We start from the raw sequence: 224004 nt of genomic DNA, 5'->3' as shown, positions 1-224004 counted from the left end.
ACCGCTGCGCCTATGGCACCACCAAGGCGGCCGTCATTGGCCTGACCAAATCGCTGGCGGCTGACTATGTGAAGGCTGGTCTGCGTGCCAACGCGCTGTGCCCCGGCACCGTGGATACGCCGTCTCTGCGCGGGCGCATTGCCAGTGCCGCCGACCCGGTGCAGGCCGAGAAAGACTTTGTGGCGCGCCAGCCCATGGGGCGTCTGGCCTCGGTGGACGACATTACCCCCATGGTGGTGTTTCTGGCCAGCGACGAGTCGCGCTTTGTCACTGGGCAGACGCTGCTGGTCGACGGTGGCGTGACCATCTGATGACGCCCACTGCAACAAAGGTCTCACTGTGACAGCACTGGTTTCCGTACAAAACCTCAGCAAATCGTTTCCGGGTGTGCGTGCGCTCGATGGCGTGCGCTTTGACCTGATGCCCGGTGAGGTGCATGCCCTGATGGGCGAAAACGGCGCGGGCAAGTCCACGCTGATGAAAATCCTGGCCGGTGTCTACCGCAAGGACAGTGGTGAAGTGCTGCTGGACGGCAAGCCCGTGGAGATTGAGAGCCCGGCGCATGCGCAGTCGCTGGCCATCGGCATCATCCACCAGGAGCTGCACCTGATGGGCCACCTGACCGCGGCACAAAATATCTTTCTGGGCCGCGAGCCACGCAAGGCCGGTGGCTTGTTTCTGGACGAGGGGCAGCTCAACCGCGATGCCCAGGCCCTGTTCGACCGCCTGAACCTGCAACTGGCCCCGACCACCACGATTGGCGACTTGACCGTGGCGCGCCAGCAGATGGTGGAGATTGCCAAGGCCTTGTCCCACAAGTCGCGCGTGCTCATCATGGACGAGCCCACCGCCGCCCTGAACAACGCCGAAATTGAAGAGCTGTTCCGCATCATCCGCCAGCTCAAGGAAGAGGGCGTGGGCATTGTCTACATCTCGCACAAGATGGACGAGATCCAGCGCATTGCCGACCGCATCACCGTGATGCGTGACGGTGCCTACATCGCCACCGTGCCAGCGGCCACCACGCCGATGGCCGAGGTTATTGCCATGATGGTGGGGCGCAAGCTGGATGTGACCGAAAAGCAGATTCCCGACACCTCGGCCAATGAGGTGCTGCTGGACGTGCGCGGGCTGAACCGCGGCCGCGCCATCCGCGATGTGAGCTTTAGCGTGCGCCGTGGCGAGATTCTGGGATTTGCCGGCCTCATGGGGGCGGGCCGTACCGAGGTGGCGCGGGCCGTGTTTGGTGCGGATGCCATCGAGTCGGGTGAAGTTCGCGTAGCCGGCCGGTTGATCCGCCTGAAGTCTCCCGAAGACGCAGTTCAGGCCGGCATTGGCTACCTGTCCGAGGACCGCAAGCACTTCGGGCTGGCCACGGGCATGGACGTGGAGTCCAACATCACGTTGCCCAGCCTCAAACGCTGGTTGACCTGGGGCATGTTCCTCAACCAATCCGCCATCCGCAGCATTGGTGAGCAGATGGTGCAGAAACTGCGCATCAAGACCCCTTCGCTCACGCAGACGGCGCGTCTGCTTTCGGGCGGCAACCAGCAGAAAGTGGTGATCGCCAAGTGGTTGGTGCAGGACTGCGAGGTGCTGATTTTTGACGAACCCACGCGCGGTATCGACGTGGGCGCCAAGAGTGAGATCTACAAGTTGCTCAACGACCTAGCCGCCCAGGGCCGCGCCATCGTTGTGATCTCCAGCGAGCTGCCCGAGGTGCTGCTTTTGAGCCACCGCATTGTGGTGATGTGCGAAGGCCGCATCACCGGTGAGGTGCGGGGTGATGAGGCCACGCAGGAAAGCCTGATGGCCCTGGCAACGCGGCGCGACTGACTAGAACAAAACAAGGTTTAGCAATGACACAAACAACTTCCTCTTCTTCCTGGCTGAGCCGCCTGTCTGGTGGCCAGGCCAAACAAAAGCTGCTGGCCTTTGCCAGCCTGATTGCGCTGATCCTGGTGTTCACCGTGCTCAAGCCCGATGCCTTCATGACGCAGGACAACATCATCGGCATCCTGCAATCCACCACCGTGATTGGGGTGCTGGCCATTGCCAGCACCTTCATCATCATCACCTCTGGCATTGACCTCTCGGTCGGCGTGCTGATGACCTTTTGCGCCGTGATGGCCGGGGTGTTCATGGTGAACCTGGGCATGCCCATGCCGCTGGGTGTGGTGTGTGCGCTGGGCATGGGGGCCTTGTCAGGCTGCGTCTCCGGTCTGGCCATCACCAAGCTCAAGGTGCCGCCCTTTATCGCCACGCTGGGCATGATGATGCTGCTCAAGGGCCTGTCGCTGCTGATCACCCAGACCCGTCCGATTTACTTCAGTGATGTGGAAGGCTTTGACCAGATCTCGTTGGGCTCCCTGATTGGTGACGTGTTTCCGTCGCTGCCGATTCCCAACGGCGTGCTGATCTTGTTTGTGGTGGCCATCATCAGCGCCGTGGTCTTGAACAAGACCGCCCTGGGCCGTTACACCTTTGCCCTGGGCAGCAACGAAGAAGCGGTACGCCTGTCGGGGGTGAACGTAGACCGCTGGAAAGTCATCATCTACACCTTTGCAGGCGGCATCTGCGGCATTTCCGGATTGCTGATTGCCTCGCGCCTGAACTCGGCCCAACCCGCGCTGGGCCAGGGCTATGAGCTGGATGCCATTGCCGCAGTGGTGATTGGCGGCACCTCGCTCAGCGGCGGTGTCGGCACCATCCTGGGCACCATCATCGGCGCTTTCATCATGAGCGTACTGATCAACGGCCTGCGGATCATGTCGGTGGCCCAAGAGTGGCAGATGGTGCTCACTGGTCTCATCATCATTCTGGCGGTTTACACCGACAACTTGCGCCGCAACAAGAAATAAGGAGACCGCGCCACGCACCACGCCCTTTTCCATGCCCCCGTGTTTTTTCCCTTTTCGTGATTTCGTGTGACATAACTTTTTCTAACAGGAGACAACCCATGAACGCAAAACGACAACTGCTGGCTTTGACTGCCGGCTTGGCACTGGCTGGTTTTTCCAGCTTCGCAACCGCCCAGGAGATTTACATCCCCTTGGTGTCCAAAGGCTTCCAGCACCAGTTCTGGCAAGCCGTGAAGCAGGGCGCTGACCAGGCCGCCAAGGACTACAAGGTGAAGGTCACCTTTGAAGGCCCCGAAACCGAGCAGCAAGTGGACAAACAAATTGACATGCTGTCCGCTGCCATGGCCAAGAAGCCGGCCGCCATCGGATTTGCCGCGCTGGACAGCAAGGCCGCGATTCCGCTGCTGAAGAAGGCTCAGGCTGCCAAAGTGCCCGTCATCGCCTTTGACTCCGGTGTGGACAGCGATATTCCGGTGACCACGGCCACGACCAACAACGTGGCTGCCGCCGCACTGGCCGCAGACAAAATGGCTGAGAAGATTGGTGGCGAAGGCGAAGTGGCTGTGATTGCCCATGACCAGACCAGCCGCACCGGTGTGGACCGCCGCGACGGCTTCTTGAACCAGATCAAGGCCAAGTACCCCAAGATCAAGGTGGTGGACGTGCAGTACGGCGGTGACCAGCTGAAGTCCGCCGAGATTGCCAAGGCCCTGATGCAGGCACACCCCAAGCTGAAGGGTATTTTTGGTACCAATGAGCCGGGCGCTATCGGTGCGGGCAAAGGCATCAAGGAAGCCAAGAAGACGGGCGTGACCATCATCGGTTTTGACTCTGGCAAGGCCCAGAAGGACATGATCAATGACGGCACCATTGCCGGCTCCATCACCCAAAACCCCGTGGGCATTGGCTACAAAACCGTGGAAGCCGCTGTGAAGGCCTTGAAGGGTGAGAAGTTGCCCAAGATCATCGACACCGGCTTCTACTATTACGACAAGACCAATATGAAGGACGCCAAGATCGCGGCCGTTCTTTACGATTGAAGTAAATCACCCCCCGAGCGGCTATGCCGCTCCCCTCTCTCTCGCCTGCGGCGGGTGGGGGGCGCACCCAGCGGCCTGGCTGAGCCAGTTCCGCGGGTGCCCTGATTTTGTTGACTGAAAAGGAAAGACTGTGAAATTAGTACGCTACGGATTGCCAGGTCAGGAAAAGCCCGGTGTGTTGGATGCCCAGGGCCGCGTGCGCGACCTGTCGGGACAGGTGGCCGATGTGGCTGGTGCTGCGCTGCTGCCCGAGAACCTGGCGCGTTTGCGTGGCGTGAACATTGAGAGCTTGCCCCTGGTGGCAGGCACTCCGCAAAAGGATTTGCGCCTGGGTGCCTGTGTAGGCAACGTAGGCAAGTTCATCTGCATTGGACTGAATTACTCCGACCATGCGGCCGAGAGTGGTATGCAGGTGCCGCCCGAGCCGGTGGTCTTCAACAAATGGACCAGCGCGATTGTGGGTCCAGACGATGCCGTCGAAATCCCCCGTGGTTCGGTCAAGACCGACTGGGAAGTGGAGCTGGGCGTGGTCATCGGCAAGGGCGGCCGTTACATCGAGGAGGCCGATGCGCTGTCCCATGTGGCGGGTTACTGCGTGGTGAACGATGTGTCTGAGCGCGAATACCAACTCGACCGCAGCGGTACCTGGGACAAGGGCAAGGGCTGCGACACCTTTGGCCCCACCGGCCCTTGGCTGGTCACGGCCGACGAAGTGCCTGATCCGCAAGCCCTGAAGATGTGGCTGGACGTGGATGGCAAGCGCTTCCAGAACGGCAGCACGTCCACCATGGTCTACGGCGTGAAGTTCCTCATCGCGTATCTCAGCCGTTTCATGAGCCTGCAACCCGGCGACGTGATCTCCACCGGCACCCCGCCCGGCGTGGGCATGGGCCAGAAGCCACCGCAGTACCTGCGCGCGGGCCAAGTTATTCACCTGGGCATCGATGGCCTGGGCACCCAAACCCAGAAGACCGTACAGGCCTGACATGAGCAAGATCACCAACATGCGCGTCGTGGACGTGCGCTTTCCCACGTCCCAACACCTGGATGGCTCGGATGCCATGAACCCGGACCCGGACTATTCCGCGGCCTATGTGATTCTGGAAACCGACCAGCCCGGCTTGGAAGGCCACGGCCTGACGTTCACCATCGGCCGCGGCAACGAAATCTGCTGCGCCGCCATCGAAGCCATGCGCCACCTGGTGGTGGGCCTGGACATGGCCTGGGTGGCCGAAGACATGGGCCGCTTCTGGCGCTACATCACCTCCGACAGCCAGCTGCGCTGGATTGGCCCAGACAAGGGTGCCATCCACCTGGCGACTGGTGCTGTGGTCAACGCGGTGTGGGACCTGTGGGCCAAGCAAGAAGGTGTACCGGTGTGGGCGCTGGTAGCGCGCATGAGCCCCGAGGAGCTGGTCAAGCTGATCGACTTCCGTTACATCACCGACTGCATCACGCCCGAGGAAGCCTTGGCCTTGTTGCAAAAGCAGGCTGTGGGCAAGGCCGAACGCTGGGCCACACTGGAGCGTGAAGGCTACCCTTGTTACACCACATCCGCCGGCTGGCTGGGTTACGACGACGACAAGCTGCGCCGCTTGTGCCAAGAGGCCATTGATGCGGGCTTTAACCACGTGAAGATGAAGGTGGGCCGCGACAAGGCCGACGATATTCGTCGTCTGACCATCGCGCGCGAAGTGCTGGGCCCGAACCGCCAGCTCATGATCGACGCCAACCAGGTGTGGGACGTGAAGCAGGCCGTGGAGTGGGTCAACGACCTGGCTTTCTGCAAGCCTTGGTTCATTGAAGAACCGACCAGCCCGGACGATATCGAAGGCCACCGCGTGATCCGCGAAGGCGTGGCCCCCGTGAAGGTGGCCACTGGCGAGATGTGCCAAAACCGCATCATCTTCAAACAACTGATCATGCGCGGTGCGATTGACGTGGTGCAGATCGATTCCTGCCGCCTGGGCGGTGTGAACGAAATTCTGGCCGTGATGCTGATGGCGGCCAAGTACAACTTGCCCGTGTGCCCGCATGCCGGGGGCGTCGGCCTGTGCGAGTATGTGCAGCATCTGTCCATGATCGACTACCTGTGCATCGCGGGCACCCGCGAGGGGCGCGTGATCGAGTATGTGGACCACCTGCATGAGCATTTCAAGGAACCGTGCGTGATTGAGAACGCCGCCTACATGCCGCCCAAGGCGCCCGGCTTCTCGATCGAAATGAAGCCGGAATCGCTGCAGCACTACACCTTCCAACCCAAAGCCAAAGCGGCATGAAAATAGACACCCACCAGCACTACTGGCGTTACCGCACCGAGGAGTTCCCGTGGATCAGTGAGGCCATGCCCCTGCTGCAACGGGACTGCATGCCAGTGGACTGCGATGCCGCGCTGCGGGCTGCGGGTGTGGATGCCGTGGTGGCCGTGCAGGCCCGCACGCTGGCGGTGGAGACCGACTTTCTGCTGCGCGTGGCCGACCACAACCCCGAGGTGATTGGTGTCGTGGGCTGGGCCGACTTGGGCGGCGCGGACCTGGAGCATCGGCTGGACCAATGGGGGGCGCATGCAGCCTTCAAGGGCCTGCGCCACATCCTGCAGGACGAGCCGGACGTGGGCGCCTGGGTGAATGCACCGGCCATCAACCAAGGCCTGCGCGCCTTGCAGCGGCGAGGGCTGGTCTACGACGTGCTGGTGTTTGACCACCAGTTGCCCACGGTGACCGAGTTTTGTGCCCGCCATGACCAACACTGGCTGGTGCTGGACCATGTGGGAAAACCCGCCGTGCGGGACTGGGCACGCAATGCCGAGGTGTCCCGCCGCTGGAGCACGTGCATCCGTGAACTGGCCACCTTGCCGCATGTGGTGTGCAAGCTGTCGGGCGCGGTCACGGAGGCTGACTGGGGTGCGCACACCGGTATCACGCCGGAGGACGCCAAAATCATCCTCTCCTGTTTTGACCAGGCGCTGGAGGCCTTTGGCCCACAGCGGCTGATGTTCGGCTCGGACTGGCCGGTGTGCCAGCTGGCTGCTCCGTATGACGCGGTGCATGGTCTGGCACACAAATGGGCCAGTACCCGCCTGACGGTGCGCGAGCAGGACGCCTTCTGGAGCGGCAATGCCGTGCGCTGTTATGGCCTGAATGTGCAGGCACTGACCGATTGACCTTTTTAAGCGAGAGTTTCCATGGATCTGCATTTAAAAGACAAGGTGGTCATCGTGACCGGTGGCGCCAGCGGCATTGGCGCGGCCATTTCGCTCACGCTGGCCGAAGAGGGCGCCATTCCCGTCATTCTGGGTAAAAGCCCCATGTCCCCGGAGTTTGCACAGCAGTTGCAAGCCAAAGCAGCCCAGCACCTGTTTGTCCAGGTCGAGCTGTCTGACGATGCTGCCTGCCGCGCAGCCGTCGAGCAGACGGTGGCCCGGTTCGGGCGTATCGACGGCCTGGTGAACAACGCCGGCGTGAACGACAGCATTGGGCTGGAGGCTGGGCGCGAAGCGTTCATGGGTTCTCTGGAGCGCAACCTGATTCATTACTACGTGATGGCGCACTACTGCGTGCCCCACCTCAAAGCGGTGCAGGGGGCCATCGTCAACGTCTCTTCCAAAACGGCGCTGACGGGCCAAGGCAACACGAGCGGCTACTGTGCGTCCAAGGGCGCGCAACTGTCTCTGACCCGGGAATGGGCGGCTGCGCTGTTGAACGACGGCGTGCGCGTGAATGCGCTGATTCCGGCCGAAGTGATGACGCCCCTGTACGAGCGCTGGATCCAGACCTTTGACAAACCGGAGGAAAAACTGGCGGCCATCACCGCCAAAATTCCCCTGGGCCACCGCATGACCACCTCTGAGGAGATGGCGCGCATGTGTGTCTTTTTGCTCTCCGATGCCTCTTCGCACACCACCGGGCAATGGGTGTTTGTCGATGGCGGTTACACCCACCTGGACCGGGCCCTGTCATGAGTACGGCGGTCACCCGCTACGCTCTGGCACTGGACCTGGTGGACGACGTCAAGCGCATTGCCGACTATGAAAAAGCCCACGAAACGATTTGGCCCGAGGTGCGCGAGCATCTGCGTGCGCAGGGTGTGGTGCAGATGGAGATTTACCGGCTGGGGACACGCCTGTTCATGGTGATGGAGGTAGACCCGGCCGTGTACAGCGCCGAGCGCATGGCCCAGGCCTCGCTGGACAACCCAGCCATCGTGCGCTGGGAAACGCTGATGTGGACCTACCAGGCGCCCACGCCCTGGACACCGGCGGGTGAGAAGTGGGTGCCTATGGCGAAGATTTTTGATCTGGCTGCGCAGTAGCTCTCAGGTCTCTGCTTCTAGGCCCCGATATTGCACTCGCGCCGCAAGAGCGCAACCGCATCGTTGAAGGTGTAGTCGTGGTCACTTTCCAGTGTGGGGCGGGCGTCTTCGATGAAGTTGTCCCACAGGCTGGTGTAGTCGTCCAGGTGCTGGGCCGGCGCGTGTTCTGCAATGAAGGTGCTGGCCAACGCGGGCTGCAGGCCGGACTTGCGGATCTTGCGCACCAGGGTGCCTGCGGCTTTTTCGGTCAGCAGGGTTTTGGGCGTGCTGCCTGCCGCCATGCACAGAAACAGGGTGAGCAGCGAGCTTTCGTCGTCGTTGCCGCCGGTAGCCTTGTCCCAAGCCTTGTTGCTGGTGCGTTCAAAGTGGTCTACCTCGGCCAGCATGTCTTCCTGCCAGAAGTAGCGGCCCATGAAGGCCGGCGTCTGGTCAAACAGTTTGCGCGCGGGCACGGTAGATTCCAGCCACTTGGGGGCATCTTGCAGCAGAGACTGGCGCACCGTCTCTACCACCGCGGCGTACTCGTCCGGCAGGTCTTTGGGCAGCGGGATCTTGAACTTCTCGGTCTGGCCCGCAAACTTCTTGCGCAGCGCCAGCACCATTTTTTCGAACAGCACCCAGTCGGGCATTTCGGTGCGCTTGAGCGCCATGGCCAGCAGCCCGGTGCGGATCACGGCCTCTGCGTCCTTGCCGGCTTCTTCCAGCGCGTCTTCGTCCACACCCAGCTGCTGCGCCATCCAGACAGCGGCATCCACCACGGCCGCCACGCGGCTGCGGCTGGCCAGCTCGGCCTGGTAGTCGGGCAGGCTCCGCAGCGTCCACTTGGCCAGCAGCGGAATGTGTTCATCCCGGAAACCACTGCGTTCGTTCATGCCGAAGTGGGTGGTTTGCGGCATGGCAATCAATGCCTTGAGCATGTCCGAGCCGCCCTTGGAGCGCGAGAGAAAGCTGTGGTCACGCAGCGCCTCGGCGGCGCGGTGCAGATCGCCCCCGCTGCTGTGCTCCAGGTACAGGCTTACCAGGTTCACCATGCGGTCTTTGGCCTGCTCCAGCTCGGGGCGCAAAAACTCGGTGCCAAAGTAACGTGCAATCTGCACCATGCCTTTGGGCGCATCGGTGCAAATGGCGTCCAGCTTGGCCTGGTCAATCAGGCCGTGCTGCATGCCAAAGGCCAGCGCCTTCTCGAAGAAGGGGCGGGCGTCAAACAGGGAGACGGCTTGCGGCTGCGCAGACATGGTCAGATGGCAGACTCTTCGTCGTCATCCCGCGCGGCGGGTGTGGCCTTGCCGCGGTCGGTGTCGCCGGTTTCCACCTTGCCGTCGTCTTCCTCGGCCTCTTCCTCGTCGTCCAGGCCCAGGTCGTGGGCACGGGCCTTGGCGCGCAGCACCAGCAGCATTTCGATGAAGAGGTCGGGCAGTTCGTGGCGCAGCAGCCAGGCCATCTGCATCCAGTCCTGGTCGGCCACTTCGTCCAGCTCCACGCGCGGGCGCACATAGGCCGATTGGTACAAGGCCTGCTCGGACAACATCTCGCCATCGTCTTCCGCCGTGTCAAACACGCCGGTGCGGGCAAAGGCTTCGATGCGGCTCCACTTCTCGGTGAAGTAGTCCGCCAGCGCTTCGCTGCCACCTTCGAGGTCGCCAATGGCGGTGAGAAACTCGTTGGCCTCTGCCGACTCATCGCGGAAGATGACCGAATTCATCATGCCGCGCAGGTGGGTGCGGGTCATGTCTTTGTACTGCTTTTCAATGACCACGGCATGCGCAAACTGCTGCGGCGTGATCAGCAGGTTGACGATGGACTCCTTGGAGTCGTCGTATTCGCGGATCACGGCCAGGATGTCTTTGGGCGGCAACTGCTCCAGCACCACCATCAGGGCGCCGTCGCCCTCGCTGTCAGCCAGTTCGGTCAGTACGGATTCGGCGCCCACGATGTCGCCAGCGGCGATGAGGGCTTGGGTTTTTTCAATCAGGGCAAGTTGGGACATCGTGTTTCAGCTTTATCAGTCTTTGTGGTCAAAGCCTTGTTCCACCATCCAGGCGGCGCCTTCTTTTTCACTCACGCGGGCTGCACGTTCGTCTTCGTCCAGGCCCTCGTCTTCGCCTTCTCGGTTGTCATCGTCCGAGTCTTCATGGTCCTCGTCGTCTTCGTCGCTTTGCGCTGCGGCACGGCTGTCGGGGCGGCCATACATGTATTCCAGGGCTGCGGCCACCGACATGAACCAGGCGCCCGCGGGCTGCTGCAGCACCTGGCTCACCATGGTGCGAGCGGCAGGCAGCACTTCCACCGTGTCGCTCAGGCTGTCCCAGTCCGGCAGGTCTTCCGACTCGTGCGAGATCAGGTGGTTCATGGCGGTGGTGGACTTGAAGCGAAAGGCTTGGTGGAACACCACGGCCACCATTTCGGGGCTGAGCTCCAGCATGCTGAGCAAGAAGCCCAGTTCCTTGCGGCGCTCGGCCAGCTTTTTGGGCAGCATGTGCTTGCCTTCGGAGTCGGAGGCCAGGTCGTCGATTTCGGCTTCGTAGGCGCTGCGCAGGTGCTGGAAAAACGGGGAAATGCTCATGAACGGGTGTTACTCACAGAATGCGGGCGAAATAGGTATTCCAGATTTCACGCGCGGTGTCGATCGGGCTGTCCAGCAGGCCACGGCGGCGGTTGTCGTCGTAGGCCTGGCGTTTGCTGTCATCAGACAGGGTGTCATAGGCTTCTTGCACTTCACGAAAACGCTGTGCGGCATCCGGGGCCGGGTTGCGGTCCGGGTGGTAGAGCGCAGCCTTTTGGCGGAATGCCTTCTTGATATCGGCCAGCGTGGCAGCGCTATTGAGCCCAAGGGCGGCGTAATGGTCTTTCATTGAGCGGCTTTCGTAGCAGCGCATTGTGGCCGACAAAGAAAAAACCCCGCTACTGAAAAAGTAGCAGGGTTTCTTGCACCCTTGCGGGTTATTTTGGCTCCTCAACCTGGGCTCGAACCAGGGACCTACGGATTAACAGTCCGGCGCTCTACCAACTGAGCTATTGAGGAATTGAGCCTCGAATTATAGCGTGGTTTTTTCGGTGTTTTGGAAAAGGGCCCAAATTTTCGAAAAAGTCACGCAATTTTTTGCGGTGTCTGCACACCCAGCAGCGCATGCAGGCGCGGGCTGGTGGTGGTGTACTGCAGCATGACCTTCTTCTCTGGAAAGATGAAGGGCATGGCACCGTAGGCGGCGAGTGTAGCTTCATGGAAGCCGCACAAAATCAATTTCTTCTTGCCGGGGTAGTTGTTGATGTCGCCCACGGCAAAAATGCCTGGCACGTTGGTGCCAAAGTTTTCGGTATTCACCTCGACCTGCTTGCGCTCCATGGCCAAGCCCCAGTCGGCAATCGGGCCCATCTTGGGCGAGACGCCAAGGAACACCAGCAACTGGTCGGCCGGCAATGCACGCGTCTGGCCTTCGGCGTCCAGAATCTGCAGCGCCGTAAGCGTGCCATCGCTGGCCTCAAAACCGGTGATCTGTGCCGCCACAAAGCGCAGCGTGCCATTGGCGCGCAGCGCCTGGATGCGCGCCAGCGTTGCGGCCTCTGCCACCAGCACATCGCGCCGGTGCAACAGCGTGACAGAAGCCGGGCGGTGCGTGTTACCGGGGGCCAGTACCTCCAGCGCGCATTCCAGCGCGGCATCGCCGCCGCCGTGGATCACCACATGCTGCTTGGCCAGGGTATTCAACTTGGGGGTGCGGTAGTGCAGCTGAGTCCGTTCAAAGGCCGCAATGTCTTCCAGTTGGAGGCTACGGGCCACAAAGGCACCGACACCAGCGGCCACAAACAGCGCCTTGGTGCGGAATTGTTTGCCCGTTGTGGTGGTCAGGTGGATGCGGCCGTCGTCCAGGCGCCGGACCGAAGCCACTTGCTGGCCAAAATGCATCTGCGCGTCAAACGGCGCAATTTGCTGCAGCAGGCTCTCCGTCAGGCCACGGCCGGTGGTGAGCGGGATGGCAGGGATGTCGTAAATGGGTTTGTCGGCGTAGAGCTCGACACACTGGCCGCCCGCGTAGGACAGGGCGTCGATCACATGGGCCTGGACCTCCAGCAGGCCGAGCTGGAAGACCTGGAACAGGCCCACCGGGCCTGCGCCTATGACGACGGCATCGGCTTCAATGAGGGGTGTAGCCATGCCGTGTGCCGCGTTAGCGGATCAGTTCAGACAGCTTGCCGGTCTTGTCTTTCCAGTCGTCGGCATCGTCCAATGGCGCCTTGCGTTTGGTGATGCTCTTCCAGCCAGGCAGGCGGGCCAGCTCGGCATTGAGCTGAATCATGTGCTGCTGGTCTTTGGGCGCATCTTCTTCAGCGTAAATGGCGTTGACCGGGCATTCGGGGATGCAGACGGCGCAGTCGATGCACTCATCGGGGTCGATGGTCAGAAAGTTGGGGCCTTCGCGGAAGCAGTCCACGGGGCACACGTCCACGCAGTCGGTGTATTTGCACTTGATACAGGCTTCGGTGACGATGTGTGTCATGTTGTTTGGCGGCTAGAAGTAGTAAATGTGGCAGTAAAGTGCCAAGCCCTTGATTTTATTGGGTTTTGAAGCCACCCCCGTAAACAGGGGTGACTCCTTTGTGTTGCATCAACCCAGCAGCAACGCGCCCGACGTCTTGTGGCTGGCCGTATCCACCAAAATCAGCGACCCCAGCACCCGGCTTTGCAGGTAGGGCAGGGCCGCAATCGGCTCCTGCAAAGACACTTCAATGTGGCCAATGGAGTTGGGCAGGATCTCTTTCGCATCGTGCTCTTCCAGCGTGTTGATGTCCAGGCTGTGCACGATACGTTTGACCTTGGCCTTGATCCAGCGGTGGCCATGCAGCGCCAGATAAACGCGGCCGGCGACCAGCGGTTCATCGTCCATCCAGGCGACGGTGGCCTTGATCTCGCGGGTGGTGTCGAAGTGGCTGGGGGCGTCGTTGGAGGCCAGAATCCAGTCGCCGCGCGACACGTCTACTTCGCGGTCCAGCACCAGGCCGGCGCCGTGGCCAGCGCCCACGTGCTTGGGCACGCGGGCGTGGTTCAGTACTTGGGCCACCACGGCGGTTTTGCCACTGGGCAGGATGGAGACGGTGTCGCCAGGCTGCACGGTACCGGTGGCCACACGGCCCCAGAACACGCGGCGGCCCTTGCTGGTGTCGGCGGAGTCATGGAACTTTTCGACCCACTGCACGGGGAAGGCAAACGGCACGGTGGTCTCGGCGGCGGTCACGGGCAGGGTTTCCAGCAGCGCCAGCAGGCTAGGGCCGTGGTAGCCGCACCAGCCGGGGTTGGCGGTGACCACGTTGTGTCCTTTCAGGGCCGACATAGGAATGGTGGCGGTAACGGCAATGCCAGCTTGGGCCGCAAACGCGTGCAGCGCTTCGGTGATCTTGGCAAAGGCCTTGGCCGCGTCGTCGCCCAGGGCGTCGAGCTTGTTCACCGCAAAGATGATGCCGGGCACGCGCAGCAGGTTCACCAGCAGGCTATGGCGGCGGGTCTGGGGCAACAGGTCCACCAGGCTATCCACATTCCACTTCAGTTTGGTCGCGTCCACCAGCACCACAGCGGCGTGGGCGCTGCTGGCGGCGGTGACCATGTTGCGGGTGTACTGCTCGTGGCCGGGCGCGTCGCCAATGATGAACTTGCGCGCCGGTGTGGCGAAGTAGCGGTAGGCCACGTCGATGGTGATGCCTTGCTCGCGTTCGGCGCTCAGGCCGTCGGTGAACAGCGCCAGATCGGCCTCGCCGCTCTTGGAGACATTGGCCAACTGGTCTTGCAGCACTGAGCGGCTGTCGACCAGCAGGCGGCCGATCAGCGTGCTTTTGCCATCGTCCACGCTGCCGCAGGTGATGAAACGCAGCGCGGAGGAAGTGTCATTTATGCCGCTAACGCCCGTAGATGTTGCGGGAGTAGCTATAGAAACAGTAGCGGTCATCAGAAGTATCCGTCCTTTTTGCGCTTCTCCATGGAAGCCTCAGAAGTCTTATCGTCCATGCGGGTCGCGCCACGTTCGCTCACGTCGGCGGCCAGGGTTTCGATCACGATGTCGGCCGCCGTAGCCGCCGTGCTTTCCACCGGGCATGTGCAGGTGATGTCGCCCACGGTGCGGAAGCGCACATCGCGGCTCTCAATTTGCTCGCCATCTTTGGCGGGTGTCAGGTCCGTCACCGGCACCAGCAGGCCCTTGCGTTCCACCACGTCGCGTTTGTGCGTGTAGTAGAGCGAAGGCAGCGCGATCTTTTCGCGTTCGATGTACTGCCACACGTCCAGCTCGGTCCAGTTGCTGATCGGGAACACGCGGAAGTGTTCACCGGGCTGCAGGCGGGTGTTGAACAGGGTCCACAGCTCTGGGCGCTGGGCCTTGGGCTGCCATTGGCCGAAGCTGTCGCGGTGGGAGAAGATGCGCTCTTTGGCGCGGGCCTTCTCTTCGTCACGGCGGGCGCCGCCGATGAGCGCGTCAAAGCGGAATTCGTCAATCGCTTCGAGCAGCGTGACCGACTGGTGCACGTTGCGGCTCTCACCGGGGTGGGCCAGGCGCACAGTGCCGCGGGCCATGGAGTCTTCCACGCTGCGCACGATGAGTTCGGCGCCCAGTTCCTTGGCGCGGAAGTCGCGGAAGTCGGTCACTTCGTGGAAGTTGTGGCCGGTGTCGATCATCAGCAGCGGGTAGGGGATGCGTCCCACGCCAAAGGCCTTTTCGGCGCACTTGAGCATGACCAGCGAATCCTTGCCGCCCGAGAACAGCAGGGTGGGGCGCTCAAAGGCGGCCGCCACTTCGCGCAGGATGAAGATCGTCTCTTCTTCCAGCGCGTCGAGGTGCTGGTTGGAGAGGCGGTCGAAATGGGTGGTGTCTGTCATGGCGTTCATGGCGTTGTCTGGTTCAGTGCGCAATGTGCAAGCCGCACTCGCGCTGGTCTTCGCCCTTGGTGGGGTCCACGTAGTCGAAATTGTTGGGCAGGCCGTGGGCCTCGCAGTACTGGTACAGGTCTTTGGATGACCAGTGCAGCAGCGGAGCGACCTTGATCAGGCCATCAGGGTTAATGCTGACCGGGTCCATCTGCGCGCGCACGGCGCTGTCGGTGGCGCGGAGTGCGGTGAACCAGACCTTGGGCGCCGTCTCGCGCAGCGCGCGGGTGAAGGGCTCCAGCTTTACCTCTTCGGTGAAAGCGGCGTGGCGCGGGTCATCGAGCCCGGGCAGCGGGCCTTCCACTGCTTCGCGGTGCGCACGTGTGCGCAGCGGCAGGTAGATGCGCAGGTTCAGGCCGAGTTGTTTGGTCACTTCGTCGGCGAAACGGTAGGTGGCCTCGGTGTTGTAGCCGTTGTCCATCCAGACCACGGGTACGTCGGGCTTGACGCGCGTGACCATGTGCAGGATGACCGCCTCAAACGGGCGGAAATTGGTGGTGACGATGGGGCTTTGGTTCAGTGCCAGGGCCCATGCTACGAGACCGGGGGCGTCATGGCCCAAGTCGGCGTTGACTTTTGCGAGGTCAATCGTGCTCATGCGGTGGCTCCTTCGCGCGCAAACACGGGCTTCACGGTGACCGCGTCCCCCTGGTAGAAGCCGCGGTAGCGGTCAAACTGGCGCTGGGCGAAGTCCACGTTCTGGTCTTCACGCAGCACGGCCACGTCAAAGCCTGTGCGCTCCATCTGCACCAGTTGGTCGATGAGCACGTCGCCCGTGGCGCGGATTTCGCCGGCAAAGCCCAGGCGGCGGCGCAGCAGAAAGGCCTGGCTGTAGGCGCGGCCATCGGTGAACTTGGGGAAGTGCAGGTCGATGCGGGTCACGCCGCTCAGGTCCAGCGCGCGAGGGTCTTCGGTATTCGCGATTTCAAGCACTTTTGTGCCTTCAGCACCCGTGGAATATGCGGAAGCAGCTATCAATTTCATAGTAAATCTCTCTTTCTGCGGCCGGGGCTCAGGCTTCTTGCGCGTCTTTGGCGTAGCCAGACGACTTGGGCAGGGCGTGCAGCTCTTCGTGTTTGTCGGCCAGGCGGGCGCTGTTGGCGGCGGCCTTGAAGGTGTCAAAGCCGACGCGCTTCACGCAGTCGATGAAGGTCTCGCGGCCCTGGCGGTTCAGGCGGAAGGTGTCCAGCAGCGCTTCGATGACGCCGGGCACTTCGCCCGCGCCGAACGAGGGGCCAACCACCTTGCCGGGTACGGCGGCACCGCTCAGCGTGGAGCCATCGGAGCCACCCAGGGACACCTGGTACCACTCCTTGCCGTCCTTATCCACACCCAAAATGCCAATGTGGCCACTGTGGTGGTGGCCGCAGCTGTTGATGCAGCCGCTGATGTGCAGGTCGATCTCGCCCAGGTCGTGCAGCTCGTCCATGTCCTGGTAGCGCTCGGTGATGGCTTCGGCAATCGGGATGGAGCGCGCGTTGGCCAGCGCGCAGAAATCGCCGCCGGGGCAGGCAATCATGTCGGTCAGCAGGCGAATGTTGCTGCGTGCCAGGCCAGCGTGGCTGGCCGCTACCCACAGGGCGGGCAGGTCGGCCGCGTTGACCCAGGGCAACAGCAGGTTCTGGTCGTGCGTCACGCGCACTTCACCCGCACTGAATTCGTCGGCCAAGGCGGCCGCCGTGTCCAGTTGGTCGGCATCGGCATCACCGGGGGCTTGGCCCAGGCGCTTGAAGCTCAGGGTCACAGCGCGCAGCTTGGGGTTCTGGTGCGCAGCCACGTTTTGCTGCAGCCAGCGGTCGTAGTCTTTCTGGCGCTCGGGTGGAACTGCTACAGTTTTGGTAGCGGTTGGCGCACGTTCCACGAGGGCTGGCGGCACAAACGATGCAGCAACGCGGTCCAGCTCGGTCTGGGTGATGGTGTGCGGCGCGCCGTCCACGGTCAGGATCTGCTGGTACTCGGCTTCCACCTCGTCGATATAGCGTTGGCCTTCGGCCTTCACCAGGATCTTGATGCGCGCCTTGTACATGTTGTCGCGGCGGCCCCAGCGGTTGTAGACGCGTACCACGGCTTCCAGGTAATTCATGATCTGCAGCGCAGGCAAAAACTCGCGGATGGTGGTGCCGATGACGGGCGTGCGGCCCATGCCACCGCCCACCAACACCTTGAAGCCCAGCTCACCGGCCTCGTTCTTCTTCAGGTGCAGGCCCACGTCGTGCCAGTAGGTAGCGGCGCGGTCGGCCGTGGCGCCGGTGATGGCGATCTTGAACTTGCGGGGCAGAAACGCGAACTCAGGGTGCAGCGTGCTCCACTGGCGCATGATTTCGGCCCACGGGCGCGGGTCGGCAATCTCGTCGGGGGCCACGCCGGCCAGCTCGTCGCTGGTGATGTTGCGGATGCAGTTGCCGCTGGTCTGGATGCCGTGCATGTTCACGGTGGCCAGCAGGTCCATCACGTCGGCACTCTTGGCCAGCGGAATCCAGTTGAACTGCACGTTTTGGCGTGTGGTGAAGTGGCCGTAGCCCACGGGCAGGTGGGTGGTGCCCCAGGCGGCTTGGGCGCCAATGGCGGTGTCAAACACCTCTTTGCTGGGGTGGTCAAACTCGCGGGCGATGCGGGCCAGCACGCGCAGCTGGGCGCTGGACAGCTCGCCGTACGGCACGGCCACGCGCAGCATGGGCGCGTAGCGCTGGATGTACCAGCCGTTTTGCAGGCGCAGGGGGCGGAACTCGTCGTCGCTCAACGTGCCGGCCAGGTTGCGTTCCAGCTGGTCGCGGTGCTGGGCAGCACGGGCACGGACGAACTGGCGGTCAAATTCGGTGTATTGGTACATAGTTAGTTGAGGACAGAGCTGAAGATCTGTCCCGCAAGGTTTCACAAAGCAATGAGTTTCAAGCCAGCATAGGCAAGAAGGATGGAAAGCAAAGAACGAATGACACGCTCAGGCGTTTTGAACATCAGGTGCGAACCCACCCAGATGCCGGGGATCGAACCCACCAGCAGCTTGGCCAGCAGCGGCCAGTCCACCGAACCCAGCGAGGCGTGGCCCATACCGGCCACCAGCGTCAGCGGCACGGCGTAGGCAATGTCCGCCGCCACGATGCGCGGCAGAGGCAGCAGCGGGTACAGCAGCATCAACACCGTGACACCAATGGCGCCCGCGCCGACGGACGTGAGTGTAACCAGCGTGCCAATGAGCGCGCCAAACAGCAGCGGCAGGCTCCAGTGGCGGGGGCGGGCAGCCGCGGCTTCCTGGCCGGCGGCCACAGACACGGGGGCAGTTTTGCCGCGCAAAGCCTTGTACAGCGTGGCCGCGGCCGTCATCAGCAGCGCCGCGCCCAGGGTGGTGGTCATCAGGCGCTGCACCTCCGGGCTGGTGGCGCCCAGGGTGTGCAATACATAGAGGGTGATGAGCGCAGCCGGAATGCTGCCGGCCGACAGATTGATCACCACCCGCCAGTCGATGTGTTTGGAGCGCGCCAGCTTGACCGTGCCCCCCATCTTGGTGAACGCCGCAAACAGCAGGTCGGTTCCCACCGCCATGTAGGGCTTCACGCCAAAGAAGAAGATCAAGATGGGCGTCATCAACGAGCCGCCGCCAACCCCCGTGAGCCCCACGATCAAGCCCACAAAGAAGCCCGCAAATACAAACGCCAAATCATGCATAGGCCCGGACTGTAGGGGGGCGGGCTTAGATTGAAAACTATTTTTTAGCTATGGGGGTATGAGGTTTGGTTATATGGATGTTTCGGGGGGCGTGGCGCGTACGTTTGACAAGGGTTACACAACATTGCCTGCAAAGCTCCACACGACGGCATGTGGCTTCACTGAGGCGCAAATTGGCCCGTTGTCGCCCATGGTGCCGAGAATGTGGGCCTTGATGATTCCATGAGACGTAGAGACGGCCTCTTCGACGATATTTTGCGGAATGGAGGCCAGCTTCAACTTCGCACGACGTGTCCAGCACGAGCCGGCCTGGCCAGCCAGGGTGCCAGAGTTGATATAGATAAAACGGTCTGAGGGGGTGCCTTGAGCAAACTCACCCAAAAAGTTGACTGACCCGTCTGACAACGGTGCGCCAAGACGAAGCGAAAAATCGAACTGAATCGCCTCGTGTTGCCCGGATGAAGGCTCAAGCAGCTCCGACTTTCCGCGTTGCACAGCGAACTGGACGCCCGGCGGCGGGCTGGTAAGGAAAATTCGCATTCGAACGAACTGCGACGGCGTGTTTTTACTCACAAGCCCCCAAACTCAATACTTCTTGCCGCGCAGCTCTTCCATGCGCTCGTTGAAGTACGTTTCCACCGTGTAGCGCTCAGACAGCACCACCTCGCGGCGCGGGTGCAAAAACAGCGGCAGCGAGATACGCGATTTTTTGGCGCCTTCGCCTTTGGGGTTAAGCACACGGTGCGAAGTGCTGGGGTAGTAGTGGCCAGAGGCCTCTTGCAGCATGTCGCCAATGTTGACGATGAGGTAGCCAAAGTCGCAGGGCACGTCAAACCAGGCATTGTCTTTGCCTTTGACCTGCAGGCCGGGCTCGGTGGCTGCGGGCAGGATGGTCAGCAGGTTGATGTCTTCATGCGCGGCGGCGCGCACGGCGCCGGGGTCTTCGTCGCCCTGCAGGGGCGGGTAGTGCAGCACGCGCAGCAGGGTGTGGTCGCTGCCTTCAATCATCTTCGGTAGCGGCATGGAGTAACGCGCCTTCACCTCGGCCGGCGAGTTGTCTTCCACCCAGCCCAGCAGCGTGGCGGCCAGCGCGGCGCCCTGTGCGTAGTAGCGTCGGGCGTTGTCGCTTACCTCGGCGGGGTACCGGCCCCAGGGGTAGATGTGGAAGAACTCCTTGAGGTCTTTTTTGGTGTTGTTCTTGGCCGTCTCGGACACGCTGGGCGAGAAATAACCGTCATGCTTGACCGGGTCGTGGGCGTACTTGCCTTTGGCCTCGGTCTTGAAGAAACCCAGCCATTCGGCGTAAATGCTTTCCACTAGGTCCTGGTTCAGCGGGTGGTTCTTCAGCACGCCAAAGCCGGTTTCATGCAGGCTTTTGCAAAACTCTTGTGGAGCGGTAGGGCTGGTGAAGTCAACGACGGGTAAATGCATGGCGGTCCTCGCTACGGTCAAAAATTACAGCCAGTTCGACATCAGGGTGGATTCGATCAGATCGCGCGCGGTGTCCGCCTTCAGGTTCAGGCACACGTGGGTGTCGGGCACCTCATCGCCCCAGCCGGGTTGCGGGTAGAAGATGTCCTTGCGGCGCATCATGGTCTGGCCGTTGGCAGGGCCGTCCAGTGCCACGCGGACGCGGCCGGCCTGGATTTCGAACAACTCGGGGTTGGTCAGTGCCACAAAGGCCAGCACGTCATGGCCAAAGCAGCCATGGATCTTGGCCACATGCGGGTACAAGCCGCTGTAAAAGTCGGAATAGAAGCTCACCGCATGGTGCAGTACGTCGGTGGCCACGTGTTTGTGGTGGTCGGCCACGCGTTTGAACAGTGCCAATGGCACGATGAGCTGGTGCGTCACGTCCAGGCCCACCATGGTGAGCTTCCAGCCGGCGGTGAACACAAAGTCGGCCGAGTGCGGGTCGTTCCAGATATTGGCTTCGGCCACGGGGGATACGTTGCCGGGCTCGGCCACGGTGCCGCCCATGATGATGACTTCTTGCAGCAGCTTGGGAAGGTTGGGTTCCAGCTTCAACGCTGTGGCCAGGTTGCCCAGTGGGCCTACAGCTACCAAAGTAATTTCACCGGGGTGCGCGCGCGCCATGTCCACGATGAACTGGGCGGAGGGGCGGGGGTCCAGCACGCTGGTGGTGGGCACGCGGCTGGGCAGGTTGCCCAGGCCATCGCCACCGTGGATGAAGTCGGGTGGTGTGCCGGGGGCCTTGAGCCAGGGGGTTTTTACGCCCAGGGTCACGGGGATTTTTTTGCCAGCGATTTCGGTCAGGTACAGGCCGTTGATGGCGGCTTGCTCCACCGTCACATTGCCAAAGGTGGTGGTGATGCCCACTACGTCGATGCCGGGATGGGCCAGTGCGTAGTACAGCGCCATGGCGTCGTCCACACCGGGGTCGGTGTCATAAATTACTTTGCGTGCGGTGGTGTTGCTCATACAAATGTCTCGGTTAAAAAATGGTTCTAAAAATCAGCTCAGACCGCAGAAGGCGCGCAGGGCCTGCTCGGCTTCGGGGGAGGTCTTGGGGTGCTGGGCGATGAAGGCCGTGACCTCTGCTGCCTCGGGAATGCTGGACTGGGCACCCCAGCGGGTGCAGGCGATGGCACTGGCAGCGCTGGCAAACTCCAACGCTTCGGCCAAGGCCTTGCCCTGGCTCAGCGCGGCCACCAAGCCGCCGCAGAAGGTGTCGCCCGCGCCGGTGGTGTCCACGGGCGTGATGGGGTAGGCGCCTTGCAGCGTAAACGCACCGTGCTGGCGCGCGCAGCTGCCGTGGTGCCCCAAAGTGACGACCACGGTGGGCACGTTGATGCGCGCCAGGCATCCGGCAATGCTGCCGGTGTGGCCCGACACGGTGGCCAGCTCGCCTTCGTTCACCACCAGCACATCGGTATGCGCCAACAACTCTGGGGGCAGGCTTTGGGCGGGGGCGGCGTTCAGCACCACAGTCACGCCCTGGGCGCGGGCGGCTTTGGCATAGGCGGTGACCGTCTCCAGAGGTGTTTCCAGCTGTAGCAGGATGTGGGTGAAGCCTTGTAGGTTGGGCAGGTGTTCGGGGCGCAGCTGGGCGTTGGCGCCAGGGGCGACGGTGATGGCGTTTTCAGCGTCATCGGACACGCAGATGAAGGCGGTGCCGGTGGGATGGTCAGGCGTGCGAATGGTATGCAATTGCACGCCAGCGCCTTTCAGGGACGCCTCCAGCGGCACGGCAAAGGCGTCATCGCCCAGGCCCACCAGCATGTGCGTGGGCGCCGCACCGGCGCGGGCACTGGCCACGGCCTGGTTGGCGCCCTTGCCGCCGGGGAAGGTTTTGAAATCGCGGCCCAGCACCGTTTCGCCCGGGCTGGGGATGTGATGGGCCCGGACCACAAAGTCCAGATTCGCAGAGCCAGCCACAAGTATCATCGGTCGCACTTTCTGTACACAAAGAGCGTCTATTTTGACGCCGAATTTCCCGCCCACCGATAAGCCTCGGCGTATAGACCCCAATGCCCCTGCAAATGACCAACCCTGCCGCCGCCCGTATCACTGTGGTGGGCGGTGCCAACATGGACGTGGGCGCCAAAACCCAAACCCCCTTGCTGCCGGGCGATTCCACGCCGGGCCATATCCACTACGCACCCGGTGGCGTGGGCCGCAACATTGCGGAGAACCTGGCCCGCCTGGGCAGTGCCGTCGCGCTGGTTTCCGTGGTGGGGGCTGATGCCTTTGGGCACGACATTTTGGCCCACACGCGCAGCGTGGGCGTGGAGGTGGCCGGTGTTCAGATGCTGGCAGGGCAGCGCACGGCCACCTACCTGTCCATGCACGGCCCGGATGGCGATATGGCGCTGGCGGTGAACGATATGGCGATATTGGAGCGCCTGACCCCCGACCTGCTGGTGGCCAAAAACGCTATGCCCACCCATACCGGTGTGCTGGTGCTGGACTGCAACCTGAGCGCCCCCACACTGGCTTGGCTGCTGGAGCAGGCCACCCAGCCGGTGTTCGTGGACGCGGTGTCGGTAGCCAAATGCCAGCGCCTGGTGCCAGTGCTGGGCCGGGTGCACACACTCAAGGTCAACCGCCTGGAGGCCCAGGCCCTGTGCGGCGCGGTGGTGGATACGCTGGACGATGCCCGGCGCGCCGCACTGGCCCTACATGGCCTGGGCGTGCAGCGCGTGGTGTTGAGCCTGGGCGCCTTGGGCGTGGTGTGGTGCGATGCCGATGGCAGCACCGGCGTGCGCTCTGCATCCGCCGTGCCCGTAGTCAACACCACCGGCGCGGGCGACGCTTTGCTGGCCGGGCTGGTGCATGCCCACGCACAAGGCATGTCGTTGCCGCACAGTGTGGAATACGCCATGGCCTGCGCCGAGATCACACTTTCCAGTACATTCGCCAACGCCCTGGACTTGTCGCACGCAGCCGTGCAACGCCGATTGGCCGTTGTGGCGGCCTGAGTTTATTTTTTGGATTGTTATGACACTGAACGCCTACCTTGATATTGCCCCCGAAGTGCAGCGCGCACTGGATGCGGGCCAGCCCGTTGTGGCGCTTGAGTCGACCATCATTTCCCACGGCATGCCGTACCCCCAAAACGTGGCCACGGCGCTTCAGGTGGAGCAGGAAGTGCGCGATCACGGGGCGGTGCCCGCCACCATTGCCATCGTCAACGGCCGCCTGAAGGCGGGCCTTTCGCCAGCCGAGATTGAGGCGCTGGGCAAATCGGGCCGCGACGTGGTGAAAGTGAGCCGCCGCGACGTGCCGTTTATCGTGGCCGCAGGTGCCACAGGGGCCACCACGGTGGCCTCCACCATGATCATTGCGGCCATGGCCGGTATTCGCCTGTTTGCCACAGGCGGTATTGGCGGTGTGCATCGCGGTGCGCAGCAAAGTTTTGATGTGTCGGCTGACCTGCAAGAACTGGCGCAAACCCCGGTGGCGGTGGTGTGCGCGGGTGCCAAGTCGATTCTGGATTTGCGCCTGACGTTGGAGTACCTGGAAACCCATGGTGTACCCGTGGTGGGCTACCAAACCAACGCGCTGCCCGCTTTCTTCACGCGCGACAGCGCGTTCTCGGTGGACTACCGGCTGGACACGCCTCAAGCAATTGCGCGCGCTTTACACGTCAAGTGGGCCATGTCCCTCAAGGGTGGCATGGTCATTGCTAATCCCATCCCCGAAGCCTATGCCATGCCACGGGCCGCGATTGACGCGGCGATCGAGCAGGCACTGGCCGAGGCACAGGCCCAGAACATCGGTGGCAAAGAGTCCACGCCGTTCTTGCTGGCCCGCGTGTGTGACATCACGGGTGGTGACAGCTTGGCTGCCAACATCCAGCTGGTGCTGAACAATGCGCGGCTGGCCAGTGCGGTGGGGATTGAATTGGCCGGGATGGGCGGATGCGCCTGAGTCACAAAAGTCGGATGCTTGTAACGATAATCAGGTTATAACGATTAAGTTATATACGGATAAGCACTGATGGTGACACTACACCGCGAAGGTATTCTTGGCTTACATTGAAAGCCGTGTTTTTTTAAACCTCATAGGGAATTGCGAGACGTTATGAACATCAAAACTACTGTGCACATGAGCCTGTTGGCCGCCACCTTGGCTGCCAGCTTCCAGGCAATGGCCGCTGATCCTGCGGTCGTGTTCGACATGGGTGGCAAGTTCGACAAGTCCTTCAACGAAGCGGCTTACACCGGTATCGAAAAATGGAAGAAAGAAACGGGCAAAAAGTACCTGTCTTTCGAAATCACCAACGAATCCCAGCGCGAGCAAGCCATTCGCCGCATGGCTGAGCGCGGCGCCAGCCCCATCATTGGTATTGGTTTTGGTCAGGCCTCCAGCATCGAAAAAGTAGCCAAGGAATTCCCCAAGCTGCAATTCGCCATCATTGATGAAAAAGTGGATTTGCCCAACGTGCAGTCCGTGGTGTTCAAGGAACAAGAAGGCAGCTTCCTGGTGGGCGCCATGGCCGCCATGGCCAGCAAGACCGGCAAGGTCGGTTTTGTGGGCGGTATGGACATCCCCCTGATTCGCAAGTTTGAGTGTGGCTACAAACAAGGTGCCATGTGGGCCAACCCCAAGGCCGAAATGATTGGCAACATGACTGGCACCACCGGCGCTGCCTGGAACGACCCCGCACGCGGTGGTGAGCTGGCCAAGGCCCAGTTCTCGCAGGGCGTAGACGTGGTGTTTGCTGCGGCTGGCGGTACTGGCAACGGCGTGTACCAGGCCGCCAAGGACGGCGGCAAGCTGGCCATCGGTGTGGACAGCAACCAAAACCACATTCAGCCCGGCACAATGCTTACCTCCATGCTCAAGCGCGTGGACGTGGCGGTGTACAACGTGGCCAAGGGCCACAAGCCAGGTATCTCGGTGTTGGGCTTGAAGGAAGATGGCGTGGGATACGCCATGGACGCCAACAACGCCAAGCTGGTGACAGCTGACATGAAGAAGAAGGTGGAAGCTGCCAAGGCCGACATCATCAGCGGCAAGATCAAGGTTGCCGACTTCATGGCCGACAACGCCTGCAAGTTCTGAGGTAGACCAGGTTGGAGTGGGGCAGATAATGCCTCACCCCGGCCAGAAACATAAAAGCCCGCGGTGCTGCACAGCACCGTGGGCTTTTCACTTCATTGCAAGAGCCCCCAAGAGGAGCAGGATTTGAGTGCAGATAGCTTGAGCCCCCGTGACGGACCTTTTGCCGTCCACATGCAAGGCATCAACAAACGCTTTGGTGCGGTGGCTGCCAATGCCGATGTCGAACTGTGCGTGGCACCCGGTACCGTGCATGGCATCGTAGGCGAAAACGGTGCCGGTAAGAGCACCCTGATGTCCATTTTGTACGGCTTCTACCAAGCCGACAGCGGCACGGTGGACGTGTTTGGCCGACGCGTGACGATTCGCAATGCGGACGATGCGATTGCCCAGGGCATTGGCATGGTGCACCAGCACTTTATGCTGGTGGACACCCTGACAGCGCTGGAAAACGTCATGCTGGGCGCTGAGCCGCATTGGCTTCTGCAAAAGGCCGATGCCACCGTGCGTAGCAAGCTTGAAGGCCTGATGCAGGCCACCGGCCTGCAGGTCAAATTGGATGCGCTGGTGACGGATTTGCCGGTGGGCGACCGCCAGCGGCTGGAGATTTTGAAGGCGCTGTACCGTGGCGCCAAGGTGCTGATTCTGGACGAACCCACGGCCGTGCTGACGCCGCAGGAAACCGAACACCTGTTCAAGGTGTTGCGTGTGCTGCGCGAGCAGGGCACCACCATTTTGCTGATCACCCACAAGCTCAAAGAAGTCATGGGCCTGTGTGACCAGGTGACGGTGATGCGCGGCGGCCGCGTGGTGCAGGAGCTACCGATTGCCCAAGCCTCCATCGAGAAACTGGCCGAAGCCATGGTGGGGCGCAAGGTGCAGATGGGGCGCTTGGACGAGCAGGCTCGCCCGGTTGGAGAGCTGCTGCTCGAAGCAAAGGGTGTGGTGGTGCGCGACGCGATGCAGGTGGTGCGCCTGCACGGCCTGAACTTGCAGCTGCGGGCGGGCGAAATTGTGGGCGTGGCCGGTGTATCCGGCAACGGCCAGAGCGAGTTGCTGGATGTGTTGTCGGGCTTGCTGGCGCCACAAGAGGGTAGCTTGCAACTGGGCGGCCGGAATTTTGCGGGCGCCGAGTGGCTGGACCCGCGCACGGCGCGTGCCTTGGGTTTGGCCCATGTGCCTGAAGACCGGCATGCGCGGGCCATGGTGATGGACTTTGTGGCCTGGGAGTCGGCGGTGCTGGGCTATGACAGCTTGCCCGAATACGCCAGCCACGGCTGGATGGCCCATGGCCGCATGCGCCAGGCCACGGCCCGCATGATGGAGCGTTTTGACGTGCGTCCACGCGACCCAGAGTTGGGCAGCAGCAAGTTCTCGGGTGGTAACCAGCAAAAGCTGGTGCTGGCGCGCGAGCTGGGGCAAGCGCCCAAGGTGCTGCTGGTGGGGCAACCCACACGTGGTGTGGACATTGGGGCAATTGAGTTTATTTACAGCCAGCTGCGCGCCATGCGCGACGCGGGCTGTGCGGTGCTGGTGGTTTCCAGCGAACTGGATGAAATTTTGGCGTTGTCGGACAGGGTGATTGTGATGAACCAAGGGCGGGTCACCGGGGAGTTGGCGATTGCCGACTGCACCGAGGCTGGTTTGGGCTTGCTGATGACCGGAGGTGGGCAATGAGCGCGTCCTACCCCTTGCCGCGCTGGGCCGATCTGGTGCTGCTGCCGGCCGTTTGCCTGATGGTGGCGCTGCTGGCCGCTGCCGGTGTGGTCGCATTGGTGGGGCAAGACCCGGCCGAGGTGATTGCGGTGCTGATCCATGGCGCGTTTGGCACGCAGCGTGGCATCAGTTACACGCTGTATTACGCCACCACTTTCATCTTCACCGGGTTGGCGGTGGCAGTGGCGTTTCACGGTGGGCTGTTCAATATTGGTGGCGAGGGCCAAGCGATTCTGGGCGGTCTGGGCGTGGGTCTGGTAGCCCTGTGGTTGTCACACGCCTTGCCGGCGTGGGTGATGTTGCCGCTCATGGTGCTCTCCGGCGCCCTGTTTGGTGCGGCGTGGGCGGCGGTGCCGGCCTATTTGCAGGCCTACCGCGGCAGCCATGTGGTCATTACCACCATCATGTTCAACTTCATTGCCAGCAGCTTGCTGGTGTACCTGCTGGTGAACCACCTGCGCCCCGCGGGCTCCATGTCGGTGGAGAGTGCGGCCTTTGCCGACTCCGCCAAGCTGCCCCCTATGCACGAGGCGCTGGCTTGGCTGGGCATTGAGTGGTCCGCATCCCCTTTGAATGTGAGCCTGTTTCTGGCCCTGGGCGCAGCCTTGGCCATCTACCTTTTTTTGTGGCGCACCCGTGCGGGCTACCACTTGCGTGCGGTGGGGTCGAGCGCTAGTGCTGCTGAATACGCTGGCATCCGCTCGCGCCACCAGGTCATCATTGCTATGGCCATTTCGGGCGGCTTGGCGGGCTTGGTGGGCATGAACGAGATTGCCGGTGTCAACGGCCGTTTGTTGCTCGAATTCGTCAGCGGTGCTGGCTTCACCGGCATTGCAGTGGCGCTGATGGGGCGCAACCACCCGGTGGGCATTGTGTTTGCCAGCGTGCTGTTTGGTGCGCTGTTCCAGGGTGGTGCCGAAGTGGCGTTTGAAGTCACGGGTTTCAGCCGGGAAATGGTGGTGATGTTGCAAGGTTTTATCGTGCTGTTCTCCGGGGCCATGGCGTATGTGATTGCGCCACGTCTGGGTTGGGTGCTGGCCCGTGTGTTCAAGGTGGGGGTGCGCCATGGATGAGTCTTTGATTTACGCCATGTTGGCGTCCACGCTGCGCGTGTCCACACCGCTGGTGCTGTGCGCGTTGGCGGGGTTGTTGTCCGAGCGGTCTGGTGTGGTGGATATTGGCCTGGAAGGCAAGATGTTGTTTGCAGCTTTTGCTGCCGGTGCCTGCGGCGCCGTCTACCAGTCCACCACCTTGGCGTTGCTGGTCGGTATTCTGGTGGCTACGGCCTTGTCGTGGATGCATGGCCTGGCCTGTGTGAGCCACAAGGGTGACCAGGTGGTGTCGGGCGTGGCCATCAACATCATTGCGGCGGGCATGACGGTGGTGCTGGGCATCGCCTGGTTTGAGCAGGGCGGGCAAACCCCGCCCGTGAGCGACGTGGTGCGCATCCAGCCGCTGTTCCCGGCGCTACAGGCGTCTGTGCAAACCATTCCGGTGGTGGGCAATTTCATTGGGGTGGGGCTGCTGAGCCACAACGCGCTGGTGTACCTGGCTTTTGCGCTGGTACCCGCCACTTGGTGGCTGTTGTTCCGCACCCGCTTTGGCCTGCGCCTGCGGGCGGTGGGCGAAAACCCGCAGATGGTGGATGCGGCGGGGGTCTCGGTGGCGCGGCTGCGCTACGCGGCGCTCACGCTCAATGGCATTTTGTGCGGGCTGGCGGGTGGTTACCTGGTGCTGGCCCAGAGCGCCAATTTCTCGGCCAACATGACCGCAGGCCGCGGCTTCATGGCGCTGGCGGCGCTGATCTTTGGCCGTTGGCACCCGGTGGGTGCGTTCTGGGCCTGTCTGTTGTTTGGTTTTCTGGATGCTGCGGCCATTCGCCTGCAGGGCGTGCAGGTGCCGGGCATGGGTGAAGTGCCGGTGCAGTTCATCCAGGCGCTGCCCTACCTGTTGACCGTGGTGTTGCTGGCCGGGTTTATTGGCAAGGCGGTGGCACCCCAAGCCTTGGGAAAACCGTATACCAAGGAGCGCTAGACTCGGGGCAGCATGACATCTACGGTATTGGTCAAGGTCGTCGGGTTTAGTGATGTTGAGCGGCATTCGCTCAACACCTTGTTTCGCCTGTCTGGGCGGGAAGGGCCGTACTACACCCTTTGGACACCTGATGCCGCAGGCCCAGCCCAGGTTGCCCTGATTGACGTGGACAGCTACGAGGCTGGTTTGGAGTTGGTGTCACCGAGTTTTAATCCCAACCTGAAGATGATTTGTGTGGGCGCAGAAGCTCCCACGCTGGCTTGGCGCACCGTGCAGCGCCCGGTTGACTGGGCCGCCATGGTGGGGCTGCTGGACGAGCTGTTTGTATCAGCGGCGGATGTGGATATCGACATCAGCCTGGAGGATCCACCTGCCTCGCCTTTGCCACCCGGTGTCAAGCTTGCGCTGCTGGCGGGGTTGCCGCTGGATGCGCGGCTCTATCTGCGGGCACGTTTGGCCCTGGCGGGTATTACCGCGGTGGACGAGGTGCAAACGGTGGCCCAGTTGGACGACAGCGTGAAGGCTCGTCAATACGACTTGGTGCTGGTGCATGTGAATGACGATGCCGTGGACCCATGGGTGCTGGTGAAACATTTGCAGGACTTGGAAAAGCCGGTGCGTAGCGTGGCTGGCGTGTCTGCCAATTCCAGCTGGAAAACCGCCAACCTGGCCGAACGCATGGGTTGCATCGGCCTGCTGGAAATACCTTTCAATCCCTTGCAGGTCATTGGCCTGCTGCAAAAAGTCTAGCTGCGCCGACGTTTGGGGCGGCGCACTTCCAGGCTGCGCGCCAGGCTGCTCTCCAGTGGCCAGGGTTCCCCAGCCAGGCGTGCCACCAGCAATTCAGCCCCCAGCGCAGAGAACGTCAACCCCCGGGCGCCCATGCCGGCATGGATCCACAGCGAAGGGCGGCTACCTTCGGGCACATCTTGCAGCGGTCCCACCAAGGGCAGCCGGTCGTGTGTGACGCAGCGCGTGGCCGACCAGTGTTGTACCTCGCCCGCCGCAAAGGCCGCGGCCAGTTCGGCACCCACCGCAGGCAGCAGTTCGCCCAAGCGCTGGGCATTGGCACGGTGTTGCTCGGTCAGCGGGGCGAGCCGGTGGCCTGCCTGTTCTGGAATGCGGTCGGGTTCGAAGGTGGAGCCGGCCAGCCAGGCAATGCCGTTGTCCAGCGGAATCTGCGGCAGGAAGTTGCCATGGCCGTTGACCGGGTGTTGGGGCCAGTGGGCAGCCGGGGGCAGGCTGCGGTGTGCGGCGTAGCTCACGGTGCCGTGTACCGCGTGTAGAAACTCCAGCCGTTGTGCCAAACCATCGCCCAAAAAGTGCACATGGGCGGGGTGCAGCATCAGGGGGACACAACCTGTGGCATTGGCCAGTACCACCAATTCCGACTCCGCCCAGGTGTTGCCATCCGGGCCGATCAGTTGCCATACAGCTTCCCGTTGCTGCAAACCGGTGACCGGGGCTCCATACACGCAGCGAATGCCCGGGTGGCTGAGCCAAGCCTGCGCCAGCTTACCCGGGCGCACCCAGGCGCCGTGGGCGTGCCAGCGGGTGCTGCCTTGCTCAAAGTCCTGCTCTTGCACACCACTGGCCTGCCAGTCCATGCCATCCCGTAGCAGCGTTTTCGCATGTTGCTGCATGAGCCGTGCGCCCACGCGCGACATACGCGAACGCGGGCTGTCGTCGGCCGATATATGGGGCACCACCAGGCCCGCCGGCAGGCTGGAAGCACCGCCTGCTGCTGCTGCGTGCTGGTCCAGCACCGTGACCTGCCAGCCGCGCCGCGCCAGCGCGTAGGCCACGCTGGCGCCTGAAATACCGGCACCCAGCACCGTACAGCGCTGTGGCGGCATGGTGGTAGCTGCCTGGTCACGTGCGCCCAAGGACCAGCGGGGCTGAAAGCTGGCCTGCAGGCCAGGGCCGTCTTGCTGCACGTCCACATAACCTGCTTCTGCCAACCAGGCGGGCGCCTCGGGCGCGGTGATATCCAGCGTCAGCCGGGCACCGCGCTGGCTGCAACGTGCCAGGGCTTTGATGCGCCACTTGTCCCACGGGGTGTGCGCACCATGCACCCACAGCGTGTTGGCCAAAAACTGCTGCTCTGCCAACAATGCGGTGGTGTCACCTATACACAGCGTGAGTGAAAGCTGGCCCTGGGCCAGCAGGATGCGGTGCTGCCCTGCGGCCAGATCGGCACAGGCTGCTGCCAACGTATCGGCCAGGGGCCGCCAGAGGGGTATGGATTGGGCGGCTTGCTGCGCCAGCGTCGGGAGCTGTTGGGCTTGGGCCAGTGAAAGCATGCCCACGTAATGCAGCATGCACGGGCGTTGGGCATCGGTTTGCCAGGTGTGCCAGCAGTGCAAAAAGGGCGTGAGGACACCGAAGCCGGTGTCCAGCACGGTCCAGGCCGGCAGGTCGGCCCAGGCGTGCGGGAGTGCGCAGGATGCGAGCAGGCGCTGAGGCAAGGGGCCTGCGTCGTCCACGCGCGGCCTCAGGCGCTGGGGGGCACGTAGCCTTGGGCAGCATCGGCGCCATCGCCGAAGAAGTGGTTTTCCATCTGGCGGGCCAGGTACTGGCGCGCGCGCGCGTCGGCCAGGTTCAGGCGGTTTTCATTGACCAGCATGGTCTGGTGCTTGAGCCAGGCGGCCCAGGCTTCTTTGCTCACGCTTTCCCAGATGCGTTTGCCCAGCTCACCTGGGTAGGGGGCAAAGTCCAGGCCTTCGGCTTCTTTGCCCAGCTTGATGCAGTTAACGGTGCGTGCCATGGTGTACCTTGTGTGGATGGTGTGAAAATCAGAACCGCGAATCTTATTCGGTTTGCGACATCCCCCGGCGGGCCGGGGAACTTCGGGCAGCAGGTTGGCACCAAGCACGCGAGCCTTTGAACTTTGTACGAATTTGCGATAGGACCCTTGTGTTGAAACTGGTACTGGACTGGATGGACCACGCGCCGCGCCGCGTGTATGGCTTGGTGGCGTTGGCCTGCGTGGGGCTGCTGGGCTTTGGCATGTATTTGCAGCACGTGGTGGGACTGGAGCCTTGCCCGATGTGCATCGTGCAGCGGTACGCTCTTGTTTTGGTAGCGCTTTGCGCAGCATTGACGGGGGCTACAGGCCGAAAAGGCTTGCATATTGGCGGCGGCGTGCTGCTCACCATCCTGGCCGTACTGGGTGCGTACGTGGCAGCCCGCCAGAGCTGGCTGCAGTGGTACCCGCCCGAGGTGGTGTCCTGCGGGCGCGACCTCTACGGCATGATCGAAACCTTCCCGCTCAAGCGCGCATTGCCGATGATCTTCCGCGGTGGCGGTGACTGTAGCAAGGTGGACTGGACCTTTCTGGGCGGCACCATCGCCAACTGGTCCTTCCTGTGTTTTTCGGGCTTTGCGGTGCTTGGGGCCTTGATGACTTGGCGCAGCGCCCGCCGACGCTAAATTCCCCGGGTTTCCACCCCCGGTTTTTCCTGCACTTTCCCGCGCAAAGGGGCTAGTATCTTTGTGGTCCGCTCAGGGCGGGCTTTTGCAGAAGAAATACAGGAGAACCGCCATGTTCAAGCTTGCGTCGTATTCGGTCGCCCGGCGTTTGGGTTTGCTGACCCTCAGTGCCGTTCTGGGGCTGATCATCCTGCTCACCTATTTCATGGTTTCCGAGCGCAACATGTTGCTGCAGGAGCGACAGGCCAGCGTGCGACAAACGGTGGAAGTGGCCCATGGGGTTGTGGCCCATTTTCATGACCTCTCCACCAAGGGCAAGATGAGCGAAGACGAAGCCAAGAAGGCTGCGATGGCTGCCCTCAAGACCCTGCGCTACAGCGGCAACGAGTATTTCTGGATCAACGACATGCAGCCCAAAATGGTGATGCATCCGATCCGCCCAGAGCTCGATGGCAAGGACCTCGCAGAGAACAAGGACCCCACAGGCAAGCCGCTCTTCGTGGCCTTTGTGGACGTGGTCAAGGCAAAGGGCGCCGGTGACGTACCCTACCTCTGGCCCAAGCCGGGCAGCGACAAGCCGGTGCTCAAGGTGTCCCACGTCAAGGGCTTTGCGCCCTGGGGTTGGATCATCGGTTCTGGGGTGTATGTGGACACCGTGGACACCGCCATCATGGGCCGGGCCGTGCAGTCCGGCATTGCCGCGTTGGTGCTGGCTGCGGTGTTGTTGGGCATGGGCCTGCTCATCACGCGCAGCATCGTCAAACAGTTGGGGGGAGAGCCCGGCGTGGCCAATGCCATCACACACCGCATGGCCCATGGCGAGCTGAATGTGGACATAACTCTCAAGCCTGGCGACGACTCCAGCGTCATGCATGGCATCAAAGGCATGCGTGACAACATGGCGAACATCGTCGCCCAGGTGCGTGAGGGCAGTGAGTCGGTGGCCACGGCCAGTGCCGAGATTGCCCAGGGCAACCAAGACCTGTCCTCACGCACCGAATCCCAGGCCAGTGCGTTGGAGGAGACGGCGGCATCCATGGAAGAACTGGGCTCAACCGTCCGACAAAACGCCGACAACGCAAGCCAAGCCAACCAGTTGGCGCAGAGTGCATCCACGGTGGCGGTTCAGGGCGGCGAGGTGGTAGCCCAGGTGGTGGACACCATGAAGGGCATCAACGACAGTTCACGCAAGATCGCCGACATCATCAGCGTCATTGACGGCATCGCCTTCCAGACCAATATCCTGGCGCTGAACGCGGCGGTGGAAGCTGCCCGCGCTGGCGAGCAGGGCCGCGGTTTTGCGGTGGTGGCCAGTGAAGTGCGCAGCCTGGCTGGCCGCAGTGCTGATGCCGCCAAGGAGATCAAAACCCTGATCAGCGACAGCGTGCAGCGTGTGGAGCAGGGATCAGTCTTGGTGGATCGTGCAGGCACCACCATGAACGAGGTGGTGAGCAGCATCCGTCGGGTGACCGACATCATGGGCGAGATCAGCGCGGCCAGCTCGGAGCAAAGCGCTGGCGTGGCACAGGTGGGGGAGGCTGTGTCCCAGATGGACCAGGCGACGCAGCAGAACGCGGCGTTGGTGGAGGAGATGGCAGCGGCGGCTTCCAGCTTGCGGTCTCAGGCGCAGGATTTGGTGAAGACGGTGGCGGTGTTCAAGCTCTAGGGTAGGGGCACACTTTTTGCCCCACTTGCTTGTTGGGCCTGCACTTTTTTTTAACACCCACTCCCCCAGCCCCTCGCCCCGTCGGCGAGGGGAGTTTTTTGAACAGCCGATTTGAGAGTCTTGCTCCGGTCAAGGTCTTACAGGGAACGGTCGCTCAGCGGTAGGGTATGCCACGGCCATGGCATGCGGTTGTAGTGACCGCACGTGTACTTGCGCGGTGCCACTGGCGGGCGCAGCCGCCAGCGTTGGCAAACACATTCCTCTGAGACCTCCACAACCGTACGCACTGGCCGTGGAGCGAAATAACGGTCGCGACCTCACCCCAGTAGCCACGTATCCGGCGCCCAAGAGATAAATACGGCTGTTAAAAGCTCCCCTCGCCGACGGGGCGAGGGGCTGGGGGAGTGGGTGTCCAAAAAAAGCGGTCTAGCCAAGCAAAAAAGCCAAAAGACTAGAGCTTCTTCACCAACACCTGACTCTTGCGATCCCAGTTGTACTTGCGCTTGCGCGCCTCAGGCAGCCACTCCGGATCCACCTGCACAAAACCGCGCTTGATGAACCAGTGCATAGTGCGCGTCGTCAGCACAAAAATGCTATCCAGCCCAGCCGCCTTGGCGCGCTGCTCCACACGTTTCAACACCCGTTCGCCATCGCCCTGGCCCTGCACGTCAGGTGACACGGTGAGCGCCGCCATTTCGGCCGTTTTGGCTTCGGGGTAGGGGTAGAGCGCGGCGCAGGCGAAGATTACGCCGTCGTGCTCGATGATGGTGTAGTTGCCCGCGTCGCGCTCGATCTCGGTACGGCTGCGCTTGACCAGGGTGCCGTCTTTCTCGAACGGTTCGATGAGTTGCAGGATGCCACCCACGTCCTCTTCGGTGGCCTCGCGCAGGCTTTCCAGCTTCTCGTCGACCACCATGGTGCCAATGCCGTCGTGCACATACACCTCCAGCAGAATGGCGCCGTCCACTGCAAACGGGATGATGTGGCTGCGCTCCACGCCGGCCTTGCAGGCCTTCACGCAGTGCTGCAGGTAAAAGGCCACGTCGGTGGGCTGGTTGGCCGCAGGCAGGGCCTTGAGCAGCTTTTCAGCCGCGGCCAGCGGAAGCTCGGTGTCGATGGGGTTGTCTTCGCTGGCGGGCTGGGTCGGGTCCATGCGCACGCCCGGCACTTCGGTCAAAAAGATTAGCTTGTCGGCCTGCAGCGCGGTGGCTACGCTCGTCGCTACTTCTTCCATGGCCAGGTTAAACGCCTCGCCGGTGGGCGAAAAACCAAACGGCGAGAGCAGCACCATGGCGCCCATGTCCAGGGTTTTGGTGATGCCCGCAATGTCTACCTTGCGCACCAGCCCGCTGTGCTGAAAATCCACGCCATCCACAATGCCCACGGGCCGCGCCGTAATGAAGTTGCCCGAAATCACGCGCACCGTGGAGTCGGCCATGGGCGTGTTGGGCAGGCCCTGGCTGAAGGCGGCTTCTATCTCGTAGCGCAACTGACCCGCGGCTTCCTGCGCGCAGTCCAGCGCCACTTCGTCGGTAATGCGGATTCCGTGGCTGTACTTGGGTGTGTGGCCCTTGGCCTTGAGCTGCTCATTCACCTGCGGGCGAAAGCCGTGCACCAGCACAATTTTCACGCCCATGCTCTGGATCATGGCCAAGTCCTGCGCCAGATGCGGCAGCTTGCCAGCGGCAATCGCCTCGCCCGCGATGCCCACCACAAAGGTCTGGTTGCGAAACTTGTGGATATAAGGTGCCACCGACCGGAACCAAGGGACAAAGGTGAAGTTGAAGACAGAGGTCATTGCGGGGCGGTGGCAGTCAGATAAATGGGGGGCAGGGCGGGGATAATCCGCAATTCTCTACGAAGACCAGCCCTTGACTGCCAGCCCCTTGCAAATCGAATTCCCAGAGTCGCTCCCGGTGTCGGGCAAACGCGACGAAATCATGGACGCCATTGCGGCCCACCAGGTGGTCATCGTCTGCGGGGAAACCGGGTCGGGCAAGACCACGCAGTTGCCCAAGATCGCCTTGGCTATGGGCCGGGGCAAGCTCAATTACCCCGTAGGGCAGCGTGGCAAGCTTATCGGCCACACGCAGCCGCGCCGCATTGCCGCGTCTAGCGTGGCCAAACGCATTGCCGAGGAACTGAAGACGCCGCTGGGCGATGTCGTGGGTTTCAAGGTGCGGTTTCAGGACCGCTTGAGCAAAGACGCTTCGGTCAAGCTGATGACCGACGGCATCTTGCTGGCGGAGACGCAGACTGATCCACTGCTGAACGCCTACGACACCCTCATCATCGACGAGGCGCACGAGCGTTCGCTGAACATCGACTTTTTACTGGGCTATCTGCGCCAGATCCTGCCGCGCAGGCCGGATCTGAAAATCATCGTCACCTCCGCCACGATCGACGCGCAGCGCTTTGCGGACCATTTCAAGTCCAGCAAGGGCCCGGCGCCTGTGATCATGGTGTCTGGCCGCATGTTTCCGGTGGAGCAGCGCTACCGGCCGTTTGAAGAATCGCGTGAGTACGACATGAACAACGCGATTGCCGATGGCGTGGACGAACTGTGGCGCGATCCGCACAACCAGGGTGACATTCTGGTCTTCCTGCCCGGCGAACGCGAGATCCGTGAGGTGGCCGACCATCTGCGCAAGCACCTGAGCCACCAGCCGGTGATGCGCAACGCCGAAGTCTTGCCGCTGTTCGCCCGCCTGAGCCCGGCCGAGCAGGACCGCATTTTTGATGGCCACACCGGGCGGCGCATTGTGCTGGCGACCAACGTGGCTGAAACCTCGCTCACGGTGCCAGGCACGCGCTATGTGATTGACGCGGGTACGGCGCGCATCAAGCGCTACAGCTTCCGCAGCAAGGTGGAGCAGTTGCTGGTGGAACCTATCAGCCAAAGCTCGGCCAACCAGCGCGCCGGGCGCTGCGGCCGGGTCGCCAACGGGATTTGTATCCGCCTGTACGACCAGAAGGATTTTGACGGGCGGCCGCGTTTTACCGACCCTGAAATCTTGCGCTCGTCTTTGGCCGGGGTCATCCTGCGCATGAAGTCGCTGCATCTGGGCATCGTGGAAGACTTTCCATTTCTGGAGCGTCCTAGTGGCCGGGCGATTGCCGATGGCTACCAGTTGCTCAATGAGCTGGGCGCGGTGGACGATGTGAACGAGCTGACGCCGTTGGGGCAGGAGCTGAGCCGTTTGCCACTGGACCCACGCGTGGGGCGTATGTTGCTGGAGGCGCGTTCGCGTGAGGCGCTGGACGAGGCGCTGGTGATTGCATCGGCCCTGAGCGTGCAGGATGTGCGCGACCGGCCCATGGAGGCGCAGCAGCAGGCGGACGCGGCGCATGTGAAGTTTGACGATGACAAGAGTGAGTTCACCGGCTACCTGAAGCTGTGGAAGTGGATTCACGACGCACGGGGAGGGCAGGACTCCGCCTCCGGCGCTACGGGCGCTGCTACCCGGGATACGCCGGGCTCCTCGTCGCGTAGCTCAATTTCGTCACCCGGCGCACCCCGGGCCACAGCGCCCTCCGGGGTGCATGCGGCGTCACACAAGTTGTCTAACCGCCAATATGAGCAACTGCTGCGGCAGAACTTCGTCAACATCCGCCGTGTGCGGGAGTGGAAGGACATCCATTCACAGTTGCATACGGTAGTGGCGGAGCACAAGTGGCGCCTGAACACCAAGCCGGCTAACTACGAGCAGCTGCACCTGTCCATGCTGTCGGGCCTGCTGGGCAATATCGGCTGCAAGCTGGAAGAGGGCCAAAACGGCGAGTACCTGGGCGCGCGCAGCATCAAGTTTTTTGCCCACCCCGGCGCGCACCTGACCAAGAAGCCCGGCAAGTGGATCGTGGCAAGCGAGCTGGTGGAAACCACGCGGCTGTTCGGCCGCGGCATTGCGCATATCGAGCCGCAGTGGCTGGAGAACGTGGGCGGGCATTTGCTCAAAAAACAGCTGCTTGACCCGCACTGGGAAAAGAAGGCGGCCGAGGTGGTGGCGCTGGAGCGGGCCACGCTGTACGGCATCGTGGTCTACAGCGGGCGCAAGGTGAACTATGGCCGCGTGGACCTGCACGGTGCGCGCGAAATCTTTATCCGCGAAGCGCTGGTGGGCAAAGAGTGGGAAACCACGTTACCGTTCTTGGCCGCGAACCAGAAACTCATCAAGCAGGTGGAAGACCTGGAGCACAAGGCGCGCCGCCAGGACGTGCTGGTGGATGACGAGCTGATCTACGCCTTCTACGACCAGCAGCTGCCGGCCGATGTGTGTAGCGGCTACAGCTTCGAGCGCTGGTACCGCGAAGAGGTGAAGAAGCAGCCCGACCTGCTGAAGCTGACCCGTGAGGAGTTGATGCGCCATGAGGCCGCAGGCATCACCACGGCATCCTTCCCCAAAACCATTCGCCTGGGCGGCGTGGACTGCGCTGCCACCTACCTGCACGAACCGGGTGACGCGCGCGACGGTCTGACCGTGACCGTGCCGCTGTTTGTGCTGAACCAGGTGAACGACGAGCGCTGCGAATGGCTGGTGCCCGGCATGCTGAAAGACAAGGTGCAGGCGTTGCTCAAGACTCTGCACCAGCGCCCGCGCAGCCGCCTGGTACCGCTGCCCGACACGGCCACGAAATTCGCCGAAGCGCTGAACGCGCCCGAAAAGTTCGGCACGGGCGGGTTGGTAGAGGCGGTGCTGAAGCTGGTGCGCGACGCGACCAGCCTGGACATCGTCAAGGCCGACATCAAGGTCGACATGCTGAGCCCGCACTTCTTCATGAACTTCCGCGTGGTGGACGAGCATGGCCGCCAGCTGGGGCAGGGGCGCAACCTGGGTGCGCTGAAGGCCGAGCTGGGCAGCCAGGCACGGGGGGCGTTTCAGGCGCTGGCCAGCTTGAAGCTTGCGCAGAACCAAGAAAAAAGTGGTTCGTCGGGGGCCGGGGCGACTGGGCGTTCTGCGCAGGTAAAGGGGGAGACCGCGCAGCGGTCGGAGGACACGGAGCAGAACGCTCAGTCGTTTCGGCCCCCAGCCCCCGCCAACCCTGCGCAACCAGCTATGAAAAACATAGCGACCAGCATCCTCGACGGCCGCTTTACCGCATGGACCTTCGGCGAGCTGCCCGAGCTGCTGGAAATCCGCAAGGGTGGACAGACGCTGATCGGCTTCCCCGCACTCATCGACGCGGGCGATGCAGTGACGGTGGAGGTGTTCGACGAACCCGAAGTCGCCGCTGCCAAGCACCGCGCCGGCCTGCGCCGCCTGTTCGCCATCCAGATCAAGGACGCACTGAAGTACCTGGAAAAGAACATTCCTGACCTGCAGAAAATGGCCGTGAGCTACATGAACGTCGGCAAGGCCGAGAACGGCAGTGGCGGCGGAACGATTGAAGAACTGCGCGAGCAGATCATCGCCGTGGCGCTGGACCGCGCCTTCCTGCTGGACCCGCTGCCGACCGACGAATTTGCCTTCAAGCGCCGCATTGACGAAGGGCGCGGGCGGCTGACGCTGATTGCCAATGAAGTGGCGCGCATGGCGGCGGTGATCCTGCTGGAGTACGCCGCTGCTGCGCGCAAGATCAAGGACACCAAGAATGCACCGGACGCGACCGCGGACGCCCAACAGCAGCTCAACCGTCTGATCCCCAAGAAGTTTTTGCAGGCCACGCCGTGGGACCGGTTGCAGCACCTGGCGCGTTACCTGAAGGCCATTACGCTGCGGCTGGACAAGTACCGCGCCGACCCCGCGCGCGACACAGCCCGCCTGACCGAGCTGCGCCCGCAGGAACAGCGCTACTGGCGCCTGGTGGCGGAGCGCAAAGGCGCGGTGGATGAGCGCATGGCTGAGTTCCGCTGGCTGCTCGAAGAGCTGCGTGTGAGCTTCTTCGCCCAAGAGCTGCGCACGCCGCAGCCCGTGAGCGTGAAGCGCTTGGACAAGGCCTGGGCACAAATCGGCTAAGCCATGACGTCTGCACTGCCATCCACGCCCCCTGCGCGCATCCAAGGCTGGTGCCCCGGCGCCCTGCAGCCCATGCGGGCCGAGGACGGCTGGGTGCTGCGCGTGCGACCACCCCTGGGGCGTCTCACGCAGGCGCAGGCAGCGGGCATTGCAGCGCTGGCAGCCCGCTACGCGCTGCACACGGTGGAGCTGACCAGCCGGGCCAATTTGCAATTGCGTGGCATTGCCGAGGCCGACTACCCGCCGCTCCTGGCAGGACTTCAGGCACTGGGCTTGGTGGACACGGATGTGCGCACGGAGTCCCGCCGCAACCTGCTGCTGGCGCCGTTTTGGCAGGTGGGCGACGGCAGCACGGAGATGGCCCAAGCCTTGGCCCAGGCGCTGGCCAGCCCGCAGGCCCCGGAGCTACCCGGCAAATTTGGCTTCGCGCTGGACGGTGGCACGGTCCCCGTGCTGCGGGCCGGCTCCGCCGACATCCGCATCGAACGGCATGGCGCTGACTGGTTGGTCTATGCCGACGGCAGCGCCACCGGCGCGTTGGTGGGGGCAGGGCAGGCCGTGGCCCTGGCCATGGACCTGGCGCAATGGTTTGTGCAGGCGGGCGGGCTGACGGGCCCCCGCCGGCGCATGGCCGCACTGCTGGCTAGCCACCCCCTGCCTGCGCGCTTCATCACCACAGCCCTGCCATTTGTGGCCCCTTATCAGCCGCCATTGGGGCGCATGCCCCAGGGCTATCTGGTGGCGCTCGAGTTTGGGCAACTGCCCGTGGCCACGCTGGCCGCCCTGGCAGACGTGGCCCCGCTGCGCCTCACCCCCTGGCGCAGCTTGCTGCTGGAAGGCGTGCAGAGCCTGCCGGCCCAGCCTGCGCTAATTACCCGTACGGACGACACCCGCTTGCGTATCAGCGCCTGCACCGGTGCACCGGGCTGCGGGCAGGCGGCGGGCCATACCCGCTCCCTGGCTCGCAAGCTGGCCGACGTCCTGCCTGCCGGCCAGACGCTACACGTGTCGGGTTGCAGCAAGGGCTGCGCCCACCCCGCACAAACACTGACCGTGGTGGCCACCGCCACGGGTTACAACCTGATTCACCATGGCAATGCCGCCGCCATCCCGGACGCAACCGGGTTGAGCCCGGCGGCACTGGCCATCCAGCTACAAGAACGAGCGCATGCGACACCTTTATGAAACCGATGGCGAGGCCATCTACCGGCAGTCCTTTGCCATCATCCGCGCCGAGGCCGACCTGGCCCGCTTTGACGCCGTGGAAGAAATGGCAGCCGTGCGCATGGTGCATGCGGCGGGCATGGTGGGCCTGGAATCGCAGATTCACTTCACGCCCGGCATGGCCCAGGCCACCCGGACTGCGCTGGAAGCCGGTGCACCGATTTTGTGTGACGTGCGCATGGTGAGCGAAGGTATTACCCGAAGCCGCCTGCCTGCCGACAACGCGGTGATCTGCACCTTGCAGGAGCCCGAGGTGCGTGCGTTGGCGCAGACGCTGGGCACCACCCGCAGCGCGGCCGCCGTGGAGCTGTGGCGCCCGCACTTGGCCGGTGCCGTGGTCGCCATTGGCAATGCGCCCACTGCGCTGTTTCACCTGCTGAACCTGCTGCAAGACCCCGACTGCCCAAGGCCCGCCGCCATCATTGCCTGCCCCGTAGGCTTTGTGGGCGCGGCCGAATCCAAGGCCGCGCTGATGGCGGCGCCACCGGTGCCGTCCATGGTGGTGAGTGGCCGGTTGGGCGGCTCGGCCATTACGGTGGCGGCCATTAATGCGCTGGCCAGCCGGAGGGAGATTTGATGGGCCGCATTGTCTGTGCCGGCCTGGGGCCGGGCGACCCCGATCTGATGAGCGTGCGCTCAGACCGCGCCATCCGCGGTGCCGGCCATGTGGCCTACTTCCGCAAAAAAGGACGCCCCGGCCAGGCCCGGCGCATTGTGGAGGGCATGTTGGCACCGCACGCCGTGGAATACCCCATGGAGTACCCGGTCACCACCGAGCTGCCCTTTGACAGCCCGGAGTACATCCACTGCCTGGCCACCTTTTACGACGACTGGGCCAGCCGCCTGGCTGAGCTAGCCCAGACCCAGGACGTGCTGGTGCTGTGCGAAGGCGACCCGTTTTTCTACGGCTCCTTCATGCACCTGTACACCCGCTTGCAGGGGCGCGCCCAGGTGGATGTCATCCCGGGTATCCCCGGCATGGTGGGCTGCTGGTCGGCCACGCAAACACCCATCACCTGGGGCGACGATGTCATGACCGTGCTCATGGGCACCTTGCCGGATGCCGAGCTGGAACGGCACATGCAGTCGGCCGACGCGCTGGTCATCATGAAGACCGGGCGCAACCTGCCCCGCGTGCGCCGTGCGCTGCAAGCCACGGGCCGGTTGGAACAGGCCTGGTTGGTGGAGCGCGGCACCATGCCAGGCCAGCGGGTATTGCCACTGGCTGAGGTGGATGGCAACGACTGCCCTTACTTCGCCATCGTGCTGGTGCATGGCCAGGGCCGGCGCCCGGAGGTGCAGGAATGAGTGGCTGGCTGTGCATTGCCGGCCTGGGGCCGGGCGACGAGCAGTTGGTGACGCCCGAGGTCAGCGCTGTGCTGGCCGAGGCGACCGATATCGTGGGCTATATCCCCTACGTGGCGCGCATTGCGCCACGGCCGGGGCTCACCCTGCATGCATCGGACAACCGGGTGGAGATGGCCCGTGCGCGTGCAGCACTGCAAATGGCGGCCGCGGGCCACAAGGTGGTGGTGGTGTCCTCGGGCGACCCCGGTGTGTTTGCCATGGCAGCCGCCGTGTTCGAGGCACTGGAAGGCCAAGCGCAGTGGCAGACCTTGGACATCCGCGTGCTGCCCGGCATTACTGCCATGCTGGCCGCCGCCGCCAAGGCTGGCGCACCGCTGGGGCACGATTTTTGTGCCATCAACCTCAGCGACAACCTGAAGCCCGCCAGCCTGATCGAAGCCCGGGTGCGCGCTGCGGCCGGTGCCGACTTTGCGATGGCCTTTTACAACCCGCGCTCGGCCAGCCGCCCCCATACCTTTGAGCGCATCCTCGCTGTGTTGCTGGAGCTGTGTGGCCCCGACCGACTCATCACCTTTGCCCGTGCGGTGAGCACGGCTGAAGAGCGCATTGCCACCGTCACGCTGGCGCAGGCCCGTGCCGACATGGCGGACATGCGCACCGTGGTCATCGTGGGCAATAGCGCGACCCGGCAGGTGGGGCGGTTTGTTTACACGCCGCGTTCAGTGGCCACGCCGGTGCTGCCATGAGGGCCCGCAATCCACTGCATCACCTGCTCGACGCGCGCCACGGTGGGGCGCGGCGGAATGGCGGGGCGGTCGATCAAAATGACGGGCAAGCCCAGGGCACGGGCGGCGTGGAGCTTGGACTCGGCCCCGCTGCCGCCCGAGTTTTTGGCGACGATGTGTGTGATGCCGTGCTGTTGCAGCAAGGCGGTATCGGCGGCTACGGTAAACGGGCCACGGGCCAACACCATGTGCCCACGCTCGGATGGCAACTCCACCGAGTCATCCACCAGGCGCAACAAAAACCAGTGCTTCGGCAGGGCCAGAAATGGCGCCAAGTGCTGGCGGCCAATGGCCAGAAAAACACGGGCTGGTGCATCGGGCAGCGCACGCACTGCGGAGTCCATGTCGGGCACGTGTTGCCAATGGTCACCCGCCTGTGCCTGCCAGGCTGGGCGCTCCAGCGCCAGCAGCGGAATGCCAGTCGCCGTGCAGGCTTCCACGGCGTTGCGACTCATCTGGGCGGCGAAGGGATGGGTGGCGTCCACCACATGGCTGATGCGCTGCTCCCGCAGCCAGGTACGCAAACCGTCCACCCCGCCAAAGCCGCCGACCCGCACGGGCAGCGGCTGCGGCAGTGGCGATTCGGTACGGCCGGCGTAGGAAAAAATGGCATCCACCTGCGCATCGGCCAAGGCCTGGGCCAGCCGGCTGGCTTCGGTGGTGCCCCCCAACACGAGAACACGCGGTATGGCTGAACCCTGGCTTTCAATCATTGGCATGGGGGAGGATGGGCTGCATGGTCTGTCGGATGGTAGCCGCTCGGCCCTTGCGAACGCACGGCATGTGGTCGGTGGCCCCCGGCACCTGGCCTTGGCGCAGGCTGGGGAACGCGGCATCGCCTGGCCCGTGCCGTTTGACATCGCGCCCGTGCTGGCGCTGCGCGGCCATCCTGTCGCCGTGTTGGCCTCGGGGGATCCATTTTGGTTTGGTGCCGGTGGCAGCCTGGCCAAGCACCTGGATGCCCATGAGTGGCAGGCGTTTCCCGCACCCAGTACCTTTACCTGGGCCGCATCCCGGCTTGGTTGGGCGCTGGAAACCACGCATTGTTTTGGGCTGCACGCCACTCCCTTTGCTGCCACCCGGCAGGCGCTGCATAGCGGCCAACGGCTGCTCTGCCTGCTGCGCGATGGCCCGGCGGTGGCGGATTACGCGCAGTGGCTGACGGAGCAGGGCGCGGGTGACTCCCGCGTCTGGGTGCTGGAAGCCCTGGGCGGCCCGCGTGAGCGCGTGCGCGAGGCCACGGCACGGTCTTGCGACTTTGCAGACGTGGCTGCACCGGTGGCCATCGCTGTCGAGGTGGCGGGCTTGACCGGTATGGCGCGCACGCCCGGGCGACCCGACGCCGACTTTGCCCACGACGGCCAGATCACCAAATCCCCCGTGCGGGCTCTCACGCTGGCCGCGCTGGCGCCCCGCCAGGGGGAACACCTGTGGGACCTGGGCACGGGCTCCGGTTCTGTGGCCGTGGAGTGGTGCCTGGCCGGCGGTACGGCCAGTGCCGTGGAACAGCATGCCGAACGGGTGGCCAATATTCAGGCCAACGCGCAGCAATTTGGCGTGGCTGCAGCTTTGACGGTGGTGCATGGGCCTGCCTTGCAGTCGCTGCAGAGCTTGCCCAAGCCCGACGCGGTGTTTGTCGGTGGCGGCTTTGACTTGGTGTTGTTCGAAGCACTTCGCGCAGTCGTATCGCCAGGCTGCCGCCTGGTGGTCAATGCCGTGACGCTGGAAACCGAGTCCGCACTGCTGCAGCTGCAGGTGCTGCACGGTGGCGAACTGCTGCGCATCGAGCTGGCACATGCGGCACCGCTAGGGCGCATGCGCGGCTGGCAGCCTAGCCGTCCGGTGGTGCAGTGGAGCACCCGGCTGTGAAGGGCTGGGCATGAGCGTGGCCGGCTTCGGATTTCGTGAGGCCGCCACGGCAGACTCTTTGCGCAGCGCCTTGCACGCAGCCCTGGCGCAATCGGATGCACCCATCACCCTGACCGCGCTGGCCACGGCCTGGGACAAGGCGACCGCCCCAGTGTTTGTGCGCTTTGCCGCCGAGTGGGGGCTACCGGTGCAGGCCATTGCGGCAGATGCCTTGCACATGCAGCCGGCCCACACCAGCGCCCATGTGCCTGCACGGTATGGCCAGCACAGCTTGGCCGAGTCTTCTGCACTGGCGGCCGCGGGCCCCGGTGCGCAACTGTGGGGGCCGCGCTGTGTGTCCCCAGATCGCCTGGCCACGGCGGCCATCGCATTCGTCCTCCCTGAAAATACCTCCCCATGACTGTTCACTTCATTGGCGCCGGCCCCGGCGCCCCCGACTTGCTGACTCTGCGCGGCCGCGACCTGATTGCCGCCAGCCCAGTGTGCCTCTATGCGGGCTCTCTGGTGCCCGAGGGCGTTCTGGCGCATTGCCCGGCCGGTGCCCGCATCGTCAACACGGCACCGCTGTCTTTGGAACAAATCGTTGACGAGATTCGTGCAGCACACGCCGCAGGGCACGATGTGGCGCGGCTGCATTCGGGCGATTTGTCGGTCTGGTCCGCCATGGGGGAGCAGCTGCGTTGCCTGCGTGAAGAAGGCATCCCTTACACCGTGACACCGGGCGTGCCCTCGTTCGCGGCGGCCGCCGCCACGCTGGAAGCCGAGCTGACGCTGCCGGGCCTGTGCCAGTCGGTGGTGCTGACCCGCACCTCGGGGCGCGCCTCGGCCATGCCAGATAGCGAGTCGCTGCACAACTTCGCCCAGACCGGCGCGGTGCTGGCGATCCACCTGTCCATCCATGTGCTGGAGCGCGTGGTGCAGGAGCTGACGCCGCATTACGGCGCGGACTGCCCGGTGGCCGTGGTCTGGCGTGCCAGCTGGCCCGACGAGCGTGTGGTGCGCGCCACCCTGGCCACGGTGGAGGCTGCGGTGGGCGATGGCATGGAGCGCACCGCAATCATTCTGGTGGGCCGCACCCTGGGCGCGCAGGACTTTGCCACCAGCCGCCTGTATGCCGGCGACTACGACCGGCGCTACCGCCCCGTGGGCACCGCCCCCCGTTTCCCCGAAGGCAACACGCCATGATCGAACTCAGCCTGGTGGGCATGGGCACCGGCAACCCGGACCACATCACCCGCCAGGGCGTGGCCGCGTTGAATGCGGCGGACCTGATTTTGTTGCCCCGCAAGGGCGCGGACAAGGCAGACTTGGCCGATTTGCGCGCCAGCCTGTGCGCGCAGTTGATTACCAACCCGGCTACACGCGTGCTGGGCTTTGACATGCCGGTGCGCGACAGCGCAGACCCCGACTACCAAGGTGGTGTGAACCGCTGGCACGACGCCATCGCACAGGTGTGGCTCGCACACATCCAGGCCCATCTGCCGCTGGGCGGGCGGCTGGCTTTGCTGGTGTGGGGCGACCCGTCTTTGTACGACAGCACGTTGCGCATTGCCGAGCGGCTGGCAGCGCAGCTGCCACTGCGGGTGTCGGTGGTGCCGGGTATCACTGCGTTGCAGGCGCTCACAGCTGCCCATGCCATTGCGCTGAATGAGATTAATGCTCCGGTGACCATCACCACGGGGCGCCGCTTGCGTGAGCAGGGCTGGCCTGTAGGCGCGAGCACTGTGGCGGTGATGCTGGATGGCCAGTGCGCGTTTCAGCAGTTGCCCGCGGAGGGCATCTACATCTGGTGGGGCGCTTACCTGGGCATGCCCAACCAGCTCTGCATCAGTGGCTCCTTGGCCGAGGTGGGGGCGCAGATCGTGGCGCAACGCGAGGTGGCACGTGCGGCACACGGCTGGATCATGGACACCTACTTGCTGCGCAAGCTGTAGGTCTGAGGGGGCGCAGGCTGCCGCTCAGGCCTCGGGTGGCAGAAGCATGGCGATACGCTCGCTGATGGAGTCCGCGCGTTCGTGGCCCGCCAGGGTTTCCACGGCGGCAATCATCTCGCGGGCTGCGATCAGCATGGACTCGCGGTCCTTGGCATTGCGCAGCGCTTCGCGGAAGGCTTCGGCCTGCTCGGGGGCGCGGCGCACAAACATGCGTTCACAGATGTCAAACAAAAACATGCGCGTGGTAGCCAGCGAGCGTTTGCCCTCAAAGGAGTCGGCGGCATTGGCCGGCGCTGGTGCGGGTTCCGGGGCGCGTAGCTGTGGTGCCGGTTTTACCTCTGCACGCAAGCTGGGCGGACGTTCCAGGTTGATGCCGACCAGGTAACCAGCCTCTATGAGTTCGTGGGCCAGGATCTGGGCTTGGCCATTGAACAGGTGGTCCACTGCGCGCACGGTGGTTTTGCCATCCGCCAGGATCAGCAGGGCGCGTTCACGCTGGCCCAGCGAGCGGCTGCCGCCCTGCAATTCGGCCCGCGCTTTGTCGGTTTTTTGAAGTTGCATTGTTCACCTCCAACGAAGCCCGCATTACAACGTTGGCAGATGACAACTGCATGAAAAGCCGAAGCCAGGCTTCGGCACTGGCTCATCGCGGCAGCACGCGCAGCAGTCGCCCGTTGGGGCTGTCGGTCAGCAGGTACAACAGGCCGTCCGGACCCTGGCGCACATCGCGCACGCGTTCGCCCAGCTCGGGCAGCAGCTTGCTTTCGCGCACTACTTTGCCGCTGAAGGGCGCTGAGAGTTCCAGCAGCGCCAGGTAGCCAAACTTGAGCGAACCGACCACCAGATTGCCCGCCCAGGCCTTGCCATACCGCTCGCTGGTGATGAAGGCCATGCCGGACGGTGCGATGGACGGCACCCAGTAGTGCAGTGGTTGCTCCATGCCGGGCTGGGCGGTGAGGCCCGGGCCTATCTTGCCGCCGCCATAGTTTTCGCCGTAGGTGATGGCGGGCCAGCCGTAGTTGCGGCCGCGGGTGATGACATTAAGTTCGTCGCCACCCTGCGGGCCGTGTTCGTGTTCCCACAGCGTGCCATTGGGGGCCAATACCAAGCCTTGGGGGTTGCGGTGGCCATAGCTCCAGATCTCAGGCAAGGCCCCATCGCGCCGTGCGGCGGGGGTGTTGAAGGGATTGTCGGCGGGCACGCTGCCGTCTTTGCCAATACGGACCACCTTGCCGTGGTGGGTGTCCAGGCGCTGGGCATCGTCTTTGCGGCTGAAGCGGTCGCCCAGCGTCACAAACAGGGTGCCGTCGGGCCGCCCCGCCTGCCGGCCTTCGGAGATGCGGCAGCCAAAGTGGGCGCTGCTGGCCACCTTGGGTTGTTGGCTGAAGACCACGCGCACATTCTGCAAACGGCTGCGGTCCTCGGACAGTTGGGCGCGCGCCAAGGCGGTGCTGTTGCCGCCGCTGCCGGGCTCCGAATAGCAGAGGTACAGCGTACGGTTGGTGGCGAAGTCGCTGTCTAGCAGCACGTCGAGCAGCCCCCCCTGGCCGCCAGCGGCCACAGGCGGTACGCCAGCCAAGGGCGCCGAAATCGCCCCGTTAGCCTCGACCACACGCAACGCGCCCGGGCGCTCGGTCACCAGAAAACGGCCCTCCGGCAGAAAGGCCACGGCCCAGGGGCTCTGCAGCTGGCTGGCGACCACTTCCACGCGCAGCGCTGGTGCTGTTTGGGCCATGACGGCACCGCAAACCAGAGGCACTATCCAGCCGAGTGCCCATTTCCGGGTAAGAGCGAATGACACCATGGTGAGACTCCTTTTATAAGAGAAATTGGCCTCTAGCCCGCGTAGGATATGCGCGAGCAGCTCCTGAAACCATAGCGGATCAGAGCTTTTTCAGCCGCTCCAGTGCAGCGTTCAACGTCGTATCCTGCTTGGCAAAGCAGAAACGCACCACGCGCTGGTCAAACCCACTGCCGTAAAAAGCGGACAGCGGGATGGCCGCCACCCCCACCTCGCGTGTGAGCCACTGGCAGAAGTCGGCCTCGTTCAGGTCACTCACTTCCGAGATGTCCACACACTGGAAGTAACTGCCCTGGCTGGGCAGCAGCTTGAACTTGGTCTGGGCTAGGCCGGCGCGGAACAGGTCGCGCTTGGCGCTATAGAACGCGGGTAGCTCCAGGTAGGGCGCCGGGTTAGCCAGGTAGGCAGCTAGCGCGTGCTGCACCGGCGTATTCACCGTGAACACATTGAACTGGTGCACCTTGCGGAACTCGGCCATCAGCGGCGCGGGCGCGGCCACGGTGCCCACTTTCCAGCCGGTGACGTGGAAGGTCTTGCCAAAGCTGGACACCACAAAAGCTCGCGCCGCCAGTCCGGGGTAGCGCGACACGCTTTCGTGGGGCTTCGCGTCAAACACCATGTGTTCGTACACCTCGTCGCTGATCAGCAGCACGTCGGTGGGGGCCAGCAGGTCCTGCAGGGCCAGCATGTCGGCTTGGCTCCACACCGTGGCGCTGGGGTTGTGCGGGGTGTTGATGAGCAGCGCGCGCGTTTTGGGCGTGATGGCGGCGCTGATCTTGGCGAAGTCGGGCCGGAAGGTGCCGGGTGTGAGCGGCACGCGCACCACCACGCCGCCGGCCAGCTCGATGTTGGGTACATAACTGTCGTAGCAGGGCTCCAGCACGATGACTTCATCACCCGGGTGCACCACGGCCAGGATGGCGGTGATGATGGCCTGGGTGGCGCCGGCGGTGATGGTGATCTCGGTGTCGGGGTTGTATTGCTTGCCGTGCAAGGCCGCAATTTTGGCCGCTACGGCCTGGCGCAGGACCGGCACGCCGGTCATGGGTGGGTACTGGTTGTGGCCGGCCTGCATGGCCGCGGTCACGGCGTCTACCAGCGCGGGGTCGCAGGCAAAGTCAGGAAACCCCTGGCCGAGGTTGACCGCTTTGTGCTCGGCGGCCAGCGCCGACATGACGGTGAAGATGGTGGTGCCCACCTTGGGCAGGCGGGAGGTGAGGGATGGAGTGCGTGGCTCAGTCATGGCATCACAGTTCATAGTCGTTCACATGGCCTTCCATGGCCTTGGCGATAAGGACGCGGTCCAGGCGGCTGGAGAGCAGTTCGGCAAAGGTGTAGACAAAATTGCGCAGGTAGGCGCTGCGCTTGAAGGCCACGCGGGTGATGTTTTGGCCAAACAGGTAGCCTGCGGGGCGCACCACCAGGCCACCCTTGGAGTCGTTTTTCTCCATGTCTTCCACCACGTCGGTGACTGCCATTTCAGCGGCAATGCCAATGCCCAGGCCCAGGCGCACATAGGTCTTGATCACGTCGGAGTCGATGGCTTCCAGCGAGATGCGGGGCTCCAGCTTGCGTGCGGCGAAAGCCTGGTCAATTTTGGTGCGGCCGGTGAAAGACGGGTGGTAGGTGATCAGCGGCTCGGCGGCCACCTCTTCCAGCGTTACGCGTTCTTTCTGGGCCAGCGGGTGGTCGGTGGGCAGCACCAGCACGTGCTGCCACTCGTAGCAGGGCAGGGTTACCAGTTCGGAGTAGTTGGCCAGCGATTCGGTGGCGATGCCAATTTCGGCCACGTCGTCGATCAGCATGCGTGCCACCTGGTCGGGCGCGCCCTGGTGCAAGCTCACATTGACTTTGGGGAAGGCGGTGCGCAGCTTGGCGACTTTTTCGGGCAGCACGTAACGCGCCTGGGTGTGGGTGGTGGCAATGGACAGGGTGCCGCTGTCCTGCGAGCTGTATTGCTCGCCAATGCGCTTGAGGTTGTTCACCTCACGCAGGATCAGTTCAATACTCTTGAGCACATGCTGGCCAGGCTCGGTGATGCGCTTGAGGCGTTTGCCGTGGCGGGCGAAGATGTCGATGCCCAACTCTTCTTCCAGCTCGATGATGGCTTTGGACACGCCGGGCTGCGAGGTGTGCAGCGCCTTGGCGGCTTCGGTCAGGTTGAGGTTGCGGCGGGCGGCCTCTTGTACGAAGCGGAATTGGTGTAAGTTCATATCAAATTTCACCTAAAGATGAGATTTATTATGCACCAAAAGATCTATCGTTAAGCGCTATCCAGGGCGATCTGCGCCAGCAATTGCACCATGCGCGGGTCTTCACCCACGGCGTCCTGCAACAGGATGGGAATCAAGTGGTACTGCACGCGCAGGTCGTGCACCAGGGCCGGCAGGTCTTCGCGCGCATGGCGGCCCACGCCCAGGAACATGGGCACGATGCGCACGGCGCGCGCGCCTTGGGCTACTAGGTCGGCCACGGCGGTGGCAAGGTCTGGGGTGCTCAACTCCAGGTAGGCGCAAGCAACCAGGGTGTCGGGCGAGGACTGGCGGATCTGCGCCGCCACGGCCTCGATAGGGCGATGCCAGAGCGGGTCGCGCGAACCGTGGGCAAACAGCACCACGCCGGTGGGATGGGGAAGGCTCATCGTCGTAGTACCAACCAAGAGAAGGCGGTGAGGGAAATCACCGAATAAATAAGCCCCGGCAGCGCTGCGGTAAACCAGGGCTGCCAGCCCTGCAGGTTGCCCAGGTCGTTCATCACGTTGTTGAGCAGCACAAAACTGATGCCGGCCATGACGCCGCCAAAGGTGTAGCTGGCAATGCCGCCGGAGCGGAAGTGCAGGTAGGCAAAGGGCAGGGCCAGTACCACCATCACCAGGCAGCTCATGGGGTAGAACACTTTTTTCCAGAATTGGATCTCGTACTTTTGCGCCGACTGGCCGTTGGCATTGAGGTGGCGCATGTACTGGAACAGGTCGATGGTGCCCATGCGCTCGGGTCGCAGCACAGCGGCCGAGACCATTTCGGCACTTACCTTGGTGGGCCAGCGAAAACTCTCGAACTGGGCCCTGTCAGCACGGGGTGTGGGGCTTTCGGGGGCGGTGAATTCGGTGCGCTCCACGTCCTGCAGCAACCAGGATTCGTCTTCGCCAAACTGCCCGGTTTTGCCTTGGGTCAGGGACACCAGGTAACCCTGGTTGTCAAACTCGAAAATGCGCACGTCTTCCATGCTCGCGTCCGATGCCAGGGAACCCACGTTGACGGCGTAGTGGCCATAGGCCTGTTTTTCCTTGAGCCAGGCCCCGGTTTTGCCCACCGATATGCTGCCCTGGAAACGCGACTTGAGCAGCTGTGCCGTTTTGTCGGCCAGGGGCGCCACATAGTCGCCCACCGCAAAGGTGAACAGCACAAAGCCCAAGCCCAGCGCCATCAGTGTCCGCAGAGCTCGCCAAGGCCCCAAGCCACTGGTGCGCAGAATGGTGAACTCCGAGCTGCGCGCCAGGCGCGCCATCACAAAAATAGTGCCAATCAGCACCGTGATGGGAAACAGCTCATAGACGTGGCTGGGAATCATGAGCGCCACATAAATCAGGGCTTGCGGGATCTGGTAACCCACCGCCTTGATCTTGCCCACAGCCTGCAGCTCTTCCACCACATCAAAGAAGAAGAATAGGGCGATAAAACCCAGCGTGACCAGGAACACGGCCACGATCACCTCGCCATAGAGCAAACGCCGCAGGGTCTTCATGCGTGTTCTCCTGGTGCGGTGGTGCGGCGTCGGCGCAGACGGGGCGCCCAGTTGTGGTGGCGTTTGGTCAGCCACAGCAGACCCAACACCAAGGCACCACCGTGCAGCGCGAGTAAAAAGCTGCCAAAACCGACCTGGCCTGAGGCGATCCAGCTTTTGCCCAGCACCAGCAGGTTGAAGTAGACAACAAAGGTCAGGAACGCAAACCCCAAATTGCCTGCACGCCCAGCGCGTGGGTTGACCCCGGCGGAGGCCAGACCGATCACGATGAAGTTCATGGCGGCAAATGTCAGCCCCACGCGCCAAGCCAGCTCGGCCAGGTGCAAGGGGGTGGGCGTTTGCACCAGCTCCAGCGTGGTTTTGGCGTGGGTGGGGGCGTAGTCGCGTGCGGACTGGTCATCGGCACCTACGCGCGCGCCGTAGCGTTCAAACACACTCACGGTCATATCGGCCTTGCCGGGTGTGCGCTCCAGGCGTTGGCCATGGTCCAGCACCAAAAACTTGTCGTCGCCCATCACCTCAACCCGGCCGGTGCGGGCCGACGTGATGGTTTCCTTGCCCTGCTCCTGGGTAGCGATAAAAACGTTGTTGCCGGTTTGCTGGCCGCGCGCGTCTTTCTCGATAAAAAACACGCGGTCGCCATTGGCCGATTCTTGGAACTGGCCGGGCTCGATGCGGGCGATGTCGCCACGCTTGTCGTATTTGTAGCGCAGGTCTTCAATGCGGCCAAAGGCCCAAGGCAGGATCAGGAAAGCGAGGGCCAGGATCAGCACCAGAATGGGCCAGGCAAATCGAAACAGGGGTTTGAGCAGCGACGCCAGCCCCCGGCCGCTGCCAAACCAGATCACCATCTCGCTGTCCTGGTACATACGGGTCAGCACGCTGAGCACGGCGATGAACAAGCTCATGGACAGGATGGTGGGCATGTCGGAGAGCACCGTGTAACCCATGATGATCATCACATCGGCGGGGTTGAAGGTGCCACGCGACGCCTCCCCCAGGGTGCGGATCAGGGTCATGGTCATGACCACGGTGATCAGCACCACCAAGGTGGCACCGAAACTGCGTGCCAACTCTTTGCGGATGGAGGAATGGAATAACATTGCGACGAAAGAAAGCACGAATTATGAACTTTGAACTCAAGCCTTTGACCCTGGTGGGCCTTGCGAATGAAAAATGCGATGTCCTGGTACTGCTGGTGCAGCAGGATTTCAAGCCGGGCAAGGACGAGTTGTCCCTGCTGGTGGCGCAAACGGTGAAGGCGGGCGACCTGGGCGCCAAACCCGGCCAACTGGTGCCGTTGTACCGTGCATCCCAGGCCAATGCCCCGCGTTTGTTATTGGCGGGAGTCGGGGAGGGCAGGGCCAAGCAGGTGCGTGCCGCCGTATCTGCCGCCTTGGGTTCGGTTAAAGCGTCTTTGGGCAAAAAAGTGGTACTGGCCTTTGCCTCTCCGGCCCAGGAAGACGCTGTGCGTGCAGCCGTACTGGCCGCTGCAGACGCCACCTACAGTTACACCCGCACCAAGAGCAAGCCCGAGCCGCGCACGCTGCAAAAATGCCTGGTGGTCGCCAGCAACGCGGCCGAAGTGTCGGCCAGCTTTGACCGGGCCGTAGGGACGGTGCTGGGCATTGAGCTGGCCAAAGAGTGGGCCAACCGCCCGGCCAACTTTGCCACGCCGACGCTGCTGGGACAGGCAGCGCAGGCCTTGGCCAAGCTGCCCAAGGTGTCGTGCGAAATATTGGGCCCCAAAGAAGTGGCCAAACTGGGCATGGGCTCCTTCATGGCCGTGGCGCAGGGTTCGGATGAACCCTTGCGTTTCATCGTTTTGCGTTATGACGGCGCGGCCAAAACCAAGGCTCCAACCGTGCTGGTGGGCAAGGGCATCACCTTCGACAGCGGTGGCATTTCCATCAAACCTGCCCCTGAGATGGATGAAATGAAGTTCGACATGTGTGGTGCCGCCAGCGTGCTGGGTGTGTTCCGCGCCTTGGCCCAGCTCAAGCCCGCCATCAATGTGGTGGGCCTTATTCCCTCTTGCGAAAACCTGATCAACGGCCGGGCGGTCAAGCCAGGCGACGTGGTGACCAGCATGAGCGGCCAAACCATCGAGATCCTGAACACAGACGCCGAAGGCCGGCTGGTGTTGTGTGATGCCCTGAGTTATGCCGAACGCTTCAAGCCCACCGCGGTGGTCGACATCGCCACGCTCACGGGGGCCTGTGTGGTGGCCTTGGGGGGCGTGCGTAGCGGTTTGTTTGCAACCGACGATGCGTTGGGGGATGCCCTGCTGGCAGCTGGTGAACGCAGTGCAGACCTGGCCTGGCGGTTGCCGCTGGACGAAGATTACGCCGATGGGTTGAAGACGAATTTTGCCGATGTGGCCAACGTGGCCGGCCGTGCGGGTGGGGCCATTACCGCCGCCAAGTTCCTGCAGCGATTCACCAGCAAATACCCTTGGGCCCACTTGGACATCGCCGGTACGGCCTGGAAAAGTGGCGCCGCCAAAGGTGCGACCGGCCGTCCCGTGGGCTTGCTGGTGGAGTACCTGATGGCCCAGGTGGGGACCAAGTGACGGAAGTTGCGTTTCATTTCGGCGCACCCAACAAGCTGGAGTACGCCGGGCGCCTGCTGCGCAAAGCCGTAGGGCGGGGCGCACGCCTGGTGGTGTTTGGTTCGCATGACCTGGTGCGCCGCCTGGATGCCCATTTGTGGGCCCTGTCACCGACCGAATTTCTGGTGCACTGTGTGGATGGGGATCCGTCCACGCCGCGCAGTCCGGTGGTGCTGGCCAGTGCCTTGCACCCAGGTTTGTCGGCTGATAGTGTGTTGCTGAACCTGTCGGACGCTGTGCCCGACGGCTTTGCCCACTTTGGTCGGGTGATTGAAGTGGTGAGCCATGACGAAGACGACCGGCTGGCCGCCCGGGGCCGCTGGAAACAATACGCCCAGCAGGGCATTACGATCCAGAAGCACGACCTCAACCTCAAAGGAGCCGCGTGATGCGTACCTCCAAACCGACGCCGCGATTTTTACCTACCTTGACCGAGGTGGTGCTTCCGCCGAATCCGCCGGAGCCCCCACCGCAAGCCAGCATCGACACCGACGCCATGGTTGCTAAGGTGATGCAAGCGGTATCGCCCCATATTGAGAGCCAATTGCGTGAACTGGTCAGTGACTTGGTGCAAGAGCAGCTGCGCGAGTTGGCGCCCCGCATCCAGCACGATCTGGAGCAGATGGTGCGTGCCGCCGTGGAAGGTGCTGTGGCTGAAATGCCGGAGCCGCCACCTCGCTAGGCTTGCGCTCGCGGGCCTGTGTGCTCACATTTTTTAACCTCTTGCGTGCATTCCCCTAGGTCGGTGGCCCCAAAACTGCGCTATTGTCTTGGGCGCTGAACATCACGTTCACACATTCATTGTTTTTTCCATCCTGGGAGTTTTTATGCAATTCAAAGTGAAAAGTACTTTGACGGTATTGGCTGCGGCGGCCTTGTTGGTTGCTTGCGGTAAAAAAGAAGAAGCGGCTCCTGCAGCCCCAGCGGCTGCGCCCGCAGCAGCCCCCGCGGCTGACGCCGGTGCAGTGGTCAAGATCGGCCACGTCGGCCCCACCAGTGGCGCCATCGCCCACCTGGGCAAAGACAACGAAAACGGTGCCCGTCTGGCCATCGAAGAACTCAACGCCGCTGGCGTGATGATCGACGGCAAAAAAGTGACCCTGGAACTGATTGCCGAAGACGACGCTGCCGACCCCAAGCAAGGCACTGCCGTGGCACAAAAGCTGGTGGACTCCAAAGTCGCTGGCGTGATCGGTCACCTGAACTCCGGTACCACCATCCCCGCCTCCAAGATTTACAGCGACGCGGGCATTCCTCAAGTTTCTCCTTCCGCTACCAACCCCAAATACACCCGCCAAGGTTTCAAGACCACCTTCCGCGTGGTGGCTGACGACACCCAACTGGGTGGCACCCTGGGCAAATACGCAGTGGGCACCCTCAAGGGCAAGTCCATTGCCGTGATCGATGACCGTACCGCGTACGGCCAAGGCGTGGCAGAAGAGTTTGCCAAGGCCGTGGAAGCGGCTGGCGGCAAAGTCGTGGCCAAGGAATTCACCACCGACAAAGCCACCGACTTCAACTCCATCCTGACCACCATCAAGGGCAAGAAGCCTGACGTCGTGTTCTTCGGCGGTATGGACGCTGTGGCTGGCCCCATGTTGAAGCAAATGAAATCTTTGGGCATCAAGGCCAAGTTCATGGGCGGCGACGGCATCTGCTCCTCCGAGCTGGTGAAGCTGGGCGGTGACGCGATTGCCGACGACCAAGTGTTCTGTGCCGAAGCCGGTGGTGTTGAAGGTGAAGCCAAGGCTGGCATGGAAGAGTTCAAGACCAAGTTCAAGGCAAAGTTCAACGCCGACGTGCAGGTCTACGCTCCCTACGTGTACGACTCCGTCAAGCTGATGGTGGCTGCCATGGTCAAGGCCAACTCCTCGGACCCCGCCAAGTACCTGCCTGAGCTGGCCAAGACGGACTACAAGGGTGTGACCGGTCCTATCATGTTTGACGAGAAGGGCGACATCAAGAATGGCGCGTTGACTCTGAAGACCGTGCGTGCTGGCAAGCTGGAAACTTTGGCTGTCATTCGCTAAATCCGCGGCAGGCGGCGCGTGGACGCGCTGCAAATCAGAAGGGCGCCCCACGGCGCCCTTCTTTTTTATGCAGTTTACGGTGCACGAGCCTAAACAAGCCCCAAAGACAGGCTAGAATACGAGGCTCTGGAGCGGTGGATGAGCGGTTTAAGTCACACGCCTGGAAAGCGTGCGTGGGGTTAAACCCACCGCGGGTTCGAATCCCGCCTGCTCCGCCAGAACCAAGTCCAACCAGTCTTTTCCAAGCTGGTTGGCAAAAAACCCCGCAGCATTCGTGCTGCGGGGTTTTTTATTGCCCCATCACGCAGGAACCACGTTTTATTTGCTGGTTTGCACCATTTTCATAGCCGTCGCAATCAGCGTTGACACTTCACTCATATTGCCGGGAATGATCAGGGTGGTGGTGGCATCAGCGGCCACTTTGCCGTAGGCCTCTACGGCTTTTTCGGCCACTTTGAGTTGTACTGCCTGCTCACCACCCGGTTGCCGAATCGCCGCAGCAATGCGTTCAATGGCTGCCGCAGTGGCGTCGGCCACGGCCGTGATGGACGCCGCTTCACCCTGTGCGCTGTTGATAGCGGCCTGTTTTTCACCTTCAGAGCGGGCGATAAACGCTTCGCGCTCGCCGGTGGCGATGTTGATTTGTTCCTGGCGGCGGCCTTCCGAGGCAGCAATCAAGGCGCGTTTTTCGCGCTCGGCCGTGATCTGGGCCTGCATGGCGTGCAAAATTTCCTTCGGGGGCGTCAGGTCCTTGATTTCGTAACGCAACACCTTCACACCCCAGTTCAGTGCGGCCTCGTCAATGGCAGCCACCACCTGGGCGTTGATGATGTCACGCTCCTCGAAAGTCTTGTCCAGTTCGAGCTTGCCGATGACCGAGCGCAGCGAGGTTTGGGCGAGTTGCGAAATAGCGATGATGTAGTTGCTGGAGCCGTAACTGGCGCGCATGGCGTCGGTGACCTGGAAGTACAAAATGCCATCGACTTGCAGTTGGGTGTTGTCTTTGGTGATGCAGACTTGGCTGGCAATGTCGAGCGGGATTTCTTTCAGCACGTGTTTGTAGGCCACGCGGTCGATAAAAGGCACCAGAAAGTTCAGACCCGGTGTCAGCGTGCCGTGGTATTTGCCCAGACGTTCAATCACCCAGGCGTGCTGCTGCGGCACCACTTTGACCGAGCGGGTGATGAAAATGACGGCGATGACCAAGAGAACAATTGCGATTTCCATAAGGGTTCCTGTTTAAGCTTTATCTACCAAAAGACGGTTGCCCACCATCTCTGCCACGCGGTGCGCGCCAGGGGAGGGGTTGATTCCTGCGCGGTGCATGGCGGTCCATTGCGCGCCGCGGTAGTGGACGCTGGCGGTGCCATCGGCATTCCAGGTGCTGACCTGCACGGTTTCACCAATGTCCAGATTCACATTCGGGTTGGCTTGGGCGGGTGGTTCTGTGCGGTCTGCGGCCCGTTTGAGGTGCCAGGCCACCACCGCACCGCCCCCCACCAGGGAGGCCAGCACCAGCTGGACGGTCAGGCTGGCACCTAGATGGGCAGCCAGGGCGGCTGCGACTGCCCCCAAGCCCAGCATCAGCAGGTAAAACGTACCGGTCAGTAGCTCGGCGACCACGATGGCGCCAGTGACCAGCCACCAGAGGGTGGGTTCCGACATGGGTGAGGCCTCCTTTGTATTGATGACGCCACATTGTGGGCCAAATGCGTGACGGCGCCACGACGTTGTCGCCAGAAGTCCTTACACTTCGCGCCTGTTTTGTATTTTTAGCCCGCCCGTTGGAGCCATTCGATGAAGTTTCGCTTTCCCATCATCATCATTGACGAAGATTTCCGCTCGGAAAACACGTCAGGTCTGGGCATCCGCGCCCTGGCCCAGGCCATCGAAACGGAAGGCTTTGAGGTGCTGGGCGTGACCAGCTACGGCGATCTCTCGCAATTTGCCCAGCAGCAAAGCCGCGCCAGTGCCTTCATTCTGTCCATCGACGACGAAGAATTCACCCCCGGCCCGGACCTGGACCCTGCGGTGCTGAACCTGCGCCATTTCATTGAAGAGGTGCGCCGCAAGAACCTGGACGTGCCGATTTATGTGTACGGCGAGACCAAAACCAGCCGCCACATCCCCAACGACATCCTGCGTGAGCTGCACGGCTTTATCCACATGTTTGAGGACACGCCCGAGTTCGTGGCGCGCCACATCATTCGTGAAGCCAAGGGCTACTTGGAAGGCGTGCAGCCGCCGTTCTTCAAGGCGCTGCTGGACTACGCCGAAGACGGCTCCTACAGCTGGCACTGCCCCGGTCACTCGGGTGGCGTGGCGTTTTTGAAGAGCCCCGTGGGCCAGATGTACCACCAGTTTTATGGTGAAAACATGCTGCGCGCCGACGTGTGCAACGCGGTGGAAGAGCTGGGCCAGCTGCTGGACCACAACGGTGCGATTGGTGCGTCCGAGCGCAATGCGGCGCGCATTTTTAATGCCGACCACTGCTTCTTTGTGACCAATGGCACCAGCACATCGAACAAAATGGTCTGGCACCACACCGTGGCGCCGGGCGACGTGGTGATCGTGGACCGCAACTGCCACAAGTCCAACCTGCACGCCATCATCATGACCGGGGCCATCCCCGTGTTTTTGAAGCCGACGCGCAACCATTTCGGCATCATCGGCCCCATCCCGCAGAGCGAGTTTGAGCCCGCCACCATCCAGGCCAAGATCAAGGCCAACCCTTTGCTCAAGGGCGTGAACCCCAAGACGGTGAAGCCGCGCATCCTGACGCTGACGCAAAGCACCTACGACGGCGTGCTCTACAACACCGAGACCATCAAGAGCATGCTCGATGGTTATGTGGAGAACATCCACTTTGACGAGGCCTGGTTGCCGCATGCGGCGTTTCATCCGTTCTACGGCACCTACCACGCCATGGGCAAGAACCGCGCGCGCCCCAAGGAGGCCGTGGTCTACAGCACCCAGTCCATCCACAAGCTGCTAGCCGGTATCAGCCAGGCCAGCCATGTGCTGGTGCAGGACTCGCAAACCGTCAAGCTGGACAAGCATTTGTTCAACGAGGCCTACCTGATGCACACCAGCACCAGCCCGCAGTACAGCATTATTGCCAGCTGCGACGTGGCCGCCGCGATGATGGAGCCACCCGGTGGCACCGCGCTGGTGGAAGAAAGCATTGCCGAGGCGCTGGACTTCCGCCGCGCCATGCGCAAGGTGGACGAAGAGTACGGTGACGACTGGTGGTTCAAGGTTTGGGGCCCCGACCACCTGGCCGACGAAGGCATCGGCAAGGCGGCGGACTGGATCATCAAGGGCGAGAGCAAGAGCGCCAAGGCGAACTGGCACGGCTTCGGCAAGCTGGCCAGCGGCTTCAACATGCTGGACCCCATCAAGTCCACCATCGTGACGCCGGGTTTGGACCTGAACGGCAAGTTTGCCAAGACCGGCATTCCCGCGTCCATCGTGACCAAGTTCCTGTCCGAACACGGCGTGGTGGTGGAGAAGACCGGCCTGTACAGCTTCTTCATCATGTTCACCATTGGCATCACCAAGGGCCGTTGGAACAGCATGTTGACCGCGCTGCAGCAGTTCAAGGACGACTACGCCAAGAACCAGCCCATGTGGCGCGTGCTGCCCGAGTTTGTGCAGAAGTACCCGCGCTACGAGAAGATGGGCCTGGCCGACCTGTGCCAGCACATCCACCAGCTGTATGCCAAATTCGATATCGCCCGTTTGACCACCGAGGTCTACCTGAGCGACCTGACCCCGGCCATGAAGCCCAGCGACGCCTACGCCCACATTGCGCTGCGCAAGACCGAGCGTGTGGAGATCGACCACCTGGAAGGCCGCGTGTCGGTCGGCATGGTCACACCGTACCCACCCGGCATCCCCTTGCTGATTCCCGGCGAAGTGTTCAACAAGAAAGTGGTGGATTACCTGAAGTTCTCGCGCGAGTTCAACGCGCAGTGCCCCGGTTTTGAGACCGACGTGCACGGCCTGGTGAGCGAGGTGGGTGAGGACGGCAAGGTGCGCTATTACGCCGACTGTGTGAAGGCCTAAGCCCACGCCGCGCCGGCTCTAGCCGGCAGAAATAAAAATAGCGCCGGTGCGATCTGCACTGGCGATATTCTTTTGTGAGCTGCTCGCGCAATATCTGCGCGGGCTAGAGGCCTATTTGACTTTAAAAGCTCAGGCCAGGTCGGTGGTCACGCCCATGGTCTGGCTGTAGCCGCCATCCACATAGGTGATCTCCGCGGTCACGCCACCAGCCAGGTCGCTCAGCAGGAACGCAGCCACATTGCCCACGTCTTCGATCGTCACGTTGCGGCGGATGGGGGATGCATCGGCCACCGTGTGCAGCAGCTTGCTGAAGTCCTTGATGCCGCTGGCGGCCAGGGTCTTGATGGGACCGGCGCTGATGCCATTCACACGAATTCCCTTGGGGCCTACGGCTTCCGCCAGGTAACGCACGCTGGCTTCCAGGCTGGCCTTGGCCAGGCCCATGGTGTTGTAGTTGGGGATGATGCGCTCGGCGCCCAGGTAGGTCAGGGTCAGCAGCGCGGCCTTGTCGTTCAGGAAGGGCAGGGCGGCCTTGGCCATGGCGGGGAAGCTGTAGGCGCTGATGTCATGGGCGATCTTGAAGTTCTCGCGCGTCAGTCCGTCCAGGAAGTTGCCGGCAATGGCTTCACGCGGGGCAAAGCCAATGCTGTGCACAAAGCCGTCGAACGTGGGCCAGTGTGTGGACAGGTCCTTGAACAGTTGCTCGATTTGTTCGTCGTTGCCCACGTCGCAGTCAAAGATCAGCTTGGAATCAAAGTCCGCCGCAAACTCGGTGATGCGGTCCTTGAAGCGTTCACCCACGTAGCTGAAGGCGAGCTCGGCACCCTGCGCCTTGCAGGCCTTGGCGATGCCGTACGCGATGGAGCGGTTCGACAACACACCCGTGATCAACAACTTCTTGCCAGCTAAAAAGCCCATAGTGTCCTCATGAAAAATGCTTGGTCTAGTGCAGAATTGTCGCATGCGAATTTTGGCGGGCTGGTTGTTGGCGTTGGGCAGTGTGTGGACCTCGGGTGCGTGGGCGGCGCACGGCTATGCGCTGTGGGGCGACCTTAAGTACCCGGCCGGCTTTGCGCAGTTCGAATACGCCAATGGCAGCGCGCCCAAAGGCGGTGAGCTGCGCTTGGTGAGTAACCTGCGCGTCTCCACCTTCGACAAGTACAACCCCTTCACCATCAAGGGCACGGCACCGGCCTACTTGAGCGGGCTGATGTTCGACACGCTGCTGGTCGGCTCGCTGGACGAAACCGCTGCGGGTTATGGCCTGCTAGCTGAAGACATCAGCGTGGCGGCTGACGGCCTCAGCGCGACCTTCCGTTTGCGCAAGGAGGCCCGCTTTCACAACGGCGCCCCTGTGCTGGCGCGCGATGTGAAACACAGCTATGACACACTCATTGGCCCTTTCACCTCGCCGGCCTACAAGAGCCTGTTGGACGACGTGGCGGGCGTGGACGTGCTGGATGCCACTACGGTGCGCTACCGCTTCAAGAAACCCAACCGCGAGCTGCCGCTGACCGTGGGGGGCTTGCCCGTCTTCAGCCACCGCTGGGGTGAGGAGGGGGGCAAGGCAAAACCCTTCGACCAGGTGGTGATGGACATTCCGATTGGCAGCGGACCCTACAAGATCGGCCCCGTGGTGTTTGGCAAGGACATCACCTATGTGCGCGACGCGAACTACTGGGCCCGTGACCTCAATGTGAAGCGCGGCAGCGCCAACTTTGACCGCATCGTTGTCAAGATCTACAAGGACAGCACGGCGCGGCTGGAGGCGCTGAAGGCGGGCGAGTTCGACCTGATGCGCTTCTTCTCTGCGGGTGACTGGGCGCGCCGAGTCAATGGCCGCAAGTTCGAGAGCGGTGAACTGGTCAAGGCGGAATTCAAGCACCGCCTGCCCACGGGCTTCCAGAGTTATGTGCTCAACACACGCCGCGACAAGCTCAAAGACGTGCGCGTGCGCCAAGCGCTGGGTCTGGCCATCGACTACGAGTGGATGAACCGCCAGATGTTTTACGGCGCCTACCAGCGTGTGCAAGACCTGTTTGGCAATACCGATTGCCAGGCCACTGGCGAGCCTTCGGCCGAAGAACTGGCCGTGCTGGCGCCCTGGCGTGCCCAGGTGCCTGCCGCTGTGTTTGGCCCCATGGCCGTGCCGCCGCGCACCGATGGCAACAGCACGCTGCGCGACAACCTGCGCCAGGCGCAAAAGCTGCTAAAAGACGCGGGCTGGGAGTACCGCGACGGCGCGCTGCGCAACGCCAAGGGCGAGGCGTTTGAGCTGGAATACCTGGATAGCGCAGAGACTGGTGTGCGCACGGTGGCGCCCTGGGTGCGCAACCTGGAGAAGATCGGCGTCAAGCTCAACTTCCGCCCCGTGGACTTTGCGCTCTACCAGCAGCGTCTGCAGAAGTTTGAATTCGACATCACCTCCATTGCCTACGCCGGCACCCACAACCCCGGCCAGGAATATGCGGACCTGTTTGGCAGCAAGGCGGCGGACACCGAAGACTCGGGCAACTTCAGCGGCATCAAGAACCCGGCGGTAGACGCCCTGGTGGCCGGCATCACCGGCGCCAAACGCAAGCAGGACCTGGTGCCCACCTGTCGCGCGCTGGACCGCGTCATCATGCACAGCCACATCCTGGTTCCTCAATGGTCGGCCGGCACCCACCGGCTGGCCTACAACGCCTGGCGCCTGGACAAGCCTGCCCAAATGCCGCCGTACGCCCAGGGCGAGGGCTGGGCGATTGATCTGTGGTGGGCCAAATAATGTTTCTCTACTCTCTCAAACGCTTGGCTTTGATGCTGCCCACGTTACTGGGTGTGCTACTGCTGACCTTTGTGGTGATCCAGTTTGTGCCCGGTGGCCCGGTGGAGCAGTACCTGGCCGAGGCCAAGGCTGGCGCTGGCACCGGGGCCGATGGTGGTGGCCTGAGTTACCGCGGCGCCCAGGGCGTGGACCCCAAACGCATTGAACAGGCCAAGGCACTGTATGGCTTTGACAAGCCTGCGCCCGAACGCTTCTGGCAAATGCTGGTGCAGTTCGCCAAGTTCGACCTGGGCAAAAGCTTTTTCCACAACAAGGATGTATCTGCGCTGGTGTGGGAAAAGCTGCCCGTGTCCATGAGCCTGGGCCTGTGGACTTTCTTTATCAGCTACCTGATTGCGGTGCCGCTGGGCGTGGCCAAGGCCGTGCGTGCGGGTTCACGGTTTGATCTGATCACCTCGCTGCTGGTGTTGGTGGGTTATGCCATTCCGGGCTTTGTGCTGGGCGTGGCGCTGCTGGTGATTTTTGGCGGGCAGCTGCAATGGTTTCCGCTGCGCGGGCTGACATCGGCCAATTGGGAAACGCTGTCCTGGGGCGCCCGCATCACCGATTACCTCTGGCACATCACGCTACCGGTCACGGCCATGGTGCTGGGAAGCTTTGCCGTCACCGCCATGCTGACCAAAAACGCGTTTCTGGAAGAAATCCGCAAGCAGTACGTGGTGACCGCACGCGCCAAGGGCCTGTCGGAAGGCCAGGTGCTGTGGAAGCATGTGTTCCGCAATGCGCTGATTCCCATCATCACGGGCTTTCCGGCGGCCTTTGTGGGCGCATTTTTCACCGGCGCCTTGCTCATAGAAACCCAGTTCTCGCTGGATGGCATGGGCCTGCTGAGCTACGAGAGCGTCATCCGCCGCGACTACCCCGTGGTCATGGGCACGCTCTACCTGTTCACGCTGATTGGCCTGGTCACCAAGCTGATTTCCGACCTCTGTTACGCCTGGGTGGACCCCCGTGTTACTTTTGACTAAGCCCCCGAAGCAGCCTCTGGCTGCCTCCCCCAACAGGGGGGCAATGCCTGTGGCCCGGCGGAGCCGGTTCCACGGCATTCTGTGTTTGCGTCATTTCTGTCGTGGCACGTGTGTTTCTGATGTTTGGGGGCGTAAGTGAGTTCTGTGTCCTTGTCTCCCTCGCGTCGCGCCTGGCTGCGCTTCCGGCGCAACCGCCTGGGTTTTGCCAGCCTGGTTATTTTTTGTGCGCTGGTGCTCATTAGCCTGGGCGCCGAACTGGTGTCCAACGACCGGCCGTTGGTAGTGGTCTACCAGGGCCAAACCTACTGGCCCATGGTGCGCGACTACCCCGAGACCACGTTTGGTGGCGACTTCGCCACGCCCACCGATTACCTGGACCCCTTCATCCAGCAGCGCCTGTCCGAGTCCGGCAACTGGGCGCTGTTTGCGCCCAATACCTACGGCCCCAAGACGCTGAACTACTTTGCCACCGCACCCAACCCGGCGCCACCCAGCCGGGCCAACTGGTTTGGGACGGACGACCGGGGGCGCGATCTGCTGGCCCAACTGATCTATGGTTTCCGCGTGAGCGTGCTGTTTGCGCTGGCGCTGACCTTCACCGGCGTGGTGCTGGGCGTGATCACCGGGGCTATCCAGGGCTTCTTTGGCGGCAAGACCGATCTGGCCTTCCAGCGCTTCATCGAAGTCTGGGGCGCGATGCCCGAGCTGTACCTGCTCATCATCTTCAGTGCCGTGTTTGCGCCCAGCATTGCGCTGCTGTTGGTGCTGCTGAGCCTGTTTGGCTGGATGGGCCTGTCCGACTATGTGCGCGCCGAGTTCCTGCGCAACCGCCAGCTCGACTACGTGCGCGCCGCACGCGCCCTGGGCGTGTCCAACTGGAAAATCATCACGCGCCATGTGCTGCCCAACAGCCTGACCCCCGTGGTCACGTTTTTGCCATTCCGCATGAGTGGCGCCATCCTGGCGCTCACATCGCTGGACTTTCTGGGCCTGGGCGTGCCGCCCGGTACGCCGTCGCTGGGCGAATTGCTCTCGCAGGGCAAAAACAACATCGATGCCTGGTGGATATCGCTCTCCACCTTTGGCGTGCTGGTTGTCACGCTGCTGCTGCTGACCCTGATGGGCGACGCCCTGCGCGATGCGCTGGATCCTCGAAAGCAGGACATATGAGCGCCCCCACCCCCTTGTTGGATGTGCGTGGCCTGCGCGTGGTTTTTGACGGGCGCGAGGTGGTGCACGGCGTCGACTTTGTTATCCAGCCCGGCGAAAAGCTGGCGCTGGTGGGCGAGTCGGGCTCCGGCAAGACTGTCACCGCGCTGAGCCTACTGGGCCTGGCCCAAGGCGCGCAGGTGCAGGGCAGCGCCCGCTTTGGCCAAGCCGATCCGGTCAACTTGCTGGGCCTGCCTGAGCGCCAGCTGCGTGCCATCCGCGGCCAGGACATCGCCATGATCTTCCAGGAGCCCATGACAGCCCTGAACCCGGTGCTCACCATTGGCGAGCAGATTGCCGAGATATTGCAACTAAAACAGGGTCTGGCCCCCGCAGAATCTGCGCGAGCAGCTATTGAATTAATAGCGAATACCGGCATTGCCGAGCCGGCACGGCGTTTCAAGGCCTATCCGCACCAGCTGTCGGGCGGCCAGCGCCAGCGCGCCATGATCGCCATGGCATTGGCCTGCCGCCCCAAATTGCTGCTGGCCGACGAGCCCACCACCGCGCTGGACGTGACGGTGCGCCGCCAGATCCTCGATTTGCTGGACCAGCTGCAGCACAAACACGGCATGGCGGTGCTGCTGATCACCCATGACCTGAACCTGGTGCGGCAGTTTGCCGACCGTGTGGCGGTGATGGAGGCGGGCCATATCGTGGAAAACGGCACTGTGGCCCAGGTGTTTGCCCAGCCACAGCACGCCTACACCCACCGCTTGCTCGACAGCCGCCCCAGCCGCCACGTGCCGCCAGCCCTGCCGGATGCCGAGGTGCTGTTGCAGGGCGACGGCCTGCGTGTGGGCTACCCGGTGCCGCTGGGCGGGTTGAAGGGCTGGTTCCGGTCCGGCGAATTTGTGGCCGTGCAGGGCGCCGACTTTGCCTTGCCTGCCGGCCAGACGCTGGGTGTGGTGGGGGAGTCCGGCTCAGGCAAATCCACCCTGGCGCTGGCAGCGCTGGGCTTGCAGCGCTTTTCCGGCCGTTTGTCGGTACTGGGTCAAAGCTGGGGGCAAGGCGCTGCCGCAGACCAGGCGCTACGCAAGGGCTTGCAGGTGGTGTTCCAAGACCCGTTTTCGTCCCTGTCGCCGCGGCTGACGGTGGAAGAAATTGTGGGCGAGGGCCTGCTGGTGCACGCACCACACCTGGACACCGTCGCCCGCCGCACCCAAGTGGTGCAGGCGCTGGAGGCGGTTGGGCTGACCGACACGCAGTTCCCCGGGCTGCTGGAGCGCTACCCGCATCAATTTTCCGGCGGTCAGCGCCAGCGCCTGGCCATTGCCCGCGCGCTCATCGTGCAGCCCCGGGTGCTGGTGCTGGACGAGCCCACCAGTGCGCTGGATGTGACCATGGCCCAACAGATCCTGCAGCTGCTGCAGCGCCTGCAGGCCGAGCGCGGGTTGGCCTACCTGTTGATCACCCACGATGTGGCCGTGGTCCGGGCCATGGCGCACCATGTGGTGGTCATGCAAGCGGGTGAAATTGTCGAAAATGGCACCGTGGAACAAGTGCTGGACTCCCCCCAGCATGCGTACACCCGCACACTGCTGGCGGCAGCCGAATAATTCCTTACGGATCAAGGGTCTTCCCGCAGCTTTGTGGGTATAATCCAAAGCTCACGACCAAACGGGCGGGTAACTACCGCCCGTTTTTTTTGGTCGATTGTTTTTCATTCACGCATTCAGGCAGGCTTTACAGACGTGGCATTACAGGAAATCGTTGAACAAACCGTAGCAGGGCTGGGATATGACTTGGTGGAGATTGAACGCTCCGCCGGGGGCTTGCTGCGCATCACCATCGATTTGCCCTGGACCGCGCCCGTAGAAGGGCAAGTTTCTGTAGAGCAGTTTGTCAACGTGGAAGACTGCGAAAAAGTTACACGACAGTTGCAGTTCGCATTGGAAGTGGACGGTGCGGAATACAAGCGGCTCGAGGTGTCCTCGCCCGGTATTGACCGCCCGTTGCGACACACACAGGATTTTGAGCGTTTTGCGGGGCAGATCATTGACATCACCCTCAAGGCGCCCATGGGGGCAGCGGCCAATGGCCAAGTCAATGCCAACCGCAAGAAATTTCGCGGCACGCTGGAGCGTGTGGTCGCAGCCGACGGCACCGTGGGCTGGCAAATCGTCTGGAGCGATGCGCCCGAGCCCAAGCCCGGCCAGAAGGTTAGCAAAAAACGCGTACCCCCGCCGCTGCAGGCGCTGGGTTTCACGTTTGACGAGCTGCGCGACGCGCGGCTGGCACCGATTGTGAGTTTCAAAGGCCGCGGTAACGCAGGTTCTGCGGAGTAAGTCGTACGGCTGGGTTCCAGCCGGCGTGTCCCTCAAGTTTGTTTGTATTGATAAGAGTGTTCAGGAGAGTCATGGCATGAATCGCGAACTGTTAATGCTGGTGGAAGCAATTTCCCGAGAGAAAAACGTGGAACGTGACGTGGTGTTGGGCGCTGTGGAAGCAGCCCTGGCCCAAGCCACCAAAAAGCTGTACCCCGGCGAAGTGGATATCCGCGTTGCGCTGGACCGTGACAGCGGCAACTACGAAACCTTCCGCCGCTGGCATGTGGTCCCCGATGAGGCCGGCCTGCAACTGCCTGACCAGGAAATTCTGCTGTTCGAAGCCAAGGAACAAATCCCTGACATCGAAGTGGACGAGTACATCGAAGAGTCCGTGGCCTCGGTGCCTATCGGCCGTATCGGTGCCATGGCTGCCAAACAGGTCATCCTGCAAAAGATCCGTGACGCTGAGCGTGAAATGCTGCTCAACGACTTCATGTCGCGTGGCGAAAAGATCTTTGTCGGTACCGTCAAGCGCCTGGACAAGGGTGACATCATTGTGGAGAGTGGCCGTGTTGAAGGTCGTCTGCGCCGCAGCGAGATGATCCCCAAGGAAAACTTGCGTACCGGTGACCGTGTGCGCGCCATGATCATGGAAGTGGACCTGACCCTGCGTGGCGCGCCCATTTTGTTGTCGCGCTCTGCCCCCGAGTTCATGATTGAGCTGTTCCGCCAGGAAGTGCCCGAAATCGAACAAGGCCTGCTGGAGATCAAATCCTGCGCCCGTGACGCCGGCTCGCGCGCCAAGATTGCCGTGCTGTCACATGACAAGCGCGTCGACCCCATCGGCACCTGCGTGGGCGTGCGTGGCACCCGTGTCAACGGCGTGACCAACGAACTCGCTGGCGAGCGCGTGGACATTGTGTTGTGGTCTGAGGACCCTGCCCAGTTCGTGATTGGCGCTTTGGCCCCGGCCAACGTGTCTTCCATCGTGGTGGACGAAGAGCGCCACGCCATGGATGTGGTGGTGGACGAGGAAAACCTGGCCATCGCCATTGGCCGCGGCGGCCAGAACGTGCGCCTGGCGTCCGAGCTGACCGGCTGGAAGATCAACATCATGGATGCTGCAGAAAGCGCCCAGAAGTTGGCCAGCGAGACCGATTCCGGCCGCAAGCTGTTCATGGAAAAACTCGATGTGGACGAAGAAATCGCCGACATCCTGATTGCAGAGGGATTCACCAGCCTGGAAGAGGTGGCCTACGTGCCATTGCAGGAAATGCTGGAAATCGAAAGCTTTGACGAAGACACGGTGCACGAGTTGCGCAACCGCGCCAAAGATGCCCTGTTGACCATGGAAATTGCCCATGAAGAAAGCGTCGAAGAAGTTTCGCAAGACCTGCGTGACCTTGAAGGCCTGACCCCCGAGCTGATCGGCAAACTGGCAGATGGCGGTGTGCACACCCGCGATGAACTGGCCGACCTTGCCGTTGACGAACTTACAGATATCACTGGCCAGTCCGCGGACGAAGCCAAGGCCATGATCATGAAGGCGCGCGAACATTGGTTTACCAATGACGCCGCTTCTCAAGAGTAACGGTCATGAAAGGTTACACAAAATATGTCCAGTACGACCGTTGCCGAGTTTGCCAATGAACTCAAAAAATCTACCGATACCCTGCTTGAACAATTGAAATCGGCGGGCGTCGCCAAGGCTTCGGCCTCCGATGTCTTGACCGACACCGATAAGCACAGTTTGTTGAATTTTCTGCAAAACAGCCATGGCACTGCCAGCCTGGAACGCAAAAAAATCACGCTGGTGAAAAAGCAGACTACCGAAATCAAGCAGGCCGATGCCACCGGCAAGGCGCGCACCATCCAGGTGGAAGTGCGCAAGAAACGCACCTTTGTGCGCCGTGATGATGGCGTGGATGTGCCTGCCGAAGCGCAAGAGCTGGAATCCGAAACACCGGAATCTAGTGCGCCTGCGATTGACCACGCCGAGCTCACCCGCCGCGAGGAAGAAGCACGCCGTCAGGCCGAGCTGATCCGCCGCCAGGAAGAGGATTTGGCAGAAAAACGCCGTGTGCGTGAGGATGCGGAAAAGCGTGAACGCGAAGCCGAAGAACGTGCCGCCAGCTATGCCGCCGCAGAAGCCCTGAAGAAGAGCCAGGTCAGCGCCAACGAGGCGGAAGCCTCGGATGAAATGGCCCAAGCCGCTGCGGCACGTGCTGCCGCACAAGTCGAAGCCCGCGAAACCGCTGCGGCTGAGTCCAAGGCGCGCGCAGACGAGGAGTCTGCACGTGCTGTGGACTTGGGCGACCGCCGCCGCAAGGCGGAAGCCGAGGCTGCAGCCATTCGTATGATGATGTCTGCGCCACAAAAAGTGCTGGTGGCCAAGAAGCCAGAAGAAGTTAAGCCCGCCGCGGTTGGCGTAAAAGGCACGCTGCACAAGCCGGCCGTTGGCTCTGCGGTTGCCAAGCCCGCCAAACCGGCGGTTGGTGCCCCTGCAGGCAATGCCGGCGCAGGTGCTGGCAAAGAGGTCAAGTCCGCCAAGCTGTCCAGCAGCTGGGCTGGTGACCCCGCTAAGAAGAAAGAACTCAAGACCCGTGGTGACACCGGTGCTGGTGCTGGACGCTCCAGCAACTGGCGCAGTGGTCCGCGTGGCCGTCGTGGCAATGACCGTGACCGTGATGACCAGCACAGCCAGACCGCTCAGGTGGATGTGCGCGTTATCGAAGTGCACGTGCCGGAAACCATCACCGTGGCCGAATTGGCCCACAAGATGGCGATCAAGGCGTCTGAGGTCATCAAGGCGCTGATGAAGATGGGCCAGATGGTCACCATCAACCAGCCGCTGGACCAGGACACCGCCATGATCGTGGTGGAAGAAATGGGCCACAAGGCCGTCGTGGCTGCGCTGGACGACCCCGAAGCATTCACTGACGATGATGTGGCGCAACAGGACGTTGAATCCTTGCCACGTGCGCCTGTGGTGACGGTCATGGGTCACGTCGACCACGGCAAGACCTCGCTGTTGGATTACATCCGCCGCGCCAAGGTGGCGGCCGGTGAAGCCGGTGGTATTACCCAGCACATTGGTGCGTACCACGTGGAAACACCGCGCGGTATGGTGTCCTTCCTGGATACACCCGGTCACGAGGCGTTTACCGCCATGCGTGCCCGTGGTGCCCAGGCGACCGACATCGTGATTCTGGTGGTGGCAGCCGACGACGGCGTGATGCCACAAACCAAGGAAGCCATCAAACACGCCAAGGCGGCTGGGGTTCCTATCGTGGTGGCGATCACCAAGTCCGACAAGCCCGATGCCAACCCTGAGCGCGTGAAGCAGGAACTGGTGGTCGAAGAAGTTGTGCCTGAAGAATACGGCGGTGATTCTCCGTTTGTGCCTGTGTCCTCCAAGACCGGCATGGGCATCGACACCCTGCTCGAACAAGTGCTGTTGCAAGCCGAAGTGCTGGAACTCCGCGCGCCGGTGGAAGCCATGGCCAAGGGCCTGGTCATCGAAGCCAAGCTGGACAAGGGCCGCGGCCCCGTGGCCACGGTGCTGGTGCAGTCTGGTACCTTGAAGGCTGGCGACGTGGTGCTGGCAGGCCAGACCTATGGCCGCGTGCGTGCCATGCTGGACGAAAACGGTCAGAAGATCGAATCCGCAGGTCCTTCCATCCCGGTGGAAATCCAGGGTCTGACCGAAGTGCCGCAAGCCGGTGACGAATTCATGGTGATGTCGGACGAGCGCCGTGTCCGTGAAATTGCCACCTACCGTGCTGGCAAGTTCCGCAATACCAAGCTGGCCAAGCAACAAGCCGCCAAGCTGGAGAACATGTTCTCCGACATTGGTGCAGGCGACGTCAAGATGCTGCCCATCATCGTCAAGGCCGACGTACAAGGTTCGCAGGAAGCGCTGGCCCAGTCGTTGCTCAAGCTCTCGACCGACGAGGTCAAGGTGCAGATGGTGTACTCCGCCGTGGGTGGTATCAGCGAGTCTGATATCAACCTGGCGATTGCCTCCAAGGCCATCGTGATCGGCTTCAACACCCGCGCAGACGCTGGTGCACGCAAGCTGGCCGAAGGCAACGGCGTGGATATCCGTTACTACAACATCATTTATGACGCTGTAGACGAGTTGAAAGCGGCGATGTCTGGCATGTTGGCGCCCGAGAAGCGCGAAGAGATCATTGGTATGGCCGAGATCCGCACCGTGTTCGTGGCGTCCAAGATCGGTACCGTTGCGGGTTGTATGGTCACCGCTGGTTTTGTCAATCGCAACGCGCATTTCCGCTTGTTGCGCGAGAACGTGGTGATTTACACCGGCGAGCTGGACTCCCTGAAGCGTATGAAGGACGATGTGCGCGAAGTCAAGGAAGGCTTCGAGTGCGGTATCAAGCTCAAGAACTACAACGACATCAAGGAAGGTGATCAGCTGGAGTTCTTCGAGGTGAAAGAAATCGCCCGTACCCTGTAAGCGAGAGACATCGAGTGCGCAAAAAATCGTCAACACCCAACCGCAGCTTTCAGGTGGCCGACCAGATCCAACGGGATCTGGCCGAGCTGATCGCGCGCGAGCTCAAGGACCCACGGGTGGGCATGATCACCATTCAGGGCGTGGAAGTCACGCCCGACTATGCCCATGCCAAGGTGTTTTTCAGCCTGTTGGTGGGTGATCCAGTGAGTACCGGGGAAGGCCTGAACCAGGCGGCGGGTTTCTTGCGCGCCGGCCTGTTCAAGCGCCTGCACATCCACACGGTGCCCACGCTGCACTTCATCTTTGACCAGACCACCGAACGTGCGGCGGATATGAACGCGCTGATTGCGCGGGCCGTGTCGTCGCGCGCGAAAGAGGACTAAGACCATGAACGCGCCACGTGCACGGGTTGCCAGGCGCCCCGTGCATGGGGTGCTGTTACTGGATAAGCCCATCGGGCTTTCCAGCAACCAGGCCTTGCAGAAAGCCAAATGGCTGCTGCGGGCGGAGAAAGCGGGCCACACCGGCACGCTGGATCCCTTGGCCACCGGTGTGTTGCCGCTGTGTTTTGGCGCAGCGACCAAGTTCAGCCAGATGCACCTGGATGCTGACAAGGCCTATGAAACCGTGGTGCGTTTGGGTATCAAAACCACCACCGCAGATGCGGAAGGTGATGTGCTCAGCGAGCGGCCGGTGTCGGTGACGCCCGAGCAACTGGACGCCGTGGTGCAGCAGTTCACCGGGCCGATTGCCCAGGTGCCGCCCATGCACAGCGCGTTGAAGAAAGACGGTAAGGCCCTGTACGAGTACGCCAGAGCCGGGATTGAGGTGGAGCGCGCTGCGCGCCATGTGACGATTTATGCACTAAAAGTGCTTGAAGCTCGCATAGATACTGCGCAACCAGCTATCAAAATGGTAGTAGATTGCAGCAAGGGGACTTACATCCGCACGCTGGGCGAGGATATCGGCGAGGCCCTGGGCTGTGGCGCCCACCTCAGCGCGCTGCGCCGGGTGCGCACCGGCGGGTTCAACGAGGGCCAGTGCATCACGCTGGAAGCGCTGGAAGCGATGAGCGAGACCGAGCGGCTGGCTTGCCTGCTGCCGGTGGATGCGCTGCTGCCAGAGCATGTGCTTGTCACACTGGACAGCGAGAATGCGGCACGGTTTTTGAGTGGAATGCGCAGACGTGGCCCTTGGCCCGATGCGGACCACGTGGCGGTGTATGCGGCAAGCCCCCGGGCTTTGCTGGGCACGGCACGTGTGGTGGCGGGTGAGTTGATTCCCGTGCGGCTGTTAAGTCCGCTGGAGATCAGCGAATCCCAGGCCCAGCAAGGGGCCATGGAACAGAGTTTGAAGCAAGTTAATGAAACCTTGGCCCTTGGGGCGTAAGCAGAAAGTGAACCATGAGTAAACAAATCCGTAACATCGCCATCATCGCCCACGTCGATCATGGCAAGACCACCATGGTCGACCAGCTGCTGCGCCAGTCTGGCACCTTTGCCGAGCACGAAAAAGTGGTCGACACGGTGATGGACAACAACGCGATTGAAAAAGAACGTGGCATCACGATTCTGGCCAAGAACTGCGCTGTGAGCTGGGAAGGCACCCACATCAACATCGTCGACACGCCCGGACACGCCGACTTCGGCGGCGAAGTGGAACGCGCTTTGTCCATGGTGGATGGTGTGGTGCTGCTGATCGACGCGCAAGAAGGCCCCATGCCCCAAACCCGCTTCGTGACCAAAAAGGCGCTGGCCCTGGGTCTGAAGCCGATTCTGGTGGTGAACAAGGTGGACAAGCCCGGTGCGCGTCCCCAGCACGTGGTGAATGCCGCTTTCGACCTGTTCGACAAGCTGGGCGCGACCGACGAGCAGCTGGACTTCCCCGTGGTGTACGCCTCCGGCATCAACGGCTGGACCTCGCTCGAAGAGGGTGCTCCTGGTGAACAGTGGGGTCCCGACATGTCGGCCCTGTTCAACACTGTGCTCAAGCACGTGCCTTCGCAAAAGGGTGACCCCGCAGCACCGCTGCAACTGCAAATTTCCGCACTCGACTTCTCCACCTTCGTGGGCCGCATCGGCGTGGGCCGTATCAGCCAGGGCACCATCAAGCCCAACATGGACGTGGTGGTCATGGAAGGCCCAGACGGAAAATCCGTCAAAGGCCGTATCAACCAAGTGCTGACTTTCCAGGGTCTGGACCGCGTGCAGGCACTCGAAGCCGGCCCCGGCGAAATCGTGCTGATCAACGGTATTGCCGATGTTGGTATCGGCGTGACGGTGACCGACCCGCTGAACCCCGCACCGCTGCCCATGCTCAAGGTGGACGAGCCCACGCTGACCATGAACTTCTGCGTGAACACCAGCCCCTTGGCCGGCCGCGAAGGCAAGTACGTGACCAGCCGCCAGATCTGGGACCGCCTGCAAAAGGAACTGCAACACAATGTGGCGTTGCGCGTCAACGAAACGGACGAAGAAGGTATCTTCGAGGTGCTGGGCCGTGGCGAACTGCACTTGACCATCCTGCTGGAAAACATGCGTCGCGAAGGCTATGAAATGGCCGTGTCCAAGCCCCGCGTGATGTTCCGTGAGATCAACGGTGAGAAGCACGAACCTATCGAACTGGTGACCGCTGACGTGGAAGAACAACACCAAGGCGGCGTAATGCAAGCCCTGGGCGAGCGCAAGGGCGAACTGGTGAACATGGAACCAGACGGCCGTGGACGCGTGCGTCTGGAATACCGCATCCCAGCCCGTGGCCTGATTGGTTTCTCCAACGAATTCCTGAACTTGACCCGCGGTTCCGGCCTGATCTCCAACATCTTTGACAGCTACGAGCCGCACAAGGGTGACATCGGTGGTCGTAAAAACGGCGTGCTGATCTCCATGGACGCCGGTGAAATTTTCACCTACGCCCTGGGCAAGCTGGACGACCGCGGCCGTATGTTCGTGAAGCCCAACGACCCTGTGTACGAAGGCATGATTGTGGGTATCCACAGCCGTGACAACGATCTGGTGGTGAACGCGACGCGTACCAAGCAGCTGACCAACTTCCGCGTGTCCGGCAAGGAAGATGCGATCAAGATCACGCCCCCGATTGAATGCACGCTGGAATACGGTGTGGAATTCATCGAGGACGACGAACTGGTCGAGATCACGCCCAAGTCGATCCGCTTGCGCAAGCGCCACCTGTCCGAAAGCGACCGCAAGCGCGCGGGTCGCTCTTGATCGGCTAACCCCCGTGGCGGCTTTGCCGCCTTCCCCCTGTTAGGGGCGAGACCGCGGACCGGCATAGTCGGGGTCGCGGTTTTTTTGACTCGCAGATACGCATACCGATGAAGCTTTGTGCATGAAACTCACCCACACACGTGCCGTATTTTTGATGGTGGCGGTGACGCTGATGTGGTCTACCGCTGGCGTCATCACGCGCCATCTGGAATTCGCGCGCAGCTTTGAAGTCACCTTCTGGAGGGCGTTCTTTACCGTGCTCAGCCTGATGGTGATTCTGCCGTTTGCGCGGGGGCGGGATGTGTTTTACAAAATCCGCCATGCCGGCCTGCCGTTCTGGCTGTCCGGCCTGTGCTGGAGCGTGATGTTCACCGCCTTTATGGTGGCGCTCACGCTCACGAGCGTAGGCAATGTGCTGGTTACCATGTCTCTGGGGCCACTCCTCACCGCGTTGATTGCACGTATCTTCATTGGCCACCGGGTGCCGTTGCGCACCTGGGTGGCCATCGTAGTCGCCGGTGTGGGCATCATCTACATGTACGCGTCTCAGCTCGACTCCGTGACGCTGTTGGGCACGCTGGTTGCCCTATGTGTGCCGATTGCCGGTGCCACCAACTGGACCGTGACCCAGCATTCGCATGACCAGGGCCATGACGTGGACCTGATGCCTGCGGTCTGGGTCGGTGCTGTCATCTCTACCGTGGTGACGCTGCCACTGGCTTTCCCATTACAGGCCAGCGGGCACGACATCGCTTTGCTGGGCTTTCTGGGCGTGTTTCAGCTGGCTGTGCCTTGTGTGTTTGCCGTACGCTGTGCCCAGATTCTCAAAGCACCGGAAATTTCCCTTTTGCAACTGCTGGAAGTGATTTTTGGCATTCTGCTGGCCTGGCTGGGTGCGAATGAAGTGCCCAGCAGCTCAGTGCTGTGGGGTGGGGCGCTGGTGATTGGTGCCCTGGTGGTGAATGAAGTGATTGGATGGAGAGAACGCGCATGACGACAAACACCGTGGAAAACCATGACGTCCTGACCGAAGTGCAGGGTCAGGTGGGTTTCATCACCCTGAACCGTGCCAAGGCACTCAACGCCCTGAGCCTGGGCATGGTGCGCAGCTTGACGGCCACGCTGCTGGCCTGGAAGGACGATGCTGGGGTAAAGGCGGTCGCCATCCGCGGCAGCACCAAGACGGGCGTGTTTGGCGGCTTTTGCGCGGGTGGTGACATTCGTTTCTTTCACCAGGCGGCCTTGGCCGGCAACCCCGCGTTGGAAGACTTCTTCACCGAAGAGTACGCGCTCAACCACCTGATCTACCACTACCCCAAACCCTACATCGCCTTCATGGACGGCATCGTGATGGGTGGCGGCATGGGTATCAGTCAGGGTGCATCTCACCGGCTGGTGACTGAGCACACCAAGATGGCCATGCCCGAGACCAATATCGGCCTGTTTCCCGACGTCGGCGGGGGCTACTTCCTGAGCCGTTGCCCGGGCCATGCAGGCGAATGGCTGGCGTTGACGGGTGATGTGATTGACGGCAGCACGGCCGTGGCTCTGGGTCTGGCCGACCAGTGGGTCGAGTCGGCCCGTTTGCCCGACGCCTGGGAGGCCCTGACCACCCTGGACTGGACGGCTGCAGCCCCGCTGGATGCCTGGGTTGCTATGTTTTCAGGAGCTTCTCACGCAGACTCCACGGGGGCTAGAGGCCAAATGGACGATTATTTTGCGTTTGAGACCGTATCCGCCATCGTACAGGCGCTGGAAGCCGACACCAGTGACTGGGCGCAGCACACGGCCGCCACCTTGCGCAAACGCTCGCCGCTGATGCTGCATGTGGTGCTGGAACAGGTGCGCCGCGCCCGCGGCATGACGCTGGCTGACGATTTACGCATGGAGCGCGACATGGTGCGCCACTGCTTCTTCACGCAGCACCTGAGTCGTTCGGGGGCAGCCAGTGAAACCGTAGAGGGCATCCGTGCCCTGGCGGTGGACAAAGACCACGCGCCGCAGTGGAACCCGGCCCGCATTGAAGAGGTGAGTGACGCCATGGTGGCGCCATTTTTCACAAGTCCCTGGCCGGCAAGCGCACATCCGTTGCGGGATCTGCGCTGACCCTGGCCCCACGCGGGGCGGCGGCCACACGTCTTAGCGGTTGCGATCCTTCATGGCGCGTTCCACTTCGCGTTTGCCCTCGCGGTCCTTGATGGTGTCGCGTTTGTCATGCTCGGCTTTGCCCTTGGCCAGCGCGATGTCGCACTTCACCTTGCCACTTTTCCAGTGCAGGTTGATTGGCACCAAGGTGTAGCCTTTTTGCTCCACTTTGCCAATCAGGCGCTTGATCTCGTCCTTGTGCATCAGCAGCTTCTTGGTGCGCACCTTGTCCGGGCTCACATGGCTGCTGGCCGTGTGCAGCGGATTGATCTGCAGGCCAATGATGAACAGCTCGCCATTGCGGATCACCACATAACCATCGGTGAGTTGCACCTTGCCTTCGCGCAGGGATTTGACTTCCCAGCCTTCCAGCACCAGGCCCGCCTCGAAGCGCTCCTCAAAAAAGTAGTTGAACGCGGCCTTTTTGTTGTCGGCGATGCGGGTTGCGGTTTCGGGTTTTTTGGCCATTGCACTCAGATGGGGATGACAGACGGGAAAGAAAGAGACGCTGATGGGCTTGTCTACAATCCCGCGCAGACCCCCATTCTATGAAAACTGTTCACAAGTCCGTTCTGATCTGGTACAGCCCGCAAGAGATGTATGCCCTGGTGACCGATGTTGCCCACTATCCCCAGTTCCTGCCGTGGTGCGACCATGCGCAGGTTGTGGACCAGGATGCCCACGGAATGACAGCGGAGGTTGGTATTTCGTTCAGTGGTATCCGCCAGACCTTTACCACCCGTAACACCCACACCGAGCCCAGTCAGGTGGGCATGCAACTGGTCAAAGGGCCGTTTTCCAAACTCGACGGTGTCTGGAATTTTCATCCCTTGGGCGATGGCTCGCAGCGTGCCTGCAAGGTGGAGTTGTTGCTGAACTATGGATTTGAGAACGCGACCTTGGGCAAGCTGGTGGGGCCCGTCTTTGACAAGATTGCGGCCAGTCTGGTGGATGCCTTTGTGAAGCGTGCGCAGCAGGTGTATGGAGACTGACGACGTTTTTACCGTGACAGTGGTGTTGGCCACGGGCCCCCGGCAGGTGCAATCGCGCCGCTTGCAAGTGGGCCCGGGTTGCACGGCTGCCATGGCTGTTCAGCAAAGTGGCTTGTTGCTGCCCCTGCCGCAGATGGAGGTGGACGCCTTGGCTTTGGGTGTTTGGGGGCACAAAGTGACAGGAAAACACCTGCTTCGGGCCGATGACCGGGTCGAGTTGTACCGACCACTGACCGTCGACCCCAAAGTGGCGAGGCGTGAGCGCTTTGCCAAACAGGGCGCGAAGTCTGCGGGACTGTTTGCCAAGCGCCGGGTGGGCGCCAAGGCCGGATATTAGAGAGTTGGCAAGCCGTACAGGCTTATCGGCAGTCGGTGTCGATAATGCCCTGGATGCGTTTGGCTTCAGTCGCACGCGCTGCGTCATCCATGACTTCTCGCTCGCCGGCCGCGTTGGTACGAGAAACACGAACACCTGAGTCAAACGTAGCCTTGGCCTGTTTGGCGCGGGCACAGTTTTCTATTTTGGCTTTGGTGATGCGCTCTTCTTCCGTTTTGCGCTTCGCTGCCTCGGCATCTGCAGCCAGTTTCTTCTTGGCTTCAAGCTCCTTATCAACACCTGCACCTTTGGCCGCACTGGCGGGTAATACTGGTGCCGAGGCTGCAGAGGAGGCTGCCGCTGCATCGGCAGCAGGTGCCTGGGGCACAGGCGTTGCGCGTTGTCCCGCAGGGCGCTTCAAAATACTTTTCTCTGGAATATCCGCACCGGGCGCGCGGTCACTAAAGACTTTGCGTCCATCCTTGTCCACCCACTGCCATTGGGCCCAAGCGCCTGTGGCAGAGAGGGCTAAAACGGCTGCGAAGAATGCGTGAAACGGTTTCATGGAGACAAGTGTAGCGCGCGGGCCGGGGCAAGGCCAAATTGGCACGGGTACAATCCGCTTTTTGGAGCTTTGACATGCGCCTTCTCGGCAAAGCGCTCACCTTCGACGATGTGTTGTTGGTGCCAGCGTTCTCCCAAGTCCTTCCCAAGGACACCAGCCTCGCCACCCGTTTTTCCCGCAACATCGCACTGAACCTGCCGCTCGTTTCTGCGGCCATGGACACAGTGACCGAAGCCCGCTTGGCCATTGCCATAGCGCAAGAGGGCGGCATGGGGATTGTTCACAAAAACCTGACCGCTGCGGAGCAAGCCGCACAAGTGTCCAAGGTCAAGCGTTATGAATCCGGCCTGTTGCGCGATCCCGTGGTGATCACGCCCGACACAACGGTGCGCCAGGTGATTGCACTGTCCGAACAGCTCGGTGTATCCGGTTTTCCGGTCTGCGATGGCGGCAAAGTAGTCGGCATCGTGACCGGGCGCGACTTGCGCTTTGAAACCCGCTACGACCAGTCGGTGCGCGAAATCATGACGCCCCGTGAACGCCTGATCACGGTGCCTGATGGCACCACACCGGAAGCTGCCAAGGCACTGCTGAACAAGCACAAGCTGGAGCGCCTGCTGGTGGTGAACGAGGCCTTTGAACTCAAAGGTCTGATCACCGTCAAGGACATCACCAAACAACTGAACTTTCCCAATGCCGCACGCGATGCGACCGGTCGTTTGCGCGTGGGCGCGGCCGTGGGTGTGGGCGAAGGTACCGAGGCCCGCGTGGAAGCGCTGGTCGCTGCCGGGGTGGACGCCATTGTGGTGGACACGGCCCATGGCCACAGCAAGGGCGTGATTGACCGCGTACGCTGGGTCAAGCAAAACTTCCCCCAGGTGGACGTGGTGGGCGGCAACATTGCCACTGGCGCTGCCGCTTTGGCGTTGGTGGAAGCCGGTGCGGATGCGGTCAAGGTCGGTATTGGCCCCGGTTCCATCTGCACTACGCGCATCGTGGCAGGTGTGGGTGTGCCCCAGATCATGGCCGTGGACAGTGTCGCCACGGCTTTGCGTGGTACTGGTGTACCGCTGATTGCTGATGGTGGCATTCGTTACAGCGGTGACATCGCCAAAGCAATTGCAGCAGGCGCTGGCACTGTGATGATGGGTGGCATGTTTGCTGGCACTGAAGAAGCGCCCGGCGAGGTGATTTTGTACCAGGGCCGCAGCTACAAGAGTTACCGCGGCATGGGCAGCATTGGCGCCATGCAGCAGGGCAGTGCAGACCGCTACTTCCAGGAGTCGAGCACCGGCAACCCCAATGCGGACAAGCTGGTGCCCGAAGGCATTGAGGGCCGGGTGCCGTACAAGGGTTCCATGGTTTCCATCGTGTTCCAGATGGCGGGCGGCATCCGTGCCAGCATGGGCTACTGCGGTTGCGCCACCATCGAAGAAATGCAAAACAAGGCCGAGTTTGTGGAAATCACCACCGCGGGTATCCGTGAAAGCCACGTCCACGATGTGCAGATCACCAAAGAAGCCCCCAACTACCGCGCTGACTGACCGGAACCCAGCCCATGCACCAGAAAATTCTTATTCTTGATTTCGGTTCCCAAGTCACCCAGCTGATTGCCCGACGCGTGCGCGAAGCCCATGTGTTCTGCGAAGTTCACCCTTGCGACGTCACTGAAGATTGGGTGCGCGCTTACGCCGCTGACGGGAACCTTAAGGGCGTTATCTTGTCCGGTAGCCACGCCAGCCTCTGGGAAGACGAAACCTTGCGTGCACCGCAGGTGGTGTTTGACTTGGGGATTCCGGTGTTGGGAATTTGTTTTGGCATGTACGCTATTGCTGCTGCGTTGGGCGGCAAGGTCGAAGGCGGACACAAACGCGAGTTTGGCCATGCAGCGCTGCGCGCACGCGGTCACACTGCGCTGTTTGAGGGCATCCAGGACTTCACCAATGCCGATGGCCACGGCATGCTGAATGTGTGGATGAGCCACGGCGACAACGTGACAGAAATGCCCCCCGGCTTCAAGCTGATGGCCAGCACCGAAAGCTGCCCCATCGCCGGCATGGCCGACGAAACGCGTAAGTTCTATGCGGTGCAATTTCACCCCGAGGTGACACACACCACGCAAGGCCAGGCACTGCTGAACCGTTTTGTGCTGGATATCTGTGGCACTCGGCCAGACTGGATCATGGGGGACTACATTGCCGAGGCAGTCGCCCACATCCGTGAACAGGTGGGTGATGAAGAAGTGATCCTGGGCCTGTCGGGCGGCGTTGATTCGTCGGTGGCCGCGGCCCTGATCCACCGCGCGATTGGTGACCAGCTGACCTGTGTCTTCGTCGACCACGGCCTGCTACGCCTGAACGAGGGCGACATGGTAATGGACATGTTCGTCGGCAAGCTGCACGCCAAGGTGATCCGTGCCGATGCCAGTGACCTGTTCCTGGGCAAGCTGGCCGGCGTGAGCGACCCTGAAGCCAAGCGCAAAATCATCGGCGGCGAGTTCGTCACCGTGTTCAAGCAGGAAGCTGCCAAGCTCAAGGGTGAGGGCGCCAAGGGCGCCAAATGGCTGGCCCAAGGCACGATTTACCCCGATGTGATCGAGTCTGGCGGTGCCAAGAGCAAAAAGGCCGTCACCATCAAGAGTCACCACAACGTGGGTGGCCTGCCCGAGCAATTGGGCTTGAAGCTGCTGGAGCCGCTGCGCGAACTGTTCAAGGACGAAGTGCGCGAACTCGGCGTGGCCCTGGGCCTGCCGTACAACATGGTGTACCGCCACCCGTTCCCAGGCCCTGGCCTGGGCGTGCGGATTTTGGGCGAGGTCAAAAAGGAATATGCTGACCTGCTGCGAAGGGCCGATGCCATCTTCATCGAAGAGCTACACAACTTCAAGGACGAAGCCACGGGCAAAACTTGGTACCAGCTCACCAGCCAAGCCTTCACCGTGTTTCTGCCAGTGAAAAGCGTGGGCGTGATGGGCGATGGCCGCACCTATGATTACGTCGTAGCGTTGCGTGCTGTCCAGACCAGCGACTTCATGACGGCGGATTGGGCGGAGCTTCCCTACAGCCTTCTCAAGACCGTGTCCGGCCGCATCATCAACGAAGTACGCGGAATCAACCGGGTGACTTACGACGTCAGTAGCAAGCCACCTGCCACCATTGAGTGGGAGTAGGGCGACAGTGGCTCTAGGGGAAATCCCGAAAGCCATGATGTTTTCCACCGATTCACCGTAAAAAGTTCATGCAGCGCCCTTGGGGGCGCTGACTTTTTGTGCAAGCTTGGTGCACAATGTTTTCATGAATACCGAGAATCTGATGGGCATCCACACAGACTCCGACACGCTGCATTTTTTGGAAGATGAGGCCGTGAGCGGATCTGCCAAAGAGCCTGTCTGGCGCTTGTTGGTGGTTGACGACGAGCCGGATGTTCACCGCGCCACAACGTTTGCGCTGGCGGGGGTGCGGATTCTAGGGCGTGCGTTGGAGTTTTTGCATGCATACTCCGCGAGCGAGGCCAGCAAAATTCTGACCACGGAGCGCGACGTGGCTGTGGTTTTGCTTGATGTTGTGATGGAGCGCGAAGACGCGGGTCTTGCGCTGGTCAAGACAATTCGCCAGGACTTGCGCCTCAGCGAGCTGCGAATTATTTTGCGCACCGGTCAGCCCGGTTATGCGCCAGAGATCGAAACCATCCACGATTTCGACATTAACGACTACAAAACCAAGTCTGAACTGACCCGTACCAAGCTCTATGCCACGGTTACAGCCGCCTTGCGGGCCTATGAACAGATCCGCAAGTTGGACGAGTTGGCTTTTTATGACCGTCTGTCTTGTCTGCCCAATCGCAACAAGTTCATCGACCTGAGCGAAGAGCGACTTAAGAACCAGCCCGCGGCGGACGACGTCATTGCGATTCTGGATATCGATGATTTTTCGGAAATCAACGACGCCTTGGGGCACCAGCAGGGGGATCGGTTGCTGCAATCCGTAGCAGACCGTCTCAAGGCAGAGCTGGGTAACGAAGTGATTCTGGCTCGCATCGGTAGCGATACTTTTGGCTTGATGGGTGAACAGTCCGTGGTCAATCCATTGCGGGTGCTGGCCATGTTTCGGGAGCCGTTCCAGGTCCAGGATGACTCTATGGTTGTGACAGCCACCATGGGCTTGACCAGGCTTTTGACGGATGGTGTGTCCGGACGTGATGCGCTCAAGGACGCCAACATCGCTCTGAAACGAGCAAAAAAAAGCCGCCGCGGCAGTTTTGTGATGTTCTCCAGCGAGATGGGCTCGGACATCCGCGAGCGTGTACGGTTGTTGCAGAGCTTGCGCAGTGCGGTGGAGAGTGAGCGACTGTTCATTGTTTACCAGCCACAAATCAACCTGAACAGCGGCAAGGTGGTTGGCATGGAGGCCCTCATTCGCTGGCGTAATGAGGATGGAACCTTTGTGCCGCCTGATCGGTTTATTCCATTGGCTGAGGCCTCAGGAATGATCGTGGCCATTGGCGACTGGGTCTTGCGCATGTCTTGCCATGAACTGGTACGGTTGCAAGCGCTGGGGCTGTCGGATTTGAGAATGTCGGTCAACGTCTCGCAAATCCAGTTTCGGCACCCCGAATTTCTGGACAAGCTCAACGCGGCGCTTTTGGACACCGGTATCAGCCCCAACTGCCTGGAGCTAGAAATTACCGAGTCGGTGGCCATGGAAGATGCTGACTTCATGCTGGAGACGTTGAATTTAGTGCGGGAGTTGGGTATTTCCATTGCAATTGATGACTTCGGTACCGGCTACTCGTCGTTGAGCCAGTTGCGCCAGCTCCCCATTGATCGCCTCAAAATTGACCGTGCATTTGTGTCTGAATTGCAGAAAGACATGTGCGGTGGGCATATCGCTTCCATGGTGATCGAACTGGGGCGAAATCTGAATCTGACAGTCATCGCTGAAGGCATTGAAGAAGAGTCCCAGGCCGTGGCCTTGCGTGCCTTGGGTTGCCACGAAGGGCAGGGCTATCTGTATGCGCGCCCTATGACACCCCCACTTTTGAAGGAATGGTTGATTGCCCGGGGCAGTGTCAGCTGAGTCTTTTGAACTTGTGCCGCATGCCAACCTTGGCGCAGGCTACGATCGCAGCATGACTCAAGACAGCACGTTCATGCGTATGGCCCTGGCACAGGCGGAGGCCGCCAAGGCCGCTGGAGAGATCCCTGTAGGCGCAGTAGTGGTGAAAAACGGACAAGTAGTCGGTGTGGGGCGAAACACACCGATTGCGTCACATGATCCTTCTGCCCATGCCGAAATTGTGGCCATGCGCGCGGCGGCTCAGCAGTTAGGTAACTATCGTCTTGAGGGTTGCGAGCTGTATGTCACCCTTGAGCCGTGCGCCATGTGCGCTGGCGCCATGTTGCATGCCCGTATTCAGCGGGTGATTTATGGTGCCGCTGACTCCAAAACAGGGGCGGCAGGATCGGTGCTCGATTTGTTTGCCATCCAGCGACTCAATCACCACACCCAAGTTTCCGCCGGAGTTTTGTCGGATGAGTGTTCCGGCACTTTGCGTAATTTTTTTCAAGAACGCCGCCAGGAGCGTGAAGCCCATGCACAACCACTGATGGACGATGCACTGCGGACTCCCAAGGCCGCTTTTGCGAGCATCCAGGACTATCCTTTTGCTTCCAAATTCTTTAGCAATACCAAAGACCTGTGCGGATGGCGGATGCATTATCTGGATGAAGGGCCGGCGGAGTCCGCATGCACGGTGCTTTGCTTGCACGATTTGCCGGGATGGAGTTACCACTACCGGCACCTTATCTCCGCGCTCAGTGCCAGAGGGCTCCGTGTGATTGCCCCTGATTTGATTGGTTTTGGCATGAGTGACAAGCCCAAAAAGATCGCAGCACACACCTTGCAACTGCATTTGCGTAGTTTGCAGTCATTGCTCATGCATTTGGCGCCTTCAAAGGTCCTTGTGTTGGCGGAAGGGCAGGGGGTCCATTTGGCCAACGCGTGGATGGGAAGCGAAGCGACTCAGATTCTGGAGGTGTTTCAAGTACCCTCCTGTCCCGATGCCGTGGCGGATGGCTACCCCTATCCGGATCAAGGGCATCAGGCTGCACTTCGTGCCTCTCCAGGACTTCTTGAACAACTGAATGCAGTCTCCCCAAGCACGTATAAAAACCCAGTGTTGGATGTATTTGATGGTCAGTTCGATGTTTGGGTTGATCGGATTGAAGCTGTTTTTTGCGACGGATAATTCCATGGTGAAAAAACATATTTACATTTACTCGCCCTCCGGGGCTGTTCGCGACAAAGCCGCTTTCAAACGCGGTGTCAAACGTCTTGGTGTTCTTGGCTACGACGTCGAAGTGGATGTTGATGCATTGAGCAGCCATATGCGTTTTGCTGGGGACGATGAAACCCGTTTGGCAGCCATCCATCGTGCATGCGCCAGCGGCGCTGACATCGCATTGATTTCGCGCGGCGGTTACGGCATCACACGTATGTTGGCCGATATTCAGTACAAATCGGTTGCCAAGGCGATTGAGCGCGGCATGCATTTCGTGGGCATCAGTGACTTCACCGCCTTCCAGCTGGCTGTACTTGCCAAAACGGGTGCGGTTACTTGGGCTGGCCCCGCTTTGTGCGAAGGCTTTGGTGTGGGGGGCGCGCCCGACCTTCAGCCTGATGACATCATGGAGGATTGTTTCCATGACATGGCAAGCGGGCAGGGTGAAGGTACTGGTTGGCGCCAAAGCCAGCCTTTGGCCGGCGCTCCGGTGAACATCCACCACGCAACCATCTGGGGCGGCAACCTCAGTGTTTTGGTCTCAATGGTGGGAACACCTTTTTTCCCATCTATCAAAGGGGGCATTCTTTTTCTTGAGGATGTCGGCGAACATCCTTACCAGATCGAGCGGATGTTGACCCAGCTATTGCATGCTGGAGTTTTGGCCGACCAAAAAGCGATTGCTTTGGGGCAGTTCACGGGTTTCAAATTAAGCACACACGATAAGGGCTACAAGTTCAATACCGTGGTTACCTGGTTACAGTCGCAGCTCAAAATCCCAGTTTTGACGAACTTGCCTTATGGACACGTGCAAACCAAGGTGCTGTTGCCGGTAGGCAAGTCGGCGGAGTTGGCCGCCGAGGGCAAAGACGTGATGCTGGTTTGGGGGCACTGAGTCGCTAGTGCCCCAATGGGCTGGCACGTGAGCTCAATCCACTGGGCAACAAGCCCTTGAACATTGCACTCACATCGGCTAATTGCTGCCGTGCAGTGGCTTCGCCGTCCATGGCCGCAATAGCGGCCATTACGTCGCCCCGCAAGTACCAAAGATCTTGCACGTCATCGGCGTAGGTCACTCGCAATTGCACGATAGGGTAAGCGTGCGCACCGCGATCCCCCAAGACTTCCAGCATTGCGTGCCGAATGTCGTTGAGTGTCGGGGCATCGCGCTTGGGCTTGCCCGTGTTGGCGCCTTTCAGCAGGCTGTTCATGAAATTAGAGGGTGTCCAACGCATATGTATTTATTCTCAAATGACTCGCAGTGCACCATAAGCAAACCCAATGCCATGGGCAATAGGGGCTGACACCGGCTGTGCGAGATATACAACACTGCGCATGAAAGGGAACTCCCTATCGGCATTGCGAATTTGAGATTACTGGGACTTTTTGCTCTCTGCATGGCGCTAGCTTGAGCATCACCACGGCCTAGCGTAGATGAAGATTGGTCGCCATAACCTCGAATGAACGGCGTGATGACGAGCCTTTTCTTTTTGCCAGACACTGATTGCGCCATACGTTCTCTTTCGTCGCTGTATGCCCTAAACTCAAGCTCTGCATAAGAACAGGATCAATTGGGAATGGGTGTTCAAGCGACCGTAGTTTTCACCGATTTGCACGGCAGCACCGCGGTGTTTGAGGCGTTGGGGAATGCGCGCGCCACCGAATCAGTGACCCAAATCACGACCTGGATCGCTCAGCAATGCGAACGTCATGGGGGGCGACTGGTCAAGACGCTGGGCGATGGTGTCATGGTTGTCTTCTCTGAGTCAGATCACGCTGTGGCTGCAGTGGTTGATATCCAAAGACTGCACCACAAGAAGACGATGCGCTTACCCTCCGACCTGCGTTTGCCCATACGTATTGGATTGGCTGCGGGCGAGGTTGAAATGGTCGCAGACGATTGTTACGGGGATGCTGTCAACGTGGCATCCCGTTTGTGCGATCTGTGCGGTCCGCACCAGATTTGGGCCAGTGCCAATGCATTGGACCGTGTGTTGGAAGTTCGCGGTAGCAGCTTTCGCATGCTTGGGCCTATCCATATTCGGGGGCGCGCTGAGCCCTGCAATGTGTTTCAGATCGAGTGGCGCGAAGAAGAGCCGTCAGACTTTTTGACCATGCAGGCGCAGCTCAATCCTGACGACTTGTTGTCGGGTGCTGGCGATGCCTTGGGTCGCGAAGTGGTGTTGCAGTGGATGGATACTGTGAAAAGCTTCAAATCGTTTGAGCTACCAATCCATATTGGCCGCGTAAAAAATGTGGAGTTTGTCGTCAATGATCCTCGCGTTTCGCGTACCCACGCACGTCTGGAGTGGCGCAACGGTTGCGTGATGCTGGTGGACGTGAGCAGCTATGGCAGCTGGGTCCGGTTTTCAGAAGCTGGAGGCGCCGATGTTCTGTTGCGGCGTGAGGAGTGTGTACTGCATGGAAAAGGTGAGTTGGCTTTGGGTGCGTCCTTTGCCGACCTCAGCGTTCCCACAGTGGCATTCACAATTCGGTGATGGGGAGGCTTTCTGGTAGCTATTTAACTAAACATAATATACATCGTATCAAGTAGAAAGCGTAAAAAGAAGGCACCCGGCCGGGGTTTTTGGGCCTTCAATCCGCTGGCCTTCGCCTAGCCTCAATTCCCTAAATCAGGGAGAAATCAGACGATGCTCAAACCGCCTAAGGTAGGCGGCGCGGCCCAGCTGCGCCTTTTTGTCGACGAAATCGGGGCCGATAGGTCCTGCAAAATCCTACAGATCCACCCAACCACCATGCGCGGCTGGCTCCGCGATGCCAGGCCGGTGCCCCAGGCGCCGCTGCAGGCGCTGTACTGGCTCACATCTTACGGGTTTGGCGATGCCTGCAGCGAGGCCCATTGGTCGCACCAGTTTGCCATGTACAAGATCCGGGAGCTGGAGGAACGGCTGGCGGCCATGCGCTCGGGCCAATATGATGACGGCTCAAACAACAGGGAGCCAGTCCATGAGAATCACAGCCTTGATCTTTTCCATCGCCTTGGTGTTGACCGGGTGCATCAGCTTCGTCAACCCACCTGAGAGCAGCTATAACGGGCTGTACCTGCAGGTCTTTGACAACAAGGGCGGTTTCGTAGTCCAGCAGGACCTATCCACCGATAGGGAGTGCGCGTTCCACGCCGCAAACTTTGCAAAGTTGTCCGGAGGGAAGTTCTCGGCGATCTGTGCAAAGCAAAACAACCCCAATGTGGACCACATCGCCACCCTGAAGTTTGACGACGGGTCAATCAATAACGCGCTGTTTATCGGGGCCGATGCCTGCGGGAAATACCTACTGGAGAATGCCAACAAGGGCTTTGAGGTAGTGGCGTATTGCAGGTTCTGGGGAGTTCGTTAAACCGCTATCAACTTGATAGCTGGTGGCGCAGTCTTCTTGCGGGCTACAGCCCGTTTTTTCTTGATTTCCGGTGGTGGCGGTGTCGGCCTCCAGTATCGCAGCTCGATCCAGCGATGCAGCGCGCCGCAGAGCTTCCAGAGCAGCAAGAATATTGCCAGCAAAAGCATTTTCTCGAACGGCATAAGGCTCAGATTTTGAATGATTGGGGTAATATCTGCCAAGGTCACAGCGTAGCTCCATTACGTTTTTGACTAGAAGCCCCGGCCGGGTTGCACTGGCCGGGGCTTCGTTCTTTGGCACTTTCCCTATGGCGGATTCAGACCCTACTTTTTGCGGCGGCGGAACTGGCCGTTGCTCTTGCGGGGTGGGGTCTTCTTCTTGCGTGTGGCCATGGTGGTCTCCGGTGGTTAAACAGAAATGCCGTCCAGCCGTTCAAGGCGGGCGGCGTGGTTGCGCTGGATGGCCTCAAGGGTGGCCAGGCGGGTGTTGATGCTCATCAGCAGGCCCACGGCGGGCACCAGCAGCAGGTTGAGCCAGGGCAGCAGGTCGGCGACTGTCATGCAACACCTTTAACTTTTTCAGCGCTGCGCAGGCCACCAAGGCCCAGCATGCCGAAGATCAGGCCGTAGAGCTGTTCAGTGGACAGCGTGGGCAGCACCGGCGCGGTGTGCCCGGCCATCACCCAGCCCATCACCAGCACCGGGCGGCCAATGGTGTCCCAGGCCAGTGCCAAGCCGCAGATCCAGCCGATGAAGGGGCGCCAGCCGTACTGCATGAGGTTGCCGCTGCTGGCGTCGGCCTTATTCACATCGATCTGGGCCAGTGCCAGGCGCGTGGCGGCCTCCAGCTGGGCGCCCTCCGCGCTGGCCTGCAGCTTCATGGCTTCCAGCTTGGCACTGGCGGCGGCCTGAGGATCTGGCAGTACCTTGTCGATGACGCCAAACAGGGCGGCGAGCAGTTGGGGCCACATGGTGTTATCCCGAGAGTTGACCGAAGTCATAGCCCTGGTCGTTCACCAGGGGGTTGCTGTATTTGGGGGTGCCGTAGTTGCGGCCCTCGTTGCCATAGTCGGGGTTGGGCACGTAGCCCGCCTGCCAGGCGGCACCGCCCTCCTTTGCGGCCACGATCACTTCGTCGGCCACCTCGCTCACGCTGTCGGCAATGGCGCCGGGGAAGCTGGTGATCTTGTCGATGGCGGCGCCGAAGCTGGCCACGCCTTTGCTGACCACCCACCACACGCCGCCAATGACGGCGGCACCAATGGCGACCTTGATCAGCAGGTCAGCAGAGACGGGGGCGATTTTCATCAGTACTCGCTCATGCCTTCCAGCTGCGCGCGGTCGAACATGTCCTGGGTGATGGTGGGCACCGTGGCGATGAACTGGTCGGCGTGGCTGCTGTAGTACTCCTGCGCCGCGGCTTCACCGATGTTGCCGTCCGACACGGCGCTGACGCCGGTGCCCAGGGCGGCCGGGAAGTACTCGGTGCCGTAGCTGCTCACAGCCGAGCGGCCGGGGTTGAAGTTATTCAGCAGCTGGGAGCCGATGGACAGGATGGAGCTGATGGGGCTCGCGGCGGGCTGGACTTGGCGCACACCGGCGGCGCTGATGGGGAGACCGTAGACCTTGCTGGATGGCGACTGGTTGGCCAGGTTGGCGCCGTAGGCGGTGCCGGCAGTGGCGCGGCGCTGGGTGAGCAGCCAGAAGGCACCGATGCCGAGCACGGCCAGGATCACGGGGTTCTTGGGGGAAAGGTTCAGGGTGCTCATGCTTGGCTTTCAAGGGTGCCGCCCGCTTGGGCGAAGGTGTTCAAAAGGCTGGACAGCTTGCGCTCTGGCTGGTTGTACCCAGCACCGGGCAGGCTGGCCCAGATGTTGGCGCACTTGGCAATGGCGGCCTGAATGCGCCCGGCCTGCACATCGCGCAGGGCACCGCGCTGGCGGATCAGCTCGATGGCGGCACGGTCTTGGCTGGCAGGGCCAAAGTCGGGCAGCTGCAGCTGCTTGGCCAGCGCGTCCCAGGTGCGGCTCAGGAACTGGTAGCGGCCGGCAGCGCTGGTTTTGCTGACCTTGCCGGTCTTGTCGGTGAAGGTGAAGAACTGGCGCGGGTGGTCGGCGAAGCTGTCGAACAGGGAGCCGCCAAACAGAGTGCGGTAGCCGTTGGGTCCGGCCGTGCCCTCAGCGTAGGCGATCATGTCCAGGAAGGCGCGCACGTTGCGATCTACAGAGCCTTGGTCCAGCACGGTATTGAGGCCCACGGCCGCGGTGATGGTTTCGCCCAGGCTGGCGGCCTGCACGATGGTGCTTTCGATGACGCTGGGCAGCTGGTCGGGCATGGTGTCGTCGCCCTCGGGGAGCCAGGCGTTGTCGATGCCGGCAAACAGATCGAAGCCCGCCCCCTCCCCCACCAGCTCCGAGCGCCGGACATACCAGGCAGCAGCCACACCAACGGCCACGGCGGTCAGGGTCAGATTGGCGGCGGTGCTCATAGGAATTTGTAGCGGCAGGAACGAACAAATGCACCCACCGTGGCCGCGCTAGAAATGTAATAGAGCCCCATTCCGGCAGGAATCATCACTTCACGCGGCAGCTGTCCACCTTCCCAGGTACTGGTGCCTGCAGAAAATACTTGGCTCGCGTTGAGGATTAACTCACCGTCGAGATTGTTGGCAGGGGCAGCGCCTGCCTTTGCAACCAGAGCCACACCCGGCACATTGCTGGCGTTATTGGTTGCAAGAAATGCCGCAGAAAGCACGATCGCACCCGCGCCATTGGCACCTGGGGTGAAAACCGTCTCTGCAGTTGCAGCAACCATGGGTGTGGCGGAATCGTAGGATGCGCTCGCGGCCTCAGGGCGCACGTTGATTGCGCTGGACAACACGATGGTGTCATCGATGAAATCTGAGTCGCCCACCAGGATGGTGCCGCTGTTGGGTGCGCCGCTCAGGTCACGGATGGTCAGGGTCAAAAACTCCACATTGCGTTCACCCCGGCCCGCGCGCATGGGCTTGACGGTGGAGCCGCCGTCGCGCGTGATGCTCACATCTCCGCTGGCCGTCAGGATCTTGTAGAAATTGGCGTCCGCCTGGATCTGCTGGGAGCCGTTGGCCGTCAGCGTGAAGTCGTACAGCGTGGTTACTTTGTTGCCCATGGTGTCAGCTCAGTAATGCGACAAGGCCCACGGTCACCAGAATGGCAGTCCATGGGGTCTCGGCTTGTTGGGTGGTGCTCACGCCTGCGGGGGTGAGCTTGAGGGTGCTGGTGGCGGCCTTGCTGGTGCCCAGATTGGCAGTGGCCAGCGCCGGGCTGTTGGGTTGATTCACCAGTGCGCCCTGGTAGCCGATCACGGGGGAGCTGGCGAAGCCATACCCACCTGATCCGGAGCGAGAGCCCGGGGCATCGCCTGAGAAGTAGGAGGCAGCTGCAGCGGCGCCTGTGCCGGTGGCCACGTTGGTGGTGGGAGCTGTGGACCCGAAGTCCTTCAGCATCTTGGTGTGCTCGCCGTTGTAAAACATCTTGCCAAGGCCCAGAGCTGCGCCTGGTGCGGCTGGCGTGGCCAGGCCCAAAAAGCCCAGCACGAACGATCCCAGGGTGAGCAGAGCGCGGGGCAAGTCACCTTTGGCTGGTGCGCTGGCCACACCAGTGGCTGGTGCGCTGGCCACACCAGTGGCTGGTGCGCTGGCCACACCAGTGGCTGGAGCACCAGAGACAACCGGCGCAGTGCTTGGAATTGCAAAGGTCGCACCCGACATAGCAGCTGCTGGAGGCGTGCCCACGATGCTGGAGTCTTGGGTTTGGGTGCCGTCCGTGTTGTAAACGGTGCCATCGCTGTCATACAGCTGGCCGCCAGAGCTCGAATAGGTGCTGACGGGCGTGCCCATGCCGTATCCAGCCGAGGTTTCAGCCGACTCACGCCCTGCCCCATAGCTGGCGTACTGCGACGCAACGCTTGAGGTGCTGTCGTCCACGGTTAGCCCTTGAGCAGTTTGAACAGCAGGAAGCCGCCAATCAGCAGCACGATGGGCGAGATGCCACCGGCAGCGGCCACACCTTGCTGGTTGGACACGCTGCGCCCCACTTGGCTGTAGGAGCCGTCCGGGTTGGCGATCACAAACTGGTTGGTGCCGCTCGATGCGTAGGCGTCGTCGTTGAGATAGGTCTGATCCACGCCCAGGGCTGAAGAAAGAAAGCCAACGAACAGGCGCTTGGTGCGCTCCTCGCTGGCTTGATTCACCTGGTCGGTGGTCAGACTGTTGGAGATGTAGTCCATCAGTCAGCCCCTTGAAGTTGGTTTAGTACAGGTTGAGCGGCAGCAGCTCTTCGGTTTCGATGGTGATGGTTTCACCAGCAGAGAAGGTGCCGTAAAGCTGGGCCTGCTTGACGCCGTTGGCGGGGCGGGTGTCCCACACACGGCCTGCCTGGATGCCGTCCAGAATGGGATCGAACACCACCAGGTTGGCCTGGGGAGAGCGCCCGGCTTTTTTCTGGATCCACTCGTTCTCGGCCTTGGTCACTTCAAACTCGGCGATACCTTCGCGCATGGCCTTGATGGCGGTGCAGTTGGCCGAGTAGATGGCGATGCGCTTGAACACGGAGCCGCCGCCGGATGGGTCCAGGTGAGGCACCTGCAGCGCGTAGGTGGCGGCAGCGCCGATGGTTTGCGTCACGCGGTGGCGGCGCAGCATCAGGAAGCGGATGGCGCGCTCGGAGGGAATGTCCACCGCGGGCGACAGCTCGGCAATGCCAGACAGCGCCGGGGCTGTGGCACCGGCAATGGTGACTTCCAAACGCAGGTTGGTGATACCGCTCTCGGGGCTCAGGTCAATCGCGCCAGCCTGGAAGGCGTTGACGGTCTTGGTCTTGGGCTCCATGAAGTTGATCGACAGCTTAGTGGCGTCGGCCGTGGCGTAGTTCTTGAAGTTTTCCAGGGCGTCCAGCTTGGAGCCGTCCGATTCCCAGATCACCTTGCCGTTGGCCTTGAGCTGGATCAGCGTGAGCATGGCCTTGGTCAGCGCAGTGCCGGCCAGGGTCAAGTTGATGCACTCCAGCGTGGTGCCGAGCAGGTTGTTCAAGTCGCAGTTGGCGACACCGGAGGCGACCACGTTGTTAAACGGGTTCATCACTTGCAAGCGATTCATGGCAGGTTACCTTTTCCTGATGTTTTGGGGAGGCGGGCGTGTGGTGGGCGCTGATCGGGGATCAGAGGCCGCTGTTCAGATACGGGATCTGCTTAGCGAAGGCCACGCCGATGACGCCGGCAGCGCCAGCCTTCACCAGGGGGTGTTTGACGAAATGCATGATCGCGTAGGCAATGGCGATCGTGGTCGCGGCGGGAATGAGCTTGGTGGTGTCCATTTGGCGGTTTCTCCGGGGTTGATCGGGTTGAAAAATCAATGCCCCGAGAGTCCCGCCGATGTCGATAAATGCAAAAACGCCCCCCTAAGGGAGCGTTTCTTAGGCCTGTTTTTTGGGCCGTGGCCGGGATGCAACTTTTTTTGCAGGCCCGGTGTTTTTTGGTGGTAGAAGCACCCCGCGCAGGGGCTCGATCTGCCCTGCCCTGCGCTCGATCCAGTGGTAATCGGCCAGGGCGGTGAGGTCGGAGTACTTGCAGTTCATGAACTCGGCCAGCTTCTTGGCGTCCCCCACGTGGGCCAGGCGGCCGGTGTGGATCACGTCGGCATTGCTGATGAAGCTCTTGTCCACCTCAGCCGGGCGCTGGGCGGCGCCGATGTAGGTGATGTGCCGGATCTTGCCGTCGTCGCCTCGGTACTCGCGCCCGATGTTGACGATGCGGCGCCAGGCGTCGGGGGCTTTGCCGGCCCGGGTGACCTCTGGCAGCTCATCGACAAATACCAGGGCCCCGGTTTTCCAGACCAGCCGGCAGAACCATTCGAACTGCAGCGCAATGTCTTTGCTGTGGTCGACCAGGTAGCGCAGCTGAAAGCGCGGCGCGCTGGCCGCCTTGATCAGCGCGGGCATGCTGGTGATCGGGGTGTACAGCGACTGCAGGCCGGGGTCGTGTTTGAAGTCCCACACCAGTGCACACGGCGGGTTCGACTGCTGCAGCAGCTGCACGATCCACGTAGTTTTTCCGGTGCCGCGCGCGCCAAACGCGGCAATGCCCAGGGCCTTAGGCTTGGGGGCCATCGGCTGCAGCGGCTTCGGGCTTTTTCTCGGCCGCTTTCATAGCGGCGATTTCGGCCTGCACCGCGGCGCGCACCTGGGTGAGGATGGCCACCGTTGCCATGATCGCGGAGAACTCGAGCACGTAGTCCCCGATCCATTCCGCCAGGTTGATGCCGTGCTTGTCGCACACCGGGCCCCACAGGTCGCCCAGTTGCCGGGCGCTTTCGTTGGGCAGCGCGGCGCGTGGGCTCTTGAGCTTGGTCATTCCGCAGAACCCCTCTCGGGCCATGATCACCGCGCCCTCTATCGCCTGCGCGTTGGTCAGCGAGGGGATGGGCTCGGCCACCACCTTCTCGGTGCCTGGTTCAGTACCGCCCGCCGCGCCGGCGCCCAGCGCGGCCTCGGCCTCTGCGGCCATTTTGTTGAAGTCGGTGGTCATAGGTGTGCCAGATCAAAAACGGACGAAGCCGCCTTAGGGGGCGGCTTTGGTGGGGTTGCGGCGGACGGTGTTTTGGGCGGTGGTGCGGTGTCGTCGTCGCCGTCTTCAATCGGCGTCATGACTTTGCGCAGCTCGCGCGCGGCTCGGCTTCCGGGTGGGGCAAATGAGGACCATTTGCAGATCTGGCACTTACACGAGAGAGAGCCGCCTCCGGTTTCGTTCACTGCAACTTTTTCGCTGCAGCTCGGCCCCGTGCATGGGGCGGTACCAAGGAGGCGGGCCATGGTTTACAGCTGCTTGAGGTCAGCCACGTCCACCAGCTGGATCTGGCCGTCGCTGTCGAACTTGACGCCCACCTGGTCGGGTTTGGTCTTGTCGACGGTGTGCACGATACCGGCTTGACCGGCGCGGGGGTGGTCAGTGTTTTTGACCTGAACAGACATCCAAACTTCCATTGCTTTTCTCCTGAGGATTACCGGGTGCCGCCCGGCGCGGTTATTCGTTGACCGGCAGCGCGAACACCATCACGGGATCTGGGCCGAAAAATGGGTGGCAGATTTCTTTGACCTTGAAGCCACGGAACGGCCGGAATAGTCGGCGGCCCATGTCGTCGGCCTTGGGGTAGCCAAGCGTGAACTCGATGGCGTCGTAATGGCGGCCTACCAGTCGCTTTTGCCAGTAGTTGGTCACCAGGCGGAATTCCTCCAACTTGGAACCGTCCTTGATGGCGTTGAAGTACTCCGCCTTGAGGGATAGGTGCAGAATTTTCATCCTTCCATCACCTCGGCTTTGTGGAAGTAGCTGTGATCGTTGATCACCATTCGGTCGACCAGCAACGTGCCCTTGCGGCGGTGGCCCCCTGCTCTGTCGATGGCCTCGATCCAGCCGTCAATCAGGTGCTGGTTTTGCTCCTGGTGGCAATGCTCGGCCACGAAGGCGAGGAAGCTGCCCAGCTGGCCGTATTTGGTCAGTACCTGCAGCTGCTCGGCCTCGATCTGGCCAGCCTGCTGCTCATCGTTCAGGGCGAGGCCGGTTTGCTCTGCGGCTTCTTCGTCGTCCATCTCCGCAACGCCGAAATGAGCCTTGAGCCCTTTTGACCAGGTGAGCATGCGTTTACCGTCAAACTCTTTGACGAATTCGCGATAGGCACAGGTAGCGTGGCCATCACCGAGCGAAGCCATCGCAAGCAGTTGAAAAGGTGTGTAGTGATCACGAGCCCCCCACGTGTCTCTGGTGCCTACCTTGGCGTGGGAGCTGGTGAGCTCGGAGGACATGCCCCACTGCTCATCGTGGCCCCACTTGGCGATGTACTCAGCAGCTTTTTTGCCACCCCGAACGTCCAGCCCATACTGGTTTGCCCAATTCCGATTTGCCCCGTCCACAAGCCCACGTTTCTCCAGCAGCCTGACCCACTCACCCCGCAGATGCTCGATGGCAGGCGAGTACAGGCGACCCTGATCGTCGGCATCCCCCTCCGCGAAGGCACCGGGCTTGCAGAACACGAGCATGTGCAGGTGTGGGTGCCACCCGTTACCAGCTCCATAGGTCACCTCCAGAGAATTGACGACGCCGATTTTTTCGGCCTGCTCCATCACGGCTTTCCACTTACGCGAGTTCTGGAACGACTGGCGCGCCTTGGTGAAGGGCTCCATCAGCTCGGCCAGGCTCTGGCCCATGTAGTGCGGGAAGGTGAAGGTCACCAGGTAGGCGTACCCACCGGCCGCGATGTGCTGCTCCATGGCGTAGGCCAGCTCACGGCGGCGCTGCTCGGCCACCTTGCTGGCGCACACCGGGCAGGCCCACACGCTGCCGCAGGTCTTGACCTTGCCCAGGCGGGCGGTGCCAGCGTCCAGCTTGCGGAACACCGGGATTGCGCCCTCGGTCACAACATGCCGGTGGCACCACACGGTGCGGTGCTGCTTTTTGGGCTCCACCCCTGCCGTGTACAAAATCGTTTGTGCCGTGCGCTGCAGGGAGAACCGTTTTTTCATGCCAGCGCGGCGTGTATCAAGGCCTGCCTGAATCGCCGCCTGTGTATGGATTTCGCGTGTATACCGAGAGGACATTAGACCCCCTCGACAAAGCAGCCCGCGAGCCGCTTCACCACCACAAAGCCCAGGCCAAAGCAGCCGCCCACGAAGGCGCACGCCACGCCAACAGCGGCCAGCTCCAGGGCCAGCTCTTTAAGCTGGAATGTCTTGGGGAACTTCACTGCAGCACCCTCCCCTTAGGCGCTTCATCAGCCAGGCGCTTCTGCAGGGCAGAGAGCAGGCCTCCGGATCGGTCCAGCAGCTCGGTCAGGTCGGGGCGGTTTTTCAGCAGGCGGCGCATGTTGCGCAGGTCGTGCAGGGCCGATTCGGCAATGAAGGCGGACAGATCGCGCACCGGCTCAGGTATCACTGGGCGGGACTGCATCGCGGCCAGCGTGGCGGCGCGCACCGCCTCGGTGTGGGCGTTATGGGTGGCCATGGTCCACCCCCTTCAGTGCGTTGAACAGGCCCAGCATGAAAGCGGCCGAGCTGACGATGACGCTGTACCAGTCGGCGGCGCTCACTTGCTTTGCTCCTGAACGCGCCAGACTTCCGGCTGAAATAGGTGGGTAACGTGCGGGCTTCCTGCCAGCTTTCTGGGGAACTTCACCCAGTGCGCGCCTGTTTTCTTGTTGACGCCTAAGAAGCGGCCCCGTACTCCGTTTGAGAAGACTGTTTTTCTCATGCAGTCACCTTAGGCTCCAGCTCTTGAAGCACCATCCCTAAGGAGGTGTGCAGCAGCTGGGCATGCTCGACGGAAACGGGGAATGAGAAGGGGATCGGGAAACCGGCCTTCTGGACGGTGACCAGGACTTGGGGATCGCCCTTCTGGCCAATGGCTTCCAGGGAGAGGGAGCCCATGGGGGTTTTTAATGTGTGCTTCATGGTCAGACGGCGCCGCTAGACTGTCGGCCTTCAACAGGAGTGCCAGCATGGAAAATATCCCCACCCCTCCCCCGGTCAGTGAAGCTCAACTGCGAGAGCTTTTCGAGCTGCAGGCGATCAACTTTGGATATGCCTTGGCGGCTGTCATCACGGACAAGCCCGCCACGGTTCCGGAGCTGGTTCAGGCCTTGAGAAAGGCGATGGCTCTTTCGCATGAGGCGTCGGAAGGTGAGGTTGCGGACGCTGCGACGGCGCCCTTCTTGTCGATGATCGAGGGGGCCGAGTACTTCTTGGGCGACACGGAGGAGTTCGGTTCTGCGGTTTGACATGGCTCAGACCACCATCACCAAATTGCCGAAATCATCGACGGTGGCGAGCATATGGGCGCTTGCACCTGGGTTGAAGTAGTGGGCAATAGAGGGGCGGCAAAAGCTAATTCCGGCTGGAATTTCCACTCCGTACAGGCCAGCGTCGGGGCCTGTAAAGAACTTTTCAATTCGGATTGACATGGTTTGGCACTTTCTCGACGGTCCGGCGCTTAGGGGTGTCTGCCCGGCATGGATCAAACCGGGGAAAGTGCCAGCCCGCCACGGGTTAAGGGATACCGGGCAGACGGCGCGACTATATGCCACCTTCACGACCATAGTCAACTGTCGCGACTATTCGCGCGTCGCGACTGCGTTGCGCGCTGGGGGACGTCTACCTACAATTGACTACGCCAGCCCTTAGGCGGCATCCCTTAGGAGCCCCACATGAAAACCACGATCCAATGGCTTGACCAGGCCAAAGAAAAACTCTCCCTTAGCGACTACGCCTTGGCACCACTGCTGGGCATTTCTCGCAGCCAGATCAGCAAATATCGTGTTGGGACGGACTTCTTGAGCGACGACGCAGCCATCAAATTGGCCGGCCTGTTGGGTCTGGAAAACCCCGCCGAGATCATCGCCAGCGCCCATGCAGAGCGTGCGAAATCGGAGGATGTGAGAGCGTTTTGGGCGCAGTGGGCGGACAAGCTCTCAGGGGTGGCTGCGAGCATATTTCTCGCGTCCGGTTTGGTGGGTGGGCTGGCCGCTAGCCCTGATGCACAGAGCGCAACCCGCTCTCAAACTGATAGCAAAACTACTGCGAGCGATATATACATCGTATAAAGCAAAGTTAAATCCGTTACCAAGCCCCCTTGGGACGTCTGGCGCGGATAAAAGCGGCAATGATGGTGGTGGAATCTGTCTTTTTGACGCGCTCGGCAAAGTCGATGGCAGTCAGCCCCAAGTCGTTCTTGATGGTTGGATCTGCGCCAGCTTCCAGCAGCATCTTGACCGCGGATGCGTTGCCGTACATGGCGGCCATCATTAGCGGTGTTGAGCCGTTAGGCGATGTTGCGTCGATATAGGCATGCTGATCCAGTAGCAACTGCATTACCGGAACATGGCTTTCTGTGGCTGCGTAATGCAGTGGTGCCCAACCGGGTTTGTTGACATCGGCATCCCGCTCGATGAGTTGGGCGCATACATCCGCGTAACCGCGCAGAGCCGCCAGCATCAGCGGGCTTTCATCCTGGGCATTGCGAACTTCAACTTTCAACTCGGGATGGCGCATCAGTACAGCAATGACTTTGGGGGCCGGTACTTTCAACGCCACCATCAGCGCAGGAACACCCTTGGGGTTGGGCGTGTTAGGGTCAAAACCCCGCTCCAAAAGTTGGCCAATGATGGTGGCATTGTCTGCTTCCAAGGCCGTGAAGAAGTCTTCGTAGGATCCTGCCTTAACGGAACTAAATCCAATAAAAACAAGTAGATATATAAGTTTCTTAAACCAATATCTCATGATGCTTGGGGGCGAAATAAGGTGTCAAAATTGGCGGCGCTGACCTGGGCCATTGTCTCTACATCACAGGCTTTAAGGGTTGCCAATGTTTGCGCCACATAGGGCACATACGACGGATTATTGGTCTTGCCGCGGTAGGGAACCGGCGCCAGGTAAGGGCTGTCGGTCTCTATCAGCAGTCGGTCCATAGGTACCATGGCCGCCACATCGCGAATCGCCTGGGCACTCTTGAAGGTCAAAATGCCGGAAAACGAGATGTAAAAACCCAGATCCAGTGCCGCTTTGGCGACCGCCATATCTTCGGTGAAACAATGGAAAACCCCGCCCGCGCACCCTGCTCCACCGGTTTCTCCTTGCTCCCGCAGGAGGGCTAATGTGTCGTCGGACGCGTTACGGGTGTGGATGACCAAGGGTTTTTGCACGGTGCGCGCAGCCTGGATGTGGCGGCGAAAGCGCTCGCGTTGCCACTCCATCTCGGAAATCGTGCGGTCTCCCAAGCGGTAGTAATCCAGTCCCGTTTCCCCAATGGCAATCACTTTGGGCAAAGATCCCAGGCGCACCAAGTCATCAACGCTGGGCTCGGTAACACCTTCGTTGTCCGGATGGACACCGACACTGGCCCAAATGTGGGCATGCGCCAGTGCCAGTGCGTGCACAGACGGAAACTCTTCGAGTGTGGTGCAAATGCATAAAGCACGGTCCACTTGGGCTTGTGCCATGGCCAGCTGGATGGCAGGCCAATCGGCCACCAACTCCGGAAAGGTCAGGTGGCAGTGGGAATCGGTAAACATGGGAGGTCCATCTATCAAAACTGCAGCAGGCCCGTAGTCGGCCTGTGCCAGGGGCCCGGAATTACACAGTTTGTGTGGGGCGCTCGGACGCCATATGTGCGCCCAGAATTTCTTCGATTTTCAGCTTGAGCTGGCGGGATTTTTCGTCTTTGGGAAACAAGATGCCTACACCTTGGGTGCGGCCGCCCGAGGCCTTGGGCGGGGTCACCCAAGCCACTTTGCCGGCCACCGGATAACGCTGTACGTCTTCTGGCAAGGACAGCAGCACATACACATCGTCTCCCAAAGCATATTCCCGGGTAGTGGGAATGAACACGCCACCTTCGGTAAACATGGGGATGTAGGCGGCGTACAACGCAGCTTTCTCCTTGATAGAGAGCTGGATGACGCTGGGGCGGGCGGTGGCGGGGTTGGTGCTCATGGTCGCGGCTTAATGCCCTGAGTTTAGGGCCGATTGGGCTTGTCCGACAAGCGCTTCGGCCATCAGGCCTGCGTTGAAGGGGTGATCCATGGTCTTCATGGCCGTGGACAGGGCCTTGCTCCAGGTGCTGAGCACCGGCATGGGAATGCGCAGGGCGCCCAAATCCTTGGGTTCGAAAAAGCGCGGTGGCGCGCCACACAGCTTGGCCATCAGGTCGTGGCAAAGCTTGTGCTGGGCATCGATGATTTGCGCCGCAGTCCAATCCTTGACCGCCGTCACGTCCCCATGCGCCATGGCACGGGGAAAGGCTGCCCAGGCCATGGGGTCGCGGCCGGACTCGGCAAACAGCAGGGCATCGGCCGGCCGACCGCCTGTGGCTTGCAATAAAAGCCGGGCGCGGCTGGTATCCATGCCCTGGGCTTGCAACCATTGCGCGCCCTCTTCTGCACTTGGCCACACCATGGTGTGGCCAATGCAGCGGCTGCGGATGGTGGGCAACAACTGGTGGGCCGATTCGCTGGCCAATACAAACCGCACGTCGCCAGCGGGCTCTTCCAGTGTCTTGAGCAAGGCATTGGCCGTGATGGCGTTCATGCTTTCTGCGGGGAACACCACGATTACCTTGCCACGCCCACGCGCACTGGTGCGCTGCGCAAACTCCACCGCATCGCGCATGGCATCCACGCGGATTTCCTTACTGGCCTTGCGCTTTTTGTCGTCGATGTCACCCTGTGCCTTTTCACTCAGAGGCCAACCTAATTCCATCATGGTGGTCTCGGGCATCAGCATGCACAGGTCGGCATGGGTGCGCACATCGATGGCGTGGCAACTACCGCACTCACCGCATGCCCCTTGCGGACTTGGGTGTTCGCACAGCCAGGCGCGGGCCAGCGCCAGCGCCAAGGGGTACTGCCCCAGACCCGACGGGCCTTGCAGCAACCAGGCGTGGCCGCGCTGCGCGAGCAAGGTGTGTGCTTGGGCCTGAATCCAGGGCGCCAAAACGTTTGCGGCGGGTTCGCTCATGGACGCAGCACTCCGCGGGCACACAACGCAGCCTGCACGTCCTGCCAAACGGCTGCCGGTGTCTGGTGCGCGTTGATGCGGGCAAAGCGGGCGGGATCTTCGGCCTCGCGGCGTGCGTAGCCTGCGGCCACGCTTTCAAAAAAGGCGATGGGCTGCGACTCGAATTTGTCGGGTACCCGGGCGCCGGCCAGTCGCTCGGCCGCTACGGCTGGTGGCAGGTCAAACCACACCGTGGTGTGGGGCTGCAGCAGGCCAGCCTGCCCATGGCTTTGCACCCATTGCTCCAGTTGTTGCAGCACCTGCCAGTCAAAGCCGCGCCCACCGCCTTGGTAGGCAAACGTGGCGTCGGTAAAACGATCACACAGCACCACATCACCGCGTGCCAGCGCCGGCACGATGACGCGCTGCACATGGTCGCGGCGTGCGGCAAATACCAGCAACGCCTCGGTCATCGGGTCCATGCTGTCGTTGAGCACCATATGGCGCAGCTGCTCGGCCAGCGGCGTGCCACCGGGCTCGCGCGTCAGGGTCAGCGCCCTGCCCTGGGCCCGCAAAGCGTCGGCCAGGGCTTGGATGTGGGTGGATTTTCCCGCCCCGTCGATGCCTTCAAAACTGATGAAAAGTCCGCTCATGCCGTCCCTGTGCGTGCGTCCAGCCTCACTGGCCGCGCTGGTATTTGTTGACTGCCCTATTGTGCGCGTCCAGCGATTCGCTGAATTCGCTGCTGCCATCCCCACGCGCCACAAAATACAACGCTTTGCTGGCCGCGGGCTGCACGGCGGCCAGCAGTGCGGCCTTGCCGGGCATGGAAATCGGGCTGGGGGGCAGGCCTTCACGGGTGTAGGTGTTGTAAGGCGTGTCGGCCAGCAAGTCAGCACGGCGCAAATTACCATCAAACGACTCACCCAAGCCATAGATCACCGTGGGGTCGGTCTGCAGGCGCATGCCGATCAGGAGCCGGTTGTTGAACACGGCCGAGATCTGCGCCTGGTCACTGGGTTTGCCAGTTTCCTTTTCAATGATGCTGGCCAGCACCAGAAGCTCTTCAGGCGTTTTGAGTGGCACTTGGGGGTTGCGCAATGACCACGCGGCGTCGAGTTGCTGGTCCATGGCGCGCAGGGCGCGCTGCAAGACGGCCAGGTCGCTGGAGCCCTTGGCGTAGCTGTAGGTATCGGGGAAAAACCGGCCTTCCGGATGCACGCCGGGGCGGCCCAGTTGGGCCATCAGAGCCTGGCTGGACAGGGCTGCACTGTCTGGCTGCAGATGTTGGGCCTTGCGCAGGGCCTCGCGCACCTGCCTGAAGTTCCAACCTTCCACCAGGGTGACGCTGCGCAGGGCCTGCTCGCCGTTCACCAACTTGCGCAGCAGGCTCTGGGGCGTGCTGCCGGCCTCCACTTCGTAACTGCCGGCCTTGATGGCACGTGACTGGCCCGAGAGGCGAAACCACCAGTACAGCAGGCCGGGGTGGGCCTGCACGCCAGCCTCGGTCACAGCATTGGCCACCTGGCGGGCGCTGGAACCCGGCGCAATGGACAGGTCCACGACGGGCACGCGAAGCGCCAGTGGCGACTGCACCCAGACGTAACCCGCACCCAGCAACCCCAAAGCGGTGAGCACCACCGCAGCAAGAAACAAGCGCACAGCCCTACTTCCAGTCAGTCATCAGAAGCGGAATGATAATTCAGCCATGAGTACCCAGCCTGCTTCCACCCCACCCCTTGTCACACTGAATGGTGTAGCCCGCCTGGACCACCTGGGCGTGATCCAGATCGAAGGCGAAGACGCCGCCAAATTCCTCCACGGCCAGCTCACTCAGGACTTCGCGCTGCTGGACCAGACCCAGGCTCGCTTGGCCGCGTTTTGCTCGGCCAAGGGCCGCATGCAGGCCAGCTTCATTGGTTTCAAACGCCCGGCCGGTGACATTGTGCTGGTGTGCAGCAAGGACCTGCTGGCGCCTACGCTCAAGCGCCTGTCCATGTTTGTGATGCGTGCCAAAGCCCGGTTGAGCGATGCCAGCGAACGTTTTACCGTCTATGGGCTGGCTGGAAATGCTATCAAAGAGATAGCTGCTCGCGCAGATACTGCCTGGGCCAAGGCCGATTTTGATGCTGAAACCGTAGTCAACCTGTATCCCGCGAACGGGACGCCCCGCCAGCTCTGGGTCGCACCCGCAGAGGTGCCACCACCGCAGGGCGAGGCCTTGCCACTGGATGGCTGGTTGTGGAGCGAAGTCCGCAGCGGTGTCGCCACCCTGAGCCAGCCTGTGTTTGAAGCCTTTGTGCCGCAGATGCTGAACTACGAATCCGTGGGCGGTGTGAACTTCAAAAAAGGCTGCTATCCCGGCCAGGAGGTGGTGGCGCGCAGCCAGTTCCGCGGCACCCTCAAGCGCCGGGCCTTTGTGGTGCACAGCACGGCCTTGCTGCAGGCGGGCCAGGAAATTTTCACCCCGGCGGACGACACGCAGCCCGTAGGCACCGTGGTGCAGGCAGCACCCGCACCAGGGGGGGGCATGGACGCCATCGTGTCTTTGCAACTGGCGGCACTGGACGCCGGGCCCTTACTGGCCGCTGGCTCGGCCTTGCAGCTGCTGCCTCTGCCCTACCCGTTGCTCGACGACATTTAAAGCGGTGTTTTTCTGTCCACTGGCGTCACGAGCCCGCTGGCTGGATTCATAATAAACACGCCATACCAACGAGTCGGGAAGGGATTGTCTGTATATGTCGACGCCGCTTAGCAAGGAAGATGCATTTGCCCGGCTGGGCGCCATTACCCGGGAAATGCATGAGGCATTGGCGGTAATCGGTGGCAACCAGTTGCACTCCATCGTGGAGGAAATCCCGAACGCCCGCGACCGTTTGGCCTATGTGGGCAAGATGACGGAAGACGCCGCCAACAAGGTGCTCACTTTGGTAGAAGCCGCCAAACCCGAGTGTGATGACCTGGCCACCCGTGGTGTGGCGCTGGGTGAATCGCTCAACCGCTTGGCCGCCGCCCCCGACATGAGTGTGGAAAAAGCGCGTGGCCTGATGGTGGTGTGCGGCAAGTTTGCCCAGAGCACCGCCAAATTTGCCGATGGTCAAGGGGCGGTGCTGAGCGACATCATGATGGCGCAGGACTTCCAGGATTTGTCGGGCCAGGTGATCAAAAAAGTCATCGACATCATCACCCGCACCGAGATGCAACTGGTGCAGTTGCTCATCGACAGCTCTCCATCGGCCCCAGCAGCGGTGGCCAAACCAGAACATGCGGAACCCGTCACCGTGGACAACCATGTGCTGGAAGGCCCGCAAACGGCTGACAGCGCCCTCAAGCAGGACGATGTGGACGATCTGCTGGCGTCTTTGGGCTTTTAGGCACTGAGCGCGAGCGCCATTTCCTGGTGGGCAATGCCCACCTCGAAAAATACCTGTCCGCGGCGCACAAAACCCTCGCGCAGGTAAAAGTTTTCGGCGCTGCACTGGGCGTGCAGCATCACCTCGGTATCACCGCGCTGGCGGGCCGCCTGCACCAGAGCCCGCAGCACCTGCAGGCCCAAGCCACCGCCGCGCAGCATCTGGTGTGTGGCCATACGGCCAATACGCGCAACACCCGGCGCATGGCTCAGCATGCGGCCACTGGCCACCACTTGGCCCAGGCTGTTTTGCGCCACGGCGTGTACGGCGCTGGCATCGGCCTCGTCCCACACCAGTTTTTCAGAGATCGCCTGCTCATCGACAAACACGGCGCGGCGCAGCGGAGAAATCTGAGATCCCCAATCGCTCCAGTTGCCCACCACCGTCTGGGTGATGGGCTGGCGGGCTTCAAACTGGGCAAATACCTTGCGCAAGGCCGTGGGGACTGGGCGCGAGGTCTGGCTGGTGGGGTCAGCAAACACATACAGCAATTCGCCCGATACCAGCAGGCTGTCGCCCCGGAAGATGCCCGCCTCAAACACCATGGACGAATTGCCGACCCGGGCACAACGCAGGCCGATGTGCAGCGTGTCGTCGTAACGGGCCGAGGCGTGGTACTCCAGCGTGGCCTTTTTCACATACATGTCGCCCCCCAGCAGCGCCATGCTCTCCTGGTAGGGCAAGGCCAGTGCGCGCCAGTAGTCCCCCATGGCGGTGTCCACATACATCAGGTAGTGGGCGTTGAAGACGATGTGTTGCATGTCCACCTCGGCCCAGCGCACACGCAGGCGGTGGAAAAAGCGGAAGTCGGTGCGTTGCAAGGTCATGGTGCTGTCTGGAAAAACGATTTAAAGATTAAACGCATTGCGCAACGCACGCGCCGCATCGGCATGGGCGGTGGCAGCTTCGGGAATGGCACGGCCCATCTTGATGAATTCGTGCACCACGCCGCGGTAAATCTCCAGATCTACGGGTACGCCGGCCAGGCGCAAGCGGTCCGCGTAGGCCACCCCCTCATCCACCAGCGGGTCGCATTCTGCAAGGCCTACCCAGGCGGGCGCGACGCCGGCCAGGTCGACCTCTACCCCATCCGGGCCCTTGCCGTCCAGCGGTGCAAAACGCCAGTCGTCACGGTCGGCCGCGCTGCGGAGGTAATGCTCAAAAAAGAAGGTGATCTGGCGCTCTTCGAGCAAAAAACCGCTGGCAAAGGTGCTGTGGGACACGGTGTTTTGATGGCCTGCACACCCTGGGTAAAACAGCAGCTGCAGGGCCAGTGAAATGCCCGCGTTGCGTGCCTCGACCGCGCAGGCTGCCGCCAGAGTGCCCCCGGCACTGTCGCCGCCCAGCGCGAGGCGGCTGGTGTCCAAGCCCTGCGTCTTGCCCTCTTCGGCCACCCACTGCACCACGTCCCAAGCATCGTCATGGGCCGTAGGAAACTTGTGTTCTGGCGCCAGCCGGTAATCCACCGACAGCACCGCAGAGCCCGTCAGGTGGGCCAGCCGGCGGCACAAGCCGTCGTGGGTGGCCACGCTACCCACGGTGAAACCACCGCCGTGGAAGTACACCAACACCGGGTGTCCGGTGCCGCTGGGCGCGTAATGGCGCACGGGGATGGCGTAGCCATCGCGCGCGGTCACCGTGAATTCCTCCACGCGGTACAGTTTCTGGGTGGGCAGCTCCAGCACGTCAGATCCTGCTGCGTAGGCGGCGCGGGCTTGTTGGGCGCTCAAGATGTGCATCGGCGCGTGGCCCGCACGGGCAATGCGGTCCAGCACGCCGCGCATGGCGGGGGTGAGCAGGCTGCGCGGGTTGCCGCGGCGGTCATGGTGGTGACTCATGTTTGAATGGCTTCTTGGTACATTGTTTTTTTTCCATCCTACACGTCTAAAAGCTATGCCCCCCCAAGCTCACTATCGTTCGAGGCCCCCCAAGGGGGCGCATGCCACCCTAGAGGCGGCTCGTCGGGAGGCATGACATGTCCTTCATCTACTACGTGACCCAAATCCAGTTTGAATGCGGCGCCGTGCGCCTGCTCAAGCAAGAATGCGAACGTGTGGGTATCACCCGCCCGTTGATCGTGACCGACCCGGGCGTGAAGGCTGCCGGCATCTTGCAAAAAGCGCTGGACGCCCTGCCCGGCCTGACCGTGGCGGTGTTTGACCAGACGCCTTCCAACCCCACGGAAGCCGCGGTGCGCGCGGCCGCGGCGATGTACAAGGCCCAAGGTTGTGATGGCTTGATCGCTGTGGGCGGTGGCTCGGCCATTGACTGCGCCAAAGGCGTGGCGATTGCCGCCACGCACGAAGGCCCTCTGACCCACTACGCCACCATCGAAGGCGGCTCGGTGCGTATCACCGAGCGCGTGGCGCCCATCATCGCTGTGCCCACCACCAGCGGCACGGGCAGCGAGGTGGCGCGCGGCGCCATCCTCATCGTGGACGACCACCGCAAGCTGGGCTTCCACAGCTGGCACCTGGTGCCCAAAACCGCCATCTGCGACCCCGAGCTGACGCTGGGCTTGCCACCCAAGCTGACCGCCGCCACCGGCATGGACGCGATTGCGCATTGCATGGAAACCTTCATGGCGCCCTCGTTCAACCCGCCGGCGGATGGCATTGCGCTGGATGGCCTGGAGCGCGCCTGGGCCCACATTGCCCGCGCTACGTTGAACGGCAGCGACGTGGAAGCCCGCACGAACCTGATGAGCGCCAGCATGCAGGGCGCCATGGCGTTCCAGAAAGGGCTGGGCTGTGTGCACAGCCTGAGCCACAGCCTGGGGGGCGTGGACCCGCGCCTGCACCACGGCACGCTCAATGCCATGTTTCTGCCTGCCGTAGTGGCGTTCAATGCGGAGGCCGAATCGGTACAAAAGGACAAGCGCCTGCAGCGCATGGCCCACGCCATGGGCCTGGGTTCGGCGAGTGATATTGGCGAGGCCATTCAGGACATGAATGCCCGCCTGGGACTGCCCACGGGCCTGGCCGCCATGGGCGTGTCGACCGAGCAGTTTGACCAGATCATCACCGGCGCCCTGGCCGACCATTGCCACAAAACCAACCCGCGCATTGCTACGACAGAGGAGTACCGCGCCCTGTTGTACGCGTCCCTCTGAGAAGGGGTGCCGCGGCGCACAAACGCGTGACCTACCTCACCCAATCGGTATATAAACGCCCCTCGGGGTTTGAAACCGATTTCTTACGGGGCCTATGGGCGCCACAGGGCGAGTCACAAAAAGAATGCGCGAATTTTCCCTTCGAACCTGGCTGAGCCAAGGCACTTATCCACGCCTGTTCCTGCCAATTTTGCTCATCATCGTGGTGGTCAGTGCGGTGCGTTACCACCTTCTGTTTCGCGCCGAATTGCAGGAAGCCTACGAACACCGACAGGCCCAAATCGCGCTGATCGGACACTACCTGCCGGCAACGCTATTGCAGGCCAGCATGTACAGCACCCAGGCCGAAATGCAAAGGGCGCTTGACACGGCCTTGCAGTTCCACCCCGAACTGCAAGACTTGGCCTGGTCTGTGAATGGCCATACCCTGCAGGCCAGCAAACATCGGCCACGGCAAGCCGATGTACCCGAGTGGTTTGAGGCCCTGGCCGCACTGCAACCCCTGCGCCACGATTTCCATGCCGACCTGCCCGATGGCTCAAGGGCCACTTTGTTGGCGGTGCTCAATGGCACGTCGTCACTGGAACAGGCCTGGCGCACGGTGGGCGCCCAGCTCCGCATTTCGGCCCTGAACATTGGCACGATTCTGCTCTTGCTAACCCTGCTGCTGCGTGCCAATGCCCGCATGCTGGGACGCCTGAACCAGGCCACAGAGGACTTTCGCACAGGTGCCTTGAACACACGGATGGTCGAAAAAGGCACACTGGAAATGCGCGCGGTGGCCCAGGCCTTCAACGCCATGGCGGGCCAAATCCAGACCCTGGTGGGGTCCTTGCAGACCACCCGCTCCGAGCACAGCGAGCAGCGCCACTTCACCCACCAGTTCATCAATGCCCTGCCCTTGCCGGTGTTTGTGCGGGGCCATGACGGCACCTGCCTGGGGGTCAACAAGGCCTGGGAAGACTTCTTCCGCATTTCCGCCAGTGCCGTGGTGGGTGCCCCGCTGCGCAGCGACTTTGTGGCACTGCCGCACGAGCGTGGCGCACGTAAACGGCGCGCTCTGCCGCGGCAGGAAAATGAAATTCTGGTCAAAGTGGGCGAACACGAGGTGCGCGAGATGGCCTATTTCAAGGCCCCATTCACCCTGACCGATGGCAGCCAGGGCGGCACCATTGGTGCGCTGGTGGACATCACCGAACGCAAGCTCGCCCAGGAAGCCCTGTTGGCCGAAAAAGAGCGCGCGGTGATCACGCTGTCCTCCATTGCCGATGCGGTGATTACCACCGACGCACAGGGCCGCATAGAAACCCTCAATGAAGCCGCCCAGTTCTTGACCGGCTACACGGCACCGCAGGCCCTGGGCCAACCGCTGGCGGCGGTGTTTCAGCGCGATCCGGCGTCCCAGCCATTGCCGCAGGACCTGCAGGTCGCCCAGTTGCACCAGGTGAACGCACCCGTGCATGCGCTGCACCAGCTCTTGCTGCACCGCTCAGGTGAGCGGTATGCCATCGAGTTCACCGCCGCGCCCATCCGCCAGGCCCAAGGCCCGGCCATGGGATGTGTGCTGGTGTTCCGCGATGTGACCGAAACCCGGGAGCTGCAGCAAAAGATTTCCTGGCAGGCCCGCCACGACGCCCTGACCGGACTGAACAACCGCGCCGCCCTGGCTGAGCGGCTGACCCACGCCGTGTTCCAGGCGCGCGAGGCCCAGCAACTGCTGGGTATTTGCCTGCTCGATCTGGACCATTTCCAGGCCATCAACGACCGCCACGGCGATGGGGTGGGCGACCGCCTGCTCAAAGAGGTGGCGCAACGCCTGCAAGGCGGTGTGTCCGACCTGGGCGATGCAGCCCGCCTGGGCGGAGACGAGTTTGTGGTCTTGCTGCGCGGGCTACCGGATGTGGAACACATCGAGGCCGAGGTGCAGGCCTTGCTCCAGCGCCTGGCCCAGCCCTACGCAATTGATGACTTGCTGGTCCACTGCACCGCCAGCGCCGGTGTCGCTGTGTTTCCCCTGGACAACGCGAGCCCCGACACATTGCTGCGCCATGCTGACCAGGCCATGGTCCACGCCAAACAGGCCGGGCGCAGTGGCCTGCACCTGTTCGATGCCCAACAAGACCAGGAGGTGCAAACCAACTACACCCGCTTGGCCCGGCTGGGTCAGGCCCTGCAGCAAGACGAGTTTCGCCTGCACTACCAGCCCAAGGTCCACCTGCGTACCGGGGCGGTGGTCGGGGTAGAGGCCCTGCTGCGCTGGCAACACCCTGAGCAGGGCCTGCTGGGCCCCGGCACCTTTTTGCCGCTTATGGAGCACACCGACCTGATTGTGGATACGGGCGAATGGGTGTTGCACCAGGCGCTGGCACAGCTGCAGACCTGGGTGCGACAGGGGCAGCGCTGGGTGGTCAGCGTCAACATCGCGGCCCGCCATTTCCACCGCAAGGATTTTGTGGACCGCCTGCGCGCTGTGTTGGCGCAGTACCCCGGTGCTCCGGCGCATTTGCTGGAGCTGGAGATTCTGGAGTCCGCCGTGCTGCAGGACATCCAGCACATGCGCGAGGTCATGCAGGGTTGTCAGGCGCTGGGCGTGTGTTTTGCGCTGGACGACTTTGGCACCGGCTTCTCCTCCCTCTCCTACCTCAAGCGCCTGCCAGCAGAAACCATCAAGATCGACCGCATGTTTGTGGACGGTATTCTGGATGACCCCGAGGACAGCACCCTGGTCAGCGCCATCGTGGCCTTGGCCAAGGCATTTGAACGTTCCGTGATTGCCGAAGGGGTGGAAACCCCGGCCCAGGCCAGCAAGTTGTTGGCACTGGGGTGCGAGCTGGGTCAGGGTTATGGCATTGCCAAACCCATGCCAGCGCAGGCGATGGCCGGTTGGGCGGCTACCTACGCTGGTTTTGGGGCGCTAGCTTAGCGAAGCCGACTGCCAAGCGCCGGCGAGAGACTGCCCAGAAAGGCCTCCACTGCCTGGGTATAGCTGCCCGGCACACCCAGTTGCTCGTTAATCTCACCGTGGCTCAGGTCTTGGGCGAGCACCGAGGCACGTACGTTCAGTTGCCCCGCATGCGCCGCGAAGTTGCGCGCCTGCTCACACGATTCTTCTCGGCGGCTGGAGCACACCGCCAGCACGGGTTTGGCGCCCGCATGCAACTGCTGCTGGGGCGACACAGCCCGCCAGAAGGTCGGATCGGTGCCAAACGCCGGGTCGTACAGCTTGTAGTGTTTGCGCTGCATGATGGGCGCTACATCCAGTGCCGCACTGTCCAGCGCTACGGTGCCCAGCCAGGGCTTGGCGCCCGCCTCGTTGCCCAGGGTGGGCGACGCCGCCAGCAAAGCCACCAAGTGCGCCCCGGCTGAATGTCCCATCAAAACAAACTGCTGCGGATCGGCCCCCCAACTGGCCGCCTGGGCCTGCGCAAACGCGAGCGCCTGGGCAACGTCGTGCACTTGGTCCAGCGGGTCGGCATCGGGCAGCAAACGGTTGTTGATGGAGACAAACACAATGCCCTTGGGCAGCCAGCGCGCGGTCTTGTTGTCCACCACGCGGCCCATGCGCTTGTCCCCCGTGCGCCACGCACCGCCATGCACCATGAAGATGACGGGGGCCGGGGCTGCACCCGCGGTCTGGGGCGGCAGGTAGATGTCCATGCGCTGCTTGGCGTCGCTACCGTAGGGCACGTCACGCAGCACTTTGCGGTTCGCCGTCTGCTGGCTCGCCTTGTCGTCGCCATACGGATTTTCAAGTGGTTGCTCCCTGCCGGCCGGGCCGCGTTCGCCGGTGCGTGCCTCCGCATGGGCGGCCCGCCGCTCCTTCAAGCGCTCCAGCAGTGGCCCCGCCGACACCGCACTGCCCCCCAGCACCAGGGTGGTGATCAGGGCGATGGCGAAGGCGTTTGCAGCATGGAGCTTCATAGAGGGCGTACCAGGTTCATGTCGGGCTTGTGCAGCCAGGCGATGAACTCGTCCACCATCTGCTGGCTGGCACGGGTGGCGGCAGTCCATGCCTTTACCCGTGCTGCCAGATCATTGCCGTAATGCGTAAAGTCTGTACGGTCCGGAAGTTTGCTGTTTGGTAAAGTTTTCACCCACTCAGGGTTGGGTGCCAGCAGCACCATGGTGTCCAGAAACGCGGTGGAGCCGTGGCGCCACTTGAGCCCCTTGTCCAGCCAACCCGGCACCACACTCTTCTGAAAGTGTGGGTACAGCACCAGCCCTTTGGTGTCAAAAGTGCCACCAGCCCCCGTGGAGTCTGCGCGAGCAGCTCCTGTTTTTGTAGCGCCTGCGGCGCCGGGATAGTTCAGGTGCAGGTGGTAGTCGGTGATACCGCCGTCCCAGTAGGCGCCATGGGGGGCGCCGGGAATGTTGTGGATGGCCTTGAGCACAAAGGGAATGGAGCAACTCGCCTGCAAGGCCGGGTTGAAGTTGGCCTCGCTCAGTGCGACCTGGCGCGTGCGGTAGTCACCCGTGGCAAAGGGCAGCGGTGCGCACGGCCCGCCTGGCACGGCATGCGGGCTGGAAAACACCACGCGTTCCAACCACGCACCCATGGCCTTGCGGTGCACGGTATTGGTTAGAAACGCTCCCAGATAACCCAGCGGTGTGCGCAGACCATGTTCGGTGCGCAGCATGTGGCGCCCGCGCGAGGTCACGATGTGCAGCCGGTAGCGGGGGTGCTGCAGCACCTCGGGCACGCGGCCGCCATAAAAGGCCTGCAGGTTGTGACCAAAGGTCTCGCTGATCTGCTCGGCACTCACGCGCTTTTGCCCAGGTGCCAGCTCGTAGTGCTGGTGGATGTAGTCATGCTCCAGCCTGGCAAAGGCGGCGGCCGGATCGTTCAGGCAGGCACTGGCCATGCGCCAGGCACCGATGGACGCGCCCACCAGGTCCACTGGCTGCTGCGAGCGTGTGAGCCAGTCGCTAAAAATAAACCGGTCCAGCGCGCCCAGGATCAGGCCCTTGGGCCCGCCAGCGGCACCGGGAATGGTGCGAATGTGCTCGGGCTGCAGCCCGTTGGCGGCCAGTGCCGCCCGGGCCTTGGGGCCCGCGTAAATATGAAGTGCCTGCATGCTAAAAATTCAATCAGAGAAAACCAACGCGCCGCCGGGTCGCCCCAAGGCGCGAGGCCCCCTTGGGGGGCTCATGTATATGCCGTCCAGTCGAACGGGTCTTGTTGCAACACCATGTCGATGTCCAGGCCCAGAGCCAGGCCCACGGAGCCCGGAAAGGTGACGGCCAAGCCGCGCTGGGTCAGCCGCGCCTCCTTGCCACGGGCGCGCCAGGCCGCCAGGTGGATCACCCCCGCCAGTGGCTCATACACATGGTTTTCAAACGGGGCGTACTGGTGCTCCAGTGCATCCACCATGGGCTGCGGAAACTGCCACATACGGGCATAACCGGCCCCCACGCTGGCATAACAGTAACCCAGCAGCTTGCGCTCCTGCGTGGCCCGGTTCATGCCCAGCGGGTGCACGTCCTCGTCCAGCACGGCGGTGATGTCGGGCATGGCCAAGTGCATGGCCAGCTCCCCCACGGCGTGGATCAGCCCACAGGTAAAGGCAGCCTGCTGGTTCAGCCGCACCACCCCAGCCAGCGAGCGCGAGACGCGTGCCACGTTCAGGCTGTAGTCCCAAAACTGCTGCAGCTGGATGCCTGGCACCGCTTTGAGCGAGGCACCGGTGGCCGCGGTCTGGGCCATGGTGCGCACCTGGCTCAGGTCGAGCAGCGCCAGTGCCTCCGAGACGCTGTTAATGCGGCCCGAGAGTTGAAAAAAAGGGGAATTGGCCAGCTGCAGTAGCCTGGTGGTCAGTGCCGGGTCGGTGCTGATCAGTTGGGTGACCTTCTTGAGGTCAATTTCGGGGCGGGCCAGTTCATTCAGCAGCAGTGCCACCACTTTGGGGATGCTGGGCAGATCGAACTGCTGCTCCAGCAATGCACTGAGTTTCATGGCCACGGTCTCCTCAACCAACTTTTGGGGATACGCTGATTATCTATCCCTGCGCGGCCAACGGAGTCACAAAAACAAAACCCCGCAGAAGCGGGGTTTTACAAAGGGCGCAGACTGGTTTTAGCGGCGCAACTGGCGCTTGCGGCGCGCCACCACGCCCATCAGGCCCAGGCCAGCCAGCAGCATGGCGTAGGTTTCTGGCTCGGGCACAGCGCTGATGAAGGCGTGGTTGTCGCTCTCAAACGCATTGCTGGACGCGCTGAACACCACCTTGGTGATGACATCACCACCTGAGGCCGTGACACCGAAGTAACGGGCATACGACTGGTCACCATTGGCGTTGGACTTGACGGCGGTGCCGGTGTAAGAGGCCAGCTGGGTCGTGCCGTTCCAGAACGTGACGGTGTTGCTCGCGTCTGGAGAGCCCCACAAAAAGCCAAAGTAGCTCAGCCCGCTGCTGAAAGTAAGTGTGGAGGGGCCCTTTTGGTGGGCGTCGATACCCACCGAAAAGTAATTGCCTGTGGCGCCCACGGGGCGGGCTGCGGTGCCGGAGATCAGGTTGCTGTTGTTGAACAGCGCGCCGTCTACGTACGTGTAGTCCACACCGGCCAGGGTGCCTTGCAACAAGGTGTCACCCGTCTGTGCCTTGCCAGCCACCGCTTTGGACTCTTCGCTGTGGCCTGGGGCATCGGTATTGCCAAAATTAATGGTGTGGGCCGCAGCCAGTGGGCTGTAGGCCGTATTGGTCACCGAGGAGGTCATTGCCGCTTGGGCCGACAACACGGGGGCCAGCAAGGCGGAGGCCAAAAAAATGGAAGAAGCGGTGCGCAATGTCATTGAAAATTCCCTGAGAGCGTAGCCAGAACTGACTAGACGCTATTGTCCCCTGCCCGGGGTGGTCCGCCCTGGTCCGAGTGGACTAGGGCGGGTGCAAAAAGCGGAACTAGTTCACACTTTGGGCATTGAATGTGCCTTGGTCGCTTAGCGTTTGAGCTTGGCAAAAGCGCTGGCCATGGCCGAATTACCGGCTGGGGCGTTGTTGTCGCGGTAGCTGCCTTGCTGCCGTTCGCCTCTGGCCGGGCCCTGGTAGCGGTTGTCCCCTGCCCTGTCACCCGGCGCGCGGGCGGGCGCCGCGCCAATTTTCATGGTCAGCGCAATACGCTTGCGCGCCACGTCCACTTCCACCACCTGCACCTTGACGATGTCGCCGGTCTTGACCACCTCACGCGCATCATTAACAAACTTGTGCGCCAGCTGGCTCACGTGCACCAGACCGTCCTGGTGCACGCCCAGGTCGATAAACGCGCCGAACTGGGCCACGTTGCTGACGGTGCCTTCCAGAATCATTCCCTCTTTCAGGTCGGCAATGTCTTCCACACCATCGTTGAAGCGGGCCACCTTGAAGTCCGGGCGCGGGTCGCGGCCGGGTTTTTCCAGCTCGGTGAAGATGTCCTTGACGGTGATCACACCGAACTGTTCGTTGGCAAACAGCTCGGGGCGCAGGGTCTTGAGCATGTCGGCGCGGCCCATGATCTCGGCCACCGGTTTGCCGGATTTGGCAATGATCTGCTCCACCACCGGATAGGTTTCGGGGTGCACGCCGGTCATGTCCAGCGGGTTGCTGCCACCGCGGATGCGCAGAAAGCCTGCGCTTTGCTCAAACGTCTTGGCACCCAGGCCGGTGACCTTCATCAGATCCTGGCGGCTACCAAACGCGCCATTGGCCTCACGCCAGCGCACCACCGCCTTGGCCACGGTGCCGGACAGGCCGGACACGCGGCTCAGCAATGGCACGCTGGCCGTGTTCAGGTCTACGCCCACCGAGTTCACGCAGTCTTCCACCACCGCGTCCAGCGTCTTGGCCAATTCACTCTGGTTCACATCGTGCTGGTACTGGCCCACGCCAATGCTCTTGGGGTCGATCTTCACCAGTTCGGCCAGCGGGTCTTGCAGGCGGCGGGCGATGGACGCGGCACCGCGCAGGCTCACATCCACATCGGGCATTTCTTGCGAGGCGAATTCGCTGGCGGAGTACACCGAGGCACCCGCTTCGGACACCACAACCTTCTCCACCTTGATCTCGGGCGCACCGGCCTGCGCGGCCATCTTGCCCAGCAGCTTAATCAGGTCGCCGGCCAGCTTGTCGGTCTCGCGGCTGGCAGTGCCGTTGCCGATGGCGATCAGGTTCACGCCATGTTTGGCGCACAGCTTGCCCAGCGTGTGCAACGAGCCTTCCCAGTCCTTGCGGGGCTCGTGCGGGAACACGGTGGCGGTTTCCACCAATTTGCCGGTGGAATCGACCACGGCCACTTTCACGCCAGTCCGGATGCCGGGGTCCAGGCCCATCACCACGCGCGGGCCCGCGGGCGCCGCCAGCAACAGGTCGCGCAGGTTGTCGGCGAACACCTTGATGGCTACCTTCTCCGCGTCTTCACGCAGCTTGGCAAACAGGTCGCGTTCGGTGGACAGACTCAGCTTCACCTTCCAGGTCCAACCCACGCATTTGCGGATCAGGTCGTCGGCCGCGCGGCCCTGGTGGCTCCAGCCCAGCTTCAGGGCAATGCGGCCTTCCGCCAGAGAGACCGCTGGCGTTGCTACTTTTTTAGGAGCTGCTAGCGCAGTAGCCACGGGGGCTAGAGGCATATTTGACTCTGGAAGCACGAGTTTGGCGTCCAGAATGTCCAGCGAGCGCCCGCGGAACACGGCCAGCGCACGGTGGCTGGGCACGCGGCCAATCGGCTCATCGTAGTCAAAGTAATCGCGGAACTTGGACACATCGGCGTTGTTTTCGTCCTTGCCCTCGGCCAGCTTGCTTTGCAGCAGGCCTTCATTCCACAGCCAGGCGCGCAGGTCCTGCACCAGCACTGGGTCTTCGGCCCAGCGTTCACTCAGTAGGTCGCGCACACCATCCAGCACCGCAAACACGGTGGAGAAGTCGGGCTGCTTGTCGGCGATCTGCTCAGGCGTGAGCGGAGGCTTGAGGTAGGCCTGCGCCGCATCCGCGGGCACCAGCATGGGGTTGGCAAACAGCGCATCTGCCAGCGGCTCCAGCCCGGCTTCCTTGGCCAGTTGGCCCTTGGTGCGGCGCTTGAGCTTGAACGGCAGGTAAATGTCTTCCACTTCCTGCTTCGTGGCAGCGTTGTGGATGGCGGCCATCAGCGTGGGCGTGAGCTTGCCCTGCTCGTCAATCGCCTTGCACACGGCTTCTTTGCGGTCACGCAGCTCGCGCAGGTAGGACAGGCGGGTTTCCAGCTCGCGCAGCTGGATATCGTCCAGCCCGCCGGTCACTTCCTTGCGGTAGCGGGCGATAAAGGGCACGGTCGCGCCCTCGTCCAGCAGGGCCACGGCGGACTCGACTTGTTGCGGTCGAACCTGAATTTCTTGCGCGATTTGCGCGATGATTTTCTGCATTGCGAAAAATGGGCTGAGCCAGTGCGGCCAGCGGGGAATCAATCAAGGGCGGGAGTGTGCCACAGCCTGCCGGGCGTAAACTGCGCCCATGCTCTGGCTCCGCTCCCTGTTTGTAAGTGCCTGTTGCTGCCTGTGGGCGCTGGGTGCCAATGGCTCCGCGTGGGCCATTGACTTGCGCGTGGGCATGGGCCTGACCAAGCCGCCTTACGTCTTGGAGTCCGGCAAGGAAGGCATCGAGGTGGAGATTGCCGAGCAGGCGCTGGCCGCCGCGGGGTACAAGATGGTCGGGCTGCAGTTCCCCCCGGCGCGGGGCCTGGCCATGCAACGGGCCGGCCAGCTCGATGTGCTGCTGACCGTGGACGAAGGCATAGGCGGCAACGATTATTTTTCCGAGCCCTACATCGTCTACCAGAACGTGGCCATCACGCTGGCCTCGCGCAACCTCCAGATCAAACGCATCGAAGACCTGGCCAACCACTCGGTGGCGGCGTTCCAGAACGCAGAAGTCATTCTGGGGGAGCGTTTCAAAGCCCTGGTGCTCAACCACACCCACTACAAAGAGTATTCGCAGCAAATCATCCAGAACAATCTGCTCTACACCCAGCGTGTGGATGTGGTGGTGGGCGACCGGCGCATCTTTCGCTACTTCAGCACCCAGCTGGGCCCCAAGGTGGACGTGAGCCAGCCCGTCACCATCCACACTATCTTTCCGCCCAATCCGCGTAAGGCGGTGTTCAAGGACGCAGTCATTCGCGACCGTTTTAATGTGGGCCTCAAAACCATCCAGAGCAACGGCGTGTACGACGCCATTCTGAAAAAGTACGCGGGCCAGCTGTAGCCCCGCGTCCGCGACACCACATCCACAAGGGAGTTTATGGAGCAGTTCGATCTGATCGTCATTGGGGGCGGCTCTGGCGGCGTGCGCGCCGCACGCATTGCAGCCAACCACGGCGCCCGCGTGGCCCTGGCCGAGGAATACCGCATGGGCGGCACCTGCGTCATCCGCGGTTGTGTGCCCAAGAAGCTCATGGTCTACGCCTCGCGTTTTGCGCAGGAGTTTGAAGAGGCCGCCGGGTTTGGCTGGACGCTGGATGCCCCCCGCTTCGACTGGGCCACGCTCAAGACCCGACGCGATGCCGAGGTGGCGCGGCTGGAGGGCATTTACCGCAGCAACCTGGGCAACGCGGGCGTGCAGATTCTGGAAGGCCGGGCCACACTGGTGGACCGCAACACCGTGCAGCTGTCCAACGGTGTGCGCTACCAGGCCAAACACATTTTGATAGCAACCGGCGCACAACCGGCGCGGGGTCCAGATATTCCAGGCCATGAACTGGCGATCGACTCCAACGGTTTCTTCGACTTGCCCGCACTGCCCCAGCGCGTGGTGGTGCAAGGCGCGGGTTACATCGCGCTGGAGTTGGCCTGCGTGCTGCATTTGCTGGGCGCGCAGGTGACCGTGGTGGTACGCGGCGAGCAGATTCTGCGTGGTTTTGACGACGAAATGCGCCAGCACCTGCAGGCGGAGATGGCGCACAGCGGTCTGCAGTTCCGCTTTGGCCGTGAGGTGCAAGCCATTGCCCGTGCTGATGGGGCCCTGCAGGTGCAGCTGGACAACGGCGACACCTTGGCCGTGGATTGCGTGCTGCGCGCGCTGGGCCGGGGGCCCAACACCCAGGGCCTGGGCCTGGAAGCGCTGGGCATTTCGCTCGACAAGCACGGCGCCATTCCGGTGGACGACTTCAGCCAGACCACGGTGCCTGGGATTTACGCCGTGGGCGATGTGACCAACCGCGTCAACCTCACGCCCATGGCCATCCGCGAGGGCCATGCCTTTGCCGACAGCGTGTTTGGCGGCACACCGCGCCGTGTGGACCACACGCTGATTCCCACGGCCGTGTTCACCACGCCCGAGGCCGGCGTGGTGGGGCTGACTGAAGAACAGGCGCTGAAGAGTCACCCGAGGCTGGACGTGTACCGCGCCAGCTTTCGTCCGCTCAAGGCCACACTCTCCGGTCACACCGGCAAGATGCTGCTCAAACTGCTGGTGGACCGCGACACCGACCGCGTGCTGGGCTTCCACGCCGTGGGGCCCGATACCGGTGAAATGGCCCAACTGGTGGGCGTGGCCCTGCAGCTGCAGGCCACCAAGGCCGCGCTGGATGCTACGCTCGCGGTCCACCCCACGGCCGCCGAAGAGCTGGTCACCATGCGCACACCTGCTGTGCGCCACAACTTGTAAGAACCCCTGACCATGTCTCTCTCTCATATCCACTGGACCGAAGCCGGCCAAGCCTGCTCCGCCCTGTGGCGCTCCGAGCGCGGTGCCGCACCGCCCAAACGTGTGGTGCTGGCCGACGACACCACCACGGCCGACGACGCCTACCACCTGGCCTGCGAAGGCACGGCCCTGCTCTGGCGCGGCGATTTTCAGAACGCCCGCCAGTTGCTGCAAGCCTTGGCCCGCCGCATTGACAAGACCCCGCAGCGCAAACAACGCGCCGCCGGTGCGGCCATCCACAAGCCGCCTGCGTCCCCTGCCGACAGCTTTAACCTGCACCGCCAAGCGCAGGCGCAGCGCGCCCGCGTGTTGGCCATGGTGCTGCTGCCCTTCAATGCCGACTACAGCATCCCGCTGCGCCGCGCGCCCGATGCGCGCAAAGCCTGCACCGAGGCCTGGGGCCCGGTGGTGGCGGAAGACGGCGCCTGCGTGGCCAGCCTGCGCGACCTGCTGGGCATGACCAGCGCGCACGAATGGCGCAAAAAGGGGGTGGAGATTCCCGCCCTGGGTGCCGCCCCCCACAACCGCATCCACCCGCACTACGGCGTGTTCTCCCCCGTGCGCGGTGAATACATTGATTTGGTTGCCACCACCCCACTGCCCAAGGGCAACGCCCTGCTGGCCTTTGACATTGGCACCGGCACCGGCGTGCTCTCGGCCGTGTTGGCACGCCGTGGCGTAGCCAGCGTGGTCGCCACCGACCAAGACCCGCGCGCCCTGGCCTGTGCGCGTGCCAATCTGGACCAATTGGGGGTGGCCGCCCAGGTCACGCTGCTGCAGGCCAACCTGTTTCCGGAAGGCCTGGCCTCGCTGGTGGTATGCAACCCGCCCTGGCTGCCCGCCCGGCCCAGCTCGCCCATTGAATACGCGGTGTACGACGAAAACAGCCAGATGCTGCTGGGCTTTTTGAATGGCTTGGCAGCCCATCTGGCACCCGGTGGCGAGGGCTGGCTCATCCTGTCCGACCTGGCCGAACACCTGGGCCTGCGCAGCCGCGAGGAACTGCTGGCCGCCATTGCCAAAGCCGGGCTACAGGTGCTGGGCCGGCGCGATGCCAAGCCCCTGCACCCCAAGGCCACGGAGGGCACTGACGCCCTGCACGCCGCGCGCGCGGCAGAAGTCACCTCGCTGTGGCGCCTGGGACCTTTGCGCTGAACTGCCCTATTCCCTTCTTGCGGCACAGATGCCGCAAGCTTGTTACGCTTCGCCCTCTTTTGAAGGAACCTTGCCCATGACCGACGCCCTCTACACCGCCTCCATCCCCGTTTTCAAACAAATGCTGCAAGCCCTGAGCGGTGTGTTGCACAAGGCTGAAGAGCACGCCACGGCCAAAAAGATCGACCCCAACGCCCTGCTGCAAGCGCGCCTGTACCCCGACATGTTTCCGTTGCTGCGCCAGGTGATGATTGCCACCGACTTTGCCAAGGGCGCCTGCGCCCGCCTGGCCGGTGTGGACGTGCCGGTGATGCCCGACACCGAGCTCACCTTTGCCGAGCTGCAAACCCGCATTGCCACGGTGGTGACCTTCATCAGCGGGTTGGACGCCAGCCTGTTCGACAAGCCCCACAGCCGCGAAATCGTCATCCAGGCCGGCACGCCACGTGAACGCACGTTTGACGCCTCCACCTACCTGCTGCACTACGGCCTGCCCCAGTTCTTCTTCCACGTGACCACGGCCTATGCGCTGCTGCGCCACAACGGCGTGGAAGTAGGCAAAAAAGACTACATGGGCGTGAAGTAATTGCTATTGGTTTAGTAGCTACTTGCGCAGCATCCACGGGGGTTACGGCCACTTTGGATGCATAAAAACAAAAAGGCCCTCGACTGAGGGCCTTTTGCATGGAGGCACCCGGTGCGGGTGCCTGGGCTTAGCTGTGACGCTTGCCGGGGTTCTTTTTGCTGCGGGTTGCAACACCACGCTCCAGGCTCACGCGTTGGCCACGGCCGGCGGTGGGCAGGGTGTAGCCAGGCATGGGTTTGGGAGCGGGAGTGGCTTTGCGGTCGGCTTCGGTAACGATTTTGTTGCCCATGGAACTATCCTGTTGGTTGGTGTGAAAACCCGTATTTTCTCACTTTTTTGAAGCCCTTCGGCGTTTGCCACAATCCAGCCATGCAGGCCTTCTATTCCGACCAGTTTGTACTCCCCTTGCCCGAGGGCCACCGCTTCCCCATGGCCAAGTACCGCATGCTACGCGACCAGCTGGTGGCACACCTGCCCGAGGTGCGGCTGACCGAGGCGCCCGCCGCCACGCGTGGTGAGCTGGCGCTGGTGCATACGCAGGCTTACATCGACGCGATTCTGGAAGGTACGGCGGCGCCAGCCGTGCTGCGCGAGATTGGTTTTCCCTGGAGCCCGGCCATGGCCGAGCGGGCGCGCCGCAGCGTGGGCGCTACGGTGGCCGCCGCCCGCGTGGCACTGGCGGAAGGCATTGCTGCCAACCTAGCCGGTGGCACGCACCACGCCTATGCCGACAAGGGCGGCGGCTTTTGTGTGTTTAACGATGTGGCCGTGGCGGCCCGTGTGCTGCAGGCCGAATGGGGCCGTACCCGCCTGCCTGACGGGCGCCAGCGCCCTGCCCTGCAGGTGGCCGTGATTGACCTGGACGTGCACCAGGGCAACGGCACAGCGCATATTTTTCAGAATGACGATTCGGTGTTCACGCTGTCACTGCATGGCGACAAAAATTTTCCGTTTCGCAAAGAGGCCGGCAACATTGACGTTCCGCTGCCCGATGGCTGCGGCGATGCGGACTACCTGGCCGCGCTGGAGCAGGCCCTCATCACGCTGGACGGCCATTGCCAGCCCGGCGTGGTGTTTTACCTGGCCGGGGCCGACCCGCACGAGGGCGACCGCCTGGGCCGCCTCAACATCACGGCCGACGGGCTGGAGGCGCGCGACCGGCGTGTGATGGACTGGTGCTGGCAGCGCCGCATCCCGCTGGTGTTCACCATGGCCGGGGGCTATGGCGTGAAGATTGAAGACACGGTGCAAGTGCAGCGCACCACCTATGCCGTGGCGCTGGCGTATTGGCAGGAATGGCAACGCTGGCAGGCCCAGGGCGTGCGGGCCGCCTGAACCGTCAGGCAGCTGCTGCCAGGTGCTTGGCACGCCAGGCAATGAAGTCGGCCAGCGGAATCGGCTTGCTCATGTAGTAGCCCTGCGCTTCGTCGCAGTCCAGCTCGCGCAGCTTGTCCAGGATGATCTGGTTCTCTACGCCTTCGGCCACCACGCTCAGGCCCAGGTTATGCGCCAGGTCGATGGTGGAGCGCACGATCTTGGCGTCACTCTCGTCCTTCTCCATGCCCATCACAAACGATTTGTCGATCTTCAGCTCGTTCACCGGCAGGCGCTTCAGGTAGGCCAGCGACGAGTAACCGGTGCCAAAGTCATCGATGGACAGCTTGAAGCCGCGGTCGGCCAGGCGGTTCAGCGTGGCCTCGGCGCGCTGCGGGTCGTCCATGATGGCGCTCTCGGTGATCTCCAGGCAAAACGCGTCGGTGGGGGCGTTGTACTTGGCCATCATCGCGTCCAGCTTGGCCGGAAAATCCTGGTCCAGCAGGTCACGCGTGGACAGGTTGATGGCCACGCGCAGCGGCCGGCCGTCACTCTGGAGCTGGGGCAAGGCACGGGCCACTTCTTCAAACATCCACAGCGTGAGCTGGCGCACAAACCCGGTTTGCTCGGCAAACGGGATGAACTGCATGGGTGGCACCAGGCCACGCGTGGGGTGCTGCCAGCGCACCAGCGCCTCGGCGGCCAACACCGTGTTGTCAGCCAGGTTGAGCTTGGGTTGCAGGTACAGGCGCAGCTGGCCCTCGTCCACCGCGTGGCGCAGCTCGGTCAAAAGCGACAGGGTTTGGGTGCTGGACGAGTCCAGCGCCGGGTCGTAGACCTGGATGCCAGTGGTTTTTTGTTTGGCCACGTACATGGCAATTTCGGCCCGGCTCAGCAGCATGTCCACGTCCTGCGCATGCGCCGGCCACGAGGCCACACCAATGCCCGCGCTGAAGTCCACCGTCTGGTCTTCCAGCGTCAAGGGCTGGTCAAACGACGCCGCAATTTTTTTGGCCACGGCCACCGCCTCTTCGGCCGTGCTGCCTTCAATCAACACCGCAAACTCATCCCCGCCCATGCGCGCCACCACACCCACGTCAGCGGTGATGAGCGCGCTCAAGCGCTGCGCCACGGCCACCAGCAGGCCGTCGCCAAAGGCGTAGCCCAGCACATCGTTCACGTGTTTAAAACGGTCCAGGTTCAGCAACACCACGGCCACGGGCGGTGCACTGCTTTCCAGCGCAATGCTGGCGCGGATGGACTGCTGCAGCAGATCGCGGAACTGGGTGCGGTTGGGCAATTCCGTCAGGCGATCCCAGTAGGCCAGCTGCAAAATCTCGCCCTGCTGCTTGCGGATGCTGCTGCGCATGTGGTCAAACGCGCGCGCCAGGTCGCCAATCTCGTCTTTGTGGCGCAGTGCGGGCAACTGGTGGTGGTACTCCCCGCGGCTGAGCTGTTCCGCTGCCCCCACCAGAGACCGCAGCGGCGTGGTAATGCGGCGCGCAAGCGCGGCGCTGCCCACCACAAACAGGCCCAGGCCCAGCGCAGTAATGCCCAGCAAGGCAAATTGCACCTGCAGGTAGGGTGCCACCACCTCGTCCAATGAGCGCAACAGGTAGGTCTCCACTGCCTTCACGTCGGCGCGCTCGGTGCTGTGGCGCACCACCAACGTGCCTTCAGGGACTTGCAACTCGGCCCCCTGCCCCAATTGGGCCAACGCCCCTTGCTCTTTGGCTGGCAGACTGGTCAGCACCAGGCCGCCCTGCGGCTTGACCAGTGCGATGTGGATGCCCGAGAGGCCAAACATGTCGTTGGCCTGGGACTGTTCGATGGGAAAACCCATGAGTACCCAGCCAATGGTGAGCGGCGCCTTCAGCGGCACCATGACAAACTGGTACAGCGTGCCATTGATGAGCTGCAGCTGGGAGCCTTGCTCGGTTTGGCTGAGCTGGGCGGCCAGCTGCTGCAGCAAGGGCGTCATGGTCTCTTGTCCGCCCATTTCGAACCCGGCCGCCTGCAGGGCAAACGCGGTGTCCAGCAACGCGGTAATGGGCGCGCCAATACGCGCACCGCTGTTTTCCAGCGCGGAGCGCAGGGTTTCGGTGTCGCCACTGTTCAGCGCGGACCGAAAACCAAAGTCTGCTGCCAGCACCGCAGCGCCCTGGCGCAGCTTTTGCGCGTTTTGGTCCAGCAGGCGCCACCACACCTTGTCGCCAATCGCCAGCTCCTGGGCCAGCTGGGCGCGCACATTGCTGTTGATGCTGGTGCGCACCACGCTGTAGACGGCAATCTGCACCAGCAGCAGCAACGCGACCGAAAAAACGACGAACTTGGTGCCAATGCCCCATTGGGCGTAGAGGCGAAACAGGCTGGGCCTCAAATGCTGCTCCCCGCGAGCTTGACCAGCACGGGCGCGGCTGCAGCGCCTACTGCCTGGGCCTGCTCGGCCGCAGGGGCGCCTGTGGGCAGCGATGCGTGCCAGGTGCGCAGCTTGTAGTTGCCATTGGGCACGTTGTCCAGCGTGAGGCGGCCAGCGGCATCGGTGCGGCCAAAGTACGGCGTGTCTACCACCAGCACCCAGGCCACCATGTTGTCGTGGATGTTGCAGCCCAGCACCGCTACCCCCACCTTGTCGAAGGTGACCGGGTTGGCGGGCACCCCGGCGTAGAGCTTGAGCTCAAAGGTTTTGGCGGGTGAGAAGGAATAGACGTGGTGGCGCACCGTGTCCTGGTTGGGAAACAGCACCGAGGTGCCGGGGGTGACCACGGTGACGGCAGGCTTGAACTGCCGGGCCACTTGCGCCACTTCAATGCCTTTGAGTGGCTTGGCCGCAGCCTTGGCCTCGGCGGACTCCAAAAACACAATTGCCTCGGGCAGGGGCTTGCCATTTTTGTCCTGCACTTGCAGCTGCAGTGTGCCGCTCCAGGCAGGCAGTAGCAGTCCCATGGCGCCAACGACAGCGACAAGCCTGCGCGAGGTTTTGTGACAACGCATGCGGCACTCCAGATGAAAAATCGTCTGTGCCCAACGGGTGGGGCACTGGGGTACGACTCTAACCCAAGCCGGAGGTTCCGCGGTCCTGGTGGGTCAGCCGCGCAGCGCCTTTTTCAGCTCCACACCCAGCTCGGGTTTGTGGACAAACGGGTCGGTCGGGTTGCGCGCCATCAGCACGTCTTCCAGCCGCGTTTGCACCGATCCAATCGCCTTGGGGTGGCTGTAGATGTAGAACTGGTTGGCGGCGATGGCGTCGAAAACCTTCTGCGCCACCTCGGCCGCCGTCACCTTGCCGCTGCCCACGGCCTTGTCCGTCATGGCTTGGCCGATGAGTTGGCTGCGCGTGGGTTTGGCGGGCGCGGCGTCCGCATCGGGTCGGTTACGCTGGCTCTGGCTGATGCCGGTGGGCACAAAGAACGGGCACAACACGCTGGCGCTGATCTGGTCGGTCACCAGGGCCAAGTCCTGGTACAAGGTTTCGCTCAGCGCCACCACGGCGTGTTTGCTCACGTTGTAAATGCCCATGTTGGGCGCGTTCAGCAGGCCCGCCATGCTGGCGGTGTTGACGATGTGGCCGGTCCAGGCCGGGTCTTTGGCCGCGGCCTCCAGCATCATGGGGGTGAACACGCGCACGCCGTGGGCCACGCCCATGACGTTCACGCCCAGCACCCATTCCCAATCTTTGGCGCTGTTTTCCCAGATCAAACCGCCCGCGCCCACGCCCGCGTTGTTAAACACAAAATGCGGCGCGCCAAAGCGGGCCAGCGTGGCGGCGCCCAGGGCCTCCACCTGTGCTGCCTGGGACACATCCACCTTCATGGCGAGCACGGGCGCGCCCGCGGCTTGCATTTCGGCCACCGTCTTGTCCAGCGCGTCTTGCTGCACGTCGGCCAGCACCAGGTTCATGCCCAGCTTGGCGCCAATACGCGCGCATTCCAGGCCAAAGCCCGAGCCGGCGCCAGTGAGAACGGCGGTTTTGCCTTGGAAATTGCTAATCACGGGAAATGTCTCCTCTGTAAATTTTTGTTGGGATCAGACGGGCGTGCGGACCATTTCGATGTGGTCTATACCGTCTTCCACATAGGCCTTGCCCACATCGGCAAAGCCGTGGCGCTCGTAGAAGCTTTTCAGGTGGGCTTGCGCGCCAATGCGGATGGGCTGCGCGCCCCACTGCTGCTGCAGCGCGCGAATCGCCTCGGCCATCAGCACATGGCCCAGGCCACCGCCGCGTGCGCTTTGGCGCGTGACCACACGGCCAATGCTGGCCTCGTCAAACGTCACCCCTGCGGGGAAACAACGCACATAGGCGACTAGCTCTGACGTCCGGACTCCCAGCAAGTGCATGGCTTGGTCGTCCAAACCGTCCATGTCCTGGAACACGCAGTTCTGCTCAACCACAAACACCTCACTGCGCAGACGCAGCACTTCGTACAGCTGCTCGCGGCTCAGCGCGTCAAAGGGCAACCACTGCCAGGTAATCGTGTCGCTCATGCCGGTTGGGCCGCTTTCAACACATAACCAATGCGCGGGAAGTGCACACGCACGGTGCCGGCGCGTTCGTCGCTGCGCTGCAGGGTGAAGCGGGTGCGCGTGGCAGCCACCAGCGTGCCGGGTGTGGGCTCCTGGCCAAAGAGTTCGGCCGCAATCGTCACTTCGCTGCCCAGGGCAATGCCGTGTTCGTCCTGGAAGGTCGTGTCCGCATCATGGGCAAATGGGGCGCTAGCGCCCGTGGATGCTGCGCAAGCAGCTATCGATTCTGCAGCAGACAGCTTCTCGAAACTGCCATGGCCCAGCGCCGCCATGCGGTCCATCCAGGCCAGCACGGCGGGTGTGGCGTTCAGGATGTCGGCCATCACCGGCACGCGTTTGCGGCTGAACCACAGCGGGTGGTAGGCCGCAAAGTCGGCCACGCAGGGCGTGCCACCCAATAAAAAATCTTGCCCTTCCAGCATATTGGCCAGGCGGCGCAGGTAACTCTTGTAGGCGGCGGTGGCATCGGCGGGGCGCAGGCGCGTCATGCCGGTGGACATGGCGGCGCGGTCCGCGCCAAAGGCCTTGGCCGCCTCCACGGGCGCGCCTTCAAACATGCTGGCTGCGCCCTTAGGTTGCAGGTTGTAGGCCATGGCGGCCCAGAACAGCGTGGTGTCGGCCCATTGCGCCAGCACGCGGGCCACGCCCTTGTGGCTTTCGGGGTAGAGCGTGGGCGTGGGCTGGATGTGCTCCAGCACATCGCAGATCAGCGCGCTGTCGCAGTAGATGTCGTTGCCAATCTGCAAAAACGGCGTCTTGCGGTAGCCGCCGGTCAGCGCCACCACATCGGGCTTGGGCAGGATGGCGGGGATGATGACGGACTTCCAGGCCAGCTGTTTGTAGCCCAGCACCAGGCGCACTTTTTCCGAAAAAGGGGATGTGGGGTAGTGGTGGAGGATGAGGTCGGTCGGTGTGTTGCTCATGGCATAGCCCTTTCAATAATGCTGTCAAAGTCCACCGCGGCGCCCAGGGTGCCAAAGGTGTGGCCCCAGTTGCCCGCGAGGCGGGAATCACAAAATGCGTTAAATACGGCGGCGGGCGCGCTCTGCTGCAGCAGCGCAGCCTGCACAGCCAGCGCCACGTCTTGCGCCAGGCGGCGCGCTTCCATTTCGGTGGCCATGTGCTCTACCCGGCTGGGCAGGGCGGCAGCCAGGCGGTCCAGCGCGGGGTGGGCGCCCTGGGCCGGTGCCAGCTCGCGCACCAGTGCGGCGGCTACGTCACCCTTGCGCAACGCGCGCAGCAGGTCCAGCGCCATGATGTTGCCAGCGCCCTCCCAAATGGAGTTGAGCGGCATCTCACGGTAGATGCGGGCCATGGTGCCCTCGCCGCCCTCCTCCACATAACCATTGCCGCCCAAGCATTCCATCGCCTCTTGCGCAAAGGCCGCGCCGCGCTTGCAGATCCAGAACTTGGCAATGGGGGTGAGCAACCGGCCCATTAATACTTCATGGGCGTCATTTTTATGGTCAAAAGAGCGCGCAAGCCTTATGGACAGTGCGCAAGCAGCTTCGCTTTCGATAGCAAGGTCAGCCAGCACATTGCGCATCAGCGGCTGGTCCATCAACCGTTTGCCAAAGGCTTGGCGCTGCGCCGTGTGGTGCAGCGCAATGCTGAGCGCCTGGCGCATCAGCCCGCTGGTGCCCAGGGCGCAGTCCAGGCGGGTCATGGTGCCCATTTCCAGAATCTGCGGCACGCCACGGGCCTCTTCACCGACCAGCCAGGCGGTGGCGTTAAGGAATTCAACCTCCGAACTCGCGTTGGCCTTGTTGCCCAGCTTGTCTTTGAGGCGCTGGATGCGGATGGCGTTGGTGCTTCCGTCCTGCAACACACGCGGCACAAAGAAGCACGACAGCCCGGCCGGGCTTTGCGCCAGCACCAAAAATGCATCGCACATAGGCGCCGAGAAAAACCACTTGTGGCCCACCAGGGTGTAGCGTTGGCCCCAGGCGTCCTGCCCGTCGGGGAACGCTTGTGTGGTGTTGGCCCGCACGTCGGAGCCGCCCTGCTTCTCCGTCATGCCCATGCCCATGGTCAGGCCGGCTTTCTGGCTAAAGGCCTTGAAGGCCGGGTCGTAAGCGCGCGCCGTCAAGCCGGGCGCCCAGTCTTTGAAGATGGCAGCGTTGCCAGGCAGTGCGGCCATCACCGCATAGGTCATGGAGATGGGGCACAGGATGGACGGCTCAGCCTCGGTGAACAGCATGAAGGCGGCCGCTCTGCGGGTATGCGCCCCCACGCTTGTCACTGCGTGTACTGCGCTGCCCCCCGAGGGGGCCCTCGCGCCTTGGGACGGCCCGGCGGCGCTCACGCCGTGAGCGTCTTCAGCCCAAGCACTGCCGTGCAGGCCCGCCTGCGCGGCGGCGGTCATCAGCGCGTGGTAGCTGGGGTGAAACTCCACCTGGTCCACACGGCGGCCCGTGCGGTCGTGGCTGTGCAGCACGGGCGTGTGCACATTGGCCAGGCGGGCGTGGGTTTGCATCTCGGCGCTGCCCATCTGCGCGCCCAGGGCGTGCAGGCTGGCGGTGTCCAGTGTGGGGGCGTTGAAGCGCAGCGCGCTCTGCAGGGCCTGGTGGCTGGCAAACAGGTTGCGGCCCACCAAGGGCTCGGCCTGGTTGAACACCGTGTGGGTGTTGAGGTACTGCAGTGTCGTGGTGCTCATGCCATGCTCCTGTTAAACGCTATTCTTTTGATAGCTGTTTGCGCATATTTCACCTGGGCTAGCGCCTTGTTTTGCTTAAAAATCAGTCGGTAGACAGGCCACCGGGCTGCAGGTTCAGTGGGTTCACGCTGCGCCCCCCCGTGGCCAGGCGCTTCACGTATTTGAAGGTGCCCGTGGCATGGGCGCAAGGTTTGCCCGCCACGTCAAACACGGTGGCCTGGGTGAAGGCCATGGTGGCGGTGCGGTGCATCAGTTCACCCTTGGCCACCAGTGGCCCGTCGGCACTGGGCACGGCGGGCTGCATAAAGCTGGTTTTCATCTCGATGGTGACCACGCCCATTTCGGGCGCCACACTGCGTGCCGCGGTGGCCATGGTCACGTCCAGCAGCGTCATCAGCGCGCCACCGTGGGTCACGTTGAACGAATTGAGGTGCTCGGCCTTGGGCGCGTACCGAATCTCGGAGCGCCCGTCGGCAAACAGCGTGAGATCAAACCCCAGGTGCGTGACAAAAGGAATCTCGACCCCAAAGCCGCCGCTGACCGAGCTCGTCATACCGGTCAGCCGCCTGTGACGACGGACACGCCGCCGTCCACCGCCAGCCACTGGCCAGTGATGTGTTTGCCCGCATCGGACGCGTACAGCACCACCAGGCCTTTCAGGTCCTCGTCGTCTCCCAAGCGCTTAAGTGGTGCGCCCGCAGCCAGTTTGTCTTCGCCCATGGACTTGAGCAAGCCGTAGGTCATTTTGCTGGGGAAAAAGCCCGGGCAGATGGCGTTGACGGTGATGTTGTACTTGCCCCATTCGGCGCCCAGGGTGCGTGTGAAGTTAACCACGGCGCCCTTGGAGGTGTTGTAGGCAATGGTCATCATGCCTTCGGGGTTGCCGTTCAGGCCGGCGATAGACGCGATGTTGATGATGCGGCCCGTCTTGCGCGGAATCATGCTCTTCTTGGCAATGATCTGGCTCAGCAAAAAGTAGCCGCGCACGTTCAGGTTCATCACCTTGTCCCAGGCTTCGGTGGGGTGGTCTTCGGCCGGTGCGCCCCAGGATGCGCCAGCGTTGTTCACCAGAATGTCCACATCGCCCATGCGCTGCAGGGTTTCTTCGGCCAGGCGGGTGATCTCGCTGTCCTTGGCGCAGTCGGCTGCAATCCAGCGCGCGTCAATACCGGCAGCCTGCAACTCGGCACAGGCCTGCTCCAGGTCTTCGGCCTTGCGCGAGCTGATCATGATCTTGGCACCGGCTTCACCCAGGGCGTGGGCCATTTGCAGGCCCAAACCGCGCGAGCCGCCGGTGATCAGGGCGGTCTTGCCGGTCAGGTCGAAAAGTTTCTGGATGGTGCGTGTCATGCGTGTCTACCTTGTGGGAATGGAGAGAAAAAATGATTGTCCGTTTCACCGCGCCACAACCATGTCTCCAGCGCGATATGGGCGCCGCTCAGTCCTCTTCGCGCAGGCGCGAACGCACGTAAATCAGCACCACCCCAGCCACCACGGCCAGGCCGCCCAATTGGTAAAACAGGCCTGCGTCTTGCGCCTCTTGCTGGTCGATGAACAAGCCCAGCACGACGGACAGCAGCCCGCCGTATATCAATACCCAGATCATGCGTTCGACACGCAGCAGGCGGGCGTTGGTGGTGCCGTTGTATTTTTTGAAAAAGGCCATCAGAAAGCTCCTTCGGGAAATGATGCACAGGTCAGATCCCGTGATTGCACCACACCCAGCCAGGCACCGATTTTTGGCAGTTCGTAATGGAAGAAAAATTGCGCCGCGCCCACGTGGCCCTGGGTCGCCAGTTGCTCTTGTTTGGGGTCGTTGTCCAGCGCGCAGGCGGCCACGTCCAGCCAGATCCAGGCCAGCACCGTGTGGCCAAATGCCTGCAGGTAGGGCACGGCATTGGCCAGTGCCTCGCCGGGCACACCGGTGGCCCAGGCCTGCTGCGTGGCGGTGCCCACGTCCTGCAGCGCCTTGCCCAGCGCCTTGGCATGCGCTGCCAGTGCAGGAATGCCGCTGCAGCGGTGCACTGTGGCCATCACGCGGTGGCTCAGCAACGTCAGGCCCCTGCCCTCCTCCATCAGCACCTTGCGGCCCAGCAGGTCCATGCCCTGGATGCCGTGGGTGCCCTCGTGGATCATGTTCAGGCGGTTGTCGCGCCAGTATTGCTCCACCGGAAAATCGCGCGTGTAGCCATAGCCGCCGTGCACCTGGATGGCAAGCGAATTGGCCTCCAGGCACCACTCGCTGGGCCAGCTCTTGGCAATGGGCGTCAGCACCTCCAGCAGCAGGCGCGCCTCTTCGGCCTGCGCACCGCCTGCCGTGTGGTGCTCGTCCACCAGGCGCGCGCAGTACAGCTCCAGCGCAAGCGCGCCTTCGCAGTACGACTTTTGCGCCAGCAACATGCGCTTCACATCGGCGTGTTCAATGATGCGGGTTTGCGGCGCGGCAGCGTCTTTGCCCGCACCAGTGATGGGCCGACCCTGGGGGCGGTTCTTTGCGTAGTCCAGCGCGGCGTAGTAACCCGCCATGCCCAGCATGGTGGCGGCAATGCCCACGCCAATACGCGCCTCGTTCATCATGTGGAACATGCAGGCCAGGCCTTTGCCCGGCTGGCCCACCAGGTAACCCACGGCACCGGCCTGGCCATCGACCGGGAACTTGCCTTCGCCAAAGTTCAGCAGCGTGTTGGTGGTGCCACGCCAGCCCAGCTTGTGGTTCAGACCCGCCAACGCCACGTCGTTGCGCACGCCCGTCAGCTCGCCCTGGGTGTTCACCATCTTCTTGGGCACGATGAACAGCGAAATGCCGCGCGTGCCGGGCACCAGCTTGCCGTTTTCATCGGGAATCTTGGCCAACACCAGGTGGATGATGTTCTCGTTGATCTCGTGTTCGCCCGACGAGATCCACATCTTGTTGCCCTTGAGGCGGTAGCGTGGGCCCAGCGGGTCGTTGGCAAAGTCTGCACCATCGGGCACGGCCTTGGTCGCCACGTCCGACAGGCTGGACCCCGCCTGCGGCTCGCTCAGGCACATGGTGCCCGCCCAGCGACCCGAAAACTCATTTTTGGCAAACACCTCTTTTTGCAGCGCTGTACCATGCGTCATCAGCAGGTTGGCATTGCCCGTAGTCAGCATGCCGGTGCCAATGCTCACAGAGGCGCAAGCAAAGAAGGCGTTGGCCGCAGCCTCCACGCTGTAGGGCAACTGCATGCCACACATCTCGTAGTCCTGCGCGGCCGACAACATGCCGGACTCGGCATAGGCCTTTTGCGCATCGTGCGTGGCCTGCGGCAACACCACCCGCAGGCTGCCATCGGGCTCGGTCACCGTGCGCGGTTCTTCCACATCGGCCAGGCGGTTAAACGGCGCGTACTTCTCCCGCGCAATCCGCTCGCAGGTGTCCAGCACCGCGTCAAAGGTCTCACGGTTGTGGTCACTGAACCGTTCGCGCTCGGTGAGCGCGGTGGTGTCGAGCCAGTCGTTGAGCAGGAAGTCGAGGGTGGTGCGTAGGGTCATGGGAATAGGGACTCAAAATCAATCATGAATGTTGAACTTTCGAATGACAGGCTTTGGTGAGATGCCGCGAAATTGCACTGCGGCAAGTGAGTTTGTCGGCCAAGTCACGGAAAAGTCTGCGCCTGGATGCCTGGAGGTCAATCGAAAAAATCTTGGTTTGCCGACGAGAACGACAGCATGCAGCTCCTCGCTTTCTTCACCGTAGTGAGGACTACAAAGGAACACAGCACGATCCCCCTTGGGACTGAAGTGCATTGAAGCAACGCTATTACAAGGCGTGTCGGCCATATCTCCAGTCACCTTGTTGACAAAAGTGATGCCGCTCCATTCGTATCCCTCGTAATCAAAGGTCCAGTAGCTGGGCGCAAGCTGTTTGGGTCGAAAAAAGTAGGCCGTCGACTTGTCCCCCTCGTACCAGCTGTCCTGCAGTTTGACGGTGCGTTGCGCGGCCCTCATTTGGTAAGTGGGGCCACCCGCATCGCAAGACTTCAGAACCACCTTGATCTCAGGGGGCAGGTTCTGGCGAGACTGGAGAAACTTGGGCATGCGCCACTCAGATAGGTCCCATTTGCAAAGCTGCATCTGGTCTTCCAGGAGGTCCGCTTTCACAAGGGCTGGCAAGAGTATCGCCAAGCATGCCCATTTTTTACTCATCATGGATATGAATCAGATGTTGGGAAGTGGGACAAAGCAGGCAGTAGCCAAGGCTCAAATACATACGAGTCATTGTCCCATCAGCCGGGTGCTTCCCGGCCGAGGAAGTTAGTGTGAACCATGCCCATACCAATCCACCTTGCGCGTCCCCAGCATCACAGCAGCTAACAACAGAAACATCAACACAGAGCCCAGTAACAGCGCATTCTGCTCGGACTGCAAGATGCCGAATAGCGCTGCGTAGAGCGTGCCCATGGCGGTACTGAACCCAACAGCCCGTGCGGCACCACGCAGCACCGAGGCCAAGTACACACCCACCAAAACCACCGACGCCGTAGCGGACAGGCCGTAGGCCACGGGAAAGGCCATGTGCTCCGACAAACTAGTGAGCAACAAGAAGAACACCGCTTGGGCAAGGCCCACCAGCAGGTACTGGATGGGGTGGATGCGCAGGTTCTTGAGCTGCTCGAAGACAAAAAAGGCGGCAAAACTCAGTGCAATGAACAGGAAGCCATATTTCACCGAGCGTGTGGCTTGCTGGTACACGTCCACCGGTTCAATCAGGCGCACTTGAAACCCTTGTGCGGTCGCACCACCATTGGATGCGAGCGCGGTTGTACCCCACTGGGCTGTAAAACCTGTATCTTGCACGGTTCGTGTGCGGGGCAAAAAGTCGCCACCAAAGCTGGGGTGCGGCCAGTTGCTGCTCAGGTCGGCAGTGACAACATCGCCCACGGGCACAAAACCGAAACCGCTGGTGCCCACCAGGCGCACCGTCACGGTAAATGGCAAGGTCTTGGCGCTGCCGTCCAGGTTCACCTCGCTGGCGACGCTATGAAAGCCACTTGTAAAGTCTTTGACATCACTGCCGCTTTCTATGGCCAGCGTAGCCCCTGCCAGGGTAACCACAGGCGCACCGGCGATGCCGCGCGTGTCGCCCACACCCACGGTCAACACCGGGGTGCCCCACTTGAGTCGGGCGTTGGGCCCCAGCCTTGGCAAGTCTTTGGCCGTGGGCGCCACATAGTGGCCACTCAGCGTGGCGTTGAGCTCAAACACAGGGGTGCTGAACAGGCCCAGCTTGCGGCGCTCTACGTCCATCTGGCCCTTCAAATCGACTGCAGATGGGGTTACCTGCAGAGTGTGTTTGCGCGTGGCGCGGGTGGTGCCTGTCACCGCGCCAGCCTTGGACCAGCCTGTGACGGGTTCGTCAAATTCCTCGTCCACGGTGATAGTGAGCACCGGGCCCCACAGCGTTTGTTCGCCGGCAGAGCTGGCGGCAATGGCCTGCACTGCCTCTTCGCGGTAGCTGGTGCGCTCGTGGATGGTGTTTTCAATCATCAGCAGCGGCACCCACAGCAAGATGCCCAATAGAAACACCAGTGCACATTTCAAAAACAGTGCGTTTTTCATCATCTCAGACCCTTGTTGTTGCATGTGCTGGCAGTGTCAGCAGCGTGTGCGATGCCGATGTGATGGCACGGTGCGGGTAAAGTGAAGTCTGTGTGAAAAAGAAAAAGGCCACCGTCTCCGGTGGCCTTTGGCTTGGCAGATGCCGATGCGGCGTTACAGCACTTCAAACACGCCCGCAGCACCCATGCCGCCACCAATACACATGGTCACCATGACCTTCTTGGCGCCGCGGCGTTTGCCTTCAATGAGGGCGTGGCCGGTGAGGCGCTGGCCGCTCATGCCGAAGGGGTGGCCCACGGCGATGGCACCACCGTTGACGTTGAGCTTGTCAGCGGGGATGCCCAGCTTGTCGCGGCAGTAGATCACCTGCACGGCGAAGGCTTCGTTCAGCTCCCACAGGTCGATGTCGTTGATGGTCAGGCCCAAGCGCTTGAGCACCTTGGGAATAGCGAACACGGGGCCGATGCCCATTTCGTCAGGCTCGCAACCGGCCACGGCAAAACCGAGGAAGCGGCCCAGGGGCTTGAGGCCCTTTTGCTCGGCCAGCTTTTCGTGCATCACCACGGTGGCGCCAGCGCCATCGGACAGTTGGCTGGCGTTGCCGGCGGACACCAAGCCACCGGGCACGGCAGAGCGCAGGTCCTTGATGCCGTCATAGGTGGTACCAGCGCGAATGCCTTCGTCATCGCTGACCGTGACCTGCTTGGTCATCAGGCCCATAACCTTGTCGGCCACGCCCATGGTCACGGTGATGGGGGCGATCTCGTCCTTGAACAGGCCTTTTTCCAACGCGGCCGAAGCCTTTTGCTGGCTGCTGGCGCCGTACTCGTCCATGGCCTCGCGGCTGATGTTGTAGCGCTTGGCCACTTGTTCGGCGGTTTGCAGCATGGCCCAGTAGACCTCGGGCTTGTTCTTCATGAGCCAGGGGTCTTGCAGCATGTGCATATTCATTTCTTGCGCGGTGCAAGAAATGGCTTCCACGCCACCGGCTACGTAAATGTCGCCTTCGTTGGCCATGATGCGCTGGGCGGCGGTGGCAATGGTTTGCAGGCCAGAGGAGCAAAAGCGGTTGATGGTCATGCCCGACACAGTTACGGGGCAACCAGCGCGCAGCGCAATCTGGCGGGCAATGTTGGCGCCGGTGGCGCCTTCGGGCGTGCCGCAGCCCATGATGACGTCGTCCACCTCACCGGCTTCGATGCCGGCGCGCTGGATGGCGTGCTCGACCACGTGGCCGCCCATGGTGGCGCCGTGGGTCATATTGAAAGCACCCTTCCAGGCCTTGGTGAGGGGGGTGCGTGCGGTGGAAACGATTACTGCTGATGTCATGGTGAAGCTCTCCTAAATAGGGTCAGGGTTGGGGTGCCTTGGCACCTTGCGTCAAAAGGCGGTGGTAAAAGCGGATCAGCTCCACATAGTTGCTGATGGCGATGCGTTCATTGGTGCCGTGGAAACGTGGCAGATCTTGCGGGCCGGCGCGCACGGGCGAGAACTTGAAGATGTGATCGCTGATCTCGCCGAAATGGATCGAGTCAGAGCCCCCAATCATCAGACCCGGTGCCACCAGGGTGCCAGGAAACACCTCACGGATAGTGCGGTTGATCAGCGCGTACTGGGCAGAATCGGTGGGCGTGACCTTGGAGGCTTCGGCGCCACCGGGCAGGGCAAACAGTTCAAACTTGTCCGTCTTGGTGGCGTCTGCTACCAGCGCGCGGGTGCGTTCCACCACCATGTCTTTGGTGTCGCCAGGCAGCAGGCGAAAGTTGACGGTGGCCTCGGCCTGGCCGGGCAATACGTTGTCCTTGTTGCCCGCGTTCACAATGGTCAGCGCGGTGGTGGTACGCATGACAGCATTGGTGCCGGCGCCGCTTTCCAGCTGCTTTTGCACAATCGGGCCAAACAGCCACAGATTGGACAACGCCACGCGCGAAAAGCCGCTCATCTCGGGTGCCACGGTGGCAAACATTTCGTCAGCCACACCGCGAATGCCCCCGGGCAACTGCTCGTCGTCAATGCGCTTGAGGGCCGCACTCATCATGGCAATGGCGCTGGTGCCCTTGGGCGGCGGCATGGACGAGTGGCCGGGCGTGGCCGACATCTTGAGCACGACCGAGAGGTAGCCTTTTTCGGCCACACCGATCAACGCGGCCGGGGCCTTGAGGCCGGGCATGATGCCTTCGGTAATCAGCAGGCCTTCGTCAATGACAAAGTCCAGCCGTACCTTGCGCTCCTTGAGCAGCGCGGCAATCTGCTCGGCACCGCGGTGGCCGCCGACCTCTTCGTCGGCACCAAAGGCCAGGTGCACCGTGCGCTCGGGCTGGTAGCCACTGGCCACCAGCATCTCGATGGCTTCCAGTTGGGCCATGAGGTTGCCCTTGTCGTCCCAGGCGCCGCGGCCCCAGACAAAGCCGTCTTTCACCTCGCCGCTGAAGGGCTCGGTGCTCCAGGCTTTTTCGGTTCCGGTGGCAATCGGCACCACGTCCTGGTGCGCCATCAGCAGAATGGGTTGCAGCTCTGGTTTGCTGCCAGGCCAGGTGTAGAGCAGGCTCAGCCCGCCCACCACCTCGCGCTTGAGGGCGGCGTGGGTTTTGGGAAACTTGGCCTGCAGCAGCGCATGCAGTTGCTTGAACTGGTCCGCGCTCAGGTTGGCATCGCTGCGCGAAGAGATGGTGCGCAGGCGCACTGCCTCACCCAGGCGCTGGGCGGCGCTGGCTTCGTCCACGGCCAGCACAGGCACAGGCGGCACGTCGAGCTGGCGCGAGCCCTTGCGCAGGGTGTTAATGGCCAGGACGGCCACCACACCCAGCAACAAAGCCAGCACAGCCCACGCTATTTTCTTGGCCATGGTGCGGTGGCCTGTCAGTTAAAGGTTTTGCCTTCGGCTGCCAGCTTGGCCAACAGCGGCGCGGGCTGCCAGAACTTGGCGTCGTCCAGCGGATTCTGGGCAAAACGGTTCATGGCTTGCACCACGTTGAACAGGCCCACTTCGTCGGCGTAGTTCATGGGGCCGCCGCGGTGTGCGGGGAAGCCGTAGCCAAAGATGTAGACGATGTCGATGTCGCTGGCCTTGGCAGCAATGCCCTCTTCCAGGATGTGGGCGGCCTCGTTCACCAGGCTGAACACCAGGCGTTGCACGATTTCTTCGTCCGAAATCTTGCGGGGCGTGATGCCCAGGCTCTTGCGGTGTTCTTCAATCATGGCCACCACCTCGGCATTGGGGATGGCGTCGCGCTTGCCGGGCACGTAGTCGTACCAGCCGGCACCGGTCTTCTGGCCAAAGCGGCCTTTTTCGCACAGCAGGTCGGCAGTCTTGCTGTATTTCATGTCAGGCTGCTCGGTGTAGCGGCGCTTGCGAATGGCCCAGCCAATGTCGTTGCCGGCCAGATCGCCCATGCGGAACGGGCCCATGGCCATGCCAAACTTTTCCATGGCTTTGTCCACCTGCGCGGGGGTGCAACCTTCGTCCAGCAAAAAGCCACCCTGGCGACCGTACTGTTCGATCATGCGGTTGCCGATGAAGCCGTCGCACACGCCAGACACCACAGCGGTCTTCTTGATCTTCTTGGCCAGGCTCATGACGGTGGCCATCACGTCCTTGGCAGTCTTCTCGCCGCGCACCACTTCCAGCAGCTTCATCACGTTGGCGGGGCTGAAGAAGTGCAGGCCCACCACGTCTTCGGGGCGCTTGGTGAAAGCCGCAATCTTGTTCACGTCCAGCGTGGAAGTGTTGGACGCCAGGATGGCACCGGGCTTCATCACGCGGTCCAGCTCCTTGAACACGGCTTCCTTCACGCCAATCTCTTCAAACACGGCTTCGATCACCATGTCGGCAGTGTTTAGCTCGTCGTAGCTCAGCGTGGTGCTCAGCAGGCTCATGCGCTGCTCGTACTTGTCTTGTTTGAGTTTCTTCTTGGCGACCTGGGCTTCGTAGTTTTTGCGGATGGTGGCAATGCCGCGGTCCAGCGCTTCCTGCTTCATCTCCAGCATCTTGACCGGGATGCCCGCGTTCAAGAAGTTCATGGCAATGCCGCCACCCATGGTGCCAGCACCAATGACTGCTACAGAGTTGATAGCGCGTTGCGCAGTATCTGCGGGCACATCGGCCATTTTTGATGCTGCACGTTCAGCCAAAAACAGGTGGCGCAAAGACTTGCTCTCAGCCGTCCACATGAGCTTGATGAAGATGTCACGCTCTACGGCCATGCCCTCGTCAAACTTCTTTTTGGTAGCGGCTTCCACAGCGTCCACGCACAGGGCGGGTGCGGGGAAGTTTTTGCTCATGCCCTTGACCATGTTGCGGGCAAACTGGAAGTAGGCATCGCCCATGGGGTGCTTGCACTTCAGGTCGCGCACCAGCGGCAAGGGCCGCACATCCGCCTTTTCACGCGCAAAGGCCATCGCCTCTTCCAGCACGCTCTCGGCCGACGCGGACAACTTGTCGAACAGCTTCTGGCCGGGGGCCATAACCAGCATGTCGCTCTTGACGGTTTCACCGCTGACGATCATGTTCAGTGCGGGCTCTACACCCAGCACGCGCGGCAGGCGCTGCGTGCCGCCGGCGCCAGGCAGCAAGCCCAGCTTCACTTCGGGCAGGGCCACGCTGGTGCCAGGGGCGGCAATGCGGTAGTGGCAACCCAGGGCCAGTTCCAGCCCGCCGCCCATGACCACGGTGTGGATGGCTGCCACCACAGGTTTGCCAGAGGCTTCCAACACGCCGATCACGCTGATCAGGTTGGGCTCCTGCAGAGCGGTGGGTTTGCCAAATTCCTTGATGTCTGCACCGCCCGAAAACGCCTTGCCAGCACCAGTGATCACGATGGCCTTGACCGCAGCATCGGCGTTGGCCTGGGCCATGCCGTCTGCAATGCCTTGCCGGGTGGACAAGCCCAGGCCGTTGACGGGCGGGTTGTTCAGCGTGATGACGGCGATATCGCCATGGACTTGGTACTGGGCGGTCATGCTTTCGTTCCTTGAAAAGGTGGAGCCAGAGAAGAAAATAGAACGATCGTTCTTTTTTGCGATTGTAGGTGCTTTGCCTGCCATTCCAAGCGCTTTTGTCCCACGTGGGACAAACCAAGGGTTATCCCTTAGACCTCCAGCCACTCTTTGCGCGTGTAGCTGTCTTCGCGCAGCGCCTGGGGCGTACCTTCAAACACAATGCTGCCGTGGCCCATGACCAGGCAGCGGTCCGAGATGGCCATGGCGATGGTGAGCTTCTGTTCGATCAGCAGCACCGAGATACCGCGATCCCGCAGCGTTTTGAGGTACTGGGCGACCAGCTCCACGATCTTGGGCGCCAGGCCTTCGGTGGGTTCGTCAATGATGATGAGGTCCGGGTCACCCATGAGGGTCCGGCACAGGGTCAGCATTTGCTGCTCGCCACCGGACAAAACACCGGCTTCGGTGTGTTCCCGTTCTTTCAGGCGCGGGAACATGGCGTACATGTCGTCAAAGCTCCAGCGGCCCTGCTTTTTGCTGCGTTTTTGCCCGAGCAGCAGGTTTTGCTGCACCGTGAGTTTGGGAAAGATGTCGCGGTTTTCAGGCACATAACCGATGCCGAGGTGGGCGATCTCAAAGGCCTCTTTGCCGCGGGTTTCCTGGCCTTTCCACTGCACCGAGCCCTCACACTCCACCAAACCCATGATGGCCTTGGCCGTGGTGGAGCGGCCCGAGCCGTTGCGCCCCAACAGGGCAACAATTTCGCCCTCGCCTACCGCCATGTCCACGCCATGCAACACATGGCTTTTGCCGTAGAAGGCGTGCAGATTTTTGATGCTCAACATAGTCAGTGTCCTCCCGCCTGCGCGTCGGCCACCGAGGAGCCCAGGTAGGCTTCCTGCACACGTGGATTGGCGCGCACGGCTTCGGGCGTGTCAAAGGCAATCACCTCGCCGTAGACCACCACGGCTATTTTGTCGGCCAGGCCAAACACCACACCCATGTCATGCTCCACCGTCAGCAGGGTCTTGCCCTCGGTCACTTCTTTGATCAGGCCCACAAAGCGCCCGGTTTCGCTTTTGCTCATGCCCGCGGTAGGCTCGTCCAGCAAGATCACATTGGCGCCGCCGCCAATGGTGACGCCAATTTCCAGTGCACGTTGTTCGGCGTAGGTCAGGTTCATGGCCAATACATCGCGTTTTCGGTCGAGTTTGATCATGGTCATCAGCTCTTCGGCGCGCTCGTTGGCGTCGTCCAGGTCCACCAGAAACTTCAGGAAGGTGTACTTGTAGCCCAGGCTCCAGAGCACACCACAGCGCAGGTTTTCGAACACGCTGAGCTTGGGGAAGATGTTGGTGATCTGGAAGCTGCGCGAGAGGCCCAGGCGGTTGATCTCGAACGGTTTTTTGCCGTTGATGCGTTGGCCACTGAGCAACACGTCGCCACTGCTGGACTCGAACCGCCCGCTGATCAGGTTGAACAGCGTGGACTTGCCGGCACCGTTGGGGCCGATGATGGCCACGCGCTCGCCGGCCTGTACGGCCAGGTTGACACCACGGATGATTTCAGACTTGCCAAAGCTTTTGCGCAGGTCGCGCAGTTCCAGTGCCGGCGTCTGGTGGGGTGTTGCGCTCACAGGGCGTCCCTCCGCTGGGTTTCTTTTTCAATCTCTTCCTGGATTTCGCTCCAGTCGCGGCTGAACTGGCGGCGCACCAGCTCAAACAGGGCGACCCCAGTGACCAGCACCAACAATGATCCAAACCAGCTGTTGAGACTGGTGGCGTTGAGCGTGGCCCCCAGAAAACGCAGCTCCGGCCCCAGGGCCGCATTAAGTTGCTGGTGGTAGACCATTTCGACCATGGCGCCCGCGCCAGCCAAGGCCACCAGGGCCGTGCCCGCCAAGCCCATGTAGCTGACCCACAGGCGGCCCAGCTTGCCGAACTTGGCCACGCGCAGATTCATCATGATCAGGCTGGCAATGCCACCCGGGGCATACATCACCATGAACAGGAAGATCAGGCCCAGGTACAGCAACCAGGCTTTGGTGAACTCGCTAAGCAGCACAAAGGCCAGCACCATGAGCACAGCACCGAGGATGGGACCGAAGAAGAAGGTCGCGCCGCCCAGAAAGGTGAACAGCAGGTAGGCACCCGAACGCGATGCGCCCACCACCTCGGCCGTGACGATTTCGAAGTTCAGCGCCGCCAGACCGCCAGATATGCCGGCAAAAAAGCCCGCAATGATGAAGGCCGTGTAGCGGATGCGCTGCGGGTTGTAACCGATGAACTCCACACGCTCCGGGTTGTCGCGCACGGCGTTGAGCATGCGGCCCAGCGGCGTACCGGTGAAGGCAAACATGGCGGCCACCGCCACAAAGGTGTAGGCCGCGATCAGGTAGTACACCTGCACCGCGGGCGCAAAGGTGATGCCGAAAAAAGGCTGCCCAACCACGCGGTTGGCCGACACACCGGCCTCGCCACCAAAAAACTCGGAGAACATCAGCGACATGGCAAACACCAGCTCGGCCATGCCCAGCGTGATCATGGCGAAGGTGGTGCCCGACTTGCGTGTGGTGACATAACCCAACAAGGCGGCAAAGCCCATGCCGGCTACACCGCCCACCAGCGGGACCAGGCTTACCGGGATGGCCCAGGTGCCTGCACCCGCAGCATTGAGCGCGTGGATAGCCATGTAAGAGCCCAGGCCGGTGTACACCGCATGGCCAAAACTCAGCATGCCGCCCTGCCCCAGCAGCATGTTGTAAGACAGGCAGGCAATGATGGCAATGCCCATCTGCGAGAGCATGGTGATGGACAGACCGCTGGTGAACACACGCGGAGACACCAGTAGCAGCAGGGCAAACAGGCCCCACACCAGGATGCGCCCCACATTCAGGGGTTTGAAGGCGTAATAACGCTTGCTAGCTTGCATAAATGGATCAGCCTTCCCGGGTGCCAAGCAATCCCTTGGGCCTGAATATCAAAATTAATACCAAAAACAGGTAGGGCAAGATGGGCGCTACCTGGGCAATGGTGAGCTTGGCCACCGAGTTGTTGCGCAGCGTGTCGCTGACCTGCACACCCAGGCGTGGCAACACATCGAGCAGCGAGTAGTCAAACGCCACAGCAAAGGTCTGGATCACACCAATCAGCACCGACGCCAGAAAGGCACCGGACAGCGAGCCCATGCCACCCACCACCACCACGACAAAGATAACGGAGCCCACAGTGGCTGCCATGGCCGGCTCGGTCACAAAGGTGCTGCCACCGATGACGCCGGCCAAGCCGGCAAGCCCCGTGCCTACGCCAAACACCAGCATGAAGACGCGGGGTACGTTGTGGCCCAGGGACTCCACCATTTCAGGATGGGTCAATGCCGCCTGGATGACCAGGCCAATGCGGGTGCGCGTCAACATGAGCCAAAGTGCCAGCAGCATCAGCAGCGCAATCACCATCATGAAACCACGCGTCATGGGAAATGGCGAACACACCACGCGCACCGCCGTATCGGCTGCCGCGCACAGCTCGGCCGGTGCAGCGCCCCATACCAGTTGCAGGCCGTTCACCGCATGGTTCACCAGCGTAAAGGCCGGGCCTTGCAGTGAGAGGGGTGGCTTGAATTCGAGCGCAGTGCGGCCCCAGATCAGTTGCACCAGTTCCAGCAGGATGTAGGACAGGCCAAAGGTAATCAGCAGTTCGGGCACGTGGCCAAACTTGTGCACTTTGCGCAGGGCCACACGCTCAAATACTGCGCCCATGGCGCCCACCACCAACGGGGCCACCACCAGCGCAGGCCAAAAGCCGACCCAGCCCGACACGGTGTAGCCCAGGTAGGCCCCCACCATGTAAAAGCTGGCGTGCGCAAAGTTGAGCACGCCCATCATGCTGAGGATCAGCGTCAGGCCGGCGCTGAGCATGAACAGCAGGAGCCCGTAGCTCAAACCGTTCAGCATCGAAATGATGAAAAACTCCATCCGCTAACTACCTTTCAACCCGCGGCAGATGCACAGGGCATCCACCCAAAAAAAGGCCCGACAAGGATGACCGGGTCGGGCCTGCGTACGCTACACCGATGACCGCTTAGCCAGGGCGCTTCATCTGGCAGCTGGTGGGGGTGCTGGACACGTAAGACTCGAAGGTTTTGACCGGGGCCAAGGTCATGCCGGTGTTTTCAGGGCTGTAGGGGTACTTCTTGTCCGCCTTTTGCCATACGGTCATGTACAGGGGCTGCTGCAGTTGGTGGTCGGTCTTGCGCATTTCCACCTCACCGTTGTAGCTCTTGAACTTCATGCCTTCCAAGGCTACCGCCACCTTGACGGGATCGGTGGACTTGGCCTTGGCCATGGCTTCGCTCAGTGCGGTGTAAATGTGGATGACGGAGCCGGTGTAGAAGTCGTCGTTGAACTTGGTCTTGAAGTCGGCTGTCCACTTGTCCATCTGGCCACCCATGTTGTAGTGGCTGTACGCGATCTGGTAGACACGGCCGGCAGAGTTGGCGCCCAGCGCGGTGGGCGTACCGCTCACCCCGGTGTAGTAGGTGTAGAAGCTGCCGGTGTAGCCGCCTTCGTTGGCTGCCTTGACCAGCAGGGCCAAGTCAGACCCCCAGTTGCCGGTGATCACCGTGTCGGCACCCGAGGCCTTGATCTTGGCGATGTAGGGCGAAAAGTCGCGCACCTGGGCCAGGGGGTGCAGGTCGTCGCCGACGATTTGCACGTCCGGGCGCTTGCGGGCCAGGGTCTCTTTGGCGTAGCGCGACACCTGCTGACCATGCGAGTAGTTTTGGTTCAGCAGGTAGACTTTTTTCACGTCTTTTTTATCGGCCATGAAGGTGGTCATGGCTTCCATCTTCATGGAGGTGTCTGCGTCAAAACGGAAGTGCCAGTAGTTGCACTTGCTGTTGGTGAAATCGGGGTCCACGGCGGAGTGGTTGAGGAAGATGACTTCCTTGCCGGGGTTGCGTTCGTTGTGTTTGGCCACAGCGTCAATCAGCGCACCGGCCACGGCCGAGCCATTGCCCTGCGTGATGTAACGCACGCCCTGGTCCAGGGCCGACTTGAGTGCGTTCAGGCTCTCGGTGGGGCTGAGTTTGTTGTCAATGCCAATGACTTCAAATTTGACGCCTGCAGGGTTGTTGGTGCTGAACTTTTCGGCAAAGAACTGAAAGCTCTTGAGCTGGTTGGTGCCCACGGGCGCCATCAAGCCGGACAAGGGGTCGATCCAGGCGATTTTGACGGTCTCGCCTTTTTGCGCGAGGGCATTTTGGGCACAGACCACCAAGGCAGCTGCAGCGATGAATTTGAGTGTGGTTGTCATGGTTTGTCTCCTGTAAAACTCAAGCCTGCGCAGCGTACATTTATTTGTGCAGTGCAGCGCAAGGGTTTCCACCAAGAGGTATCACCCATGCGACTGCGCGCACTGTTTTAGAGCGCGGGCAAGCAGTAGTCCCGCAGCATTTCACGCAACTTGCTCTTCTGCATCTTGCCCGTGCCGCCCAGCGGAATTGCATCCACAAACACCACGTCGTCGGGCACCTGCCACTTCGCTGTTTTACCTTCGTAAAAGGCGAGCAACTCATCGCGTGTGACATCGCTGCCAGGCTTCTTGACCACCGCAATGATGGGGCGCTCGTCCCATTTGGGGTGCTTCATGCCGATGCACGCGGCCATGGCCACGGCGGGGTGGGCCATGGCAATGTTCTCCACATCAATCGAGCTGATCCATTCGCCGCCGGACTTGATCACGTCCTTGCTGCGGTCGGTGATTTGCATATAACCATCGGGGTCGATGGTGGCCACATCACCCGTGGGGAACCAGCCATCCACCAGCGGCGAACCGCCCTCGCCTTTGAAATATTCACTGATGATCCAGGGGCCTTTGACCAGCAGGTCGCCATAGGCCTTGCCATCCCAGGGCAGCTCTGCACCAGCCTCGTCCACGATCTTCATGTCCACGCCATAAATACCGCGGCCCTGCTTCAGGCGCACCTTCATCTTGTCGGCCGAGTCCATGGGCAGGTGTTTGTTCTTGAGCGTGCACACCGTACCCAGCGGTGACATCTCCGTCATGCCCCAGGCGTGCAGCACTTCCACACCGTACACGTCGTTGAACGCAGTGATCATGGCCGGTGGACAGGCCGAACCGCCAATCACGGTGCGTTTGAGGGTGGAGAACTTGAGACTGGCAGACTGCATGTGCGCCAGCATCATTTGCCACACCGTGGGCACACCGGCAGCAAAGCTGACCTTCTCGGATTCAATCAGCTCAAAGATGGACTTGCCGTCCATGGCGGGGCCGGGGAATACCAGTTTGGCACCGGTCATGGCGGCGGAATACGGCAGCCCCCAGGCGTTGACGTGGAACATGGGAACGACGGGAAGCACCGAATCGCGCGCGCTCATGTTGAGGGCATCGGGCAGCGCACCGGAGAACGCATGCAGGATGGTGGAGCGGTGGCTGTACAGCGCCGCCTTGGGGTTGCCGGTGGTGCCACTGGTGTAACACATGCTCGATGCCGAGTTTTCGTCAAACTCGGGCCAGCTGTATTGCTCGGGTTGGCCCCCCATCCAGGCTTCGTAACTTTGCAGACCAGGGATGCCGGTGTCGGCGGGCAGCTTGTCCGCGTCGCACAACGCAATGAAATGTTTGATGGTGGTGCAGCGGCTGTGCACGGCCATGACGATGGGCAGGAAGGTCATGTCAAAACACAGCACCTGGTCTTCCGCGTGGTTGGCAATCCAGACGATCTGGTCGGGGTGCAGGCGCGGGTTCAGCGTGTGCAACACGCGGCCCGAGCCGCTCACACCAAAGTACAGCTCCAGGTGGCGGTAGCCATTCCAGGCCAGCGTGGCTACGCGGTCGCTGAACGCAAGGTCCAACTGGTCCAATGCATGGGCCACCTTGCGGGCGCGCACCGCCACTTCTTTGTAGGTGGTGCGGTGGATATCCCCTTCCACTCGACGTGACACCACTTCACCCTCGCCATGGTGGCGCTCTGCAAAATCAATCAGGGTAGAAATCAGCAGTTGCTGGCTTTGCATCAAACCTAACATGGGTCACCTCTGTAATTATTTGGACGATCGCTGGGCGCCGCGACGGGTGTCGCCTACGCGTCGCCGCATGGTAATCCCAGCAAGCCCCTGAAAAAGGCCTGCATTAGTCATATGCGGGACAATTCAGCCATGCCTATTTCGTCACATCTGGACGACCCACTGGAGGTGGGTCTGTCCTGGGTCAATCGCTTTGCCACGCTGGGCGATGACTTTTACGCCGCACTCTCCCCCACCCCCTTGCCTGCCCCCTACTGGGTGGGCCGCAGCAGCAGCGCCGCGCAGGCCTGGGGCCTGGGGCCGCAGTGGCTGCAGTCGGACGACGCCCTGCAAGCCTTTACCGGCAACCGTCCGCTCGCGGGTGGGCTGTCACTGGCCAGTGTTTACAGCGGCCACCAGTTTGGCCAGTGGGCCGGCCAGTTGGGCGATGGCCGCGCCATCCTGCTGGGCGAAACACCGGGATGGGAGGTGCAGCTCAAAGGCGCGGGACTGACACCGTTTTCCCGCATGGGGGATGGCCGGGCCGTGCTGCGCAGCAGCATCCGAGAATTTTTGGGCAGCGAGGCAATGCACGGTCTGGGCATCCCCACCTCGCGTGCGCTGTGCGTGACGGGTTCGGACGCGCCGGTGCGCCGCGAAGAGATGGAGACCGCGGCCGTGGTCACACGCCTGGCACCCAGCTTTATCCGCTTTGGCCATTTCGAGCATTTTTGCCACCACGGGCACCACGACCAGCTCAAGGTGCTGGCCGACTTTGTGATCGACCACCACTACCCCGAATGCCGCACCGATGCGCGCTGGGGCGGCAACCCCTATGTGTGCCTGCTGGCCGCGGTGACCGAGCGCACCGCGCAAATGGTGGCGCAGTGGCAGTCTGTAGGCTTTTGCCACGGGGTGATGAACACCGACAACATGAGCATCCTGGGGCTGACGATTGACTACGGCCCCTTCCAGTTCATGGACGCCTACGACCCCGGCCACATCTGCAACCATTCGGACCACCAGGGTCGTTACGCCTTTTACAAACAACCCAATGTGGCGTACTGGAACCTGTTTTGCCTGGGCCAGGCGCTGATGCCGCTGATAGCAGAGCAGGAACAAGCCATTGCAGCGCTGGAAACCTTCAAAGCCATTTACCCGCTGGCATTTGCCCAACGCATGGCCGCCAAACTGGGCTTTGCCGAGCTGCAGGAGGCGCACCGCCCGCTGATCGAAGACATTCTGAAATTGCTGGCGGCCGACAAGGTGGACTTCACCATCTTCTGGCGCCGCCTGAGCCACTGGGCGCGCGAGCAGCGCGCGGACTACGCCTCGGTGCGTGACCTGTTTCTGGACAGGACCGGGTTTGATGCCTGGCTGCTATCGTATTCAGAGCTGCTCGCGCATATTCCACGGGGGCTAGCGGCCAATTTGATGCTTAAAACCAACCCCAGGTACGTGCTGCGGAACCATTTGGGCGAAGAGGCCATCCAAGCCGCCAAGCGCAAGGATTTCACCGTGGTCGCCGATTTGCTGAAAGTTTTGGAGCACCCGTTCGACGAACACGAGGAGCACGCGGCCTGGGCCGACTTCCCACCCGACTGGGCGGGCAGCATCGCCATCAGCTGCAGCTCCTGAGGATGTGGCCCCCACGCTCCACCGCTCTGCGGGTCGCTGTCCCCCAAGGGGGCATGTCTTCCCTTGGGACGGCCCGGCGGGAAAACAAGACTTAACCAAGGAACCTCTATGACGTACCCCGTGACCAAAACCGACGACGAATGGAAGGCCCTGCTGGCCGAGAAAGGCGCCGAACCCGCGGCCTTTCAGGTGACGCGCCACGCCGCCACCGAGCGCCCGTTCAGCGGCAAGTACGAACGCCAGTGGGCCGATGGCAGCTACCACTGCATCTGCTGCGGCAACACACTGTTTGATTCCGAGACCAAGTTCGACGCGCACTGCGGCTGGCCCAGCTTCTCGCTGGCCGTCCCCGGCGCCATTAAGGAAATCACCGACACCAGCCACGGCATGCGGCGGGTGGAAACCGTGTGCAGCCAGTGCGGCGCGCACCTGGGCCATGTGTTTGATGACGGCCCCACCGACACCGGCCTGCGTTATTGCATGAACTCGGCCTCGCTACACTTCACGCCTGCATGAAAACCTTCCTCGACTTTTTCCCCATCCTGCTGTTCGTCGGCGCCTACAAGTTTTACGACATCTACGTGGGTACTGCCGTGCTCATGGGTGCCACCGTGTTGCAGATGGCCGTGATTTACGGCATGGACCGCAAGCTCCAGGTCATGCACAAGATCACACTGGTGCTGATTTTGGGCTTTGGCGCCATGACCTTGGCGCTGCACGACGACCGCTTCATCAAGTGGAAACCCACGGTGCTGTACACCGTCATGGGCATTGCCCTGGCGGTGGCCGTCTGGGGCCTGAAGAAAAACTTCCTCAAGTTGCTGCTGGGCAGCCAGCTGGAGCTGCCCGACAGCATCTGGCACAGGCTCAATGTGGCGTGGATTGTCTATACCTTGTTCATGGCGGCCATCAATGCCTATGTGGTGCTGTACTACAGCACCGAGACCTGGGTGAACTTCAAGCTCTGGGGTTATGTGTTTCCGCTGGTGTTCATCATTGGGCAGGGGCTGTACATTTCGCCCTATCTCAAGGGGGACGAAGCATCCCAGGACAAACCCGCACCATGACCGCCATCCCCACCGCCGCCAACCTGCAGATTCGCCTGCAAGAACGGCTGGCCCCTAGCCGCCTGGAAGTGCTGGACGAAAGCTACCAACACGCCGGCCATGTAGGTGCCAATGACACGGGTTTTGGTACCCACTTTCGGGTGCGTATCGCTTCACAATTGTTTACAGGTAAGAGCCGTGTGGCGCGCCATCGCCTTGTGTATGATGCGCTGCAAGATTTCATTGATCAGGGCTTGCATGCCCTGGCCATTGAGGCCGAAGACTCGCCCTCTGGCAGCACCCCCACTTGATAAAAGTATCCCTGAAGGAAACGGTATGAAGAAGCACATTTTGACCGCCCTGGCCGCCGCTGCGCTACTGAGCGCTGCCTCGGTCGCCATGGCCCAGAACATCGCTATCGTGAACGGCAAAGCCGTTCCCAAGTCCCGCGTGGATGCCTTGGCCGAACAGGTGAAGCGCTCCGGCCGTCCCGTGACGCCCGAAATGCAAGGCCAGCTGAAGGAAGAAATCATCGCCCGCGAAATCTTCGTGCAGGAAGCCCAGGCCCGCGGCCTGGACGCCACCGATGACTACAAGAACCAGTTGGAACTGACCCGCCAGTCCATCCTGATTCGGGAACTGTTTGCCGACTTCCAGAAGAAGAACCCGGTGACCGATGAAGAAATCAAGGCCGAGTACGACAAGTTTGCTGCGACCAACGCTGGCAAAGAATACCGCGCCCGCCACATCCTGGTCGAAAAAGAAGACCAGGCCAAGGCCATCATCGCCAAGCTGAAAAAGGGCGGCAAGTTTGAAGACATCGCCAAGAAAGATTCCAAGGACCCCGGCTCCGGCGCCAATGGCGGTGACCTGGATTGGGCCAACCCCAGCAACTACGTGAAAGAGTTCTCGGACGCATTGGTAGCTTTGGCCAAGGGCAAAACCACCGAGACCCCGGTGAAGACCCAGTTTGGTTATCACATCATCCGTCTCGAAGACATCCGCGATCCCCAGTTGCCCAAGCTGGAGGACGTGAAGCCCCAGATCGCCCAACAGCTGACCCAGCAGAAGATGGGCAAGTTCCAGGAAGACCTGCGCGCCAAAGCCAAGGTGGAATAATTCCCCGGGCTTTCTGCGAAGCATTACAGTCAAAGCGCGGTCCCGGCCGCGCTTTTTCTTTGCCCGTCGTTTTTATGAGCCGCAAACCCGACCTTAGCCACCCGGATGACCAGCAGCTGGTGCGCCAGCACAGCCCGCTGGTGGGCAAGATTGCGCGCTCCCTGGCCCACGGCATGCCTCCCAATGTACTGACGGACGATCTGGTGCAGGACGGCATGCTAGGGCTGATAGACGCCATCATTCGCACCACGCGGGAGACATCTGGGGCGGAGTTTGAGCATTACCTGGCCCAGCGCGCCCGCGGGGCGATGATCGACGGCCTGCGGGCCCTGGACCCCGCCACCCGCCAGGTACGCCGCAGCATGCGGCTGGTAGAGCAAACCCTGCAGCAGCTAGGCCACCAATTGGGGCGTGCCCCAGCCGAAGGCGAAGTGGCCCAAGCCATGGACATGGCGCTGGAGGACTACCGCCAGCTGCTGCAGCAAGCGCATGGGTATTTGCTGGTCTCGCTGGACGACCTGGCCGAAAACGCCGACATGCACGGCTACCTGGAGCAATGTGCAGGCAGCGATACCGACCCGCTGGTGCTGCTGGAACGCTCGGTGTTTCGCAAGGCACTGGCCAGCAGCCTGCGGGCACTTAATGCGCAGATGCAGGAATTACTCAACCTGTATTACGTGGAGGAGCACAAGATGCACGAGATCGGTACGCGGATGGGCCTGAGCGAATCCCGTGTCTCCCAACTCCACGCCAGCGCTATCGCCGGCTTGCGCGCGCAGCTGCTGGACGCCGAGCAAAACCAGCAACTGCTACAGCCGCGCCGGGCGGTACGTTAGGCGGCGAGCCACAGCAGTGCCAGCAGCACCGGCTGGTGCAGCATGTAGTAACTCAGGCTCCAGGCTCCCAGCCAGGCCAGCGGACGCAGGGCTGGCCCAGGCACCCAGGCCGGGCCAGCTAACCGCCGGCGCAGCCACCACTGGGTGGCGGCCACGCCCCACCACATGACACCCATCCATGGGACCAGCGGAACATAGTCCTCGGTGATGGGTTTGGTGTTGATCAAGCCCAACCAGTTGAGCGGTTTTTCATTAAAGAAAGTGGCCAACCAGCCCGTATCCATTGCGCGAGCAGCTATGTATTGCATAGCAATTGCCAGCGCCCCCAGCCACCAGAGCCAGCGGCCCCAGTGCACGGTAAGGCGCGCGATCAGCAGCATCACGGCCATGCCGTGCAGTACGCCAAAGTAGATGTAGCTGTTGGGAAACATGAGCGCAGAACCCGCCGTGACCAGCAGCGCACACAGGGCAATTTGCCCCCAGCGTCGCCAGAACTGGGGCCAGCGCTGGCCTTGTTGGCCGGCCAGCGCCTGCCCGGCCCCGGCGCACAACAAAAACAGGCTCAGAATGAAAGTGCGCTGCCATGTCCACACCGGATCGGTGTAAAAGTTTTGCTGTATCAAACCCGCGTTTTGCAGGTCAAAACAGAAGTGATAAACCGTCATCCACAGCATGGCCACGCCGCGCAGCACGTCAACACTGGCGTGGCGCAAAGGCTTCATGCAGCGCCACGCCTCTGCTGGGCCGTGCCCCACAGGCTCAGGGAGAGCCCGAAACTGGCGCACAGCAGCACACACAACGCCAGGCCACTGCCTCCCAGACCACTGATGGCCAATGCAAAACAGGGAGGGCCCAGCGTAGCGCCCAGGTTACCCATTTGCGCCACGGCGCCATTGGCGCGGGCCTGCTGGGCGGGCTCCTCGTTCAGAAAAGGAATCAGCGCAAACGAGCTGCCCCCTGCTAGTCCGGCCGCAAACATGAGCACCAGCGCCACCGGTGCCACCCACCAGCCCGCCCACAACCCCAGGCCCCAGGCCAGGCCACTCACCCCGACCGAGACAAAAGCCCAGCGCGTCAGGCGCAGCGGTGACAACCAGTACTGCGCCACCCAGCCGGCGCAAAACGTACCAGCCACCCCGGTTAACGGCAAGGTGGCAGCAAGCCAAACCCGGTCTGCCCCGCCCTGCTGGGGCAAAAAGGTCAGCAGCGCCACCGCCATGCCGGTGTAGCCCAGAAAACACAGGCCCGGCAAAGCGGTGGTCCAGCGTGTATAGATGTGAATATGTTGTCGCAGCAGGGCCTGCAGGTGCAGGGGCATTGGCTGCCACTGGGCAGGCGCCCCTGGTGCGCGTTGGCGCAGCACATCGGCGGGCAAAAGTAGCGCGACCGCCACAGCCACCACCGCCAAGCCCAACGCATGGACCTGGAACAGGGCTGCGAGCCCAAAACGGTCAATAAAAGGCAGCCCCGCCGCACCGGTAATGGCAAAGGCCACGCCAACAAAGGTGCTCCACAGCCCCATGGCAATGGCCCGGTGCTGCGGCGCGGCGCTGGCGGCCATGAGGGTGGGCGCGGCCACCACCACGGCCAGATGCGAGGCCCCTTCGAGCACGCGGCTGGCCCAAAACCAGGGCAAGGGCAACAAGAATGATTGAGACAAGGCAAGCAGCGCCCCCAGGCCCAAACCGCCCACCAGCAGGCGCCGGTAGCCGATGCGCGGGGCCAGCAGCCCCATGGTCACCCCCAGCAAGAGGCCCACCATGCCCACGGTCGACAACACCCAGCCCATGCTCGCGGCGCTTGCCGCGTAGTGGTTTTGCAGCTCGACAAAAGCCACAGCAATCTTGGCAAATTGCATGGCGGCCAGAATGCCGCTGAGCCATAACACGGCCACGCGGGGCCAATGGGTGGAGGGTGCGGGTGTGGGAACTTGGGCCATGGGAAGCGCCGCAGTGTACCGCCTGGGATCGGAGGCTGGGATAATCCCAAGCCATGTCTTTGCAAGATTTTCAACTCGAACTTTTGGCACCTGCACGTACGGCAGACATCGGCATCGAAGCCGTCAACCACGGAGCCGATGCGGTCTATATCGGCGGCCCCGGTTTTGGGGCGCGGTCCAGCGCCGACAACAGCGTGGCCGACATCGCGCGCCTGGCACAGCATGCGCACCGTTTCAACAGCCGCATCTTCGTGACCATGAACACCATCCTGCGGGATGACGAGCTGGAGCCCGCGCGCCAGCAGGCCTGGCAGCTCTATGAAGCCGGGGTCGATGCCCTGATCGTGCAGGACATGGGCCTGCTGGCCATCGATATGCCACCGCTGCAACTGCATGCCAGTACCCAGACCGACATCCGCACGCCTGAAAAAGCGCGTTTTCTACAGGACGTAGGCCTCTCCCAGATCGTGCTGGCGCGTGAACTCACCACCCAACAGATCGCCGCCATCCGCGCCGCCACTGATCCTGAAAAGTGCACGCTGGAGTTTTTCATCCACGGTGCCCTGTGTGTGGCCTACAGCGGCCAGTGTTACATCAGCGCGGCCCACACCGGGCGCAGCGCCAACCGCGGCGAATGTAGCCAGGCCTGCCGCCTACCCTACCAGGTGGTGGACGACAAGGGCCGCTTTGTAGCCCACGACAAGCATGTGCTGTCCATGAAGGACAACAACCAGAGCGAGAACCTGGCCGCACTGGTGGACGCGGGTATCCGCAGCTTCAAGATCGAGGGCCGTTACAAGGACATGGGTTATGTGAAAAACATCACCGCCCATTACCGCAAGCTGCTGGACCGCCTGATCGAAGACCGCCAAGACTCGGACCAACCGTTGGCACGTAGCAGCAGCGGCATCACCACGTTCACCTTCGAGCCCGACCCGAACCAGAACTTCAACCGCGAGTTCACCGACTACTTTGTGCAGGGCCGCCAAATTGACATCGGCGCCTTCGACAGCCCCAAGAACCCGGGCCAGACCATTGGTTTTGTCACCAAGGTCAACACCGACAGCGTGGAGCTGGAACTGAACGACCGCAACCAGGCGCTCAGCAACGGCGATGGCCTGTGCTACTACGACCTGCAAAAGGAGTTGGTGGGCCTGGCCATCAACCGCGCAGAGGCCCTGAACGCAGCCAAGGGCCTGTGGCGCGTCTTCCCCAAAGACCCGCTACCCGGCCTGAAAGACCTGCGCAAGGGTGTGGGGGTGAACCGCAACCGCGATGTGAACTGGACCCGCGTGCTGGACAAAAAAAGCAGCGACCGGCGCATTGGCGTCTGGGCCACCCTGCAGCAGACGGCGCGGGGCATTGCGCTCACGCTGACCGACGAAGACGGCTTCGTAGGCACGGCCCAGACTGACCTGAGGCCTGAACCTGCCAAAGACCCTGCCGCCGCAGATGCCAGCAACCGAATCCAAATCAGCAAACTGGGTGCTACGATTTTTGAAGCAACTTCCGCAGATGTGACGGGGGCTAAGGGCCTGTTTGTGCCTGCATCGGTGTTGAACCCCCTGCGCCGTGAGGCGGTGGAAGCGCTGGAGCGTGCCCGCGCAGCAGGCTTCCAGCGCCTGACGCCCACCCCACCGGTGGAGCCGCCTGTGGCCTACCCCGAGGACACCCTGAGCTACCTGGCCAACGTGTTCAACCAGGCCGCCCACGGCTTTTATGCCAAACATGGCGTCAAGGTCATTGCCCCGGCCTACGAGGCGGTGGAAGAGCTGGGCGAAGTGAGCCTGATGATCACCAAACACTGTGTGCGCTTCTCGCTGAGCCTGTGCCCCAAACAGGCCAAGGGCGTGACCGGTGTGCAGGGCCAGGTCAAGGCCGAGCCGCTGCAGCTCATCAACGGCAAGGAGAAACTCACCCTGCGCTTTGACTGCAAACCCTGCGAGATGCATGTGGTGGGCAAGATGAAGCCCAGTGTGGCCAACCAGAGCCGCCAGGAGCTGCTGCAGGCCGCGCAGGGCGTGCCCATGACTTTCCACAAAACCCGGCCACGCCAGGAGTTCGGCCACTGAGGAGCGGTAGACGCCAGACCCATGCCCATGCGGCAGAGCCATGCCTGTGTGAAGTGTTATCCGAAGGGACTGGACAGCCACGGTCCAGTCTCGCTACCCTAGGCCCTGGGCGACCCATCGGGTTTTGTCCTTTACCGGAGACGCAGCATGACGACTTCGACCGTTCCCCTCCCCCAAGGCAGCCACGATGTCAGCCCGCTGGCGGCGGCCATTGCCCGCAACACGGATGAAGGCGGGCTGGGCAAATTCCTGGAGAGTTACCGCTGGAGCGTGCTCGCCCAGTACGTGCAGCCCGCCACCTTGCCACGCGGGCACCTGCTGATTGCCCAGGGTGCCCGGGAGCGAAGCCTGTACTTTCTGGAAAGCGGTGACCTCAAGGTGGACACCAAAACCAGCGCAGGCCTGGTGCACCTGGCCATTTTGGGGCCTGGCACTGTGGTGGGGGAAGGCAGCTTTTTTTCGGGCTTGCCGCGTAATGCCTCGGTGGCGGCCTATAGCGACTGCAAAGTCTGGGAGATGGGTTTGGCCCGGTTTGCCTCGCTCGCGCACGAACACCCCAGCGTGGCTTTGGCCCTGAGCCAGGCCCTAGGCGCGGTAATGGCCAGCCGCATGCTCGATGTCAGCAAACGGCTGGCGCTGACCTAGCTCATCGCGGCGGGTTGGGTGGAGTGGACAACAGCTGCCACGCCAGCCGCAAACCCAACCAGGCATTGCCAATGGCAAACACCGCAATGACCAGACTGGCCAATGCGGTGAGTGGGTAGTGCTGCACGATCCACACCAGGGCCGTGGACAGCCCATTCAGCGCCAGCATGAGCCAGAACGCAGGCTTGCGTGGCTGGAACAGGCGGCGCCAGTGGATCATGCGACTTCGGTCACAAACTGCTCACGGGCACGGCGCACCTTTTTCAGGCTCACCAACCAATCACCCTCGTCTGCGCGGTAACCAAGCGGCAGAATCGCCACGCTGCGCAGGCCGCGGGCCTTCAGACCCAAAATTTCGTCCAGCGCCTTGGGATCGAACCCTTCCATGGGGGTTGCGTCCACCTGCTCTTCAGCGGCAGCAATCAGCGCGGTACCCAGGCCAATGTAAGCCTGGCGGGCGGCGTGTTGGTAGTTCACCTCGGCATCGCGCTGGGGGTACATGCCCAGCAGCATCTGGCGGTAGTTTTCCCAACCTTCGTTCTTGAAGCCACGCTCGGTATTCACCAGGTCAAACATGGTGTTGATGCGGTCGGCGGTGTAGTTGTCCCAGGCGGCAAACACCAGCAAGTGCGAGCTGTCGGTGACTTGCTCCTGGTTCCAGGCGATCGGTTTGATACGCTCGCGCACTTCTTTGCTGGTCACCACAAACACTTCGTAGGGCTGCAGGCCGCTGGAGGTGGCGGTCAGGCGAATCGCCTCCAGAATGCGGTCCAGCTTCTCTTGGGGCACCACTTTGGCGGGGTTGAACTTTTTGGTGGCGTAACGCCATTGCAGCTTCTGGATCAAATCGGACATGTCATCTCGAAAATTGGTTGGTAAGGCAACAGATTTTGGGCAACTTCGCCGGATTACAAGGCCAAGCAACCTAATTCACGGAGTGCGGCCTACCGCATTCCCCGGCGCCCAGCCAGGATGCCCGAAAAGTGCTACCAGTCTGCCTTGCTGAGGATCAACCCGCCGTACACCATGCTACCCACGGCGATGGCGGGCAAGTTGTACAGCCAACGGACCCTGCGCGCGGCGCCAGAAGCCAACGCCAGAAACTCCGCCACCCCCAGGCCCAAACGCTGCGCCAACAAGTACGACGCCAGCAAACCCACAACACCGGCACCTATAAACCAGGCCCCCGTCCCTGCTTGCAGCAGATAGGCGTCGCCCCAGAGCCAGTCCCAGGCAAACATCACACCTCCCAAAACCATGGCCAAAGCCCACCAAGAGATGGTGGTGTAGGCCCCCAGCGCCGCCACCGCAGCGGCCGGGACCAGGTAAGAGAAGCGTCGAACGGCGGCCAGTTCCAAAGCCAAGTGGCGTTTAGGCCACCCACTTGCGCGCGTTGTGCCAGAGCTGCATCCACGGGCTGTGCGCGTTCTGGTCCAGGTCGGTCCAGCTCATCTGCACGTTGCGGAACACACGCTCGGGGTGCGGCATCATGGCCGTAAAACGGCCGTCGGCCGTGGTCACCGCGGTCAGTCCGCCAGGGCTGCCGTTGGGGTTGAACGGGTAGGCTTCGGTGGCCGCACCGCTGTTATCCACGTAGCGCATGGCTGCAATCGCCTTGTCCGCATTGCCGCGGTACTTGAAGTTGGCAAAGCCCTCACCGTGGGCCACGGCAATCGGCAGGCGCATGCCGGCCAGGTCCTTGAAGAACAGGCTGGGCGACTCCAGCACTTCCACCAGCGACAGGCGCGCCTCAAAGCGCTCGCTCTGGTTGGTGGTGAAACGCGGCCAGTCTTGTGCGCCGGGGATGATGTCCGCCAGCTCGGCAAACATCTGGCAGCCGTTGCACACGCCCAGGCCGAACGTGTCCTGGCGAGCAAAGAAAGCCTTGAACTGGTCGGACAGGCCGTCGTTGAAGGTGATGCTGCGTGCCCAGCCAATGCCAGCGCCCAGTGTGTCGCCGTAGCTGAAGCCACCGCAGGCCACCACGCCCTTGAAATCGGCCAGCTTGGCACGGCCGGTTTGCAGGTCGGTCATGTGCACGTCGTAGGCTTCAAAGCCGGCTTCGGTAAAGGCGTAGGCCATTTCCACATGCGAGTTGACGCCCTGCTCACGTAGCACGGCCACCTTGGGGCGGCTTCCCACAATCGCAGGCGCTCCCGTTTTGATAGCTGCTTGCGCAGACTCCACGAGGGCCAGAGCACTATTTGGCATGTAAACGTGCAGACCGGGGTCGTTTTCGGCACCTGCTGCGGCGTGCTCGGCATCGGCACACACGGGGTTGTCGCGCTGCTGGGCAATCTTCCAGCTCACGGCGTCCCACACCTGGTGCAGGTCGGCCAGCTTGGCGCTGAAGATGCTCTCGGCGTCGCGCCAGATTTGCAGTTCGCCCTTGCCTGCTGCAATCGCGTCTGTGGCTGGGCGTGTCTTGCCGATGAAGTGGCTGAACTTGGACAGACCATGCTCACGCAAGGTCGCCATCACTTCACTGCGTTCCGCGGTGCGCACCTGCAGCACCACCCCCAGTTCTTCGCTGAACAGGGCCTTGAGCGTCAGTTCCTCGCGGCGCGCACCCACCTGCCCTGCCCAGTTTTTGCTGTCGCCCACGTCCATGCGGCTATCGGAAATGCCGTCGCCTTCGGTGACCAGCATGTCGACATTCAGCGCCACGCCCACACGACCGGCAAAGGCCATCTCGGCCACGGTAGCCAGCAAGCCGCCGTCACCGCGGTCGTGGTAGGCCAGCACCTGGCCCTTGGCGCGCAGTGCGTTCACGGCGTTGACCAGGTTCACCAGGTCCTTGGCGTCGTCCAGATCGGGCACGGTGTCACCGGTCTGCTCCAGGGTTTGCGCCAGGATGCTGGCGGCCATGCGGTGTTGGCCTTTGCCCAGGTCGATCAGAACCAGGGTGGTGTCATCGGTGGCATTGAGTTGCGGGGTCAGCGTGCCACGCACGTCTTGCAGCGTGGCAAAGCCGCTCACGATCAGGGACACGGGGGAAGTGATCTTCTTGTCCTTGCCCTCGTCTTTCCATTGCGTGCGCATGGACAGGCTGTCCTTGCCCACTGGGATGGAAATGCCCAGGGCTGGGCACAGCTCCATGCCCACGGCCTTGACCGTGGCGTACAGCGCAGCGTCTTCACCGGGCTCGCCACAGGCGGCCATCCAGTTGGCGGACAGTTTGACGCGTGGCAGCTCAATCGGCGCAGCCAGCAAATTGGTAATCGCCTCGGCCACCGCCATACGGCCGGACGCAGGCGCGTTGAGCGCGGCCAGCGGCGTGCGTTCGCCCATGGACATGGCTTCCCCGGCAAAACCCTTGAAGTCGGCCAGCGTGACCGCGCAGTCTGCCACCGGCACTTGCCAGGGGCCCACCATCTGGTCGCGGTGGGTCAGGCCACCGACGGTGCGGTCGCCAATGGTGATCAGGAAACGCTTGGAGGCGACGGTGGGGTGGGCCAGCACGTCGATGACGGCCTTCTGGATGTCCACGCCGGTCAGGTCCAGCGGCTTGAACGTGCGCGCCACGGTCTTCACATCACGGTGCATCTTGGGCGGCTTGCCCAGCAGCACATTCATCGGCATGTCGACGGGAGATTCAGCGCCCTCGTCCACCAATTGCAACTGGCGCTCTTCGGTCGCCACGCCAATGACGGCAAACGGGCAACGCTCGCGCTCGCACAGCGCCTGGAACTGTTCCAGCGACTCGGGCGCAATCGCCATCACATAGCGTTCCTGGCTCTCGTTGCACCAGATTTCCTTGGGCGCCATGCCGGACTCTTCAAGCTTGACTGCGCGCAGGTCAAAGCGTGCACCACGTCCCGCGTCGTTGGTCAACTCGGGGAAGGCGTTACTCAAGCCACCCGCGCCCACGTCGTGGATCGCCAGTATCGGGTTCTTGTCGCCCTGCATCCAGCTCTGGTTGATCACCTCTTGTGCACGGCGCTCGATCTCGGGGTTGCCGCGCTGCACAGAGTCAAAGTCCAGCTCAGCCGCGTTGGCGCCCGTGGCCATCGAGCTGGCGGCGCTGCCACCCATGCCGATGCGCATGCCGGGGCCGCCCAGTTGGATCAGCAGGCTGCCAGCGGGGAATTCGATCTTGTGCGTCTGGCCCGCATCGATGATGCCCAGACCACCGGCGATCATGATGGGCTTGTGGTAACCACGTGCCACGGTGTCCACGTCGCTGGCCACCGTCTGCTCGTATTCGCGGAAATAGCCCAGCAGGTTGGGACGACCAAATTCGTTGTTGAACGCTGCGCCACCCAGCGGGCCTTCGACCATGATTTGCAGCGGGCTGGCAATGTGCTCGGGCTTGCCCATCGTGCTGCCCCAGAGCTTGGATACAGTGAAGCCGGTCAGGCCCGCCTTGGGCTTGGAGCCCCGGCCGGTGGCGCCCTCGTCGCGGATTTCACCGCCTGCGCCAGTGGAGGCGCCGGGGAACGGAGAGATGGCGGTCGGGTGGTTGTGGGTCTCCACCTTCATCAGAATATGGTTGGTTTCGCTACGCTTTTCATAGCTTGCCGCGCTGATTTCACGGGGGCCGGAGGCCGATTTGGCCACAAAACGCTCAACCTGCACGCCTTCCATGACCGAGGCGTTGTCCGAGTACGCCACCAGCATGTACTGTGGCGCCAGTTGGTGCGTGTTGCGGATCATGCCGAACATGCTCTTGTCCTGCGCCACGCCGTCGATGGTGAACTGGGCGTTGAAAATCTTGTGGCGGCAGTGTTCGCTATTGGCCTGCGCGAACATCATCAGCTCTACATCGGTCGGGTTGCGGCCCAGCGTGGTGAAGGCGTTGACCAAGTAGTCAATCTCGTCGGCGGCCAGGGCCAGGCCGAACTGGGTGTTGGCTTTCACCAGCGCATCCTTGCCACCGCCCAGCACATCCACATGGTCCATGGGCGCGGGTTGCAGGGCGTTGAACAGCTCCTGCGCCTGGGCGCGGTCCAGCATGGCGCTTTCGGTCATGCGGTCGTGCAGCAGCGCGGCCACGGCCTGCAGTTGCTCGGCTGTCAGCGCGGTCTTGGACAGCAGGCCGTTCTTCAGCGTCAGGCGGTATTCCACCAGGCGCTCGATACGTTTAACGGCAAAACCGCAGTTGTGGGCAATGTCGGTCGCTTTGGACGCCCAAGGACTCAGGGTGCCAAAACGGGGGCTGACCACGATGCTGGCACCGTCCACGGGACCGGTGTAGGGGTCGCCATAGGTCAGCAAGGCGGCCAGTTTGGTGGCCAGGGGCTGCTCCAGCGGGGTTTCGGTGGCCACCAGATGCACAAATCGGGCAGAAATGCCCGAAATCTTGTCATGCACGCCCTGCAGAAGCGGCAAAAGCTGTTGAACGCGGAAATTGCTCAGGGCGTTGCCGCCTTCGAAAGAAGTGATGTGCAGGGTCACGGTGGTGGCCTAGGAAAGATGAAGCGTGCCCGAAGGGCTGGATGGGTGAGCGGTGATTTTAACTGGCTGTGCGGCGGGCTTTGGGGCGACAGAAGGCCTTTCCCGGGCGCACAATTTAGGCAGGGCGCAAGCCCGTCCCGCCAACCGGAGAAATGTCAGTGGCGCTTTTATCCAAATTTCGCAATCTTTTCCAGGCGCCCTCGGCCCCGGCGGCCCCTTTGCCCATCATCGACCCCACCGGGCATCTGCCCGAGCGGCGCGTTCGTCCGCGGCTCAATGCCCGGACCGATCTGCGCATTGTGGTGATTGACGACTCGGCCACCGTATGCGCGGCCTTGCGCAAGATCTTGCAAAGCATTGGCCTGAATGTGCGCATTGCCGGCGATGCCGAAAACGGCCTGGCCATGGTGATGGCCGATCCGCCAGACCTGATTTTTCTGGACATCGTGCTGCCGCAGATGAACGGTTTTTCGGCCCTGCGGGTGCTGCGCCGCAATGCGCTAACCCGTGCCATTCCGGTCATCATGATCAGCGGCAACGAGCAGGCCACCGAGCAGTTCTTCGGCAGCGCCATTGGTGCGGACGATTTCATGAAGAAACCCTTCTCGCGGCTGGAGGTGTTTGAGCGCATCGAACGCCTGCTCGACGAGCAACACGTGCCACGCCGCAAAACCCCCATGACCATGCCCGCGCCGCTGGGCAGCTGACACCGCTGACCCAGCCCGCTTGAATGCCGCCTAAGCCCGGCGATCAGTTGCCTGCTTTGCCCGGCTTCTTCTGCAGGGCGCGCAGATCATTCGCCAGTTGTTCACCCGCCACACGTATCTTTTCCATCATCGGGCTCAACAGAGCGGGCATGGCGGCCATGACGCCCTGCATGACCTGAGGCATTTTTGCAATCATGGACTGCCCCGTCGGGCTTTGGTAGAAGGCAATCATTCCATCCACTTCTTCTTGGGTGAAATACTTGGAATACAGCTGCAGGTTGATCGATTTCATCAGCTCTGGGGTCAAGGTTTCGCCCATGATCTCTGACGATCTGGCCACGTAGCGATCCAATACTTTCTGCTCTTCTGCCGTGGGTTTTTTGCCTGCCAGGGCCTGCTCCATGCTGGACTTCATCAGGCCCTGGATTTGGGGCCGTACCGAATCCATCATCTTCTCTACCTGGACCAGGTTCAGCAACAACTCAATGGACTGCTGGCTGGGGGCCGCCGCATGCGAGACCAATGAACACGCCGCAATCAGCGACGCCACAAGAATACGTTTCATCTTCTTCTCCCTGAAAACCACAATGCTAACGGCAACGAAAGACGCAAACGCATCGGGTCTGGGATAATCCCGCCCCATGACTATCACCTACAAAGACGCGGACGGCGTTGCAGGCATGCGCGTGGCGGGCAAGCTGGCCTCCGAAGTTCTGGACTACCTCACCCCCTTCGTCCAGCCCGGCGTCACCACCAACGCACTCGACAAGCTGGCGCACGACTTCATCACCCAGGTCCAAGGCGGCATTCCCGCCCCGCTCAATTACACCGGCGGCGGCAACATCCCCTACCCCAAGTCCATCTGCACCTCGGTCAACCACCAAGTCTGCCACGGCATCCCCAACGACAAGCAGCTCAAAAAGGGCGACATCGTCAACATCGACGTCACCGTCATTAAAGATGGCTGGCACGGCGACACCAGCCGCATGTTCATGGTTGGCGAGGTATCGATTGCCGCCAAGCGCCTGTGCGCCATCACCTACGACGCGATGTGGCACGGCATCAAAATGGTCAAACCCGGCATCCACCTGGGCGACATCGGCCATGCGATCCAGAAATTTGCCGAAGGCCAGGGCTTTAGCGTGGTGCGCGAGTTCTGCGGCCACGGCATTGGCCGCATCTTCCACGAAGAGCCGCAGGTGCTGCATTACGGCCGCCCCGGCACGCTGGAAAAGCTGGTGGAAGGCATGACCTTCACCATCGAGCCCATGATCAACGCCGGTGGCAAGGACATCAAGGACGGCCCTGAAAAAGACGGTTGGAGCATCGTCACCAAAGACCGCTCGCTCTCCGCCCAGTGGGAGCACACCGTGCTGGTGACTCCTACCGGCTACGAGGTGATGACGCTGTCGGCAGGCAGTCCGGCCACCCCGGCCTTCGTCAACGCCTGAGTTCCCAAACCCCATGACCGAGCTGCAGGCCCTGCGCGCCGAGTACCGCGCGCACAAAGCGCAGTTACTGCAAACCATTGCGGCGCCCCAATCGACCGGGCGCGCCGTGCGCAAGGTGCTGCAACGCATGTCCCAGCTTACCGACAGCGTGCTGGTGCGCCTGTGGCAGCAGGCCGGGCTGGGTGAACCCTTTGCCCTGCTGGCAGTAGGTGGTTTTGGCCGCGGCGAGCTGTTCCCGCACTCGGATGTGGATGTACTGGTACTGCTGCCCGACGGCCAGTCGCCCGAGTTTGACGCCGAACTGAAAAAGAAAATCGAAGCCTTTATTGGTAGCTGCTGGGACGTGGGCCTGGAAATTGGCTCCAGCGTGCGCACCCTGGCCGACTGCCTGGCCGAGGCCGAAAAAGACGTGACGGTGCAAACCGCGCTGCTGGAGTGCCGCCTCATCACGGGCAACCAGGCGCTGGTGGCCCAGTTCCAGCAGGCCTTTTTTGCGGCCATGGACCCCAAGGCATTTTTTGTGGCCAAAACGCTGGAAATGCGCCAGCGCCACACCAAGTTTGAAGACACGCCCTACTCGCTGGAGCCCAACTGCAAAGAGTCGCCCGGTGGCCTGCGCGACCTGCAGGTGATCTTGTGGGTGGCCAAGGCGGCGGGCTATGGCAAGGACTGGGCCGACCTAGCGGCCAGCGGCCTGGCGACGGATTTCGAGGTCAAGCAGATCCAGCGCAACGAGACCCTGCTGCTGCTGATTCGCGCGCGCCTGCACCTGATTGCCAACCGGCGCGAAGACCGCCTGATCTTTGACATGCAAACCGCTGTGGCCGAGTCGTTTGGCTACATCACCCTGGCCCCCGACCCGAACAAGCGCAACTTTGTGCGCGCCAGCGAAGCGCTGATGAAGCGGTATTACTGGGCTGCCAAAGCGGTGACCCAGCTCAACCAGATTTTGTTGTTGAACATTGAGGAGCGGCTCAACCCCTCCACGCATGCGCCACGCCGCATCAATGCGCATTTCAACGACAAGGCCGGCATGATCGACGTGGCCAGCGACGACCTGTACCGCCGCAACCCCCACGCGATTCTGGAAACCTTTCTGATTTACCAGACCACGGTGGGCGTGAAAGGCCTGTCGGCACGCACGCTGCGCGCGCTGTACAACGCACGTGACCTGATGGACGCCAAGTTCCGCAGCGACCCGGTCAACCGCGCCACCTTCCTGCAAATCATGCAGGCGCCCGAAGGCATTACCCATGCCATGCGCTTGATGAACCAGACCTCGGTGCTGGGGCGTTACCTCTGGGTGTTCCGCAAGATCGTGGGCCAGATGCAGCACGACCTGTTCCACGTCTACACCGTGGACCAGCACATCCTGATGGTGCTGCGCAATGCGCGGCGCTTCTTCATGGGAGAACATGCGCACGAGTACCCGTTTTGCTCGCAACTGGCCTCGGGCTGGGACAAGCCCTGGATTCTGTACGTGGCCGCCCTGTTCCACGACATTGCCAAAGGCCGCGGTGGCGACCACTCGGAGCTGGGCGTGGACGAGGCACGCCGCTTCTGCAAGCAGCATGGCATTGCCGCCGAAGATTCCCAACTCATCGAATTTTTGGTCGGCGAGCACCTGACCATGAGCCGCATTGCGCAGAAGTCCGACCTGTCGGACCCTGAGGTGATCGCCGCTTTTGCCAAACGCGTGGGCAACGAACGTTACCTGACCGCGCTGTACCTGCTGACCGTGGCCGACATCCGCGGCACCAGCCCCAAGGTGTGGAATGCCTGGAAGGGCAAGCTGCTGGAAGACCTGTACAAGTACACCGCCCGCGTGTTGGGTGGCCGTGCGCCCGACCCCGATGCCGAGGTGGAGGCCCGCAAGCGGGAGGCCTTGGTGATGATTGCGCTGTACGCCATGCCGTTTGAAGCGCACAAGCCGCTGTGGGACACGCTGGACGTGAGTTATTTCATGCGCCACGACGCGGCCGACATTGCCTGGCACACCAAACAACTCTCGCGCCACGTGGGCACCCCGCAGCCCATCGTGCGGGCGCGTCGCTCGCCCGTGGGCGAAGGCCTGCAGGTGCTGGTCTACACCCAAGACCAGCCCGATTTGTTTGCCCGCATCTGTGGCTACTTTGACCAGGGTGGCTTCAGCATTCTGGATGCGCGCGTCCACACCACCCACCAAGGTTATGCGCTGGACACCTTCCAAGTGGTGACCACGGCCGACATGGACGAGCACTACCGCGAGATGACCAGCCTGCTGGAAACCGGGCTGGCACAGGCCATTGCCGAAGCCGGCCCCCTGCCCGCGCCCAGCCGGGGCCGGGTCTCACGCCGGGTCAAGAGTTTCCCGATTGCGCCGCGTGTGTCGCTCAAGCCCGACGAAAAAGCGCAGCGCTGGCTGCTCAATATCTCGGCCAGCGACCGCCTGGGCCTGCTCTACAGCGTGGCCCGCGTGCTGGCGCGCCACAACATCGTGGTGCAACTGGCCAAGGTGGCCACACTGGGTGAACGTGTGGAAGATACCTTTCTCATCCACGGCCCGCAGCTGCAGCACAACCGCGCCCAGATCGAGATCGAAACCGAGCTGCTGGACGCCCTCAAAGCCTAGGCACTGCAGGCGTGCCGTACACGCAGGCCCGCATGCGGCCACCGTGTTTGGCCGCGTACAGCGCCTTGTCGGCCTGGGCAAACAACTCCGCCGGCCCACCCGCCAGCACGCTGGACCAAGTGGCAATGCCAATGCTGACCGTGACGTGGGGGGCTGTGGGGGAGCTGTCGTGACGTATGGCCAACGCAGCCAGTGCTTTCATGACCTTGTCGGCCATGGCCGCAGCACCGGCATCGCCGGTATCGGGCAGCAGCAGGGCAAATTCTTCGCCGCCCAGGCGGGCCGGCAAATCTTGCTGACGGCAACTCGCGCGCAACAAGGCGCCTAGCTGGCGCAACACCGCGTCCCCCTCGGGGTGGCCATAACGGTCGTTGTAGAGCTTGAAGTGGTCTACATCCAGCAGCAACAAAGACAAAGGCTCTGTACGCCGCCCCAAGCGCACCAGCTCGTGGGCCAGGCGCTCGTCAAACTGGCGGCGGTTGGCAATGCCGGTGAGTGCATCGGTGCTGGAGAGCGTTTCCAGCGTGCCCACCTGCTCCCGCAGCACCGCTAGGAGGCCGTTGATGCCTTGCGTCAGAGCGCCAATTTCATCCGGCCGATCGTAGGCCAAGGTTTGCTCCCAGCGCCGGGTGGCGCTGAGTTCAGCCACATCCAGGCGCAAACGGGCAATCGGGCGCACCAGCCACCAGTGCACCGTGATCAGCAGCACCAAGCCGGTGGCTAGGGCCACCACGGCCAGCTGCACCAGCACGTCCTTGATCACGCGCTGGCCCTGTGCCATGAGCTTGCGGTCCATGTGGATGCGCACCCAGGCCAGAGGTTGGGCCTCCAGGTCCTGTAACAGGTACTTCAGGGTAATGGCTTCGGGCGCAAACTGCGCCTGCAAGTCGCCGTGTTGGAGGTAGTTGAAATCGGGCAGCTTCCAAGCTACAGCGGCCACCTCGGTCTCGGCCGGCTGGGCGGCCGTGTTCTCGACCGTGAAGGCCGCGCCGGCGTACTGGGCCATCACCTCCAGCGTGCGGGCATCCAGTTCGCGCGCCATCACCACCGTTCCCACCGCCGGGCCCATGCCGTTGCTTTGCACAATGCCGGTCCAGCAGACCACGCACAGCGCGTTTTGCAGGCGCGCCAGGCCACACGCAGTACGCCCCGCTTGCTGCGGCTGCCTGGCCCAACGCCGCAGCAGTGGGGCCACCAGATCACCCGCCTGGGCCACGGTGCCACCGCCAAACGCCCGGGCGCCAAAGCCATGCACCTGGCCCTGCAGATTCATCAGCAAAATGGCATGGAGGTTGGAGCTTTGCATAGCCTCTTGGCCAATATTGCTGCGCTCGAAGACGGTGTCGGGCCTTTGCATGTGGCGGTAGAGCTGATCCCAAAACGCCCAGTCGTGGTTGAGCGCGCTCACGGTCGACATCTGCTCGTCAAAGCCGCTGACCACGCGCTTGGCGCTGTCCAGCGCAAAGTTGCGCTCCATGTTGTCAAAAGTGGGCAGCAGGCTGTTTTTCATCAGCAGCAAGCCCAGGCTACCCATGCAACCAAACACCAACGCAAACACCACCACGATCCGGGGGCCAATACCCAGACCGGCCAACAGGGGGCGACCGGGCTCGCTCATGGGTGGAACCAGACGTGCATCATGGTGCCCCAGCTTAGCGCCAAATGCGCCTGTGCGCCACCCTGATACAAACCCGTGGATTTAGAGTCTTTTAGGGCCCTAGCCCTTGCGGAATGTGCGCGAGCAGCTACTAATTAAATAGCAGTCCACCGCCTCAATCGTCTTCTGCAGCTGCGATCCCGGGGAACAGAACCTCGGTGTAGCCAAACTGGCTGAAGTCCCGCATGCGCATGGGGTAGAGCTTGCCCCACAGGTGGTCACATTCGTGCTGCACCACACGTGCGTGGAAGCCCTCCACCGTGCGGTCGATAGCGTCTCCATACTGGTCAAACCCGGTGTAGCGAATGTGCGACCAGCGTGGCACCAAGCCACGCAGACCTGGCACCGACAGGCAACCCTCCCAGTCACTTTCTTCAGCCTCACCCAGCGGCGTGATAACTGGGTTACACAACACGGTGGGCGGCACGATGGGGCGGTCCGGGTAGCGCGGGTTGCGATCGTTGGAGCCAAAAATGACGACCTGAAGGTCTACGCCAATTTGCGGCGCCGCCAATCCAGCCCCGTTGGCGGCCCGCATGGTGTCCAGCAGGTCGGTGATCAACAGGTGCAAGGCATCGCTGTCGAATGCGGTTACCGGTTGCGCCACGCGCAGCAGGCGTGGGTCGCCCATCTTCAAAATTTCACGCACTGTCATGGTTTGCCTTTCTGTTCGCCCGGCACAATCCGGGGCATGTTTGCGCCACCCAATCCCCCACCCGCCACAGCACACCCACCGCTACCACGCTGGCTGCAGTGGCTGTTGCGCGCGCTGGCGGTGGTGAGTCTGGCACTCGGTTTTCTGGGCATGTTTTTGCCGGTGCTGCCCACCACGCCCTTCATTTTGCTGGCCGCATGGGCAGCGGCCCGCAGCTCCCCGCGCCTGCTGGCCTGGCTGGAACAGCACCGCCTGTTTGGCCAGATGCTGCGCGACTGGCGCCAGGGGGGCGTGGTCAGTCGCAAGGCCAAATGGGGCGCCACCGGGGTTATGTCCGCCAGTGCAGTGTTGTTGCTGTTCACGGTTCCCAAGCTGTGGGCCGCCGTAGCTGCCATTGCCTGCATGGCCACGGTGCTAATTTGGCTGTGGCGGCGGCCGGAGTCCCTTCCCACCCAGACCTGAGCCGCGGGGCAAAGTGCGGTCACTCAGGCTGGGCCTGCAGCAGTGCCAGCATGGCCGCTTCGTCCAGCACCGGCACGCCCAGTTCTTGGGCTTTGTCGAGCTTGCTACCAGCCTCCGCCCCTGCCACCACATAGCTGGTTTTCTTGCTGACCGAGCCAGCCACCTTGGCACCGGCGGCTTCCAGCAGGTCTTTGGCTTGGTCCCGGCTCAGGGTGGGGAAGGTACCGGTCAGCACAAAGGTCTTGCCCGCCAGGGGCTTGGGCGCTTGCGCCGCGGCTTCACCCTCTACCCAGGTCACGCCACAGGCGCGCAGCTGCTCCACCACCTCGCGGTTGTGCGCCTGCGCAAAAAAGGTGTGCAGGCTTTTGGCAACGATGGGTCCCACGTCGCTCACACCGGTCAGGGCTTCCTCGGAAGCATCCATGATGGCGTCCAAGGTGCCGAAGTGGCGCACCAACTCCTTGGCGGTGGCCTCGCCCACATGGCGAATACCCAGGCCAAACAGAAAGCGCGGCAGCGTGGTCTGCTTGGATTTTTCCAACGCGTCCACAATGTTTTGGGCTGACTTTTCGGCCATGCGGTCCAGGGCGGCCAGGGTGCTCAGGCCCAGTTTGTAGAGGTCGGGCAGCGTGCGGATGGTGTTGCTCTCCACCAGCTGATCCACCAGCTTTTCACCCAAGCCCTCCACCTCCACCGCACGGCGCTGCGCATAGTGCAAGATGGCCTGTTTGCGCTGGGCCGGGCAGAACAGGCCGCCGCTGCAACGGTGGTTCATCTCGGTCTTTTCGCGCACCACGACGCTGCCACAGATGGGGCAGGTGCGGGGCATGCGAAAGTTGGGCACGTAGCTGGCGCGCGGGCCGGTGCTCACAATGCCCACCACTTCAGGAATCACATCGCCGGCACGGCGCACGATGGCGCTGTCGCCTACCCGCACCCTCTTGCGCCGCAGCTCAAACAGGTTGTGCAGCGTCGCGTTGGACACCGTGGTGCCGCCCACAAACACCGGGTCGAGGCGCGCCACGGGTGTGAGCTTGCCGGTGCGGCCCACCTGCACGTCAATACCCAGCACCTTGGTGATTTGCTCCTGCGCCGGGTATTTGTGTGCCACGGCCCAGCGAGGTTCACGCGTCACAAAGCCCAGCTGGCGCTGCAGGGCCAGGCTGTTGACCTTGTAAACCACACCATCAATGTCATAGGGAAGTTGGTCGCGCGAGGCACCGATGCGCTGGTGGTACGCTATCAATTCGGGAGCGCCTTGCGCAGTATCTACCTGGGCTGCAACCGGAAAACCCCATGATTTGAGGGTTTGCAGCATGGCGTAGTGGGTGGCGAACGCCGGGCCGCCCTGCTCTGCCGGGGTCACCTCACCCAAGCCGTAAGCAAAAAAGCTCAAGGGTCGCTGGGCCGCAATGCCGGGGTCTAGCTGGCGCACAGCGCCGGCGGCAGCGTTGCGCGGGTTCACAAAAGTCTTTTCACCCTTCTCGCGCTGCTTCTCGTTCATGGCCTCGAAATCGTCGCGGCGCATATAGACCTCACCACGCACTTCCAGCACGGCGGGCACACCCTCTGGCAACTTCAAGGGAATCTGGCCAATCGTGCGGATGTTTTGCGTGACGTCTTCGCCATATTCGCCATCACCGCGCGTGGCAGCCTGCACCAGCACACCTTGCTCGTAGCGCAAGCTCATGGCCAAGCCATCGAACTTGAGTTCGGCCACGTACTCTACCGGTGCGTCGGTCTCGGTCAGCTCCAGCTCCTTGCGCACGCGGGCGTCAAAGGCCTCGGCGCCGGTGGACTCGGTGTCAGTCTCAGTCCGGATGCTGAGCATGGGCACCACATGGCGCACCGTGGCAAAAGCGTCCAGCGGCTTGCCGCCCACGCGCTGGGTGGGCGAGTCGGGTGTCAACCACTCGGGGTGCGCGGCCTCCAGGGCTTGCAACTCGCGGAACAAGCGGTCGTACTCGGCGTCGGGGACCGTGGGCGTGTCCAGCACGTAGTACTGGTGCGCATGGTGGTGCAGCTGGGCGCGCAAGGCCTGCAGTTGCACGTACTCGGGAGTGGGGTCCGGCGTGGCCGGCTCGGAAGAAAACAAGTCCAGCGTCGCCATACCTGACCCAGAAAAAAATTAGCTGAACAAACGCCGTGCCAACGGTGACCCGGCGGCCAGGTCACGCTGCTCCAGCGTGTCGTACAAGGTTTGCAGCTCGGTGCCAATCACGTCCATGGTCTGCGCGGGCAGTGGCTGGCCGTTGTCGTCCGTCACCACGCCTTCCATGGCCTGGGCCAGGGCGGCGGCCGATTCGCGCATCCGCTCAAAGGCATGCTCGGCGCGGTCCACCTGCGCCACATCCAGGTGCAGGCTGATGTCGCGGATGGCCGATTGGGCCGGGTCGTCGGCCAGCGCGGCCTGCGAGTCAAAGCCCAGCACCAGCACAGGTGGCAGGCCTTCCTGCGAGGCGGGCAGCACCATACGGCCTGGAATAACGCCTGGCACAAAACCCAGGCGCGCGGCGTTCTGGTGGATGTAACCGGGGCTCCACGAGGCATTGCGGGCGCGGATGGTGAAGCCCAGCTGCGCATCGTGCGCGCTGGCAAACTGGTCCAGTTCGCGGGCACGCGCCACTTCGTCCAGCATCTCGGGGAACTCGGGCGTGGCGTTGATAGCGTCGGCGAAGGCCTGGGTCTTGACCACGAACTCGGAGTATTCGATTTCGTTGAGTGCGCCCGAACGGTTGGCCAACTGCACACCGGCCTGGAAGCCGCCGTAGCGCTGACCGGGCATGGGAGATTCCCACACCATGCTGTGGAGGTTGTAGCCCTCAATCGAAAAAGGCTTGGTACCAGCACGCCGGGTGGTGGGCATGGCGGCCAAGGCCGCTTCGCCCGACACCGCAGGCACACTGGGGTCCAGCGCCACCGTGGCAATCACGTCAATCAGCGAATCCATCACCGGGCGACGCGGGGGTTGCGGCAGCGAGAAGGCGGGCGCCTCCAGCCCACTGTCAGACAGCGTGGGCTCCTGGTCCACCGGGCTGGGCGTGTCTTGCACGGGTTCGGGTTGGGCCTGGCGCGGCGCGTTGCGGCGCGAGGTCCAGGCGCTGTGGGCCACCACGGCGGCCAGTACCACGCCACCTGCAATGGCCAGTCCGAGTTGTAAGTTGCTCATCGTTGGAATCTTGTATGGGTTGCGGGAGAGGCTCTCCGCAGGTCAGGCCAGTTCAGCCAGGGTGACGGCGGACTCCATGTCCACGGCCACGATACGGGAAACGCCCTGCTCCTGCATGGTCACGCCAATCAGTTGCTCGGCCATTTCCATGGCAATCTTGTTGTGGCTGATGAACAGGAACTGCGTGCTCTTGCTCATGCTGGACACCAGCTTGGCATAACGTTCCGTGTTGGCATCGTCCAGCGGCGCGTCCACCTCGTCCAGCAAACAGAACGGTGCGGGGTTGAGCTGGAAGATGGCGAACACCAGCGCAATCGCGGTCAGCGCCTTTTCGCCACCCGACAGCAGGTGGATCGTCTGGTTCTTTTTGCCGGGCGGCTGCGCAATCACCTGCACGCCGGAATCCAGAATCTCGTCGCCGGTAATCACCAGGCGCGCATTGCCACCGCCAAACAGCTCGGGGAACATGCGGCCAAAGTGCATATTGACCTGGTCGAAGGTGCCGGACAGCAGCTCGCGCGTTTCGGCGTCGATCTTGCGGATCGCGTCTTCCAGCGTGTTCATGGCCTGGGTCAGGTCCACGTTTTGCATGTCCAGGAACTGTTTGCGTTCGCGCGCGGCGGCCAGCTCGTCCAGTGCGGCCAGGTTGACGGCACCTAGGGCGGCAATCTCGCGGTGCAGGCGGTCGATATCGCCCTGCATGCCGAACAGGCGCACATTGCCGTCTTTGATGCTTTGCTCAATCGCTGCCAGATCGGCCTGGGCGTCCACCAATTGGGCTTCAAATTGCTCAAAGCCCAGGCGCGCAGCTTGTTCCTTCAGCTGGAATTCGGTGATGCGCTGGCGCAGCGGCTCCAGCTCGCGCTCCAGCTGCATGCGGCGCTCGTCACTGGCGCGCAACTTGGCGGTCAGGTCGTCGTATTCGCTGCGCTTGGCGCCCAGGGCCTGTTCGCGCTCCAGCTTCAGGGCCAGCGCGTTTTGCAGGCCAGCCTGGGCGGCGGCATCGGTCAGGCGCGCCATTTCTTCTTGCGCGCGTTGCTCTTCAGACAGGATGTTTTGTGTTTGCTGCGCGGCGGTTTCGATGGCACGCGAGAGTTCGGCGTTACGGGCCTGCAGGCTGCGCTGGGCAAACACGGCCTCTTGGGCCTGGCGCTCCAGGCTGCGCTGCTGCTCGCGGCACTGCACCAGCTTGCGCTGGCCTTCGATGACGCGTTCTTCCAGTTGGGCATGGCGCTCCTGGCTGTCGGCCAGTTGCATGTCCAACGATTCGAAACGGCCTTCTGCCTCCACACGGCGTTCCTGCAGGTCGTCCAGCTGGGCTTCCACCTCGGCCATATCGGCTTCGATCTGCGCGCTGCGAGCCCGGGTTTGCTCCAGGATTTGGGTCAGGCGCAGCGTCTCTACCTGCAGCTCATGGACGCGGCTTTGGGTCTCTGCGGCTTCGCGGCGCACCCCGACCAGGCGCTGGGCACTTTCAGCATAGGCGCTCTCGGCGCGGGCCAGGGCTACGCGGGATTCGTCGGCAATCAGCTGCTGGGCACGCAGCTGTTTTTCCAGATTTTCAATTTCTTGCGCGCGGGCCAGCAGGCCGGCTTGTTCGCTGTCTTGCGCATAAAAACTCACACTGTGCGCCGTGGCCACATGGCCGGACTTCACGTAGATACTCTCGCCAGCCTGCAGCTTGTCGCGCTGGGCCAAGGCATCTTCAAACGTGGCGGCGGTGTAGCAGCCCTGCAGCCAGTCGGTCAACACGGCCTTTTGGCCGGCATCGTTCACCCGCAGCAAGTCGGACAGACGGGGCAAGGAACTGGCTCGCTCGGGTGCGGCAGCCGAGGGTGGGGTGTAGAAGGCCAGCTTGGCGGGAGGCGCATCCACCGCAAAGGCGCGCAGCATCTCCAATCGCGACACTTCCAGCGCGCCCAGGCGTTCACGCAGTGCGCCTTCGAGCGCGTTTTCCCAGCCCTGTTCGATATGGATGCGCGTCCACAGCCCCTGCAAATGGCCCAGGCCGTGTTTGGCTAGCCAAGGTTGCAGCTTGCCGTCGGTTTTCACCTTCTCTTGCAAGGCTTTCAGTGCCTCCAGGCGGGCCGAGAAGTCGGCCTGCTTGGCAGACTCGTCGTTCACGGCTTGCTGCTGGGTGCGGCGGGCTTCGTCGAGTTGTGGCACCGACTCCTGCAACTCGTGCAGACGGGCATCAGCAATCTGGTTGGCTTCTTGTGCGGCTTCCAGCTGCTCCTGCAGGTTGACCAGGCGCGCTTCGTCGGGGGCAGACAGCGCGTTGCGGTCTGTCATCAGGCGGTCGCGGCGGGTGTTGAGCTGGCGGCTTTGTTCTTCGATGCTGCGCTGCTCCGCGGCCAACACCTGGATCTGCTGCTGCACCTGCACCACACTGCCACGCTGGTCGTTGGCGGCGCTCTGCGCCTTGGCCACGGCTTCTTCCATGTCCGGCAGCTGCATGGCTTGCTCTTCCACCTGGGCAGCCAGCAGCTCGGTTTGCTCTTCGCCCAAGGCGGCCAGTTCGGCCAGGCGTTCAATCTCGGCCTGTGCATCGTCGCGGCGCACGGCCCATTCAGCAATCTGGTCTTTCAGCGTCACCAGGCGCTGCTCAACACGCTGGCGGCCTTCCACGACAAAGCGGATTTCGGCCTCCAGGCGGCCCACGTCGGTGCTGGCCTCGTACAGCAAGCCCTGCGCCTGGTTCACCTGGTCACCGGCCGCGTAGTGGGCTTGGCGCACGGTTTCGAGGTCGGCCTCGATGTGGCGCAGGTCGGCCATGCGTGATTCCAGCGCGTTGACCGCTGCCAGCCCTTCGGACTGGACCTTGGCCTGGTCGGCCAGGGCTTCGGCACGCTTCAAGAACCACTGCTGGTGCTGCTTCTGGGTGACTTCGGCCTGCAGCGCGTTGTATTTGGCGGCCACCTCGGCCTGCTTTTCGAGCTTTTCGAGGTTGGTATTGAGCTCGCGCAGGATATCGTCCACGCGGGTCAGGTTTTCGCGGGTGTCGGACAGGCGGTTTTCGGTCTCGCGGCGGCGCTCTTTGTATTTGGACACACCCGCGGCTTCTTCAAGAAACAGGCGCAGCTCTTCGGGCTTGGACTCGATGATGCGGGAAATCGTGCCCTGGCCAATGATGGCGTAGGCACGCGGGCCCAGGCCGGTGCCCAGGAACACGTCTTGCACGTCGCGGCGGCGCACGGGCTGGTTGTTGATGAAGTAGCTGCTGGTTCCGTCGCGCGTGAGCACGCGCTTGACGGCGATTTCGCCAAACTGGCCCCACTGGCCACCGGCGCGGTGGTCGGCGTTGTCAAACACCAGCTCCACGCTGGAGCGGCTGGCCGGCTTGCGCGTGGTGGTGCCGTTGAAGATCACATCCTGCATGGACTCGCCACGCAGCTCGCTGGCCTTGCTTTCGCCCAGCACCCAGCGCACCGCATCCATGATGTTGGATTTGCCGCAGCCGTTGGGGCCCACCACGCCCACCAGTTGCCCTGGCAACAGGAAGTTGGTGGGCTCCGCAAAGGACTTGAAGCCGGATAACTTGATGGAATTAAGGCGCACGGATCGGTGGTATCTGCTCTAAGCAGTTGATTTCATTGAATTAATCAGTCAGCGATGACTGACGAATGGCCCCCGATGATACTGTGTAGCAGGGGCTGTATCTCCTATGCCGCCCCGGGCAAACGTTACAGCCTGAAAACGGCGGCCTTGCCAGCGGCGCGCGGCCCGAACACGCCAGAGACTCAGGGGATAATGCCGCTCCATGAACCCGAATTTGTCGCGCCTGCAGGCCTACCCCTTTGAACGCCTGCGCCAGCTGTTCTCCACCATCACCCCCAACCCCGCCTACCGCCCCATCAGTTTGGGCATTGGCGAGCCCCGCCACCCCACCCCCGACCTGATCAAGGATGCCTACTGCGATGCCATCCGCAGTGCGGACGGCGGCCTGTCGGTTTACCCCGCCACCGCGGGTGATGCCAAGTTGCGCAATTCGATGGTGCGCTGGCTGGAGCGTCGTTATGGTTTGCAGTTGGACGCGGCCACCCAGGTGCTGCCCATCAACGGATCGCGCGAAGCCCTGTTTGCTTTTGCCCAGACCGTGGTGAACCCCGAGCTTGCCGACGCGGGCGAGCCCGTTCAAGTGGTGTGCCCCAACCCGTTCTACCAAATCTACGAAGGCGCGGCCTTGCTTTGCGGCGCGCAGCCCTACTTTGTGCCGTCGGTGCCCGAGCGCAACTTTGCGCAGGACTGGGACAGCGTGCCAGCCGACGTCTGGGCGCGCACCCAGCTGCTCTACGTGTGCTCGCCCGGCAACCCGGCCGGCGCGGTGATGCCGCTGTCCGAATGGGCCAAGCTGTTTGCGCTGAGCGACCAGTACGGCTTTGTGATCGCGTCCGACGAGTGCTACAGCGAGATTTACTTCCGCGACGAGCCGCCGCTGGGGGGCCTGGAGGCGGCCGCCAAGCTGGGCCGTAGCGACTTCAAAAATCTAGTGTCCTTCACCAGCCTGTCCAAACGCAGCAATGTGCCGGGCATGCGCAGCGGTTTTTGCGCAGGTGACGCCAAGCTGATCAAGCAATTTTTGCTCTACCGCACCTACCACGGCAGCGCCATGAGCATGGTGGTGCAAACCGCCAGCGCGGCGGCTTGGGATGACGAGGCCCACGTGGTGGAGAACCGCGCGCAGTACCGCGCCAAGTTCGCCCAGGTGACCCCCATGTTGGCGGAAGTGATGGACGTGGCCCTGCCCGACGCGGGCTTTTACCTGTGGGCCAAGGTCGAGGGCAGCGACGCCGATTTCGCGCGTGAACTGCTCGCTCAATACAATGTGACCGTTCTGCCCGGCAGCTACCTGGCCCGCGAGGCCCATGGCAGCAACCCGGGCGCGCAGCGCATCCGCATGGCGCTGGTGGCCGAGGCCGCCGAGTGTGTGGAAGCCGCGCAGCGCATCGTCCAGTTTGTGAAATCCCGAGTTTCCTGAGTTTTTCAACCCTTTTTCCCTTCTCAAGAGCCCTATGAGCCAACAACTGCAAACCGTTATCGAAGCCGCGTGGGAAGACCGCGCCAACATCTCCGTCGCCTCTGCCTCCGCCGAAGTGCGCGACGCCGTGGAGCGTGTGCTCAACGAGCTGGACGCCGGCCGCCTGCGCGTGGCCACCCGTGAAGGCGTGGGCCAGTGGACCACCCACCAGTGGATCAAGAAGGCCGTGCTGCTGAGCTTCCGTTTGAAAGACAACGAAATCATCCAGTCCGGCGACCTGGGCTTTTACGACAAGGTGCCCACCAAGTTTGCCGGCATGAGCGCTGAAGCCCTCAAGGCCACGGGTGTGCGCGTGGTGCCCCCCGCTGTGGCGCGCCGCGGCAGCTTCCAGGGCAAGGGTGTGATCCTGATGCCGTCCTACTGCAACATCGGCTCCTATGTGGACGAAGGCACCATGGTCGACACCTGGGCCACCGTGGGCTCGTGCGCGCAGATCGGCAAGCATGTGCATTTGTCTGGCGGCGTGGGCATTGGCGGCGTGCTGGAACCCATGCAGGCCGGCCCCACCATCATTGAAGACAACTGCTTTGTGGGCGCGCGCTCGGAAGTGGTCGAAGGCGTGATCGTGGAAGAAAACTCGGTCATCTCCATGGGCGTGTACATCGGCCAGAGCACCCCGATTTACGACCGTTCGACTGACACCGTGAGCTACGGCCGCGTGCCTGCCGGCTCCGTGGTGGTGAGCGGCAGCCTGCCCAAGGGCGACGGCAAGTACAGCATGTACGCCGCCATCATTGTCAAGAAGGTGGATGCCAAGACCCGTTCGACCACCAGCCTGAACGACCTGCTGCGCGACTAAACCGTAGACCTGTTCCAAGAGAGGTACGCCATGGCCACCACCACACCCCAACCATCGGGAACGATGGAACGCATTCTTCGCCTGATGAGCGAGAAGAAGGCGTCGGATGTGTACTTGTCCGCGCACGCCCCGGCGCTGATCAAGATCAATGGCCAGTGTGTACCGATCAACAGCCAGACCCTGCCGGCCGACGCGCCCAAGAACCTGCTGGCCGAGGTGCTCTCGCCTGAGCACATGGCGCTGCTGGAGGCCGAAGGCGAGCTCAATGTGGGCTTTCCGATGGCGGGTGTGGGACGTTTTCGCGTCAGCGCCATGCGCCAGCGCGGCTCCATCGCCGCGGTGATTCGTTACATCGCGGTGGACATTCCCAGCCTGGCCAACCTGCAACTGCCGCCCATTCTGGGCGACCTGATCATGGAGAAGCGCGGCCTGCTGCTCATGGTAGGCGCCACCGGTGCGGGCAAGAGCACCACGCTGGCGTCCATGATGGATTACCGCAACGAGAACGTCTCGGGCCACATCCTGACCATCGAAGACCCGGTGGAGTTTTTGTTCAAGAACAAGAAGTCGGTGGTCAACCAGCGTGAGATCGGCACTGACACACAGTCGCTGCAGGTTGCGTTGAAAAACGCGCTGCGCCAGGCGCCCGATGTGATTCTGATTGGCGAAATCCGCGACCGCGAAACCATGTCGGCAGCCGTGGCCTATGCACAGTCGGGCCACCTGTGCCTGGCCACCATGCACGCTAACAACAGCTACCAGGCGCTGAACCGCATTTTGAGCTTCTACCCAGTGGAAGTGCGCTCCACCATGCTGGGCGATCTGGCCGCCGCGTTGCGTGCCATCGTGTCGCAGCGCCTGCTGCGCACCACCGCGGGCTCGCGCATGCCAGCTGCCGAGGTGTTGCTCAATACCAAGCTGATTGCCGAGCTGATTGAAAAAGGCGACTTCTCGGGCGTGCGCGAGGCCATGGAAAAGTCCATGGCCGAGGGTTCACAAACCTTCGAGCACGACATTGCCCGCCTGATTGTGGAGGGTTCGGTCGACCGCAAGGAAGGCCTGGCCCACGCCGACTCGCCCACCAACCTGTTGTGGCGCCTGCAAAATGACTTCACCAAGGCGGCCAAGCCAGCTGCTGTGGTGGAAGAGGAAGAAGAAGCCTCGTTTACCGAAATTACCCTGGATGTGAAGCACTGATGAGCGTAGCGCTGAACCGTTTCAAGCAAGCTTGCGCCCCCTTGGGGGGCAGCGCCGCCAACGTATTGGCCAGCGTGGGGGCTCTATGACCAAGACGTTGCAGCTTACTGAGCAGCTGCTTTCCATGGCGTCCGTCACGCCGAGCGACGGCGGTTGCCAAGCCTTGATTGCCCAACGCCTGGCGCCACTGGGTTTTGTCTGCGAGACCATCGAAAGCGGCCCGGCCGACTTTCGTGTCACCAATTTATGGGCGAAACGGGCTGTAGCCCCCGCCAATACTGCGCTAGCAGCTAGCAAACCTGTAGCAAAAACCCTGGTGTTTGCCGGCCATACCGATGTGGTGCCCACCGGCCCGCTGGCGCAATGGGACAGTGCGCCCTTTGTACCCACCCACCGCGACGGCAAGCTGTTTGCGCGCGGCGCCAGCGACATGAAAACCTCGCTGGCCGCGTTTGTGGTGGCCATCGAAGAGTTTTTGACCGCCACGCCCAACCCCGACCTGAACATCGCCCTGCTGCTGACCAGCGATGAAGAAGGCCCCGCCAATGACGGCACCGTGGTGGTCTGCAATACCCTGAAGGCCCGTGGCGAGGTGCTGGACTACTGCATCGTGGGCGAGCCCACGTCGGTGGAGCGCACCGGTGACATGATCAAGAACGGCCGGCGCGGCACCATGAGCGGCAAGCTCACGGTTAAGGGCGTGCAGGGCCACATTGCCTACCCGCACCTGGCCAAAAACCCCATCCACCTAGCCGCGCCCGCGTTGGCCGAGCTGGTCGGCATCGAATGGGACCGTGGCAACGACTTTTTCCCACCCACCACCTGGCAGGTCAGCAATATGCACGGCGGCACCGGCGCCAGCAATGTGATTCCGGGTCATGTGGTGATCGACTTCAACTTCCGCTTCTCCACCGAGTCCACACCCGAGTCATTGCAAAAGCGCTTGGCCAGCGTGCTGGAAAAGCACGAGCTGGAATATGACCTGGCCTGGACCGTGGGCGGCCTGCCCTTCCTCACCACGCCCGGCACGCTGGTGGACGCCGTGCGCGACGCCATCCGCTCCGAGACTGGTATCGAGACCCAGCTGTCCACCACCGGCGGCACCAGCGACGGGCGCTTTATCGCCCAGGTCTGCCCCCAGGTGATCGAGATGGGGCCGCCGAACGCCACTATCCACAAGATCAACGAGTTTGTGGCGGTGGCGGATATTGAGCCGCTGAAGAACATTTACCGCCAGGTGCTGGTCAACCTGAACCGTCAGGCGCAGGCATGACCTTGTTGGAACTGGTGGCCCAGGCCACCCAGCAGCTCACGGACGCTCAAGTCTCCTTTGGCCATGGCACGACCAATGCGCGTGACGAAGCCGCCTGGCTGGTGTTGCACGCGCTAGGTCTGCCGCTGGATACGCCGCTCGACGCAGACGATTCAGAGTCAAATAGGCCTGTAGCCCCCGAGGAATATGCGCAAGCAGCTACGCTTTTAGGAGCGCGCATCAGCACACGCAAGCCTGCGGCATATCTGACGAATGAGGCCTGGCTGCAAGGCGTTCCGTTTTATGTGGACGAGCGGGTCATCGTGCCGCGTTCGCTGATTGCCGAGCTGTTGGTGGATGGCAGCATTGACTACTGGCTGAAAGAAAGCACGCACCGTGTGCTGGACTTGTGCACCGGCAACGGTAGCTTGGCTATCTTGGCAGCCATGGTGTATCCCGATGTGGAAGTCGCTGGGGCCGACATTTCTACCGATGCGTTGGCCGTGGCCCGCATCAATGTGGACAAACACAGTTTGCAGGAGCGTGTGCAGCTCGTCGAGTCTGATGGCTTGTCCGCCCTGCCCGGTCCGTTTGATTTGATTCTGTGCAATCCACCGTATGTGAATGCGCAGAGCATGGCTGCCCTGCCCGCTGAGTATCTGGCTGAGCCTTTTATCGCGCTGGACGGCAACCAGTCTGGTGGCAGTGGGGACGGTATGGATTTTGTGCGCACGCTGTTGCAACAGGCACCGGCCCATATGGCAGACGATGCCGTGTTGGTGCTGGAGATTGGCAACGAGCGCACCTACTTTGAAGCTGCCTTTCCCGCCCTGGAAGTGGTGTGGCTGGAAACCAGCGCCGGGGAAGACCAGGTGTTGTTGGTAACCAAGGAGGCATTGCTGCTTTAGCGCCTTTACGCCGGGCTTAGGTGCTGGGCACGCAACAGGCCAGGGGCAGAGATCTCCGTTCGTGTCCCCCGGCCTTCGGCCTCCTCCTTTACCTCACTGCGCTCCCCACCCCTACCCTGCCGCTACGAACGTATTTTTTCTTCTGGCGCAGACAATGCCACCTTTGGGATGGTGGATGGGGTATCTGGGCGCAGGCGCTGTTCGCGGTTGCCACAGCGTGTCCCCGCAAACCAAGGCGTTAACGAAATAACCACTGCGAACCCAAAGTGTTCGCCCGCGAGATGTGCCGGAGAACGGATGCCCCGTCCACCAGCCCTCACCACCATGCAGGCCCGAAACGCCTCCAAGAATTGAAAACTGAGTCTCCAACATGATTACCTTAAAAAACGTCACCCTGCGCCGCAGCGCCAAGGTGCTTCTGGACAGCGCTTCCGTCACCCTCAATCCTGGTGAAAAGGTCGGCCTGGTGGGTCGCAACGGTGCGGGCAAATCCTCGCTGTTTGCCCTGCTGAACGGCAATCTGCACGAAGACGCGGGCGAGTACTACATCCCTACCCAGTGGCGCATGGGCCAGGTGGCCCAGGACATGCCCGAAACCGACCAAGGCGCGACCGACTTTGTGGTCGAGGGCGACACCCAACTAGGCGCCGCGCGTGCCGAAGTGGCAGCCGCAGAGGCCACCGACGACTACGACCGCATGGCCCACGCCTACACCGGCTTGCACGACGCCGGCGAGTACGACGCTGCCGCACGTGCGCAGGCGCTGATCCTGGGCCTGGGCTTCAAGACCACCGAGCTGGACAAACCGGTAAACAGCTTCTCGGGTGGCTGGCGCATGCGCCTGCAGCTGGCGCGCGCGCTGATGTGCCCCAGCGATCTGTTGCTGCTCGACGAACCCACCAACCACTTGGACTTGGACGCTCTGGTCTGGCTGGAAGCTTGGCTCAAGAAGTACGAAGGCACCATGGTCGTCATCAGCCATGACCGCGAATTTTTGGATGCGGTGACCAACGTGACGCTGCACATCGACGCGGGCAAGCTGGTGCGCTACGGCGGCAACTACAGCAAGTTCGAGGATTTGCGTTCCGAGCAAATGGCGCTGCAGCAGACAGCGTTTAGCAAGCAGCAAGACAAGATCGCCCACCTGCAGAAATTTATTGCCCGCTTCAAGGCCAAGGCCAGCAAGGCCAAGCAGGCGCAGAGCCGGGTCAAGGCGCTGGACCGCATGGAGAAGATTGCACCGCTGCTCAGCGAGGCGGATTTCACCTTCGAGTTCAAAGAACCCGCCAACCTGCCCAACCCCATGCTGTCCATGAGCGGCGTCAGCTTCGGCTACCCGCCGCCCGAAGATGCGCCCAAGGGCACACCGCCCACCACCATCGTGCACAACGTCAGCAAGTCGGTGCTGGCTGGGCAGCGCATTGGTATTTTGGGTGCCAACGGCCAGGGTAAATCGACCTTGGTAAAAACCGTCGCGCGTGATCTGCAGCCCTTGGGTGGTGACGTAACTGAAGGCAAGGGCCTGAACATTGGTTACTTCGCGCAGCAAGAGCTTGACGTGCTGCGACCCGACGAATCACCGCTGGAGCACATGATCCGCCTGGTCCGTGAAATGACAGCTGCCGGCAAGATTGCCGGCCAGCAGACACGCGAACAAGACCTGCGCAGTTTCCTAGGCACCTTCAACTTCGGCGGTGACATGGTCAAGCAGGCCGTGGGCAGCATGAGCGGTGGCGAAAAAGCACGCTTGGTGCTGTGCATGATCGTCTGGCAACGCCCCAACCTCTTGCTGTTGGATGAGCCCACCAACCACCTGGACTTGGCAACCCGTGAAGCCCTGGCCATGGCGCTCAACGAGTTCGAAGGCACAGTGATGCTGGTGAGCCACGACCGTGCGCTTTTGCGCAGCGTGTGTGATGAATTCTGGATGGTGTCGCGCGGTGGCGTGGAGCCGTTTGATGGCGATCTGGACGACTACCAGCGCTACCTGCTGGACGAGGCCAAACGCCAGCGTGAGCTGGCCAAGGAAGAGGCCAAGTCTGACGCCATCAAGCCCGCGGTCGTGGCGCCGGTGGCGATTGTCAAAACCGGCCCCACACCGGAAGCGCTGCGCAAGCTGAAGAAGGAACTGGCCCAGGTGGAGGAGCGCATGGCGACACTCAACACCGAAGGTGCTGAGCTGGAGGGCAAACTCTCGACCAACCCGCACCCATCCGTGATTGCCGAAACCGGCAAGCGCCTGAAATCGGTGAACGGTGAACTGCAAACGTTGGAAGAGCAGTGGCTGGAGTTGACCGCGCAGATGGAGGGCTGAGGCCCTCCTTGGGCAGCGTCCAACACAACGCCCAATAAGAAAAAACCCCGCTACCAAAAAGATAGCGGGGTTTTCAATATCTACGCAGTGTAGATGGTGGGAACTGAGAGATTCGAACTCTCGACCTACGGATTAAGAGTCCGCTGCTCTACCAGCTGAGCTAAATTCCCAAAAAATTTGGTGGGACCAGCGGGGGTCGAACCCACGACAAACGGATTAAAAGTCCGCTGCTCTACCAACTGAGCTATGGTCCCAACGGGATCTTGCAACGTAGCTACATGATCCCGCGAAGCCTCAAATTATAGCGTGTTTTTTTCTTCCTCTTGCTCTCGCCGCGATATTTTGTCGATGATCCAGCCCGCGGCACACATACCAAAGGTGGCAGTGACCGTCACAAGCGAACCATAACCATGGCAATTGAGTGAGCCATCCGATTCCACTGCACAGGAGGCATCTGGCCCTGCGACCGCTTCTTTGCTAAAGACACAGGCAACACGCATTTTTTTGCCATTCTTGGGTGCGCTGTGCTCCTTGCGCAAACGGTAGCGCAGTTGTGCCAGCAGCGGGTCGTGGGTAGTTTCGCTCAGGTCGGCAATGTCCACTGCATGCGCCAAACGCTTGCCACCCGCAGCACCGACCGTGACGAACGGTGTTTTGGTTGTGACCGCCCATGCAGCCATTGCAGTCTTGGTACGCACTTGGTCACAAGCATCCAGTACGGCATCCACGCCCCCCGCAACGAGAGACGCCCAGTTGTCCGCGTCCGCAAAGGTATCCAGACAATGAACGTCGCAAGCGGGGTTGATGAGGGCAATGCGTTGTCGCATGGCCTCAATTTTGGCCATGCCCAAGGTGGAAGACAGGGCATGCAGCTGGCGGTTGATGTTCGACTCGGAGATATGGTCCATGTCCACCAGCGTGAGCCGCCCCACCCCACTGCGCGCCAGGGCTTCGGCGGCCCAAGAACCAACGCCGCCGATGCCAACCACCATCACATGGGCCAAGCGCACACGATCCGCGGGTGCCACGCCCAACAACCGGTCCAGGCCCGAGAAACGGCGCGCGAGATCTACAGACTCCAAGCTATCGGTCATGGCAAACGTGCGAGCCAGGCGCCTTACTTGAGACGCGCCAGGCGCTCTTTGGCTGCCGCAGCAGCCTCGGTGCCGGGGTGTTTGGCCAGCAACTCCTCTAGGGTTTTGCGCGCGGCCTTCACGTCCTTGATCTCAAGTTGGCAATTGGCAATGGCCAGGAGTGCCTCAGGGACACGCATGTGATCGGGTGTTTGCTGAACCAATGTGCGAAAGTTGGCCTGCGCCTCTTTGTAGTCCTTGGTTGCGTACTGCGCATTCCCCAGCCAGAACAACGCAGAGGGGCGATAACCGCTGGCACTGTAGCGATTCAGCAAATCGACAAATGACACTTGGGCTGCGGGGAAATCCCCTTTGCGAAAAACCGCCAGTGCGGATTCAAAGTCGCGTTTTTCCGCAGGTTCGGCAGAAAACTCACGGCCATCCACACTTACCCGGACGGGCTCCAGTTTGCGCAGGCGATCTTCCAGCGATTGCCCCGCATCCTTTTGATTGCGCTGAATCTCTGCCACGTCGCGGGCCAATTGCTCACTCTGCCCGCGCAGTTTGGCCATCTCCACTCGGCTGGCCTCCAGCTGGTTTTGCAAATCGAGCAAGGCTCGGCGTAACTGTGCAGCCTCTTCGGTTGCACGCTTGGTTTCTTCAGCCTGCTTTTGCTCCGACTCCTGCCTAAGCTGGTCAATGCGTTGGCGCAGGTCCAAGATTGCGCGGCGCGCTTCCTCATCGTCAAACAAGCCCGCTTGCGCAAAACCTGCACTCGCCAACAACGAGAGCACCAACAGCCCTTGGCGAACCACAGCCCAAGCGGAGCGTTGTGTGACCATGGCTTAGCGGTAGCTGATTTCGGTGCGGCGGTTCTTTTCCAGCGCCGCTTCGGAATTGCCCAAAACCGCAGGCTTTTCCTTGCCAAAACTCACGGCTTCGAGCTGGCTGTCTGCCACACCTTGCAGTGCCAGTGCCTTGCGCACGGCTTCAGCACGTTTTTGACCCAGCGCCAAGTTGTATTCACGACCACCACGTTCGTCGGTGTGGCCTTCCAAAGTGACCTTGCGGGCTTTGTCAGACTTCAAGAACTTGGCATGTGCTTCGATGACGGACTGGAATTCAGAACGGATGACGAAACTGTCATAGTCGAAATACACGGTACGGGTGGTGGACTTCATGAAGGCGTCTTGATTGGCCTTATCCAGATCCACGGTGGTAACACCGCTCTTGGCAACACCACTGCCATCCGCCTTGTTGGCATCCGCAGCGGTGCCTACTGTAGCGCCAGATTTGTCTTCCACCGGCACGTTGTCCAGCTTGACAGAAGAACCGCAGGCACTGAGAACCAATGCAACTGCCAGGGACAAAACGATACGCTTCATTCAAAACTCCTTGTTAAATTTCAGATTATTTTTGGAAAGGGCCCCAATCGGGCTCCCGAATATCACCACTTTGGCCCGCCAATCGGGCCTTGATCCGTCCATCCAGGGTGCTGGTCATCAGCGCCTCGCGGCCTTGCTGCAAGGTGGCATAAATCACCAGTTTGCTGTTGGGCGAAAAACTGGGGTTTTCGTCCGCAGTAGTGTCGGTAATGGCGCTGACCGTGCCAGACACTATGTCCATCACATGCAACTTAAAGGCGCCATTCACCCGGGACACATAGGCCAGCCATTTGCCATCTGAGCTGACAGCCGGCGAAATGTTGTAACTGCCAGAAAAAGTGACACGTTCGGGGTTTCCACCAGTGGCGGGCATTTTATAGACTTGTGGTGAACCACCCCGATCACTGACAAAGTAGATCGTCTTGCCATCCGCTGTGTACACCGGTTCGGTATCGATGGCACTGGATTGGGCCAACCGGCGTGGCTCGCCACCATTGGCGTCCATCAGGTACAACTGGGAGCCGCCATCGCGACTCAAGGTCAGCGCAAGGGTCCGCCCATCCGGGGACCAGGCTGGTGCACTGTTGGATCCTTTGAAGTTGGCCACCAGCCGACGACGCCCTGTGGATACATCATGGACATACACAACGGGCTTGCGTGACTCAAACGATACATAGGCAAGCTGGTTGCCATTGGGTGCCCAGGATGGAGAAATCACGGGCTCGGGGCTGTTCAGCGCACTCTGGGCATTTTCCCCATCGGCGTCAGCAACCCAGAGGTTGTAATTGCTACCCGCCTTGGTGACATACGCCACACGCGTGGAAAAGGTTCCTTTGTCACCCGTGAGTTTTTCATAAACAAAATCAGCGATGCGGTGCGCGGCCAATCGCAAATCTCCAGCAACCACGGCATGGCTTTGCGCGCCCAAGTCTTGGGTCCGTACCGCATCCCACAAACGAAAGCGAACATCAAAACGCCCATCGGCCAAACGTGTGATGCTGCCAGTGACCAATGCATCCGCACCCCTCTGGCGCCAGGCGGACATATCGGGGCGTGACACCTCATCCCAGAGACCCGCAACATTGTCTGTGCCACGGAACTGACCACTACGCTCCAAGTCAGCCATCACAATGGCGGACAGTTTTTGGGGTGATGACTCCTCGCCCTTGAAGCTGGGGACGGCGATGGGAATCTGGGTCAAGCCCACACCGGACACCTCGACGCGAAACTGTGCTGCGGCCTGCAGACTCACAAAACAAGTGATGACAGCAAGCAAAAATTTATTCGTCATGTTCCGATTATCCCCAACTGCGCACCACCACATGGGGAGCGTCTTTGCTTTCTTGGTAACCAATGGTAGAGCGTACTTGCCCTGTCTTCTGGCGCTGCCGAACCTTGTCGGCATTCACCCCCTCTTGCAGGCGGCTGGCCTCCGGATGCCACAGGTGGTAGACCTCCGTGGCACAAAATCCATTCTTGCGAATCAAGCCAGCATTGTGCAAACGAAGGACAAAATCAGCGTCTTCGTGTCCCCAGCCCACAAAACTCTCATCAAAACCATTCACCGTCAGGTAATCTGATTTCCAGACTGCCATATTGCAACTGCGTATGCCTTTCCACACAAACTGAGGCTGCAAACGGTACCGAAAATCGGGCAATCGCAGCAGACCCGTGAGTTTGCTGGCGTCTCCCCTCAAGCGTCGGCATAACCAGTAGCCCGCGGATCGGGCGCTGATAACGTTTTTACCTGCCAACAACCGCCGGGTAAACCTTTCTCCAAGCAGGACCCGACTGCCATTTACGAAACAACCGACCTGCATCAGCTGGCGATGGCGTGCAATAAAGTCAACATCGGGTATGCAGTCGCCATCCATCAAGATGAGGTAAGCCCCTTTGGATGCAGCCACCCCTAGATTGCGTACCTGGGATGCAGTGAAACCGATATCCGGATGCCACACATGGGTGGCGGCAAGCCCTGAGGATGCACAAGCTTGTGCAACCCGGTCTCGGTGCGCCTGGGTGGAACCATCGTCCGCGACAACAATCTCAAACCCGCGATCCGTTTGCTGCTTCAAGCCATCCAAGACCAGCGCCAAGGCGTCGCTGCGGTTATAGGTGGTGACCACCACCGATATCGGATCGAAAGAAGACATTTTGGAATAGACTAGGCCGCTCGCGCGGAGGGTGTTGACAACACTTTGACTTGCAGTAGAGCAAGCGCTGCAGAGAAAGTTCACAACACGGACGGATGTTATCACCCCATGCCATTGATTTCTGTTTACATCATCGCTTTCAACGAAGCAGAAAAGGTGCGTGCTGCGATTGAGAGTGTTCGCTGGGCGGATGAGATCGTGGTGGTGGACTCCTGGAGTACAGACGGCACTGCGGATCTGGCTGTCCAGCTCGGAGCCCGAGTCGTGCAGGTCGAATTCAAAGGCTTCGGCGACCTGCGCAACCAGGCTATTGCGGCCTGCACACACCCATGGATCTTCAGCCTGGATGCTGACGAGCGGTGCACGCCGGAGGCCGCGAAAGAAATCAGGCAATTGACCGAGAGTCCCGATGCGTTGGACGCTTACCATACGCCTAGACGTAATTTCTTCATGGGCCGCTGGATCAAGCATTCAGGCTGGTATCCCAATTACCGCCAACCCCAGCTGTTTCGCAAGGGTGCCATGCGGTACGACCAGAAACCTGTGCACGAGGGCTACGTCCTCGAATCCGACAAGCCACTGGGCCACATGCGGCAGGCGATTTGGCAATTCCCGTTCAAGAACATGGCAGAAGTCATGCACAAAGCCAACCGCTACTCCAGCTTGGGCGCAGAAAAACTCAAGCATAAGAAGATCTCCATGTGGTCTGCACTACTGCATGCCAAGTGGGCGTTCTGGAAACACTATCTTTTCAAGCTGGGATTTCTTGATGGATGGGCGGGTTTTGTCATCGCGGTCGGAAACTTTGAAGGCACGTTTTACCGCTATGTAAAGGCTATTGAGATTCAGAGTGGGGAAGCGTGGTGCGCCCCCACCAAGCCACCACTGTCCCAGCATGACTAAAGCAGACCGCACGCTGTATCTGCGGCTGCTGGGCTTTCTTCGCCCCTACTGGAAGGCCTTCTCTATCGCCGTGCTTTGCATGGTTTGTATTGCGGCAACTGAACCGGTGTTTCCTGCCATCATTAAGCATTTGCTCGACAGTGGATTTCGCACCACCGAAGCACGCATGGTGTGGCTGATCCCTACCAGCATCGTGTTACTTTTTCTGACACGCGGGGTACTGTCTTTCGTGACCAACTACCTCATGACTTGGGTCTCGACTCGCTTGGTGGTAGACCTGCGGCGTGCAATGTTCGACAAGCTGGTAGGTGCCCCCACACAGATCTTTCACACCCAGCCCGCCTCGCAATGGATTGCGCGTCTGCTCTATGACGTGGACAACATCAACCAGGCCGCCACCAATGTGCTGGTGACGGCGGTACGAGAATCGTTAACTGCAGTGGCGCTGCTGTCCTATCTGCTCTACCTGGACTGGAAACTGACCTTGATCACGCTGACTGTGGGACCGGTAATTGCCATTCTGATCCAAAGCTTTGGCCGCCGCATACGAAAGGCCAGCAAGGCGAGCCTGGAGTCGCTACGCGCCGTAGCCCACACCGTGGAAGAGACTACTGCGGCCAACAAGGTCATCAAGATCTATGGCGGCCAGGCACAGCAGAAAGAGCGTTTCCACGCCGTCACCGAAAGCTTTCGCCGCAGCATGATGAAAGAGGCCGTACCCGCCTCAGCACTGACACCCATCACGCATATGACGGCCTCCATCGCCATCGCCTTCATCATCTACATGGCGCTGAGTCGCTCCATGGGCCAGGCCGGTGACACGGCGGGCGGTTTTGTCTCTTTCATCACCGCCATGCTGCTGCTGATCTCGCCGATCAAGCAACTCACCACCATCAGCCCCATCCTACAGCGCGGCCTGGCCGCCTGCGAAAGCGTCTTTGGGGTTCTCGATGCACCTGTAGAAGCCGATATAGGCCATGCCAGGTTGCCGGACTGCAAGGGTGAGATCCGCTTCGAGAACGTGTCCTTCCGCTACCCCGGCAGCGACAAGCTGGCACTGGACAAAATCACCCTCCAGGCGCAACCCGGTCAGACCATCGCCTTGGTAGGAGCGTCGGGCGGCGGAAAAAGCACGCTGGCGGCGCTGATTCCTCGCTTTTACACGCCAGACTTTGGCCGCATCACGGTGGATGGCGTCGACATCGCCACACTGGCACTGACCAACCTGCGCGAACACATCGCATTGGTCAGTCAGGACATCGTCCTACTCAATGACAGCGTTCGCGCCAACATTGCCTTTGGCCAGTCGCGCGGTGCCGATGACACCAAAGTGCAAGAAGCGGCTGTTGCAGCCCATGCGTGGGAATTCATCTCCCAGCTTCCACAAGGACTGGACACGCTCACCGGGGAAAACGGTGCAGCGCTCTCGGGCGGCCAGCGACAACGCATTGCGATTGCGCGAGCTCTACTGAAAGATGCGCCCATCCTCATCCTCGATGAAGCCACTTCGGCCCTAGATACCGAGTCGGAGCGCATGGTACAGGATGCGCTGGCTACCCTCATGCGCAACCGAACCACCCTGATCATCGCCCATCGCCTCAGTACGATTGAGCGCGCAGACCTGATTGTAGTGCTGGACCAGGGGCGCATCGTGGAATCTGGCAACCATGCCTCCCTGCTTCAACGCAACGGCTATTACGCCAACCTGCAGAGGTTGCAGACATGAAGATACCAATCCTGATGTACCACCAGATTGACGTACCGCCACCGCGTGGCACGGCGCTGCGCGGACTCATTGTTGCGCCCTCCTCGTTTGCCTTGCAAATGCGCATGTTGCGCCTGATGGGCTACAAAGGCCTGTCCATGCGCGATCTGGAGCCCTATCTGCGCGGGGATCAACAAGGCAAGGTGGTGGGCATCACTTTTGACGATGGCTACCAGAACAACTTGGTCCACGCCCTGCCCACGCTAAAAGCCAACGGCTTCACCGCGACTTGCTATGGTGTCAGCAGCATGGTGGGAGGTACCAATGCCTGGGACGCAGGGAAAGTGGCGCAGAAGCCGCTGATGACACAGCAAGACTGGCTGGCCTGGCACGGGGCTGGCATGGACGTGGGCTCGCACACGCAGACGCATGCCAACCTCACGGAGCTGTCCGACGAAGCAGCGCAGCAGCAGATCGTGCAATCCAAGGACGAGCTGCAACATGTGCTGGGCGCCGAAGTACGGCATTTCTGCTATCCCTACGGCTGGTTCAAACCCGAGCACGAAGACATGGTGCGCGCGGCAGGCTACGTGACGGCCACGAGCACACGCAGGGGCCGTGCGCAAGCGGGCGACAACCCCTATGCGCTCAACCGGATCATGGTGGCGCGGGCCACAAACCCGTTGCAGTTTTTCATGAAGGTGGCTACGGCCTATGAGGACAAGCGTGCATGAGCCCGCTGGCGTTGTACTGCAAAAGTTATAGCACCGACTTACGGCGCGTCGTGCGCCTGATGCAATCCATCGAGCGCTTCAACGAGACACGCATTCCCGTCTATATATCTGTGCCGGAGTCCGAGCTGGCCCTGTTTCGCGAACACCTGGGCACCACCTCTGCCCAATTGATCTCTGACGAGAGCATTCTGCAAGCCTCCCCGCGCCTGAACCTAGGCCAGGTCGCACGCATGCACGGAGCGGTGGCGCAACAGGTCGTGAAGTCGGAATTTTGGCGGTTAGGGCTGGCCGAAGCCTATGTTTGCCTGGATTCGGACGCGGTCTTCATTCGTCCGTTTTTCAGCAACGATTTTTTGGCTCCAGACGGCTATCCTTACACAGTGCTGGACGAGGCACATGACCTGCTGGAGGGTGCCATGCAACATGGCCGTCCCCGCATCGTGGACGACTTTGTGCGGGAAGCCGCATCGATGCAACAGACATTTGGACGCCATGGCCGCCGCTACAGCTTTGGTCCTTTTCCTCTGGTATGGCACAGCAAGGTCTGGGAGTCGCTGGACAGCAATTACCTGCAACCACGCGGCATGGGCTTTGCCGATGCGATTGCGCAAACCCCGATTGAGTCGCGCTGGTATGGCGAGTCGCTGCTGGCCTACCAAGCCATTCCCTTGCACCCCTGTCAAGCGCTTTTCAAGGTCTATCACTATGCCTGGCAGCTAGACCAGGAAACACGCCGCGGCATCACCCAGGAGCAACTGTCCACCCTGTACTGCGGCGTGATCTATCAATCGGCTTGGGAGCGCGAGATGGACTGGCCTAGTGAAGGCGGTAGCCTGCTCTCTCGCGTCGGTCGACAACTGCGTCGCAAGCTGGGCAGGATATGAGCCCCCCCGGCACCGACCACATCCCCATACTGCTGACCTCCAGTGTGGTGGCCCATGACAAGGGAGTCCGCCTGCAGGACCCCACGGAGCGGGCCCGGCTGGCGATGGAGTCCGTACAACAGTGGCGGGCCATTGCTCCCCGCAATCCGCTAGTACTTTGCGACGGATCGGACTTCGATTTTCAACCCTTAGTTGCTACGCTGCCTGGGAGCGGCCCGATGGAATGCCTGCATTTCCAGAACAATGTGGAGCGGGTCCAACGGCATGGCCGGGGCTATGGTGAAGGCGAGATCGTGCGCCATGCCATGGAACACTCCACGCTGATCCAGTCTGCTGGCTGCTTTGCCAAATGCACCTCCAAGCTCTGGGTGGACAACTTCAGCGCCTGCATGCAACCATGGAATGGGCATCTACTCATGAAGGGGGTGTTTGACCATGCTTTCTCGCCGCGCAAGGCAACAACGCTGGCCTATATCGACACGCGGTTTTATGCGATGGACCTGCAGACATACCAACAGCATTTTCTGCATGCCCATGAATCCATTCGTGCCCAGGATGGCTATGGCCTGGAAGAGAGCTTCAGGGATATCTTTCTGAACAAGCAGCTGCAGAATTGCCTGATGAGCCCTCCTCCGGTCATCAGCGGCGTTGGGGGCGGAACCGGCGCGTACTATAAGAACACGCTCTTGCGCCAACTGAAGGAAAAGTGGCGCTACCAGCTCGTCAAGCGCAACCCGCTATTCCGAAACTGGTTTGCCTGAGCGCAGCAGCAAGAACAGCGTGAGCAGAAAAAAGGCCTGCATCTCCAGATAGTGTTCCTGGTAGACGGCATCCACCATGCCGCGCAACAGCCAGAAGACGGATAAAAGCAGAAGCGCCAGGCCCGCTGGCCATGTTTTCTCTTGCTTCAGCGCGCTCCAGCCCGACTTTGCGAACCGCAATAGCACCCAAGCGTAGAGGATGGCCCCGACCCAGCCCACGGCCAGTATCAGATTGATCCAAGCATTGTGCGCATGGGAAAAGTTCATCGCCGGCACATGGCCACACAGTTGCTCTATGCGGTACTGGTAGGCATCACGCCCGCCATTCCAGCCCCAGGGATTGCTGGCACTGAGTTCAGCACCGACACGGGCCAGTAAGACTCGCCCGCCGTCGCCTTGGAGGCCTTCAATCAGTGACTCGACATAGGCCTCGTCCTTATAGGGATATTGTCTGCGCACAAACTCGGAAGTGGCAGGAGTAAAGCCCTCACAGATTAAGTCTTTTGGTCTCTCGATCTGGAAGCCAATCGCCACCTTGTCCCCCATGGAGTACCAAACCGGATTGTGCGAGACCACTTGGTAGAAGAACACGAGGCACAACGTCCCGACGCCCACCATCATGAGGCCCGCCCCTCGCCCCAGTCGCAACGGCACGCGCTGAACGCGTACAAACACTGCATAGGTCACAAAGGCAAGCACCAAAATCAGCAGCCCAAAGTAGGCAGCCGCACGTGACTGCGCAATCACCACACTCACAAAGCACAACGCAACCAACGCCCCTGCCTGGATCGCCCTGCGGTGCTTGCCCTCATGCCAGGCCGCCAACATCACAGCCAAGCCTATGCACATGGCCTGAGAGGCTGGATAGCCCAAATTGCCATGCATGGGCTCTATGCCTCTAAACCCCAGGGGGAAGGCTTGAAACGGTTTCTGCAGCAAGGACACATCCCGCAGCACAGCCCACAACGACTGGCCTGCCACCTGCAAAGACGGATCCTCATAGAACGCGGGCTGGAATACGCCGGCCCAGGCCAGTACGGTAAGGCCCAGGTGAATGAATACCGGCACCGCGCTGACCAGCGCAAGCACCCAGAGTGTCAGGCGCTTCGTGCCAAGGATCAGAAATGCCCCCCATGCGAGCAACCAGGTCAGCATGGACTCGCCCCACATGCCCTTGCCAATCATGTTGCCCCATGCCCCGGCAGAGTTCGGGGCAATCAAGGGGAATAGCAAAAGATAGGCACACCAGAGCCAGACCGGCAATGGCACTGAAGCAGTCAACGTGGCCATACGCCCACGCTCAGTGCGCCAAGCAACCCCAAGATAGCCCAGCAGGAGCAGCAACAAGCCAAGATGCAAGACATTGCGCAAGGCAATCGTGCCCGACACGGACAGCACACCAGCAAAGGCCAGAAGCAGCGGAAGATAAAACCCCTGAAATCGGTTCAACGTCATGTGGCTCTCAATGATTGGCGGTGTTCAAACTCTCGCTCAGCCGCATGGAGCCGGCCTGGGACAAGTGGTTTTCATCCTTGAAAATGCTGTGCCCGTCCTGCAGGATGGGGCACTTTCCTTCTCTGCACAACATGGTATTCGGGTCCACAACGCGGACCTGCGGCCAGCGCACCAGCACACGCGCTGCACTGGTGCGCACCGCTTCGGACTTGGCATCGTCTGCGGTCTTGTCAATGACACAGGGATAGGGTGGCTTGCGCCCCAGCGGCAGTGCGCCCATGCACAGGCGCGGGTCAAAGCCCGGCTCCACCACAGGCAAAAAGTAATACACCTGCTTGCCGGCGGATTGCAGCAACGATAGCGTGGCATCCAGTTTGCGTTCGAAGTCCTGGCGCTCCTGAGGTGAAGACTGCTCTGTCAGGTAGCGCCCCCGAAACACCAGCGCCACCGCACGCACCTTGGCATCCCCAGCGATATCGCGCAGCGTGGTTTCCATATGGCGCTCGCACTCCGAGGTTCCAGCGCCTGGTGGAGCCGCCATCACAGGAACACAGGCACCTTTGCCGCGCACAGCCAGATTCAGACCTAGAGCATCGAAGGCCTTGGCCACCCCCCAAAATGCGTGCACCGCATGGCTGTCGCCAAGCACCACGGCACTGACTGGCTTGTCCGGGTGGGCCCGCAGGCATACCTCCCGCTCCGGAAACTTGAAGGGCTTGTCACACTTTGCTTCGGTGATCAGCCCCTGTTTCTCGAAGTCCAGGAAATCCTGGTTGGAAGCCTGATCCAGCTGGATGAGGTTCTTGTGGCGGATGCGCTCAAGACCATGGCGGTCATAAATGTTCTTGCCCAACAAACCGAGGAGGACCATGGCCACCAGCAAGAGGCTGATCACCAAACGGCGCGGCAATCTGCGCAGAGGCAGCTCCCAGCGTCGGTGCGTCAGTGCGGCCAGCAGCAGACTCGCCAGCACGAGCCCTAGCCGCAGGCCCGCAGAGGCCTGGCCACTTTCGATGATGTAGGCAAAGCTCAGCAAAGGCCAATGCCACAGATACCAGGGGTAGCTCACCTTGCCCAGGGCCACCATCCACGGATGGCTCAAGAAACGTCCCGTCCAATCCGACGTCGCAGGCACGCCAATCAGCACCACCGCAGCCAGCACGGGTAGCAACGCCACCACACCAGGAAATGGCGCCCTGGCATTGAGCAGCAACGTTGCGCCCAACAGGACGGCAACTGCCAAGCCCCGTACCGCCGTACGCACAGACTGCAAACGCTGGGGTTGCAGAGCTAGCCACGCCCCCGCAAGCAGTTCCCAGGCCCGACTCGCCGGCGAATAGAAGGCCTGGGTGCGATCGCTCCACACCCACCAGATCGACAACAACAGGGAGACGACGGCCAGTGTGGCAACGCTGCGCGCAGCACTGCGCCGGCTGCGCAGAATCAGCCACAGCAACAAGGGCCAGACGATGTAGAACTGCTCCTCGATCGCCAGCGACCACAAATGCAGCAGCGGTTTGGCTTCGGACGCCTTGTCAAAGTACCCCGCCTCCCACCACAGACCGATGTTCGAGAGGAATGCTGCCCCCAGGCCCAGATGCTTGCCCAACTGCATGTACTCCTGCGCCAGCAAGGTATGCCAGCCCGCTACCAGGCAAGCCAGCAGCACCAAGATAAGGGCGGGGAAGATGCGCAGAATACGCCGTGCATAAAAAGACGCAAGGCTCCAGCGGCCGGCCTGCATCTCCTTCTCCAAGATGCTGGTGATCAGAAAGCCCGAAATCACAAAGAAAACATCTACCCCGATGAACCCGCCGGGAAACACTTCCGGAAAGGCATGGAAAGCCACCACGGTCAGGATGGCAATGGCCCGCAGGCCATCGATATCGGAGCGGTACGCAATGCTCATGCAGTTACCTCCGCCGCCACTGCCAACTCGCCCAGCAGTTGGCTGACCGCCGCTTGCGTCGTGTAGGGACTGGGTAGCCCGTTGTCAGCGAGACCGGCTTCCTCCCAGCGCGCGACCAACTGCGTAGTGGCCAGAGTCAGGGCCTCCTGGGCAGCTACACCCTGGGTTTCAACCGCACTATGCCCCTGCCCCCGCAACAACCCGGCCATCTGCGCATTGCCATGCACCGTCGCCAAAATCGGTCGCTGCATCCACAGGTATTCATAGAGTTTGGACGGGATGTATTCGGCGCAGATCAGCTCGGTGCCATGCAGCAGGAGCAGCACATCGGCGCAGCGCATGCGGCGCAAGATCTGCTCGCGCCCTGAAAGCCCGGTCACCGGATCCGCCTCGATACGCCCCAGGTGGCGCACCAGATCACGCACGGGTGACTGGGCGATGGCGGCCTGGGACACTGCGTCCAGCGGCCCGCCGGTAAGCTGCAGCTCCAGCATGGAGCGCAACCCGGGGCGCCCGGCGACCAAGGACTCCAGTGCAGAAAGGATGGGTGTGAGGTTGCGTGTGGCAGACAGCGAGCCAAAATGCCCGATGACCATCTTGGGCCCCGGCACATACGGCGGCAACACCTTGAATGGCGCGTCAATGCCCGGCAGCATCATCTTGCCGCGTTCGCCCAGTTGCGGATGGCGACGCTTGGCACTGGCCAGGGCCTGTTCGGTGAACCAGATGGCCACATCGGCATCGGTGCAGATCTGGCGTTCCACCTCGGCCTGCATGCGCTCCTGCGCAGTCTTGGGCGTGCTGCCCGGCATCACCAGCGGGTCGTGCACCTCGGCCAGCCAGCGCACACCCAGCGCCTGTTTCAAGGCCCGTCCGGCCACATGGGCAGCAAAAGCCCCGCCGCTGGAATAGATGAGATCGAACTTGCGGTGCCGGGCCAGCGCACGTCCCTTGAGGTAGGCAGTGAACCACCAGGACCAGGAGCTTTCCACGGGCCGCAGCAACTTTTCGATGAACATGAAAGGCAACAGTGGCAGCGATAGCAGCACCATCATCAACCGATAGGTCCTGGCGTTTGGCAAGTGTTTGCGCAGCACGTGGCGTAACTCAAATCGAATACCCGCCGGCCCCGCAGGCCAGAGCTGGTGGTGCTCGTAGTGGCGATCCTGATCGCCGGACACTCCACTCAACACGACCAGTTCAATGCCAGCCGCTTCCAAATGCGGCAACTTGTCAGTAATAGTCTGACTGGCGGCGCGACCATCCATGTTGAACGCGTGGGACAGGATCAGCCAGCGTTGCACGTAGCGCTTCGCAATGCCCAAGTACATCGCCTCATACATACCCGCCGCGTGCTCCCAGGAGTGGGCTTGGGCAAATACCAGTGCTCGGGTGGACAAGTAGCCAACTAGGTCGGCATCATTTAGCAGGCGCTGCAAGGTGGCTACGATCTTTGCCACATCCCGGGGGTCTTTCAGCAACAACGCGTTCTCGCCATCCCGCAGATCTTGCGCAATGCCGCTATACGGCGTATCGCTCACCACCACAGGCAAACCATGCGCCATGGCCTCCAGCACCACCATGCCGTAGGCATCTTCCAGCGTGGGATGCACTAGTGCGTCTGCCGCGCGGTAGGCCAGCTCCATGTCCCGTTGGCTACCCAGAAAATGCACGCGTGCCGTCAAACCCAGCCGTTCGGCGAGCTTGCGCATGACCAGCTTGCTCTCGGCCTTACCCACTACCGCCAACTGAGCCTGCGCAGGTAGTTGAGCCAAGGCCTGCAGCAGGGCTGGTAGCCCTTTCTTGACAAAGTCATTGCCCACGAACAACAACACAGTGGCCTCGACCGGCAGACCCAGTTGCTCGCGGGCCTGCACGCGCTGCATGGTAGACGCACGGCCCGGCACCGCGTCCACGCCCGGAGTCACCACCTCCAGCATCGGTGCCGATGCGGGATAGGTTGCCTGCAATACCGCCTTCAGCGACGACGATGCGCATACCACGCGCTTCTTCAGTGCCCAGGCATAGCGACGCTTTTCAAGCCACAGGTAGGCCAGCAGCCGTGGACTCGTCAGCACCTTCAGCCAGCGTAGCGCGAGCGCCCCGCCCTGCTTGCCCTCAAACAAGGTGTGCTTCACTGGCAGCACGTGCACAGTCTGCACATTGCCATGCCAGGTGTTTTCATGCGAATGCACGATGTCAAAGCCTTGCCGCGTGGCACGCCAGGTTTTCCAGGCAAAGTAGAGCTGGTTGATCCAGCGCGGCCGCTCCAGCGGCATGGGAATGCGGTGGTAGGTGACGCCAGGGAAGTCATGTGCAATCGTCTGCGCAAACACATGCACCTCATGGCGCGCCGCCAGCTCTTCCACCACGGCGATAGAGTACCGCTCCGCCCCACCGCCCGTGGTGGCAAAGTTCCGGCTCAGTACGGCGATCCGCAAACGTTCAGTCACACGCCACCATCACAAAAGCACGATGTCGTACTGTTCCTGCGCCATAGCAGCTTCGCTTTGCAGCGACACCGGCTTGCCAATGAACTCGGAGAGGCCGGCCAGGTGCTGGCTCTCCTCGTCCAGAAACAGCTCGATGACCTTGGGGGAGGCCACCACGCGGAACTCGCGCGGATTGAACTGGCGCGCCTCACGCAATATCTCGCGGAAGATGTCATAGGCCACGCTGCGCGGGGTTTTGACAATGCCCTTGCCTTCGCAGGTCGGGCACGGCTCGCACAGCATGTGGGCCAACGACTCGCGCGTGCGCTTGCGTGTCATCTCCACCAGACCCAGCTGCGAGAAGCCACCGGCCATGGTCTTCACGCGGTCGCGTGCCAGCTGCTTGCGGAATTCGCCCAGCACGGCCTCCCGGTGGTCTTCGCGTGCCATGTCGATGAAGTCCACGATGATGATTCCGCCCAGGTTGCGCAGGCGCAGCTGCCTTGCAATCGCCTGTGCGGCTTCCAGGTTGGTCTTGAAGATCGTGTCGTCAAAATTGCGCGCCCCCACAAAGCCGCCCGTATTCACGTCCACCGTGGTCAGCGCCTCGGTCTGGTCCACGATGAGGTAGCCACCCGACTTCAGTTCCACCCGGCGCGCCAGCGCCTTGGCCACTTCCTCGTCAATGGAATACAGATCAAAAATCGGGCGCTCGCCCTTGTAGTGCTGCAGCTTTTCGGCCGCAGCCGGCATGAATTCCGATCCAAAGGCCTTGAGCGCATCAAACTGCTCGCGTGAATCCACGCGGATGGTCTGCGTGCCCTCGCCCACCAAATCGCGCAGCACGCGCTGCAGCAGGCTCAGGTCCTGGTGCAGCAGGCTTTGTGCGGGCAGGCGCAGTGCGGCGTCCTTGATACGCGCCCACGCCTTGCGCAGATAGGCAATGTCATCGCCCAGTTCGGTGTCGGATGCATCTTCGCCATTGGTGCGCAGGATGAAGCCACCGCCCTCCTTGCCCGACAGCTTCTGCATGCGGTTGCGCAGCTCGTCGCGCTGCGCGGTGGGGATTTTTTGCGACACACCGATGTGGTCGTCCTGCGGCAGGAACACCAGCAGGCGCCCGGCAATGCTGATCTGCGTGGACAGGCGCGCACCCTTGGTGCCAATCGGGTCCTTGATGACCTGCACCATGAGCGACTGGCCCTCGAACACCTGCTTCTCAATGGGGATTTGCGGCTGCGAGGCGCGCGACGCACTCAACGATTCGCCCTCGGCCGGCGGGTGCCACACATCGGCCACATGCAGAAAGGCTGCGCGCTCCAGGCCAATGTCGATGAAGGCGGACTGCATGCCCGGCAGCACACGGGCCACCTTGCCCAGGTACACATTACCCACCAGGCCGCGCTCCAGCGTGCGCTCCACGTGCAGTTCCTGCACCGCACCGTGTTCGACGATGGCCACCCGCGTCTCTTGCGGGGACCAGTTGATCAGGATGTCTTGTTGCATGCAAAGCCCACTTCGCGCAAGGCCTGCGCAGTTTCAAACAAAGGGAGGCCCATGATGCCAGAGTACGACCCCTCGATGCGCGCAATGAATGCCGCAGCGAGGCCCTGCACACCATAGGCGCCGGCCTTGCCCATCGGTTCACCGCTGGCCACATAGCCGGCGATTTCGGTCTCGCTCATCTCGGCAAAGGTCACCCGCGATTCGCAACAGGCCTGGGCCGTCTTGTCACCCCAACCAATGGCAATAGCGGTGAAGACGCGGTGGGTCTGGCCTGACAAGGCGCGCAGCATGCGCTGGGCGTCGTCAGCGTGTTCGGGTTTGCCCAGAATCTCGCCCCCCATCGCCACCGTGGTGTCAGCGCACAATATGGGACGATTTTGGCCTCCAGCCCTCACCAGTCTTGCGCGAGCAGCTATCAATTTAAGAGCAGTTACACGCTGTACATAAACATCGGGCGCTTCGCCGGCCAGCACCACTTCCAAGCTCTCTGCATCTTCGTCGGGTGTGGGCAGCAGCAATTCGTGCACCACGCCGATCTGCGTCAGCAGTTCACGGCGACGTGGGCTTTGCGAAGCGAGGTAAATGAAATCACTCACGGTGGTAGGGATGGTTGGCATTGACGGACCAGGCGCGGTACAGCTGCTCAATCAGCAGCACGCGCACCATGGCATGTGGCAGGGTCAGGTCGGAGAGGCGTACGCGCTCGTGGGCAGATTGGCGGAATTCGGGGTCCAGCCCGTCCGGGCCGCCAATCACCAACGCCACATCCGTGCCGCCCAGCTGCCATTCCCGCAAGCGCTCGGCCAGGGCCGTGGTGCGCAGGCTGGTGCCACGTTCGTCCAATGCGACGATGCGCGCGCCCTTGGGGATGGCTTCCTCGATGCGTTTGCGCTCCGCAGCGTACAGCTGCTCCACCGTTTTGGAGCCGCGTGGCTCGGTTTTGATGGCCTTGAGCTCGACCTTCAACTCATACGGAAAGCGCTTGGCGTAGTCGTCCCACGCGGTTTGCGCCCAATCGGGCACCCGCTGCCCGACAGCGATGATGACCAGCCGCATCGCCAGCCTCAGGCTTTACGCGGGGCAGCTTTCTTGGCAGGCGCTTTTTTGGCCGCTGTCGGCTTGACGGCAGTCTTTTTGGCGGCGGGCTTCACTTCGGGCTTCACCACCACGGTTTTCACGGGGGCTTTGGCCGTCACAGCTTTCTTGGCAGGCACCTTTTTGGCTGGTGCCTTGGCGGCGGCAGACTTGGCAGCGGCTTTTTTCAACGCAGCCTTGGAGGGGAAAGCCTCTTCCACACCCTTCTTGGCGGCGCTGGAACGGCGCATATTGGGTTCACCCACGGCTTTTTTGGCAGGCGCCTTGGCTACAGGTTTGGCCGCTTCGGGGACGACTGGCTTGGCAGCACCCAGCTTCAAGCGCACGGGCTTCTCGCCCCACAGCTCTTCCAGGTGGTAGTACTGACGGAAGTTAGGTTGGAAAATGTGCACCACGGCTTGCGCGCAATCCACAATGATCCACTCACCGTTGGCTTCGCCTTCAATACGGGGCTTGGGGAAACCGGCTTCGCGCACCGCATCGCGCACGCTGGCGGCCAGTGCCTTGGTCTGGCGGTTGCTGGTACCCGAGGCGATGATCACGCGCTCAAACAGGGAGGAAAGGTGCTCGGTGTCGAACACCACAATGTCTTGGGCCTTGACGTCTTCCAGGCCGTCCACGATGGCACGTTGGAGTTTTTGGGTGTTTTTGGCAACGGTGGAAGTAGTCATCAGGTCGGTCGGTAAAGATGGTGTTGGTCAATATAACGCGCAACGGTTTCAAAAACCAGAGGGCCAATGCTTTGGCCCAGGGCTGCGCGGTGTCGGATATCGGTGGCACTGGTGGCCACGGGGGGCATATTCAGGACCATCAGGCCGGGCACATGTGCTTTTAAGGCATCAAATTGGCCCTTGACCCCCGTTGAATCTGCGCGAGCAGCTACACAAATTATAGCAAGTGCGGGCAGCAGCTCCCAGCGGCTCCAACTGGGTAGCGCACGCGCCTGGTCTTCACCAATCAGCAGGTAGAGCTGCGTGCCCGGATTTTCATGCTGCAGTTCCAGCAAGGTGTCCACCGTGTAGGTGGGCCCGGGGCGGTCAAACTCCCGCCCATCCACCACCACCTGTGGCAAGTCCGCAAAGGCCAGCTGCGCCATCGACATGCGGTGGGATGCATCGCTGAGCGTACGGCTTTTGTGCCAGGCGTGGCCGGTGGGGATGATGTGCAGCGCATCGAGCTGCAGTTGCGCAATCGCCGTGGCAGCCAAGGCGTGGTGGCCACGGTGTGGCGGGTCAAACGCACCGCCAAACACGCCAATACGCCGGGGCGGTGTGGCTGCGGTCAGCGTCACACCCAGTCCCGCGCCGTTAAGAAGTGCTCGGTCAACGCCGCTTCGGGCGAACCCGGCTCCGGCTGCTGTTGGTAGGCCCAGCTCACCAGCGGCGGCATGGACAGCAAAATCGACTCCGTGCGCCCGCCCGATTGCAGGCCGAAGTGAGTGCCACGGTCCCACACCAGGTTGAACTCCACATAGCGGCCGCGGCGGTACAGCTGAAATTCACGCTCACGCTCGGTGTACGGCATGTCTTTGCGACGCTGCACGATGGGCAAATAAGCCGTCAAAAATGCATCGCCCACCGCCTGCAGCATGGCAAAGCTGCGGTCCTGGCCCAGCTCGGAGAAGTCGTCGAAGAACACGCCACCTACACCACGCGGCTCGTCGCGGTGTTTCAAAAAGAAGTATTCGTCGCACCACTTTTTAAAACGCGGGTACTTGTCCTCACCAAACGGCGCCAGCGCGTCCTTGCAAGTCTGGTGAAAGTGCACGGCGTCGTCGTCAAAGCCGTAATACGGCGTCAGGTCCATGCCGCCGCCAAACCAGCACACCTCTTGCCCCTGCGGGTTCTTGGCGGCCAGCATGCGCACATTCATGTGCACCGTGGGCACATAGGGGTTGCGCGGGTGAAAGACCAGCGACACCCCCATGGCCTCAAACGGTGCGCCGGCCAATTCGGGCCGGTGTTGGGTGGCACTGGGCGGCAACTTGGGGCCACGCACGTGCGAGAAACCGCAGCCTGCGCGCTCAAACACGGCGCCGCCTTCCAGAATCTGCGTGATGCCGCTGCCTTGGAGAGGCTCATGGGACGCTTTTTTCCAGGCGTCTGACAGAAAGACGCCGCCGTCCAGCTGCGCAATAGCACTGGTGATGCGGCTCTGCAGACCTGTCAGGTACTGGCGCACCACGGCGGGGTTCGCTTGCAAATCGGCCATGTTTCTTAGTTGCCCTCAGCCCTTGAGGGCCCGGTAACCGATGTCCGTGCGGTACTGCATTCCATCGAAGCTGATTTCGCTGATGACCTGGTAGGCCCGCTGCTGCGCCTGCTTCACGCTGTCGGCCAGCGCCGTCACGCACAGCACGCGTCCGCCGGAGGTTTGCAGCACACCCTCCTTGAGGGTGGTGCCGGCGTGGAACACGGCCGCGTCCTCGCTGTCCTTGGGGATGCCGGTGATGGCATCGCCCTTGCGCGGGCTCAAGGGGTAACCGTGCGCGGCCAGCACCACGCCCAGCGCGGTGCGGCGGTCCCACTGCAGTTCCACCTCGTCCAGCTTGCCGTGCGGGCCTGGCTCGGTGGCGGCCAGCAACACGTCCACCAGATCGGTCTTCAGCCGCATCATGATGGGCTGGGTTTCGGGGTCGCCCATGCGGCAGTTGAATTCCAGCGTCTTGGGCTGGCCGTTTTTGTCGATCATCAAGCCGGCGTAGAGGAAGCCGGAAAACGGAATACCGTCCGCCTCCATGCCCTTGACCGTGGGCAGGATGATCTCGCGCATGGCCTTGGCGTGGATGTCGGGCGTGACCACGGGTGCGGGCGAATAGGCACCCATGCCGCCGGTGTTCGGGCCCTGGTCGCCGTCTTGCAGGCGTTTGTGGTCCTGGCTGGTGGCCAGGGGCAGCACGTTCTTGCCGTCCACCATGACGATGAAGCTGGCCTCTTCGCCTTCCAGAAACTCCTCAATCACCACGCGCGCGCCACCGTCGTTGTGCGCCACGCCCAGCGTGTTGTCCACCAGCATGAAGTCAATCGCTTCGTGCGCCTCGGCCACGGTCATGGCCACAACCACGCCCTTGCCTGCCGCCAGACCATCGGCCTTGACCACGGTGGGCGCGCCCATCTTGTCCACATAGGCGTGGGCGGCCACGGGGTCGGAGAAGGTGGCGTATTCGGCCGTGGGAATGTTGTGGCGGCGCATGAAGGCCTTGCTGAAGGCCTTGGAGCTTTCCAGCTGGGCCGCAGCTTTGGTCGGGCCAAAAATGCGCAGGCCGTGGGCGCGGAACTCGTCCACCACGCCAGCGGCCAGTGGCACTTCGGGGCCCACCACGGTCAGGGTGATCTTGTTCTCCTGCGCCCATTCGCGCAGGGCCACCACGTCGGTGATGGCGATATTTTCCAGGTGCGGGTCGGTGGCCGTGCCACCGTTGCCGGGGGCCACGTAGACCCGCTGGATTTTGGGAGACTGGGCCAGTTTCCAGGCCAGGGCGTGTTCGCGACCACCGCCGCCGATAACGAGAATGTTCATAAGGTTCCTAGCCAGTTGGGGACAGCGCTAACGATCTGGCCCGCAAGTTTCTAATCGGTTGAGGACAGAGCTGAAGATCTATCCCACAAAGCTGTCACAAGGCTGCGTTGTGGTAAATCTCTTGGGTGTCGTCCAGGTCTTCCAGAACGTCCAGCAGTTTTTGCATGCGCTCGGCGTCCTCGCCGGTCAGCTCAATGGTGTTGTCGGCGCGCATGGTCACACCCGCCACCTCCGCCACCAGGCCCGCAGCTTCCAGCGCGGCTTTCACGGACTCAAAATCGGGATAGGCAGTCAGTACCTCAATCGCGCCGTCATCTCCGGTGATCACATCCTCGGCACCGGCTTCCAGCGCCACTTCCATCAGCTTGTCTTCACTGGTACCGGGCGCGAAGATCAGCTGGCCGCAGTGCTTGAACTGAAAGGCCACCGAACCTTCGGTGCCCATATTGCCGCCGTGTTTGGCAAACGCGTGGCGGACCACGGCCACGGTGCGCACCTTGTTGTCGGTCATCGTGTCCACAATGATGGCCGCGCCACCGATGCCATAGCCCTCGTAGCGAATTTCTTCGTAGGTAATGCCTTCCAGCGTTCCTGTGGCCTTGGCAATGCCGTACTTGACGTTTTCGGCCGGCATATTGGCCGCCTTGCCCTTCTCAATCGCCAAGCGCAAACGCGGGTTGGCGCTCAGGTCGCCACCACCCAAGCGGGCCGCCACCATGATCTCGCGCATGACCCGCGTCCAGATGCGCTGCCGTTTCTCGTCCTGGCGGCCCTTGCGGTGCTGAATATTGGCCCATTTACTGTGTCCTGCCACGCGATTTCCTTTGAAAATTCGTTACGCTACTCCCTCAATTGTACTTTTTGGGACTTCCATGGCTTCCATCCAAGACGAGGGCATCCTGATTGCCCAACACGGCACCGGCAACGCCACCGTCCGCTGCTTTTTGCGGCCCGACAAGGCAAACCGCCATGGACTCATCACCGGCGCCACCGGCACCGGCAAAACCATCACACTGCAGACCCTGGCCGAAGGCTTTTCCAGCATTGGCGTGCCCGTCTTCATGGCCGACGTGAAGGGCGACCTCACCGGCATCTCCCAAAAAGGTGCATTGGGTGAGAAGCTGGGCAAGATTCTCAAAGAGCGCGGCATAGACGAACCCGCGTTTTCCGCCTTTCCCACCACGTTGTGGGACGTGTTTGGCCAGCAAGGCCACCCGGTGCGCGCCACCGTGAGCGATCTGGGCCCCCTGCTGCTGGCCCGCATGCTGAACCTGAACGAAACCCAGGCCGGCGTGCTGCAACTGGTGTTCAAGATTGCCGACGATGACGGCCTGCTGCTGCTGGACATGAAAGACCTGCGCGCCATGTGCCAGGACGTGGGCGACAACGCCTCCAGCTACACCACCGAATACGGCAACATCAGCGCCGCCAGCATTGGCGCCATCCAACGGGGCCTCATGCAGATCGAAGAGCAAGGCGGCGACCTGTTTTTTGGCGAGCCCATGCTCAATATTGAAGATTTCATGCAGACCGACGGCTCGGGCAAGGGTGTGGTCAACATCCTGGCGGCCGACAAACTCATGCAGTCGCCACGCCTGTACGCCACCTTTTTGCTGTGGATGCTGTCCGAGCTGTTCGAGGCGCTGCCCGAAGTGGGCGACCTGGACAAACCCAAGCTGGTCTTCTTTTTTGACGAGGCCCACCTGCTGTTTGCCGACGCGCCCAAGGTGCTGATTGAACGCATCGAGCTGGTGGTGCGCCTGGTGCGCTCTAAGGGCGTAGGCGTGTTCTTCGTCACGCAAAATCCGCTGGATATTCCCGACAGTGTGCTGGCCCAACTCGGCAACCGCGTGCAACACGCGCTGCGCGCCTTCACCCCGCGTGACCAGAAGGCCGTCAAGAGCGCCGCCGACACCATGCGCGCCAACCCCGGCCTGGACGTAGCCACCGCCATCACCGAACTGGGCGTGGGCGAAGCATTGGTGAGCCTGATGGACGAAAAAGGCCGCCCCTGCCTGACGGAACGCGTGTTTGTGCTGCCCCCGGCCAGCCAGATTGGCCCGATCCAGCCCGCGCAACGCAAAACCTTGCTGACCGACTCCATCGTCGCTGGTGTGTATGAAAAAGCCGTGGACCGCGAATCGGCGTTTGAAGCGCTCAAGGGACGCACCCAAAGCCGCGCGCCCGCCACTGGCGCTGCAGATACTGCGGAGGGCGAACCCGCACCGGCTGCCCCCCGTGCCCGTGCTGGCCGTGCCGCGCCTGCACCTGAACCCCAAGCGGCCCCAGCCGGAGGTGGCATTCTGGACAGCATTGGCGACATGCTGGGCGGCGGCGCCCGCCGTTCACGCGCCAGCGTGGGCGAACAAATGATCAAAAGTGCCGCCAGCTCCATTGGCCGCGAAGTGGGCCGCCAAATCATCCGCGGCGTGCTGGGCAGCATCCTGGGCGGCAGCCGACGCTAAGCCCCGGCGCCAAACTTGCTTTGCGACAATCGCCCCCTTTTAGAAAACAACAAGGAATAAAAACATGGTCACCCTCGATCCCGCAGCCCGTGCCAATGTCACACTGATCGACCACCCGCTGGTGCAGCACAAGCTCACGCTGATGCGCAAAAAGGAAGCCAGCACCAGCAGCTTTCGCCGCCTGCTCAACGAGCTGGCCGGCCTGATGATTTACGAAGTCTGCCGCGACGTGCCGCTGCAGGACCTGGAAATTGAAACTCCGCTGGAGAAGACCACCGGCAAGGTCATTGACGGCAAAAAGCTGGTGTTTGCCAGCGTGCTGCGCGCCGGCAATGGCATTCTGGACGGCGTGCTGAGCGTGGTGCCCGGGGCCCGCGTGGGCCACGTAGGCCTGTACCGCGACCCCAAGACCCTGCAGGCCGTGGAGTACTACTTCAAGATGCCTAGCAATATGGAAGAGCGCGATGTGGTGGTGGTGGACCCCATGCTGGCCACCGGCAACTCCGCCGCCGCCGCCGTGGCCCGCCTGAAGGCCTGCAAACCCAAATCCATCAAGTTCCTGTGCCTGCTGACCTGCCCCGAAGGCATCAACACCCTGTACAAAGAGCACCCCGATGTGCGCGTCTTCACCGCCGCCATCGACCGCGGCCTGAACGACCACGGCTACATCATGCCGGGCCTGGGGGATGCGGGGGACCGCATTTTTGGCACGCAATAAGTCATAAGTGACTGATTTTATTTAATGTTCAATGTATTATCTAAAAATAGAAAAATACATTGAACATGCCCTCCAGCACATATTTTCTAGACCAGTCAGAAAGCCAGAAACGTCAGTTCATTGACGCAGAAACGGTATTTCTGGCTGCAGCCAAAGCCAAAAAGGCGGCGGCTGAGGTACGTGGCAGCATGCTCTGGCGGGAGCTGCGGGGTAAGTCAACGCTGATTCGCACGTCTGCCAACAGTGCACAAAAATCCCTGGGGCCACGCAGTGCCGAAACCGAGGCGATGTACGCCAATTTCATAGCCCGCAAAAAATCTGCCGAAGACCGGCAGAGGGCCTTGAAAGCGCAACTGGCAACACAACAACGTTTGAATCGCGCCTTGCGCGTGGGCCGCGTTCCCAATGTGGTCGTGGGGGTACTCAATGCGCTGGAGGATATCGGGGTGCAGGAGCACTTTCTGGTGGTCGGCACCCACGCACTCTACGCCTACGAGACGGCTGCCGGTGTGCGCATTGCAGAAGAAGCCATGGCCACGCGCGATGTGGACATGCTGTTTGACACGCGCAAGCGCATTTCCTTCTTCACCGCGATGAAGAAGCTCGACAGTTCCCTGATTGGAGTGCTGCGCAAGGTGGACTCCAGCTTCGAGGTGGTGGAAGATCAGCTTTACACCGCGCGCAACCAGGATGGGTTTGAAGTCGACATCATCCGCCGCGCAGCCAAAGATGCTGACCCGCATCCGCTGCGCATGAGCGATGAGGACGATGACTTCTGGGCGGTACAGGTGTCCATGGGCGAGCGGTTGCAATCGGCCCGGCGCATGGACCAGGTTGTGGTGGCTACTTCTGGCGATATGGCACTGATGCGCACCATCCACCCGCTGGACTTTGCACGCATCAAGCAAGGCCTGTCCACCCAGATGGGGCGCGACCCGAACAAAAGCGGCAAAGACGCACTCCAATCTCGCATCGTCACCGAATTGGTGAACGAATATTTGCCACATTTCTTGCTTGCCGAAGGTGGCAACGCATCCGTCGAATAGGCCGGTATCACACGTGATCATTGCGCAAGCAGCTATCAAATTAGTAGTAACCATCAGGACATTCTCATGCTCGACCTGCTGATTCACAACGCCACCCTGCCCGACGGGCGCAAAAACATGTCGGTGGCGGTGCAGGCCGGGCGCATTTCCGAGGTCAGGGAGGGGCTCAGTCCCGCTGCGGCGCCGGCCAAAGAGACCGTGGACGCGGGCGGGCTGCTGCTTTCCACGCCTTTTGTGGATGCACACTTCCACATGGATGCCACGCTGAGCCTGGGCCTGCCGCGCCTCAACGCCAGCGGCACGCTGCTGGAGGGTATTGCGCTGTGGGGCGAGCTCAAACCGCACCTGACCTTTGACGCGCTGGTGCAGCGCGCCCTGGCCTATTGCGACTGGGCCGTTGCCAACGGCCTGCTGGCCATCCGCAGCCATGTGGACACCAGCGACGCGAGCATGCTGGCCGTGGAAGCGCTGCTGGCGGTGAAGAAGCAGGTGGCACCGTATATCGACCTGCAGCTGGTCGCCTTCCCACAAGACGGCGTGCTGCGCAGCAAGGGCGGCGTGGACAACCTCAAGAAAGCGCTGAGCCTGGGCGTGGACGTGGTGGGTGGCATTCCCCACTTCGAACGCACCATGGCGGATGGCGCCGCTAGCGTGAAGCTGCTGTGCGAGCTGGCCGCAGAACAGGGCAAGCTGGTGGACATGCACTGCGACGAGTCGGACGACCCACTCTCGCGCCATATCGAAACCCTGGCCTTTGAGGCCCACCGCCTGGGCCTGCACGGCCGCGTGACCGGCAGCCACCTCACCTCCATGCATAGCATGGACAACTACTACGTGAGCAAGCTTCTGCCGCTGATGGCCGAGGCGCAGATCAGTGTGGTGAGCAACCCGCTCATCAACATCACGCTGCAAGGCCGGCACGACACCTACCCCAAGCGCCGCGGCATGACCCGCGTGCCAGAGATCATGGCCGCCGGCATGACGGTCGCCTTTGGCCAGGACTGCTGCATGGACCCGTGGTACAGCATGGGTAGCGGCGACATGCTGGAGGTGGCCAGCATGGGCCTGCACGTGGCGCAAATGACCAGCCAAGCTGCGATGGCGCAGTGCTTTGACGCGGTGACGAAGAATCCTGCCCGCATCCTGCATCTGGAAGGCTACGGGCTGGAAGCCGGCTGCAACGCCGACTTCGTGCTGCTGCAGGCGCAAAACCCGGTGGAAGCCCTGCGCCTCAAAGCCACCCGCCTCAAGGTCTGGCGCCGTGGCGCGCTGGTGGCGCAAACGCCGGCCCGCACTGCAGCGCTGAACCTGCCGGGTCGCCCTGCCCACACCTCGTTCTTGCATACGAAATAGGCCTCTAGCCCACGTGGATATTGCGCAAGCAGCTAGCAAAGATATAACAATCATCATTGCCGCCGCACAAAGCACGTCGGTGCCGTTGGACGTGCCGGCCAATGTGCAGACGCACCTGCGCTTTGTGGAGGCGGCTGCCGATCACGGCGTGCAATGGCTGGTGTTCCCCGAACTGTCCCTCACCGGCTACGAGCTGGCGACCATGCCGAAATTGGTACTGCACGCCGGGCACGCGCTTCTGGCGCCGCTGCGCGAAGCGGCAAGTCGCACCGGCATGGCCATCACCGTGGGTGCGCCGGTGGACTCTGGAAGCGCCCTGCCCTCCATCGGAGCCATCACGATTCGACCTGATGGTCAGCACAGCGTGTACCGCAAATTCCATTTGCATGGCAGCGAAGTCGCGTTTGCCGCGCCTGGCTCGCAGGCTGCGCATTTGCAAACCCTGGGGCTAACCCACATTGCCAGTGCTATCTGCGCAGACACCAACCACCCATCGCACGTCGCCTCAGCAGCGCAGGCTGGCGCCAATGTCTATGCCGCGGGAATCCTCACGTCGGAGAAAGGCTACGCCGCCGAGGCGCCGCTCTGGGCCAGCTATGCGCGCGACCACCACATGGTGGTGCTCATCGCCAACCACGGTGGGCCTTCTGGTGGATATGTGTCGGCGGGGCGCAGTGGCATTTGGGATGCAGGTGGGAACTGTATCGCGCAAGGAGATGGAACCGGAGACTGGTTGGTGATTGCCTCCTCCAGTGCCCCAAGCGCATGAAAATATGTGAAGTACCTATCTGGGCAGAACGACCATGAAAAACTACTGGCTCATGAAAGCCGAACCCGCCGAAGCATCCGTCGACGATGTGCTCGCCATGCCCAAGGCCACCGTGCCGTGGACCGGCGTGCGCAACTACCAGGCGCGCAACTTCATGCGTGACGTCATGCAGGTGGGCGACGGCGTGTTGTTCTACCACTCCAGCTGCGCGGAGCCCGGTATCGTGGGCATTGCGCGGGTGGCATCTGGCGCGTACACCGACCCCACGCAGTTCGACCCCAAGTCTCCCTACTTTGACACGGCCAGCAAGCCCGAGGCACCGCGTTGGATCCTGGTGGATGTGCAGGTGCTGCACAAGACACGCAACCTGACGCTGCCTACTTTGCGGGCAGACGCCGCCTTGCAAGACCTGACCGTGCTGAAAAAGGGTAACCGCCTCTCCATCACCCCCGTAGAACCACCCCACTGGCGACATATCACCCAGCTGTTGGGCGTGCCAGATTTGGCATAAAAACGAGCTCTAGACCACGCAGAACATGCGCCAGCAGCTATTAATTCAATAGCAATTGCTGCCCCGGGCTGGAGGTAGCCACCGCCGAAGCACGCGATGCGGACCGGTTGGCGGGCTGCAACTCCGCCCCCTGGTGCAGCGTGAACACCGCCACCACCTGCACCAAGTCCTGGGCCTGACTGCGCAAGCTGGCAGCAGCGGCCGCCATTTGCTCCACCAGCGCCGCGTTCTGCTGGGTGGCCTGGTCCATCTGGGTCACGGCTTCGCCCACCTGGCTGACCCCGGCGCTTTGCTCGCTGCTAGCGGCGCTGATCTCGCCCATGATGTCCGTCACCCGGCGGATGCTGTTGACCACCTCCTGCATGGTGGCACCTGCCTGGTCCACCAACGTCGTGCCCTGGTCCACGCGGCTGACGCTTTCGCTGATCAATGTCTTGATTTCTTTGGCCGCCTCGGCCGAGCGGCCCGCCAGCGAACGCACCTCCGAGGCCACCACGGCAAACCCACGACCCTGCTCGCCCGCTCGCGCGGCTTCTACCGCGGCGTTCAGCGCCAGGATGTTGGTCTGGAAAGCGATGCCGTCGATGACGTTGATGATGTCGGCAATGCGCTTGGAACTGTCGCTGATGCCACGCATGGTATCGACCACTTGGCCCACCACCTGGCCCCCCTGCACCGCCACCAAGGAGGCACTTTGCGCCAGCTGGTTGGCCTGGCGCGCGTTGTCGGCGTTTTGTTTCACGGTGGAAGACAGCTCTTCCATGCTGGCGGCGGTTTCTTCCAGCGCGCTGGCCTGGCTCTCCGTGCGGGACGACAAATCCTGGTTGCCCTGCGCGATCTCGGCGCTGGCCGTGGACACCGACTCAGACCCTTGGCGCACGGTACTCACCACCCGCACCAGGCTGGTTTGCATAGCCGCCAGGGACTGCATCAACTGCGCAATCTCGTCCTTGCCATGGGTGCGGATACTGCGGCTCAGGTCGCCCTGGGCCACGGCGTCTGTAGCTTCCACGGCTTGTTTCAGGGAGCCCGAAATGCTGCGGACCAAGCTCAGTCCAGACAAAATGCCAAACACCACCCCCAAGACGCCCATGCCAATGGCCAGGGTGCGTACGGTGCTTAGGCTGGACTGTGCGGTGTCAAACACCTGCTTGGCAACCTTGAGCTGCAGCTCGGTCAGGGCCACCATGTGCATACGCACATCCTGGTACACCACATTGTCTTTTTCGGCCACCAGAGTGCGCAGGGCTTCCAGGTCGTTGGCTTTCATGGCCGCTTGGGCGGGCACCAGCACTTCATGGAGGTAGCGGCCGCGGGCGGCCTCGAACTTCTGCGCAATCGCGGCCTCCTCGGGTGTCAGCGCGGAGGCCTTGAAGGCCTTCCAGGTCTCGGACACTTCGGCAATGTTGCGCTGCAAATCCAGCAGATTTTCCTGGGTGACCTCGGGTTTGGCCACGGCCACGGAATTGTTCAGGTCGACCCGGTTGCGCAGAATCAGGCGCTGAATGTTGAGGAGATGCCCCAAGGGCACAGTGCGGTCCTCATACACCGTTTGCAAGCCCGCATTCGACTCGGACATGCCGCGCACCCCAATGCCCCCGACCAGCACCATGAGAATGGACAAGACTGCAATCAGCAGGCTCAAACGGGTAGATATCTTCAGATTGTTCATGACCGTCCCTGTTCGTTTATTGTTGGTTTGCGTGTTCTGCCACCGCAAAACACGGTAATAGTTTGCACATAATCGTGGGCAAAACAATCCCCCAAACGGGTTACCCAGCGGCGATTACCGATCTGAATCCAGCCAGCCAACACCTCTTTGCACCATGAAAAATACCGACCTGGACCGCCTGGCCCTGCAAGAGCAGCGCCTGCAATTCGACGCCTTTGACCAAAGCAGTGCCTGGGCGCTGGGCACACGCCTCAAGGCGCTGTGCGAAGACGCGGGCGTGGCGCTGGCCATCGAGGTGCGCCTGGCCAAGGAAACGGTTTTTTACTACGCCATGCCCGGCACCGGCCCCACCAATGCCGACTGGGCCCGCCGCAAACGCAACACGGTGGAGCTGCTGCACACCAGTTCCTACGCACTGGGGCTCAAGCTGGAGCAGGAAAAAAGCACGCTGGAAGCCAAACAGGGCTTACCCCTGCGCGACTACGCCACCCACGGCGGCAGCTTCCCCATCCGGGTGCGCGGCGTGGGCGTGGTGGGCGTGGTTACCGTGTCAGGCATTCCGCAGCGTGAAGACCACGCCATGGTGGTGACGGCGCTGGCCGCGCTATGCGGCGTGCCGCTGGCCGAGGTGGCGCTGGACTAATTGCGCCCTAGTGCTGCGTGGGGTCAGCCAGAAAGGTGGCCTCAAACTCGTGCGCAGGAAGGGGCTTGGAATAAAAATAACCCTGCAGCAGGTCGCAGCTCTGCTCAGTGCAAAACGCGGCCTGCGCCTGGGTCTCCACCCCCTCCACCACAATCTGCATGTTCAGCGCCTTGGCAAAAGCAATGATGGCTACAAACAGTTTTTCGCTCTTGCCGCCCTCACCCACCGCTGACACAAAACCCTTGTCGATCTTGAGAATGCTGATGGGGAACAGCTTCAGGTGGTCCAGCGAGGAATAACCGGTGCCAAAGTCGTCCAGCGACATGGCCACGCCCTGGGCCGAGATCTCGGACAACAGGGACACCGTGGTGCTGGTCACCTCGATCAGCATGCTTTCGGTAATTTCCAGCTCCAGGCAGTTGGCCGGCAAGTTGTGTTCGGCCAGGGCGGCCATCACGGTGCGCGGCAGTTTTTCCTGCTTGATCTGCACCGCTGACAGGTTGATCGCCAGCGTTAGATCGGCCAAGCGCGGCGCATAACGCTCACGCCAAACCTTGAGTTGCCGGCAGCCCTCGTGCAGCACCCAGGCGCCGATATCCACAATCAGGCCGGTTTCTTCGGCAATGGCCAAAAAAGCCGCAGGCGACAGCACACCCAGGCGGGGGTGGTGCCAGCGCAGCAGCGCCTCCATGCCTCGCAAGCCGCCGTCGGCAGAGCGAATTTGCGGCTGGTAGTAAATTTTGAGTTCGTCTTTTTCCAGCGCGCGCTGCAGGTCGTTTTTGATGAGTGAACGGAACTGCACCGCCTCTTGCAGCGACACAGAATAAAAGCGGCTTTTGTTGCGGCCATCCAGCTTGGCCTGGTACATGGCCAGGTCGGCGTATTTGAGCAAGTCGGCCGCGTTGTCGGTGGTGTTGCCCAACACCGCAATGCCGATGCTGGTGGTGATGGTCTGTTCGGTGGATCCGATGAAAATGGACTCACGCAGCGTGGCGTTGATGCGGTCGGCCAACACGATGGCCTGCTCGTCGTGGTCAAAGCTGGTCATCATCACCACAAACTCATCCCCACCCAACCGGCACAACAAGTCGCCGTCGCGTGCAATCAGCGTCAGGCGGCGCGCCACCTCCACCAGCAACTGGTCCCCCGCGTCGTGCCCCATGGTGTCGTTGATGCTTTTGAAATCGTCCAGGTCCAGCAGCAGAATGGCCAGCCGGCCGTCCCGGCGGCGGGCACGGGCCAGTTGGGCCTCCAGCGCGCGTTCAAAGCCACGGCGGTTCATCAGGCCGGTCAAGGCATCGTGCTCGGACAGGTTGCGCACCTGCTCCAGGCTGTAACGCAGCCGCTCCTCAATCTGAAACCGCTGGCGCGCCTGCAGCACCACCCGGGTCAGGTGGCGGCTGTTCACCTCGTCCTTCAGCAAAAAGTCTTGCGCGCCTGCCTCCAGGCACTGTTCAGCCAGGCTCTCGTTTTCGTAACGGCTGAGCATCACCACCGCCACCCCGTCGTACGCACCGCCCCGCAGCGTGCGCAACACCTCCAGGCCGTTTTCATCGGGCAAGCGGTAGTCCAGCAGGATGGCATCAAACTTCTTGCTCGACGCCATCTCCAAGCCAGCCGCAGCGGTCTCGGCGTACGCCACTTCGCAGGGCACCGGGCTTTTGCGCAGGGTGCGCGTGATGGCATGCCGGTCCAGCTCGTCATCGTCAATCAGCAGCAGGGAGAGTTCCGCAATCATGGGGGTCTTTGTCGCTACGCAATCAGCTCCACCACACGCCAGTAGCCATGCAGCATTTCCATGGCGCGCATCACCCCGTCGCCCACCTGGCTCTTGATGATGTAACCCGCAATATTGTGTTTGTAGGCAATCGCCTTGTCCTCCTCGGCCTTGGAGGTGGTCAGCACAAACACCACCGCACTGGACAGCTCCGGGTCCTTGCGGATTTCGGCCAGCACCTCCAGGCCGTTCATGCGTGGCAGGTTCAGGTCCAGCAACACCAAATAGGGACGCCGCGCGGCGTTGCATTCGCGCAGCTTGGCCAAGCCTTCCATGCCGTCCCGGGCGCGCACGATGGGGTTGGTGATTTGCAGCTTCTTGAGCGCACGCTGGATGCCCATCACATCCACATCGTCGTCATCCACCAGCAGCAGGGTGACGTCCTTGTCAGTTTTGTTGCCTTGCATCGTGCTTACTCCTCAGTCAGACTGCGTGGGCCAGGTAAATCGGAAGGTGCAGCCGGCCTTGCCATCCGACTCCAGTGTTACCACACCACCCACCGTCTCCACCGCTTTTTTCACAATGGCCAGGCCCATGCCACTGCCTTCCACCTCGTCGCGCGGCTTCAGGGTTTGGAAGATGGTGAACACCCGTTTTTGGTGTTCTGGTGGAATACCGGGCCCGTCATCCTGGACCGCAAACTCATACCCACCGGGGTAAGGCCGCGCGTGCACCCAGATCGTTCCCTGCGGCTTGTCCTGGTGTTTGATGGCGTTGTTGATCAGGTTGCGCAATACCAGCTCCAGTGGCACTTTCTGCGTGCGCACCACGGGCATGTCCGCCGCCGCAACCAGCTTGATGTTTTTTTGCGAGGCGGCCAGCTCAAAAATATCGCGCACCAGATGGCCGGTGTTCACCGCCCCCACCGGGTTGTCCGACTGCCCCACCCGTGAATAGGCCAACAAGTCGTCCAACAGCATTTCCATGCGGCTGATGCGACTGCGCATCAGCCGCAAATGGTCCTGGGTTTCGCTGTTCAGCGAATCGCCCAAGTCTTCCGCAATCCAGGTGGCCAGTTGGTCCACCCCGCGCAGGGGCGACTTCAGGTCGTGCGAGGCCACATAGGCAAAGTTGTTGAGGTCGTCATTGCTGCGCGTGAGCTGTGCCACCAGGTTGCCGAGTTGCAGCTCCGACTGTTTGCGGGCCGTGATGTCCACAATGGCCGACAAGATCTTCAGGCCGGTGGCCGTCACGATCGGGTTCAGGCCAATCTCGACCGGGAACTCGCTGCCGTCTTTGCGCAGACCGTACAAATCGCGGCCACTGCCCATGGAGCGAGGGCTGGGGTCAGAAAAGTAGGTAGCGCGGTGGTGCGGGTGGCCGCCCCGAAACCGCGTGGGCAGCAACATGTCGATGGATTGGCCCAGCAGCTCGGAACGAGCGTACCCAAAAATAGCTTCCGCTTGGGAGTTGACCATTTCAATCACACCGGACTTGTCAATCATGACCATGCCATTGGGCGCCATTTCCACCAGTTGGCGGAACTGCTCCTCCTGCCGCTTGCGTTCGGACAAATCGACAATCGCCGACACCACCTTCATGCCCTCGGCGGTTTTGATGGGGGTCAGGCCAATCTCGATGGGGAACTCGCCACCGTCCTTGCGGCGTCCGTACAGGTCGCGGCCAATGCCCATCAGGCGCGGGCTGGGGTCGGCCACAAAGTTGGCACGGTGGGCCGGGTGCACGCGGCGAAAGCGCTCGGGCAGCAGCACCTCGATGGCTTGGCCCAGCAACTCCTCGCGGACATAACCAAAAATGGTTTCGGCCTGCCGATTCACCATTTCAATCAAGCCGCTCTCACCAATCATGACAATGGCATAAGGCGCCATTTCCACAATTTGTCGAAACTGCCCCTCCTGACCTTGCACCTGCGCGTCGTCCATGCACCTCCCTCGCTTTTCCCTGAAAAGCAATGCAAACCAAGCTGACACGCCGCGTTGCTCTTTGGAGGCACAAGCCTTGGCAACATGGTGCAACGTTTGGGACTGACTATGGCGGAATCTTGATCTTTGTCAAGGCTACAAGCCCCGATAACGCGGCCCCAAATTAGGGCTAGCGCCGCCGCGCCGAGCGCACGCCGCTCAACTCACCCACGACCTTCAGCACCTTGGACAGACGGCCGGACTCGCTCACCTCCACGGTAAACGTCATCCACGCCGTGCCCTTAACCGACTGGGTCTGCACGCCGATGACGTTCATCTTTTCCTTGGCAAACACCTCGGAGATGTCGCGCAGCAGGCCCTGCCGGTCATGCGCTTCCACCGCCACATCCACGGGGTAGACATTGCCGTCTTTGCCTTGGGGCACACCCCACTCTACCTCGATCAGGCGGTCGCCACTGCGGTTCACCATGTTGCGCAGGTTGGAGCAATCGGAGCGGTGCACGCTCACACCCTTGCCACGCGTAACAAAGCCGCTAATCAGGTCGGGCGGCGCGGGCTTGCAGCAGCGCGCCAGCTGCGTCATCAGCGAATCGATACCCACCACCAGCACGCCGCCCTTGCCGCCGGCCGCACGCGGCTTCTTCAGCGGCATGTAGTCGTCCTGCGTGGTGGCTGGCTCGGGCGGGCGCAGCAGCATCTCGATGTTGCGCAGCGAGAACTCGTCCTTGCCCACCACCTCGAACAGCGCATCGGCATTGTTGAAGCCGAGCTGGCTGGCCAGGTCATCGAGCTTGATAGCGGTCTTGCCCTCGCGCTGCAGCAGTTTTTCCACCGCTTCCCGGCCCTTGGCCATGGTCTCGCCCATGGCCAGCGCGTTGAACCAGGCGCGCACTTTGGCGCGCGCGCGGTGGCTGACCAGGTAGCCCAGTTCGGGGTTCAGCCAGTCGCGCGAAGGTCCGCCTTCCTTCACCGCGGTCACTTCCACGGTCTGGCCATTTTTCAGTTGCGTGTTCAGCGGCACCATGGCGCCGTCCACCTTGGCGCCGCGGCAGCGGTGGCCCAGGTTGGTGTGCACGCTGTAGGCAAAGTCCACCGCGGTGGCGCCTTGGGGCAGTTCCACAATGGCTGCGTCGGGCGTCAGCACGTAGATGCGGTCCTCGAACATGCCCGCGCCATCGCCCCCCGCATGGGCGCCCGACAAATCACGCTCCCAGGCCAGCAGCTGGCGCAGCACGGCGATCTTGGCGTCGTACTCTCCCGCCGCCGTCACGCTGCCGCCGTAGCCCTTGGCGCCGGCCTCTTTGTAGGCCCAGTGCGCGGCCACGCCGTGTTCGGCATGGTCGTGCATAGCCTGGGTGCGCAGTTGCACCTCGATGGGCTGGCCCTGGGGATCACGGACCACCGTATGCAGTGACTGGTAGCCGTTGGGCTTGGGCCGGGCAATGTAGTCGTCAAACTCTTCGGTCACCGGCACAAACTGGCTGTGCACCCAGCTCAACGCGGCATAACAGTCGGGCACCGTGGGCACCACGATGCGCAGCGCGCGGATGTCATACACCTGGTCAAACCCCAGCGACTTGCCGCGCATCTTTTTAACGATGCTGTAGATGTGTTTGGGCCGCCCTTGCACCGTGGCCTGGATGCCCTGCGCGGCCAGCTCGTCGGCCAGTTGCTGGCGCAGGCGCTCGACCGAGGCTTCGCGCTCGGCACGTTTTTCATCCAGCAGTTTGGCGACCTGCTTGTAGGTGTCGGGCTCCAGAAAGCGGAACGACAGGTCTTCAATCTCCCACTTCACTTCCCAGATGCCCAAGCGGTTGGCCAGGGGGGCAAATACCTGCAGCGCCTCAGACGCCAGGCCCGGCGGGACCGGCAGCTTAGTAGCCGCAAAGTGGCGCAGCGTCTGCAGGCGCGAGGCCAGCCGCAGCATCACCACGCGCAGGTCTTTGGAGAACGCCAGCAGCATCTTGCGAACGCTCTCCGTCTGCGCGGCGGCGGTCTGTGCCATGGGGGCCGCATTACCGCTGTGGCTGGCCGAGTTCTGCGTCACACGCGCCATGCGCTGCAGGCGCACCAGCTTGGTGGTCTCCAGCGCCAGGTCGGCAAAGTTGTCGCCAAAGGCCTTGGCGATCACCTCATGCGGTTTGTTCAGGTGGTCGCAGGCGTAGACCAGGTAGCTGGCGGCCTGCATGGCCTCAGACCCGCCGATGGTGCGCAAAATGGCGGCCACGGCATCGGCGTGCAGCAGCACGTTCTCGCCGGTGTCCAGGGTCTGGCTGGCCAACAGGGGCTCGGCAAAGGCGCGCGCACGCGCCAGGGCACCGGCCTGTTCGGGCAGGCTGTCCGCGGTGGCCGCAATGACCTGCGGGGTGGCCGAGGCACTGTGCTCGGCATACAAACTTTTCATGCAACGCTCACATCATCCGGGGACGTTACCCCAGCAAAAAAGAAGCCACCGCGTCGACCTGGTCGGGCGCGATCAGGGTGGGGGCATGGCCCACACCGGCAAATTCGACCAGCCGCGCCTTGGGGCCGCGCTGGGTCATGGCCTGCGCGGTGGCAGGTGACAACAAATCAGAGTTGGCGCCGCGTAGCAGCAGCGTCTGCGCGGCAATGCTGTCGTACAGCTGCCAGAGCTGGGCCTCGCCCTGCGTAGCAATCTCCTGCGTCACAGCGCCAAAGGGCACGGCAATCGCGGGGTCGTAATGCAGGGCCACGCGGCCGTCGGGGGTTGCCTTGACCATGTGGCGCGACAACTCCAGCCACTGGGCCGGCGTGTGCGGGCCAAAGCTTTGCGAGATGGCCCACATGGCGTCGGCGGCCTGCTGCAGGGAGTCGAATGTCTGGGCCTTGCCCAGGTAGGTGCCAATGCGGGCCAGGGCTTGCCACTGGATGGTCGGGCCCACGTCGTTGAGCACCAGGCGGCGCACCGTGGCGCCCACGGCCTGCGCATGGGCGCACACCGCCATGCCAATCAGGCCACCCATGCTGGTGCCCAGCCAGTCCAGCGTGGCGGGTTTCAGGTGGGCCAGCAGGGCCAACATGTCGGCCGCATAGCTGGGCAGCTGGTAGCCCTGGGGGTCTTTGAGCCAGCCGCTCTGGCCGCGCCCCACGACGTCGGGGCAGACCACGCGCAGCGGCTGCGGGCTGCGCGCCAGCAGGG

217 protein-coding genes and 4 tRNA genes (2 of these 221 running past the window's edge) are annotated in these 224004 nt (G+C 62.0%); 96 read left to right on the top strand and 125 right to left on the bottom strand.

The genetic code is table 11. The annotated features are described in order from the left end of the window. The 9 genes from AC097A_RS11345 to AC097A_RS11305 form a co-directional block, all read left to right on the top strand. Positions 1-311 carry the 3' end of an SDR family oxidoreductase gene (locus AC097A_RS11345; RefSeq protein WP_479620906.1) on the top strand. The gene continues 451 nt to the left of window position 1, outside the view, so the window shows 311 of its 762 coding nt (coding positions 452-762); the start codon falls outside the window, past its left edge; it ends in the stop codon at positions 309-311. A gap of 28 nt (positions 312-339) precedes the next feature. Further along, positions 340-1836, top strand: a complete 1497-nt coding sequence (locus AC097A_RS11340) for a sugar ABC transporter ATP-binding protein (RefSeq protein ID WP_479620905.1) — start codon at positions 340-342, stop codon at positions 1834-1836. 23 nt (positions 1837-1859) lie between these two features. Continuing rightward, complete coding sequence (locus AC097A_RS11335) at positions 1860-2861, top strand: ABC transporter permease (RefSeq protein WP_479620904.1); 1002 nt, start codon at positions 1860-1862, stop codon at positions 2859-2861. Positions 2862-2959: 98 nt separating this feature from the next. Further along, on the top strand, positions 2960-3901 hold the full coding sequence (locus AC097A_RS11330; RefSeq protein WP_105262873.1) for an ABC transporter substrate-binding protein: 942 nt from the start codon (positions 2960-2962) through the stop codon (positions 3899-3901). A gap of 130 nt (positions 3902-4031) precedes the next feature. Continuing rightward, complete coding sequence (locus AC097A_RS11325; protein WP_479620903.1) at positions 4032-4886, top strand: fumarylacetoacetate hydrolase family protein; 855 nt, start codon at positions 4032-4034, stop codon at positions 4884-4886. A gap of 1 nt (position 4887) precedes the next feature. Then, positions 4888-6180 carry an L-fuconate dehydratase gene (locus AC097A_RS11320; RefSeq protein ID WP_479620902.1) on the top strand — a complete coding sequence of 431 codons (1293 nt, stop codon included), beginning with the start codon at positions 4888-4890 and terminating at the stop codon, positions 6178-6180. Next, on the top strand, positions 6177-7064 hold the full coding sequence (locus AC097A_RS11315; RefSeq protein ID WP_479620901.1) for an L-fucono-1,5-lactonase: 888 nt from the start codon (positions 6177-6179) through the stop codon (positions 7062-7064). The genes AC097A_RS11320 and AC097A_RS11315 overlap by 4 nt, the downstream gene beginning before the upstream one ends. A gap of 21 nt (positions 7065-7085) precedes the next feature. Next, positions 7086-7862 (top strand): L-fucose dehydrogenase, encoded by a 777-nt coding sequence (locus AC097A_RS11310; RefSeq protein WP_479620900.1) that lies wholly within the window; start codon positions 7086-7088, stop codon positions 7860-7862. After that, positions 7859-8212, top strand: coding sequence for an L-rhamnose mutarotase (locus tag AC097A_RS11305; protein ID WP_479620899.1), 354 nt, complete (start codon positions 7859-7861; stop codon positions 8210-8212). Before AC097A_RS11310 ends, AC097A_RS11305 begins: the two co-directional genes overlap by 4 nt. Positions 8213-8229: 17 nt before the next feature. On the opposite strand, the gene AC097A_RS11300 is transcribed toward AC097A_RS11305, so the two are convergent. The 17 genes from AC097A_RS11300 to AC097A_RS11220 all read right to left on the bottom strand — a co-directional run bounded on the left by AC097A_RS11300 (position 8230) and on the right by AC097A_RS11220 (position 22190). Then, positions 8230-9447 (bottom strand): hypothetical protein, encoded by a 1218-nt coding sequence (locus AC097A_RS11300; RefSeq protein WP_479620898.1) that lies wholly within the window; start codon positions 9445-9447, stop codon positions 8230-8232. Between the two features lie 2 nt (positions 9448-9449). Further along, a complete protein-coding gene (locus AC097A_RS11295; RefSeq protein WP_479620897.1) occupies positions 9450-10199 on the bottom strand; it encodes a hypothetical protein in 750 nt (249 codons plus the stop codon). A 15-nt stretch (positions 10200-10214) separates the two neighbouring features. Then, on the bottom strand, positions 10215-10775 hold the full coding sequence (locus AC097A_RS11290) for a hypothetical protein (RefSeq protein WP_479620896.1): 561 nt from the start codon (positions 10773-10775) through the stop codon (positions 10215-10217). A gap of 13 nt (positions 10776-10788) precedes the next feature. Then, entirely contained in the window at positions 10789-11064 is a 276-nt protein-coding gene (locus AC097A_RS11285; RefSeq protein WP_479620895.1) for a DnaJ domain-containing protein, read from the bottom strand. A gap of 94 nt (positions 11065-11158) precedes the next feature. Then, positions 11159-11234, bottom strand: a tRNA-Asn gene (locus AC097A_RS11280). Between the two features lie 66 nt (positions 11235-11300). Further along, positions 11301-12365 (bottom strand): NAD(P)/FAD-dependent oxidoreductase, encoded by a 1065-nt coding sequence (locus AC097A_RS11275; RefSeq protein ID WP_479620894.1) that lies wholly within the window; start codon positions 12363-12365, stop codon positions 11301-11303. A gap of 13 nt (positions 12366-12378) precedes the next feature. Continuing rightward, on the bottom strand, positions 12379-12708 hold the full coding sequence (gene fdxA / locus AC097A_RS11270) for a ferredoxin FdxA (protein ID WP_315496825.1): 330 nt from the start codon (positions 12706-12708) through the stop codon (positions 12379-12381). 108 nt (positions 12709-12816) lie between these two features. Further along, positions 12817-14148, bottom strand: a complete 1332-nt coding sequence (locus AC097A_RS11265) for a sulfate adenylyltransferase subunit 1 (protein WP_479620893.1) — start codon at positions 14146-14148, stop codon at positions 12817-12819. Further along, positions 14148-15080: a sulfate adenylyltransferase subunit CysD gene (cysD, locus tag AC097A_RS11260; RefSeq protein ID WP_479620892.1), complete on the bottom strand. Its 933-nt coding sequence runs from the start codon at positions 15078-15080 to the stop codon at positions 14148-14150. Before cysD ends, AC097A_RS11265 begins: the two co-directional genes overlap by 1 nt. A 13-nt stretch (positions 15081-15093) precedes the next feature. Continuing rightward, complete coding sequence (locus AC097A_RS11255) at positions 15094-15717, bottom strand: phosphoadenosine phosphosulfate reductase domain-containing protein (protein WP_479620891.1); 624 nt, start codon at positions 15715-15717, stop codon at positions 15094-15096. Next, the gene (locus AC097A_RS11250) at positions 15714-16103 is read right to left on the bottom strand and encodes a DUF934 domain-containing protein (RefSeq protein WP_479620890.1); all 390 of its coding nucleotides are present in this window, start codon (positions 16101-16103) and stop codon (positions 15714-15716) included. Before AC097A_RS11250 ends, AC097A_RS11255 begins: the two co-directional genes overlap by 4 nt. Positions 16104-16131: 28 nt before the next feature. Continuing rightward, positions 16132-17949: a nitrite/sulfite reductase gene (locus tag AC097A_RS11245; protein WP_479620889.1), complete on the bottom strand. Its 1818-nt coding sequence runs from the start codon at positions 17947-17949 to the stop codon at positions 16132-16134. Positions 17950-17990: 41 nt separating this feature from the next. Further along, a complete protein-coding gene (locus AC097A_RS11240; RefSeq protein ID WP_479620888.1) occupies positions 17991-18782 on the bottom strand; it encodes a sulfite exporter TauE/SafE family protein in 792 nt (263 codons plus the stop codon). A 114-nt stretch (positions 18783-18896) separates the two neighbouring features. Beyond that, positions 18897-19355 carry a DUF5990 family protein gene (locus AC097A_RS11235; protein ID WP_479620887.1) on the bottom strand — a complete coding sequence of 153 codons (459 nt, stop codon included), beginning with the start codon at positions 19353-19355 and terminating at the stop codon, positions 18897-18899. 12 nt (positions 19356-19367) lie between these two features. Further along, a complete protein-coding gene (locus tag AC097A_RS11230) occupies positions 19368-20213 on the bottom strand; it encodes a 2OG-Fe(II) oxygenase family protein (protein ID WP_479620886.1) in 846 nt (281 codons plus the stop codon). 24 nt (positions 20214-20237) lie between these two features. Further along, positions 20238-21224 carry a nucleoside hydrolase gene (locus tag AC097A_RS11225; protein ID WP_479620885.1) on the bottom strand — a complete coding sequence of 329 codons (987 nt, stop codon included), beginning with the start codon at positions 21222-21224 and terminating at the stop codon, positions 20238-20240. Positions 21225-21257: 33 nt separating this feature from the next. Then, positions 21258-22190: a ribokinase gene (locus tag AC097A_RS11220; RefSeq protein WP_479620884.1), complete on the bottom strand. Its 933-nt coding sequence runs from the start codon at positions 22188-22190 to the stop codon at positions 21258-21260. Positions 22191-22285: 95 nt separating this feature from the next. On the opposite strand from AC097A_RS11220, the gene AC097A_RS11215 reads away from it, so the two are divergent. The 7 genes from AC097A_RS11215 to AC097A_RS11185 all read left to right on the top strand — a co-directional run bounded on the left by AC097A_RS11215 (position 22286) and on the right by AC097A_RS11185 (position 29810). Beyond that, positions 22286-23224: a carbohydrate kinase family protein gene (locus tag AC097A_RS11215; RefSeq protein ID WP_479620883.1), complete on the top strand. Its 939-nt coding sequence runs from the start codon at positions 22286-22288 to the stop codon at positions 23222-23224. A gap of 25 nt (positions 23225-23249) precedes the next feature. Continuing rightward, a complete protein-coding gene (locus tag AC097A_RS11210) occupies positions 23250-24176 on the top strand; it encodes a pseudouridine-5'-phosphate glycosidase (protein WP_479620949.1) in 927 nt (308 codons plus the stop codon). Positions 24177-24329: 153 nt separating this feature from the next. Further along, positions 24330-25313, top strand: coding sequence for a BMP family lipoprotein (locus AC097A_RS11205; RefSeq protein WP_479620882.1), 984 nt, complete (start codon positions 24330-24332; stop codon positions 25311-25313). A gap of 123 nt (positions 25314-25436) precedes the next feature. Further along, positions 25437-26987 carry an ABC transporter ATP-binding protein gene (locus AC097A_RS11200; protein WP_479620881.1) on the top strand — a complete coding sequence of 517 codons (1551 nt, stop codon included), beginning with the start codon at positions 25437-25439 and terminating at the stop codon, positions 26985-26987. Next, on the top strand, positions 26984-28099 hold the full coding sequence (locus AC097A_RS11195; protein ID WP_479620880.1) for an ABC transporter permease: 1116 nt from the start codon (positions 26984-26986) through the stop codon (positions 28097-28099). The genes AC097A_RS11200 and AC097A_RS11195 overlap by 4 nt, the downstream gene beginning before the upstream one ends. Then, positions 28092-29060, top strand: a complete 969-nt coding sequence (locus tag AC097A_RS11190; protein ID WP_105262846.1) for an ABC transporter permease — start codon at positions 28092-28094, stop codon at positions 29058-29060. Before AC097A_RS11195 ends, AC097A_RS11190 begins: the two co-directional genes overlap by 8 nt. 12 nt (positions 29061-29072) lie before the next feature. Further along, positions 29073-29810 carry a hypothetical protein gene (locus tag AC097A_RS11185; protein WP_315479053.1) on the top strand — a complete coding sequence of 246 codons (738 nt, stop codon included), beginning with the start codon at positions 29073-29075 and terminating at the stop codon, positions 29808-29810. Here AC097A_RS11185 and AC097A_RS11180 read toward each other — a convergent pair. Together AC097A_RS11180 and AC097A_RS11175 are read right to left on the bottom strand one after the other, a co-directional pair. Continuing rightward, positions 29807-31546 (bottom strand): FAD-dependent oxidoreductase, encoded by a 1740-nt coding sequence (locus AC097A_RS11180; RefSeq protein ID WP_479620879.1) that lies wholly within the window; start codon positions 31544-31546, stop codon positions 29807-29809. The genes AC097A_RS11185 and AC097A_RS11180 overlap by 4 nt on opposite strands. 8 nt (positions 31547-31554) lie before the next feature. Next, positions 31555-31827: an oxidative damage protection protein gene (locus AC097A_RS11175; RefSeq protein WP_087493783.1), complete on the bottom strand. Its 273-nt coding sequence runs from the start codon at positions 31825-31827 to the stop codon at positions 31555-31557. A 158-nt stretch (positions 31828-31985) separates the two neighbouring features. Between AC097A_RS11175 and AC097A_RS11170 the strand changes: the two genes are divergently transcribed. Further along, positions 31986-32492, top strand: coding sequence for a disulfide bond formation protein B (locus AC097A_RS11170; RefSeq protein ID WP_479620948.1), 507 nt, complete (start codon positions 31986-31988; stop codon positions 32490-32492). Positions 32493-32604: 112 nt separating this feature from the next. After that, positions 32605-34158, top strand: coding sequence for a methyl-accepting chemotaxis protein (locus AC097A_RS11165; RefSeq protein WP_479620878.1), 1554 nt, complete (start codon positions 32605-32607; stop codon positions 34156-34158). A gap of 451 nt (positions 34159-34609) precedes the next feature. On the opposite strand, the gene argA is transcribed toward AC097A_RS11165, so the two are convergent. Beyond that, positions 34610-35956, bottom strand: coding sequence for an amino-acid N-acetyltransferase (argA, locus tag AC097A_RS11160; RefSeq protein ID WP_315479056.1), 1347 nt, complete (start codon positions 35954-35956; stop codon positions 34610-34612). Between the two features lie 73 nt (positions 35957-36029). On the opposite strand from argA, the gene hrpA reads away from it, so the two are divergent. From hrpA to cobJ, 5 genes are read left to right on the top strand one after another with little or no spacing between them, the layout of a single operon-like run. Further along, the gene (gene hrpA, locus AC097A_RS11155) at positions 36030-40112 is read left to right on the top strand and encodes an ATP-dependent RNA helicase HrpA (protein WP_479620877.1); all 4083 of its coding nucleotides are present in this window, start codon (positions 36030-36032) and stop codon (positions 40110-40112) included. Between the two features lie 3 nt (positions 40113-40115). Further along, complete coding sequence (gene cobG / locus AC097A_RS11150; RefSeq protein WP_479620876.1) at positions 40116-41297, top strand: precorrin-3B synthase; 1182 nt, start codon at positions 40116-40118, stop codon at positions 41295-41297. Then, positions 41281-41913: a precorrin-8X methylmutase gene (locus AC097A_RS11145; RefSeq protein WP_479620875.1), complete on the top strand. Its 633-nt coding sequence runs from the start codon at positions 41281-41283 to the stop codon at positions 41911-41913. The genes cobG and AC097A_RS11145 overlap by 17 nt, the downstream gene beginning before the upstream one ends. Next, positions 41913-42644: a precorrin-2 C(20)-methyltransferase gene (locus AC097A_RS11140; protein WP_479620874.1), complete on the top strand. Its 732-nt coding sequence runs from the start codon at positions 41913-41915 to the stop codon at positions 42642-42644. The genes AC097A_RS11145 and AC097A_RS11140 overlap by 1 nt, the downstream gene beginning before the upstream one ends. Continuing rightward, positions 42641-43390 carry a precorrin-3B C(17)-methyltransferase gene (gene cobJ, locus AC097A_RS11135; RefSeq protein WP_479620873.1) on the top strand — a complete coding sequence of 250 codons (750 nt, stop codon included), beginning with the start codon at positions 42641-42643 and terminating at the stop codon, positions 43388-43390. Before AC097A_RS11140 ends, cobJ begins: the two co-directional genes overlap by 4 nt. On the opposite strand, the gene AC097A_RS11130 is transcribed toward cobJ, so the two are convergent. Continuing rightward, positions 43351-44118: a cobalt-precorrin-6A reductase gene (locus AC097A_RS11130; protein ID WP_479620947.1), complete on the bottom strand. Its 768-nt coding sequence runs from the start codon at positions 44116-44118 to the stop codon at positions 43351-43353. The two genes, cobJ and AC097A_RS11130, sit on opposite strands and share 40 nt — an antisense overlap. Here AC097A_RS11130 and cbiE point away from each other — a divergent pair. From cbiE to cobF, 4 genes are read left to right on the top strand one after another with little or no spacing between them, the layout of a single operon-like run. Next, positions 44117-45298, top strand: a complete 1182-nt coding sequence (gene cbiE / locus AC097A_RS11125; RefSeq protein WP_479620872.1) for a precorrin-6y C5,15-methyltransferase (decarboxylating) subunit CbiE — start codon at positions 44117-44119, stop codon at positions 45296-45298. The two genes, AC097A_RS11130 and cbiE, sit on opposite strands and share 2 nt — an antisense overlap. 10 nt (positions 45299-45308) lie before the next feature. Then, positions 45309-45698: a cobalamin biosynthesis protein gene (locus AC097A_RS11120; RefSeq protein WP_479620871.1), complete on the top strand. Its 390-nt coding sequence runs from the start codon at positions 45309-45311 to the stop codon at positions 45696-45698. Continuing rightward, complete coding sequence (cobM, locus tag AC097A_RS11115; RefSeq protein ID WP_479620870.1) at positions 45695-46483, top strand: precorrin-4 C(11)-methyltransferase; 789 nt, start codon at positions 45695-45697, stop codon at positions 46481-46483. Before AC097A_RS11120 ends, cobM begins: the two co-directional genes overlap by 4 nt. Continuing rightward, a complete protein-coding gene (cobF, locus tag AC097A_RS11110) occupies positions 46480-47232 on the top strand; it encodes a precorrin-6A synthase (deacetylating) (protein ID WP_479620869.1) in 753 nt (250 codons plus the stop codon). The genes cobM and cobF overlap by 4 nt, the downstream gene beginning before the upstream one ends. A gap of 24 nt (positions 47233-47256) precedes the next feature. Here cobF and AC097A_RS11105 read toward each other — a convergent pair whose 3' ends face one another. The 7 genes from AC097A_RS11105 to lptF form a co-directional block, all read right to left on the bottom strand. After that, on the bottom strand, positions 47257-47793 hold the full coding sequence (locus AC097A_RS11105) for a hypothetical protein (RefSeq protein ID WP_479620868.1): 537 nt from the start codon (positions 47791-47793) through the stop codon (positions 47257-47259). Positions 47794-47875: 82 nt separating this feature from the next. Then, the gene (locus tag AC097A_RS11100) at positions 47876-48967 is read right to left on the bottom strand and encodes a PQQ-dependent sugar dehydrogenase (protein ID WP_479620867.1); all 1092 of its coding nucleotides are present in this window, start codon (positions 48965-48967) and stop codon (positions 47876-47878) included. Positions 48968-49115: 148 nt separating this feature from the next. Then, positions 49116-50276: a pyridoxal phosphate-dependent aminotransferase gene (locus tag AC097A_RS11095; RefSeq protein ID WP_479620866.1), complete on the bottom strand. Its 1161-nt coding sequence runs from the start codon at positions 50274-50276 to the stop codon at positions 49116-49118. A 4-nt stretch (positions 50277-50280) separates the two neighbouring features. Beyond that, positions 50281-51246: a CysB family HTH-type transcriptional regulator gene (locus AC097A_RS11090; protein WP_479620865.1), complete on the bottom strand. Its 966-nt coding sequence runs from the start codon at positions 51244-51246 to the stop codon at positions 50281-50283. A gap of 50 nt (positions 51247-51296) precedes the next feature. Then, positions 51297-51674: a sirohydrochlorin chelatase gene (locus AC097A_RS11085; RefSeq protein ID WP_105262829.1), complete on the bottom strand. Its 378-nt coding sequence runs from the start codon at positions 51672-51674 to the stop codon at positions 51297-51299. Continuing rightward, a complete protein-coding gene (gene lptG, locus AC097A_RS11080; protein ID WP_479620864.1) occupies positions 51671-52777 on the bottom strand; it encodes an LPS export ABC transporter permease LptG in 1107 nt (368 codons plus the stop codon). The genes AC097A_RS11085 and lptG overlap by 4 nt, the downstream gene beginning before the upstream one ends. Continuing rightward, the gene (gene lptF / locus AC097A_RS11075; protein WP_315479075.1) at positions 52774-53880 is read right to left on the bottom strand and encodes an LPS export ABC transporter permease LptF; all 1107 of its coding nucleotides are present in this window, start codon (positions 53878-53880) and stop codon (positions 52774-52776) included. Before lptF ends, lptG begins: the two co-directional genes overlap by 4 nt. A 23-nt stretch (positions 53881-53903) precedes the next feature. On the opposite strand from lptF, the gene AC097A_RS11070 reads away from it, so the two are divergent. The 5 genes from AC097A_RS11070 (at position 53904) to AC097A_RS11050 (ending at position 57636) form a co-directional block, all read left to right on the top strand. Continuing rightward, positions 53904-55349, top strand: coding sequence for a leucyl aminopeptidase (locus AC097A_RS11070; RefSeq protein WP_479620863.1), 1446 nt, complete (start codon positions 53904-53906; stop codon positions 55347-55349). After that, positions 55346-55777, top strand: a complete 432-nt coding sequence (locus AC097A_RS11065; protein ID WP_479620862.1) for a DNA polymerase III subunit chi — start codon at positions 55346-55348, stop codon at positions 55775-55777. The genes AC097A_RS11070 and AC097A_RS11065 overlap by 4 nt, the downstream gene beginning before the upstream one ends. After that, positions 55777-56070, top strand: coding sequence for a hypothetical protein (locus AC097A_RS11060; RefSeq protein ID WP_146097395.1), 294 nt, complete (start codon positions 55777-55779; stop codon positions 56068-56070). Before AC097A_RS11065 ends, AC097A_RS11060 begins: the two co-directional genes overlap by 1 nt. Positions 56071-56215: 145 nt before the next feature. Further along, the gene (locus tag AC097A_RS11055; protein ID WP_105262823.1) at positions 56216-57418 is read left to right on the top strand and encodes a branched-chain amino acid ABC transporter substrate-binding protein; all 1203 of its coding nucleotides are present in this window, start codon (positions 56216-56218) and stop codon (positions 57416-57418) included. A 128-nt stretch (positions 57419-57546) separates the two neighbouring features. Continuing rightward, positions 57547-57636 (top strand) — tRNA-Ser (locus AC097A_RS11050). A 100-nt stretch (positions 57637-57736) separates the two neighbouring features. On the opposite strand, the gene AC097A_RS11045 is transcribed toward AC097A_RS11050, so the two are convergent. Further along, positions 57737-58645: an SPFH domain-containing protein gene (locus AC097A_RS11045; RefSeq protein ID WP_479620861.1), complete on the bottom strand. Its 909-nt coding sequence runs from the start codon at positions 58643-58645 to the stop codon at positions 57737-57739. Positions 58646-58657: 12 nt separating this feature from the next. Next, positions 58658-59083 carry an NfeD family protein gene (locus tag AC097A_RS11040; protein ID WP_479620860.1) on the bottom strand — a complete coding sequence of 142 codons (426 nt, stop codon included), beginning with the start codon at positions 59081-59083 and terminating at the stop codon, positions 58658-58660. A 132-nt stretch (positions 59084-59215) separates the two neighbouring features. On the opposite strand from AC097A_RS11040, the gene AC097A_RS11035 reads away from it, so the two are divergent. Next, positions 59216-61486 (top strand): Orn/Lys/Arg family decarboxylase, encoded by a 2271-nt coding sequence (locus AC097A_RS11035; protein WP_479620859.1) that lies wholly within the window; start codon positions 59216-59218, stop codon positions 61484-61486. Between the two features lie 129 nt (positions 61487-61615). On the opposite strand, the gene fabI is transcribed toward AC097A_RS11035, so the two are convergent. Further along, a complete protein-coding gene (fabI, locus tag AC097A_RS11030; RefSeq protein WP_105262819.1) occupies positions 61616-62404 on the bottom strand; it encodes an enoyl-ACP reductase FabI in 789 nt (262 codons plus the stop codon). Positions 62405-62447: 43 nt separating this feature from the next. Between fabI and AC097A_RS11025 the strand changes: the two genes are divergently transcribed. The 12 genes from AC097A_RS11025 to AC097A_RS10970 all read left to right on the top strand — a co-directional run bounded on the left by AC097A_RS11025 (position 62448) and on the right by AC097A_RS10970 (position 78573). Then, positions 62448-64253, top strand: a complete 1806-nt coding sequence (locus AC097A_RS11025; protein WP_479620858.1) for an extracellular solute-binding protein — start codon at positions 62448-62450, stop codon at positions 64251-64253. Continuing rightward, a complete protein-coding gene (locus AC097A_RS11020; protein ID WP_479620857.1) occupies positions 64253-65281 on the top strand; it encodes an ABC transporter permease subunit in 1029 nt (342 codons plus the stop codon). The genes AC097A_RS11025 and AC097A_RS11020 overlap by 1 nt, the downstream gene beginning before the upstream one ends. Before the next feature lie 135 nt (positions 65282-65416). After that, complete coding sequence (locus AC097A_RS11015) at positions 65417-66451, top strand: ABC transporter permease (RefSeq protein ID WP_479620856.1); 1035 nt, start codon at positions 65417-65419, stop codon at positions 66449-66451. Then, positions 66448-68049, top strand: coding sequence for an ABC transporter ATP-binding protein (locus AC097A_RS11010; RefSeq protein WP_479620855.1), 1602 nt, complete (start codon positions 66448-66450; stop codon positions 68047-68049). Before AC097A_RS11015 ends, AC097A_RS11010 begins: the two co-directional genes overlap by 4 nt. Positions 68050-68184: 135 nt before the next feature. Then, positions 68185-68778, top strand: a complete 594-nt coding sequence (rimP, locus tag AC097A_RS11005) for a ribosome maturation factor RimP (protein ID WP_105262815.1) — start codon at positions 68185-68187, stop codon at positions 68776-68778. Between the two features lie 76 nt (positions 68779-68854). After that, on the top strand, positions 68855-70351 hold the full coding sequence (nusA, locus tag AC097A_RS11000) for a transcription termination factor NusA (protein ID WP_105262814.1): 1497 nt from the start codon (positions 68855-68857) through the stop codon (positions 70349-70351). 24 nt (positions 70352-70375) lie between these two features. Continuing rightward, positions 70376-73240 carry a translation initiation factor IF-2 gene (gene infB / locus AC097A_RS10995; protein WP_479620854.1) on the top strand — a complete coding sequence of 955 codons (2865 nt, stop codon included), beginning with the start codon at positions 70376-70378 and terminating at the stop codon, positions 73238-73240. 14 nt (positions 73241-73254) lie between these two features. Then, complete coding sequence (gene rbfA, locus AC097A_RS10990) at positions 73255-73623, top strand: 30S ribosome-binding factor RbfA (RefSeq protein ID WP_105262812.1); 369 nt, start codon at positions 73255-73257, stop codon at positions 73621-73623. Positions 73624-73627: 4 nt separating this feature from the next. Continuing rightward, on the top strand, positions 73628-74629 hold the full coding sequence (gene truB / locus AC097A_RS10985) for a tRNA pseudouridine(55) synthase TruB (protein WP_479620853.1): 1002 nt from the start codon (positions 73628-73630) through the stop codon (positions 74627-74629). Positions 74630-74643: 14 nt separating this feature from the next. Beyond that, a complete protein-coding gene (typA, locus tag AC097A_RS10980; RefSeq protein WP_105262810.1) occupies positions 74644-76467 on the top strand; it encodes a translational GTPase TypA in 1824 nt (607 codons plus the stop codon). Between the two features lie 121 nt (positions 76468-76588). After that, positions 76589-77461: a DMT family transporter gene (locus AC097A_RS10975; protein WP_479620852.1), complete on the top strand. Its 873-nt coding sequence runs from the start codon at positions 76589-76591 to the stop codon at positions 77459-77461. After that, the gene (locus AC097A_RS10970) at positions 77458-78573 is read left to right on the top strand and encodes an enoyl-CoA hydratase/isomerase family protein (RefSeq protein ID WP_479620851.1); all 1116 of its coding nucleotides are present in this window, start codon (positions 77458-77460) and stop codon (positions 78571-78573) included. The genes AC097A_RS10975 and AC097A_RS10970 overlap by 4 nt, the downstream gene beginning before the upstream one ends. Positions 78574-78606: 33 nt before the next feature. On the opposite strand, the gene smpB is transcribed toward AC097A_RS10970, so the two are convergent. Then, entirely contained in the window at positions 78607-79080 is a 474-nt protein-coding gene (gene smpB, locus AC097A_RS10965; RefSeq protein ID WP_479620850.1) for an SsrA-binding protein SmpB, read from the bottom strand. Between the two features lie 80 nt (positions 79081-79160). Here smpB and AC097A_RS10960 point away from each other — a divergent pair, with 80 nt between their 5' ends. Together AC097A_RS10960 and AC097A_RS10955 are read left to right on the top strand one after the other, a co-directional pair. Beyond that, positions 79161-79604: an SRPBCC family protein gene (locus AC097A_RS10960; RefSeq protein WP_315479088.1), complete on the top strand. Its 444-nt coding sequence runs from the start codon at positions 79161-79163 to the stop codon at positions 79602-79604. Next, positions 79594-79941: an RnfH family protein gene (locus AC097A_RS10955; RefSeq protein WP_479620849.1), complete on the top strand. Its 348-nt coding sequence runs from the start codon at positions 79594-79596 to the stop codon at positions 79939-79941. The genes AC097A_RS10960 and AC097A_RS10955 overlap by 11 nt, the downstream gene beginning before the upstream one ends. A 22-nt stretch (positions 79942-79963) precedes the next feature. Here the strand turns inward: AC097A_RS10955 and AC097A_RS10950 are convergent, their stop codons facing one another. Next, positions 79964-80485 (bottom strand): DUF4124 domain-containing protein, encoded by a 522-nt coding sequence (locus AC097A_RS10950; RefSeq protein WP_479620848.1) that lies wholly within the window; start codon positions 80483-80485, stop codon positions 79964-79966. Positions 80486-80559: 74 nt separating this feature from the next. On the opposite strand from AC097A_RS10950, the gene guaB reads away from it, so the two are divergent. The 5 genes from guaB (at position 80560) to AC097A_RS10925 (ending at position 87659) form a co-directional block, all read left to right on the top strand. Beyond that, positions 80560-82029 (top strand): IMP dehydrogenase, encoded by a 1470-nt coding sequence (gene guaB, locus AC097A_RS10945; protein ID WP_105262803.1) that lies wholly within the window; start codon positions 80560-80562, stop codon positions 82027-82029. A 14-nt stretch (positions 82030-82043) separates the two neighbouring features. Beyond that, positions 82044-83654, top strand: a complete 1611-nt coding sequence (guaA, locus tag AC097A_RS10940; protein WP_479620847.1) for a glutamine-hydrolyzing GMP synthase — start codon at positions 82044-82046, stop codon at positions 83652-83654. Between the two features lie 124 nt (positions 83655-83778). Then, positions 83779-85560 (top strand): putative bifunctional diguanylate cyclase/phosphodiesterase, encoded by a 1782-nt coding sequence (locus AC097A_RS10935; RefSeq protein WP_479620846.1) that lies wholly within the window; start codon positions 83779-83781, stop codon positions 85558-85560. A gap of 52 nt (positions 85561-85612) precedes the next feature. Further along, complete coding sequence (tadA, locus tag AC097A_RS10930) at positions 85613-86731, top strand: tRNA adenosine(34) deaminase TadA (protein WP_479620845.1); 1119 nt, start codon at positions 85613-85615, stop codon at positions 86729-86731. After that, complete coding sequence (locus tag AC097A_RS10925; protein WP_315479444.1) at positions 86688-87659, top strand: LD-carboxypeptidase; 972 nt, start codon at positions 86688-86690, stop codon at positions 87657-87659. Before tadA ends, AC097A_RS10925 begins: the two co-directional genes overlap by 44 nt. A 4-nt stretch (positions 87660-87663) precedes the next feature. Here AC097A_RS10925 and AC097A_RS10920 read toward each other — a convergent pair whose 3' ends face one another. After that, positions 87664-87975, bottom strand: coding sequence for a hypothetical protein (locus tag AC097A_RS10920; RefSeq protein WP_315479095.1), 312 nt, complete (start codon positions 87973-87975; stop codon positions 87664-87666). 366 nt (positions 87976-88341) lie between these two features. Here AC097A_RS10920 and AC097A_RS10915 point away from each other — a divergent pair, with 366 nt between their 5' ends. From AC097A_RS10915 to AC097A_RS10905, 3 genes are all read left to right on the top strand, one after another. Then, positions 88342-89262, top strand: coding sequence for an adenylate/guanylate cyclase domain-containing protein (locus AC097A_RS10915; protein ID WP_479620844.1), 921 nt, complete (start codon positions 88342-88344; stop codon positions 89260-89262). Between the two features lie 258 nt (positions 89263-89520). Continuing rightward, the gene (locus AC097A_RS10910; RefSeq protein WP_479620843.1) at positions 89521-89805 is read left to right on the top strand and encodes a hypothetical protein; all 285 of its coding nucleotides are present in this window, start codon (positions 89521-89523) and stop codon (positions 89803-89805) included. Next, the gene (locus AC097A_RS10905; RefSeq protein ID WP_479620842.1) at positions 89747-90121 is read left to right on the top strand and encodes a hypothetical protein; all 375 of its coding nucleotides are present in this window, start codon (positions 89747-89749) and stop codon (positions 90119-90121) included. The genes AC097A_RS10910 and AC097A_RS10905 overlap by 59 nt, the downstream gene beginning before the upstream one ends. Here AC097A_RS10905 and AC097A_RS10900 read toward each other — a convergent pair. The 19 genes from AC097A_RS10900 to AC097A_RS10810 all read right to left on the bottom strand — a co-directional run bounded on the left by AC097A_RS10900 (position 90118) and on the right by AC097A_RS10810 (position 99599). Beyond that, positions 90118-90348 carry a hypothetical protein gene (locus AC097A_RS10900; RefSeq protein ID WP_479620841.1) on the bottom strand — a complete coding sequence of 77 codons (231 nt, stop codon included), beginning with the start codon at positions 90346-90348 and terminating at the stop codon, positions 90118-90120. The two genes, AC097A_RS10905 and AC097A_RS10900, sit on opposite strands and share 4 nt — an antisense overlap. A gap of 180 nt (positions 90349-90528) precedes the next feature. Beyond that, a complete protein-coding gene (locus tag AC097A_RS10895; RefSeq protein ID WP_479620840.1) occupies positions 90529-90681 on the bottom strand; it encodes a hypothetical protein in 153 nt (50 codons plus the stop codon). Beyond that, positions 90678-91091, bottom strand: coding sequence for a 3TM-type holin (locus tag AC097A_RS10890; RefSeq protein ID WP_479620839.1), 414 nt, complete (start codon positions 91089-91091; stop codon positions 90678-90680). The genes AC097A_RS10895 and AC097A_RS10890 overlap by 4 nt, the downstream gene beginning before the upstream one ends. A 4-nt stretch (positions 91092-91095) precedes the next feature. Then, entirely contained in the window at positions 91096-91428 is a 333-nt protein-coding gene (locus AC097A_RS10885) for a hypothetical protein (RefSeq protein ID WP_479620838.1), read from the bottom strand. Next, positions 91428-91889 carry a hypothetical protein gene (locus tag AC097A_RS10880; protein WP_479620837.1) on the bottom strand — a complete coding sequence of 154 codons (462 nt, stop codon included), beginning with the start codon at positions 91887-91889 and terminating at the stop codon, positions 91428-91430. Before AC097A_RS10880 ends, AC097A_RS10885 begins: the two co-directional genes overlap by 1 nt. Beyond that, positions 91886-92608: a glycoside hydrolase family 24 protein gene (locus AC097A_RS10875; RefSeq protein ID WP_479620836.1), complete on the bottom strand. Its 723-nt coding sequence runs from the start codon at positions 92606-92608 to the stop codon at positions 91886-91888. The genes AC097A_RS10880 and AC097A_RS10875 overlap by 4 nt, the downstream gene beginning before the upstream one ends. Further along, entirely contained in the window at positions 92605-93270 is a 666-nt protein-coding gene (locus AC097A_RS10870) for a hypothetical protein (RefSeq protein WP_479620835.1), read from the bottom strand. Before AC097A_RS10870 ends, AC097A_RS10875 begins: the two co-directional genes overlap by 4 nt. 4 nt (positions 93271-93274) lie before the next feature. Beyond that, complete coding sequence (locus AC097A_RS10865) at positions 93275-94087, bottom strand: hypothetical protein (protein WP_479620834.1); 813 nt, start codon at positions 94085-94087, stop codon at positions 93275-93277. Positions 94088-94089: 2 nt separating this feature from the next. Further along, a complete protein-coding gene (locus AC097A_RS10860; protein WP_479620833.1) occupies positions 94090-94389 on the bottom strand; it encodes a hypothetical protein in 300 nt (99 codons plus the stop codon). A gap of 22 nt (positions 94390-94411) precedes the next feature. Beyond that, positions 94412-95257, bottom strand: a complete 846-nt coding sequence (locus tag AC097A_RS10855; protein WP_479620832.1) for a major capsid protein P2 — start codon at positions 95255-95257, stop codon at positions 94412-94414. Between the two features lie 61 nt (positions 95258-95318). Then, on the bottom strand, positions 95319-95474 hold the full coding sequence (locus AC097A_RS10850) for a hypothetical protein (protein WP_479620831.1): 156 nt from the start codon (positions 95472-95474) through the stop codon (positions 95319-95321). A gap of 99 nt (positions 95475-95573) precedes the next feature. Then, positions 95574-96266, bottom strand: coding sequence for a hypothetical protein (locus tag AC097A_RS10845; RefSeq protein ID WP_479620830.1), 693 nt, complete (start codon positions 96264-96266; stop codon positions 95574-95576). After that, positions 96250-96684, bottom strand: coding sequence for a hypothetical protein (locus tag AC097A_RS10840; protein WP_479620829.1), 435 nt, complete (start codon positions 96682-96684; stop codon positions 96250-96252). The genes AC097A_RS10845 and AC097A_RS10840 overlap by 17 nt, the downstream gene beginning before the upstream one ends. Positions 96685-96971: 287 nt before the next feature. Then, a complete protein-coding gene (locus AC097A_RS10835) occupies positions 96972-97139 on the bottom strand; it encodes a hypothetical protein (RefSeq protein WP_479620828.1) in 168 nt (55 codons plus the stop codon). Between the two features lie 40 nt (positions 97140-97179). After that, on the bottom strand, positions 97180-97455 hold the full coding sequence (locus AC097A_RS10830; RefSeq protein ID WP_479620827.1) for an ASCH domain-containing protein: 276 nt from the start codon (positions 97453-97455) through the stop codon (positions 97180-97182). Beyond that, positions 97452-98675, bottom strand: a complete 1224-nt coding sequence (locus AC097A_RS10825) for a protein rep (protein WP_479620826.1) — start codon at positions 98673-98675, stop codon at positions 97452-97454. Before AC097A_RS10825 ends, AC097A_RS10830 begins: the two co-directional genes overlap by 4 nt. 74 nt (positions 98676-98749) lie before the next feature. Next, positions 98750-98896 (bottom strand): hypothetical protein, encoded by a 147-nt coding sequence (locus AC097A_RS10820; protein ID WP_479620825.1) that lies wholly within the window; start codon positions 98894-98896, stop codon positions 98750-98752. Then, positions 98893-99153 carry a hypothetical protein gene (locus AC097A_RS10815; RefSeq protein WP_479620824.1) on the bottom strand — a complete coding sequence of 87 codons (261 nt, stop codon included), beginning with the start codon at positions 99151-99153 and terminating at the stop codon, positions 98893-98895. The genes AC097A_RS10820 and AC097A_RS10815 overlap by 4 nt, the downstream gene beginning before the upstream one ends. A 242-nt stretch (positions 99154-99395) precedes the next feature. Beyond that, positions 99396-99599 (bottom strand): hypothetical protein, encoded by a 204-nt coding sequence (locus tag AC097A_RS10810; protein WP_479620823.1) that lies wholly within the window; start codon positions 99597-99599, stop codon positions 99396-99398. A gap of 47 nt (positions 99600-99646) precedes the next feature. Here AC097A_RS10810 and AC097A_RS10805 point away from each other — a divergent pair, with 47 nt between their 5' ends. Then, a complete protein-coding gene (locus tag AC097A_RS10805) occupies positions 99647-99925 on the top strand; it encodes a hypothetical protein (RefSeq protein ID WP_479620822.1) in 279 nt (92 codons plus the stop codon). 6 nt (positions 99926-99931) lie between these two features. Here AC097A_RS10805 and AC097A_RS10800 read toward each other — a convergent pair whose 3' ends face one another. Continuing rightward, the gene (locus AC097A_RS10800) at positions 99932-100108 is read right to left on the bottom strand and encodes a hypothetical protein (RefSeq protein WP_479620821.1); all 177 of its coding nucleotides are present in this window, start codon (positions 100106-100108) and stop codon (positions 99932-99934) included. Positions 100109-100351: 243 nt separating this feature from the next. Between AC097A_RS10800 and AC097A_RS10795 the strand changes: the two genes are divergently transcribed. Then, complete coding sequence (locus AC097A_RS10795; protein WP_479620820.1) at positions 100352-100747, top strand: DUF3693 domain-containing protein; 396 nt, start codon at positions 100352-100354, stop codon at positions 100745-100747. A gap of 16 nt (positions 100748-100763) precedes the next feature. Here the strand turns inward: AC097A_RS10795 and AC097A_RS10790 are convergent, their stop codons facing one another. From AC097A_RS10790 to mltG, 6 genes are all read right to left on the bottom strand, one after another. Continuing rightward, positions 100764-101423, bottom strand: a complete 660-nt coding sequence (locus tag AC097A_RS10790) for an ankyrin repeat domain-containing protein (RefSeq protein ID WP_315493496.1) — start codon at positions 101421-101423, stop codon at positions 100764-100766. Continuing rightward, the gene (locus AC097A_RS10785; protein ID WP_479620819.1) at positions 101420-102214 is read right to left on the bottom strand and encodes a TatD family hydrolase; all 795 of its coding nucleotides are present in this window, start codon (positions 102212-102214) and stop codon (positions 101420-101422) included. Before AC097A_RS10785 ends, AC097A_RS10790 begins: the two co-directional genes overlap by 4 nt. Before the next feature lie 61 nt (positions 102215-102275). Further along, positions 102276-102635 carry a PilZ domain-containing protein gene (locus AC097A_RS10780; RefSeq protein WP_105260927.1) on the bottom strand — a complete coding sequence of 120 codons (360 nt, stop codon included), beginning with the start codon at positions 102633-102635 and terminating at the stop codon, positions 102276-102278. Positions 102636-102644: 9 nt separating this feature from the next. Continuing rightward, positions 102645-103658 carry a DNA polymerase III subunit delta' gene (locus AC097A_RS10775; RefSeq protein WP_479620818.1) on the bottom strand — a complete coding sequence of 338 codons (1014 nt, stop codon included), beginning with the start codon at positions 103656-103658 and terminating at the stop codon, positions 102645-102647. Next, positions 103655-104290: a dTMP kinase gene (gene tmk / locus AC097A_RS10770; RefSeq protein ID WP_479620817.1), complete on the bottom strand. Its 636-nt coding sequence runs from the start codon at positions 104288-104290 to the stop codon at positions 103655-103657. The genes AC097A_RS10775 and tmk overlap by 4 nt, the downstream gene beginning before the upstream one ends. Positions 104291-104315: 25 nt before the next feature. Next, positions 104316-105299: an endolytic transglycosylase MltG gene (gene mltG / locus AC097A_RS10765; protein ID WP_479620816.1), complete on the bottom strand. Its 984-nt coding sequence runs from the start codon at positions 105297-105299 to the stop codon at positions 104316-104318. A 46-nt stretch (positions 105300-105345) separates the two neighbouring features. On the opposite strand from mltG, the gene ygfZ reads away from it, so the two are divergent. Next, positions 105346-106281 (top strand): CAF17-like 4Fe-4S cluster assembly/insertion protein YgfZ, encoded by a 936-nt coding sequence (gene ygfZ / locus AC097A_RS10760; RefSeq protein ID WP_479620815.1) that lies wholly within the window; start codon positions 105346-105348, stop codon positions 106279-106281. Positions 106282-106375: 94 nt separating this feature from the next. After that, entirely contained in the window at positions 106376-107011 is a 636-nt protein-coding gene (locus tag AC097A_RS10755; protein WP_105260923.1) for a protein phosphatase CheZ, read from the top strand. On the opposite strand, the gene AC097A_RS10750 is transcribed toward AC097A_RS10755, so the two are convergent. Further along, complete coding sequence (locus AC097A_RS10750; RefSeq protein WP_479620946.1) at positions 107008-107871, bottom strand: YbgC/FadM family acyl-CoA thioesterase; 864 nt, start codon at positions 107869-107871, stop codon at positions 107008-107010. The two genes, AC097A_RS10755 and AC097A_RS10750, sit on opposite strands and share 4 nt — an antisense overlap. A gap of 27 nt (positions 107872-107898) precedes the next feature. After that, positions 107899-108888: an alpha/beta hydrolase gene (locus tag AC097A_RS10745; protein WP_479620814.1), complete on the bottom strand. Its 990-nt coding sequence runs from the start codon at positions 108886-108888 to the stop codon at positions 107899-107901. A 137-nt stretch (positions 108889-109025) separates the two neighbouring features. Here AC097A_RS10745 and AC097A_RS10740 point away from each other — a divergent pair, with 137 nt between their 5' ends. Both AC097A_RS10740 and AC097A_RS10735 read left to right on the top strand, forming a co-directional pair. Beyond that, positions 109026-110162: an iron-containing alcohol dehydrogenase gene (locus AC097A_RS10740; RefSeq protein WP_479620813.1), complete on the top strand. Its 1137-nt coding sequence runs from the start codon at positions 109026-109028 to the stop codon at positions 110160-110162. A gap of 124 nt (positions 110163-110286) precedes the next feature. Continuing rightward, complete coding sequence (locus AC097A_RS10735; RefSeq protein ID WP_479620812.1) at positions 110287-113085, top strand: EAL domain-containing protein; 2799 nt, start codon at positions 110287-110289, stop codon at positions 113083-113085. Here the strand turns inward: AC097A_RS10735 and AC097A_RS10730 are convergent. The 5 genes from AC097A_RS10730 to AC097A_RS10710 all read right to left on the bottom strand — a co-directional run bounded on the left by AC097A_RS10730 (position 113082) and on the right by AC097A_RS10710 (position 119526). Next, positions 113082-114083, bottom strand: coding sequence for an alpha/beta hydrolase (locus AC097A_RS10730; RefSeq protein WP_479620811.1), 1002 nt, complete (start codon positions 114081-114083; stop codon positions 113082-113084). The two genes, AC097A_RS10735 and AC097A_RS10730, sit on opposite strands and share 4 nt — an antisense overlap. Next, complete coding sequence (locus tag AC097A_RS10725; protein WP_479620810.1) at positions 114080-115237, bottom strand: phospholipase; 1158 nt, start codon at positions 115235-115237, stop codon at positions 114080-114082. Before AC097A_RS10725 ends, AC097A_RS10730 begins: the two co-directional genes overlap by 4 nt. 71 nt (positions 115238-115308) lie before the next feature. Continuing rightward, positions 115309-116115: an HDOD domain-containing protein gene (locus AC097A_RS10720; RefSeq protein ID WP_315479113.1), complete on the bottom strand. Its 807-nt coding sequence runs from the start codon at positions 116113-116115 to the stop codon at positions 115309-115311. 120 nt (positions 116116-116235) lie between these two features. Next, the gene (locus AC097A_RS10715) at positions 116236-116952 is read right to left on the bottom strand and encodes an Npun_F0296 family exosortase-dependent surface protein (RefSeq protein ID WP_479620809.1); all 717 of its coding nucleotides are present in this window, start codon (positions 116950-116952) and stop codon (positions 116236-116238) included. A gap of 144 nt (positions 116953-117096) precedes the next feature. Next, positions 117097-119526 (bottom strand): Tex family protein, encoded by a 2430-nt coding sequence (locus tag AC097A_RS10710; RefSeq protein ID WP_479620808.1) that lies wholly within the window; start codon positions 119524-119526, stop codon positions 117097-117099. Between the two features lie 88 nt (positions 119527-119614). Between AC097A_RS10710 and AC097A_RS10705 the strand changes: the two genes are divergently transcribed. The 4 genes from AC097A_RS10705 (at position 119615) to AC097A_RS10690 (ending at position 123545) form a co-directional block, all read left to right on the top strand. After that, complete coding sequence (locus AC097A_RS10705; RefSeq protein ID WP_479620807.1) at positions 119615-120364, top strand: substrate-binding periplasmic protein; 750 nt, start codon at positions 119615-119617, stop codon at positions 120362-120364. 36 nt (positions 120365-120400) lie between these two features. Beyond that, positions 120401-121765 (top strand): glutathione-disulfide reductase, encoded by a 1365-nt coding sequence (gorA, locus tag AC097A_RS10700; RefSeq protein ID WP_479620806.1) that lies wholly within the window; start codon positions 120401-120403, stop codon positions 121763-121765. 12 nt (positions 121766-121777) lie between these two features. Further along, positions 121778-122959, top strand: coding sequence for a methyltransferase (locus tag AC097A_RS10695; RefSeq protein ID WP_479620805.1), 1182 nt, complete (start codon positions 121778-121780; stop codon positions 122957-122959). Between the two features lie 76 nt (positions 122960-123035). Continuing rightward, entirely contained in the window at positions 123036-123545 is a 510-nt protein-coding gene (locus AC097A_RS10690) for a DUF1993 domain-containing protein (protein WP_479620804.1), read from the top strand. A gap of 127 nt (positions 123546-123672) precedes the next feature. Here AC097A_RS10690 and AC097A_RS10685 read toward each other — a convergent pair whose 3' ends face one another. Continuing rightward, a complete protein-coding gene (locus AC097A_RS10685; protein ID WP_315479120.1) occupies positions 123673-123834 on the bottom strand; it encodes a hypothetical protein in 162 nt (53 codons plus the stop codon). Positions 123835-123914: 80 nt separating this feature from the next. Here AC097A_RS10685 and AC097A_RS10680 point away from each other — a divergent pair, with 80 nt between their 5' ends. Then, the gene (locus tag AC097A_RS10680) at positions 123915-124880 is read left to right on the top strand and encodes a histone deacetylase family protein (RefSeq protein ID WP_479620803.1); all 966 of its coding nucleotides are present in this window, start codon (positions 123915-123917) and stop codon (positions 124878-124880) included. A gap of 4 nt (positions 124881-124884) precedes the next feature. On the opposite strand, the gene AC097A_RS10675 is transcribed toward AC097A_RS10680, so the two are convergent. The 21 genes from AC097A_RS10675 to AC097A_RS10575 form a co-directional block, all read right to left on the bottom strand. After that, positions 124885-127239, bottom strand: a complete 2355-nt coding sequence (locus AC097A_RS10675) for a putative bifunctional diguanylate cyclase/phosphodiesterase (protein WP_479620802.1) — start codon at positions 127237-127239, stop codon at positions 124885-124887. After that, complete coding sequence (locus AC097A_RS10670) at positions 127236-127805, bottom strand: methylamine utilization protein (protein WP_479620801.1); 570 nt, start codon at positions 127803-127805, stop codon at positions 127236-127238. Before AC097A_RS10670 ends, AC097A_RS10675 begins: the two co-directional genes overlap by 4 nt. A 141-nt stretch (positions 127806-127946) precedes the next feature. Next, positions 127947-128852, bottom strand: a complete 906-nt coding sequence (locus AC097A_RS10665; RefSeq protein ID WP_479620800.1) for an SDR family oxidoreductase — start codon at positions 128850-128852, stop codon at positions 127947-127949. A gap of 33 nt (positions 128853-128885) precedes the next feature. After that, positions 128886-129344, bottom strand: coding sequence for a GNAT family N-acetyltransferase (locus AC097A_RS10660; RefSeq protein ID WP_479620799.1), 459 nt, complete (start codon positions 129342-129344; stop codon positions 128886-128888). Continuing rightward, a complete protein-coding gene (locus AC097A_RS10655) occupies positions 129341-130306 on the bottom strand; it encodes a glutathione S-transferase family protein (RefSeq protein WP_479620798.1) in 966 nt (321 codons plus the stop codon). The genes AC097A_RS10660 and AC097A_RS10655 overlap by 4 nt, the downstream gene beginning before the upstream one ends. Further along, positions 130303-132039 carry an acyl-CoA dehydrogenase family protein gene (locus AC097A_RS10650; protein ID WP_479620797.1) on the bottom strand — a complete coding sequence of 579 codons (1737 nt, stop codon included), beginning with the start codon at positions 132037-132039 and terminating at the stop codon, positions 130303-130305. Before AC097A_RS10650 ends, AC097A_RS10655 begins: the two co-directional genes overlap by 4 nt. An 82-nt stretch (positions 132040-132121) precedes the next feature. After that, positions 132122-132592, bottom strand: coding sequence for a PaaI family thioesterase (locus AC097A_RS10645; RefSeq protein WP_315848271.1), 471 nt, complete (start codon positions 132590-132592; stop codon positions 132122-132124). A gap of 5 nt (positions 132593-132597) precedes the next feature. After that, on the bottom strand, positions 132598-133389 hold the full coding sequence (locus AC097A_RS10640) for an SDR family NAD(P)-dependent oxidoreductase (protein ID WP_315495131.1): 792 nt from the start codon (positions 133387-133389) through the stop codon (positions 132598-132600). Between the two features lie 88 nt (positions 133390-133477). Continuing rightward, positions 133478-133705 (bottom strand): hypothetical protein, encoded by a 228-nt coding sequence (locus AC097A_RS10635; RefSeq protein ID WP_479620796.1) that lies wholly within the window; start codon positions 133703-133705, stop codon positions 133478-133480. Continuing rightward, a complete protein-coding gene (locus tag AC097A_RS10630) occupies positions 133705-135552 on the bottom strand; it encodes an acyl-CoA dehydrogenase (protein WP_479620795.1) in 1848 nt (615 codons plus the stop codon). Before AC097A_RS10630 ends, AC097A_RS10635 begins: the two co-directional genes overlap by 1 nt. A gap of 18 nt (positions 135553-135570) precedes the next feature. Then, positions 135571-136209 (bottom strand): hypothetical protein, encoded by a 639-nt coding sequence (locus AC097A_RS10625; protein ID WP_479620794.1) that lies wholly within the window; start codon positions 136207-136209, stop codon positions 135571-135573. A gap of 105 nt (positions 136210-136314) precedes the next feature. After that, entirely contained in the window at positions 136315-137622 is a 1308-nt protein-coding gene (creD, locus tag AC097A_RS10620) for a cell envelope integrity protein CreD (RefSeq protein WP_479620793.1), read from the bottom strand. Positions 137623-137772: 150 nt separating this feature from the next. After that, positions 137773-138948: an acetyl-CoA C-acyltransferase gene (locus AC097A_RS10615; RefSeq protein WP_105260900.1), complete on the bottom strand. Its 1176-nt coding sequence runs from the start codon at positions 138946-138948 to the stop codon at positions 137773-137775. Positions 138949-138970: 22 nt separating this feature from the next. Beyond that, a complete protein-coding gene (locus tag AC097A_RS10610; protein WP_479620792.1) occupies positions 138971-140464 on the bottom strand; it encodes a M20 family peptidase in 1494 nt (497 codons plus the stop codon). Between the two features lie 14 nt (positions 140465-140478). After that, positions 140479-142578 carry a 3-hydroxyacyl-CoA dehydrogenase NAD-binding domain-containing protein gene (locus tag AC097A_RS10605; protein WP_479620791.1) on the bottom strand — a complete coding sequence of 700 codons (2100 nt, stop codon included), beginning with the start codon at positions 142576-142578 and terminating at the stop codon, positions 140479-140481. Between the two features lie 128 nt (positions 142579-142706). Beyond that, positions 142707-143402, bottom strand: a complete 696-nt coding sequence (locus tag AC097A_RS10600) for an ABC transporter ATP-binding protein (protein ID WP_105260897.1) — start codon at positions 143400-143402, stop codon at positions 142707-142709. A 2-nt stretch (positions 143403-143404) separates the two neighbouring features. Further along, a complete protein-coding gene (locus AC097A_RS10595; protein WP_479620790.1) occupies positions 143405-144193 on the bottom strand; it encodes an ABC transporter ATP-binding protein in 789 nt (262 codons plus the stop codon). Further along, entirely contained in the window at positions 144190-145488 is a 1299-nt protein-coding gene (locus AC097A_RS10590; protein ID WP_479620789.1) for a branched-chain amino acid ABC transporter permease, read from the bottom strand. Before AC097A_RS10590 ends, AC097A_RS10595 begins: the two co-directional genes overlap by 4 nt. A gap of 7 nt (positions 145489-145495) precedes the next feature. Then, the gene (locus tag AC097A_RS10585; RefSeq protein WP_479620788.1) at positions 145496-146530 is read right to left on the bottom strand and encodes a branched-chain amino acid ABC transporter permease; all 1035 of its coding nucleotides are present in this window, start codon (positions 146528-146530) and stop codon (positions 145496-145498) included. Between the two features lie 106 nt (positions 146531-146636). Then, positions 146637-147869, bottom strand: coding sequence for a branched-chain amino acid ABC transporter substrate-binding protein (locus AC097A_RS10580; protein WP_315479139.1), 1233 nt, complete (start codon positions 147867-147869; stop codon positions 146637-146639). Between the two features lie 107 nt (positions 147870-147976). Continuing rightward, the gene (locus AC097A_RS10575; RefSeq protein WP_479620787.1) at positions 147977-149605 is read right to left on the bottom strand and encodes a 3-(methylthio)propionyl-CoA ligase; all 1629 of its coding nucleotides are present in this window, start codon (positions 149603-149605) and stop codon (positions 147977-147979) included. A gap of 129 nt (positions 149606-149734) precedes the next feature. Between AC097A_RS10575 and AC097A_RS10570 the strand changes: the two genes are divergently transcribed. The 6 genes from AC097A_RS10570 (at position 149735) to AC097A_RS10545 (ending at position 154220) form a co-directional block, all read left to right on the top strand. Next, positions 149735-151219 carry a protein adenylyltransferase SelO gene (locus tag AC097A_RS10570; protein ID WP_479620786.1) on the top strand — a complete coding sequence of 495 codons (1485 nt, stop codon included), beginning with the start codon at positions 149735-149737 and terminating at the stop codon, positions 151217-151219. Between the two features lie 108 nt (positions 151220-151327). Continuing rightward, positions 151328-151735: a peptide-methionine (R)-S-oxide reductase MsrB gene (gene msrB / locus AC097A_RS10565; RefSeq protein ID WP_105260890.1), complete on the top strand. Its 408-nt coding sequence runs from the start codon at positions 151328-151330 to the stop codon at positions 151733-151735. Next, a complete protein-coding gene (locus AC097A_RS10560) occupies positions 151732-152286 on the top strand; it encodes a septation protein A (protein ID WP_479620785.1) in 555 nt (184 codons plus the stop codon). The genes msrB and AC097A_RS10560 overlap by 4 nt, the downstream gene beginning before the upstream one ends. Further along, entirely contained in the window at positions 152283-152576 is a 294-nt protein-coding gene (locus AC097A_RS10555) for a BolA family protein (RefSeq protein WP_479620784.1), read from the top strand. The genes AC097A_RS10560 and AC097A_RS10555 overlap by 4 nt, the downstream gene beginning before the upstream one ends. 25 nt (positions 152577-152601) lie before the next feature. Then, a complete protein-coding gene (locus tag AC097A_RS10550; protein WP_479620783.1) occupies positions 152602-153384 on the top strand; it encodes a peptidylprolyl isomerase in 783 nt (260 codons plus the stop codon). 74 nt (positions 153385-153458) lie between these two features. Beyond that, a complete protein-coding gene (locus tag AC097A_RS10545) occupies positions 153459-154220 on the top strand; it encodes a FliA/WhiG family RNA polymerase sigma factor (protein WP_315479145.1) in 762 nt (253 codons plus the stop codon). On the opposite strand, the gene AC097A_RS10540 is transcribed toward AC097A_RS10545, so the two are convergent. Both AC097A_RS10540 and AC097A_RS10535 read right to left on the bottom strand, forming a co-directional pair. Continuing rightward, complete coding sequence (locus AC097A_RS10540; protein WP_479620782.1) at positions 154217-154942, bottom strand: heparan-alpha-glucosaminide N-acetyltransferase; 726 nt, start codon at positions 154940-154942, stop codon at positions 154217-154219. The genes AC097A_RS10545 and AC097A_RS10540 overlap by 4 nt on opposite strands. After that, positions 154939-156159 (bottom strand): MFS transporter, encoded by a 1221-nt coding sequence (locus tag AC097A_RS10535; RefSeq protein ID WP_479620781.1) that lies wholly within the window; start codon positions 156157-156159, stop codon positions 154939-154941. Before AC097A_RS10535 ends, AC097A_RS10540 begins: the two co-directional genes overlap by 4 nt. Before the next feature lie 53 nt (positions 156160-156212). Between AC097A_RS10535 and AC097A_RS10530 the strand changes: the two genes are divergently transcribed. After that, positions 156213-158231 carry a peptidase U32 family protein gene (locus AC097A_RS10530; protein WP_479620780.1) on the top strand — a complete coding sequence of 673 codons (2019 nt, stop codon included), beginning with the start codon at positions 156213-156215 and terminating at the stop codon, positions 158229-158231. Positions 158232-158378: 147 nt separating this feature from the next. Beyond that, complete coding sequence (locus AC097A_RS10525) at positions 158379-158876, top strand: cyclic nucleotide-binding domain-containing protein (RefSeq protein ID WP_315479149.1); 498 nt, start codon at positions 158379-158381, stop codon at positions 158874-158876. A 1-nt stretch (position 158877) separates the two neighbouring features. Here the strand turns inward: AC097A_RS10525 and AC097A_RS10520 are convergent, their stop codons facing one another. The 4 genes from AC097A_RS10520 to purL form a co-directional block, all read right to left on the bottom strand. Continuing rightward, on the bottom strand, positions 158878-159096 hold the full coding sequence (locus AC097A_RS10520; protein ID WP_236635295.1) for a hypothetical protein: 219 nt from the start codon (positions 159094-159096) through the stop codon (positions 158878-158880). Further along, complete coding sequence (locus AC097A_RS10515; RefSeq protein ID WP_105260881.1) at positions 159093-159731, bottom strand: NAD(P)H-dependent oxidoreductase; 639 nt, start codon at positions 159729-159731, stop codon at positions 159093-159095. Before AC097A_RS10515 ends, AC097A_RS10520 begins: the two co-directional genes overlap by 4 nt. Positions 159732-159862: 131 nt before the next feature. Beyond that, entirely contained in the window at positions 159863-160240 is a 378-nt protein-coding gene (locus AC097A_RS10510; RefSeq protein ID WP_479620779.1) for a hypothetical protein, read from the bottom strand. Between the two features lie 7 nt (positions 160241-160247). After that, complete coding sequence (purL, locus tag AC097A_RS10505) at positions 160248-164273, bottom strand: phosphoribosylformylglycinamidine synthase (RefSeq protein ID WP_479620778.1); 4026 nt, start codon at positions 164271-164273, stop codon at positions 160248-160250. A 158-nt stretch (positions 164274-164431) separates the two neighbouring features. Between purL and AC097A_RS10500 the strand changes: the two genes are divergently transcribed. Further along, positions 164432-164980 (top strand): response regulator, encoded by a 549-nt coding sequence (locus AC097A_RS10500; RefSeq protein ID WP_315848257.1) that lies wholly within the window; start codon positions 164432-164434, stop codon positions 164978-164980. Between the two features lie 43 nt (positions 164981-165023). Here the strand turns inward: AC097A_RS10500 and AC097A_RS10495 are convergent, their stop codons facing one another. Further along, on the bottom strand, positions 165024-165545 hold the full coding sequence (locus tag AC097A_RS10495; protein ID WP_315493443.1) for a DUF2059 domain-containing protein: 522 nt from the start codon (positions 165543-165545) through the stop codon (positions 165024-165026). A 76-nt stretch (positions 165546-165621) separates the two neighbouring features. On the opposite strand from AC097A_RS10495, the gene map reads away from it, so the two are divergent. Both map and AC097A_RS10485 read left to right on the top strand, forming a co-directional pair. After that, the gene (map, locus tag AC097A_RS10490; RefSeq protein ID WP_479620777.1) at positions 165622-166431 is read left to right on the top strand and encodes a type I methionyl aminopeptidase; all 810 of its coding nucleotides are present in this window, start codon (positions 165622-165624) and stop codon (positions 166429-166431) included. 13 nt (positions 166432-166444) lie between these two features. Continuing rightward, positions 166445-169042 (top strand): [protein-PII] uridylyltransferase, encoded by a 2598-nt coding sequence (locus AC097A_RS10485; protein ID WP_479620776.1) that lies wholly within the window; start codon positions 166445-166447, stop codon positions 169040-169042. Here the strand turns inward: AC097A_RS10485 and AC097A_RS10480 are convergent. After that, entirely contained in the window at positions 169032-170660 is a 1629-nt protein-coding gene (locus AC097A_RS10480; protein WP_479620775.1) for a sensor domain-containing diguanylate cyclase, read from the bottom strand. The genes AC097A_RS10485 and AC097A_RS10480 overlap by 11 nt on opposite strands. 154 nt (positions 170661-170814) lie before the next feature. After that, positions 170815-171354: a peptide deformylase gene (gene def / locus AC097A_RS10475; protein WP_479620774.1), complete on the bottom strand. Its 540-nt coding sequence runs from the start codon at positions 171352-171354 to the stop codon at positions 170815-170817. A 36-nt stretch (positions 171355-171390) separates the two neighbouring features. On the opposite strand from def, the gene AC097A_RS10470 reads away from it, so the two are divergent. Continuing rightward, entirely contained in the window at positions 171391-171816 is a 426-nt protein-coding gene (locus tag AC097A_RS10470) for a YbaN family protein (protein ID WP_479620773.1), read from the top strand. A 19-nt stretch (positions 171817-171835) separates the two neighbouring features. Here the strand turns inward: AC097A_RS10470 and ligA are convergent, their stop codons facing one another. From ligA to smc, 3 genes are read right to left on the bottom strand one after another with little or no spacing between them, the layout of a single operon-like run. Further along, entirely contained in the window at positions 171836-173926 is a 2091-nt protein-coding gene (gene ligA, locus AC097A_RS10465; protein ID WP_479620772.1) for an NAD-dependent DNA ligase LigA, read from the bottom strand. Between the two features lie 18 nt (positions 173927-173944). Continuing rightward, complete coding sequence (locus AC097A_RS10460; RefSeq protein WP_315479159.1) at positions 173945-174985, bottom strand: cell division protein ZipA C-terminal FtsZ-binding domain-containing protein; 1041 nt, start codon at positions 174983-174985, stop codon at positions 173945-173947. Positions 174986-175027: 42 nt separating this feature from the next. After that, a complete protein-coding gene (gene smc, locus AC097A_RS10455; protein WP_479620771.1) occupies positions 175028-178543 on the bottom strand; it encodes a chromosome segregation protein SMC in 3516 nt (1171 codons plus the stop codon). Between the two features lie 202 nt (positions 178544-178745). Between smc and dapC the strand changes: the two genes are divergently transcribed. From dapC to AC097A_RS10425, 6 genes are all read left to right on the top strand, one after another. Next, complete coding sequence (dapC, locus tag AC097A_RS10450; protein WP_479620770.1) at positions 178746-179963, top strand: succinyldiaminopimelate transaminase; 1218 nt, start codon at positions 178746-178748, stop codon at positions 179961-179963. Between the two features lie 34 nt (positions 179964-179997). Further along, positions 179998-180822, top strand: a complete 825-nt coding sequence (gene dapD / locus AC097A_RS10445) for a 2,3,4,5-tetrahydropyridine-2,6-dicarboxylate N-succinyltransferase (RefSeq protein ID WP_479620769.1) — start codon at positions 179998-180000, stop codon at positions 180820-180822. 30 nt (positions 180823-180852) lie between these two features. Further along, positions 180853-182019: a PilT/PilU family type 4a pilus ATPase gene (locus AC097A_RS10440; protein WP_315479163.1), complete on the top strand. Its 1167-nt coding sequence runs from the start codon at positions 180853-180855 to the stop codon at positions 182017-182019. An 85-nt stretch (positions 182020-182104) separates the two neighbouring features. Further along, positions 182105-183292 (top strand): succinyl-diaminopimelate desuccinylase, encoded by a 1188-nt coding sequence (dapE, locus tag AC097A_RS10435; protein WP_479620768.1) that lies wholly within the window; start codon positions 182105-182107, stop codon positions 183290-183292. Next, the gene (gene prmB, locus AC097A_RS10430; RefSeq protein WP_479620767.1) at positions 183289-184179 is read left to right on the top strand and encodes a 50S ribosomal protein L3 N(5)-glutamine methyltransferase; all 891 of its coding nucleotides are present in this window, start codon (positions 183289-183291) and stop codon (positions 184177-184179) included. The genes dapE and prmB overlap by 4 nt, the downstream gene beginning before the upstream one ends. Before the next feature lie 370 nt (positions 184180-184549). Next, positions 184550-186493, top strand: a complete 1944-nt coding sequence (locus AC097A_RS10425) for an ABC-F family ATP-binding cassette domain-containing protein (protein WP_315479166.1) — start codon at positions 184550-184552, stop codon at positions 186491-186493. Positions 186494-186587: 94 nt separating this feature from the next. Here the strand turns inward: AC097A_RS10425 and AC097A_RS10420 are convergent. The 7 genes from AC097A_RS10420 to AC097A_RS10390 all read right to left on the bottom strand — a co-directional run bounded on the left by AC097A_RS10420 (position 186588) and on the right by AC097A_RS10390 (position 191104). Further along, positions 186588-186663 (bottom strand) — tRNA-Lys (locus tag AC097A_RS10420). Between the two features lie 8 nt (positions 186664-186671). Continuing rightward, a tRNA-Lys gene (locus AC097A_RS10415) sits at positions 186672-186747 on the bottom strand. A gap of 45 nt (positions 186748-186792) precedes the next feature. Next, positions 186793-187587 carry a tRNA threonylcarbamoyladenosine dehydratase gene (locus AC097A_RS10410; RefSeq protein ID WP_479620766.1) on the bottom strand — a complete coding sequence of 265 codons (795 nt, stop codon included), beginning with the start codon at positions 187585-187587 and terminating at the stop codon, positions 186793-186795. A 23-nt stretch (positions 187588-187610) separates the two neighbouring features. Continuing rightward, on the bottom strand, positions 187611-188408 hold the full coding sequence (gene ybgF, locus AC097A_RS10405; RefSeq protein WP_105260861.1) for a tol-pal system protein YbgF: 798 nt from the start codon (positions 188406-188408) through the stop codon (positions 187611-187613). 3 nt (positions 188409-188411) lie between these two features. Beyond that, entirely contained in the window at positions 188412-188951 is a 540-nt protein-coding gene (gene pal / locus AC097A_RS10400; RefSeq protein WP_315493433.1) for a peptidoglycan-associated lipoprotein Pal, read from the bottom strand. Positions 188952-188976: 25 nt separating this feature from the next. After that, positions 188977-190242 (bottom strand): Tol-Pal system beta propeller repeat protein TolB, encoded by a 1266-nt coding sequence (gene tolB / locus AC097A_RS10395; protein ID WP_479620945.1) that lies wholly within the window; start codon positions 190240-190242, stop codon positions 188977-188979. Between the two features lie 7 nt (positions 190243-190249). Next, positions 190250-191104 carry a glycosyltransferase family 2 protein gene (locus tag AC097A_RS10390; RefSeq protein ID WP_479620765.1) on the bottom strand — a complete coding sequence of 285 codons (855 nt, stop codon included), beginning with the start codon at positions 191102-191104 and terminating at the stop codon, positions 190250-190252. A gap of 108 nt (positions 191105-191212) precedes the next feature. On the opposite strand from AC097A_RS10390, the gene AC097A_RS10385 reads away from it, so the two are divergent. The 5 genes from AC097A_RS10385 to AC097A_RS10365 are packed head-to-tail and all read left to right on the top strand — an operon-like array spanning position 191213 to position 196091. Next, positions 191213-192007, top strand: coding sequence for a glycosyltransferase (locus AC097A_RS10385; protein WP_315479170.1), 795 nt, complete (start codon positions 191213-191215; stop codon positions 192005-192007). Next, on the top strand, positions 192000-193733 hold the full coding sequence (msbA, locus tag AC097A_RS10380; RefSeq protein ID WP_479620764.1) for a lipid A export permease/ATP-binding protein MsbA: 1734 nt from the start codon (positions 192000-192002) through the stop codon (positions 193731-193733). Before AC097A_RS10385 ends, msbA begins: the two co-directional genes overlap by 8 nt. After that, positions 193730-194446, top strand: a complete 717-nt coding sequence (locus AC097A_RS10375; RefSeq protein WP_479620763.1) for a polysaccharide deacetylase family protein — start codon at positions 193730-193732, stop codon at positions 194444-194446. The genes msbA and AC097A_RS10375 overlap by 4 nt, the downstream gene beginning before the upstream one ends. Then, positions 194443-195330, top strand: a complete 888-nt coding sequence (locus AC097A_RS10370) for a DUF6492 family protein (RefSeq protein WP_315493429.1) — start codon at positions 194443-194445, stop codon at positions 195328-195330. The genes AC097A_RS10375 and AC097A_RS10370 overlap by 4 nt, the downstream gene beginning before the upstream one ends. Beyond that, entirely contained in the window at positions 195327-196091 is a 765-nt protein-coding gene (locus AC097A_RS10365) for a hypothetical protein (protein WP_479620762.1), read from the top strand. The genes AC097A_RS10370 and AC097A_RS10365 overlap by 4 nt, the downstream gene beginning before the upstream one ends. On the opposite strand, the gene AC097A_RS10360 is transcribed toward AC097A_RS10365, so the two are convergent. The 11 genes from AC097A_RS10360 to AC097A_RS10310 form a co-directional block, all read right to left on the bottom strand. Next, positions 196068-197546, bottom strand: a complete 1479-nt coding sequence (locus tag AC097A_RS10360; RefSeq protein WP_479620761.1) for an O-antigen ligase family protein — start codon at positions 197544-197546, stop codon at positions 196068-196070. The genes AC097A_RS10365 and AC097A_RS10360 overlap by 24 nt on opposite strands. A 7-nt stretch (positions 197547-197553) precedes the next feature. Continuing rightward, the gene (locus AC097A_RS10355) at positions 197554-199455 is read right to left on the bottom strand and encodes an acyltransferase family protein (protein WP_479620760.1); all 1902 of its coding nucleotides are present in this window, start codon (positions 199453-199455) and stop codon (positions 197554-197556) included. Next, entirely contained in the window at positions 199452-201908 is a 2457-nt protein-coding gene (locus AC097A_RS10350) for a glycosyltransferase family 4 protein (RefSeq protein WP_479620759.1), read from the bottom strand. The genes AC097A_RS10355 and AC097A_RS10350 overlap by 4 nt, the downstream gene beginning before the upstream one ends. 9 nt (positions 201909-201917) lie before the next feature. Beyond that, positions 201918-203393 (bottom strand): ribonuclease G, encoded by a 1476-nt coding sequence (gene rng / locus AC097A_RS10345; RefSeq protein ID WP_479620758.1) that lies wholly within the window; start codon positions 203391-203393, stop codon positions 201918-201920. After that, positions 203375-203989, bottom strand: coding sequence for a Maf family nucleotide pyrophosphatase (locus tag AC097A_RS10340; protein ID WP_315493424.1), 615 nt, complete (start codon positions 203987-203989; stop codon positions 203375-203377). The genes rng and AC097A_RS10340 overlap by 19 nt, the downstream gene beginning before the upstream one ends. Continuing rightward, positions 203982-204449 (bottom strand): 23S rRNA (pseudouridine(1915)-N(3))-methyltransferase RlmH, encoded by a 468-nt coding sequence (gene rlmH, locus AC097A_RS10335; RefSeq protein WP_479620757.1) that lies wholly within the window; start codon positions 204447-204449, stop codon positions 203982-203984. The genes AC097A_RS10340 and rlmH overlap by 8 nt, the downstream gene beginning before the upstream one ends. An 8-nt stretch (positions 204450-204457) precedes the next feature. Continuing rightward, on the bottom strand, positions 204458-205159 hold the full coding sequence (rsfS, locus tag AC097A_RS10330; protein WP_479620756.1) for a ribosome silencing factor: 702 nt from the start codon (positions 205157-205159) through the stop codon (positions 204458-204460). Beyond that, positions 205159-205779, bottom strand: a complete 621-nt coding sequence (gene nadD / locus AC097A_RS10325) for a nicotinate (nicotinamide) nucleotide adenylyltransferase (RefSeq protein ID WP_479620755.1) — start codon at positions 205777-205779, stop codon at positions 205159-205161. The genes rsfS and nadD overlap by 1 nt, the downstream gene beginning before the upstream one ends. Continuing rightward, positions 205776-206699, bottom strand: a complete 924-nt coding sequence (hemF, locus tag AC097A_RS10320; protein ID WP_479620754.1) for an oxygen-dependent coproporphyrinogen oxidase — start codon at positions 206697-206699, stop codon at positions 205776-205778. Before hemF ends, nadD begins: the two co-directional genes overlap by 4 nt. Positions 206700-206714: 15 nt before the next feature. Further along, a complete protein-coding gene (gene purD / locus AC097A_RS10315; protein WP_479620753.1) occupies positions 206715-208007 on the bottom strand; it encodes a phosphoribosylamine--glycine ligase in 1293 nt (430 codons plus the stop codon). 94 nt (positions 208008-208101) lie between these two features. Further along, a complete protein-coding gene (locus AC097A_RS10310) occupies positions 208102-208821 on the bottom strand; it encodes a YebC/PmpR family DNA-binding transcriptional regulator (RefSeq protein ID WP_315493419.1) in 720 nt (239 codons plus the stop codon). Positions 208822-208879: 58 nt separating this feature from the next. On the opposite strand from AC097A_RS10310, the gene AC097A_RS10305 reads away from it, so the two are divergent. From AC097A_RS10305 to AC097A_RS10280, 6 genes are all read left to right on the top strand, one after another. Next, positions 208880-210472 (top strand): helicase HerA-like domain-containing protein, encoded by a 1593-nt coding sequence (locus AC097A_RS10305; protein WP_479620752.1) that lies wholly within the window; start codon positions 208880-208882, stop codon positions 210470-210472. Positions 210473-210536: 64 nt separating this feature from the next. Next, positions 210537-211190, top strand: a complete 654-nt coding sequence (gene upp / locus AC097A_RS10300; RefSeq protein WP_479620751.1) for a uracil phosphoribosyltransferase — start codon at positions 210537-210539, stop codon at positions 211188-211190. Positions 211191-211255: 65 nt separating this feature from the next. Then, positions 211256-212236: a GSU2403 family nucleotidyltransferase fold protein gene (locus AC097A_RS10295; protein WP_479620750.1), complete on the top strand. Its 981-nt coding sequence runs from the start codon at positions 211256-211258 to the stop codon at positions 212234-212236. 66 nt (positions 212237-212302) lie between these two features. Then, entirely contained in the window at positions 212303-213589 is a 1287-nt protein-coding gene (locus AC097A_RS10290) for an amidohydrolase family protein (protein WP_479620749.1), read from the top strand. 13 nt (positions 213590-213602) lie between these two features. Then, the gene (locus AC097A_RS10285; RefSeq protein WP_479620748.1) at positions 213603-214358 is read left to right on the top strand and encodes a carbon-nitrogen hydrolase family protein; all 756 of its coding nucleotides are present in this window, start codon (positions 213603-213605) and stop codon (positions 214356-214358) included. A gap of 34 nt (positions 214359-214392) precedes the next feature. Continuing rightward, positions 214393-214869, top strand: a complete 477-nt coding sequence (locus tag AC097A_RS10280; protein ID WP_315848216.1) for an EVE domain-containing protein — start codon at positions 214393-214395, stop codon at positions 214867-214869. Between the two features lie 40 nt (positions 214870-214909). Here the strand turns inward: AC097A_RS10280 and AC097A_RS10275 are convergent, their stop codons facing one another. Next, entirely contained in the window at positions 214910-216541 is a 1632-nt protein-coding gene (locus tag AC097A_RS10275) for a methyl-accepting chemotaxis protein (RefSeq protein WP_479620747.1), read from the bottom strand. Between the two features lie 154 nt (positions 216542-216695). On the opposite strand from AC097A_RS10275, the gene AC097A_RS10270 reads away from it, so the two are divergent. Next, positions 216696-217184: a heme-degrading domain-containing protein gene (locus AC097A_RS10270; RefSeq protein ID WP_479620746.1), complete on the top strand. Its 489-nt coding sequence runs from the start codon at positions 216696-216698 to the stop codon at positions 217182-217184. A 7-nt stretch (positions 217185-217191) separates the two neighbouring features. On the opposite strand, the gene AC097A_RS10265 is transcribed toward AC097A_RS10270, so the two are convergent. From AC097A_RS10265 to AC097A_RS10245, 5 genes are all read right to left on the bottom strand, one after another. Beyond that, a complete protein-coding gene (locus AC097A_RS10265) occupies positions 217192-218922 on the bottom strand; it encodes a two-component system response regulator (RefSeq protein WP_479620745.1) in 1731 nt (576 codons plus the stop codon). A gap of 14 nt (positions 218923-218936) precedes the next feature. After that, positions 218937-219368: a response regulator gene (locus AC097A_RS10260; protein ID WP_479620744.1), complete on the bottom strand. Its 432-nt coding sequence runs from the start codon at positions 219366-219368 to the stop codon at positions 218937-218939. 12 nt (positions 219369-219380) lie between these two features. Further along, a complete protein-coding gene (locus tag AC097A_RS10255; protein WP_479620743.1) occupies positions 219381-220844 on the bottom strand; it encodes a sensor histidine kinase in 1464 nt (487 codons plus the stop codon). A 169-nt stretch (positions 220845-221013) separates the two neighbouring features. Then, a complete protein-coding gene (locus tag AC097A_RS10250; protein WP_479620742.1) occupies positions 221014-223248 on the bottom strand; it encodes a RelA/SpoT family protein in 2235 nt (744 codons plus the stop codon). A gap of 25 nt (positions 223249-223273) precedes the next feature. Next, positions 223274-224004, bottom strand: partial view of an alpha/beta fold hydrolase gene (locus AC097A_RS10245; protein ID WP_479620741.1) — the 3' portion only. 157 nt of this gene lie beyond the right edge of the window; the window shows 731 of its 888 coding nt (coding positions 158-888); its start codon lies beyond the right edge, outside the window — the gene reads right to left on this strand; the stop codon is at positions 223274-223276.

It is taken from the genome of Rhodoferax sp. XS2R6 (genome assembly GCF_056521365.1).
The sequence above is the reverse complement of the archived record's forward strand: the minus strand, read 5'-3'. Positions and strand labels throughout refer to the sequence as shown.

What these genes read in the sequence shown, in the direction of transcription:
- AC097A_RS11335 (WP_479620904.1), top strand. Translation starts at nt 1,860, where the DNA reads ATGACACAAACAACTTCCTCTTCTTCCTGGCTGAGCCGCCTGTCTGGT.
- AC097A_RS11330 (WP_105262873.1), top strand. Translation starts at nt 2,960, where the DNA reads ATGAACGCAAAACGACAACTGCTGGCTTTGACTGCCGGCTTGGCACTG.
- AC097A_RS11320 (WP_479620902.1), top strand. Translation starts at nt 4,888, where the DNA reads ATGAGCAAGATCACCAACATGCGCGTCGTGGACGTGCGCTTTCCCACG.
- AC097A_RS11315 (WP_479620901.1), top strand. Translation starts at nt 6,177, where the DNA reads ATGAAAATAGACACCCACCAGCACTACTGGCGTTACCGCACCGAGGAG.
- AC097A_RS11310 (WP_479620900.1), top strand. Translation starts at nt 7,086, where the DNA reads ATGGATCTGCATTTAAAAGACAAGGTGGTCATCGTGACCGGTGGCGCC.
- AC097A_RS11305 (WP_479620899.1), top strand. Translation starts at nt 7,859, where the DNA reads ATGAGTACGGCGGTCACCCGCTACGCTCTGGCACTGGACCTGGTGGAC.
- AC097A_RS11300 (WP_479620898.1), bottom strand. Translation starts at nt 9,447, where the DNA reads ATGTCTGCGCAGCCGCAAGCCGTCTCCCTGTTTGACGCCCGCCCCTTC.
- AC097A_RS11295 (WP_479620897.1), bottom strand. Translation starts at nt 10,199, where the DNA reads ATGTCCCAACTTGCCCTGATTGAAAAAACCCAAGCCCTCATCGCCGCT.
- AC097A_RS11290 (WP_479620896.1), bottom strand. Translation starts at nt 10,775, where the DNA reads ATGAGCATTTCCCCGTTTTTCCAGCACCTGCGCAGCGCCTACGAAGCC.
- AC097A_RS11285 (WP_479620895.1), bottom strand. Translation starts at nt 11,064, where the DNA reads ATGAAAGACCATTACGCCGCCCTTGGGCTCAATAGCGCTGCCACGCTG.
- AC097A_RS11275 (WP_479620894.1), bottom strand. Translation starts at nt 12,365, where the DNA reads ATGGCTACACCCCTCATTGAAGCCGATGCCGTCGTCATAGGCGCAGGC.
- fdxA (WP_315496825.1), bottom strand. Translation starts at nt 12,708, where the DNA reads ATGACACACATCGTCACCGAAGCCTGTATCAAGTGCAAATACACCGAC.
- AC097A_RS11265 (WP_479620893.1), bottom strand. Translation starts at nt 14,148, where the DNA reads ATGACCGCTACTGTTTCTATAGCTACTCCCGCAACATCTACGGGCGTT.
- cysD (WP_479620892.1), bottom strand. Translation starts at nt 15,080, where the DNA reads ATGAACGCCATGACAGACACCACCCATTTCGACCGCCTCTCCAACCAG.
- AC097A_RS11255 (WP_479620891.1), bottom strand. Translation starts at nt 15,717, where the DNA reads ATGAGCACGATTGACCTCGCAAAAGTCAACGCCGACTTGGGCCATGAC.
- AC097A_RS11250 (WP_479620890.1), bottom strand. Translation starts at nt 16,103, where the DNA reads ATGAAATTGATAGCTGCTTCCGCATATTCCACGGGTGCTGAAGGCACA.
- AC097A_RS11245 (WP_479620889.1), bottom strand. Translation starts at nt 17,949, where the DNA reads ATGTACCAATACACCGAATTTGACCGCCAGTTCGTCCGTGCCCGTGCT.
- AC097A_RS11240 (WP_479620888.1), bottom strand. Translation starts at nt 18,782, where the DNA reads ATGCATGATTTGGCGTTTGTATTTGCGGGCTTCTTTGTGGGCTTGATC.
- AC097A_RS11230 (WP_479620886.1), bottom strand. Translation starts at nt 20,213, where the DNA reads ATGCATTTACCCGTCGTTGACTTCACCAGCCCTACCGCTCCACAAGAG.
- AC097A_RS11225 (WP_479620885.1), bottom strand. Translation starts at nt 21,224, where the DNA reads ATGAGCAACACCACCGCACGCAAAGTAATTTATGACACCGACCCCGGT.
- AC097A_RS11220 (WP_479620884.1), bottom strand. Translation starts at nt 22,190, where the DNA reads ATGATACTTGTGGCTGGCTCTGCGAATCTGGACTTTGTGGTCCGGGCC.
- AC097A_RS11215 (WP_479620883.1), top strand. Translation starts at nt 22,286, where the DNA reads ATGACCAACCCTGCCGCCGCCCGTATCACTGTGGTGGGCGGTGCCAAC.
- AC097A_RS11205 (WP_479620882.1), top strand. Translation starts at nt 24,330, where the DNA reads ATGAACATCAAAACTACTGTGCACATGAGCCTGTTGGCCGCCACCTTG.
- AC097A_RS11195 (WP_479620880.1), top strand. Translation starts at nt 26,984, where the DNA reads ATGAGCGCGTCCTACCCCTTGCCGCGCTGGGCCGATCTGGTGCTGCTG.
- AC097A_RS11190 (WP_105262846.1), top strand. Translation starts at nt 28,092, where the DNA reads ATGGATGAGTCTTTGATTTACGCCATGTTGGCGTCCACGCTGCGCGTG.
- AC097A_RS11185 (WP_315479053.1), top strand. Translation starts at nt 29,073, where the DNA reads ATGACATCTACGGTATTGGTCAAGGTCGTCGGGTTTAGTGATGTTGAG.
- AC097A_RS11175 (WP_087493783.1), bottom strand. Translation starts at nt 31,827, where the DNA reads ATGGCACGCACCGTTAACTGCATCAAGCTGGGCAAAGAAGCCGAAGGC.
- AC097A_RS11165 (WP_479620878.1), top strand. Translation starts at nt 32,605, where the DNA reads ATGTTCAAGCTTGCGTCGTATTCGGTCGCCCGGCGTTTGGGTTTGCTG.
- argA (WP_315479056.1), bottom strand. Translation starts at nt 35,956, where the DNA reads ATGACCTCTGTCTTCAACTTCACCTTTGTCCCTTGGTTCCGGTCGGTG.
- cobG (WP_479620876.1), top strand. Translation starts at nt 40,116, where the DNA reads ATGACGTCTGCACTGCCATCCACGCCCCCTGCGCGCATCCAAGGCTGG.
- AC097A_RS11145 (WP_479620875.1), top strand. Translation starts at nt 41,281, where the DNA reads ATGCGACACCTTTATGAAACCGATGGCGAGGCCATCTACCGGCAGTCC.
- AC097A_RS11140 (WP_479620874.1), top strand. Translation starts at nt 41,913, where the DNA reads ATGGGCCGCATTGTCTGTGCCGGCCTGGGGCCGGGCGACCCCGATCTG.
- cobJ (WP_479620873.1), top strand. Translation starts at nt 42,641, where the DNA reads ATGAGTGGCTGGCTGTGCATTGCCGGCCTGGGGCCGGGCGACGAGCAG.
- cbiE (WP_479620872.1), top strand. Translation starts at nt 44,117, where the DNA reads ATGGCTGAACCCTGGCTTTCAATCATTGGCATGGGGGAGGATGGGCTG.
- AC097A_RS11120 (WP_479620871.1), top strand. Translation starts at nt 45,309, where the DNA reads ATGAGCGTGGCCGGCTTCGGATTTCGTGAGGCCGCCACGGCAGACTCT.
- cobM (WP_479620870.1), top strand. Translation starts at nt 45,695, where the DNA reads ATGACTGTTCACTTCATTGGCGCCGGCCCCGGCGCCCCCGACTTGCTG.
- cobF (WP_479620869.1), top strand. Translation starts at nt 46,480, where the DNA reads ATGATCGAACTCAGCCTGGTGGGCATGGGCACCGGCAACCCGGACCAC.
- AC097A_RS11105 (WP_479620868.1), bottom strand. Translation starts at nt 47,793, where the DNA reads ATGCAACTTCAAAAAACCGACAAAGCGCGGGCCGAATTGCAGGGCGGC.
- AC097A_RS11100 (WP_479620867.1), bottom strand. Translation starts at nt 48,967, where the DNA reads ATGGCCCAAACAGCACCAGCGCTGCGCGTGGAAGTGGTCGCCAGCCAG.
- AC097A_RS11095 (WP_479620866.1), bottom strand. Translation starts at nt 50,276, where the DNA reads ATGACTGAGCCACGCACTCCATCCCTCACCTCCCGCCTGCCCAAGGTG.
- AC097A_RS11090 (WP_479620865.1), bottom strand. Translation starts at nt 51,246, where the DNA reads ATGAACTTACACCAATTCCGCTTCGTACAAGAGGCCGCCCGCCGCAAC.
- AC097A_RS11085 (WP_105262829.1), bottom strand. Translation starts at nt 51,674, where the DNA reads ATGAGCCTTCCCCATCCCACCGGCGTGGTGCTGTTTGCCCACGGTTCG.
- lptG (WP_479620864.1), bottom strand. Translation starts at nt 52,777, where the DNA reads ATGAAGACCCTGCGGCGTTTGCTCTATGGCGAGGTGATCGTGGCCGTG.
- lptF (WP_315479075.1), bottom strand. Translation starts at nt 53,880, where the DNA reads ATGTTATTCCATTCCTCCATCCGCAAAGAGTTGGCACGCAGTTTCGGT.
- AC097A_RS11070 (WP_479620863.1), top strand. Translation starts at nt 53,904, where the DNA reads ATGAACTTTGAACTCAAGCCTTTGACCCTGGTGGGCCTTGCGAATGAA.
- AC097A_RS11060 (WP_146097395.1), top strand. Translation starts at nt 55,777, where the DNA reads ATGCGTACCTCCAAACCGACGCCGCGATTTTTACCTACCTTGACCGAG.
- AC097A_RS11055 (WP_105262823.1), top strand. Translation starts at nt 56,216, where the DNA reads ATGCAATTCAAAGTGAAAAGTACTTTGACGGTATTGGCTGCGGCGGCC.
- AC097A_RS11045 (WP_479620861.1), bottom strand. Translation starts at nt 58,645, where the DNA reads ATGGAAATCGCAATTGTTCTCTTGGTCATCGCCGTCATTTTCATCACC.
- AC097A_RS11040 (WP_479620860.1), bottom strand. Translation starts at nt 59,083, where the DNA reads ATGTCGGAACCCACCCTCTGGTGGCTGGTCACTGGCGCCATCGTGGTC.
- AC097A_RS11035 (WP_479620859.1), top strand. Translation starts at nt 59,216, where the DNA reads ATGAAGTTTCGCTTTCCCATCATCATCATTGACGAAGATTTCCGCTCG.
- fabI (WP_105262819.1), bottom strand. Translation starts at nt 62,404, where the DNA reads ATGGGCTTTTTAGCTGGCAAGAAGTTGTTGATCACGGGTGTGTTGTCG.
- AC097A_RS11025 (WP_479620858.1), top strand. Translation starts at nt 62,448, where the DNA reads ATGCGAATTTTGGCGGGCTGGTTGTTGGCGTTGGGCAGTGTGTGGACC.
- AC097A_RS11020 (WP_479620857.1), top strand. Translation starts at nt 64,253, where the DNA reads ATGTTTCTCTACTCTCTCAAACGCTTGGCTTTGATGCTGCCCACGTTA.
- AC097A_RS11010 (WP_479620855.1), top strand. Translation starts at nt 66,448, where the DNA reads ATGAGCGCCCCCACCCCCTTGTTGGATGTGCGTGGCCTGCGCGTGGTT.
- nusA (WP_105262814.1), top strand. Translation starts at nt 68,855, where the DNA reads ATGAATCGCGAACTGTTAATGCTGGTGGAAGCAATTTCCCGAGAGAAA.
- infB (WP_479620854.1), top strand. Translation starts at nt 70,376, where the DNA reads ATGTCCAGTACGACCGTTGCCGAGTTTGCCAATGAACTCAAAAAATCT.
- truB (WP_479620853.1), top strand. Translation starts at nt 73,628, where the DNA reads ATGAACGCGCCACGTGCACGGGTTGCCAGGCGCCCCGTGCATGGGGTG.
- typA (WP_105262810.1), top strand. Translation starts at nt 74,644, where the DNA reads ATGAGTAAACAAATCCGTAACATCGCCATCATCGCCCACGTCGATCAT.
- AC097A_RS10975 (WP_479620852.1), top strand. Translation starts at nt 76,589, where the DNA reads ATGAAACTCACCCACACACGTGCCGTATTTTTGATGGTGGCGGTGACG.
- AC097A_RS10970 (WP_479620851.1), top strand. Translation starts at nt 77,458, where the DNA reads ATGACGACAAACACCGTGGAAAACCATGACGTCCTGACCGAAGTGCAG.
- smpB (WP_479620850.1), bottom strand. Translation starts at nt 79,080, where the DNA reads ATGGCCAAAAAACCCGAAACCGCAACCCGCATCGCCGACAACAAAAAG.
- AC097A_RS10960 (WP_315479088.1), top strand. Translation starts at nt 79,161, where the DNA reads ATGAAAACTGTTCACAAGTCCGTTCTGATCTGGTACAGCCCGCAAGAG.
- AC097A_RS10955 (WP_479620849.1), top strand. Translation starts at nt 79,594, where the DNA reads ATGGAGACTGACGACGTTTTTACCGTGACAGTGGTGTTGGCCACGGGC.
- AC097A_RS10950 (WP_479620848.1), bottom strand. Translation starts at nt 80,485, where the DNA reads ATGAAACCGTTTCACGCATTCTTCGCAGCCGTTTTAGCCCTCTCTGCC.
- guaB (WP_105262803.1), top strand. Translation starts at nt 80,560, where the DNA reads ATGCGCCTTCTCGGCAAAGCGCTCACCTTCGACGATGTGTTGTTGGTG.
- guaA (WP_479620847.1), top strand. Translation starts at nt 82,044, where the DNA reads ATGCACCAGAAAATTCTTATTCTTGATTTCGGTTCCCAAGTCACCCAG.
- AC097A_RS10935 (WP_479620846.1), top strand. Translation starts at nt 83,779, where the DNA reads ATGAATACCGAGAATCTGATGGGCATCCACACAGACTCCGACACGCTG.
- tadA (WP_479620845.1), top strand. Translation starts at nt 85,613, where the DNA reads ATGACTCAAGACAGCACGTTCATGCGTATGGCCCTGGCACAGGCGGAG.
- AC097A_RS10925 (WP_315479444.1), top strand. Translation starts at nt 86,688, where the DNA reads ATGTTTGGGTTGATCGGATTGAAGCTGTTTTTTGCGACGGATAATTCC.
- AC097A_RS10920 (WP_315479095.1), bottom strand. Translation starts at nt 87,975, where the DNA reads ATGAACAGCCTGCTGAAAGGCGCCAACACGGGCAAGCCCAAGCGCGAT.
- AC097A_RS10915 (WP_479620844.1), top strand. Translation starts at nt 88,342, where the DNA reads ATGGGTGTTCAAGCGACCGTAGTTTTCACCGATTTGCACGGCAGCACC.
- AC097A_RS10910 (WP_479620843.1), top strand. Translation starts at nt 89,521, where the DNA reads ATGCGCGGCTGGCTCCGCGATGCCAGGCCGGTGCCCCAGGCGCCGCTG.
- AC097A_RS10895 (WP_479620840.1), bottom strand. Translation starts at nt 90,681, where the DNA reads ATGACAGTCGCCGACCTGCTGCCCTGGCTCAACCTGCTGCTGGTGCCC.
- AC097A_RS10890 (WP_479620839.1), bottom strand. Translation starts at nt 91,091, where the DNA reads ATGTGGCCCCAACTGCTCGCCGCCCTGTTTGGCGTCATCGACAAGGTA.
- AC097A_RS10885 (WP_479620838.1), bottom strand. Translation starts at nt 91,428, where the DNA reads ATGAAAATCGCCCCCGTCTCTGCTGACCTGCTGATCAAGGTCGCCATT.
- AC097A_RS10880 (WP_479620837.1), bottom strand. Translation starts at nt 91,889, where the DNA reads ATGAGCACCCTGAACCTTTCCCCCAAGAACCCCGTGATCCTGGCCGTG.
- AC097A_RS10875 (WP_479620836.1), bottom strand. Translation starts at nt 92,608, where the DNA reads ATGAGCACCGCCGCCAATCTGACCCTGACCGCCGTGGCCGTTGGTGTG.
- AC097A_RS10870 (WP_479620835.1), bottom strand. Translation starts at nt 93,270, where the DNA reads ATGGGCAACAAAGTAACCACGCTGTACGACTTCACGCTGACGGCCAAC.
- AC097A_RS10860 (WP_479620833.1), bottom strand. Translation starts at nt 94,389, where the DNA reads ATGGACTACATCTCCAACAGTCTGACCACCGACCAGGTGAATCAAGCC.
- AC097A_RS10855 (WP_479620832.1), bottom strand. Translation starts at nt 95,257, where the DNA reads ATGAATCGCTTGCAAGTGATGAACCCGTTTAACAACGTGGTCGCCTCC.
- AC097A_RS10850 (WP_479620831.1), bottom strand. Translation starts at nt 95,474, where the DNA reads ATGGACACCACCAAGCTCATTCCCGCCGCGACCACGATCGCCATTGCC.
- AC097A_RS10845 (WP_479620830.1), bottom strand. Translation starts at nt 96,266, where the DNA reads ATGGCCCCCAAGCCTAAGGCCCTGGGCATTGCCGCGTTTGGCGCGCGC.
- AC097A_RS10840 (WP_479620829.1), bottom strand. Translation starts at nt 96,684, where the DNA reads ATGACCACCGACTTCAACAAAATGGCCGCAGAGGCCGAGGCCGCGCTG.
- AC097A_RS10835 (WP_479620828.1), bottom strand. Translation starts at nt 97,139, where the DNA reads ATGGAAGTTTGGATGTCTGTTCAGGTCAAAAACACTGACCACCCCCGC.
- AC097A_RS10830 (WP_479620827.1), bottom strand. Translation starts at nt 97,455, where the DNA reads ATGAAAATTCTGCACCTATCCCTCAAGGCGGAGTACTTCAACGCCATC.
- AC097A_RS10825 (WP_479620826.1), bottom strand. Translation starts at nt 98,675, where the DNA reads ATGAAAAAACGGTTCTCCCTGCAGCGCACGGCACAAACGATTTTGTAC.
- AC097A_RS10815 (WP_479620824.1), bottom strand. Translation starts at nt 99,153, where the DNA reads ATGGCCACCCATAACGCCCACACCGAGGCGGTGCGCGCCGCCACGCTG.
- AC097A_RS10810 (WP_479620823.1), bottom strand. Translation starts at nt 99,599, where the DNA reads ATGAAGCACACATTAAAAACCCCCATGGGCTCCCTCTCCCTGGAAGCC.
- AC097A_RS10805 (WP_479620822.1), top strand. Translation starts at nt 99,647, where the DNA reads ATGGAAAATATCCCCACCCCTCCCCCGGTCAGTGAAGCTCAACTGCGA.
- AC097A_RS10800 (WP_479620821.1), bottom strand. Translation starts at nt 100,108, where the DNA reads ATGTCAATCCGAATTGAAAAGTTCTTTACAGGCCCCGACGCTGGCCTG.
- AC097A_RS10795 (WP_479620820.1), top strand. Translation starts at nt 100,352, where the DNA reads ATGAAAACCACGATCCAATGGCTTGACCAGGCCAAAGAAAAACTCTCC.
- AC097A_RS10790 (WP_315493496.1), bottom strand. Translation starts at nt 101,423, where the DNA reads ATGAGATATTGGTTTAAGAAACTTATATATCTACTTGTTTTTATTGGA.
- AC097A_RS10785 (WP_479620819.1), bottom strand. Translation starts at nt 102,214, where the DNA reads ATGTTTACCGATTCCCACTGCCACCTGACCTTTCCGGAGTTGGTGGCC.
- AC097A_RS10780 (WP_105260927.1), bottom strand. Translation starts at nt 102,635, where the DNA reads ATGAGCACCAACCCCGCCACCGCCCGCCCCAGCGTCATCCAGCTCTCT.
- AC097A_RS10775 (WP_479620818.1), bottom strand. Translation starts at nt 103,658, where the DNA reads ATGAGCGAACCCGCCGCAAACGTTTTGGCGCCCTGGATTCAGGCCCAA.
- tmk (WP_479620817.1), bottom strand. Translation starts at nt 104,290, where the DNA reads ATGAGCGGACTTTTCATCAGTTTTGAAGGCATCGACGGGGCGGGAAAA.
- ygfZ (WP_479620815.1), top strand. Translation starts at nt 105,346, where the DNA reads ATGAGTACCCAGCCTGCTTCCACCCCACCCCTTGTCACACTGAATGGT.
- AC097A_RS10755 (WP_105260923.1), top strand. Translation starts at nt 106,376, where the DNA reads ATGTCGACGCCGCTTAGCAAGGAAGATGCATTTGCCCGGCTGGGCGCC.
- AC097A_RS10745 (WP_479620814.1), bottom strand. Translation starts at nt 108,888, where the DNA reads ATGAGTCACCACCATGACCGCCGCGGCAACCCGCGCAGCCTGCTCACC.
- AC097A_RS10740 (WP_479620813.1), top strand. Translation starts at nt 109,026, where the DNA reads ATGTCCTTCATCTACTACGTGACCCAAATCCAGTTTGAATGCGGCGCC.
- AC097A_RS10735 (WP_479620812.1), top strand. Translation starts at nt 110,287, where the DNA reads ATGCGCGAATTTTCCCTTCGAACCTGGCTGAGCCAAGGCACTTATCCA.
- AC097A_RS10730 (WP_479620811.1), bottom strand. Translation starts at nt 114,083, where the DNA reads ATGAAGCTCCATGCTGCAAACGCCTTCGCCATCGCCCTGATCACCACC.
- AC097A_RS10725 (WP_479620810.1), bottom strand. Translation starts at nt 115,237, where the DNA reads ATGCAGGCACTTCATATTTACGCGGGCCCCAAGGCCCGGGCGGCACTG.
- AC097A_RS10720 (WP_315479113.1), bottom strand. Translation starts at nt 116,115, where the DNA reads ATGAAACTCAGTGCATTGCTGGAGCAGCAGTTCGATCTGCCCAGCATC.
- AC097A_RS10715 (WP_479620809.1), bottom strand. Translation starts at nt 116,952, where the DNA reads ATGACATTGCGCACCGCTTCTTCCATTTTTTTGGCCTCCGCCTTGCTG.
- AC097A_RS10710 (WP_479620808.1), bottom strand. Translation starts at nt 119,526, where the DNA reads ATGCAGAAAATCATCGCGCAAATCGCGCAAGAAATTCAGGTTCGACCG.
- AC097A_RS10705 (WP_479620807.1), top strand. Translation starts at nt 119,615, where the DNA reads ATGCTCTGGCTCCGCTCCCTGTTTGTAAGTGCCTGTTGCTGCCTGTGG.
- gorA (WP_479620806.1), top strand. Translation starts at nt 120,401, where the DNA reads ATGGAGCAGTTCGATCTGATCGTCATTGGGGGCGGCTCTGGCGGCGTG.
- AC097A_RS10695 (WP_479620805.1), top strand. Translation starts at nt 121,778, where the DNA reads ATGTCTCTCTCTCATATCCACTGGACCGAAGCCGGCCAAGCCTGCTCC.
- AC097A_RS10690 (WP_479620804.1), top strand. Translation starts at nt 123,036, where the DNA reads ATGACCGACGCCCTCTACACCGCCTCCATCCCCGTTTTCAAACAAATG.
- AC097A_RS10685 (WP_315479120.1), bottom strand. Translation starts at nt 123,834, where the DNA reads ATGGGCAACAAAATCGTTACCGAAGCCGACCGCAAAGCCACTCCCGCT.
- AC097A_RS10680 (WP_479620803.1), top strand. Translation starts at nt 123,915, where the DNA reads ATGCAGGCCTTCTATTCCGACCAGTTTGTACTCCCCTTGCCCGAGGGC.
- AC097A_RS10670 (WP_479620801.1), bottom strand. Translation starts at nt 127,805, where the DNA reads ATGGGACTGCTACTGCCTGCCTGGAGCGGCACACTGCAGCTGCAAGTG.
- AC097A_RS10660 (WP_479620799.1), bottom strand. Translation starts at nt 129,344, where the DNA reads ATGAGCGACACGATTACCTGGCAGTGGTTGCCCTTTGACGCGCTGAGC.
- AC097A_RS10655 (WP_479620798.1), bottom strand. Translation starts at nt 130,306, where the DNA reads ATGAGCAACACACCGACCGACCTCATCCTCCACCACTACCCCACATCC.
- AC097A_RS10650 (WP_479620797.1), bottom strand. Translation starts at nt 132,039, where the DNA reads ATGAGCACCACGACACTGCAGTACCTCAACACCCACACGGTGTTCAAC.
- AC097A_RS10645 (WP_315848271.1), bottom strand. Translation starts at nt 132,592, where the DNA reads ATGACGAGCTCGGTCAGCGGCGGCTTTGGGGTCGAGATTCCTTTTGTC.
- AC097A_RS10640 (WP_315495131.1), bottom strand. Translation starts at nt 133,389, where the DNA reads ATGACACGCACCATCCAGAAACTTTTCGACCTGACCGGCAAGACCGCC.
- AC097A_RS10635 (WP_479620796.1), bottom strand. Translation starts at nt 133,705, where the DNA reads ATGGCCTTTTTCAAAAAATACAACGGCACCACCAACGCCCGCCTGCTG.
- AC097A_RS10630 (WP_479620795.1), bottom strand. Translation starts at nt 135,552, where the DNA reads ATGACCCTACGCACCACCCTCGACTTCCTGCTCAACGACTGGCTCGAC.
- AC097A_RS10625 (WP_479620794.1), bottom strand. Translation starts at nt 136,209, where the DNA reads ATGATGAGTAAAAAATGGGCATGCTTGGCGATACTCTTGCCAGCCCTT.
- creD (WP_479620793.1), bottom strand. Translation starts at nt 137,622, where the DNA reads ATGATGAAAAACGCACTGTTTTTGAAATGTGCACTGGTGTTTCTATTG.
- AC097A_RS10615 (WP_105260900.1), bottom strand. Translation starts at nt 138,948, where the DNA reads ATGACATCAGCAGTAATCGTTTCCACCGCACGCACCCCCCTCACCAAG.
- AC097A_RS10610 (WP_479620792.1), bottom strand. Translation starts at nt 140,464, where the DNA reads ATGGCCAAGAAAATAGCGTGGGCTGTGCTGGCTTTGTTGCTGGGTGTG.
- AC097A_RS10605 (WP_479620791.1), bottom strand. Translation starts at nt 142,578, where the DNA reads ATGACCGCCCAGTACCAAGTCCATGGCGATATCGCCGTCATCACGCTG.
- AC097A_RS10600 (WP_105260897.1), bottom strand. Translation starts at nt 143,402, where the DNA reads ATGTTGAGCATCAAAAATCTGCACGCCTTCTACGGCAAAAGCCATGTG.
- AC097A_RS10590 (WP_479620789.1), bottom strand. Translation starts at nt 145,488, where the DNA reads ATGCAAGCTAGCAAGCGTTATTACGCCTTCAAACCCCTGAATGTGGGG.
- AC097A_RS10585 (WP_479620788.1), bottom strand. Translation starts at nt 146,530, where the DNA reads ATGGAGTTTTTCATCATTTCGATGCTGAACGGTTTGAGCTACGGGCTC.
- AC097A_RS10580 (WP_315479139.1), bottom strand. Translation starts at nt 147,869, where the DNA reads ATGACAACCACACTCAAATTCATCGCTGCAGCTGCCTTGGTGGTCTGT.
- AC097A_RS10575 (WP_479620787.1), bottom strand. Translation starts at nt 149,605, where the DNA reads ATGTTAGGTTTGATGCAAAGCCAGCAACTGCTGATTTCTACCCTGATT.
- AC097A_RS10570 (WP_479620786.1), top strand. Translation starts at nt 149,735, where the DNA reads ATGCCTATTTCGTCACATCTGGACGACCCACTGGAGGTGGGTCTGTCC.
- msrB (WP_105260890.1), top strand. Translation starts at nt 151,328, where the DNA reads ATGACGTACCCCGTGACCAAAACCGACGACGAATGGAAGGCCCTGCTG.
- AC097A_RS10560 (WP_479620785.1), top strand. Translation starts at nt 151,732, where the DNA reads ATGAAAACCTTCCTCGACTTTTTCCCCATCCTGCTGTTCGTCGGCGCC.
- AC097A_RS10555 (WP_479620784.1), top strand. Translation starts at nt 152,283, where the DNA reads ATGACCGCCATCCCCACCGCCGCCAACCTGCAGATTCGCCTGCAAGAA.
- AC097A_RS10550 (WP_479620783.1), top strand. Translation starts at nt 152,602, where the DNA reads ATGAAGAAGCACATTTTGACCGCCCTGGCCGCCGCTGCGCTACTGAGC.
- AC097A_RS10545 (WP_315479145.1), top strand. Translation starts at nt 153,459, where the DNA reads ATGAGCCGCAAACCCGACCTTAGCCACCCGGATGACCAGCAGCTGGTG.
- AC097A_RS10540 (WP_479620782.1), bottom strand. Translation starts at nt 154,942, where the DNA reads ATGAAGCCTTTGCGCCACGCCAGTGTTGACGTGCTGCGCGGCGTGGCC.
- AC097A_RS10535 (WP_479620781.1), bottom strand. Translation starts at nt 156,159, where the DNA reads ATGGCCCAAGTTCCCACACCCGCACCCTCCACCCATTGGCCCCGCGTG.
- AC097A_RS10530 (WP_479620780.1), top strand. Translation starts at nt 156,213, where the DNA reads ATGTCTTTGCAAGATTTTCAACTCGAACTTTTGGCACCTGCACGTACG.
- AC097A_RS10525 (WP_315479149.1), top strand. Translation starts at nt 158,379, where the DNA reads ATGACGACTTCGACCGTTCCCCTCCCCCAAGGCAGCCACGATGTCAGC.
- AC097A_RS10520 (WP_236635295.1), bottom strand. Translation starts at nt 159,096, where the DNA reads ATGATCCACTGGCGCCGCCTGTTCCAGCCACGCAAGCCTGCGTTCTGG.
- AC097A_RS10515 (WP_105260881.1), bottom strand. Translation starts at nt 159,731, where the DNA reads ATGTCCGATTTGATCCAGAAGCTGCAATGGCGTTACGCCACCAAAAAG.
- AC097A_RS10495 (WP_315493443.1), bottom strand. Translation starts at nt 165,545, where the DNA reads ATGAAACGTATTCTTGTGGCGTCGCTGATTGCGGCGTGTTCATTGGTC.
- map (WP_479620777.1), top strand. Translation starts at nt 165,622, where the DNA reads ATGACTATCACCTACAAAGACGCGGACGGCGTTGCAGGCATGCGCGTG.
- AC097A_RS10485 (WP_479620776.1), top strand. Translation starts at nt 166,445, where the DNA reads ATGACCGAGCTGCAGGCCCTGCGCGCCGAGTACCGCGCGCACAAAGCG.
- AC097A_RS10480 (WP_479620775.1), bottom strand. Translation starts at nt 170,660, where the DNA reads ATGAGCGAGCCCGGTCGCCCCCTGTTGGCCGGTCTGGGTATTGGCCCC.
- def (WP_479620774.1), bottom strand. Translation starts at nt 171,354, where the DNA reads ATGACAGTGCGTGAAATTTTGAAGATGGGCGACCCACGCCTGCTGCGC.
- AC097A_RS10470 (WP_479620773.1), top strand. Translation starts at nt 171,391, where the DNA reads ATGTTTGCGCCACCCAATCCCCCACCCGCCACAGCACACCCACCGCTA.
- ligA (WP_479620772.1), bottom strand. Translation starts at nt 173,926, where the DNA reads ATGGCGACGCTGGACTTGTTTTCTTCCGAGCCGGCCACGCCGGACCCC.
- AC097A_RS10460 (WP_315479159.1), bottom strand. Translation starts at nt 174,985, where the DNA reads ATGAGCAACTTACAACTCGGACTGGCCATTGCAGGTGGCGTGGTACTG.
- dapC (WP_479620770.1), top strand. Translation starts at nt 178,746, where the DNA reads ATGAACCCGAATTTGTCGCGCCTGCAGGCCTACCCCTTTGAACGCCTG.
- dapD (WP_479620769.1), top strand. Translation starts at nt 179,998, where the DNA reads ATGAGCCAACAACTGCAAACCGTTATCGAAGCCGCGTGGGAAGACCGC.
- AC097A_RS10440 (WP_315479163.1), top strand. Translation starts at nt 180,853, where the DNA reads ATGGCCACCACCACACCCCAACCATCGGGAACGATGGAACGCATTCTT.
- dapE (WP_479620768.1), top strand. Translation starts at nt 182,105, where the DNA reads ATGACCAAGACGTTGCAGCTTACTGAGCAGCTGCTTTCCATGGCGTCC.
- prmB (WP_479620767.1), top strand. Translation starts at nt 183,289, where the DNA reads ATGACCTTGTTGGAACTGGTGGCCCAGGCCACCCAGCAGCTCACGGAC.
- AC097A_RS10425 (WP_315479166.1), top strand. Translation starts at nt 184,550, where the DNA reads ATGATTACCTTAAAAAACGTCACCCTGCGCCGCAGCGCCAAGGTGCTT.
- AC097A_RS10410 (WP_479620766.1), bottom strand. Translation starts at nt 187,587, where the DNA reads ATGACCGATAGCTTGGAGTCTGTAGATCTCGCGCGCCGTTTCTCGGGC.
- ybgF (WP_105260861.1), bottom strand. Translation starts at nt 188,408, where the DNA reads ATGGTCACACAACGCTCCGCTTGGGCTGTGGTTCGCCAAGGGCTGTTG.
- pal (WP_315493433.1), bottom strand. Translation starts at nt 188,951, where the DNA reads ATGAAGCGTATCGTTTTGTCCCTGGCAGTTGCATTGGTTCTCAGTGCC.
- tolB (WP_479620945.1), bottom strand. Translation starts at nt 190,242, where the DNA reads ATGACGAATAAATTTTTGCTTGCTGTCATCACTTGTTTTGTGAGTCTG.
- AC097A_RS10390 (WP_479620765.1), bottom strand. Translation starts at nt 191,104, where the DNA reads ATGTCTTCTTTCGATCCGATATCGGTGGTGGTCACCACCTATAACCGC.
- AC097A_RS10385 (WP_315479170.1), top strand. Translation starts at nt 191,213, where the DNA reads ATGCCATTGATTTCTGTTTACATCATCGCTTTCAACGAAGCAGAAAAG.
- msbA (WP_479620764.1), top strand. Translation starts at nt 192,000, where the DNA reads ATGACTAAAGCAGACCGCACGCTGTATCTGCGGCTGCTGGGCTTTCTT.
- AC097A_RS10375 (WP_479620763.1), top strand. Translation starts at nt 193,730, where the DNA reads ATGAAGATACCAATCCTGATGTACCACCAGATTGACGTACCGCCACCG.
- AC097A_RS10370 (WP_315493429.1), top strand. Translation starts at nt 194,443, where the DNA reads ATGAGCCCGCTGGCGTTGTACTGCAAAAGTTATAGCACCGACTTACGG.
- AC097A_RS10365 (WP_479620762.1), top strand. Translation starts at nt 195,327, where the DNA reads ATGAGCCCCCCCGGCACCGACCACATCCCCATACTGCTGACCTCCAGT.
- AC097A_RS10360 (WP_479620761.1), bottom strand. Translation starts at nt 197,546, where the DNA reads ATGACGTTGAACCGATTTCAGGGGTTTTATCTTCCGCTGCTTCTGGCC.
- AC097A_RS10355 (WP_479620760.1), bottom strand. Translation starts at nt 199,455, where the DNA reads ATGAGCATTGCGTACCGCTCCGATATCGATGGCCTGCGGGCCATTGCC.
- rng (WP_479620758.1), bottom strand. Translation starts at nt 203,393, where the DNA reads ATGCAACAAGACATCCTGATCAACTGGTCCCCGCAAGAGACGCGGGTG.
- rlmH (WP_479620757.1), bottom strand. Translation starts at nt 204,449, where the DNA reads ATGCGGCTGGTCATCATCGCTGTCGGGCAGCGGGTGCCCGATTGGGCG.
- rsfS (WP_479620756.1), bottom strand. Translation starts at nt 205,159, where the DNA reads ATGACTACTTCCACCGTTGCCAAAAACACCCAAAAACTCCAACGTGCC.
- hemF (WP_479620754.1), bottom strand. Translation starts at nt 206,699, where the DNA reads ATGGCCGATTTGCAAGCGAACCCCGCCGTGGTGCGCCAGTACCTGACA.
- purD (WP_479620753.1), bottom strand. Translation starts at nt 208,007, where the DNA reads ATGAACATTCTCGTTATCGGCGGCGGTGGTCGCGAACACGCCCTGGCC.
- AC097A_RS10305 (WP_479620752.1), top strand. Translation starts at nt 208,880, where the DNA reads ATGGCTTCCATCCAAGACGAGGGCATCCTGATTGCCCAACACGGCACC.
- upp (WP_479620751.1), top strand. Translation starts at nt 210,537, where the DNA reads ATGGTCACCCTCGATCCCGCAGCCCGTGCCAATGTCACACTGATCGAC.
- AC097A_RS10295 (WP_479620750.1), top strand. Translation starts at nt 211,256, where the DNA reads ATGCCCTCCAGCACATATTTTCTAGACCAGTCAGAAAGCCAGAAACGT.
- AC097A_RS10290 (WP_479620749.1), top strand. Translation starts at nt 212,303, where the DNA reads ATGCTCGACCTGCTGATTCACAACGCCACCCTGCCCGACGGGCGCAAA.
- AC097A_RS10280 (WP_315848216.1), top strand. Translation starts at nt 214,393, where the DNA reads ATGAAAAACTACTGGCTCATGAAAGCCGAACCCGCCGAAGCATCCGTC.
- AC097A_RS10275 (WP_479620747.1), bottom strand. Translation starts at nt 216,541, where the DNA reads ATGAACAATCTGAAGATATCTACCCGTTTGAGCCTGCTGATTGCAGTC.
- AC097A_RS10270 (WP_479620746.1), top strand. Translation starts at nt 216,696, where the DNA reads ATGAAAAATACCGACCTGGACCGCCTGGCCCTGCAAGAGCAGCGCCTG.
- AC097A_RS10265 (WP_479620745.1), bottom strand. Translation starts at nt 218,922, where the DNA reads ATGATTGCGGAACTCTCCCTGCTGCTGATTGACGATGACGAGCTGGAC.
- AC097A_RS10260 (WP_479620744.1), bottom strand. Translation starts at nt 219,368, where the DNA reads ATGCAAGGCAACAAAACTGACAAGGACGTCACCCTGCTGCTGGTGGAT.
- AC097A_RS10255 (WP_479620743.1), bottom strand. Translation starts at nt 220,844, where the DNA reads ATGGACGACGCGCAGGTGCAAGGTCAGGAGGGGCAGTTTCGACAAATT.
- AC097A_RS10250 (WP_479620742.1), bottom strand. Translation starts at nt 223,248, where the DNA reads ATGAAAAGTTTGTATGCCGAGCACAGTGCCTCGGCCACCCCGCAGGTC.